General features: G+C 59.2%; 220 protein-coding genes, 15 tRNA genes and 4 pseudogenes (2 of these 239 running past the window's edge). 127 read left to right on the forward strand and 112 right to left on the reverse strand.

Annotation, left to right across the window (positions count from 1 at the left end):
* The 9 genes from alaS to AACQ43_RS14705 form a co-directional block, all read left to right on the forward strand.
* Positions 1 to 930: the final stretch of an alanine--tRNA ligase gene (alaS, locus tag AACQ43_RS14665; RefSeq protein ID WP_168967721.1), read on the forward strand. The gene continues 1695 nt to the left of window position 1, outside the view; 930 of the gene's 2625 nt are visible here — the last part of the coding sequence; its start codon lies beyond the left edge, outside the window; it ends in the stop codon at positions 928 to 930.
* 16 nt (positions 931 to 946) lie between these two features.
* A complete protein-coding gene (locus AACQ43_RS14670) occupies positions 947 to 2194 on the forward strand; it encodes an aspartate kinase (protein ID WP_011707428.1) in 1248 nt (415 codons plus the stop codon).
* A 93-nt stretch (positions 2195 to 2287) separates the two neighbouring features.
* Positions 2288 to 2476: a carbon storage regulator CsrA gene (gene csrA / locus AACQ43_RS14675; RefSeq protein WP_005305164.1), complete on the forward strand. Its 189-nt coding sequence runs from the start codon at positions 2288 to 2290 to the stop codon at positions 2474 to 2476.
* A 214-nt stretch (positions 2477 to 2690) separates the two neighbouring features.
* Positions 2691 to 2783, forward strand: a tRNA-Ser gene (locus AACQ43_RS14680).
* 3 nt (positions 2784 to 2786) lie between these two features.
* Positions 2787 to 2863: transfer RNA gene (locus AACQ43_RS14685), tRNA-Arg, on the forward strand.
* A 99-nt stretch (positions 2864 to 2962) separates the two neighbouring features.
* Positions 2963 to 3039: transfer RNA gene (locus tag AACQ43_RS14690), tRNA-Arg, on the forward strand.
* Between the two features lie 26 nt (positions 3040 to 3065).
* Positions 3066 to 3142: transfer RNA gene (locus AACQ43_RS14695), tRNA-Arg, on the forward strand.
* Positions 3143 to 3170: 28 nt separating this feature from the next.
* A tRNA-Arg gene (locus AACQ43_RS14700) sits at positions 3171 to 3247 on the forward strand.
* Between the two features lie 28 nt (positions 3248 to 3275).
* Positions 3276 to 3352, forward strand: a tRNA-Arg gene (locus tag AACQ43_RS14705).
* Between the two features lie 367 nt (positions 3353 to 3719).
* Here the strand turns inward: AACQ43_RS14705 and pbpG are convergent.
* From pbpG to pepA, 6 genes are all read right to left on the reverse strand, one after another.
* Positions 3720 to 4547 (reverse strand): D-alanyl-D-alanine endopeptidase, encoded by an 828-nt coding sequence (pbpG, locus tag AACQ43_RS14710; RefSeq protein WP_011707427.1) that lies wholly within the window; start codon positions 4545 to 4547, stop codon positions 3720 to 3722.
* Between the two features lie 139 nt (positions 4548 to 4686).
* A complete protein-coding gene (locus tag AACQ43_RS14715; RefSeq protein ID WP_016352045.1) occupies positions 4687 to 5352 on the reverse strand; it encodes a DedA family protein in 666 nt (221 codons plus the stop codon).
* Positions 5353 to 5370: 18 nt separating this feature from the next.
* On the reverse strand, positions 5371 to 6663 hold the full coding sequence (locus AACQ43_RS14720; RefSeq protein WP_024946378.1) for a hemolysin family protein: 1293 nt from the start codon (positions 6661 to 6663) through the stop codon (positions 5371 to 5373).
* A 186-nt stretch (positions 6664 to 6849) separates the two neighbouring features.
* Entirely contained in the window at positions 6850 to 9702 is a 2853-nt protein-coding gene (locus AACQ43_RS14725) for a valine--tRNA ligase (RefSeq protein ID WP_168967722.1), read from the reverse strand.
* Between the two features lie 65 nt (positions 9703 to 9767).
* Positions 9768 to 10223: a DNA polymerase III subunit chi gene (locus AACQ43_RS14730; RefSeq protein WP_011707423.1), complete on the reverse strand. Its 456-nt coding sequence runs from the start codon at positions 10221 to 10223 to the stop codon at positions 9768 to 9770.
* Between the two features lie 162 nt (positions 10224 to 10385).
* Positions 10386 to 11894: a leucyl aminopeptidase gene (gene pepA, locus AACQ43_RS14735; protein WP_076361846.1), complete on the reverse strand. Its 1509-nt coding sequence runs from the start codon at positions 11892 to 11894 to the stop codon at positions 10386 to 10388.
* A 172-nt stretch (positions 11895 to 12066) separates the two neighbouring features.
* On the opposite strand from pepA, the gene lptF reads away from it, so the two are divergent.
* Complete coding sequence (gene lptF, locus AACQ43_RS14740; protein ID WP_005305138.1) at positions 12067 to 13179, forward strand: LPS export ABC transporter permease LptF; 1113 nt, start codon at positions 12067 to 12069, stop codon at positions 13177 to 13179.
* A gap of 25 nt (positions 13180 to 13204) precedes the next feature.
* The gene (gene lptG, locus AACQ43_RS14745; protein ID WP_011707420.1) at positions 13205 to 14275 is read left to right on the forward strand and encodes an LPS export ABC transporter permease LptG; all 1071 of its coding nucleotides are present in this window, start codon (positions 13205 to 13207) and stop codon (positions 14273 to 14275) included.
* A 170-nt stretch (positions 14276 to 14445) separates the two neighbouring features.
* Here lptG and AACQ43_RS14750 read toward each other — a convergent pair whose 3' ends face one another.
* The gene (locus AACQ43_RS14750) at positions 14446 to 14967 is read right to left on the reverse strand and encodes an RDD family protein (RefSeq protein WP_029304803.1); all 522 of its coding nucleotides are present in this window, start codon (positions 14965 to 14967) and stop codon (positions 14446 to 14448) included.
* Positions 14968 to 15110: 143 nt separating this feature from the next.
* Here AACQ43_RS14750 and AACQ43_RS14755 point away from each other — a divergent pair.
* Positions 15111 to 15196 (forward strand) — tRNA-Leu (locus AACQ43_RS14755).
* Positions 15197 to 15950: 754 nt separating this feature from the next.
* Here AACQ43_RS14755 and AACQ43_RS14760 read toward each other — a convergent pair.
* The 24 genes from AACQ43_RS14760 to AACQ43_RS14875 all read right to left on the reverse strand — a co-directional run bounded on the left by AACQ43_RS14760 (position 15951) and on the right by AACQ43_RS14875 (position 33592).
* The gene (locus AACQ43_RS14760; protein ID WP_168967723.1) at positions 15951 to 17564 is read right to left on the reverse strand and encodes a hypothetical protein; all 1614 of its coding nucleotides are present in this window, start codon (positions 17562 to 17564) and stop codon (positions 15951 to 15953) included.
* Complete coding sequence (locus tag AACQ43_RS14765; protein WP_168967724.1) at positions 17561 to 18109, reverse strand: baseplate complex protein; 549 nt, start codon at positions 18107 to 18109, stop codon at positions 17561 to 17563. Before AACQ43_RS14765 ends, AACQ43_RS14760 begins: the two co-directional genes overlap by 4 nt.
* Positions 18106 to 18987: a hypothetical protein gene (locus tag AACQ43_RS14770; protein WP_168967725.1), complete on the reverse strand. Its 882-nt coding sequence runs from the start codon at positions 18985 to 18987 to the stop codon at positions 18106 to 18108. Before AACQ43_RS14770 ends, AACQ43_RS14765 begins: the two co-directional genes overlap by 4 nt.
* Positions 18984 to 19409: a tail fiber assembly protein gene (locus tag AACQ43_RS14775; RefSeq protein ID WP_168967726.1), complete on the reverse strand. Its 426-nt coding sequence runs from the start codon at positions 19407 to 19409 to the stop codon at positions 18984 to 18986. The genes AACQ43_RS14770 and AACQ43_RS14775 overlap by 4 nt, the downstream gene beginning before the upstream one ends.
* Before the next feature lie 15 nt (positions 19410 to 19424).
* A complete protein-coding gene (locus tag AACQ43_RS14780; protein WP_168967727.1) occupies positions 19425 to 21515 on the reverse strand; it encodes a phage tail-collar fiber domain-containing protein in 2091 nt (696 codons plus the stop codon).
* Positions 21512 to 22114: a phage tail protein gene (locus tag AACQ43_RS14785; RefSeq protein WP_168967728.1), complete on the reverse strand. Its 603-nt coding sequence runs from the start codon at positions 22112 to 22114 to the stop codon at positions 21512 to 21514. The genes AACQ43_RS14780 and AACQ43_RS14785 overlap by 4 nt, the downstream gene beginning before the upstream one ends.
* Positions 22107 to 23294: a baseplate J/gp47 family protein gene (locus AACQ43_RS14790; protein WP_168967729.1), complete on the reverse strand. Its 1188-nt coding sequence runs from the start codon at positions 23292 to 23294 to the stop codon at positions 22107 to 22109. Before AACQ43_RS14790 ends, AACQ43_RS14785 begins: the two co-directional genes overlap by 8 nt.
* A complete protein-coding gene (locus tag AACQ43_RS14795) occupies positions 23291 to 23614 on the reverse strand; it encodes a DUF2590 family protein (protein ID WP_045525365.1) in 324 nt (107 codons plus the stop codon). Before AACQ43_RS14795 ends, AACQ43_RS14790 begins: the two co-directional genes overlap by 4 nt.
* Positions 23615 to 23628: 14 nt before the next feature.
* A complete protein-coding gene (locus tag AACQ43_RS14800; protein ID WP_168967730.1) occupies positions 23629 to 25545 on the reverse strand; it encodes a phage tail tape measure protein in 1917 nt (638 codons plus the stop codon).
* 9 nt (positions 25546 to 25554) lie between these two features.
* Positions 25555 to 25698, reverse strand: a complete 144-nt coding sequence (locus AACQ43_RS14805) for a DUF6890 family protein (RefSeq protein ID WP_168967559.1) — start codon at positions 25696 to 25698, stop codon at positions 25555 to 25557.
* Positions 25699 to 25739: 41 nt separating this feature from the next.
* Complete coding sequence (locus AACQ43_RS14810) at positions 25740 to 26003, reverse strand: putative phage tail assembly chaperone (RefSeq protein WP_168967731.1); 264 nt, start codon at positions 26001 to 26003, stop codon at positions 25740 to 25742.
* A complete protein-coding gene (lysC, locus tag AACQ43_RS14815; protein WP_339354064.1) occupies positions 26000 to 26194 on the reverse strand; it encodes an Rz1-like lysis system protein LysC in 195 nt (64 codons plus the stop codon). The genes AACQ43_RS14810 and lysC overlap by 4 nt, the downstream gene beginning before the upstream one ends.
* Positions 26127 to 26561 carry a hypothetical protein gene (locus AACQ43_RS14820; RefSeq protein WP_168967732.1) on the reverse strand — a complete coding sequence of 145 codons (435 nt, stop codon included), beginning with the start codon at positions 26559 to 26561 and terminating at the stop codon, positions 26127 to 26129. The genes lysC and AACQ43_RS14820 overlap by 68 nt, the downstream gene beginning before the upstream one ends.
* Positions 26558 to 27019: a glycoside hydrolase family 24 protein gene (locus tag AACQ43_RS14825; protein WP_168967733.1), complete on the reverse strand. Its 462-nt coding sequence runs from the start codon at positions 27017 to 27019 to the stop codon at positions 26558 to 26560. Before AACQ43_RS14825 ends, AACQ43_RS14820 begins: the two co-directional genes overlap by 4 nt.
* Positions 27006 to 27332: a phage holin, lambda family gene (locus tag AACQ43_RS14830; protein WP_168967555.1), complete on the reverse strand. Its 327-nt coding sequence runs from the start codon at positions 27330 to 27332 to the stop codon at positions 27006 to 27008. The genes AACQ43_RS14825 and AACQ43_RS14830 overlap by 14 nt, the downstream gene beginning before the upstream one ends.
* Before the next feature lie 23 nt (positions 27333 to 27355).
* Positions 27356 to 27565, reverse strand: coding sequence for a TraR/DksA C4-type zinc finger protein (locus tag AACQ43_RS14835; RefSeq protein WP_168967554.1), 210 nt, complete (start codon positions 27563 to 27565; stop codon positions 27356 to 27358).
* Positions 27566 to 27574: 9 nt separating this feature from the next.
* On the reverse strand, positions 27575 to 28030 hold the full coding sequence (locus AACQ43_RS14840) for a phage protein (RefSeq protein WP_168967734.1): 456 nt from the start codon (positions 28028 to 28030) through the stop codon (positions 27575 to 27577).
* A 3-nt stretch (positions 28031 to 28033) separates the two neighbouring features.
* On the reverse strand, positions 28034 to 29146 hold the full coding sequence (locus AACQ43_RS14845) for a DUF2586 domain-containing protein (protein WP_085736120.1): 1113 nt from the start codon (positions 29144 to 29146) through the stop codon (positions 28034 to 28036).
* A 3-nt stretch (positions 29147 to 29149) separates the two neighbouring features.
* Positions 29150 to 29836 (reverse strand): phage virion morphogenesis protein, encoded by a 687-nt coding sequence (locus AACQ43_RS14850; protein WP_168967735.1) that lies wholly within the window; start codon positions 29834 to 29836, stop codon positions 29150 to 29152.
* Complete coding sequence (locus AACQ43_RS14855; RefSeq protein ID WP_248281007.1) at positions 29833 to 30357, reverse strand: phage tail protein; 525 nt, start codon at positions 30355 to 30357, stop codon at positions 29833 to 29835. Before AACQ43_RS14855 ends, AACQ43_RS14850 begins: the two co-directional genes overlap by 4 nt.
* The gene (locus AACQ43_RS14860) at positions 30354 to 30815 is read right to left on the reverse strand and encodes a head completion/stabilization protein (protein ID WP_168967736.1); all 462 of its coding nucleotides are present in this window, start codon (positions 30813 to 30815) and stop codon (positions 30354 to 30356) included. The genes AACQ43_RS14855 and AACQ43_RS14860 overlap by 4 nt, the downstream gene beginning before the upstream one ends.
* Positions 30816 to 30925: 110 nt before the next feature.
* Entirely contained in the window at positions 30926 to 31654 is a 729-nt protein-coding gene (locus tag AACQ43_RS14865) for a phage terminase small subunit (RefSeq protein ID WP_168967737.1), read from the reverse strand.
* A gap of 3 nt (positions 31655 to 31657) precedes the next feature.
* Positions 31658 to 32710: a phage major capsid protein, P2 family gene (locus tag AACQ43_RS14870; RefSeq protein ID WP_168967738.1), complete on the reverse strand. Its 1053-nt coding sequence runs from the start codon at positions 32708 to 32710 to the stop codon at positions 31658 to 31660.
* 9 nt (positions 32711 to 32719) lie between these two features.
* A complete protein-coding gene (locus tag AACQ43_RS14875; protein ID WP_168967739.1) occupies positions 32720 to 33592 on the reverse strand; it encodes a GPO family capsid scaffolding protein in 873 nt (290 codons plus the stop codon).
* Positions 33593 to 33767: 175 nt separating this feature from the next.
* Between AACQ43_RS14875 and AACQ43_RS14880 the strand changes: the two genes are divergently transcribed.
* The 3 genes from AACQ43_RS14880 to AACQ43_RS14890 all read left to right on the forward strand — a co-directional run bounded on the left by AACQ43_RS14880 (position 33768) and on the right by AACQ43_RS14890 (position 36913).
* On the forward strand, positions 33768 to 35588 hold the full coding sequence (locus AACQ43_RS14880; RefSeq protein ID WP_168967740.1) for a terminase large subunit domain-containing protein: 1821 nt from the start codon (positions 33768 to 33770) through the stop codon (positions 35586 to 35588).
* Positions 35585 to 36595: a phage portal protein gene (locus tag AACQ43_RS14885; RefSeq protein ID WP_168967741.1), complete on the forward strand. Its 1011-nt coding sequence runs from the start codon at positions 35585 to 35587 to the stop codon at positions 36593 to 36595. The genes AACQ43_RS14880 and AACQ43_RS14885 overlap by 4 nt, the downstream gene beginning before the upstream one ends.
* Before the next feature lie 66 nt (positions 36596 to 36661).
* Entirely contained in the window at positions 36662 to 36913 is a 252-nt protein-coding gene (locus AACQ43_RS14890; protein WP_168967742.1) for an ogr/Delta-like zinc finger family protein, read from the forward strand.
* A gap of 16 nt (positions 36914 to 36929) precedes the next feature.
* Here AACQ43_RS14890 and AACQ43_RS14895 read toward each other — a convergent pair whose 3' ends face one another.
* The 12 genes from AACQ43_RS14895 to AACQ43_RS14950 all read right to left on the reverse strand — a co-directional run bounded on the left by AACQ43_RS14895 (position 36930) and on the right by AACQ43_RS14950 (position 46134).
* Positions 36930 to 39446 carry a S8 family peptidase gene (locus tag AACQ43_RS14895; RefSeq protein ID WP_168967743.1) on the reverse strand — a complete coding sequence of 839 codons (2517 nt, stop codon included), beginning with the start codon at positions 39444 to 39446 and terminating at the stop codon, positions 36930 to 36932.
* A 7-nt stretch (positions 39447 to 39453) separates the two neighbouring features.
* Positions 39454 to 40437: an AAA family ATPase gene (locus AACQ43_RS14900; protein ID WP_168967744.1), complete on the reverse strand. Its 984-nt coding sequence runs from the start codon at positions 40435 to 40437 to the stop codon at positions 39454 to 39456.
* 280 nt (positions 40438 to 40717) lie between these two features.
* Complete coding sequence (locus AACQ43_RS14905) at positions 40718 to 41206, reverse strand: hypothetical protein (RefSeq protein WP_168967745.1); 489 nt, start codon at positions 41204 to 41206, stop codon at positions 40718 to 40720.
* Complete coding sequence (locus tag AACQ43_RS14910; protein WP_211162568.1) at positions 41203 to 43536, reverse strand: replication endonuclease; 2334 nt, start codon at positions 43534 to 43536, stop codon at positions 41203 to 41205. Before AACQ43_RS14910 ends, AACQ43_RS14905 begins: the two co-directional genes overlap by 4 nt.
* 250 nt (positions 43537 to 43786) lie before the next feature.
* The gene (locus AACQ43_RS14915; protein ID WP_168967747.1) at positions 43787 to 44101 is read right to left on the reverse strand and encodes a hypothetical protein; all 315 of its coding nucleotides are present in this window, start codon (positions 44099 to 44101) and stop codon (positions 43787 to 43789) included.
* Complete coding sequence (locus tag AACQ43_RS14920) at positions 44098 to 44307, reverse strand: hypothetical protein (RefSeq protein WP_168967748.1); 210 nt, start codon at positions 44305 to 44307, stop codon at positions 44098 to 44100. Before AACQ43_RS14920 ends, AACQ43_RS14915 begins: the two co-directional genes overlap by 4 nt.
* Positions 44304 to 44495: a hypothetical protein gene (locus tag AACQ43_RS14925; RefSeq protein WP_168967749.1), complete on the reverse strand. Its 192-nt coding sequence runs from the start codon at positions 44493 to 44495 to the stop codon at positions 44304 to 44306. The genes AACQ43_RS14920 and AACQ43_RS14925 overlap by 4 nt, the downstream gene beginning before the upstream one ends.
* Positions 44492 to 44665, reverse strand: a complete 174-nt coding sequence (locus AACQ43_RS14930; protein ID WP_211162569.1) for a hypothetical protein — start codon at positions 44663 to 44665, stop codon at positions 44492 to 44494. The genes AACQ43_RS14925 and AACQ43_RS14930 overlap by 4 nt, the downstream gene beginning before the upstream one ends.
* 2 nt (positions 44666 to 44667) lie before the next feature.
* A complete protein-coding gene (locus tag AACQ43_RS14935; RefSeq protein ID WP_157737146.1) occupies positions 44668 to 44844 on the reverse strand; it encodes a hypothetical protein in 177 nt (58 codons plus the stop codon).
* Positions 44845 to 44910: 66 nt separating this feature from the next.
* A complete protein-coding gene (locus AACQ43_RS14940; protein WP_168967751.1) occupies positions 44911 to 45369 on the reverse strand; it encodes a hypothetical protein in 459 nt (152 codons plus the stop codon).
* A gap of 10 nt (positions 45370 to 45379) precedes the next feature.
* Entirely contained in the window at positions 45380 to 45889 is a 510-nt protein-coding gene (locus AACQ43_RS14945; RefSeq protein WP_168967752.1) for a phage regulatory CII family protein, read from the reverse strand.
* A 29-nt stretch (positions 45890 to 45918) separates the two neighbouring features.
* Positions 45919 to 46134 (reverse strand): hypothetical protein, encoded by a 216-nt coding sequence (locus AACQ43_RS14950; protein WP_102949136.1) that lies wholly within the window; start codon positions 46132 to 46134, stop codon positions 45919 to 45921.
* A gap of 140 nt (positions 46135 to 46274) precedes the next feature.
* On the opposite strand from AACQ43_RS14950, the gene AACQ43_RS14955 reads away from it, so the two are divergent.
* The 6 genes from AACQ43_RS14955 to AACQ43_RS14980 all read left to right on the forward strand — a co-directional run bounded on the left by AACQ43_RS14955 (position 46275) and on the right by AACQ43_RS14980 (position 52981).
* Complete coding sequence (locus AACQ43_RS14955; RefSeq protein WP_168967854.1) at positions 46275 to 46991, forward strand: S24 family peptidase; 717 nt, start codon at positions 46275 to 46277, stop codon at positions 46989 to 46991.
* Positions 46992 to 47000: 9 nt separating this feature from the next.
* A complete protein-coding gene (locus AACQ43_RS14960) occupies positions 47001 to 47843 on the forward strand; it encodes a hypothetical protein (RefSeq protein WP_168967753.1) in 843 nt (280 codons plus the stop codon).
* Complete coding sequence (locus tag AACQ43_RS14965; RefSeq protein WP_168967754.1) at positions 47833 to 48885, forward strand: site-specific integrase; 1053 nt, start codon at positions 47833 to 47835, stop codon at positions 48883 to 48885. Before AACQ43_RS14960 ends, AACQ43_RS14965 begins: the two co-directional genes overlap by 11 nt.
* A 582-nt stretch (positions 48886 to 49467) precedes the next feature.
* Positions 49468 to 50904, forward strand: coding sequence for an ammonium transporter (gene amt, locus AACQ43_RS14970; RefSeq protein WP_017411231.1), 1437 nt, complete (start codon positions 49468 to 49470; stop codon positions 50902 to 50904).
* Positions 50905 to 51240: 336 nt separating this feature from the next.
* Positions 51241 to 52593 carry a 23S rRNA (uracil(1939)-C(5))-methyltransferase RlmD gene (gene rlmD / locus AACQ43_RS14975; RefSeq protein ID WP_168967755.1) on the forward strand — a complete coding sequence of 451 codons (1353 nt, stop codon included), beginning with the start codon at positions 51241 to 51243 and terminating at the stop codon, positions 52591 to 52593.
* A 205-nt stretch (positions 52594 to 52798) separates the two neighbouring features.
* Positions 52799 to 52981 (forward strand): DUF5363 family protein, encoded by a 183-nt coding sequence (locus AACQ43_RS14980; RefSeq protein ID WP_168967756.1) that lies wholly within the window; start codon positions 52799 to 52801, stop codon positions 52979 to 52981.
* Here AACQ43_RS14980 and tppF read toward each other — a convergent pair.
* The gene (tppF, locus tag AACQ43_RS14985) at positions 52950 to 53564 is read right to left on the reverse strand and encodes a type II secretion system protein (protein WP_248281009.1); all 615 of its coding nucleotides are present in this window, start codon (positions 53562 to 53564) and stop codon (positions 52950 to 52952) included. The genes AACQ43_RS14980 and tppF overlap by 32 nt on opposite strands.
* A 40-nt stretch (positions 53565 to 53604) precedes the next feature.
* Here tppF and AACQ43_RS14990 point away from each other — a divergent pair, with 40 nt between their 5' ends.
* The 7 genes from AACQ43_RS14990 to deoD all read left to right on the forward strand — a co-directional run bounded on the left by AACQ43_RS14990 (position 53605) and on the right by deoD (position 60798).
* Positions 53605 to 54393, forward strand: coding sequence for a TatD family hydrolase (locus AACQ43_RS14990; RefSeq protein WP_168967757.1), 789 nt, complete (start codon positions 53605 to 53607; stop codon positions 54391 to 54393).
* 213 nt (positions 54394 to 54606) lie between these two features.
* Positions 54607 to 55881, forward strand: coding sequence for a NupC/NupG family nucleoside CNT transporter (locus AACQ43_RS14995; RefSeq protein ID WP_016351990.1), 1275 nt, complete (start codon positions 54607 to 54609; stop codon positions 55879 to 55881).
* Between the two features lie 123 nt (positions 55882 to 56004).
* Complete coding sequence (locus AACQ43_RS15000) at positions 56005 to 56175, forward strand: XapX domain-containing protein (protein WP_005305103.1); 171 nt, start codon at positions 56005 to 56007, stop codon at positions 56173 to 56175.
* 391 nt (positions 56176 to 56566) lie between these two features.
* Positions 56567 to 57340, forward strand: coding sequence for a deoxyribose-phosphate aldolase (gene deoC / locus AACQ43_RS15005; protein WP_011707413.1), 774 nt, complete (start codon positions 56567 to 56569; stop codon positions 57338 to 57340).
* Positions 57341 to 57449: 109 nt separating this feature from the next.
* The gene (deoA, locus tag AACQ43_RS15010) at positions 57450 to 58781 is read left to right on the forward strand and encodes a thymidine phosphorylase (protein WP_168967758.1); all 1332 of its coding nucleotides are present in this window, start codon (positions 57450 to 57452) and stop codon (positions 58779 to 58781) included.
* Between the two features lie 14 nt (positions 58782 to 58795).
* Positions 58796 to 60004, forward strand: coding sequence for a phosphopentomutase (locus AACQ43_RS15015; protein WP_011707411.1), 1209 nt, complete (start codon positions 58796 to 58798; stop codon positions 60002 to 60004).
* A gap of 77 nt (positions 60005 to 60081) precedes the next feature.
* A complete protein-coding gene (gene deoD / locus AACQ43_RS15020) occupies positions 60082 to 60798 on the forward strand; it encodes a purine-nucleoside phosphorylase (protein ID WP_011707410.1) in 717 nt (238 codons plus the stop codon).
* A 69-nt stretch (positions 60799 to 60867) separates the two neighbouring features.
* Here deoD and AACQ43_RS15025 read toward each other — a convergent pair whose 3' ends face one another.
* Both AACQ43_RS15025 and AACQ43_RS15030 read right to left on the reverse strand, forming a co-directional pair.
* Positions 60868 to 63114, reverse strand: a complete 2247-nt coding sequence (locus AACQ43_RS15025; protein WP_168967759.1) for a sensor domain-containing diguanylate cyclase — start codon at positions 63112 to 63114, stop codon at positions 60868 to 60870.
* A gap of 53 nt (positions 63115 to 63167) precedes the next feature.
* The gene (locus AACQ43_RS15030) at positions 63168 to 63776 is read right to left on the reverse strand and encodes an AhpA/YtjB family protein (RefSeq protein WP_016351986.1); all 609 of its coding nucleotides are present in this window, start codon (positions 63774 to 63776) and stop codon (positions 63168 to 63170) included.
* A 120-nt stretch (positions 63777 to 63896) separates the two neighbouring features.
* Here AACQ43_RS15030 and serB point away from each other — a divergent pair, with 120 nt between their 5' ends.
* Positions 63897 to 64907, forward strand: coding sequence for a phosphoserine phosphatase SerB (gene serB, locus AACQ43_RS15035; protein WP_146062693.1), 1011 nt, complete (start codon positions 63897 to 63899; stop codon positions 64905 to 64907).
* A 49-nt stretch (positions 64908 to 64956) separates the two neighbouring features.
* Complete coding sequence (locus AACQ43_RS15040) at positions 64957 to 65862, forward strand: alpha/beta hydrolase family protein (protein WP_168967760.1); 906 nt, start codon at positions 64957 to 64959, stop codon at positions 65860 to 65862.
* Positions 65863 to 65990: 128 nt separating this feature from the next.
* Here the strand turns inward: AACQ43_RS15040 and AACQ43_RS15045 are convergent, their stop codons facing one another.
* Positions 65991 to 68369 (reverse strand): PilZ domain-containing protein, encoded by a 2379-nt coding sequence (locus tag AACQ43_RS15045; RefSeq protein WP_168967761.1) that lies wholly within the window; start codon positions 68367 to 68369, stop codon positions 65991 to 65993.
* A gap of 100 nt (positions 68370 to 68469) precedes the next feature.
* Here AACQ43_RS15045 and radA point away from each other — a divergent pair, with 100 nt between their 5' ends.
* Positions 68470 to 69834 (forward strand): DNA repair protein RadA, encoded by a 1365-nt coding sequence (radA, locus tag AACQ43_RS15050; RefSeq protein ID WP_168967762.1) that lies wholly within the window; start codon positions 68470 to 68472, stop codon positions 69832 to 69834.
* Positions 69835 to 69905: 71 nt separating this feature from the next.
* Here radA and AACQ43_RS15055 read toward each other — a convergent pair whose 3' ends face one another.
* Positions 69906 to 70286: a PilZ domain-containing protein gene (locus AACQ43_RS15055; RefSeq protein ID WP_011707404.1), complete on the reverse strand. Its 381-nt coding sequence runs from the start codon at positions 70284 to 70286 to the stop codon at positions 69906 to 69908.
* 101 nt (positions 70287 to 70387) lie between these two features.
* Positions 70388 to 70870: an Rsd/AlgQ family anti-sigma factor gene (locus AACQ43_RS15060; RefSeq protein WP_076361822.1), complete on the reverse strand. Its 483-nt coding sequence runs from the start codon at positions 70868 to 70870 to the stop codon at positions 70388 to 70390.
* Positions 70871 to 70967: 97 nt separating this feature from the next.
* On the opposite strand from AACQ43_RS15060, the gene AACQ43_RS15065 reads away from it, so the two are divergent.
* The 3 genes from AACQ43_RS15065 (at position 70968) to AACQ43_RS15075 (ending at position 72011) form a co-directional block, all read left to right on the forward strand.
* Positions 70968 to 71153, forward strand: coding sequence for a hypothetical protein (locus AACQ43_RS15065; RefSeq protein ID WP_168967763.1), 186 nt, complete (start codon positions 70968 to 70970; stop codon positions 71151 to 71153).
* A 58-nt stretch (positions 71154 to 71211) separates the two neighbouring features.
* A complete protein-coding gene (gene hupA / locus AACQ43_RS15070) occupies positions 71212 to 71484 on the forward strand; it encodes a nucleoid-associated protein HU-alpha (RefSeq protein WP_005305063.1) in 273 nt (90 codons plus the stop codon).
* A 101-nt stretch (positions 71485 to 71585) separates the two neighbouring features.
* Positions 71586 to 72011, forward strand: coding sequence for a hypothetical protein (locus AACQ43_RS15075; protein WP_010636148.1), 426 nt, complete (start codon positions 71586 to 71588; stop codon positions 72009 to 72011).
* A gap of 74 nt (positions 72012 to 72085) precedes the next feature.
* Here the strand turns inward: AACQ43_RS15075 and AACQ43_RS15080 are convergent, their stop codons facing one another.
* Together AACQ43_RS15080 and dusA are read right to left on the reverse strand one after the other, a co-directional pair.
* Positions 72086 to 72235 (reverse strand): hypothetical protein, encoded by a 150-nt coding sequence (locus AACQ43_RS15080; RefSeq protein ID WP_017411202.1) that lies wholly within the window; start codon positions 72233 to 72235, stop codon positions 72086 to 72088.
* Positions 72236 to 72237: 2 nt separating this feature from the next.
* Positions 72238 to 73290 carry a tRNA dihydrouridine(20/20a) synthase DusA gene (dusA, locus tag AACQ43_RS15085; protein WP_168967764.1) on the reverse strand — a complete coding sequence of 351 codons (1053 nt, stop codon included), beginning with the start codon at positions 73288 to 73290 and terminating at the stop codon, positions 72238 to 72240.
* An 88-nt stretch (positions 73291 to 73378) separates the two neighbouring features.
* Here dusA and AACQ43_RS15090 point away from each other — a divergent pair, with 88 nt between their 5' ends.
* From AACQ43_RS15090 to AACQ43_RS15125, 8 genes and pseudogenes are all read left to right on the forward strand, one after another.
* Complete coding sequence (locus AACQ43_RS15090; protein ID WP_168967765.1) at positions 73379 to 74470, forward strand: site-specific integrase; 1092 nt, start codon at positions 73379 to 73381, stop codon at positions 74468 to 74470.
* Between the two features lie 790 nt (positions 74471 to 75260).
* A complete protein-coding gene (locus AACQ43_RS15095) occupies positions 75261 to 75680 on the forward strand; it encodes a hypothetical protein (protein WP_168967766.1) in 420 nt (139 codons plus the stop codon).
* Between the two features lie 1682 nt (positions 75681 to 77362).
* Entirely contained in the window at positions 77363 to 77917 is a 555-nt protein-coding gene (locus AACQ43_RS15100; RefSeq protein ID WP_168967767.1) for a fimbrial protein, read from the forward strand.
* A gap of 89 nt (positions 77918 to 78006) precedes the next feature.
* Entirely contained in the window at positions 78007 to 80487 is a 2481-nt protein-coding gene (locus AACQ43_RS15105; protein WP_168967768.1) for a fimbria/pilus outer membrane usher protein, read from the forward strand.
* Positions 80488 to 80520: 33 nt separating this feature from the next.
* A complete protein-coding gene (locus AACQ43_RS15110) occupies positions 80521 to 81264 on the forward strand; it encodes a fimbria/pilus periplasmic chaperone (protein ID WP_168967769.1) in 744 nt (247 codons plus the stop codon).
* A gap of 10 nt (positions 81265 to 81274) precedes the next feature.
* Complete coding sequence (locus AACQ43_RS15115; protein WP_248281011.1) at positions 81275 to 81832, forward strand: fimbrial protein; 558 nt, start codon at positions 81275 to 81277, stop codon at positions 81830 to 81832.
* Positions 81825 to 82793 (forward strand): reverse transcriptase domain-containing protein, encoded by a 969-nt coding sequence (locus AACQ43_RS15120; protein WP_168967771.1) that lies wholly within the window; start codon positions 81825 to 81827, stop codon positions 82791 to 82793. The genes AACQ43_RS15115 and AACQ43_RS15120 overlap by 8 nt, the downstream gene beginning before the upstream one ends.
* A gap of 1727 nt (positions 82794 to 84520) precedes the next feature.
* A pseudogene (locus AACQ43_RS15125) lies at positions 84521 to 85652 on the forward strand (IS3 family transposase); the annotation flags it as partial.
* A 250-nt stretch (positions 85653 to 85902) separates the two neighbouring features.
* Here AACQ43_RS15125 and AACQ43_RS15130 read toward each other — a convergent pair.
* The 4 genes from AACQ43_RS15130 to AACQ43_RS15145 form a co-directional block, all read right to left on the reverse strand.
* The gene (locus tag AACQ43_RS15130; protein WP_168967773.1) at positions 85903 to 86331 is read right to left on the reverse strand and encodes a hypothetical protein; all 429 of its coding nucleotides are present in this window, start codon (positions 86329 to 86331) and stop codon (positions 85903 to 85905) included.
* A gap of 751 nt (positions 86332 to 87082) precedes the next feature.
* A complete protein-coding gene (locus AACQ43_RS15135; RefSeq protein WP_168967774.1) occupies positions 87083 to 88111 on the reverse strand; it encodes an OmpA family protein in 1029 nt (342 codons plus the stop codon).
* Positions 88112 to 88192: 81 nt separating this feature from the next.
* Entirely contained in the window at positions 88193 to 88753 is a 561-nt protein-coding gene (locus tag AACQ43_RS15140) for an outer membrane beta-barrel protein (protein WP_168967775.1), read from the reverse strand.
* Between the two features lie 218 nt (positions 88754 to 88971).
* Entirely contained in the window at positions 88972 to 90243 is a 1272-nt protein-coding gene (locus AACQ43_RS15145; RefSeq protein WP_168967776.1) for a winged helix-turn-helix domain-containing protein, read from the reverse strand.
* 368 nt (positions 90244 to 90611) lie between these two features.
* Here AACQ43_RS15145 and AACQ43_RS15150 point away from each other — a divergent pair, with 368 nt between their 5' ends.
* The gene (locus AACQ43_RS15150) at positions 90612 to 91394 is read left to right on the forward strand and encodes a hypothetical protein (protein WP_168967777.1); all 783 of its coding nucleotides are present in this window, start codon (positions 90612 to 90614) and stop codon (positions 91392 to 91394) included.
* Between the two features lie 84 nt (positions 91395 to 91478).
* Here AACQ43_RS15150 and AACQ43_RS15155 read toward each other — a convergent pair whose 3' ends face one another.
* Positions 91479 to 92693 (reverse strand): winged helix-turn-helix domain-containing protein, encoded by a 1215-nt coding sequence (locus AACQ43_RS15155; RefSeq protein WP_168967778.1) that lies wholly within the window; start codon positions 92691 to 92693, stop codon positions 91479 to 91481.
* A gap of 377 nt (positions 92694 to 93070) precedes the next feature.
* On the opposite strand from AACQ43_RS15155, the gene AACQ43_RS22225 reads away from it, so the two are divergent.
* Together AACQ43_RS22225 and AACQ43_RS22230 are read left to right on the forward strand one after the other, a co-directional pair.
* Complete coding sequence (locus AACQ43_RS22225; protein ID WP_445206791.1) at positions 93071 to 93370, forward strand: helix-turn-helix domain-containing protein; 300 nt, start codon at positions 93071 to 93073, stop codon at positions 93368 to 93370.
* A 155-nt stretch (positions 93371 to 93525) separates the two neighbouring features.
* On the forward strand, positions 93526 to 93936 hold the full coding sequence (locus tag AACQ43_RS22230) for an integrase core domain-containing protein (RefSeq protein ID WP_445206792.1): 411 nt from the start codon (positions 93526 to 93528) through the stop codon (positions 93934 to 93936).
* On the opposite strand, the pseudogene AACQ43_RS15165 reads toward AACQ43_RS22230, so the two are convergent.
* Positions 93932 to 94479 (reverse strand): annotated as a pseudogene (locus tag AACQ43_RS15165) (IS5 family transposase); the annotation flags it as partial. The gene AACQ43_RS22230 and the pseudogene AACQ43_RS15165 overlap by 5 nt on opposite strands.
* Before the next feature lie 738 nt (positions 94480 to 95217).
* On the opposite strand from AACQ43_RS15165, the gene AACQ43_RS15170 reads away from it, so the two are divergent.
* The 7 genes from AACQ43_RS15170 (at position 95218) to AACQ43_RS15195 (ending at position 99722) form a co-directional block, all read left to right on the forward strand.
* Positions 95218 to 95628, forward strand: a complete 411-nt coding sequence (locus AACQ43_RS15170) for a hypothetical protein (RefSeq protein WP_168967779.1) — start codon at positions 95218 to 95220, stop codon at positions 95626 to 95628.
* A 206-nt stretch (positions 95629 to 95834) separates the two neighbouring features.
* Complete coding sequence (locus AACQ43_RS22235; protein ID WP_445206793.1) at positions 95835 to 95990, forward strand: helix-turn-helix transcriptional regulator; 156 nt, start codon at positions 95835 to 95837, stop codon at positions 95988 to 95990.
* Between the two features lie 11 nt (positions 95991 to 96001).
* Positions 96002 to 97684: a DUF927 domain-containing protein gene (locus tag AACQ43_RS15175; RefSeq protein ID WP_168967781.1), complete on the forward strand. Its 1683-nt coding sequence runs from the start codon at positions 96002 to 96004 to the stop codon at positions 97682 to 97684.
* 51 nt (positions 97685 to 97735) lie between these two features.
* A complete protein-coding gene (locus tag AACQ43_RS15180; protein ID WP_113995838.1) occupies positions 97736 to 97999 on the forward strand; it encodes a pyocin activator PrtN family protein in 264 nt (87 codons plus the stop codon).
* 578 nt (positions 98000 to 98577) lie between these two features.
* Positions 98578 to 99036, forward strand: coding sequence for a zinc uptake transcriptional repressor Zur (zur, locus tag AACQ43_RS15185; RefSeq protein ID WP_168967782.1), 459 nt, complete (start codon positions 98578 to 98580; stop codon positions 99034 to 99036).
* Complete coding sequence (locus AACQ43_RS15190) at positions 99026 to 99487, forward strand: chemotaxis protein CheX (protein WP_016351979.1); 462 nt, start codon at positions 99026 to 99028, stop codon at positions 99485 to 99487. The genes zur and AACQ43_RS15190 overlap by 11 nt, the downstream gene beginning before the upstream one ends.
* Positions 99488 to 99491: 4 nt before the next feature.
* Positions 99492 to 99722: a hypothetical protein gene (locus tag AACQ43_RS15195; protein ID WP_029304812.1), complete on the forward strand. Its 231-nt coding sequence runs from the start codon at positions 99492 to 99494 to the stop codon at positions 99720 to 99722.
* 70 nt (positions 99723 to 99792) lie between these two features.
* Here AACQ43_RS15195 and brnQ (AACQ43_RS15200) read toward each other — a convergent pair whose 3' ends face one another.
* The 3 genes from brnQ (AACQ43_RS15200) to AACQ43_RS15210 all read right to left on the reverse strand — a co-directional run bounded on the left by brnQ (AACQ43_RS15200) (position 99793) and on the right by AACQ43_RS15210 (position 103677).
* The gene (brnQ, locus tag AACQ43_RS15200; RefSeq protein WP_248281012.1) at positions 99793 to 101070 is read right to left on the reverse strand and encodes a branched-chain amino acid transport system II carrier protein; all 1278 of its coding nucleotides are present in this window, start codon (positions 101068 to 101070) and stop codon (positions 99793 to 99795) included.
* A gap of 397 nt (positions 101071 to 101467) precedes the next feature.
* On the reverse strand, positions 101468 to 102757 hold the full coding sequence (brnQ, locus tag AACQ43_RS15205) for a branched-chain amino acid transport system II carrier protein (protein ID WP_187268869.1): 1290 nt from the start codon (positions 102755 to 102757) through the stop codon (positions 101468 to 101470).
* Between the two features lie 209 nt (positions 102758 to 102966).
* Positions 102967 to 103677, reverse strand: coding sequence for a tRNA1(Val) (adenine(37)-N6)-methyltransferase (locus AACQ43_RS15210; RefSeq protein WP_168967785.1), 711 nt, complete (start codon positions 103675 to 103677; stop codon positions 102967 to 102969).
* 128 nt (positions 103678 to 103805) lie between these two features.
* Between AACQ43_RS15210 and srmB the strand changes: the two genes are divergently transcribed.
* Complete coding sequence (srmB, locus tag AACQ43_RS15215) at positions 103806 to 105029, forward strand: ATP-dependent RNA helicase SrmB (protein ID WP_016351974.1); 1224 nt, start codon at positions 103806 to 103808, stop codon at positions 105027 to 105029.
* 176 nt (positions 105030 to 105205) lie between these two features.
* Here srmB and yaaA read toward each other — a convergent pair whose 3' ends face one another.
* From yaaA to tapT, 3 genes are read right to left on the reverse strand one after another with little or no spacing between them, the layout of a single operon-like run.
* Positions 105206 to 105979 (reverse strand): peroxide stress protein YaaA, encoded by a 774-nt coding sequence (yaaA, locus tag AACQ43_RS15220; protein WP_168967786.1) that lies wholly within the window; start codon positions 105977 to 105979, stop codon positions 105206 to 105208.
* A gap of 31 nt (positions 105980 to 106010) precedes the next feature.
* Entirely contained in the window at positions 106011 to 107120 is a 1110-nt protein-coding gene (tapU, locus tag AACQ43_RS15225) for a type IVa pilus ATPase TapU (protein ID WP_168967787.1), read from the reverse strand.
* A 28-nt stretch (positions 107121 to 107148) separates the two neighbouring features.
* Positions 107149 to 108183, reverse strand: a complete 1035-nt coding sequence (gene tapT, locus AACQ43_RS15230) for a type IVa pilus ATPase TapT (RefSeq protein ID WP_168967788.1) — start codon at positions 108181 to 108183, stop codon at positions 107149 to 107151.
* Between the two features lie 39 nt (positions 108184 to 108222).
* Here tapT and AACQ43_RS15235 point away from each other — a divergent pair, with 39 nt between their 5' ends.
* From AACQ43_RS15235 to AACQ43_RS15255, 5 genes are read left to right on the forward strand one after another with little or no spacing between them, the layout of a single operon-like run.
* Complete coding sequence (locus tag AACQ43_RS15235) at positions 108223 to 108924, forward strand: YggS family pyridoxal phosphate-dependent enzyme (protein ID WP_016351971.1); 702 nt, start codon at positions 108223 to 108225, stop codon at positions 108922 to 108924.
* A gap of 58 nt (positions 108925 to 108982) precedes the next feature.
* Positions 108983 to 109807, forward strand: coding sequence for a pyrroline-5-carboxylate reductase (proC, locus tag AACQ43_RS15240; protein WP_168967789.1), 825 nt, complete (start codon positions 108983 to 108985; stop codon positions 109805 to 109807).
* Between the two features lie 40 nt (positions 109808 to 109847).
* Positions 109848 to 110399 carry a YggT family protein gene (locus tag AACQ43_RS15245; RefSeq protein ID WP_017411214.1) on the forward strand — a complete coding sequence of 184 codons (552 nt, stop codon included), beginning with the start codon at positions 109848 to 109850 and terminating at the stop codon, positions 110397 to 110399.
* Entirely contained in the window at positions 110399 to 110698 is a 300-nt protein-coding gene (gene yggU / locus AACQ43_RS15250) for a DUF167 family protein YggU (protein ID WP_011707385.1), read from the forward strand. The genes AACQ43_RS15245 and yggU overlap by 1 nt, the downstream gene beginning before the upstream one ends.
* Positions 110699 to 110716: 18 nt before the next feature.
* A complete protein-coding gene (locus AACQ43_RS15255; RefSeq protein ID WP_060390705.1) occupies positions 110717 to 111136 on the forward strand; it encodes a DUF4426 domain-containing protein in 420 nt (139 codons plus the stop codon).
* Between the two features lie 56 nt (positions 111137 to 111192).
* Here the strand turns inward: AACQ43_RS15255 and AACQ43_RS15260 are convergent, their stop codons facing one another.
* Positions 111193 to 111504 (reverse strand): hypothetical protein, encoded by a 312-nt coding sequence (locus AACQ43_RS15260; protein ID WP_168967790.1) that lies wholly within the window; start codon positions 111502 to 111504, stop codon positions 111193 to 111195.
* Positions 111505 to 111616: 112 nt separating this feature from the next.
* Entirely contained in the window at positions 111617 to 113221 is a 1605-nt protein-coding gene (locus AACQ43_RS15265) for a peptide ABC transporter substrate-binding protein (RefSeq protein ID WP_168967791.1), read from the reverse strand.
* A gap of 172 nt (positions 113222 to 113393) precedes the next feature.
* On the opposite strand from AACQ43_RS15265, the gene AACQ43_RS15270 reads away from it, so the two are divergent.
* The gene (locus tag AACQ43_RS15270) at positions 113394 to 114101 is read left to right on the forward strand and encodes a ParB-like protein (RefSeq protein ID WP_011707381.1); all 708 of its coding nucleotides are present in this window, start codon (positions 113394 to 113396) and stop codon (positions 114099 to 114101) included.
* A gap of 51 nt (positions 114102 to 114152) precedes the next feature.
* Here the strand turns inward: AACQ43_RS15270 and AACQ43_RS15275 are convergent, their stop codons facing one another.
* The gene (locus tag AACQ43_RS15275) at positions 114153 to 114818 is read right to left on the reverse strand and encodes a CatB-related O-acetyltransferase (RefSeq protein ID WP_135318974.1); all 666 of its coding nucleotides are present in this window, start codon (positions 114816 to 114818) and stop codon (positions 114153 to 114155) included.
* Between the two features lie 290 nt (positions 114819 to 115108).
* On the opposite strand from AACQ43_RS15275, the gene AACQ43_RS15280 reads away from it, so the two are divergent.
* Complete coding sequence (locus AACQ43_RS15280; protein WP_011707379.1) at positions 115109 to 115537, forward strand: DUF2753 domain-containing protein; 429 nt, start codon at positions 115109 to 115111, stop codon at positions 115535 to 115537.
* A 3-nt stretch (positions 115538 to 115540) separates the two neighbouring features.
* Here AACQ43_RS15280 and AACQ43_RS15285 read toward each other — a convergent pair whose 3' ends face one another.
* Entirely contained in the window at positions 115541 to 116290 is a 750-nt protein-coding gene (locus AACQ43_RS15285; RefSeq protein WP_041216522.1) for an enoyl-CoA hydratase-related protein, read from the reverse strand.
* Between the two features lie 89 nt (positions 116291 to 116379).
* Here AACQ43_RS15285 and AACQ43_RS15290 point away from each other — a divergent pair, with 89 nt between their 5' ends.
* The 3 genes from AACQ43_RS15290 to AACQ43_RS15300 all read left to right on the forward strand — a co-directional run bounded on the left by AACQ43_RS15290 (position 116380) and on the right by AACQ43_RS15300 (position 118287).
* On the forward strand, positions 116380 to 116820 hold the full coding sequence (locus tag AACQ43_RS15290) for a copper chaperone PCu(A)C (protein WP_011707377.1): 441 nt from the start codon (positions 116380 to 116382) through the stop codon (positions 116818 to 116820).
* 95 nt (positions 116821 to 116915) lie between these two features.
* On the forward strand, positions 116916 to 117545 hold the full coding sequence (locus AACQ43_RS15295) for a TIGR04219 family outer membrane beta-barrel protein (RefSeq protein ID WP_011707376.1): 630 nt from the start codon (positions 116916 to 116918) through the stop codon (positions 117543 to 117545).
* Positions 117546 to 117609: 64 nt separating this feature from the next.
* The gene (locus AACQ43_RS15300) at positions 117610 to 118287 is read left to right on the forward strand and encodes an SDR family oxidoreductase (RefSeq protein WP_011707375.1); all 678 of its coding nucleotides are present in this window, start codon (positions 117610 to 117612) and stop codon (positions 118285 to 118287) included.
* A gap of 85 nt (positions 118288 to 118372) precedes the next feature.
* On the opposite strand, the gene AACQ43_RS15305 is transcribed toward AACQ43_RS15300, so the two are convergent.
* Together AACQ43_RS15305 and AACQ43_RS15310 are read right to left on the reverse strand one after the other, a co-directional pair.
* Complete coding sequence (locus tag AACQ43_RS15305) at positions 118373 to 120097, reverse strand: proline--tRNA ligase (protein WP_168967792.1); 1725 nt, start codon at positions 120095 to 120097, stop codon at positions 118373 to 118375.
* A gap of 135 nt (positions 120098 to 120232) precedes the next feature.
* A complete protein-coding gene (locus tag AACQ43_RS15310; RefSeq protein WP_168967793.1) occupies positions 120233 to 122242 on the reverse strand; it encodes a methyl-accepting chemotaxis protein in 2010 nt (669 codons plus the stop codon).
* 238 nt (positions 122243 to 122480) lie between these two features.
* Here AACQ43_RS15310 and ruvA point away from each other — a divergent pair, with 238 nt between their 5' ends.
* The 21 genes from ruvA (at position 122481) to AACQ43_RS15415 (ending at position 134915) form a co-directional block, all read left to right on the forward strand.
* Positions 122481 to 123095, forward strand: coding sequence for a Holliday junction branch migration protein RuvA (gene ruvA, locus AACQ43_RS15315; RefSeq protein ID WP_011707372.1), 615 nt, complete (start codon positions 122481 to 122483; stop codon positions 123093 to 123095).
* Positions 123096 to 123103: 8 nt separating this feature from the next.
* Positions 123104 to 124114, forward strand: a complete 1011-nt coding sequence (gene ruvB / locus AACQ43_RS15320) for a Holliday junction branch migration DNA helicase RuvB (RefSeq protein WP_168967794.1) — start codon at positions 123104 to 123106, stop codon at positions 124112 to 124114.
* 935 nt (positions 124115 to 125049) lie between these two features.
* Positions 125050 to 126606: a cytochrome ubiquinol oxidase subunit I gene (gene cydA, locus AACQ43_RS15325; protein WP_076361804.1), complete on the forward strand. Its 1557-nt coding sequence runs from the start codon at positions 125050 to 125052 to the stop codon at positions 126604 to 126606.
* A 12-nt stretch (positions 126607 to 126618) separates the two neighbouring features.
* On the forward strand, positions 126619 to 127755 hold the full coding sequence (gene cydB / locus AACQ43_RS15330; protein WP_076361803.1) for a cytochrome d ubiquinol oxidase subunit II: 1137 nt from the start codon (positions 126619 to 126621) through the stop codon (positions 127753 to 127755).
* A 14-nt stretch (positions 127756 to 127769) separates the two neighbouring features.
* Complete coding sequence (gene cydX / locus AACQ43_RS15335; protein ID WP_005304933.1) at positions 127770 to 127886, forward strand: cytochrome bd-I oxidase subunit CydX; 117 nt, start codon at positions 127770 to 127772, stop codon at positions 127884 to 127886.
* Positions 127873 to 128184: a cyd operon YbgE family protein gene (locus AACQ43_RS15340; RefSeq protein WP_039213707.1), complete on the forward strand. Its 312-nt coding sequence runs from the start codon at positions 127873 to 127875 to the stop codon at positions 128182 to 128184. The genes cydX and AACQ43_RS15340 overlap by 14 nt, the downstream gene beginning before the upstream one ends.
* 105 nt (positions 128185 to 128289) lie before the next feature.
* Positions 128290 to 128697, forward strand: coding sequence for a tol-pal system-associated acyl-CoA thioesterase (gene ybgC, locus AACQ43_RS15345; RefSeq protein ID WP_146062678.1), 408 nt, complete (start codon positions 128290 to 128292; stop codon positions 128695 to 128697).
* Positions 128687 to 129376 carry a protein TolQ gene (gene tolQ / locus AACQ43_RS15350; protein ID WP_011707366.1) on the forward strand — a complete coding sequence of 230 codons (690 nt, stop codon included), beginning with the start codon at positions 128687 to 128689 and terminating at the stop codon, positions 129374 to 129376. The genes ybgC and tolQ overlap by 11 nt, the downstream gene beginning before the upstream one ends.
* Positions 129376 to 129822: a protein TolR gene (tolR, locus tag AACQ43_RS15355; RefSeq protein ID WP_011707365.1), complete on the forward strand. Its 447-nt coding sequence runs from the start codon at positions 129376 to 129378 to the stop codon at positions 129820 to 129822. The genes tolQ and tolR overlap by 1 nt, the downstream gene beginning before the upstream one ends.
* A gap of 5 nt (positions 129823 to 129827) precedes the next feature.
* Positions 129828 to 130991 carry a cell envelope integrity protein TolA gene (gene tolA, locus AACQ43_RS15360; RefSeq protein ID WP_011707364.1) on the forward strand — a complete coding sequence of 388 codons (1164 nt, stop codon included), beginning with the start codon at positions 129828 to 129830 and terminating at the stop codon, positions 130989 to 130991.
* A 94-nt stretch (positions 130992 to 131085) separates the two neighbouring features.
* Positions 131086 to 132411 (forward strand): Tol-Pal system beta propeller repeat protein TolB, encoded by a 1326-nt coding sequence (tolB, locus tag AACQ43_RS15365; protein ID WP_076361802.1) that lies wholly within the window; start codon positions 131086 to 131088, stop codon positions 132409 to 132411.
* 49 nt (positions 132412 to 132460) lie between these two features.
* The gene (pal, locus tag AACQ43_RS15370; protein WP_005304908.1) at positions 132461 to 132985 is read left to right on the forward strand and encodes a peptidoglycan-associated lipoprotein Pal; all 525 of its coding nucleotides are present in this window, start codon (positions 132461 to 132463) and stop codon (positions 132983 to 132985) included.
* Positions 132986 to 133143: 158 nt separating this feature from the next.
* The gene (gene ybgF / locus AACQ43_RS15375) at positions 133144 to 133953 is read left to right on the forward strand and encodes a tol-pal system protein YbgF (protein ID WP_168967795.1); all 810 of its coding nucleotides are present in this window, start codon (positions 133144 to 133146) and stop codon (positions 133951 to 133953) included.
* A 174-nt stretch (positions 133954 to 134127) separates the two neighbouring features.
* Positions 134128 to 134203 (forward strand) — tRNA-Lys (locus AACQ43_RS15380).
* Positions 134204 to 134234: 31 nt separating this feature from the next.
* Positions 134235 to 134310 (forward strand) — tRNA-Val (locus AACQ43_RS15385).
* A gap of 48 nt (positions 134311 to 134358) precedes the next feature.
* Positions 134359 to 134434: transfer RNA gene (locus AACQ43_RS15390), tRNA-Lys, on the forward strand.
* 21 nt (positions 134435 to 134455) lie between these two features.
* Positions 134456 to 134531 (forward strand) — tRNA-Val (locus AACQ43_RS15395).
* 23 nt (positions 134532 to 134554) lie between these two features.
* A tRNA-Lys gene (locus tag AACQ43_RS15400) sits at positions 134555 to 134630 on the forward strand.
* 17 nt (positions 134631 to 134647) lie between these two features.
* Positions 134648 to 134723: transfer RNA gene (locus tag AACQ43_RS15405), tRNA-Val, on the forward strand.
* A 23-nt stretch (positions 134724 to 134746) separates the two neighbouring features.
* Positions 134747 to 134822, forward strand: a tRNA-Lys gene (locus AACQ43_RS15410).
* Positions 134823 to 134839: 17 nt separating this feature from the next.
* Positions 134840 to 134915, forward strand: a tRNA-Val gene (locus AACQ43_RS15415).
* A 49-nt stretch (positions 134916 to 134964) separates the two neighbouring features.
* Here the strand turns inward: AACQ43_RS15415 and AACQ43_RS15420 are convergent.
* Complete coding sequence (locus AACQ43_RS15420) at positions 134965 to 137070, reverse strand: methyl-accepting chemotaxis protein (protein WP_168967796.1); 2106 nt, start codon at positions 137068 to 137070, stop codon at positions 134965 to 134967.
* 140 nt (positions 137071 to 137210) lie between these two features.
* Here AACQ43_RS15420 and nadA point away from each other — a divergent pair, with 140 nt between their 5' ends.
* Complete coding sequence (nadA, locus tag AACQ43_RS15425) at positions 137211 to 138284, forward strand: quinolinate synthase NadA (RefSeq protein WP_168967797.1); 1074 nt, start codon at positions 137211 to 137213, stop codon at positions 138282 to 138284.
* Between the two features lie 70 nt (positions 138285 to 138354).
* Here nadA and AACQ43_RS15430 read toward each other — a convergent pair whose 3' ends face one another.
* Together AACQ43_RS15430 and gap are read right to left on the reverse strand one after the other, a co-directional pair.
* Complete coding sequence (locus tag AACQ43_RS15430) at positions 138355 to 139221, reverse strand: D-hexose-6-phosphate mutarotase (protein ID WP_168967798.1); 867 nt, start codon at positions 139219 to 139221, stop codon at positions 138355 to 138357.
* Positions 139222 to 139336: 115 nt separating this feature from the next.
* Positions 139337 to 140332: a type I glyceraldehyde-3-phosphate dehydrogenase gene (gene gap / locus AACQ43_RS15435; protein ID WP_011707358.1), complete on the reverse strand. Its 996-nt coding sequence runs from the start codon at positions 140330 to 140332 to the stop codon at positions 139337 to 139339.
* A 346-nt stretch (positions 140333 to 140678) separates the two neighbouring features.
* Here gap and malQ point away from each other — a divergent pair, with 346 nt between their 5' ends.
* The 4 genes from malQ to msrB all read left to right on the forward strand — a co-directional run bounded on the left by malQ (position 140679) and on the right by msrB (position 147718).
* Positions 140679 to 142868 carry a 4-alpha-glucanotransferase gene (gene malQ, locus AACQ43_RS15440; protein WP_168967799.1) on the forward strand — a complete coding sequence of 730 codons (2190 nt, stop codon included), beginning with the start codon at positions 140679 to 140681 and terminating at the stop codon, positions 142866 to 142868.
* Between the two features lie 82 nt (positions 142869 to 142950).
* A complete protein-coding gene (gene glgB, locus AACQ43_RS15445; RefSeq protein WP_168967800.1) occupies positions 142951 to 145128 on the forward strand; it encodes a 1,4-alpha-glucan branching protein GlgB in 2178 nt (725 codons plus the stop codon).
* Positions 145128 to 147269, forward strand: coding sequence for a glycogen debranching protein GlgX (gene glgX / locus AACQ43_RS15450; protein ID WP_168967801.1), 2142 nt, complete (start codon positions 145128 to 145130; stop codon positions 147267 to 147269). The genes glgB and glgX overlap by 1 nt, the downstream gene beginning before the upstream one ends.
* 56 nt (positions 147270 to 147325) lie before the next feature.
* A complete protein-coding gene (gene msrB, locus AACQ43_RS15455) occupies positions 147326 to 147718 on the forward strand; it encodes a peptide-methionine (R)-S-oxide reductase MsrB (RefSeq protein WP_011707354.1) in 393 nt (130 codons plus the stop codon).
* A gap of 80 nt (positions 147719 to 147798) precedes the next feature.
* Here msrB and chrA read toward each other — a convergent pair whose 3' ends face one another.
* From chrA to AACQ43_RS15475, 4 genes are all read right to left on the reverse strand, one after another.
* Positions 147799 to 148950 (reverse strand): chromate efflux transporter, encoded by a 1152-nt coding sequence (chrA, locus tag AACQ43_RS15460; protein WP_168967802.1) that lies wholly within the window; start codon positions 148948 to 148950, stop codon positions 147799 to 147801.
* A 111-nt stretch (positions 148951 to 149061) separates the two neighbouring features.
* On the reverse strand, positions 149062 to 149505 hold the full coding sequence (locus tag AACQ43_RS15465) for a nucleotide triphosphate diphosphatase NUDT15 (protein ID WP_106551782.1): 444 nt from the start codon (positions 149503 to 149505) through the stop codon (positions 149062 to 149064).
* A 187-nt stretch (positions 149506 to 149692) separates the two neighbouring features.
* Entirely contained in the window at positions 149693 to 150697 is a 1005-nt protein-coding gene (locus AACQ43_RS15470) for an NADP-dependent oxidoreductase (protein ID WP_124251724.1), read from the reverse strand.
* Between the two features lie 82 nt (positions 150698 to 150779).
* On the reverse strand, positions 150780 to 151226 hold the full coding sequence (locus AACQ43_RS15475; RefSeq protein WP_168967803.1) for an organic hydroperoxide resistance protein: 447 nt from the start codon (positions 151224 to 151226) through the stop codon (positions 150780 to 150782).
* A gap of 142 nt (positions 151227 to 151368) precedes the next feature.
* Here AACQ43_RS15475 and AACQ43_RS15480 point away from each other — a divergent pair, with 142 nt between their 5' ends.
* From AACQ43_RS15480 to AACQ43_RS15490, 3 genes are all read left to right on the forward strand, one after another.
* Positions 151369 to 151794 carry a MarR family winged helix-turn-helix transcriptional regulator gene (locus tag AACQ43_RS15480; RefSeq protein ID WP_016351946.1) on the forward strand — a complete coding sequence of 142 codons (426 nt, stop codon included), beginning with the start codon at positions 151369 to 151371 and terminating at the stop codon, positions 151792 to 151794.
* Between the two features lie 39 nt (positions 151795 to 151833).
* A complete protein-coding gene (locus AACQ43_RS15485) occupies positions 151834 to 152061 on the forward strand; it encodes a hypothetical protein (protein ID WP_029302207.1) in 228 nt (75 codons plus the stop codon).
* Between the two features lie 145 nt (positions 152062 to 152206).
* Entirely contained in the window at positions 152207 to 152524 is a 318-nt protein-coding gene (locus AACQ43_RS15490) for a hypothetical protein (protein WP_005304873.1), read from the forward strand.
* 89 nt (positions 152525 to 152613) lie between these two features.
* Here the strand turns inward: AACQ43_RS15490 and AACQ43_RS15495 are convergent, their stop codons facing one another.
* A complete protein-coding gene (locus tag AACQ43_RS15495; protein WP_005304871.1) occupies positions 152614 to 153090 on the reverse strand; it encodes an Lrp/AsnC family transcriptional regulator in 477 nt (158 codons plus the stop codon).
* A 117-nt stretch (positions 153091 to 153207) separates the two neighbouring features.
* On the opposite strand from AACQ43_RS15495, the gene AACQ43_RS15500 reads away from it, so the two are divergent.
* Positions 153208 to 153423, forward strand: a complete 216-nt coding sequence (locus tag AACQ43_RS15500) for a hypothetical protein (protein ID WP_123785047.1) — start codon at positions 153208 to 153210, stop codon at positions 153421 to 153423.
* Here the strand turns inward: AACQ43_RS15500 and AACQ43_RS15505 are convergent.
* Positions 153399 to 154019 carry a helix-turn-helix transcriptional regulator gene (locus AACQ43_RS15505; protein WP_011707347.1) on the reverse strand — a complete coding sequence of 207 codons (621 nt, stop codon included), beginning with the start codon at positions 154017 to 154019 and terminating at the stop codon, positions 153399 to 153401. The two genes, AACQ43_RS15500 and AACQ43_RS15505, sit on opposite strands and share 25 nt — an antisense overlap.
* Before the next feature lie 166 nt (positions 154020 to 154185).
* Between AACQ43_RS15505 and AACQ43_RS15510 the strand changes: the two genes are divergently transcribed.
* Positions 154186 to 155427 (forward strand): MFS transporter, encoded by a 1242-nt coding sequence (locus tag AACQ43_RS15510; protein ID WP_168967804.1) that lies wholly within the window; start codon positions 154186 to 154188, stop codon positions 155425 to 155427.
* Between the two features lie 212 nt (positions 155428 to 155639).
* The gene (locus tag AACQ43_RS15515; RefSeq protein ID WP_168967805.1) at positions 155640 to 156461 is read left to right on the forward strand and encodes a Cof-type HAD-IIB family hydrolase; all 822 of its coding nucleotides are present in this window, start codon (positions 155640 to 155642) and stop codon (positions 156459 to 156461) included.
* A 60-nt stretch (positions 156462 to 156521) separates the two neighbouring features.
* On the opposite strand, the gene AACQ43_RS15520 is transcribed toward AACQ43_RS15515, so the two are convergent.
* Complete coding sequence (locus tag AACQ43_RS15520; RefSeq protein ID WP_024945813.1) at positions 156522 to 157085, reverse strand: DUF2799 domain-containing protein; 564 nt, start codon at positions 157083 to 157085, stop codon at positions 156522 to 156524.
* Positions 157086 to 157293: 208 nt separating this feature from the next.
* Here AACQ43_RS15520 and AACQ43_RS15525 point away from each other — a divergent pair, with 208 nt between their 5' ends.
* Positions 157294 to 158133, forward strand: a complete 840-nt coding sequence (locus tag AACQ43_RS15525; protein WP_024945812.1) for an isopenicillin N synthase family dioxygenase — start codon at positions 157294 to 157296, stop codon at positions 158131 to 158133.
* A gap of 214 nt (positions 158134 to 158347) precedes the next feature.
* Positions 158348 to 159661, forward strand: a complete 1314-nt coding sequence (locus AACQ43_RS15530) for a sodium-dependent transporter (RefSeq protein ID WP_168967806.1) — start codon at positions 158348 to 158350, stop codon at positions 159659 to 159661.
* Here the strand turns inward: AACQ43_RS15530 and AACQ43_RS15535 are convergent, their stop codons facing one another.
* Positions 159662 to 160375 carry a substrate-binding periplasmic protein gene (locus AACQ43_RS15535; protein WP_168967856.1) on the reverse strand — a complete coding sequence of 238 codons (714 nt, stop codon included), beginning with the start codon at positions 160373 to 160375 and terminating at the stop codon, positions 159662 to 159664. It lies immediately after the preceding gene.
* A 450-nt stretch (positions 160376 to 160825) separates the two neighbouring features.
* Here AACQ43_RS15535 and AACQ43_RS15540 point away from each other — a divergent pair, with 450 nt between their 5' ends.
* Positions 160826 to 162139 (forward strand): sodium-dependent transporter, encoded by a 1314-nt coding sequence (locus tag AACQ43_RS15540; protein ID WP_017411099.1) that lies wholly within the window; start codon positions 160826 to 160828, stop codon positions 162137 to 162139.
* 23 nt (positions 162140 to 162162) lie between these two features.
* On the opposite strand, the gene AACQ43_RS15545 is transcribed toward AACQ43_RS15540, so the two are convergent.
* The 5 genes from AACQ43_RS15545 to AACQ43_RS15565 all read right to left on the reverse strand — a co-directional run bounded on the left by AACQ43_RS15545 (position 162163) and on the right by AACQ43_RS15565 (position 168642).
* A complete protein-coding gene (locus AACQ43_RS15545) occupies positions 162163 to 163794 on the reverse strand; it encodes a hypothetical protein (RefSeq protein WP_076361785.1) in 1632 nt (543 codons plus the stop codon).
* A gap of 55 nt (positions 163795 to 163849) precedes the next feature.
* A complete protein-coding gene (locus tag AACQ43_RS15550) occupies positions 163850 to 164635 on the reverse strand; it encodes a DUF3142 domain-containing protein (protein ID WP_339354068.1) in 786 nt (261 codons plus the stop codon).
* Positions 164605 to 166665, reverse strand: coding sequence for a hypothetical protein (locus AACQ43_RS15555; RefSeq protein ID WP_168967807.1), 2061 nt, complete (start codon positions 166663 to 166665; stop codon positions 164605 to 164607). Before AACQ43_RS15555 ends, AACQ43_RS15550 begins: the two co-directional genes overlap by 31 nt.
* Before the next feature lie 93 nt (positions 166666 to 166758).
* Complete coding sequence (locus tag AACQ43_RS15560; protein ID WP_168967808.1) at positions 166759 to 167223, reverse strand: hypothetical protein; 465 nt, start codon at positions 167221 to 167223, stop codon at positions 166759 to 166761.
* 42 nt (positions 167224 to 167265) lie between these two features.
* Positions 167266 to 168642 carry an aminotransferase-like domain-containing protein gene (locus AACQ43_RS15565; RefSeq protein ID WP_076361782.1) on the reverse strand — a complete coding sequence of 459 codons (1377 nt, stop codon included), beginning with the start codon at positions 168640 to 168642 and terminating at the stop codon, positions 167266 to 167268.
* A 117-nt stretch (positions 168643 to 168759) separates the two neighbouring features.
* On the opposite strand from AACQ43_RS15565, the gene AACQ43_RS15570 reads away from it, so the two are divergent.
* From AACQ43_RS15570 to putP, 11 genes and pseudogenes are all read left to right on the forward strand, one after another.
* Entirely contained in the window at positions 168760 to 169356 is a 597-nt protein-coding gene (locus AACQ43_RS15570; RefSeq protein WP_076361781.1) for a LysE family translocator, read from the forward strand.
* Positions 169357 to 169479: 123 nt separating this feature from the next.
* On the forward strand, positions 169480 to 170070 hold the full coding sequence (locus AACQ43_RS15575; RefSeq protein ID WP_017411093.1) for a LysE family translocator: 591 nt from the start codon (positions 169480 to 169482) through the stop codon (positions 170068 to 170070).
* A gap of 169 nt (positions 170071 to 170239) precedes the next feature.
* A complete protein-coding gene (locus tag AACQ43_RS15580) occupies positions 170240 to 170932 on the forward strand; it encodes an aspartate/glutamate racemase family protein (protein WP_168967809.1) in 693 nt (230 codons plus the stop codon).
* 255 nt (positions 170933 to 171187) lie between these two features.
* Positions 171188 to 171259 (forward strand): annotated as a pseudogene (locus tag AACQ43_RS22240) (twin-arginine translocation signal domain-containing protein); the annotation flags it as partial.
* 93 nt (positions 171260 to 171352) lie between these two features.
* Positions 171353 to 171760: pseudogene (locus AACQ43_RS15585) on the forward strand (multicopper oxidase domain-containing protein); the annotation flags it as partial.
* Between the two features lie 159 nt (positions 171761 to 171919).
* Positions 171920 to 173026: a 1-acyl-sn-glycerol-3-phosphate acyltransferase gene (locus AACQ43_RS15590; protein ID WP_060390729.1), complete on the forward strand. Its 1107-nt coding sequence runs from the start codon at positions 171920 to 171922 to the stop codon at positions 173024 to 173026.
* A gap of 310 nt (positions 173027 to 173336) precedes the next feature.
* Entirely contained in the window at positions 173337 to 173807 is a 471-nt protein-coding gene (locus AACQ43_RS15595) for a YhcH/YjgK/YiaL family protein (protein ID WP_168967811.1), read from the forward strand.
* A gap of 174 nt (positions 173808 to 173981) precedes the next feature.
* Entirely contained in the window at positions 173982 to 175181 is a 1200-nt protein-coding gene (locus AACQ43_RS15600; protein WP_043160403.1) for an acetate kinase, read from the forward strand.
* A 133-nt stretch (positions 175182 to 175314) separates the two neighbouring features.
* On the forward strand, positions 175315 to 176556 hold the full coding sequence (locus tag AACQ43_RS15605) for a mechanosensitive ion channel family protein (RefSeq protein WP_041216554.1): 1242 nt from the start codon (positions 175315 to 175317) through the stop codon (positions 176554 to 176556).
* A gap of 187 nt (positions 176557 to 176743) precedes the next feature.
* On the forward strand, positions 176744 to 177670 hold the full coding sequence (locus AACQ43_RS15610; RefSeq protein ID WP_146061069.1) for a L,D-transpeptidase family protein: 927 nt from the start codon (positions 176744 to 176746) through the stop codon (positions 177668 to 177670).
* 288 nt (positions 177671 to 177958) lie between these two features.
* The gene (gene putP, locus AACQ43_RS15615) at positions 177959 to 179476 is read left to right on the forward strand and encodes a sodium/proline symporter PutP (RefSeq protein ID WP_011707325.1); all 1518 of its coding nucleotides are present in this window, start codon (positions 177959 to 177961) and stop codon (positions 179474 to 179476) included.
* Positions 179477 to 179767: 291 nt separating this feature from the next.
* On the opposite strand, the gene AACQ43_RS15620 is transcribed toward putP, so the two are convergent.
* The 3 genes from AACQ43_RS15620 to AACQ43_RS15630 all read right to left on the reverse strand — a co-directional run bounded on the left by AACQ43_RS15620 (position 179768) and on the right by AACQ43_RS15630 (position 182170).
* Positions 179768 to 180778, reverse strand: a complete 1011-nt coding sequence (locus AACQ43_RS15620; protein WP_168967812.1) for a hypothetical protein — start codon at positions 180776 to 180778, stop codon at positions 179768 to 179770.
* Between the two features lie 269 nt (positions 180779 to 181047).
* Positions 181048 to 181476: a VOC family protein gene (locus AACQ43_RS15625; RefSeq protein WP_168967813.1), complete on the reverse strand. Its 429-nt coding sequence runs from the start codon at positions 181474 to 181476 to the stop codon at positions 181048 to 181050.
* A gap of 331 nt (positions 181477 to 181807) precedes the next feature.
* A complete protein-coding gene (locus AACQ43_RS15630) occupies positions 181808 to 182170 on the reverse strand; it encodes a DUF2061 domain-containing protein (RefSeq protein WP_168967814.1) in 363 nt (120 codons plus the stop codon).
* A 191-nt stretch (positions 182171 to 182361) separates the two neighbouring features.
* Between AACQ43_RS15630 and AACQ43_RS15635 the strand changes: the two genes are divergently transcribed.
* On the forward strand, positions 182362 to 182568 hold the full coding sequence (locus AACQ43_RS15635) for a hypothetical protein (RefSeq protein WP_168967815.1): 207 nt from the start codon (positions 182362 to 182364) through the stop codon (positions 182566 to 182568).
* A gap of 178 nt (positions 182569 to 182746) precedes the next feature.
* On the opposite strand, the gene AACQ43_RS15640 is transcribed toward AACQ43_RS15635, so the two are convergent.
* The 6 genes from AACQ43_RS15640 to AACQ43_RS15665 all read right to left on the reverse strand — a co-directional run bounded on the left by AACQ43_RS15640 (position 182747) and on the right by AACQ43_RS15665 (position 189521).
* The gene (locus AACQ43_RS15640; protein WP_168967816.1) at positions 182747 to 183397 is read right to left on the reverse strand and encodes an HNH endonuclease; all 651 of its coding nucleotides are present in this window, start codon (positions 183395 to 183397) and stop codon (positions 182747 to 182749) included.
* Positions 183384 to 184634: an AAA family ATPase gene (locus AACQ43_RS15645; protein ID WP_168967817.1), complete on the reverse strand. Its 1251-nt coding sequence runs from the start codon at positions 184632 to 184634 to the stop codon at positions 183384 to 183386. The genes AACQ43_RS15640 and AACQ43_RS15645 overlap by 14 nt, the downstream gene beginning before the upstream one ends.
* 101 nt (positions 184635 to 184735) lie before the next feature.
* Entirely contained in the window at positions 184736 to 185596 is an 861-nt protein-coding gene (locus AACQ43_RS15650; RefSeq protein ID WP_168967818.1) for a hypothetical protein, read from the reverse strand.
* Positions 185597 to 186308: 712 nt separating this feature from the next.
* The gene (locus AACQ43_RS15655) at positions 186309 to 187163 is read right to left on the reverse strand and encodes a 23S rRNA (adenine(2030)-N(6))-methyltransferase RlmJ (RefSeq protein WP_168967819.1); all 855 of its coding nucleotides are present in this window, start codon (positions 187161 to 187163) and stop codon (positions 186309 to 186311) included.
* Entirely contained in the window at positions 187157 to 187618 is a 462-nt protein-coding gene (locus AACQ43_RS15660; protein ID WP_016351916.1) for a DUF2390 domain-containing protein, read from the reverse strand. Before AACQ43_RS15660 ends, AACQ43_RS15655 begins: the two co-directional genes overlap by 7 nt.
* Positions 187611 to 189521, reverse strand: a complete 1911-nt coding sequence (locus tag AACQ43_RS15665; protein WP_168967820.1) for an ABC transporter ATP-binding protein — start codon at positions 189519 to 189521, stop codon at positions 187611 to 187613. The genes AACQ43_RS15660 and AACQ43_RS15665 overlap by 8 nt, the downstream gene beginning before the upstream one ends.
* Before the next feature lie 153 nt (positions 189522 to 189674).
* On the opposite strand from AACQ43_RS15665, the gene AACQ43_RS15670 reads away from it, so the two are divergent.
* The gene (locus AACQ43_RS15670; protein WP_011707313.1) at positions 189675 to 190085 is read left to right on the forward strand and encodes a CBS domain-containing protein; all 411 of its coding nucleotides are present in this window, start codon (positions 189675 to 189677) and stop codon (positions 190083 to 190085) included.
* Between the two features lie 82 nt (positions 190086 to 190167).
* Here AACQ43_RS15670 and AACQ43_RS15675 read toward each other — a convergent pair whose 3' ends face one another.
* Together AACQ43_RS15675 and AACQ43_RS15680 are read right to left on the reverse strand one after the other, a co-directional pair.
* Entirely contained in the window at positions 190168 to 190623 is a 456-nt protein-coding gene (locus AACQ43_RS15675; protein ID WP_029304862.1) for an NfeD family protein, read from the reverse strand.
* Positions 190620 to 191540, reverse strand: coding sequence for an SPFH domain-containing protein (locus AACQ43_RS15680; RefSeq protein WP_011707311.1), 921 nt, complete (start codon positions 191538 to 191540; stop codon positions 190620 to 190622). Before AACQ43_RS15680 ends, AACQ43_RS15675 begins: the two co-directional genes overlap by 4 nt.
* Positions 191541 to 191737: 197 nt before the next feature.
* On the opposite strand from AACQ43_RS15680, the gene cysG reads away from it, so the two are divergent.
* The 5 genes from cysG (at position 191738) to cysC (ending at position 198089) form a co-directional block, all read left to right on the forward strand.
* Positions 191738 to 193150 (forward strand): siroheme synthase CysG, encoded by a 1413-nt coding sequence (gene cysG, locus AACQ43_RS15685; protein WP_168967821.1) that lies wholly within the window; start codon positions 191738 to 191740, stop codon positions 193148 to 193150.
* A 108-nt stretch (positions 193151 to 193258) separates the two neighbouring features.
* A complete protein-coding gene (gene cysD, locus AACQ43_RS15690; protein ID WP_039214485.1) occupies positions 193259 to 194167 on the forward strand; it encodes a sulfate adenylyltransferase subunit CysD in 909 nt (302 codons plus the stop codon).
* Between the two features lie 24 nt (positions 194168 to 194191).
* Positions 194192 to 195619 (forward strand): sulfate adenylyltransferase subunit CysN, encoded by a 1428-nt coding sequence (cysN, locus tag AACQ43_RS15695; protein WP_168967822.1) that lies wholly within the window; start codon positions 194192 to 194194, stop codon positions 195617 to 195619.
* A 4-nt stretch (positions 195620 to 195623) separates the two neighbouring features.
* Positions 195624 to 197348: an SLC13 family permease gene (locus AACQ43_RS15700; protein WP_168967823.1), complete on the forward strand. Its 1725-nt coding sequence runs from the start codon at positions 195624 to 195626 to the stop codon at positions 197346 to 197348.
* Positions 197349 to 197495: 147 nt separating this feature from the next.
* Positions 197496 to 198089: an adenylyl-sulfate kinase gene (gene cysC / locus AACQ43_RS15705; protein ID WP_168967824.1), complete on the forward strand. Its 594-nt coding sequence runs from the start codon at positions 197496 to 197498 to the stop codon at positions 198087 to 198089.
* A gap of 184 nt (positions 198090 to 198273) precedes the next feature.
* On the opposite strand, the gene dsr1 is transcribed toward cysC, so the two are convergent.
* The 9 genes from dsr1 to AACQ43_RS15750 form a co-directional block, all read right to left on the reverse strand.
* Complete coding sequence (dsr1, locus tag AACQ43_RS15710) at positions 198274 to 202107, reverse strand: anti-phage defense-associated sirtuin Dsr1 (protein WP_168967825.1); 3834 nt, start codon at positions 202105 to 202107, stop codon at positions 198274 to 198276.
* 826 nt (positions 202108 to 202933) lie between these two features.
* Positions 202934 to 203800, reverse strand: coding sequence for a TIGR03899 family protein (locus AACQ43_RS15715; RefSeq protein WP_168967826.1), 867 nt, complete (start codon positions 203798 to 203800; stop codon positions 202934 to 202936).
* Positions 203801 to 203939: 139 nt separating this feature from the next.
* Positions 203940 to 204419, reverse strand: coding sequence for a DUF3299 domain-containing protein (locus AACQ43_RS15720; RefSeq protein ID WP_168967827.1), 480 nt, complete (start codon positions 204417 to 204419; stop codon positions 203940 to 203942).
* A gap of 28 nt (positions 204420 to 204447) precedes the next feature.
* Complete coding sequence (locus AACQ43_RS15725) at positions 204448 to 205695, reverse strand: ABC transporter permease (protein WP_011707300.1); 1248 nt, start codon at positions 205693 to 205695, stop codon at positions 204448 to 204450.
* Positions 205696 to 205771: 76 nt separating this feature from the next.
* Complete coding sequence (locus AACQ43_RS15730) at positions 205772 to 206461, reverse strand: ABC transporter ATP-binding protein (protein ID WP_168967828.1); 690 nt, start codon at positions 206459 to 206461, stop codon at positions 205772 to 205774.
* A gap of 4 nt (positions 206462 to 206465) precedes the next feature.
* Complete coding sequence (locus tag AACQ43_RS15735) at positions 206466 to 207074, reverse strand: DUF2796 domain-containing protein (protein ID WP_168967829.1); 609 nt, start codon at positions 207072 to 207074, stop codon at positions 206466 to 206468.
* Positions 207075 to 207109: 35 nt separating this feature from the next.
* Positions 207110 to 207400 carry a hypothetical protein gene (locus AACQ43_RS15740; protein ID WP_146061086.1) on the reverse strand — a complete coding sequence of 97 codons (291 nt, stop codon included), beginning with the start codon at positions 207398 to 207400 and terminating at the stop codon, positions 207110 to 207112.
* 44 nt (positions 207401 to 207444) lie between these two features.
* Positions 207445 to 207987, reverse strand: coding sequence for a YtfJ family protein (locus AACQ43_RS15745; protein WP_011707296.1), 543 nt, complete (start codon positions 207985 to 207987; stop codon positions 207445 to 207447).
* Between the two features lie 252 nt (positions 207988 to 208239).
* A complete protein-coding gene (locus AACQ43_RS15750; protein WP_024945756.1) occupies positions 208240 to 209118 on the reverse strand; it encodes a hypothetical protein in 879 nt (292 codons plus the stop codon).
* A gap of 124 nt (positions 209119 to 209242) precedes the next feature.
* Here AACQ43_RS15750 and AACQ43_RS15755 point away from each other — a divergent pair, with 124 nt between their 5' ends.
* The gene (locus AACQ43_RS15755; RefSeq protein ID WP_016351897.1) at positions 209243 to 209605 is read left to right on the forward strand and encodes a hypothetical protein; all 363 of its coding nucleotides are present in this window, start codon (positions 209243 to 209245) and stop codon (positions 209603 to 209605) included.
* 25 nt (positions 209606 to 209630) lie between these two features.
* Here AACQ43_RS15755 and ppa read toward each other — a convergent pair whose 3' ends face one another.
* Positions 209631 to 210161 (reverse strand): inorganic diphosphatase, encoded by a 531-nt coding sequence (gene ppa, locus AACQ43_RS15760; protein ID WP_168967830.1) that lies wholly within the window; start codon positions 210159 to 210161, stop codon positions 209631 to 209633.
* A 179-nt stretch (positions 210162 to 210340) separates the two neighbouring features.
* Here ppa and mpl point away from each other — a divergent pair, with 179 nt between their 5' ends.
* Positions 210341 to 211711 carry a UDP-N-acetylmuramate:L-alanyl-gamma-D-glutamyl-meso-diaminopimelate ligase gene (mpl, locus tag AACQ43_RS15765; RefSeq protein ID WP_168967831.1) on the forward strand — a complete coding sequence of 457 codons (1371 nt, stop codon included), beginning with the start codon at positions 210341 to 210343 and terminating at the stop codon, positions 211709 to 211711.
* A complete protein-coding gene (locus tag AACQ43_RS15770) occupies positions 211708 to 212319 on the forward strand; it encodes a flavin prenyltransferase UbiX (protein WP_045789054.1) in 612 nt (203 codons plus the stop codon). The genes mpl and AACQ43_RS15770 overlap by 4 nt, the downstream gene beginning before the upstream one ends.
* 74 nt (positions 212320 to 212393) lie before the next feature.
* Here the strand turns inward: AACQ43_RS15770 and AACQ43_RS15775 are convergent, their stop codons facing one another.
* Entirely contained in the window at positions 212394 to 213008 is a 615-nt protein-coding gene (locus tag AACQ43_RS15775) for a TetR/AcrR family transcriptional regulator (protein WP_011707289.1), read from the reverse strand.
* Positions 213009 to 213208: 200 nt separating this feature from the next.
* Between AACQ43_RS15775 and hpt the strand changes: the two genes are divergently transcribed.
* The 8 genes from hpt (at position 213209) to AACQ43_RS15815 (ending at position 218987) form a co-directional block, all read left to right on the forward strand.
* The gene (hpt, locus tag AACQ43_RS15780) at positions 213209 to 213739 is read left to right on the forward strand and encodes a hypoxanthine phosphoribosyltransferase (protein ID WP_011707288.1); all 531 of its coding nucleotides are present in this window, start codon (positions 213209 to 213211) and stop codon (positions 213737 to 213739) included.
* A gap of 111 nt (positions 213740 to 213850) precedes the next feature.
* The gene (locus AACQ43_RS15785; protein WP_017411026.1) at positions 213851 to 214768 is read left to right on the forward strand and encodes an ABC transporter ATP-binding protein; all 918 of its coding nucleotides are present in this window, start codon (positions 213851 to 213853) and stop codon (positions 214766 to 214768) included.
* A complete protein-coding gene (locus AACQ43_RS15790; protein ID WP_017411025.1) occupies positions 214765 to 215538 on the forward strand; it encodes an ABC transporter permease in 774 nt (257 codons plus the stop codon). The genes AACQ43_RS15785 and AACQ43_RS15790 overlap by 4 nt, the downstream gene beginning before the upstream one ends.
* 234 nt (positions 215539 to 215772) lie before the next feature.
* On the forward strand, positions 215773 to 216924 hold the full coding sequence (locus tag AACQ43_RS15795) for a double-cubane-cluster-containing anaerobic reductase (RefSeq protein ID WP_139396200.1): 1152 nt from the start codon (positions 215773 to 215775) through the stop codon (positions 216922 to 216924).
* Positions 216925 to 216933: 9 nt separating this feature from the next.
* On the forward strand, positions 216934 to 217716 hold the full coding sequence (locus AACQ43_RS15800; RefSeq protein WP_168967832.1) for an acyl-CoA dehydratase activase: 783 nt from the start codon (positions 216934 to 216936) through the stop codon (positions 217714 to 217716).
* Positions 217713 to 217973 carry a DUF3343 domain-containing protein gene (locus tag AACQ43_RS15805; protein WP_168967833.1) on the forward strand — a complete coding sequence of 87 codons (261 nt, stop codon included), beginning with the start codon at positions 217713 to 217715 and terminating at the stop codon, positions 217971 to 217973. Before AACQ43_RS15800 ends, AACQ43_RS15805 begins: the two co-directional genes overlap by 4 nt.
* Positions 217974 to 218035: 62 nt before the next feature.
* Positions 218036 to 218458, forward strand: a complete 423-nt coding sequence (locus AACQ43_RS15810) for a MauE/DoxX family redox-associated membrane protein (RefSeq protein ID WP_168967834.1) — start codon at positions 218036 to 218038, stop codon at positions 218456 to 218458.
* A 1-nt stretch (position 218459) separates the two neighbouring features.
* Positions 218460 to 218987 carry a rhodanese-like domain-containing protein gene (locus tag AACQ43_RS15815; protein WP_076361751.1) on the forward strand — a complete coding sequence of 176 codons (528 nt, stop codon included), beginning with the start codon at positions 218460 to 218462 and terminating at the stop codon, positions 218985 to 218987.
* A gap of 64 nt (positions 218988 to 219051) precedes the next feature.
* On the opposite strand, the gene AACQ43_RS15820 is transcribed toward AACQ43_RS15815, so the two are convergent.
* The 5 genes from AACQ43_RS15820 to pcnB form a co-directional block, all read right to left on the reverse strand.
* The gene (locus AACQ43_RS15820) at positions 219052 to 220419 is read right to left on the reverse strand and encodes a cation:dicarboxylate symporter family transporter (RefSeq protein WP_076361750.1); all 1368 of its coding nucleotides are present in this window, start codon (positions 220417 to 220419) and stop codon (positions 219052 to 219054) included.
* A gap of 152 nt (positions 220420 to 220571) precedes the next feature.
* On the reverse strand, positions 220572 to 221426 hold the full coding sequence (gene panC / locus AACQ43_RS15825) for a pantoate--beta-alanine ligase (RefSeq protein WP_168967836.1): 855 nt from the start codon (positions 221424 to 221426) through the stop codon (positions 220572 to 220574).
* 187 nt (positions 221427 to 221613) lie between these two features.
* On the reverse strand, positions 221614 to 222408 hold the full coding sequence (gene panB, locus AACQ43_RS15830) for a 3-methyl-2-oxobutanoate hydroxymethyltransferase (protein ID WP_011707281.1): 795 nt from the start codon (positions 222406 to 222408) through the stop codon (positions 221614 to 221616).
* The gene (gene folK / locus AACQ43_RS15835; RefSeq protein ID WP_024945747.1) at positions 222405 to 222914 is read right to left on the reverse strand and encodes a 2-amino-4-hydroxy-6-hydroxymethyldihydropteridine diphosphokinase; all 510 of its coding nucleotides are present in this window, start codon (positions 222912 to 222914) and stop codon (positions 222405 to 222407) included. The genes panB and folK overlap by 4 nt, the downstream gene beginning before the upstream one ends.
* A gap of 11 nt (positions 222915 to 222925) precedes the next feature.
* Positions 222926 to 224404, reverse strand: partial view of a polynucleotide adenylyltransferase PcnB gene (gene pcnB, locus AACQ43_RS15840; protein ID WP_017411017.1) — the 3' portion only. 21 nt of this gene lie beyond the right edge of the window; the window shows 1479 of its 1500 coding nt (coding positions 22-1500); its start codon lies beyond the right edge, outside the window; the stop codon is at positions 222926 to 222928.

A 224404-nucleotide genomic window follows, 5' to 3' on the forward strand; every position in this document is an offset into this window, starting at 1 on the left:
ACTCACCTGCTGCACGCAGCCTTACGTCAGGCGCTGGGTGAGCACGTAACCCAGAAAGGCTCTCTGGTGGGCGCCGAGCGCATGCGCTTTGACTTCTCCCACTTCGAGGGGATGACTATGGCGACCATTCGCCGGGTCGAGGAGCTGGTCAACAACCAGATCCGCGCCAACCACGAAATCACCACCCAGCTGATGGACCTGGAAGCCGCCAAGTCGGCCGGCGCCATGGCGCTGTTTGGTGAGAAATACGAAGACGACGTGCGCGTGGTGCGCATGGGCGACTACTCCACCGAGCTGTGCGGCGGTACTCACGCCAAGCGCACCGGTGACATCGGCTTCTTCAAGATCATCGCCGAGAGTGGCATCGCCGCTGGCGTGCGCCGTATCGAAGCGGTGACCGGCAAGGCCGCCATCGACTTCATGCATCAGGTCGGCGAGCAGATCGAAGAGGCTGCTGCCCTGGTGAAAGGTGACCAGTTCTGCATCGCCGACAAGATTCGCCAGGTGTTGGACAAGGCCAAGATGATGGAGCGCGAGCTGGAGCAGCTCAAGGCCAAGCTGGCTGCTCAGGCCGGTAACGACCTGCTGGGTCAGGTCATCGAGATCAAGGGTCAGAAGGTGCTGGTTGCAGCGCTGGAAGGAGCCGATCCGAAATCCCTGCGCGGCATGCTGGATGAACTGAAGAACCAGATGAAGTCCGGTGTCGTGCTGCTGGCCACCAGTGGCGAGGGCAAGGTCAACCTGATCGCGGGCGTCACTAACGACCTGACCGGCAAGGTCAAGGCCGGTGAGCTGGTCAATCTGGTCGCCCAGCAGGTGGGTGGCAAGGGCGGCGGTCGTCCCGACATGGCCCAGGCGGGTGGTACCCAGCCCGAGGCAGTGCCGGCAGCCCTGCAATCCGTACACTCCTGGCTGGAAGAGCGCCTGTAATCGGGCGAGGTGATCTGTGGCACTCTATGTACAGAAGTACGGCGGCACCTCGGTCGGCACGCTGGAGCGGATCGAGGCGGTAGCTGAGCGGGTCGAGCAGACCCGCGCCCAGGGACATGACGTGGTGGTGGTGGTCTCCGCCATGTCGGGCGAAACCAACCGGCTGCTGGGCATGGCCCAGCAGCTGGATCCTGATGCCAATCGGCGCGAGATGGATGTGCTGGTCTCCACCGGTGAGCAGGTCACCATAGCGCTGCTGGCCATCGCGTTGAACAAACGTGGTTGTCCTGCGGTCTCAATGACCGGCGATCAGGTTCGCATTCATACCGATTCCGCTTATGGCAAGGCGCGCATCACCCACATCGACACTGAGCAGGTTCAGGCTGAACTGGGCGCGGGCAAGGTGGTGGTGATCGCCGGCTTCCAGGGCCGTGACGAGCACAATGCCATCACGACGCTGGGCCGCGGTGGTTCTGATACCACGGCGGTTGCCGTAGCGGCGGCCATCAAGGCCGATGAATGCCAGATCTTTACCGATGTGGATGGGGTCTATACCACGGATCCGCGCATCGAGCCCAAGGCGCGCCGTCTCGATACCATCACCTTCGAGGAGATGCTGGAGATGGCCAGTCTCGGCGCCAAGGTGCTGCAGATCCGTTCGGTGGAGTTCGCGGGCAAGTACCGCGTACCGCTGCGGGTGCTGTCGAGCTTTGTCGATGGAGAGGGAACCTTAATCACATATGGAGGTGAGAGGATGGAAGCTCCCCTGGTATCCGGGATAGCATTCAATCGCAACGAGGCGAGCCTGACCATTCTGGGTGTGCCGGACAGGCCCACCGTGGCCGCGCAGATCCTGAATCCGATCAGCGACGCCAACATTGATGTCGACATGATAGTGCAGAACACGCTGGGCGATGGGACCGCCGACTTCACCTTCACGGTGAATCGCGATGACTATCGCCGGGCGCGCGCCCTGCTGGAGGAGACCGCCAGCGAGCTGGGGGCCGCCTGCGTGCAGGGCAACGGTGAGATCGCCAAGGTTTCCATCGTCGGAGTCGGGATGTGGAACCATCCTGGCGTCGCCCGCACCATGTTCAAGGTATTGGGCGAGGAGGGGATCAACATGCAGTTGATTTCCACCTCTGAAATCAAGATATCCGTGGTGATTGACGAGAAGTACCTGGAGCTGGCAGTGCGTGCTTTGCACTCCGCTTTTGGGCTGGATCAGGAGCCTCATGAGCAGCCCTTGGGAAACAATCCCTGATTGATTTAGTTTCAACCATTTACCATATCGGTATCTTTGTAAGATAATGTCGCATATCGATATAAATACAAAACAGGATACAGGAGCAAGCGAATGCTTATTTTGACTCGTCGTGTAGGGGAAACCCTGATGATTGGTGACGAAGTGACTGTCACCGTACTGGGCGTAAAAGGCAATCAGGTTCGTATCGGTGTGAACGCACCGAAAGAGGTCTCCGTACACCGCGAAGAGATCTACCAGCGCATCCAGGCCGAGAAAGTTCCGGGCCAATCCGGTTTCTAAGCGGCATTAATGGCTGTGACAAGGCGACACCTCATGTGTCGCCTTTTGTTTTTCTGGGGTGCTGAAAAACGTGCAGCAGGGAGCAAAAGAGCGGGATAAGTGTCGATATTGCTTGAATATTCCACTCTTTGGCCAAATGCTGAGCGAACGCGCTTTTTTCTCCAAAAAAGTGTTTGACTAAAAATCCCTGTGAAGTATTATCAGCCCCGCAAACGGAGAGGTGGCCGAGAGGCTGAAGGCGCTCCCCTGCTAAGGGAGTATGCGGCTTATACCCGCATCGGGGGTTCGAATCCCCCCTTCTCCGCCATTTGCGCCCGTAGCTCAGCTGGATAGAGTACCTGGCTACGAACCAGGTGGTCAGAGGTTCGAATCCTCTCGGGCGCACCATATTAGACTCACGATGAGTCATGTACTGGCAATCAGCAAGCCGGTACACCTGAAAAAGGCTTACTGTTGAGTAAGCTTTTTTTATCGCTTTAAATCAGGGCGCCCGTAGCTCAGCTGGATAGAGTACCTGGCTACGAACCAGGTGGTCAGAGGTTCGAATCCTCTCGGGCGCACCATTTAAAGCAAAATAAAAAGTTTATGAGCGCCCGTAGCTCAGCTGGATAGAGTACCTGGCTACGAACCAGGTGGTCAGAGGTTCGAATCCTCTCGGGCGCACCATTTTGAAATCAGTACCAAAAGTTTGTGAGCGCCCGTAGCTCAGCTGGATAGAGTACCTGGCTACGAACCAGGTGGTCAGAGGTTCGAATCCTCTCGGGCGCACCATATTGAAAGCAGTACCAAAAGTTGATGAGCGCCCGTAGCTCAGCTGGATAGAGTACCTGGCTACGAACCAGGTGGTCAGAGGTTCGAATCCTCTCGGGCGCACCATATAGAAGACAGCCTCGACCTCGGTCGGGGCTGTTTTTTTATATGGCCATGCCGCCGAAAGGGCTGACACCGCTCAGCTCTTGGTCTCCTCCCGTTTGGCTCGACAGCCGTCATCCGTCTCGGCCTCAGGCCAACAACCGCGTGACGAAGGCTCCTATGCCTGCATGACGCGCTACCCTGTCGCGAACCATTGCCCATCTCCTTATCCCCTTCATGCTCGCCCTGTTGCTGCGTATGGCTGCTGCTTTACCTGAGGCAATACCTTTATTCCTCCTTTGTGATTGCAGGGCCCAGATGGGCGCAGAGGCGATTTGTGGGCAATAAAAAAGGATGCCGCAGCATCCTTCTTCATCCCCGTGGTGCGGGATCAGCTTTTCAGCCACTTGCGAATGCGGTTGGCATCGCCGACCGGGGTGCGTTTGCCCACCGAGTTGAGCAGCACGATGGCCAGCTCGCGGTTGTCCGGCTTGGCGCGCATCAGCAGGCAGCGGCCCGCCTCGTCGGTAAAGCCGGTCTTGGAGAGGCGCACATCCCAGTCCGGGTTCTTCACCAGTGGGTTGGTGTTGTTGAACATCAGGCTGTAGGCAGGGGTGCGAAAGCGCATGTCCTTGCTGGTGTCCTGGGTGAACTCGCGGATCAACGGCTGGCGATAGGCGGCGGCGATGAGCTTGGCCAGATCCTGGGCGGTGGAGACGTTGCGAGTCGACAGGCCGGTGGAGTCATAGAAGCGGCTGTTGCGCATGCCCAGCTGCTTGGCCTTGTTGTTCATGGCCCGCACGAAGGCGGGGCGTCCACCGGGATAGTGACGGGCCAGCGCCGAGGCCATGCGGTTCTCCGACGACATCAGTGCCAGGTGCAGGGCATCGCGGCGCGATACCTGGGTGCCCATGCGCACCCGCGAATAGGTGTGCTTGATGGCGTCTCTGTCGTTCTGATCGATGGTCAGGGTCTGGCCGAGATCCTGACGGGCATCCAGCACCACCAGTGCCGTCATCAGCTTGGTGATCGAGGCGATGGGGCGCACCCGGGTGGCATTCTTCTGGTACAGGGTCTTGCCCGTACCGACATCCATCACCAGCGCGCTGCTCGATTGCAGCTGCAGTTTGGCCGGGTTGGGGGCAGCCAATGCTGCTGGCAATCCCAGCAGTCCAACCAATGCATAAACCAGCGCCATAGCGCTAACCCGACACCGCATACTACCGACTCCATTCACGTCGAAAAAAAAGGCGCTAGATTCACTCATTTTTACCCTCGCTTGACAAGAGTGCCAGCAGGTAAATCGCCATTATTTAGCTAAAAAAAGGGCCATCTTGCGATGGCCCTGTGTATTTGTCTCAATCCCGTGGCGCACTGGCTTTGCGTTTGCTCAGCCAGCGCCAGATCAGCGCGATGAGACCGCCGACCAGCAGTACGATCGGCAGGCAGAGAATGATGCTGAGGAACTGGGACTGATACTCGGATGCCAGCTTGGTGTGGCTCAGGAAGTAGCCAAAGCCGACCAGCGGGCAGATCCACATGATGGAGCTGACCAGATTGACGATGAGAAAGCGCCCCTGGGGCAGCTCGGTCGCACCGACGATATAGGGGTAGGCGGTGCGCACGAAGGCGATGTAGCGGGCGGTGATCAGGGTCACGATGCCGTATTTGTCGAGCAGGTAGTACACCTTCTGCTGGTGCTTCTCTTCCACATGGGACAGCAGCCGGTGGTAGAGCTGGGTGTGGCCCAGGAAACGCCCCTGCATGTAACCGAGCCAGGTGCCGACGAAGGTGGCCAGGATCAGCAGCGGGATCACCCCAAGGGAGAGCACGTCCTGATAGATGAGCACGCCGGTCAGGATCAACAGGCTGTCGCCGGGCAGAAAGGCGGTGGGGATGAAGCCATTCTCCAGCACCAGAAACGTCAATAACACGCCGCAGACCATGAAGGCCATCTTGGGATCGGATAGCGTCACCAGATCCTGATGCATAAAGGCGTGAGCCAGTTGGTAAAACTGCTCCATAGTTGCAAACTCCGCAGGTTAGCTGGGTTGATCAAGCAAGGGCATGGCCAGCACCTTGTCGATGCGCAGACCATCCATGTCAACAATTTCCAGTTGCCACTGTTCCAGCGTGACCAGATCTCCGGTCTGGGGAACGCGGCCAAGGAGCAGCATGATAAGCCCTCCGAGGGTGTGATAGTGATGTTTTTCTTCTTCCGGTAGCCGAACCAGTCCCAGACAGTCCTTCAGCTCAGGCAGCGGAATGAGGCCGTCGAGCAGCCAGCTGCCATCGGTACGCTGGAATGCCCAGTTGTCGTCGCCGTCCTCCTGCTGGAAGTCGCCGGCCAGGGTCTCCAGCAGATCCTGCTGGGTGACCAGTCCCTGCAGCTCGCCATATTCGTCCACCACTAGCACCATGTGCTCTGAGTGGGTACGGAAGTGGTTGAGCAGCTCGAGGCCGTTCAGGGTCTCCGGCAGCAGGCTGCCATCCTGGGTCAGCGCCGCCAGATCGATGGGCTCTCCCTTGATGTAGGCGTGCAGCACCTTGCTGACGTTGATGATGCCCACCAGTTCCGACAGGCTGCCGTCACAGACCGGGAAGAAGCTGTGGCGATACTCCACCAGTCGCTGCAGGTTCACCTCCAGCGGCAGGGCGAGGTCGAGATAACGGATGTCGCTGCGCGGCACCATCAGTGACGAGAGGCTGCGCTCGTCGAGTCGGAACACATTGCGCAGCATGGTGTGTTCATGATCCTCGATGATCCCGGCCTCCGAACCCTCCACCAACATGGCGTGGATCTCCTCCTGGGTCACGTTGGCGCCACCGTCTTGGCTGACGCGCAGGATGCGCAGGCTGGCCTTGGTGGAAGCCGACAGCAGCCAGACAAAGGGGCGGGTAAGCGCCGCCAGCCACATCATGGGGCGGGCTACCAGGCAGGCGATGCGTTCGGCGCTGAGCTGGCCGAGCCGCTTGGGCACCAGCTCGCCGATGACGATGGAGAGATAGGTGACCACCACGATGACCAGTACGGTGGCGAGCAGACTGCTGCTCTTGGGGGTCATGCCCCACTCTTGCAGCCAGAGCGCCAGTGGCTGGGCCAGCAGGGATTCGCCGTAGATACCGTTGAGCAGACCGATACTGGTGATGCCGATCTGCACCGCGGAGAGAAAATGGGTCGGATCTTCACTCAGTTTAAGGGCGATGGCGGCAGAACGGCTCCCTTCGCTGACCATCTTGCTGAGGCGGGCCTTGCGCGCGGTGACGATGGCGATTTCCGACATGGCGAAGACGCCATTAAGCAAAATCAATCCAAACAGGATCAATATTTCCATACTGCAACAGCACTCCGAGTAGAAAAGATCGCTGGCAGTGTAATGAATTTGGGGGCGATGCGCTTGTGAAAGCGGGTGATTTGGCTCGCTAATTTTGCATGAAGAAGCGCAAAAAGCGCGGGGTGGCGGCGGGCGGGCAATAAAAAGCCCCCTGCAGGAGGGGGCTTTTACCAAGTCAAATCCGGCTTACAGCGCGGCGATCTCGGCCTGCTGGGCTTCCAGCTTGGTCAGCTGGAGACGGTAATCTTCCAGCTTCTCGCGCTCTTTGGCGATGACCGCTTCCGGCGCCTTGGCGACGAAGGCTTCGTTGCCAAGCTTGCCTTCGATCCGGCCGCACTCGCCCACCAGACGGGCAACCTCTTTGGCCAGACGGGCCAGTTCGGCATCCTTGTCGATGAGACCGGCCATCGGGATCATCAGCTCGGTGGCACCGATCAGCTTCTTCACTGACAGCGGGGCGGTTTCACCGTCCGCCAGCACGCGGATGGACTCCAGACGGGCCAGCGACTTGAGGAAGGCCTCGTTGTCAGCGGCGCGCTGGGCATCCTTGGCATCGCACTGGAGCAGCACGTTGAGGGGCACGCTCGGTGCCACGTTCATCTCGGCGCGGATGTTGCGGATGCTGACGATGAACTCCTTCACCCACTCCTGGTCCGCCATCGCGGCTTCGTCCACCTTGGCGGCGTCGAACTCCGGGAAGGCCTGAATCATGATGGTATCGGCGTGTACGCCAGCCAGCGGGGCGACCGATTTCCAGATGGTCTCGGTGATGAACGGGATGATCGGGTGCGCCAGACGCAGCAGGGTTTCGAGCACAGTCACGAGCGTGTGGCGGGCAGCGCGCTGCTCGGCCTCGGAACCCTTGGTCAGCACCGGCTTGGTCAGCTCCAGATACCAGTCACAGAACTGGTTCCAGATAAATTCGTACAGCACGCCAGCCGCGATGTCGAAGCGGTAGGTATCGAGGGCGGTACGGAAGTCACGGATGGCCACTTGCAGCTGGGACTGGATCCAGCGATCCGCCAGACTGAACTGCATTTCGCCACCGGCAAAACCGCAATCCTGATCTTCGGTGTTCATCAGCACATAGCGGGAGGCGTTCCACAGTTTGTTGCAGAAGTTGTTGTAGCCGTCCAGGCGCTTCATGTCCCAGTTGATGTCACGACCGGTAGAGGCCAGTGCAGCCAGGGTGAAGCGCAGGGCGTCGGTACCGTGGGCATCGATCCCTTCCGGGAACTGCTTGGCGGTACGCTTGGCGATCTTCTCGGCCATCTGCGGCTGCATCATGTTGCCGGTGCGCTTCTCCAGCAGGTCTTCCAGCGAGATGCCGTCGATCATGTCGAGGGGGTCCAGCACGTTGCCCTTGGACTTGGACATCTTCTGGCCCTCTTCGTCACGGATAAGGCCAGTGATGTAGACGGTCTTGAACGGGACTTGCGGCTGGCCGTTTTCGTCCTTGATGAAGTGCATGGTCATCATGATCATCCGGGCAATCCAGAAGAAGATGATGTCGAAGCCGCTCATCAGCACGTCGGTCGGGTGGAAGGTCTTGAGTGCCTCGGTGTTGTTCGGCCAGCCCAGAGTGGAGAAGGTCCACAGAGCGGAGCTGAACCAGGTGTCGAGCACATCTTCGTCCTGGCGCAGTACGGTTACGGTCGGGATGCTGTGCTTGGCGCGCACTTCATCTTCGCTGCGGCCAACGTAGACGTTACCGGCGTCGTCATACCATGCCGGGATGCGGTGACCCCACCACAGCTGACGGGAGACGCACCAGTCCTGAATGTCGCGCATCCAGGAGAAGTACATGTTTTCGTACTGCTTCGGCACGAACTGGATGCGGCCATCTTCCACCGCTTCGATAGCGGTCTTGGCCATCGGCGCCACGCGCACGTACCACTGGTCGGTCAGCATCGGCTCGATGGGCACGCCACCGCGATCGCCGTAAGGCTGCTGCAGCACGTGATCCTTGATCTCGGCCAAGAGGCCTAGCTCGTCCAGCTTGGCGACGATGGCCTTGCGGGCGGCGAAGCGCTCCATTCCGGCGAACTCGGTCGGCAGGGCGGCGTCATAGGCGGTGCTGGGGTTGCCGTTGCTGTCGACCACTTCGGCCTCGGCACGCACGTGGGCGTCCAGGGTGAAGATGTTGATCATCGGCAGGCTGTGGCGCTTGCCCACTTCGTTATCGTTAAAGTCGTGGGCCGGGGTGATCTTCACGCAGCCGGTGCCCTTCTCCATGTCGGCGTGCTCGTCGGCGACGATGGGGATCAGACGATTCACCAGCGGCAGCAGAATGTGCTGACCGATCAGCGCCTTGTAGCGCGGGTCTTCCGGGTTTACCGCAACGGCGGTATCACCCAGCATGGTTTCCGGACGGGTGGTGGCGACGATCAGGTGATCCTGGCCTTCAGCAGTCTTGGCACCGTTGGCCAGCGGGTAGCGCAGGTGCCACATGTGGCCCTTTATCTCGCGGTTTTCCACTTCCAGATCGGAGATGGCGGTGTTGAGCTTGGGATCCCAGTTCACCAGACGCTTGCCACGGTACATCAGGCCATCTTCGTAGAGACGGACAAACACTTCCTGTACGGCGGCGGAAAGACCCTCATCCATGGTGAAGCGCTCGCGCTCCCAATCCACGGAGTCACCCAGACGGCGCATCTGGCGGGTGATGGTGCCACCGGACTCTTCCTTCCACTGCCAGATCTTGTCGATGAAGGCTTCCCGGCCGTAATCGTGGCGGGTCTTGCCCTCTTCTGCAGCGATCTTGCGTTCAACCACCATCTGAGTGGCGATACCGGCGTGGTCGGTACCCGCCTGCCACAGGGTGTTCTTGCCCTGCATGCGGTTGTAGCGGATCAGGGTATCCATCAGGGTTTGCTGGAAGGCGTGACCCATGTGCAGGCTGCCGGTGACGTTCGGCGGCGGGATCATGATGCAGAAGGAGTCTTTGCTGGTGTCGCCGTGGGGCTTGAAGTAACCCTGGGCTTCCCAGTGCTGATAGAGCGCCTGTTCGATGGCGTTGTGATTAAAAGTCTTTTCCATGGTCTCGCCGTATTCTGGATGGATGGATTCTGGTGTTGATTCGTCGTGGATCGAGGGTGGCACAGTCAGGGCTGCGCCGGATCCGGTGCGGCAAGGACGGGCTGATCCCTCATCTCGAGGGCGTGGCCTGCCTGGCGATAGTGCTTGTAGCGCTCGCGGGCTTGCTGCTTTTGCGTTTCGTCAGTGGGGACAAAATCTACCACTTGAGCGAAGTGTCCTGCAAACAAAGGTGTCTGTTTGGCCAGATTGATGAGGCGGGCATAGCGCCGCCGTGGCGGCTGATGGCCGATCTCCACCGGTGCCTGACCGCTCTCGCCCTGCAGCTGGTGCGGCACGAAGCGCTCCGGCGGCAGCTGCCACAGCAGCTCGTCGAGGCGCAGGGCCTGCGCTTCGTCGTCGCACAGCAGGTAGAGATGGCCCGCACCCCAGCTATCGGCTACGAGCTGGCAGGCGAGGCGTTCGACGGCCGAAGCCTGCGCGTCATCCTGCTCGCTCATCAGGTAAAAGGTCACTTGGCTCATCAGGTTGATCCCGTTTGCGGTGACGGACTATTGACCGCCGGTAAGGAAGGGCAGGGGATATTCCTGCCAACCCTCAATGAAACAAGGAAGAGGCGGGCCTCTTCCTTGTAATTCAGGGTAACGCCATCCCGTTTGATGCTCGCATCGAACGGGATAAAAGGGTTACTCCTTCTCTTCAATGACCACCCCTGACCGGTTCAGCAGGAACTGGGTCAGCAGGGGCACCGGACGCCCGGTGGAGCCTTTGTCCTTGCCACTCTTCCAGGCGGTCCCGGCGATATCCAGGTGTGCCCAGTTGTACTTCTTGGTGAAGCGTGACAGGAAGGCGGCGGCGGTGATGGTACCGGCCGGGCGGCCGCCTATGTTGGCCATGTCGGCAAACGGACTCTCCAGCTGTTCCTGATACTCGTCGAACAGCGGCAGACGCCAGGCGCGATCACCCGCCTGCTCGGAAGCGTTGAGCAGCTCGTGGGCCAGCGGGTTGTGGTTGGCCAAGAGGCCCGTGGTGTGGTGACCCAGCGCGATGATGCAGGCACCGGTCAAGGTGGCCACATCGATCACGGTTTCCGGATCAAAGCGATCCACGTAGGTCAGCGCATCGCACAGCACCAGGCGGCCTTCCGCATCGGTATTCAGCACTTCGATGGTCTGGCCGGACATGGAGGTGAGGATGTCGCCCGGGCGATAGGCGTTGCCACCCGGCATGTTCTCGCAGCCCGCCAGCACGCCGATGACGTTGATGGGCAGCTGCAGCTGGGCCAGGGCGTGCATGGTACCGAGCACGGAGGCGGCGCCACCCATGTCGTACTTCATCTCGTCCATGCCCTCGGCCGGCTTGATGGAAATGCCGCCAGAGTCGAAGGTCAGTCCCTTGCCGACCAGCACGATGGGCTTGGCATCCGGATGACCCTTGTACTCGATGATGGCCATCATGGCTTCGTTGTCGGAGCCGCGAGCCACCGCCAGATAGGAGTTCATGCCAAGCTCGGCCATCTCCTGCTCGCCGATCACCTTGGTGGTGATGTTGTCGAAGGCATCGGCCAGACGACGGGCCTGGGAGGCGAGATAGGCTGGATTGCAGACATTGGGCGGCATGTTGGCCACGTCGCGACAGACGCGCACCCCTTTCGCCACGGCCAGGCCGTGGGCGATGGCTTTTTCACCAATGGTCAGTTCCCGACGCGTCGGCACGTTGAATACCAGCTTGCGCAGCGGACGGCGCGGCTCGGCCTTGTTGGTCTTGAACTGATCGAAACTGTAGAGGCCCGCCTTGGTGGTTTCCACCGCCTGGCGCACCTTCCAATAGGTATCCCGTCCCTTGACGTGCAGCTCGGTCAGGAAGCAGACCGCTTCCATGGAGCCGGTTTCGTTGAGGGTGGTGATGGTCTTGTTGATGATCTGCTTGTACTGGCGTTCGTCGAGTTCCCGCTCCTTGCCGCAACCGACCAGCAGTACGCGCTCGCTGAGCACGCCCGGTACTTGATGCAGCAACAGCATCTGGCCTGGTTTCCCTTCCAGGTCGCCACGGCGCAGCAGCGAACTGATGTAGCCATCGCTGATCTTGTCCAGTTGTTCGGCAACCGGAGAGAGGCGACGCGGCTCGAATACGCCGACCACGACGCAGGCACTGCGTTGCTTCTCAGGACTGCCACTCTTTACACTGAACTCCATGGAATCTCCTACATCCTAAAGACAAAAGGCACCTTTTATTGAATAATGCGGTGCTTGTTGGGGTATCAGAGGCGGAGCGAACAGGCACTGGCTCCGCAGTTCAAACTGGTAAAAATCCAATATACGGCCCTATTTTTCAGGCATTCGACTAAAAACACAAGTTTACTTGGGAATGACTGTGATCGTTTTCCGATATTTGTTCAGGGAAACCCTGAAAACCCAGCTGGCAGTGTTATTCGTGTTGCTGCTTATCTTTGTCAGCCAGCAATTTATCCAGATTATTGGCGACGCTGCCGACGGCGAGGTACCGACACGTCTGGTCTCCACCCTGCTGCTGCTCAACCTGCCCAACATGGCCCTGTTGATGCTGCCCATCAGCCTGTTTTTGGCCATCTTGTTCGCTCACGGGCGCCTCTACGCCGAAAGCGAGATGACGGTGATGCATGCGGTGGGCTTCAGCCACCGTTTCGTGATGCGCAGCGCCATGGTGCTGGCCTTGCTGACGGCGGCCGTTGCCGCCTTCAACACCGGTTGGGTGGCCCCGCAGGCCAAGGAGCGCGAGTACCAGGTGATCGACGAGTTCAAGGCCGATCCGGGGATCTCCTTCCTGCAGGCCGGCCGTTTCATGGAGCTCGACAAGGGGCGCCTGGTCGCCTACATCCAGGATCTCAACGACAAGGGCTCCAAACTGCAGAAAATCTTCGTGTTGCAGCGCTCTCAGGACGGCAAGCCGCCGTCGGTGGTGGTGGCGACCGAAGGGGTGGTCACGGTCGACAGCAATGGTCTGCAGTGGCTGACTCTGAAGGATGGCTCCCGCTACGAGGGGCACTTCAATACCCGCCAGTTCCAGATCTCCGAATTCGACGAGTACAGCCTGGTGATCCGCCAGCAGGAGATGGAGCGCTCCAACCGCAAGGCGGCGGCCAAGCCGACCATGGAGCTGCTGGGTACCCAGGACAACCAGCTGATGGCCGAACTGCAGTGGCGCCTGTCGCTGCCACTCTCCATTCTGGTGCTGACCTTCCTGGTGGTGCCGCTGGCGCGGGTCAACCCCCGTCAGGGCCGCTATGCCAAGCTGTTGCCAGCCATCCTGCTCTACCTCTCCTACTTCCTGCTGCTCAGTGCCGCCCGCTCTGCCATCGACAGCGGCCGGCTGCCGCACTGGCCCGGCATGTTCCTGGTGCCGCTGGTCTATTTGCTGCTGATCGGGTTGCCGCTCAACCTGCAGGGCACCAGCTGGTGGAACGGGGTCAAGACCCTCTATTTCAAGAGAAAATCGGCATGATGTTGCCATCTGGGAGTCTCTACTGATGTTTGGCATTCTCGATAGATATATCGGCCGTGTTATTTTCATGTCGGTCCTGCTGTGCGAACTGACCCTGGTTGGGCTGGCGGCGCTCATCAAGTACGTGGAGCAGTTGAAGTCGGTAGGGGAAGGCAACTACGACATGCTCAGCGCCCTCTACTATGTGCTGCTCTCCATGCCGAAAGAGGCGGTGCTCTTCTTCCCGCTGGCGGCCCTGCTGGGCGGTCTCATCGGTCTTGGCCAGCTGGCGACCAGCTCCGAGCTGGTGGTGATGCAGGCGGCGGGCCGCTCCAAGATCAGCATAGTGATGGCGGCGCTCAAGACCGCCATCCCGCTGATGATCCTGGTGGGGCTGATGGGGGAGTACGTGGCCCCCATCGCCAAGCGGATGGCGGACGACATCAAGGCGGGCGCCCTGTCTGAGGGGCGGCTGACCGTGTCGGCTTACGGGGTATGGGCCCGCGATGGCAACAACTTCGTCAATATCAACGGGGTGCGCAACGATGGCGCGCTGACCGGCATCACCCTTTACCGTTTCACTCCGGAGCGCAAGCTGATCGATATCCTGCAGGCGCAGGAAGGGGTGTTCGAGCAGCATCACTGGCTGCTGAAACAGGTACAGGTGACCCGCTTCGATGACCCCAGACAGATCATGAGCGAAACCCAGCCCCAGATGGAGTGGAGCTCAGAGCTCACGCCCAAACAGCTGGGGGTGGTGAGCATCGATCCCGAAAACCTGCCGGTGGCGGGACTGCTGGATTACATCGGCTATCTAGATGCCAACAAGCAGGATGCCGGGCGCTACAAGCTGGAGATGTGGCGCAAGCTGCTGTCACCGCTCTCGGTGGTAGCCATGATCCTACTGGCTTCCTCCTTTATCTTCGGCCCGCTGCGCTCGGTCAGCATGGGGGCGCGGATGCTGATGGGGATCATGACCGGCTTTGCCGTCTACGTCAGCGATCGGGTGTTTGGCCCCATCAGTCTGGTGTATGCGGTACCGCCGATCCTGGCGGCCATCGCACCGAGCCTGCTGTTTGGTGGTATCTCCTTCTATATCTTGAGCCGCAAGCAGTAGCGGCCTGAAGGGCTGTGAGGGCGGTGGCGCTGCTGACAAAAGGCGCCCATCGCTCCTGCTGCACTGCTGTTTGGCGGTATCTCCTTCTATATCCTGAGTCGCAATCAGTAAGTGCATCGGCCAGCAAAAAGGGCACCCTAGGGGTGCCCTTTTTCGTTGCTGCCACAGGATCAGCGATTGAGCTGTTCCAGGTTCTCCTGTTTGCCAAGTACCACTACTTCGCATTCGGACCAGATGTCCTGAAACGCGCGGGGTGACTTGTGGTTGAACAGGCAGAGCAGGTTGCCGAGACCGAAGGCCGCCGTGGCCAGCCGGATCAGGGCCTGGGTGATGCGAATGTTGCTGCCGTCGGCATTCTGGATGCGCAGACGCCAGGCCCGCATGCCGATGGTCTGGCCGGCACGGGTCCAGAACCAGGTGTAGAAACCGCAGATGATGAAGGCGAGCCAGGCGCTGTAGATGGGGCTGGTCAGCAGCCAGGCTGCGTCTTTGCCTTCGGGCACGGTCGCCATGCCGGTTGCCAGCAGCAAGTGTGCCACCCCCATCCCGATAAAGCCGGCGATGATCAGCAAGGAGATGACCACCAGATAGTCATAGAGCAGGGCGCCGAGCCGGCGCAGCAGGCCGGCAGAAGGGTAGCGCGCAGTCGCGGGAGAGGTTGGTGTCGGTTGGACGGATTTACGCTTGGCCATCGTTTTTATTCCATTTATATGATGCGGGCATTCTATGTAACTGACCCAGCCTCGGCAAGGCGTTGAATAAATGAGCAAACGACTGTGAGAGCAAGAAAAACACCTTGCATGCCCAAGCGCCATTCGTATAATCCCTCGCAGTTGCCCGGGTGGCGAAATCGGTAGACGCAGCGGATTCAAAATCCGCCGGTGAATAACCGTGTCGGTTCGAGTCCGACCCCGGGCACCATTTAGAATTCAATGACTTAAGGCCACCCAAGCGGGTGGCCTTAAGTTTTTCTGGGCCATCAACATGGCGATGTGTCCACATCGTGTCCACCTAGGTTTAGGTGATCGGGTTGTTGTCGTGTCCACTTCCACTAGGTCAGGACCAAGCGTGACCGGACACACATCACAGAAAACCTATTTTCCGTGGGGCAGTCCAGCCAGCGCACCCAGGCTGCTGCGCCCTTTCAAAATTTCAGTTATCAAATAGGCCCTCATTGGACCTAACCGGCTGAAACAAAACGCCTTCTAGCCGTTCCCTCGCGGTAAACCGGATCCTTCCCAATCATTCAAATTCTCACGGAAAGTACGACCACCCCAATACATTCAACGAGTTACGTTTTCACCTTCGTTATCCAGAGCCCCGCCGAACTGTAAAACCCTGCAATTTCTTTCGATCCTTTCAGATCCTCACCTCGTCCGAGATCCTTTATCTGGCGCGGTCTGGGCCTATGGATTTGCGGTAATCCACTTTTGCAAAAAATTTTCTTGATGAACCCCGCAGGCGGGAGCGGATGAGCGCGGATTCCGTGACGCAGACGCGGCGGTGGGCGTCGCCGCCATGTGCTGGGAGGCTGTGAGCGTGCGCAGGCTTCACGTATGATGCAGCGCTGCCCGACGGCCGCCTCTTCATGCGGCGCCATTCCCTGGCCATGCTCAGGCGCTGTCAGGCAGATAGAAGAAGGCCCCACACTGTGGGGCCTTCTTCGCTTGTGGGGTTACTCGATGATGGGGGAGAGCTGGCCGGCCAATTGCTTGGCTTGTTGGCCATGTCCTGTCATGGCTCCGCTATTACCTGGCGCTGGCCCGCTGCCGTGGGTGTGGCTGGCAGTGGCAGCGGCCAGCTGCTCCACCACGTTCATCAACTGCAGCAGCAGCCGGAAGATGTTCACATCCTCGGTCCCCATCCACGAACGGGGCGCCTCCAGGTGCTGCAGCTCGCCGGCAACGGCCCGGCGCAGTTGTCCCACCACCTCGACCAGATCCCCCGCCGTGGTCTGGCTCATGTTGCCCAGACTTCCCAGGGTGAGATCATCCCCGGCCAGCAGCTCGACGGCGCCCAGCGCCTCGATGAGCTTGAGCCCGCCCACCTCCTCGATGCTGTGCTGGGCCACCTGCAGCCGATGCTGGCCATGTTCCCCCAGATAGTCGTCACTCTGGTGGTGCATCTGCAGGGCGTGGTCGTACAGGCGCCGGTCGGTGTGGCGGGAGAGGTTGCCCACGGTGTCGGTGCGGCTGAATACCTCGGCCCGCTGTTGCTGTAGCTGCTCGCCCGGGGCGATGTCCGGCAGGGGCCAGCCACTGCCGAGCACGGTGCGGATAAAGGGTCGGTCAGCCCGCCCGAAGGCGAACCCCAGTTCAACCAGCGTCCCCTCGATGGGGAACTGCAGCAGGCCCTGTTCCTGCCCTCCGAATTGCACCGGCAGCGGCACCGCCCGATACAGCGGGGCAGCCTTGTCCGGTTGGCCATCCTCGCCCAGCAGTTGCACGTCCACCGCATAGCGGGGGCGGAATGGGTCATTGAGCTGGCCGGCGCTGGCCCGGTCGCTGATGGCCTCGACCCGTCCGAACTTGGGCAAGTGCATGTTGTCGGCGAGCTCCGGGAACTCCCCCTCTATCTTGCGCCGTTCTGGCGACTTGGTGACCTTGCCCGGGGTGGCCGTGGTCAGGGTCATCTCGTCCCCCTTGAGGCGGACCCGCATCACCCGCTTACCGTTGATGATGGCGCCGGGCCGGATGGACGGCACCGGCGACAGGGTCAGGGTGTCGCCTGCCTGGCGACCTGACCAGGCGGGATCAAGCGTCACCTCCTTGTCATGCCAGCGGCTGTCGGCATGGCTGCCCACGAAGATGGCGCCATTGGGTTGCTGATACCAGATAAAATCTGGCACCTGAAAGGCACGGCCGGTGTTATCGAGCAACTGATAGCCGGTACCGGCGCTGGTGAAGTTGGGGATCGGCCGATCGGTATAGTCGGCCCCCTTGGGTAGCAGAAAGGTCAGCCCGGTCTGGTCGGTCAGCCATGCCAGCAGACCGCGCAGGGTGGCATGCTGTTGGCTGACCGGCAGGCGAGTGCCCAAGGCGCCGGCCAGTTCCCGGCACAACAGCTTACTGGCACCATTGGCGGCGGGCTGTACGTCGTACACATAGCCGGTGAACCAGCGGCGCAGATTGCCGCTGTAGCCGGTGTCCAGGGTAAAGGTCTGTCCCTTGTTGGCGCTGCCCTCGATGGTGAGCGCGGCGCGCCCGCCAGCATTGAGATCCAGCACCAGGTCGTGGTCGATGAGGTGCACCGGCTGGCCGGCGATGGTCAGTGAGGTGGAGAGTTTCATGCCAGCATGTCATCCATCGGTTTGAGCACGTAACGCTCGAAGCTGCTCAGGTCCTGTTCTTCTTCACCGCTCCCCTTGTCGCCTGGCTTGGCGGCGCTGGTGTTGGCGGTACTCTGCCCCACGGTGGGGGCGTTCTTCGGCAAGCGTTGTTCGCGCTTCTCCGGTACCGAGTTGAACTCCTTCAAGGTGAACTGCACCTGCCAGGCCAGCAGCCCCTCCTGTTCGCTGGCGGTGATGCGGCCGGCAAACTTGGCCTGGCGCACCTTCACCGACTTGGCCAGCAGCGACCCGACCCGGTAGACGTGGCGCTTGCCGCCGTTGCCCTTGGCATCGGCCAGCTCAAACAGCCGACTTAGCATCTGATCATCCTTGAATGGGATAAGGCCGGAGACATCGAGCTCCTTGGCCTTGGCGCCCTGTTCGGCGCTGCTGGTCGAGCTGGTCTGGCCGCTCTGGTCCTTGTCCTGAAACTGCATCGATGCGGACACCCGCATCGACTTCATGATGATGGGCTCGCCATCAAGGGTCAGCATGGCTTGGCTCATGGGGTTAACTCCTGCCAGAAGGTGAGCGGGGACGGGGAGAGCAGCAGGGCGCCGACCGTCATGCTCTGGCTGTGGTCGGGTGGCGCGCTCTGTCCGAGCTGGGTGGCGAGGCTGGCCACATCCCCCTGGCCTTGCCAGTGCCAGAGGGTGCCGGAGAGGGTACCCAGCGCGGCCAAGGCCTCGGCTAGGGTGGTCAGACGATCGGCACGACGTGTCGCCAGCCCCTGCAGCTTGGCGATCGGGGTCTGGCTGTCCCGGGCCAGGCTCTCCAACTGGGCCAGCTCTGCCCCCAGCGCCTGGCGGGCAGGGCGTAGCGGTGCCCAGTTCAGTGGCTCATCGGCGCGCCAGCGCGGCACCTTGGCCGCGGTGGGTTGGTTCATGGGGTCGTTGCTGGCAGTGAGCCGGCGCAGGGTGGCGCACCACTCCGGCAACGGCAGCAGGGCGCAGAGGATAGCCAGCTGGCGGGTCAGTGCGTCGCCGCTGTTGCCGGTGACCAGCCAGGCGAGGGCATGCAGTTGCCCGGTGGGCAGCAGGGGATCCGCCCCGTCCTGCAGCTTGGCGGCCAGGGTGGCGACCGCGTTGGGGGCGGCCAGGCTGAACTGCTGGCCCTGCTGTTGGCCGACCCCGTGTTGGTAGGGGGTGACCGTCAGGCAGCGGCCAGTGACCAGCAGGCGGTCGAGCTCGCTGCGCAGACCTGCCAGCGCGGCGGCGGCCTCGCTGAGCGGATGGGGCCGGTACTGGGCCCGCTCTGCCAGACCCTGCAGGCACGCCATGGCGCTGTCCTGGGTGGCCGGGAGCTGACCCAGTACGCCCTGGGCGCGGGTGTGCAGGCTGCCGGCACTGGCGGGCCAGCGCAGTGGCCCCTGTGTCCAGCTCATCGCGGCGCCTCCGGCCAGCTGACCTCGGTCGGCCAGCCATCGTCTTGCGGGAGACGGTAGAGGGCAACCCGGTAGCGCTGCCAGGCGGTGAGCTGTTCGCGCTCGGCCTCGCTGATGATGCCAAGCGCCTCGGCGTCGAGCAGCGGGGCCATGGCGTTGGCGGCCTGCTTGAGCAGCGCATCGAGGCGGGCCTGCTGCTCGGCCTCGGTCGGTGGTGGCAACGGGATCACCTCGATATCGCCAAACTCACCGAACACCGCCCGGCTGTAGAGCTCGCGGCCGTGTGCTTCCAGGTCATCTTTGCGGGCTGCAAACTGCACTGAGTCGGGCAGATGGGCAAAGCGCACATCCAGGGTGATGCTGTCGGGGTCGCCAGCATAATGGCGCGGGCGGGCCGCGCTGAGTACTTCAATTCGTTCCATCCGATTCTCCTGTGCTTATGCGATGCGCAGCCACAAGGTGGTGCGGTCGTCCCAACGGTCATCGCTGTTATCCGTGACGAATCCCAGGCATTTCCAAGTCCCCGGCAGTGCCCAGTCGCGGTTCTGGCCCCACTCCGAGCAGTTGGCGGGGCGCAGGGATGAACCGGCGATGGTGGCGGTGGGGTTCATGGCGCCAGAGTGGCCCGGGATCACGGCGGCCATCATGTAGGTGCCGATCTGCCCCCAGCCGCTGGCGACGATGTCCTGGTTGCCCTGGGCGGCAGTGTGGTTGTGGGTGTAGTGGGGTTGGTTGCCCGGGCTGTAGCAGCGGCCAGAGCCATCATTCACCGTGCCTGCAAAGGTGACATTGGCCCCGGTGTCGATGGTCATGCGGGTGAAGGTCGCGCCTCCGACACCGTTCGAGGAAGCAATTCGAAACGCGCCATCGCTAGCAAGGTAGGTCATCACTGCCCACTTGCCCGGGATGTGGTATTCGGTCATTGCGTAGTTAGGATCAGAGATCCCTAAACGCCAGCCCACCTCCCAGCCAGTGGCTGCCTGGTTGAGCCACTGACGAAACGCTGCTTGGCTACTGCAGTAGCGCAGATAGCTGTCGTTGCCGTAGTCGACCCGAAAGGCCACGGCGCCGACCATGCGCTGTTCATCGACCAGGTTGCTGCGCAAGGTGCGAGCATAAAGGTCACAGGATTGGTCTCGCACGGCGTAAGTATCTGCTACCGCCTGAGTGTTCCAGCCTTTGTTGACAACTAATCCCAGACCGACGTCATCTGCGCTTGGCTTGTTTTGGGTGTTGTAATCCCGGGCCCAAGGAGTAAAGGCCCCGGTGTTGTACTGGGCGCGGGTGTAAATCCGGCTGGTGTTGTAGACGTGGTAACGCTGCTGCACCCCGGCGCCGCCGGTCACAATGAGGGAACCTGATTTCGCTTCTGGGTAGTTGAGCACCAAGGCCGCATTGGCGTCGGAGTCCTGGCGATACACGCCGGGGCTGATAATTGTGTTCAGGTCTTCCTTGGATAGCGGGATCGCGTTGGTCATGGTGCCCTGGTGGCTGTGGTTGGCCGGCGCCAGATCCGGTTTGTTGGTCACCTCGGCGTAGCTGGGCCAGCGGCTGGCGGTGGCCGGCACCTGGTCAAGCTCCCCCCACTGGTGGCGGTGGCTGCCATCTTTGATCTCCACTGCGATGGTGACGCCCTGGGCGTCCTCCAGGATGCCCTTGCCGGCCACGTCCCCGGTCAGCTCGATGGTGCGCTTGCGGCGCACGTCGGTGACGCTGCCGTCCGCATTGACGATGGCCACCTTGGCCACATGGTGCTGATGGCCGTTGCTGTCCAGGTAGTCGGTGAGCTCCGGCACGCTTAAGGTCAGGGTGAAGTGATTCACCCAGGCATCAAGCAGGGAGCCCGCCCGGTAGATATCGAGCCAGAGCCCCACTGGCTTGGCGCTCGGGGTTACCTTCTTGACCTCGTTCAGTTCCGCCCGCAGGCCGCCCACGTAGGCCACCCCGGGCTGCACCTTGTAGACCCCGGACTCGTTGACCAGCTTGAAGCCGTCGCCGTAGAAGGTGGCCGGCCCGAAGAACTGCAGCGCCTGCAGGCGCAGGTCGTCGTCCATCCCGCGCAGGCGGGCGGCATAGTCAATCTGCCAGGTGCTGGCGTCCACGTGGGTGGCAGTGGCCTCTGCCGCCCGGTCGTACTCCATCAGCATGGATTTGACCAAGCTGTTACCGGTCTGGCCGGTGGCCTCATTGGTCTTGAGTTTGGTTTCCAGCCCCTTGTGCACAATCATCCCCACCACGCCGGTGGCCTTGTTGATGAGGTACATGGCGTTGAAGCTGAAATCGCCGACCGTGGTGTCCATCACGATGGTGTAAGCCACCGCATCGTTGTTGATGCGCCCACGCTGGTCGACCGCGTGGCGGTGCACAATCTGGCCCGCCGGCGGCAGCCCGCTGTCTGGGTTGATGGCCGCATCGGGATCGAGCCCCGGCACGTTGGCCAGCACGAACTCATCGAGCACCACCGGCGTCTGGTTGGTCAGGCACTCCTGCCAGTAGCGGGAGAAAGCGTTGGTAATGATCTGGCTCATGCGTTCCTCTTAAGTGATGCGCCAAACACCTGCTGGCTCATGTCGATGCGGCCGAACTGCAGGATGCCGGTGACCGGGTAAACCACCTGAAAGCGATAGCGGCGGCAGGTGCGGCCATAGTGTTGAATCAAGGTTTCCATCAGTTTCTGGTTGGCCGCGATGGCGCCATCGGTCACCTCGATGGTGATGACGTCCCAGGGGGCGCCGGCCTGGCGTTCGTGGATGTCACACCAGCCGATGCCCAGGCGCTCAAAGATGCGCTTAAAGCCGGCCACCTCGCCGGCGTCCCGGGCGTTCACAAAGGCGAACTTGACCCGTTTGCGAAAGAGCGGCAGCGGCTCGCCGTTGAAACGGCTGATGTCCCGTTCCCAAGCCAGCAGCGCCAGCAGGGACTCCGAGCAGGTCAGCGGGTCTTGCTGGGCCAGCGGCAGCAACAGCCAACCTTTGACCCGTTGCCAGAAGGCATTGATCCCCTTGGCCAGAAACCCGGGCTCGGCGTGGGCCGAGCTGATGGTGTAACCGTCTTCCCACCAGGGGGCGCTGGCATCGGGTAGCACCGGCGCCTGCAGGTCGTGTTCAAGCGGGGTCGGGTCAGTCATGCAGGGTCACCTCCAGCGTGCTCAGGCGCGGGATGGCGAGCCCCGACACGATGTCATCTTGCGCAAACTTGAGGCTCTGCAGCTGCGGGAACTGGCTGTGCAGCTCGCGGGCCAGCTGGGAGAGCGAGAAGCGCGAGCGCGGCCAGGTGCGGGTGACGTTTGGGAAATCCGCCGACTGGCGAAACGCCGCCTTGACCAGACTTTCGGCGCCCGCCTTGAGCGCGGTTTTCTGCTCGTCGGTGAGGTTGGGTTGAGGCCAGATCGTCAGCGTCAGGCTGTGCTGGGTCTCGGGGATGCTCATCACGAACAGGTCATCGCCGTGGCCATGGTTGCCCTGGCGGCCCACGTAGTCATTAAGCTGGTTGATGAGGCTGGCCGGGGTGGCGCCCACTTCCAGCAGGATGTAAGCGTTGGCGGTCCCCGGGCCGCGGGGCCCCTCATGCTCAAAGAAGATGTGATCGGCCCGGATCCCCGCCACGCTGGCCAGCATGGAGCGGTAAATCGCGTCGATATGGTAGCGCCCCACCGCCGAGAACTGGTTCTGGATGCGCAGGCCGAGCGCGTCGTTGCCCTCGGCATCGGCGCCCTGGGTGGTGATCCATTCCTTGTCATCGTTGCGGGCCGAGAGGATGCCGGTCACCGGTTCGCTCAGCAGGTTGTAATACCCCGGGGCCAGATTCCAGGCGCTGCCGGCAAACTCGGCCTCGCAGACCACCTTGGCCACCGCCTCGCCGGCGGGGCTGACCACCGCCTGCAAGGGCTTCACCCGGTAGATGGTGCCGTTGATGCGCTCGGTGGTGACCCAGATATCGGCCGGGATGGTGACCGCCTCGCCGGGGCTCACCTTGACGAAGTGGATCACTCCCCGGGTCTTCTGGGCGGCCTTGCGGGTCAGGTCTACATCCCAGGCCTTGAGATCGAGATAGGCATCGGTGGCGGTGGCCGCAAAGGTGTTGGGCAGCACATGGCCGGCCAAGAGCGTGCGGATAAGCCAGAGCGCCGGGGTGATGACCACCCCGCGCACCAGCCGCCAGAAGGGGCTCACATCGCTGTCGTTGGTGATGAGGGAGCCAGCGGCCACCACCTCCTTTTTGAGCTCGGCCTCCATGGCCTGCTCGGTGGTCGGCACACCGGCCTCGGCCAGCAGGGCCATAAAGTCCACGTTCGGGCGCAGGTTCACAGGGTTACCTCCAGATTGCCGAATTCATAGGTGCGAGCGGTGACCAGCACCCGATCGGGGGCCTCTTCACGGATCACGATGGTGCCGGGTACCAGCCGCTCGTCGTCTTCTACCAGCAGTTCAATCTCGGTCATCACATCCGCGCGCAGGGTAGGGCTGCGCTCGCCGATGAGCTTGCGGGCCAGCCCCGACTCCATGATGCGGTGCTTGATGTCCTGACCGATGCTGTGGCGGTCCTGGGTGTAACGTGGCTGGCCGCCGGCATCGAGTTGCCAGGCGCCGTTCACCACCAGGAGATCGATGTACTTGGGTTCATGGATAAGGGGGTCGCTCATTACGGGGTCTCCAGCCAGGCGTTCTCGGCCAGCTGCTCCGGTGTCATCGGGTTCTGGTTGGTGATATGTACCTCGCCGATGTGCAGGGACTTGGCTGGTTTCTGGTTGGCCGTGGTCGCCGCCGCGTTGGCCTGGATCAGCTGCTGGCCAAGGCCACCGGATGGCACCTTGCTCTGGTCCTGCTGGCGATAGCGGGCGAGGGGGGCGTTGACCGTTTCCCGCTGCTGTTCCTGGGTCGGCATGTTGATCACGCCTGGCATGACCGGCATGGTCAGCGGCGCCATGGTCGGCATGGTGAGGTCCGGCATGCTGCCGAGCTCGATGTTGACGCCCGGGATCATGTTGAGCTTGTCGATCAACCAGTCCACGGCTTTGCCCAGCAACTGGAACGGACTGAGGTCGGCGAGCAGTTGCATGAAGCTGGCCCAGCCTGCGGCGGCCCCGTCGATCATCGCCTGGACTGCATCGAACACGCCCCAGTCAGCCAGGGTTTGCTTGAGGTCGTCCCAGTAGTAGATGACCGCCGCGACAGTACCGATCAACAGCACGATGCCCGCGATGATGAGGCCGATGGGGTTGGCATACATCGCGATGTTGACGGCCAGCATGATGGCGCGAAAGGCAACCAACCCTGCCTTGAGCAAGTTGAGCGGCGCCATGATGACGCTCCAGGCGATGCCGAGCCCCAGGGTGGCCAGCTTGGCCACGCCAGCAACCAGCACCCAGGTTCCGGTCACCATGCTCAGGCCAACGATGGCGAGCAGGGCATAGCTCACCACTTTGGTGAGGTTCGGGAACAGGTGGGTCCAGCGCAGCACGGTGGTGGCGCCATCTGCAAAGACGCCCACCACGGCGTTGATGGCCGGCAGCACTACCCCGAAGGCGGCGGCCCGGATGGCAAACCAGGCTTGCGTCACCCGTTCCCACTGGTCCGTCATGGCGGCGGCCATCTGCTCGGCCTTGCCCATGCCGTGGGTGTTGGCCAGCGCGTTGATATTGGTGGCTAGTCCCTTGGTGTTGGTCATCAGCAGTTTGATCATGGCCACCGCCTCGTCCGAGCCGAAAGCCTTCTTGAGCTCGTCCCCCTCGGCCACGCTCATGGTCTCGCCATACTTGGCCTTGAGCTTGTCCATGATGGTGAGCACCGGCAGCATGTTGCCTGCGGCGTCGGTGAACTGGAGGCCGAGCGCCTTCTGGGCACCTCCGACCCCGGCCAGGAAGGCCTTGAACTTGGTCCCCGCCTCGCCGCCGCTCATGGTGGCCTGCAGCTGGCCGAGCACGGCGAACTGTTCATCCATCGAGATCCCGGCGGCGGTGGCGTTGGCGCCGATCGCCCCAAAGGCATCAGCCATGCCCTGACCGGTAGTCTTGAACAGCTGTACCGCCAGCGCCGTCTTGCCGGCCACATCCTCGACCCAGTTGGCCTTGCCCATCTGCTTGGCCTGCTGCTCGAAAATGCCGTACATGGTGCCCATGTAGTTGGTGATGGTGGCGGTGTCGGCCTTGGTGGCTTTGGCCAGGGTGGTGGATGCGCGGGTGAAGGCGGGCAGTTCGTTGCCCTCCAGCCCGGCGATCGCGGATTGGATATCGTAGGAGGAGCGCACGATCTCGGTGGCTGACTCACCATACTGGATGGAGAGTTTCAGGGCCTCGCGACCGAGCGCGCCGAGCACCTCCTTTTGCACATCCAGCGATGCCACCTCGGCCAAGGCTCGGTCCATTTCGATGGCCGGCCCCAAGGCGCCCTGGATCGCCATGACGCCGCCGGCCACGGTGGTGGCCCCCATCGCCATGTTGCTCCAGCCCTGGCGGCCTGACTTGGTGACCTTGTCCATCTGGGCATTGATGCCGGCAAGGGGCTTGGTGACCTGGTCAACCAATGCCACCTGCATCATCAATTTTTCCATCCAAGCCATAGGGGTCTCTTATCCGTTCAGTGCTTTTGCGATGCCCTCGGCCACGGCGGTGGCGTTGGACTCTCTTGCGTTTCTGTCTAACCAGATGGCGCGAGCCAGGTTGTCGAGGTCGTCATCCTCATGGGGCAGGTAGTAGCGCCGCAGCGCCAGCACCTGCTCCAGTTGATTGCGCTCGATGGCCTCGGCGCGCGCCGTCAGTTTTTTACGGTGATCTCCAGCTCGGGCGCGAACTCCTTGTTGATGGCCCCCGCCAGCTGCAGGGCGGCGCTGGGGCGCTTGAGCAGGTCATCGAGTGCCTCTTTGCTCTCGGCGCAGACGATCTTTTTCAGGTAGTTGTGGGCCGGTGCCACCTTGTCGTTGGGCATCATGTCGTTGATGAAGCCGTTATAGGCCACCATGGTGGGGGCGAATTTCAGCTCTTTGCCGGCGACGTCCAGGGTGATGATCGGTGTGCTCATGGGGTGGTTTCCTCTTGTTCAATCCAATGGTTCAGGGTGTTGATCTGGGTTTGGCAGCGGCGCAGCGCCGTCTGCAGGGTGGGGATAAACTGCACGGCCTCGCCGTAGGTTGTCCCCGTAAAGTCAGGCTCCGGGCAGTGGGGCACCAGCCCGGGCGGCGGCAGCCGCTTCACTACCTTGGTTTGCACCACCGTGGTGGGCTGGCTGGAGCAGGCGCAAAGCGCCAGCAGGCAGAGGCTCGCGAGCACAGTCCGGGCGCCCCGGCGGCGGCGTGGCCAACGCTTGTTGCAGTTCATCGGCGGTCTTCCTGTTCTGGTTGTCGAGATCGGCCAAGGCCGCGTTCTGGTCGCTCAGCAGCAGGCGCAGGCCCTTTGCCTGCATCAGCAGTTCCTGAAAGGCGACGGCTTGCTGGTTGTTGGCTGCCTGCAGGATGTTGATGGTGTCGTTGGCGCTGGCCAGCTCCTTGGTGCGCTGCGTGAGCCGCTCGCCTTGGGTAAACAACAGGGTGCCAAGGACAAAGCCGATGATGGTCGGCAAGAACCGGATGAGCATGCTCATGCCAGCACCCCGCCGAACTCGGTGAACTTGGCTAGCAGGTCAGCCAGCTTGTGTTCGCGCTGGCCGTAGCCGGCACCGGGCAAACTGGCCCAGATGTTGGCGCACTTGCCGATCGCCTGGCTGATGCGTCCCTTGAGCACATCGTCCAGTGCCTTGCGCTCGCGAATAAGCTGGATAGCCCAGGTGTCTTGCGATGCGGGGCCAAAGTCCGGCAGGCCGAGTTGGTCACGGTAGTGGGCCCAGTGCTTTGACAGGAACTGATAGCGGCCGGCTGCGGTGCTTTTCAGGGTTGGATTGACCTGCACCAGCACGTTCGGGTGGGTGGCGTAGCTTTCAAAGAACCCCGCCGGATTGACCAGCTTGTTGTAACCGTCATCGCCCCGGCCCTTGGTGCCTTCGGCATAGGCGAGCAGGTCGAGAAAGGCGGCCACCTGTGGGTGGCAGTTACTGCGCGGCATTGTTGTCCTCCTTCTTGCGAAACATCAGTGCGGCCCGGTCGCGGATGATGTCGATCCCAAGCAGTCCCACCATGCCACCCAACAACGGGGTGGCCTCCTGGGGGATCCCGAGCAACTGGGTGCCGGTGGCGGCCGCTAAGGTGATGAGGCCGCATAGCAGGGATTCGATCAGGCGGCGGCGACCCCGCCCACCGGCATAGGTGATGCGCAGGAAGGCGATGGCCAGCGCCAGCAGTGCCCCATAGACGGCGGGCCAGTTGTCCATCAACCAGGCCAGCAGGGCGGCCCAGAGGGTGGGGTCTTTGTTTGGCATAGGGTTCATGTCCGTTGCTCTGGTTAGCGACCCAGCCGCTCAAGGCGGGTCTTGCAGGGGACGCACAGGCGCACCCCGGGTATGTGGCGGCGGCGTCCCTCTGGGATGGGGTCGTCGCACTCTTCGCACTGGTGCAGGCTCTCTCCCTGGTAGTGGCCTTTGCCCACCTGGTTGGCCAACTGGACCGCCAGCATGCGGGCGGCGTGGTGGTTGGCGCGGTCGATGTCGTCCACTGGTCCCCCTTACCCTTTCAGGTGGCGGGTGTCGTCTTCCGAGAGGTACGGCACGCCATCAATGTGAATAAAGTCGGGGGAGGTGACGGAGCCCTTGATCTTGTGCGACGTCTTGCTGCCGCCCTTGGGGTCGAGATCCAGCAGGTCGGAGATCTGCAGCTTCACGCCGAAGACCTCTACCTTCATGGTCTCGTCGCCATTGTCGGCATAGAACAGCACATCCTCCGGTTTCATCCCGCGCCAGCTGCCGGCCCGCTTGGCCGCGTTGCTGAGCAGCTTGAAGTTCTTGGCATCGAGCTCGAACTCGCACTCGGCCGAGACGTCGCCGTCCACATAGCCGTCAGGGATACCCCGGGTTTGCGCCACGGCGCTGTTGTCGGTGATGGTCAGGCTGGCCTTCTCGACATGCACCATGGTGTTCATCAGTTCGATGTCAAAGTTCTGGCCGGAAATACGGCGGGTCATGGATTAGCCCTCCCCGTTGTTGAGGCTCAAGTCGAGCATGATGTTGACGGTAATCCCCTTGGGGCAGTCCACGGTGCGGATCACCACGTAGATGGAGACGTGGTTCTTGTCGGTCCACTGGATGCCGATGTCGCCATCCTTGGGGGAGGTGATATCGCCCGGGAACGGCTGTCCGTTGATGGTGATGGCCTTGGCCATCTCGCGCAGGTCTTTGCCAAAGTAGAGAATGGCGGCGGCCGTGCTGCCCGGGGTGGAGTTGAACGAGCGATCGCCGATACGGGCGATGGCACGTACCCGCATCCGGCGCGCTACCTTGTAGGCGACCCGCAGGTTTTCGATCACCTGGTAATCGCCGCCCTCGGCGTCCAGGGTGCGGCCGTCGGCCCAGTAGGTACCGTCATAGTCCGGGTACCACATCGGCACCGAGTAACGGTTCTGCTCCAGGGTCTGCAGGGTGGCCAGCGGCAGCTCGACCCCGTCCTTGTCCTTCGGCTTGTTGCCAAGACCCACCACGGCGCCGGTTTTCACCCGGCAGGGGCTGTCGGCCACACTGACCGAGCGGTTGCACAGGCGGCCGGCGTAGGCGCCGACGAGGTTTGTAAACAGCTGCGGGATCAGCGAGACGGATTCCGCCTTGATGCCCTCCTGCAGGGTGGCCAGCTCGGTCTCATAGGTGGACCAGTCTTGCTCCTTCGCAATGCCCGGTACCGCCAGCAGCATGAACTGCCAGCGCCCCCACTTGGCGATCAGTTCCTGGTTGAGGGCGTGGGCGGCATTGATGCTGGCCTGGTCCCACTCCTGCCCCAGTACCACGACCCCCTCAAAGGATTGGGTTTTCTGGGCATCACGCACCGCCTCTTTCCAGTCCATATCGGTGGGCAGCACGAAGGCGGCCGCCGTCCAGTTCTGGCCGGCGTTGGCCATGGCGGCTTGCAGGTTGGCTTTCAGCTCGCTGTCAGCGGCGCCGAGCAGTTGGTCAAAGTCTGACTGGGTATTGAGGGAGAGCAGCTTGCCGGTGTTGCTGGCGGCGCTGCCGACGAACAGCAGGTGGCGTTCGACCTCGGTCACCGGCCCCTGCATCTGGTTCAAGTTGTTGATCTGTACATAAGGCCACATGGCTTATTTCCTCTTGAGGTCTTGCTTGTTGACGTCCCAGCCGTAGTCGATGCTCTGCAGGGCGCGGGCAAAGGCCTGCTCCCGTTGCTTGGCATTGGCCCCCAGAAAAGGGCGGGCAGGCAGCTCTATTTCCCAGCTCTCTTTCACCGGTTCATCCTTGAGCTTCTTGATGAGCAGGCCCGCCTGGGCGTAGTTGAGATTGCTGGTGATCCAGCCGAGCGAGGCCGACCGGTATGAACGCTTGCGCTGGCCCGGGCGCTTGAACCCGAGTTCGCGTAGCTTGCGCGCCTGGGCCTTGGAGGCTTGTTTCTGCTTGCCGCCTTCACTGGTGGCGATGCGGCGCCGGCTGGCGGCCGTCATCTTGTAGGTGTGCCCCTTTTGGTGGGTGTTGGCGATGATACCCGCGTGGGCGCTCATGGTGCCCTTGGTGAACCCGAGCTCGGCCACGTCCTGGCGGGGCTCGCGGATCTGCAGCAACTTGGGGAGGCCGCGCAGCATCTTGCGTTTGCCGCGCTTGCGCGGGGCCCATGGCTGGCCGTTCGGGTCTTGCTGCTGGCGCACATTGCGGGCCGCCAGCTTTTTCATCTCGTTGGCTGCCCGCCACACTAGGCGCTTGCGTTTCTTGGCTGGCAGGGCCAGCAGGTTGAGCTGGTCCTTGCTGCGACGGGTGTCCAGGGTGATGGTGATCATGACTGTCCACCTACCTGGTGATGGCCGGTGTCACCGACGTTCATCTCGATGTGCTCTGCCACCCAGATGTCATAGGGGGCCACGTTCCAGCGTTTGCCGCTCCAGTGGATGGGGCCGCTCGGGTGCTCGATGAGGCGCAGCGGCTCGATAAAGGTGAGCTGGATCTCGAGATCGGCGGTCCGCTCATCGTTCGGGGTGACGGCGTATTCGGGGTCGTCCAGCTCGAACTTCTCGCGAAACGGATCATTTTCCTGTACCCAGGTGGCGACCGTGGCCAGCACGATGGCCGGATCCAGTTCGCGAAAGGGCAGTTGCTCGATGGTGAACACCGCCTGATAGGTGAGCCAAGCCACATCCACTCCGGTGGGCCCCATGTTCTTGGATTCCAGCCGGATGGCGCCGTTTTCCATCCAGCTATCGAGCGACTTGTGGCACTTGGCCGGCAGTACCCGCTGGATCTCGGCGTGGAGCGCGTGCAGGAAATAGCCCTGGGCTTGCTGCTCGTTCATGGCTTCGCTCATATCAGTGACACTCCTGCCCGATGTTTGCCCTTGATGCTGCGCACCAGCTGCTGACTTTCGGCCAGCAGTTGAGCGCGCTGCTCTGGCGCCCGTTCCACCTGGTTGTTGGCGGCCGGCCGCTCGGTGACGCTGGCGAACTCCGGCAAGATGGCCGCCTTGGCACGGGCAAACACGGCGGCCAGGTACTGCTCGGTCAGCGCATTGGTGCCGCCTTCCAGGCTCGGACCGGGTACGGCAGCGGCACTGGCGTAGCCCTTGGCCTGCAGCGCGGCCTGGTGGCTGGCGAGCTGCAGGTTGATTTCAGAGACGGCAGCCAGCAGGGCTGCGCCGGTGGTTTGTTGGTCGAAGTCAGCAGGCAGGGCACGGCGGCGCTCGAAGTCGGCCACGGCCACATCCGGCCAGAACCCGTCATTGCGGATAGTGGCGGCGCTGTAGTCGATATCCTTGCCTGCAAACATCAGTGACCTCGCTGGTTGAATAGGTGCACCCCTGTAGCCACGCAATTGCCGCTGGGTTCGCCAGAGGCGGTCCATGGCATTCGCGCCGGGGTGCGACGGCGCGGAGAGTCTTATTGCTCCGGATTCAGCGCCCGCAGGCGCATGGCAATCTTTTGGCGCAAGGTACCGACGCCCACCTTGCTGTGCAGCTTGTCGGCCTGGGCCAGCCAGTGGTCGGCTTGCTCCAGGGTGGCGCTGTCCCCCACGGCGCTGGGGCGAGGCTGGCCGTCGTGATCACGCAGCAGCAGACAACCTGCCGCCTTGAACCACTTGGCGGTCAGCCGTTCGTTGAGGCGCCAGTCATTGCGTACCTTGTCGAACACCCGGGAGAACCAGGGCTCGACGGCATGCCCCTCGGCTGCTTGCTTCTCGGCCCACTCCAGCACGGTGTCGGCCACAAAATGTGCCCAGTCGCGCTTGATGTTGGCCGGGGTACGTTGGCCCTGGGCGATGGCGAGATCTGCCCAGGCAATGCCGGCATCGAAATCCCCGACATCGAAGGCCCAGATGATGAGGCGCTGAAACAGCTCGTTCTGGTAGGGCTGGCCAGACTCACTGACGGCGGCCAGATAGCGCTCCACATAGGGGCGGTATTTGGGCATCAGCTCGTCCCGCTTCATGTTCACCCGGTCCCCAATGCGGGCCAGCTTGCGCAGACGCACGATGTCCTGTTCCAGGGCAATCATCTGCAGGTGCAGGCTGTCCGCCACCGCGCCGGTGGCCATGCCTGAGCTGGCGGTTTGTGCAGCCCCCTGCATGGCTTGGACGCGCTGTTTGTGGCGTTGACCGGGTGAGCTCATGGCTTAGACCTCGGGTGCTGCCGGCGCGGCGCCGATCTCGATGTCGGCCTCTTCAAAGCCGCCATAGGCCAGGTACTCGCCGATGGCATAGCCTTCCATCCGCCAGTACTGGTTATCGAAGCACTTCTTGTCCTGGTTATCGTCGGCCTTGCGGTTGCGGGTGCCGCGCTGGGTGTAGATGTGCAGGTTGTCCAGGGTGGTGACCACCATCCGTTTGCCCGGGAAGAACGGCGGGATATAGGCGCGGCGCCCGGCGATGGATTCGGCCAGCTTCTGGGCGGCGATCTGCTCGCTCGGCTTGGTGGCTTCGCTGTAGAGCTTGGCCTGGGCCGCGGCCACCAGATCGGTACCGACCAGCACCACCAGACGCGGGTCCTGGCGGAACAGTGGATCGATGGTGGTGTTGATGAGGTCGGAGGCCATCTCGTCCAGGGTCTTGTAATCACCCTTGCCATCCGGGTCGAAGTGGATCTTCTTGCCGGCCTCGGCCTTGATGATCTGGCTGCCTTCGTTCCACTCGCGGGCCAGTTGGTGCCAGCCTTTGTTGACGTCTTCACCGAGCGGGTTCTTCTCCGGATCGGTGGTCTCAGCGGCTTTCACGCCGTTCCAGCCGACCCGCAGCATGTCGAGGGCAAAGACCCGGTTGATGAACTCACCGACCAGGCGGATGAACTCGCCCTCGCTGCCGGCGTTGGCCCAGACGCACAGAGTCGCCCAGTCGAGGGAGGCGCAGGAATCGGTCTCGGTCAGCTCGTAGGTGTTGCCGGCAACGCCGATTTTGCCGTTGAAGCGGCCATCCTTCTTACGGCCGGTGAACAGCTTGCCGATGCCGACTTGCACCACCTGGCCCTTGATCTGATCCACATCCAGACAAGTGATGAGGCCAAGGAACTCGACGGACGCCAGCAGCGCTGAGCGCAGGCCGGTTTCGACCGGGCCAGAAATGACGCTGAACTGCTTGGCCAGTGCGTTAACGGGGATGCCGTAGGACTTGGCCAGGGCATTGCTGTATTGCTCCAGGCGCTGACGTGCCTGGACGGTGAGGGACTGACTCACGGCCGCTCCTTAGTAAACGGTGGGGGTATCGTCACCGCCGAGCGCGCCCGGGCGCTGGCCCGGTACTTCAGCGGAAAACTGTTCGATCTTGCCCTGCAGCTCGCCGACCTTGTCGGTCAGGCCGGTCAGGGTCTGTTCCAGCTTGGTGAACTGCTCGGCGGTGATGCCGGGTTTATCCTCCACCTTGGTGGGCTCGGTGACCGGCGGGGTTGTTTCCTCGGTGGTCGGCTTGGCTTCCAGCTTGGCGCTGAAGGCATCGATCTTGGTGCCAAGGCCAGTGAGGGCCCCCAGCATCTGATCGAACTGTTCTGGTTTCATTTCCTCATCCTCGGGTTGGCTGGGGGGAGTGGTAGGTGCCTGCTCGCCATGGCTGGAGAGCAGGTTGAACAGCTTGGTGAGCAGGCTGTCTGGCTTCTCATGCTTGGGCAGTTTGAACATGGAGAGGTCCAGCGGTTCGCTGGTGCCGATGACCTGGCCCTTGTTGCTCTTGCTGAACTTGAGGTGGGTGGTCCCAGTGCTGGCTGGCTGGTCGGTGACGCCCAGACCAATCAGGTAGGTGCGCCCCAGATCGGCGAACTGTTCGAATGGCTCGATTGAGCAGAACTGATACTGGCCGCTCTGGTTCCAGTAGATGAGATCGCGGTTTGGGCAGAGGATGGCGTACAGCTTGAGTTTGCCATCGACCTCTTCGGTCTTGAGCGCCTGCACGGTGCCATAGCTGGACCAGCGATCGTGTTCCGGCCAGATGACGGCGGTGTAATAGGTCGGGTCGTAGGTCTCGGCCATGTCGGTGAGCCAATCGCGGGTAATATCCCGCCCGTCCACCGCTTTGCCTTCGGTGGCGATACAGACCCAGCCAGTTCTCAAGGTTGATTCGTTCATGCCTGCTCCCAATTGATGCGGAGTCAGGCTATCGGGTCGGCAAGGGTGATTCATCCGGTTGTGTTCGGCGGGATTCGGATCCAGCGGGATATCCGAATTACTCAGAACATCAGTGGGATAAGTGGGGGAAAGGGGCTGGCTATGATGGCGCCATCATTCACCTGATGGAGGCGCCGTGGCGTATCCCGAAGAGATCCGCAATGCCGCGCGGGGACTCTACCTTAAACGATGGACACCCCAGGAGATCAAGGACGAACTGGGGCTTAACTCCTGTCGCATCATCTACTACTGGGCCGAAAAGCTCGGCTGGCGCGACCTGCTGACCGAAGAAGCGGTAGAGGATGCCATCGCCCGCCGGGTGCAGTCGCTGCTCGGGCGAGAGAAGAAAACCAGCGCCGAGCTGGACGAGCTGGACCGACTTATTGGCCACCATGTCAGCCTCAAAGAGAAGGCCATCAAATGGGCCGAGCGCCAGCAGGCGCTGGCCGGCCGGCGCGAGCATAGCGATGAACCTGCAGCCGAGGCGCCTCGGCGTGGTAGAGGTGGTCAGGATGGGGGCGGCCGCAAAGGCAAGGGCGGCAAGAAGGCCAAGAACGAAGTTAGCCACCTGACGGCCGATGACTTTGCCGAATGGCTGGGTACCCTGTTTGGTTATCAGCTGCGCTGTCGGGAGGCCAAGAACGACCCGGCACTGCCGCGCACCCGTAACATCTTGAAGTCACGCCAGATCGGCATGACCTACTACTTCGCCGGCGAGGCGCTGGAAGATGCGGTACTGACCGGCGGTAACCAGATATTCCTGTCGGCCACCCGCGCCCAGGCGGAGGTGTTCCGTTCCTACATCTGCAAGATTGCCCAGACTTTCCTCGATGTCACTCTGACCGGTAACCCCATCGTCCTGTCGAATGGGGCCGAGCTGCATTTCTGCTCCACCAACTCCAACAGCGCCCAGTCCCGTTCTGGCAACGTCTACATCGACGAGTATTTCTGGATCCCCAACTTCGAGAAGCTGTCGGACGTGGCCAGCGCCATGGCCACGCAATCCCGTTGGCGCAAGACCTACTTTTCGACGCCATCGAGTAAGGTGCATGAGGCGTACCGGTTCTGGACGGGGGATCGTTGGAAGGGTCAGCGCCCGAGCCGGGTGGCGATCGACTTCCCGGGTGAAGATGACCTGCGCGATGGAGGCCGTATCTGCCCCGATCGGCAGTGGCGTTATGTCATCACCATTGAGGATGCCATTCGCCTCGGTTGCAACCTCATCGACATCGAGGAGCTCAAAGACGAGTACCCAGAGGAGGTGTTCGATCGCCTCTACATGTGCCGGTTTATCGACGATGCCCTGTCGGTGTTCAAGTTCCAGGACATGGAGCGGGCAGGGGTAGACCCCAGCCGGTGGGAAGACTACAAGCCCGGGCGGCCTGACCCGTTCGGGCGGCGTGAGGTATGGATGGGCTACGACCCGAGCCGCACCCGCGACAACGCTACCCTGGTGGTGGTTGCCCCGCCCATGGTCGCCGGTGAGCGGTTTCGTGTATTGGAAAAGCACTACTGGCGCGGGCTTAACTTCCAGTTTCAGGCGCAGGAGATCGTGCGCATCGCCAAGAAGTTCCGGGTCACCTATCTCGGGGTTGATGTGTCCGGCATTGGCTCAGGTGTCTATGACCTGTTGAAACCGGAGTTCAAAGGGGTGTGCCACCCCATCAACTACAGCATCGAGAGCAAATCGCGGCTGGTCCTCAAGATGATCGATGTGGTGGAGGCGAACCGCATCGAGTGGGACAGCTCTGATCGGGATATTCCATTGGCGTTCCTCGCCATCAAGCGCAGCACCACCGGCGGCGGCCAGATGACGTTCCGTGCCGCTCGGGACAATGTGACCGGTCACGCCGACGTCTTTTTTGCCATCGCCCACGCCGTGGCCAACGAGCCGCTCGATACCACCCGCAAACGTAAATCCACCTGGGCAACCAGCCAGGAGAGAAAGGCAGCATGACCAAGCGACAAAAATCCCAACCGGCCCGGGCGACCGCCACAGCAAAGAGCGCAGTGGCGTTCAGCATGCCAGAGGCCATCGACCCCACGGCCTGGATGACCGATTACACCGGGGTGTTCTTCAACCCCTACGGTGAGTATTACCAGCCGCCCATCGAGCGCAAGGGGCTGGCCAAGGTGGCCAGGGCCAATGCCCACCACGGTGCCATCCTGATGGCGCGCCGCAATATGGTGGCGGGGCGCTTTACCAATCAGCGTGCCACCATCACCGCGTTCGTGCACAACTACCTGCAGTTCGGGGACGCAGGATTGCTCAAGATCCGCAACGCCTTCGGGCAGGTTGTTGCCTTACACCCGTTGTCCAGTGTCTACCTGCGCCGGCGCGAGGATGGCTGCTTTGTCTACCTGCAGCAGGGCAAGCCGAGTCTGATATATCGGACTGAGGATATCATCTGGCTGGCCCAGTACGATCCCGAGCAGCAGGTCTATGGCATGCCAGATTACCTGGGCGGCCTGCAGTCGGCCCTACTCAACCAGGACGCTACTCTGTTTCGACGTAAGTATTTCCTCAACGGTGCCCACATGGGATTCATCTTCTACGCCACCGACCCGAATATGGACGATGACACCGAAGAAGAAATGAAGCAGATGATCGCGAACAGCAAGGGGGTAGGGAACTTCCGCTCTATGTTCGTCAACATCCCTGACGGCAAGCCCGATGGCATCAAGCTGATCCCGGTGGGGGATATCGCGACCAAGGACGAGTTCGCGGCCATCAAGGGGATCACCTCCCAGGATGTGCTGACGGCGCACCGATTCCCGGCAGCGCTGGCCGGCATCATTCCTATCAACGGGGGCGGGCTCGGTGATCCCGAGAAGTACGACGCCACCTATTCCAGGAACGAGGTGCTGCCGCTCTGTGAGCTGGTGCGGGACGCTATCAACAGTGCGGGGCTGCCTCGGGCGCTATGGGTCAACTTTCGGGAAACAGTGGGGGTATATGTATAAAAACACAGCTCTTTTGATGTAAGATGCAATCTATAGGTTTAATGTTAGATTTTTAGGGAGGGGGGGATGCGGGTATTTTGCAAAGAGTGTGGCCAGCGGGGCCGCATTACCAAGACCAATCGACTGAGCGATGAGGTGTCAGATCTCTATTGCCAGTGCACGGATGCAGAGTGTGGCCACAGCTGGGTGGCCACACTCTCCTTCAGTCACACCCTAAGTCCATCTTCCAGAACTGCCGGACAGTTGGTGCTTGGTCTGGTTAGTTCACTAACTCCAGAAGGACGTCAGATGATCCTTAAAGAGCTAATTAATAGATAAACAATAGTATTATTCATTAAATAAGATTTTCAATTTCCGTGTCAGCTACGTTTTTAGCTGCTATTTCTGTAAGTATATCTGTATATAGATCGACTTCAGTCTCATCTGTTTCTATTGAAACAATGAGTGAATACCTTGCTTTTTTATTGTATTTTTCTAATTTAGTTCTAGTTCTCCACCAACCCATTGATGGATAAACAACTAGACTTCCTCTCTCCGCAAGTTCTGCGGCAGTTCCACTCCAAATGTCCTTATGTATGGAACCTTTATTCCTGAATGTTCCTAGCAGCCAATTTGGATCGCTTGATGTTATCTGTATGCCACCCTCTTCATCTCGAGCATCCTTGCTGATTCTAGCAATAAATTGTTCATCAGATTCAGTTGGTCGTTTTACCTCAAATCTCAGTTGATGGCTTGGGTATCGATATTTCCCAGAAATATTTCGGCTTGATGGATTTGGCTCAATAAAGTAAGACAATGTAACGGTCATTTTTACTTCAGTATGGCCGAGAGCTAACAATGCATCTTTTGGCCATGGTAATTCATGGATATGCATGTCTTTAGTGGAAGGATTTTTCCCACGTTTTTTTTCAAATGGTTGTAGCTCGTCCTCAATAATCATAGCCAGAGAATTATTCATGCTCCATAGAGCCTTGTTTATATCTGGGACTCCGTACCCAACAACTCTAACTATTTTTTTAGCTCTCTGCCTTTCAGTATTCCCAAAGTATTGGAATTGTCGAATCATTTCTGGTGTCCACTCTGCAGAGTGCACAATTAGAGCTCTTACGGTTTCTGGCCATAGATTTGGATAGTGAGAATATATCTCTGCAGAGAATTTAGATGCTAGAGCTGTTGCGGCACTTGTAGCTTCAAAAGTTGAAAAGAGTCGTTGATTTATTGAATGGTGAGTTGTAAGTAGTTTGAGGCTATCAAGGCCTGCACAGCTATATGCATCGATGCCAACATTCCCTCCTTCAAAAACAACCTCTGGTTTTATAGGCATAGAGGTGTCCCATGTGACAGATGTTGTGCTATATGGGCTTAGCCCTCCGTTTGGCGCAAGTGCTGTATAACCCTCGGCACCATCATCCGTTATGTTTGTTTTGTTTGTATATGCACCAACTGTTATGGCGTTCCATGACTGGCCAGGATCATGAATATCTTGAAGCTCATTATAGGTCGGGTAGTTTCGGAGTGCAGTTAAGTCATCACCAGTATTTCCAGCGCAAACATTTATGAGCCTAGGTTGAGCATTTTCTCCAAGGTAATCACATGTCAGCATGTCTAAAGTGGCAGACCAAGAAGATGGTTTTCCTCTGTCTTTCGACTCTGGTGATGATAATGCTAATGCAAAGACTCTGTTTTTGTAAAAGTTGTTTATCTCAGGTAGTGCAATTCCATCGGCAGTGATGTTTCCTAGATGCTTTCCTTCATTATCTCCTGATCGTCTAAGGATTTTTACAGATTCGAGTCGATGACTTATTATCACTGGATCATTGCCATCCATCCTGAGCGATAAATCGCCCCATGCGGCCAGCCCTGCCATACCAGTTCCATGTCCACTGCTATCCGTAGGTCCCCAATCAGAGTTGATAGTGTATTGATCTCTTTCAGCACATATCTGGGATATTAAGGGATGGCCTATATTTACACCTGTGTCTAAGATGCAGATAGAGGGAGATTCAGCATTATTTGTGACAGCTACGCGCTGGCGAAAATCTTCTACCCATGCATTTTGCTCAATAAAATCAAGGTTTTCAAAAAATTCAGCAGTTTCTTTTGCCTTCCTGATTTCAGAGATGAGCGATAAAAATAATGGTGATGAGGCTAATTTTCGTATTGTTGCCTTGACTAACAATACGCTTCTTTCTGGGAATTCCAAAACATTGTCGGCAACGTATATTTCTAGCGAAGATGCAATCTTTCTTATATCACTAATAACCGCTTCTCGATTACTTAATACTGGTAGCCAAACTTCAAACCACAATTCAGAGTCAATGTTTTCAGGGTACAGCTCTTTACTATCCGACCATAAACTTTCTAGAGTGGCAAATCTAATCGATTGGATAGCATCAATCAGCTTTTGATTGTCTAGCGGACTTCCATTTCTATTTTTTTTATAAGAGAGATAGTCTTCTATTTTCTTTTCTAATACACGAAGTTTATTTTGTGGTATTAGAATCGTGGCTTCTGTTACCCCTTCATCCTGCTTTACGTTAAGAAGCTCTATTTTTTGTTTAGCATCAGCGAGGCTCTCGAATGCTAATTTTACATCAGGGAAACTCTCGAATGTAACTTGTATACCAATTTTTGACTCAAGCTCTAAGTCTAACTCTTCCGTATATTTAGTCATATCAAGCTGCACTCGGTATGCATTTAATAATTGCTCCCGAAGTGCATTTCCATGAACGGACCTATTCCTCGCTGGAACAGAATATGAGTTAATAACGGCGTTGGGATAAGTATACTTGTACGGCTTTCCATTTTCCCCAATAATAATATGCGGGTTTTTCTTCTTGTTGTTATCCATGCTCTAATCAAATCTCCAAAATATGCTTTCTCATCTCTAGCCTATCCTTTATAGCAGAATCAAGAATAGGCATGGTGATTTTATCATGGCCGTGAATTAGCATGTCCTTTACTGCTTCATCTGCGGCTCTAGTTATTTCTGCACTGCTTAATCCAGAAGATTTTTCTGGTAGTTTTTTCCATTGGAAATTTCTTGTGACAAATGGTGTTAACCTCTTTTTGAAAAGAGTAATTATTTCATCTTCGCCTGGCAGTTCATATCTTATTACATCATCAAATCGTCTAAAGAGAGCGTTGTCTAAAATTTCAATATGGTTTGTTGCACAAACAATAATACTGTTTGATTCATCTTGTTCAATCATTTGAAGAAAGCTATTTAATATACGCCTGGCTTCCCCCACATCATTGGTCATTGTTCTTTGAGAACCGAGAGCGTCGAATTCGTCAAAGAAATAAACACCTCGCACAGTATTTATTGCATCAAATACCTGTCTTAATTTTGCTGACGACTCTCCCATGTACTTTGTAATCAATGCATCTAGACGAACTTGAAATAGAGGATAGTCTAGCTCGCCTGCTAATATGGATGCAGTAAATGTTTTCCCTGTTCCTGGTGGCCCAACCAGTAAAACTCTGCGCCTGGGAGAAAGGCCATGATTTTTTAGCTTAGTCATGAATCTCTGTTCTCTAACTAAGCGCTCCAGTTTTAGCTTTATCTCGTCATTTGCAATTAGGTCGGCGAGTTTAAACTTAGGGTTGGAAACAGATAAAAGCCCTGCGCTATCCTGAATTCCTTTAGCAATAGAGATAGTTGAAGAGTTATTTTTTTTCTTTTTTGCAAGATCTACAATATCTCTTAGCTCTTGTGCTAAGCGACCATGCCCACTTCTAGCCTCGTGAGCAGCCACCTGTAATGCAATAGATAAAAATCTATCCTCATCCTTATCTAGATGCGATTGCAATAGTGCTTTTATTTGCTCAGAACTAGCCATGAAACTGTACTCTAAGTTAAGTTTTACCTTGCCCGAAGCAAAGTGATTTCCATTGCATATTTTGGCACAAAACTCAACACTTTACTATGTTTGTTTTTTCTACTGTCTGAGTTTTGCCAAGCTGTAATTTTTCTTGATGTAATTTACTGCGAGCTTACTGTGTGCAAGCCGTGTTTGCATAATGTTGGTAGTGCTTGAAGCGCTGATTCAAGGTGAATAAATCGATTTCTATGAAGGTTTCATGAATGATGAGAATTGTAATGATTCTCTGTGATTCGGTTTATATCGTTTTATTGTTATACCTTAGGTCCAACACAATTTGATGTAGTTCTGGTTTGTACTGACTGTTGCGTTGATCGGCAGCCCCCGGATTGGCGCGATCGGTTGGGCTACCCGGTGCGATAAAGAGGGTGCGGCCGGTGACGGCGCACCGGATGGTGCCGTTCTGATCGATGGCCACGGGGGTGAGCCCTTCCACGATATGGCGGCGGCCAACAGTGCGGCCATCTGCTGTCAGCATCGGCACGGATGGCCGTACTGTTGCCTGATACGGGTTCGGCACCTCTTGGGCGATGGCCGGCAGGGCAAGCGATGTTGGGCGAGGATGGCGCCGGCGCAGAATGGCGCACGCCACGGCCTGCTGCTTGCCCTTTAGCATCCCCACCCACTGGCTGATCTCGTTGGCTGGCCAGCGCTGCTGAAGAATGCAGGTCACCCGATTATTCAGGCGGCGGTACTCTTCGCGGCTGACTGTTTGTTTGTTGTTCATACCCACTCCTCGCTGTAGTCGTTCTGCTCTTGCAGCCACTCCGGGGTATCTAGCTTCTCCAGCTCGGCCCACATGTGTGACTGATAGGGCTCCGGCAGCATCTCGATCCAGCGGAATGCCCCGGCATGGCCCTGTGCCTGGTAAACCTTGCCGCACAGATCAACCAGCATCGGCCAGTCCTGATCGCCTTCCGGCAGCGCGTATTCATCCGGCTGCTCCTGTTCGGCTGGCCGTTTGCCCTTTGGCTGCCAATCCGGCTCGCTCGGGATCGCCTGGCTCGACTGCACCTGGCCGTTCTCCAGCCAGAAGGTGAAGCCGTCCGCGCTGACGCTGGCGCCTTCCCGTAAACGCCCAATAGAGAAGGGAGATAAAGCCCATTGCTCTGCCATCAACTGATCCGCGTAGGCCGTTGGATCCGGCTGCGTACAGTTATTGTCAGAGCTCCAAGGTGCCGGGCTGTCGCCCGTCTTAACCCCAACCCCCCAAGCCGAACCCCTGGCGGCCTTGGTGGCCTCATAGGTGCCTGCTGGCACTACTTCCCAACCAGTAAGGCGAGTGCGCACCCCCATACGCGCGGTGTGCAGCCCCATCAGGCGCTTGATGTCTTCTCCGTAGCAGTTGGCCTGCTCCTCGATGAGGTGGGCCAGCTTGATGGGGTGTTCGGCACGGGTAGCCATCGCGCCGCCCATGGCTTGTAGATAGCAGCGAAAGATGCCGTTATCGGCGGCATAGCGGGCTGCCTCAAAGCGGGGGTCTTGCAGAACTGGCTTAGGTGGCCCCACCAGATCGCCATTCTTCTTGGCGTTGCTGATGCGGCGCAGCTCGCGCCAGACCCCGACCGGTGCACCGCCGATCTGCTGAAAGGTGCGGACCCCCCACCAACTTGCCCACGCGCAAGCATGCTGGGCGCCCACGTCTGCCGTGGTACCCGACTCGTCATCGCCATCCACGTGTTCGCCGTCGATGTTCTTGGCGATATAGGCGGCGATATAACCGGTAGCATCCCCCTTATCGGGGTCAACTATTTTCCAGTCAAAGCGGGGGGTGATGTCGGTAAAGGCGGCAGCCTCTGCCGTGGTACGTTCCAGCTCGGTTTTGTCATCGTGCAGGGCGTAATACTGCAGGGTGCTGATCACCTTGTTGCGATCGCTTGGGCGCATAAAAAGAAGCATGTGCCAGTGCGGGGTGCCATCGTGGTGCGGCTCGCACACCCGAAAGCCGTAGACAGGTAAGTCATTGCGCTTGAGTGAAGCGCGGGTCAGGCTCCATAACTTGGCTAGATAGGCGCAGGTTTCACGTGGGGTCGTGCCCTGGTATTTGTCATTTTCGATGGTCTTGCCATTACGGCCTGTCTTCCAGGCATGGAAGCGGCTTGGCGCCGTCCAGGTGAAAAACACCCCCACGTGGCCCTGTTCCTCGGCGTAGTCCTCAAATCCGCGCATCCTTGTCATCATCTCTTTGCGGCGGTTGACCGGGTTGGATATGCTGGCCTCCCAGCAATCCTTCATCGAGATCACCAGATCGTGCTGGCCGTTCATGACTTCCGACTCAGCCAACCAGCGCATCATGGCCCGCTTGCGCTCGCGCACCACCTTCATGGTGGCGTTCGAGACGTAGGCAGAGACGCCCTTGCGCACCTTGCCCAGCAGAATGGCGATGTGCTCTTGCAGTCGGTCCCAGCAGCGGTTGACGCGTTTCTCCCACCACTTGGCAGAGAGTAGGCGCACCATGACACTCAGGATCCAGTTATCCCGTGCCTCTCTGGTTTTGAACTCCGGCATCTTGCCGACGAACCCCCACTGGTCAGCGGGCTGCTTGATGGATTCCCATGTCTCCATCAGATCCAGTTCACCGGCGGTGGCGTTCTGCTCGATATTTTTCCAGATGGCGGCAGTTTGGTTGGCGAACTGGTGGGCGACCCGCTTGCGGCCGTCATCATCACGCAGGTGGTGGGCATCGACCGGCAGCGCCATTACCAGAGAGCGCACCCACTTCACCCGCTCCCGCAGCCAGATATTTGCGCTACGGCAGTTGCGGGCGGTGCCATCTTTGCGGCGGCGCACGTACTGCTTGAACAGCACTTGGGTGAACTGCATGGAGAGGCCATCGAGCAACTGCACCGCCCAGACCAGATCGGATTCACCAGGGGCGCCCACAAAGGCGGCTTCCAGTTTGGTCCCCGGCATAGCGTTGGCGAGCGCATCAATGCGCGACCGCAGGGCCTTTTTAGACAGCTGCAGCTGGTTGCGCTTTGGCGTTGGCAGACGGTGGATGGCAAAACCAAGATGGCCAGCCTCGGCGGCTGGCCCCTTGTTGTTCTTGTTGGTCATTGGTAGTGGTTACCCGACAGCTCTTTGATGTTGTTCCGGCAGGAAGCCAGCGTATGACGGGCATGCCTCGCCATCTTTCTGGCTGCGACACACTGGCGCAGGGTCAGGGATACCGTGCAGCGTGGCCGAGGTGATAGCTGGCGCATTGCCAGAAGGTCTCGCTGGTAGCCACGCAAACGGGCCTCATCACCCATCAGTGTGTTGAACCATCTATCCACGCGAGTTTGCAGGTCAGAGATCAGGCGGTGGCTCATCTGATGGTCTCCCCCAGTCCGTGGAGTGGTTCGCTCTCTGCCCACCACTCGGCAATCTCTTTGGCCAGCGCAACCTCGTTGCTGCCCAGCGCAAGCCAGTACACGGCGCGGATGGCGCCAAGTGCCAACAGCTCTTGAGCGATATTGCGGTTTCGGCGGGCATCGCTGCCCGAGGTGTTGAATTCTTCCTGGGCGACTTCCCAGTGCTTGGTCAGTTGAGTTACTGGCGCCGGCGGCTGCATATGGGCTGGGCCAGATTCGGCTCCTCCCAGCTCGTCGATCGGCGGCTCCAGTTCAAACAGATCTGTCATGCCTCATCCCCCATCACTGAGTCGTCATCGAGCAGATCGGCAGGGCGGCTGGTCACGACCAGCTGCACCTGGATGTATTCATCCCCGGAATACAGCTCGCCTAGGGCGATCCGGTTTTCCTGCTCGCCGGTGGCCAGCAGTTCGGTCAGCAGCGGCAGCACTGCCTGCTCGGCTCGCTTGGCGATATGGATTGCATCGAAGCTCATGCGCTGGCCCTCCCGTTCATTGAGCGGAACACCTTGATCCAGCGCAGCTGCTGGCGGGCCTGCTCGCGTAGATTGCGGCCCTCTGGGCCGCGCTTGGTGTTGTATGTATTTGCCTTGATGCGATGCGGCAGCTCTGCCAAATCGGCCAAAGCCGCCTGCGGGGTGATGGGGTGAAACAGCTTTTTCATGCCACCCCCTCGATGATGCGGATCGCGCCAGAGGTCATGCGCTCCATACGGGCGTACCCGTTCTGGCCGCGCAGCCAGGTGGTGCCGCAGTTGATGTAACCCTGTTGCACCAGATAGGCGCTGGCGTCTTTGATGGTCGGAACGGTGCGGCGAGTGATAGCTGCAGCCATGATCAGATCCCCCCTCGGCTGTTGACGCATGACCAGACCGCACGCCAGGCCATGGCGGCCGGGCGTTCTACTGCATGGATCAGGTCAGGGCTTGAGTTGTAGCGTTGACCCAGGCGGGCCAGCTTGCGGTTTTGCAGGCGCAGGTTGCGCACTGTGTCGAGAATGGCTAAAGTTGGCACTCGACCTCCTAGTCGATAACTGATTGATGAAAGCCCGCTGGTGTTGGCGCACCGATAGCGGGTTTTTTATTGCCCGATTGCTCGTGGGCCGCTTTGTGTCATCTGGTTGGCGGCCATGACGGCGCGCTTCATGCGCAGCTTTGCGGCGCGTTCCTTCTTCTCTCTCTCGATATCCCCGATCGGTCTGGTCACTGGCGCTGGGTGCCACACCTTGCTGTCACAGCCACCGCGAAACTCCCCCTGGTACTCCAGCGCGATCACCGCCATCCTGACCGCCTCGCGTTGGGCATGGGGCAGGGCTGACAAGGTGGCTGTCATCAGCTCGCCACGTGGCTGGCGGGCAATAGTGCAGATGGCCGCTTTCTTGGCCTGGCTCATAGCCAGCCAGTCGGTGTCCAAACTGGAACGGGTCTTACCGAATAACTCACGTAGCATCAGGCAGCCGGCGGTATTCATGGCCACCTGCTCCATCGGAGTCAGGCCCGCAAGGTTGCGTTCTTCGTGGTTGATGGTTGTCTGTTGCATGGGTTGCCCCTTACATGGTCATGGTTTGCATCAGGAGGTCTGATGCGCAGGCGACAGTCGGCACAGCTTGAAAGCGGGCCTCGATGTCGTGGATAAGCAGTGCCAACGACCCCATTGCAGAGGTGGCCACACTGACGATGGTGTTGCGTTCGGTGCGCGACACACGTCCCTGCTCGGCCAGCTCCAGCGCCCGCTGGCCAATGCTGGCCACCTTGGCATTGAGGTCGATCGCTTGATGGGGGAGGGATGGCGCCCGTTCTGCTGATGGAATGGCGATGGCGGTCAGCCCGCATTCCAGCAGCATGCCGTCGAACAGGGTCTCGTCCCCTTCGGTGGCGTGGTACAGCGCTATGAGGTCAGTGACCTTGAGCTGGTGCTCTTGCTCCGGGTTTAGCTTGTTCCTTAAATCTTGAGCATCCATACCAGCAGCAGCGGCCACTTTGCTGATCGTGTATCTCTCGCGAAATCTGCTACATGCAGATTCAAAATGCGGATGTTTGCAGTCGTCACCGATAAACATGGTTCTCGCTCCATTGAGTGCCATAGTAATCAGGAGGTTGCAGGGAGGTAGGCGGCTGCGGCGGCTTTGTGGTACAGCGCGACCATGTTGATCAGGACGCGGTGCTTCGGGCCTGGTTTCGGCATGATCTGCAGTTCACCGCTTGAAATCATCTTCTTGACGGTACCAACAGGGATGCCGGTATCGGCGCTATAGCGCTCTATGGTTTTGACCGGCGAGTCGATCTTGAGTGCAAATTCTGACATGATTGAACCTCTTGATTGAGCGTCAATACGGGGCAATGTGATTCGATATGTTTTGGTCTAACTCAGCGGTTTGATTCTCAACCTATCGGTTTGCGCTGTCAAGATTCTATAGATGGTTTATTTGATCTGAGGGTTTAATGATGGCTGTCGTTTCCAACCAAAACGTTGTCTATGACCACGATGGGTTTGTTGAAAGGCTTGCTGGAGTTATCGGTGCTGAGCCAGTTAGGGCCTTTGCCCGGCGTGCAGACATGAGCGATACAGGTTTGAAACGATATCTATACGATGGAACCATTCCACCAATAGATAGAGCTATGCGTTTGGCAGAGGCTGGAAATGTCGATCTGGTCTGGTTGCTCTTTGGAATTGGTGACCCGACGCCAGTAAAACGAACCTCTTTTCCAAGTGATGCGGTTGCTGAACACCGTGTGACATATCAATCCGATGAGTTCACGACTATTCCGGCCTACCAGGTCGAAGCCAGTGCGGGGCATGGATCACAGATCACGGATGAGCCGCTGGCCGAGCCGATGGCGTTCCGTACCGACTGGCTGCGCCGTGAAGGGTTCGACCCGGCCAAGATGGCTGTCATTCGAGCCAAAGGCGACAGCATGGAGCCGACCATCAATGACGGCGATGTGATCCTGGTGCGTTTGAAAAATGGTGAAGCCCCACGTGATGGCCTTTATGTGCTGCGCCTCGATGGCGGTCTGTTCGTCAAACGCCTGCAGTTCGACCTGGGCGGGGTGCGCATTATTTCCGACAACCCGCTGTATAAATCCCGTGACCTGAGCAAGACCGAGCTGGCCGAGCTGGATCTGGTTGGTCGGGTGGTCTGGGCTGGCAAGAAGTTTTAAGGAGTTCGCATGCTTTCTGTGTTGGCTATCTGGACAGCCCTTTTATGCTTGTTGTTGACGGTGGCCAGTTTGTTTAAACCGGCTTTGTTTGGACAGAAGCGCCGGCTGAATGCGCTCTTTATCGGGCTCTATGCATTCCTCGGTTTTGCTCTGCTCAGCATGGTGCCGGATGGAAAAATCGAGCTGTCTGGCGGATTGGTGCTGCTGGCCGTGTTGGCTGCCGTACATGGAATCCTGCTGTTTTTCAGTCATGCCCTGTCTGTACTCAAGATGAGCAAAGAGGAACGGGCTCAGAGGGCTGCATCAGTTCGACTTGGTAAAGCCGGATCAGGTGTGTTGGTGCTGTTTGTAATAGCGCTCGCTGGCGCATGGCTGTTCCGCTCAGCTCGGTTTGATGCCCCCATGCCGCCTGCTGATAGCGAACTGGTGCAGGGCAAGCCTCAGCCAGCCAAGGCGCTGCGGGCACTCACCCTAGCCGAACAGTGCCGACTACAACATGACATCTACCAGCAGATGAATCAGACCACTGATGGGGTGATTGCGCGCTTTGGTGGTCTGCTTGATGGTCAGCAGGTTGACTACCACCAGATCGCCAAGTATCGGGTGAGCACTGTCAATCCGGCGATATCTGCGGCTCGTCATTCGATGAGCGGCCTTCGAACCAGCCACCTGGATGATGATGTCGTTATACGGCAGGCAGTTGAGCAGGTGCAGCGTACCGAGGCGTTTGTTGGTCAGCTCTATACCTTTGCCAGAAATGGGGAACCCAGTGCGCTACAGTCTGCGCGCGACCAACTAGCACAAGCTGTTGAATCCCATAAGCAAGCCCGAACGGTGTGTGATGACAGTTAAAAAAATTGAGGGACAAGCCAAGCCATGGCGGGCAGATGTTCGCCCTGATGGGGTAAACGGTCCCCGCCTACGCAAGAGTTTCATGACGAAAGGTGAGGCTCTGGCGTGGGAACGGCACCAGATGCTGAACAAGCCGTGGTTGAAAGAGGAGGAACCCGAGCCAGAGCAGAACGGCCAGCGGCTGCTCGATTTGGTTCACCTCTGGTTTGGCCGCCACGGGCAGACCTTGGCTGATGGCGACCGGCGCCGCGATAAGCTGGTTTGGCTGTGCGAAGCGCTGGATAACCCGCTGGCCAGCGAGTTCACCTCCGAACACTTCTCTGCCTACCGGGAGCGGCGTCTGGCCGGTGAGCTCTATGTACCAGGGCAGCGAAAGCAGGTCACCCCCACCACCATCAACCGCGAACAGCTGTATCTGCAAGCAGTGTTCAACGAGCTGGCCCGCCTCGGGGTTTGGCACGGCGGTAATCCGCTTTCTGACCTGCGCCAGTACAAGGTGCAAGAATCCGAGCTGGCCTATCTATCCCAGGATGAGATCGAGCAACTGCTTGATGCCTGCAAGGAGCAGCGGGATCTGTGGCTGGTCGTCATGCTTTGCCTTTCGACCGGTGCCCGCTGGTCTGAGATTGAGAAGGTCAGCCGATCACAGATCGGCATGGGGCGGATCACTTTCACAAAGACCAAGGGCAAGCGGAACCGGACTGTCCCTGTCGCCCCCTGGTTGCTAGCCATGCTGCCCAAGCGTACTGGCCGCCTGTTCGATGATTGCTATGCCGAGTTCGAAAAGGCCATCAGGCGAGCGGGTATCAAGCTGCCGGCTGGCCAGAGCACCCACGTTCTGCGCCATACCTTTGCCAGCCACTTCATGATGAACGGTGGAAATATCCTAGTGTTGCAGCGAATCCTCGGCCACACCGATATCAAAATGACCATGAGATACAGCCATTTTGCACCAGATCACCTAGAGGATGCGGTACGGCTAAACCCCATCACCGCCCTGAAAAGTGTCCATAAACAGTCCATCGAGCCGCCCCATATTTAGCTATATGTGGTCATATTGAGATTTTTGACCTTTTATAAATCAGTAACTTATTGATTCTAAAGGGCCTCTGACGGTTTCAAAATCCGCCGGTGAATAACCGTGTCGGTTCGAGTCCGACCCCGGGCACCATCAAATTCCAAAATAAAAGGCCATCAGCAATGATGGCCTTTTGTTTTTCCGCTTTCTCCTTTCTCATCGCTCTTCCGTTTTCTGGCTGATATCGACAAGCCGGCTTGCTCGTCTATGCCCCGCATGACCTCCCTCTGCGCTATTTCGGTGCGGCAATATGTGTGTGCACAGCGGAAGTGCGCACTTGCTCAAGTTAGCGCGTCCCGTGCGCCAATCTGGTGCATCACTTCGCTGTAGTAATCATAATTCATTGATTTAAAGCTATTTATGAAGTTGGCCTGCTTTGTGCTTTGAAGCTCTTATGTCGCCATGATGCCGCTCATCCGAGGAATGATGGGCGGGGCGGTCACCAGTGTGTAGCGAATGTGGATGTGCGTGAATCGTCGGTTTCGATGTTCATATCAGGAAATGAACCCGGCCGGGAGCCGGGACGACAGGGAAGGAGATGGCTGTATGCTCAAGAGACTCGTGATGACTGGCCTGTTGGCGCTTGCCGCCTTGCTGGCCGCCCCCAGTTGGGCTGAAGAGGTGGTGGCCGCCTCGGCCGAGGTCGTGCAGGCTGCGGCACCGGCAGTCGTGACCATCAACAAGGGGGACAATACCTGGATGCTGCTGTCGGCAGCCCTGGTGATCCTGATGTCCATTCCGGGCCTGGCCCTGTTTTATGGCGGCCTGGTGCGCAGCAAGAACATGCTGAGCGTGCTGATGCAGGTATTCACCCTGTTCTCGCTCATTTGTGTGCTGTGGGTGATCTACGGCTATTCGCTGGCTTTTACCGAGGGCAACAGCGTTTATGGCTCCTTCAGCAAGGCGCTGCTCAAGGGAGTCACCCCTGACTCCATCGCCGCCACCTTCAGCAAGGGAGTCGGGATCAGCGAGTTCATCTATGTGGTGTTCCAGGGCGCCTTTGCCGCCATCACCTGTGGTCTGATCGTGGGGGCCTTCGCCGAGCGCATCAAGTTTGCTGCCGTGCTGCTGTTCTCGGTGATCTGGTTCACCTTCGCCTATATCCCGCTGGCCCACATGGTGTGGTACTGGGCGGGTCCGGATGCCTATACCACGGCCGATGCCGCGGCAGCAGCCACCGCGACCGCCGGTTATCTGTTCCAGCACGGTGCGCTGGACTTTGCGGGTGGCACAGTGGTGCACATCAACGCGGCGGTGGCCGGTCTGGTCGGTGCCTATCTGGTGGGCAAACGCCTGGGCTATGGCCGTGACCCCATGACTCCGCACAGCCTCACCATGACCATGATCGGGGCCTCCTTGCTCTGGTTCGGCTGGTTCGGTTTCAACGCCGGCTCTGCACTGGAAGCCAACGGCACGGCGGCATTGGCCTTCATCAATACCTGGGTTGCTCCGGCGGCGGCGGCCCTCTCCTGGACCTTGGCCGAGTGGGTGATGAAGGGTCGTCCCTCCCTGCTGGGTGCGGCTTCCGGCGCTGTCTCCGGGCTGGTGGTGATCACTCCGGCGGCCGGCTTCGTCGGAGTGGGCGGCGGTCTGGTGATGGGCCTCATCAGCGGTGTTGCCGGGCTGTGGGGGGTCCACGGTCTCAAGCGGCTGCTGGGCGCCGATGACAGCCTGGACGTGTTCGGCGTGCACGGGGTGTGCGGCATCCTGGGGGCGCTGCTGACCGGCGTCTTCGCCAGTCCGGATCTGGGCGGTACCGGGGTGTGGGACTACGTCACCAACCAGGTGGCTGAGGGCTACTCCATCCTGGCGCAGGTAAAAATTCAGGCCATCGGGGTCGGCGTGACCATCCTCTGGTCCGGCATCATCTCGGTGGTGGCTTACAAGCTGGTGGATCTGCTGATCGGCCTGCGAGTGAAAGAAGACGCGGAGCGGGAGGGGCTTGACGTCACCACCCACGGTGAGAAGGCCTACAGCCTGTAATCCGCCATTTGTTAGTCATCAGCAATATTGCCGCCGGCCATGCCGGCGGCTTTTTTATGTCCGCCCACCAGGCCAAGCATCCTGTTTGATGTCTGGGCCGTCGGGGATGATGGCCCGTCCGTGGTCACCATGCCCCTGACAAGAACAACCTCAAGATCGTGTGGGGGATTCCGGCTTTTTCGACAGATAACGCCAGGCGGGGTAATGTCCTCGGTCTTGTTGCTGTTTTATGCCTGCAATTTGGCCGGATCTCCGCTAAACTCTGCCACCTTTTCTTGATGGGGCTGGCCGGGCCGGTTCCATCACCCCTCTTTATATGTACTTTTGGAGCCGCTCATGCCGTTAGTGGGACATCAACACCAGATCGAGATCCTGGAACTGACCGACAAAGGAGATGGCAAAGGACGCCTGTTCGATCGCCCTCTGTTTGTCGAAGGTTTGCTGCCCGGTGAGCAGGCGCTGGTGGAGCTGACCGAGGTCAAGCCCAACTATCTGCACGGCAAGGTGACCGAGCTGCTCCAGCCCTCCGCCGATCGGGTCGCCGACTTCTGCCCCAATACCGAATGCGGTGGCTGCCAGGTGCGTCCGCTGGCCTATCCGGCCCAGCTCAAGCTCAAACAGGCGCTTGTGGAGAGTGCGCTGGAACAGGCCGGACTGGGTGATACCACCGTCAGGACGATCCTCGGCATGGACAGCCCGTTTGCCTATCGCAACAAGGCCCAATATGCGGTGCGCCGTTGCGACGCCGGCGCCGAGATCGGCTTTTATCGCAAACATTCCCACGATCTCATCACCGCCGATGACTGCGCGGTGCAGGACTCGCTGCACGTGGAGCTGAACACCCGGGTACGCAGCTGGATGCGCGAGCACAACATCGCCGCCTATGACGAAGTGAACCACACCGGCTGTGTGCGCAACCTGATGACCCGCAAGGGCTTCAAGAGCGGCGAGCTGATGGTGGTGCTGGTGACCCTGGGCGAGGAGCTGCCGTTTGAAGCCGAGCTGCTGACCGCTCTGAGTGATCTGCCGGTTACCACCTTGGTGCAGAACATCAACGAAGAACGCACCAACCGTATCCTGGGCGCCGCCAACCGGGTGCTGCTGGGCGAAGGGGTGATCCGCGACAAGATCCACGAGCTTGAGTTCGAGATCTCGCCACTCTCCTTCTTCCAGAACAACCCGAGCCAGACCGATGTGCTCTACTCCAGCGCCCTCGAGTATGCCGAACTGACCGGCAACGAGACGGTATTCGACATTTATTGCGGTATCGGCACCATCTCCCTGTTCCTGGCGGGCAAGGCTGCCAAGGTAGTGGGGATCGAGTCGGTGGAGAGTGCCATCAGCGATGCCCGTCGCAACGCCGCCCTCAACGGCATCGAGCACACCGAATTCCACGTCGGCAAGGCCGAGCAGCTGATGCCCGAGCTGCACGCGCAGGGTGTGACCGCTGACGTGGTGGTGATGGACCCGCCGCGCAAGGGCTGTGACAAGGCCGTGCTGCAGACGCTGGTCGCCATGGCGCCGCGCCGGCTGGTCTATGTCTCCTGCAACCCGCAGACTTTGGCCCGTGATCTCGCCTGGCTGGTCAAGCAGGGCTTCGTGCTGGATGAGGTGCAGCCGGTTGACATGTTCCCGCACTCCATGCACGTGGAAGCGGTTGCCCGGCTGAGTTTGCCGGCCAAGGCCTGATCGCCGATGGACATGCTCCCTCGTGCCAGCCGTCTGAGCCTGCCCACCCAGGCGTGAATTGAATTAGCCAGATGGCTCTGATAAAAACGACTCCAAATGGAGTCGTTTTTTTATACCTGTCATTCCGGTATCGAGTCGTGGCATTAGCGGATTCGGAGCAGATAGGCAGAAACGGCAAGGGTGTGACAGAGACGAGGAACAGACCATGAAAGGCATCTTGTTACGCTGGCTGGCTCGCTACGATGGCTGGTGCGAGGAGTGGGGACTCACACCGGAGAACCGGCGCTGCTGTGTGCCGGTGCGCCGCGAGCAGGATGACGCGGCGCAGGCGGAGCAGCAGGACGAGTCGGAATCGCTCACTGGAAATTGCGGGTCACGGCACCAGTGACGCTGTTGTAGTCGAAGGAGAGGCCAGCCGGATAGGCAGGAAAGCGGCCAATGGAGTCGCGCAGGGTATAGCGGCAGTTGTCGTGGCGCAGATTGCCTTCTAGCTGGTCATCGGCCGTCATGAGCCGTGAGACATAGTCGCTGGTCGAGGTTGCATCTCGCTCGTCGGCTACCGTCTGGTCGGTATTGAGCAGACCGTCGAACAGGCTTTCGCAGTCGTCCGGGCTACTGACGGATATCTGGTCGCTCTCACCACCAGGGAAGGGGGTGTCCGGCGCTTGGCCCCCCTGATCCTCCTTGGTGCCCACCGGCCAGCCGCGGCTGTTGATATCGAGCTCCTGTTTTCCCATGCCGCTGAAGTTGTAGAGCGCTAGCGGCTCTCCCTTTACCTTGACCGCCCAGCCGGCATGGGCCAGCTGCACCGCGCTGGCGAAGCTGGTGGCGGTGGTGGCCACTGTACTCTTGAGCGCATCATCCTTGAGATTGATGAAACGGGGCAGGGCGGTGACGGCCAGGATCCCCAGCACTATGATGACCAGCACCAGTTCTATCAGGGTAAAGCCGTGGCTTGTGCGTTTCATCATGATATGGACCCATTAATTACGACAAACAGGTGAGAGCGACATGCAACTGATCGACACCCATTGCCATCTCGATTTTCCGGTCTTCGATCCCGATCGGGCGGCGCTGCTGGCCGAGTGCCGCCAGCTGGGGGTGAGCGAGTATATCATCCCCGCTGTGGGAGAGGAAAACTGGGGCCGGGTGATGGCGCTGGCGGCAGAGCACGACGGTATTTCCTATGCCCTGGGTGTGCACCCTTGGTATGTGGGGGGGCAAACTCCGGCGGTATTGACCCGGTTGCGGCGACTGCTGGCCGAGCTTCCACACGGGCTGGTGGCGGTGGGGGAGTGCGGGCTGGACCTGCGCTCCCATGTGCCGCAGGAGGGGCAACTCGAGATGTTCGAGGCCCAGATCGCGCTGGCCATGGAGCATGAGCTGCCCCTTATTGTCCATTCGGTACGCGCCAACGACACGGTGGCCAATATCCTCAGGCGCCTGCGTCCGGCCAGAGGGGGCGTCATCCACGCCTTCAGTGGTTCTCTGCAGCAGGCAGAGGCGTTCTGGCAACTGGGATTCCGGCTCGGTATCGGCGGGGTCATCAGCTTCGAGCGGGCCAACAAGACCCGGGAGGCGGTGCGCGACATGCCGCTGGAATCCTTGCTGCTGGAAACAGACGCCCCCGACATGCCACTGCAGGGTCAGCAGGGGATGCCCAACACCCCCGCCAACCTGCCGAAGATTGCGCAACTGCTGGCCGATTTGCGGCAACAACCGCTGGCCCATGTTGCCTCGGTGTTACGTGAATCCACTTTGCACGCTTTCCCACTGGGTAAGTCACAAATTAACAGCTGATTAACTATTGATAGCGACATGATAAAAAACGGGGTAAGTAAAAATCGTTTGCGGTCTAATTTGACGACCCCTAGCGCATTTCATGCTTATAAAATGTGACCAGCATTCTACTTTGTCGCACCGTAATTAGTATAATGCGCACCCTTGATTGATGGCTTTGAGATACAAGTTGTTAACAAGCTGGAAGGTGCTACTAAAGAGGAAGTGTTAATAATGAATTTGATAATGGGTCTGGTAGGGATGGCAACGCTCGTCCTTATCGCGGTGCTGTTCTCCAGTAATCGCAAAGCAATAAAAATTCGCACCGTTGCCGGTGCCTTTGCAATTCAAGCTGGACTGGGTGCATTCGTGCTGTACGTCCCGGTTGGTCGAGATATTCTGGTGGGTGTATCTGATGCCGTTTCCAGCGTCATCGGTTATGGCCAAAACGGTATCGAATTCCTGTTCGGTGGTCTGGTCAGCAACAAGATGTTCGAAGTATTCGGTGGCGGCGGCTTTATCTTCGCTTTCCGCGTATTGCCGGTCATCATCTTCTTCTCCTCGCTGATCGCCGTTCTTTATTATCTGGGCATCATGCAGTGGGTCATCAAACTGCTGGGTGGTGGCCTGCAAAAAGTACTGGGCACTTCCCGTACCGAATCCCTCTCTGCCACTGCCAACATCTTCGTGGGTCAGACTGAAGCCCCGCTGGTGGTGCGTCCCTTCATCTCCAAAATGACTGACTCCGAGCTGTTTGCCGTCATGTGTGGTGGTCTGGCCTCCGTTGCCGGTTCCGTACTGGCTGGCTACGCCTCCATGGGCGTCAAGATGGAATACCTGATCGCCGCCTCCTTCATGGCCGCTCCGGGTGGTCTGCTGTTCGCCAAGCTGCTGGTGCCGGAAACCGAGACCCCGAGCTACGACGAGAACAATGCCGATGGCGAACTGGAGGACAAGCCTGCCAACGTGATCGATGCCGCTGCCGCCGGTGCTTCTGCTGGTCTGCAACTGGCCCTGAACGTCGGTGCCATGCTGCTGGCCTTCATCGGCCTGATCGCCATGATCAACGGCATCTTCTCCGGTGTGGGTGGCTGGTTCGGTTATCCGCAGCTCTCCCTGGAACTGCTGCTGGGCTGGATCTTCTCCCCGCTGGCCTTCCTGATCGGGGTGCCCTGGAGCGAAGCCATCGTGGCCGGTTCCTTCATCGGTCAGAAACTGGTGGTCAACGAGTTCGTGGCCTACCTGAACTTTGCCCCGTATCTGAAAGATGAAGTGCTGATCAATGGCGTGGCCATGTCCGACCACACCAAGGCCATCATCTCCTTCGCCCTGTGCGGCTTTGCCAACCTGTCCTCCGTCGCCATCCTGCTGGGTGGTCTGGGCTCCATGGCACCGAACCGTCGCGGCACCATTGCCAAATTTGGTCTGAAAGCCGTACTGGCTGGCTCTCTGTCCAACCTGATGTCTGCGACCATCGCAGGCTTCTTCCTGGCGCTGTCCGGCATGTAATATCGCCTGACTGTCAGGGTAAAGACGAACGCCACAGCGAGAAGCTGTGGCGTTCGCGTTTGGGGCGGTGACAACCGTTTTCCTTTCTAAACTAATAATAAAATGAGTCAAATCGGAGGTTATATGAATGAAGTGCTACTGGCGATGGCAGCCGGCTTTATCGTTGGCTTGTTGTTTTCTTTCCTCAAATTGCCGATCCCGGCCCCGCCCGTATTGTCCGGAGTAATGGGGATCGTCGGAGTCTATCTGGGGGGCTTGGCATACTCCTGGATACTCACTCGCTTCTTCTCTTAACGCACTTTTCAGTACCGGATTTGCCAGATGTGAGGTACCTCTGAAAATGGCAAATCCGGCTTGCAAACAAGGGGTATCTCGGCTGAAATAGGCATTGCCAGCAGGGTGCTGGCATTGACTAATGCCCGATGAGATCGGGTGTTGGCGGTCAAATGGAATTGATTGGGAAGTCGGGTCAGACCTTGTCTGCCTTTCTCAAGTCTTCATGGAACCAAGTCCGCACTTTTGTAAGAAAGTGACAGGGCTCTTGCCTTATTTGCAGCCTCATTGCCCGTGCAATTGCGCTGCAATTCCATTCCCGTTTCTTTGGGAGTCGTGTCTTGCCGGTTGCGTTGCGACAGGCAGACCCATGCCCTGGAATCCGGACTAAATCGAGACTTTGGAGAACAGAATGACTGATCTGAAACTGGCCGCCCAGCGCGCCCTGAACCTGATGGACCTGACCACTCTGAACGATGACGATACCGATCAGAAGGTGATCGACCTGTGCCGCAAGGCCAAGTCACCGGCCGGTCTGACCGCCGCCGTCTGCATCTATCCCCGTTTCATCCCCATCGCTCGCAAGACCCTGCGTGAAATCGGCGCCGCCGACGTGCGCATTGCGACCGTGACCAACTTCCCGCACGGCAATGATGACATCGAGATCGCCGTAGCCGAAACCCGCGCTGCCGTGGCCTACGGTGCCGACGAAGTGGACGTGGTGTTCCCGTACCGCGCCTTTATGGCTGGCAATGAACAGGTCGGCTTCGATCTGGTCAAAGCCTGTAAGGAAGCCTGTGGTAGCCAAGCCCTGCTGAAAGTGATCATCGAAACCGGTGAACTGAAAGAAGAGGCGCTGATCCGCCGCGCGTCTGAAATCTCCATCGATGCCGGTGCCGACTTCATCAAGACCTCCACCGGCAAGGTGCCGGTCAATGCGACCCCGGAAGCGGCGCGCATCATGATGGAAGTGATCAAGGCCAAGAACCCGAAAGTCGGCTTCAAGCCGGCCGGTGGCGTGAAAGATGCCGCCGTGGCGGGTCAGTACCTGGCCATGGCCGAAGAGATCCTGGGCAAAGACTGGGTATCCGCCCGCACCTTCCGCTTTGGTGCCTCCAGCCTGCTGGCCAGCCTGCTGGCCACACTGGGGCATGGCGACAAGCCGGCCAACACCAGCGGTTACTAATAGGTCGATGAGAGGGCGGACCTGGTCCGCCCTGTTTCGCCCCCACCATGCGGTGTGCGGGCAAGGATTCAGGCTTGTGTAACGCCAGCAATGGCGGAGGGAATGAAAGATGTTTTTGCCTCAAGAAATTATTCGCAAGAAGCGCAACGGTGAAGCGCTCAGTACCCAAGAGATTCAATTCTTCGTTCAGGGCATTACCAACAACACCATCGGCGAGGGCCAGATTGCGGCGCTGGCGATGGCGGTCTACTTCAAAGACATGACCATGGATGAGCGGGTTGCCCTGACCTGCGCCATGCGCGACTCCGGCATGGTACTGACTTGGGACCACCTCAATCTGGGTGGTCCGATCGTCGACAAACACTCCACCGGTGGTGTGGGTGACGTCGTCTCCCTGATGCTCGGCCCGATGGTCGCCGCCTGCGGCGGTTTCGTGCCGATGATCTCCGGCCGTGGCCTGGGCCACACCGGCGGTACCCTCGACAAGCTGGATGCCATTCCGGGCTACCAGACCTCGGTTGACAACGATCGTTTCCTGAAAGTGGTGAAAGAGGCGGGTGTCGCCATCATCGGTCAGACCGGCGATCTCGCCCCGGCTGACAAGCGTATCTATGCAGTACGTGACATCACTGCCACCGTCGAATCCATCGCCATGATCACCGGCTCCATTCTCTCCAAGAAGCTCGCCTCCGGGCTGGAAGCGCTGGTGATGGATGTGAAAGTGGGCTCCGGCGCCTTTATGCCGACCTTTGAAGCCTCTGAAGAACTGGCCAAGAGCATTGTGGCCGTGGCCAACGGTGCCGGCTGCCGCACTTCAGCGCTCTTGACCGACATGAACCAGGTGCTGGCCTCCAGCGCCGGCAACGCGGTGGAAGTACGCGAAGCGGTGCGCTACCTGACCGGTGAATACCGCAACCCGCGCATTCACGCCGTGACCATGGCACTGTGTGCCGAGATGCTGATCTCCGCCGGCCTGGCCAGCGATGACGGCGAGGCCCGCCGCAAGCTGCAGGCGGTGCTGGACAATGGCAAGGCAGCCGAGATCTTCGGGCGCATGGTGACCGGCCTCGGTGGTCCCGCCGACTTCATGGAGCGCTACGACGCCTACCTGCCCAAAGCCGCCATCGTGCGCCCCGTGTATGCCGCCAACAGCGGTTTCGTGACAGCCATGGACACCCGTGAACTGGGTCTGGCCGTGGTCGCCATGGGCGGTGGTCGCCGCGCTGCCGGTGACAAACTTGATTATGCGGTCGGTCTGACCGACTTTATCCGCCTGGGTCAAAGCGTCGAGGCAGACAAGCCGCTCGCCCTGATCCACGCTCAAACTGAAGAGCAATTCGCTCAGGCTGCCAGCATGGTGCAGGCTGCCGTCAAGATCGGTGACACCCGACCAGAGGCGCTGCCCGAGGTCTACCGTCGCATCGGTCTGGCTGATTTGTAACAAGGGGAAGTCCCATGAAACGTACCTTTATTCTGATGATGGACTCTTTCGGTATTGGCGCTGCCGCCGACGCCGACAAGTTCGGAGATGTGGGCGCCAATACCCTTGGCCATATCGCCAAGGCCTGCGCCGCCGGTGAGATCGAAGGCCGTGGCGCCCTCAATCTGCCGAACCTCAGCAAGCTGGGTCTGGGTCACGCGGGCGAACTCGCCAGCGGCACCTTCCCGGCCGGCCTGAACAAGGACATCGACGTGGTCGGCGCCTACGGCTTTGCCCAGGAGCTCTCCTCCGGCAAGGACACCCCGTCCGGTCACTGGGAGATCGCCGGCGTGCCCGTGCTGTTCGAGTGGGGTTACTTCCATGACCACCACAACAGCTTCCCGCAGGAGCTGCTGGATGCCATCGTCGAGAAGGCCGGTCTGCCGGGCTACCTCGGCAACTGCCACGCCTCCGGTACCCAGGTGCTGGATGATCTGGGCGAAGAGCACATGCGTACCGGCAAGCCGATCCTCTACACCTCCGCCGACTCCGTGTTCCAGATCGCCTGCCACGAAGAGACCTACGGCCTCGAGAAGCTCTATGAGCTGTGCCACATCGTGCGCGAGCTGCTGGAGCCCTACAACATCGGCCGCGTCATCGCGCGTCCGTTCGTGGGCAGCGGCAAGGGCAACTTCAAGCGCACCGGCAACCGCCACGACTACTCCGTGCTGCCGCCGGCACCGACCGTGCTGGACTACATGAAGGAAGCGGGCGGTCAGGTGGTCTCCATCGGCAAGATCGCCGACATCTATGCCCAGCAGGGCATCACCAAGCAGGTGAAGGGGACCGGTCTGACCGAGCTGTGGGATCGTACTCTGGAAGAGGTCAAAGCGGCCGGTGACCAGACCATCGTCTTCACCAACTTCGTCGACTTCGACTCCTCCTACGGCCACCGTCGCGACGTGAAGGGCTATGCCGATGCGCTGGAGTATTTCGACTCCCGTCTGCCGGAGCTGTTCGAGTTGCTGGAAGATGGCGACGTGGTGGTGCTGACCGCCGACCACGGCTGCGATCCGACCTGGGGTGGTACCGATCACACCCGCGAGTACATCCCGGTGTTGTTCTACGGCAAGCCGGTCAAGGCTGGCTCCGTCGGTCGTCGCGAGACGTTCGCCGACATCGGCCAGAGCATCGCGGCGTACCACGGCCTGCCCAAACTGGCATACGGTACCAGCTTCCTGTAATTTACCCGCCCGCCGCCTCGGCGGCGGGCAACCAATAAAGACAATAAAACTCAACCTAGTGTGAAGGAATCAAGAGAATGGCAACTCCTCATATCAATGCGAAAGATGGCGCCTTTGCTGATACCGTGCTGATGCCGGGCGACCCCCTGCGCGCCAAGTACATCGCCGAGACTTTCCTGGAGAACGTCGAGCAGGTGTGCGACGTGCGCAACATGTTCGGTTTCACCGGCACCTACAAGGGTCGTCGCATCTCCATCATGGGTCACGGCATGGGCATCCCGTCCTGCTCCATCTATGCAAAAGAGCTGATCACCGATTATGGCGTGAAGACCCTGATCCGCGTTGGCTCCTGCGGCGCCGTGCGTGAAGACGTGAAACTGCGTGACGTGGTGATCGGCATGGGTGCCTGCACCGACTCCAAAGTGAACCGTCTGCGCTTCAAGGATCACGACTTCGCCGCCATCGCCGACTTCGACCTGGTTGCCAATGCCGTACAGGCCGCCAAGAACAAGGGCGTCGCCGTGCGCGTGGGTAACATCTTCTCCGCCGACCTGTTCTACACCCCGGACCCCTCCATGTTCGACGTCATGGAAAAGTACGGCATCCTGGGTGTCGAGATGGAAGCCGCCGGCATCTACGGCGTGGCTGCAGAGTACGGTGCCAAGGCACTGACCATCTGCACCGTCTCCGACCATATCCGTACCGGTGAGCAGACTACCTCTGAAGAGCGTCAGCTGACCTTCAACGACATGATCGAAATCGCGCTGGATTCCGTCCTGCTGGGCGACAACTAATCCCCCTCGCGCATGAATAATGACAACGGCGGCCCTCGGGCCGCCGTTTTGCATTGCAAGGATGGCAGCTCAGAGGTCGAGGGCGAAGCGCCCCTTGCCGGCCTGCTTGGCTTGGTACATGGCGCTGTCGGCCCGGTGCAGCAGATCGTCGATGTGGCAATACTGGCCCGAGTGGCAGAGCGCACCGCCAATGCTGCCGGCGAGGGGCAACAGATGGCCGGCCACGTCGGCCGGCACCGCCATGGCCGCCAGCAGCCGCTCGCACAGGGCGGGCAGCTCCAGCTCCGGCTGGCGCAGGGCCGGCAGTATGATGGTGAACTCGTCGCCAGCCAGGCGCGCCACCATGTCGCCGGGGCGCACCTCGGCACTCAGCACGCTGGCGAAGCGTTGCAGCAGGGCGTCGCCGACGTGATGGCCGAGCTGATCATTGATCCGCTTGAAGCCGTCGAGATCGAGAAACAGCAGGCCCAGGGTCTCGGCATTCTGGCGCACCCGTTCCAGCTCCCGGGAGAGGCGCAGGGTGAAGGCGCGCCGATTGGGCAGGCCGGTGAGGGGGTCGTGGGCCGCCTCGTGCTCCAGCTGGTTCTGCAGCGCCTTGAACTCGGTGATGTCGCTGCCAAGGATGTAGACCCCCGGCTCATCGCCCCGGCTCGGGATCATGGTGATCCTGAGATCGCGCGGGCCGATGGGCAGCTCGAAACGGTTCTCGAAGCTCACCTGCTCGCCGGCGAGGGCCCGCTCCAGATGGGCGATGGCCCGGCCGTAGGCCGCGTCGCCGATCACCTCCCGCACGCTCATCTCCCGCATCAGCTCGGCATCAAGCCCGAAGTAGCGGCAGTAGGCCTGGTTGGCGAACAAATAACGCCCCTCGGGCGAGACCATGCTGATGGTGACCGGCAGGCCGTCGGTGATGGCCCGCAGCCTGGCCCGCCCACGTTCAATCTCGGCCAGTACCTGGCGGCGGGCCGTGATGTCGTGCAAAAACAGGGCGATGCGCACCTTGCCGTCGAACTGGTAACGCTCGGCAATCACCTCTACCGGGATGCGCCGGCCGTCGTGGGTGCCGATCTCGCACTCCAGCCGGCGCGCAGCACTCTGGGGATGGGTCAGCTGGGCCAGCAGGGGGTGAGCGCTGCCGAGCAGGGCGGGCAGGGTACGCCCCAGCATCTCTTCGGGGTGCCAGCCAAGCAGGGTGGTGGAGGCCGGATTCCAGCCGGTGATGACCAGCGCCTCGTCTAGTTCGAGGAAGGCGTTGCTGGTGTGTTCCAGCATGTGCTGCAGGCGGCGCTGTTCCTGCCACAGGCGCTGTTGCATGGCGCCGCGCTCCTGCATCTCGCGATGCAGTTGCTCCACCGTGCTCGACAGCTCGCGGGTGCGCTCACGGACCTGCCGCTCGAGCCCCTGCTGCAGTTGCAGCAGCTCGGCTTCGGCCTGCTTGCGTTCGGTGAGGTCGGCGAACACGGCGATCAGGTGCGGCGCCATGGTGCGGCTATGGCACAGGGTCACGCTGAGCTGGACCCAGCACTGGCTGCCGTCGGCCCGGATCATCCGCTTCTCCAGCCGGTAGTCCTGCCGTTGCCCCGTGAGCAAGGCGTTGAACAGGGGCAGCTCGCGCTGCAGATCCTCGGGATGGGTCATGGTGTGCCAGGTGCGGCTCAGCATCGCCTGCTCGCTGTAGCCGAGCAGCCGCTCCAGCCCCGGGTTGGCCCGCAGCCACTTGCCTTCGAGGGAGGAGAGGGCCATGCCCACCGACGACTGGTTGAAGGTGAGGGTGAACAGGTGATCCTTGTCCTCCAGCACCTGATTGAGGCTGCGCACCTGATGGCGCCGCTCCAGATCGTGCAGGGTGTTCTCCACCAGGCGGCCGAAGTCATCGAGATCGCGGCAGGCCTCCTGGTCGAGGTGGCGCGGGGCATGATCCACCAGACAGAGGGTGCCGAGCACCACGCCATCCAGCGCCCGCAGTGGGCGGCCGGCATAGAAGACCACGTGCGGTTCCTCGGTCACCAGCGGGTTGTCGGCAAACCGCGGGTCGAGCCTGGCATCCGGCACCTGCATGATGTCGGGACGCAGGATGGCGTGGCCGCAAAAGGAGTGCTCCCGGCTGATCTCGCACAGGGCGACGCCGGTGCGGGCAAGAAACCACTGCCGGTTCACGTCGGTCAGCGAGACCATGGCGATGGGCAGCGAGAAATGGCGGGTAATGAGCCGGGTCAGGCGATCCAGCTGATCGATGGGCTCGCGGTCAAGCAGGCCGAGGATGCGGAGTCGTTCCAGTCGACTCTCTTCATCCAGCGGCAGAGAGGGGGCAATCATACAGCGCTCCTGCTGGTGGCATTGCCAGTTTCGGGTCGGGGGATCGCGCCGCCTTATTGCGGCTCGACCGGTTTGCTTTTCTTCTTGTGCTTGCGCACCCGCATGTAGTTGCGACGTATCCCGTAGGAGATGAGCAACCCGGCCAGCAGGGCGACCAGCAGCATCAGCCGCTGCTTCTCCTGTACCACCTTGAGCCGGGTATCCTTGTCCGCCAGCATCTGCTGCTCTTCCAGCGTAATGCGCAGATACCCCAGGGTCTGCTCCCCATCCAGGATCTCCTGCACGAACTGGATGCGGCCCTTGCCCTGCTCCGGTACCGACTTGTTGCTGTCGCCGATGGGCAGCAGGCTGTCCAGCGGCACCGCATTGTCCGACTGGGCGAGGGGGATGCCGCGGGCATCGTAGAGGGTGACGTCGAGGATCTCGGGCTCGGCAGCCAGATCCTGGGCCAGCCGCTCCAGCTCGCTGTTCTTGTCCTCCTTGAGCCAGCGCTTCATGTCGCGGGCGGCATAGGCCACCAGCGCCTGTGCCCGGTTGCGTGCCTCGCTGTGCAGCGAAGCCTGGCTCTCACCCTGCATGTGGATGAGTACCGCGAGCACCCAGAGTCCGAGCAGGACGCCGGCACCGAGACTGAGCACACGTTTGATGGGGAGATGACGCAAGCGTTGAGCCTTTTGCTGACAAGGGGTGGCGGGATCTTGGCGCTTGCCTGTACAAAAAGCAATACGCTACTCTGGGCCAGTATTGTTAACCCCATGATCACCAAGGAAGGCGTTATCCCTATGTTGTTGTCCCAATTGCCCGCAGAGATTTCAGAGTGGCCCGAGTGCCTGTCCGGCGCTCCCTGGTGGGAGGCGACGCCGCAGGCGTTGCTGCCTGCCGCCAGTGCGCTGGATGGCGGCTGGCTGGTGCTGTTCGGGCGCGCGCTGGCCGGTCATCATCTCGGGCGGCTGGCCGGACTGCTGGCGCAGCACGAGTTGCAGGCCAGGCTCTATCCGCCCGCCATGCCGGCCGGAGTGCCTCTGCTGCTGCTGGGCACGGATCGCTTCTCACCCGCTCTGGTACAGGCACTCAAGGGGGAGGAGTGGGACATCGATCTGTGTCATCTGCCAGCCCTGCCCAGCCTGGCGGAGCCCGGTTTGCTGGTGATGGACATGGACTCCACCGCCATCCGCATCGAGTGCATCGACGAGATTGCCCGGTTGGCCGGGGTCGGCGAGCAGGTGGCGGCGGTCACGGCAGCCGCCATGCAGGGCCAGCTGGAGTTTGCCGACAGTCTGCGGGCCAGGGTCGCCCTGCTGGAAGGGGCGCCGGTCACCCTTCTCGACCAGGTGGCGGACAACATGCCCTGGATGCCGGGCCTGCCGTTGATGGTCGATACCCTCAAACAGGCCGGTTGGAAGGTGGCGATCGCCTCCGGTGGCTTCACCCGTTTTGCCGGCCAGTTGCAGCGGGAGCTGGGGCTGGACGCCATCTTCGCCAACGAGCTGGCGGTGGCGGGGCAACAGCTGACCGGCAAGGTGAGCGGGCGCATCGTGGATGCCGCCGTCAAGGCAGAGGTCTTGCTGCAGCTGGCGCAGGAGTACGGCATCGCCGCTGGACAGACCGTGGCCGTCGGCGATGGCGCCAACGATCTCAAGATGATGGGGGTCGCCGGGCTCGGCATTGCCATCCACGCCAAGCCGCTGGTGCGGGCGCAGGCGGCGGCCACCCTCAATCACCACGATCTGGAAGGGGTGATCTGCCTGCTCGGTGCGCTGGCCTGCCGCCAGCAGCGCTGGGATCGCCGCTAGTCCCGGCGCCTCGGCAAGACTCCCACGTCACGGAGGACGTAGTCTCAGAATGGAACTGTTACAGCAATCCCTGTTTATTCCCTGCGGCGCACATCGGCTGCACGTGCGCCACATTCAGCCGCGGGTCGCGGTACATGGCGAGCCGATCCTGATGGTGCACGGCGCCATCGAGAACGGCCGCATCTTCTACACCGAATCGGGCAAGGGGCTGGCCTGCTTTCTGGCCCGCCATGGCTATCAAGTCTATGTGGCCGACCTGCGGGGACGGGGGCTGAGCACGCCAGCCATCGCCGAGCAGGCCGAACATGGCCAGCATGAGCTCATCACCGAGGATCTGCCGGCCCTGCACCGCTGGATTGCCAGCCGCCATGGCGGCTTCAAGCTGCACTGGATGGCCCACTCCTGGGGCGGTGTCATCATGGCGTCGACCCTGGTGCGCTTCCCCGAGTTGGCGGAGCAGGTGGCCAGCCTGGTGTTCTTTGGCACCAAGCGCGGCGTGTCGGTACAAAATCCGGAGCGCTGGCTCAAGGTGGATCTGATCTGGAACCGGCTGGCCCCCTGGCTGGCCAGGCGAAACGGCTTTCTGGCCGCGCGCAGCCTGAAAATCGGGGCGGATGACGAGCCGCTGCGTTACCTGCAGGAGACCATCCCCTGGGTCAAATGCGGCCCCTGGCAGGATCCCAACGACGGGTTTGCCTATGACGAGGCGGCCGCCCGGGTCAACTGGCCACCGCTCTGGATGATCTCGGCCAAGGCGGACAAGGTGCTGGGTCACCCGACCGACGTGCGCCGTTTCAGCGCCGAGATGGGCTCGGCTGCGCGTCATACCCGCCTCGGCCGGGACAACGGCAACCGACTCGATTACGACCATATCAACATGTTGACCGCCCCGCAGGCGCAGGAAGATCACTTCCCGCAGATCCTGGAATGGTTGCTCAATCCGCAGGCGGCCTGACAAAGACTGGGCTGGTGGAGCCGGTTATCCGGTGTGTTGATGGATGAACAAACCATGGCGGGCCAGAGGCCCGCCATGGTTTTATTGCCTGCCCGCCGGGTTGAGAGCCTTGGTTTGCAGGGGCCTGCTCAATTGACGGGCGCCGTGATGCCAAGCCGGAACAGGGTCGCCTGGCTGGTATCGGTCAGCTCACCCACCCCCACCACGCTCCACAACTCCTCTTCCAGCTTTTTGGCCTTGTGAATGGCGAACTTGGCGATGTAGTCCAGCTCGTTGGCGATGAAGTTGGTGTCGGGGCGGCCGGTGCGGGAGATGCCCACCAGCACCGAGTAGAACTCCCCCTGACGCAGCGCCTGTTCGATGAAGCTGCGCTTCTCCGCCACATTCTTGAAGCTGCTGGCGAGCCGGCTGGTGAAGATGGGCAGGCCGGCTGCCGTCTGCAGGCTGGCGATGTAGACCTCCTCCTCCTGGGGCTGATCCTCCCGCTCGATGGCTCGCAGCGGGTTCATGATGAGCTGTTTGAGCAATTCGCCCTGGAACAGGGGATAGAGGTTGTCCTGGTCACCCTGCTCGGCACAGGCTTTCAGCAGCCGCGACAGGCTGCGCGCCTGGGGGGCATGACCGATGGAGGCCGGCCTGGGGGCACCCTTCAGCTTGTTGATGTAGACCGGGGTGCTGAAGACGTGGTGGGTGTAGATGTTGCGCAGCGCCCGTGCCATGCCGCGATAGCGGCGCTGCTCCTGGGCTGCTTTGAGCTTGTTCTGGTTGCTCTCGATCAACAGCTTGAAGAACTGGCGGCCGGTGTGGCGCTCCGGATCGCCCTCGATGCACAGGTGCAGCACGGTGCGGGTCAGGTTGATGCTGACCAGCCGGTAGGGCAGGCGCTGCAGATCCATGCTCTTGGAGAGCTCCTGCAGGCGCGGCAGGGCGATGGTGACGATGTCGTCCTTCACCCCCTCGAACGGCTCTTCCAGCTCGATCTGCATGCCGTGGGCCGAGATGTCGCGGGTCCAGCCGAGCCAGGCGCGGCCATTGTGCTTGATGGCCACGGCCGTCTTGTGAATGTAGCGGGCCTCCTTGCGCAGCTGGACATAGTGCAGCGTCTCGATCTCGAAGGGGGCGGCACTGCTGTCGTGGCCGAAGCGCTGCAGCTCGTTGGCATTGTGCTGGGCGGTGGCATCGTACTGAAACTCCTCCCGCTGGCTGTCGAGGCCGACATCCTGCAGCAGGCCGACATAGCTTATCTGCTTGAGCCGCTCCTGCAGCAGCATGTCTTGCAGCTGAGGGCTCTCCTTGCTCTGCTGGCTGGCCAGATCGGCCTCGTGCAGGTCACAGCGCTCCAGGCTGAATTTGTAGACCCGCCAGCTGGGACGCCGGGCGCCGACCTGGAAGAAGAGCGACATCAGCCCGCTCTGCAACAGCTCTTCCCGGGTGGCGGAGAAGAAATAGAGGTGGCTGCGTACCGAATGGGTGAAGCAGTAGATCAGGGTCTCTTTCAGCTCACCCGCCGCCGGCAGCAGGGTCTGCATGCGGGTGGCGGAGAACAGGCTGGCGAGCATGTCGCGGTTCTTGGCATCGCGCCAGTATTCGAGAATGTGCTGGTTGTTCTCGGTGCGCAGGGCGATCTCGAGGCTGGGGCTGTCGCCCGAACCGAAAAACAGCGGCATGCCGGTCATGCGCGGCAGATAGAACTGCTCATACCCCTTGATGATGGCAGCGGAGAGCAGATAGTCGACGCTGACCCGATAGCGGCTCTTGTTGCTCTCGATGAACTCGCTCAGGAACTGGTCGAAGCCGGGGTGTTCGCCGGTTTTGACCAGTCTGAGCCAGAACTTGCCCTCCTTGCTCTCTTCCCCGAGGATCTGGTAGCTGACCGAATGGTGCAGGACCGGGTTGGGATGATCCCGCTCCAGCCCGGTGAAGAACACCTCGACGTGGGCGCCGGTCTGGTAGTTGGGCAGATAGGGCACCGAGACCCGGATCCCGCCGAGGGACAGGTCGGAGCTTTTGGCAAACAGCTTGTCACCGTCGACGAACTTGATGAGCACGGGGGAGCTGAAGTGCATCCGCTCCTGGCGTCGGCCATAGTAGCTGGCAAAGGCGATGGGGTTGACGTCGTACTGGCGAAACGGGCTGGCAGGTGGCTGCAGCGGGCCATCGCTCTTGCCATGGTGGTGCTTCTGCCAGTATTGCAGTGCCTCGTAGACTCCCAGGGTGTAATCGTCTTTGTAGAGATAGCACTGGGACTGGAACAGACCGATGGCCTCGGCTGGCATGAAGTGGGTGATCCCGTCGGATTCATGGACCAGACACTCGTCACCCAGTTCGTCCCGCATGTCGATCACGCGACGGCAGGGGGTGCATCTACGCTTGATCTCCATCTTGATCAGAAAACGGCTGTTGCTGTTTTCGTCCTGGGTCAGGCGATTGAAGATGTCATCGAAATCCTTTTCTCTGAGCAGGGGGATGAGCTGTTCAATAAGGTGCTGTTGTTGTTCTGAATCCATGTGTTCCTGCCACGGAAAGTCACTTTTCCGATTCTGGGTTTGATCTGTCGGTCGCAAACAAGTATATCAAGCAGGAATTCATCCTGTCCCCGAGTTATCCATGGCCAAAAACAAAACTGCCTATGTTTGTACCGAATGTGGCGCCGACTTCACACGCTGGCAGGGCCAGTGCAGTGAGTGCAAGGAGTGGAACACCATCAGCGAGGTGCGCCTCGGCTCGGTGACCCCGGGCAAGAGTGCCCGCTATACCGGTTATGCCGGCGCCATCGGCAGCCAGGTGCAGACGCTGGCGGAGATCGCCACCACCGAGATCCCACGCTTCTCTTCCGGTTTCAAGGAACTGGACCGGGTCCTGGGTGGTGGGGTGGTGCCGGGCTCGGCGATCCTGATCGGTGGCAACCCGGGGGCGGGCAAGTCGACCCTGCTGCTACAGACTATGTGCGGTCTGGCGGAGCGGATGAAGACCCTCTATGTCACCGGCGAGGAGTCGCTGCAACAGGTGGCGATGCGGGCCTCGCGCCTCGGCCTGCCGACTAACAAGCTGCGCATGCTATCGGAGACCTCGGTCGAGCAGATCTGCCTGATTGCCCAGCAGGAGCAGCCGCAGATCATGGTCATCGACTCCATCCAAGTGATGCATGTGGCGGATGTGCAGTCGGCGCCGGGTTCAGTGTCTCAGGTGCGGGAAGCCGCCGCCCTGCTGACCCGCTATGCCAAACAGAATCACGTCGCCATCTTCATGGTGGGCCACGTGACCAAGGATGGCACCCTGGCCGGCCCCAAGGTACTGGAGCACTGCATCGACTGCTCCGTGCTGCTCGATGGCGGTCACGATTCCCGCTTCCGGACCCTGCGCTCCCACAAGAACCGCTTCGGGGCGGTCAACGAGCTCGGTGTCTTCGCCATGACCGGGCAGGGGATGCGGGAGGTGAGCAACCCTTCCGCCATCTTCCTCAGCCGCGGTGAAGAGCAGGCGCCGGGGTCGGTGGTGATGGTGATCTGGGAAGGTACCCGTCCTCTGCTGGTGGAACTGCAGGCGCTGGTGGATTACTCCCAGCTCTCCAACCCGCGTCGGGTGGCAGTGGGGATGGATCACAACCGTCTCGCCATGTTGCTGGCGGTGCTGCACCGCCACGGCGGCCTGCAGATGGCGGATCAGGATGTCTTCATCAACGTGGTCGGCGGCGTCAAGGTCGAAGAGACCAGTGCGGATCTGGCCCTGCTGCTCTCCATGGTCTCCAGTTTCCGGGATCAATCCCTGCCCAAGGATCTGGTGGTGTTTGGGGAGGTGGGTTTGTCTGGCGAGATCCGGCCCGTGCCCTCAGGCCAGGAGCGGTTGCAGGAAGCCGCCAAGCATGGCTTCCGCCGGGCCATAGTGCCGCATGCCAACGCGCCCAAGCATCCCATCGAAGGCATGGAAGTGGTGCCGGTCAAGAAACTGGCCGATGCTCTGGAGGCCTTGTAATCGGCATGGTGGCCGCAGGCAGGCAATAAAAAGGAGCGCAACGGCGCTCCTTTTTGCATCGGGTATACCGCTCAGGGGTGGGGGTGTTCGAGATGTTCGCTCAGCAACTGCTCCAGCTCCCTGTGCAGCAAGTCTTCATCGCCGACGTTGAGCTCGATCATCCGCTTGAGGTGGGTGGCGCTATCGATGTCGATGTGATGGCAGTAGAACCCCAGCTTCTTGCTGGCTTCATGGGTCAGCATGACCTGCATCTTGATCTCGATGTCGCTGCCGCTCAGCACGAAGCTGAGTGAATACTCTTTGTTATCGTGGCTTTCCCAGTCATCGGGCCGGATCAACAGCGCGCCCTGCAGGGAGATATCCACCAGCTGGGTCCGCCATTTCTTATCTCCCTGGACGAGGTCGGCCATGGTCAAGTAGAGGATCCGTGAAAAACGGCGACGCTCGGACATTCTCATCTCCTGTCAGCAATAGGAATTGGAGCTAAAGGTCATGACATAGAGTGTAATGCACCTTGCACATCAGGATCTTGAACTGGCTCCGAAATTGGATATCAAACCTGCTGGGCGCTGAGTGACTCCACCACCTGCAGTGCCTTGATCAGCCGATCCTCTTGTTTGAAGCGATCTTCGAGCACAGGACCAAGCTGGTTCAAGTCTTCATCCAGCAGCAGCATCTGGGCCTCATCGGCATTGCTGTACTTGTCGTTGAACTCCAACGCAAACTCGGTACAGGCCCGGATATGGGGATAGATGCGTTTCGCCAGTTCCAGCTTGTCGCCGCTGGCCTGTTCGAAGGCGGTCACCACGTGGTTGTAGATCTCGAAGTGTCCGGCGCTGACGTAGTCGACCAGGCGCTCACAGAAGCCTTGCAGTTCCACATGGCCAGGCAGCGAACGCTGCTTGGTACGGGCGGGGGTCAGTCCGGCAAGCCGCATGTATTCGACCAGCAATGCCTGCCTGGCATCCAGCCAGTCGTCGATAGCTCTGTGCTTTCCTGCCAATGCGCGTTTGGTTTGTTCCAGTTCAGTTAACATAATCCCTCCGTGGGGCATAGGCATGGAGTGCTATCGTGACGGGCCTCCGGCCTTTTTATTGACTGACGACACCTCCCTATAACTAGGGAAAATCCAGTTGACCGTCAATAGGGGCATGGGGATATTGTTACATCAGGTGGTGTTTTGGTTACAAGGCACCATCATTTGCTCTCCTCTTCCCGTCAATTACGATCACGAAGGGGCGAGATATGTGACTATTTCCGCAGATCTTGATGAAAACCCCAGCATTCAAGCCAATCCGGCTGATAAAGCCTTTGCCTGAGTGTTTTTTTTTGAATAGAGTGGCCCAGTGCTAAATGCCCGATCATAAAGGAAATGTTATGAACAAAGCTCAACTTGTCGATGCAATTGCAGCCAAAGCAGATCTGAGCAAAGCTCAGGCCAAAGTCGCTCTGGAAGAGATCATCAATGGTATTACCCAGAGCCTGAAAGAAGGTGATGCTGTGCAGTTGGTGGGTTTTGGCACCTTCAAGGTGAACCATCGTGCTGGCCGTACCGGTCGCAATCCGCAAACTGGTAAAGAGATCCAGATTGCAGCCGCGAATGTGCCGTCCTTTGTGGCAGGCAAGGCGCTCAAAGACGCCGTCAAGTAATCCCCAAAAACCCGGCGCCAGCCGGGTTTTTTATTGCCATCGTCAGCGGAAATTGTTTCAGATACACTCAAGATATGGCGTGCGCCGTAGTGAGGTGGATGATGGAACAGAAAAATGCCATTCGGCAGGTTGCCGTACCTTGGGCTCCGTCCCGCCAACTCCCCCCGGGCCTGGTTGTGGCCGAACTTCATCAGGATATCTGGAGCGACTCCCTCACCATCATGCTGGGCAGGGCTCGCAGCATCGATCTGCCGCCGCAGATCCTCTGTCGGGTCTATTTCCGGCACATCTTTGCGGTGCGGGTAATGGAGGATTGCGATCTGGCTGAGGGCAAGGATAGTCATGCCATCGAGGAGCAGATCCAGCTAATCACTCCGTCCAGATTTGCCAGCTGGTTCCATCAGGAGTCGGATGGTCTGCACCTGGACGAGGATCTGCAGCACTACCGCATCTCGACCTGGGATTATTGCGCCGATGTGCTGACGTCCAGAGCGCCCGAGCTACAGTTCGTGGACAAAGGCGATTAGCGAAGCTGAAGAGACAATAAAAAACCGGCAACACTGGGTGTTGCCGGTTTTTTATTGGTCGACGCGGGGCTAGCTCAGCCGAGCAGCTGATCCCGATGCAGCCCCAGCACGATGAGCAAGCCGAGGAAGTAGAAGGCGCTGAGTTTGACGCCCAGGATGGCGAGCAGGCCGGCGCAGAGCCGGACGATAGCCTTGTGCAGCCAGGAGCCGGTGAAGCGGTACATGGTTACTCCGCCACCTCCGTGGTGGCGAATTCCGGCACCTTGGCCATGGCATCCAGCACTACCTGGATATCCGCTCCCGGCTTGCAGGCGTTTTCACTCAGGTGGCGGCGCCAGGCGCGGGCCCCCTGCATGTTCTGGAACAGCCCGAGCATGTGGCGGGTCATGTGGGAGAGATAGTTGCCCTTGGCCAGCTCCTGCTCGATATAGGGCAGCATCATCCGCACTACCTCGTGGCGGCTCGGCACAGTGTTGTTCTGGCCGAACACCAGATTATCCACCTGCGCCAGAATGTAGGGGTTCTGATAGGCTTCGCGCCCCATCATGACGCCATCCAGGTGTTGCAAATGTTCAAGGGTCTGCTCCATGGAGGTGACGCCGCCGTTGATGGCGATGGTGAGATCCGGGTAGTCCTGCTTGACCCGATAGACGCGGGGATAATCGAGCGGCGGGATTTCGCGGTTTTCCTTGGGGCTCAGGCCACTCAGCCACGCCTTGCGGGCATGGACGATGAAGGTGTCGCAACCGGCGTCGCGTACCTGTTCGATGAAGGCCTGCAGAAATTCGTAGGAGTCCTGCTCGTCGATGCCGATGCGGGTCTTTACCGTCACCGGAATATCGACTACATCGCGCATTGCCTTGACGCAGTCAGCCACCAGTGCGGGTTCGCCCATCAGGCAGGCGCCAAAGCGGCCGTTTTGCACTCGATCAGAGGGGCAGCCGACGTTGATGTTCACCTCGTCATAGCCGCGTTCCTCGGCCAGCTTGGCGCAGCGTGCGAGGTCGGCTGGATTGCTGCCACCCAGCTGCAGGGAGATGGGGTGCTCCTGCTCGCTGTAACCCAGATAATCCCCCTTGCCGTGGATGATGGCGCCGGTGGTCACCATCTCGGTATAAAGCAAGGTCTGGCGAGTCATCAGACGATGGAAATAACGGCAATGCCGATCGGTCCAGTCCAGCATGGGGGCAATCGAGAATGTCTGGCGGTGGGCAGGCTTGCCAGATATGGCCTCAGAGCCTGATTTAACGGGGTTTTCACTGATTTGTTTCTGAGTCATTTGCGGGTGTTTCCAGACATTTGTTGATTGAACCTGCCCCATATCTGCCCCACCATTTCATGGGGCAGGTGTACTCCACGAGGTATCTATGGCCGGCTACACAATAGAAAAACGTAAGACCAGCAAAGGCGAGTTACGCTATCGCTGTACCGTCAGGGAACATAAAGGCGAAGAGGTAGTATACCGAGAATCCCGTACCTTTGGCAGACAGTCAGACGCCAAGAGCTGGGGAATGCAGATGGTGACGATGATCGAGCGGGATGGTTTGCCTGGCCTGGTACAACCCGTCCCCACCATCCGCGAGCTTATCGCCCTCTACCGCGATCACCCAGCAATCAGCCCCACCATAGGCAGAACCAAAGCCTACAGCCTCGATCTGGTAGCCGATTGCGATATCGCCAAGCTCAATGCCGACGAGCTCACCATCAAAGACCTGGTCGATCACTGCCAAGCCAGAAGAGATGCGGGGGCGTCTCCAGCCACCATCGCTCACGACATCAGCTACCTTGGTTCTGTTTTTGCAGCTGCCAACCCCGTCTTCAATATCCCGGTCGACAACAAGCTCATCCTAGAAGCACGCAAGACCCTCAACAACCTGAAACTGGTGGGAAAAGCCCAGAAGCGCACACGCCGTCCAGTAAGCAATGAACTGGAAAGGATCATCCATGGGCTGGAAAAACGGCAGAGTCACGGCATGGCCAAGATCCCCTACACAGACCTTCTCAACTTCGCCATCCTGAGCTGCATGCGGATAAGCGAAGTGTGCAAGATCAAGTGGTCTGGCGTAGATGAGAAAAACCGGGCCGTGTTGGTTGAAGACCGTAAAGATCCTAGAAAAAAGATAGGGAACCATATGCTGGTTCCTTTGCTGGGTGAGGCTTGGGAGATCCTCAAGCGTCAACCCAGAACAGACGATCGTATCTTCCCCTACAACGGCAGGAGCGTCACTGCCGGTTTTCAGCGAGTCAGAACAGAGCTTGGCATTGAAGACTTACGCTGGCACGACTTCCGCCGCGAAGGCGCCTGCCGTTTGTTTGAGGCTGGCTTCGTCATAGATGAAGTCGCTCAGGTCACCGGCCATAGAAACATCAATATTCTCTGGCAGATCTACACCGACCTCTACCCCAACCGGGTACACGCCAAGTTTGAACGGCTACAACAGGCCAAGGTGGTGGAATAGGCCAGATATAATGGGAAAAGTGGGATCTGAAATTTATTCCGAAGTAAGTTCGCTCGACAAGTCGCATAACCAAGATACCGGTTTGAGGCCGGTGTCAGGTGATAATTAGATCTGTACAACTAAAGAACTATGGCTGAGGTGGGGTGAGCTTGTTAGCGTTGAGATTACACAGGGTTCACTGTAAATATATTTCAAGTAAGGTATGTTGTATTTCATTTTATTTTTTGAAGGAGCGAAATTTTTTATGTTCGCTCTTGGCTATTTTAATGATGCATTATTTGAAATTGAGGCTATGAAATACCAGAGGTGTGCGTGTGTATGGCATATATGTGCCACATATTCATATAACATGCTAGATATTATGGCTGTAAATTTATAAATCTTACAGTGCACCTACAAATCATATCGCAACGTGGTTTAAAGTATAAGTCCGGCCTATCAGATTTGATTTTTGTAGACGTAGTTGTATCTCTATATGTAGGCAATGTCTTTAAATGGATGCTAAATGCCATCCATTATTACTTTAAATACATTGGTCACTCCATTTTATGGATTAAATTTTAGTGGTGTTCTCTATCCCTGTAAAATAGCAGCCTCACAATATCAAGTTGTTGCAATTGAACATTAAATCATTGTTTTTATTGGTATTTTTTAGTATTTAAATGTAGCTTAAATATGGTTTTTGCTTGGTGTAATATGTTGCAAATAACGGTGAGTAGATATCATGATATGAAGTGTAAGTTGGCATTTATTTACTATTGATTAAGCTGAAATTTCTCTGGATTTAATTATGTTGAATGTACTGGTAGTAAGTGACTTTAACCCCATAAAAGAGCTGTTTCGGTCAGCATTGAGAAGTCATCCTAATGTGGATGGGATCACGTTGGTTAGCGGCGCCGGAGTAAAAGCACAATCAAAGTTTAGCTTTGGTAGTCAACATAGTACACCGGATGTAATTGTATATGATCTGGATTCCTCACTTCACTCACCGGAAAAGCAGCTTGAACGTATGGAAGAAGTTATTTCAACAAAAGCATTAAGCAAACATGGGGCCGCTTCTTTGGTAGTTGTCGCAAGTGACGTTCAGTTGGGTAAGTTACAATCCAAAGTCTGTTTTCTTGATGCATATGTGATCACTAAACCTTTTACTTTCAAGCAAGTCGTACAGATGGTTAATAATGTCTGGACGACGAGTAACCTCGTATTTTAATGACCGTAAAGCCTTAAATATTCTGGTGAGAGACTATTTGTCTACCCTATTTATTGCCGCCTGATGGTATTACAATGGTATAAAATTAGGGGCTTATTATTCAGCCAGAATATATTTGAATAGCTTCCTGCCATTCTAGCCGCTCGACAATACCTTGCTTTTCACCACTCTTGTGACGTAAACGAGATCCTGATGGCTCATCTCTTCCTGGCGTGTCAGTTGATGCCGGGAGCTTACCTGCATCTCATTCTAGAGACACCTTACTACTCATATCGTATTGAGGTTCCTGTACTGATAAGTGCCACTTGCTCGAAAGGAACAATCATTCTGTTCCAGCTCTTGCTGAAAGCAGGATATCGAACGAAGCGATACTTTACTGCTCCATCTTTCAAAATGGGGGCGCAAGTCAAGCTGTATAGATTGGCTAATTTCACATCGCGTAGCTATTCTATTAAGTCGAGCTAAAAACAGATACCTTAATGGCTAATTATGCCTAGGTATAAATGTCACGGTTTTTGGTTCTCTATCGAGTCTTGCTTGTGAGAATCATAGCTGATTATCAATGTTCCCAACCTTAGTTGGCAGGAATAAAATTGAATGACATCAAAGCTACTATGATTTAAAAGATATTTGTAAGTAATTTTATATAACTTCATAAGTTCATCTGCCTACCTTAATATGCTTACATCCAATAGCGACATTCGTTCACGTGCCTATTGGTAGGGGGGGCTTTTATTACCATGCTCAGGTCGTCAGAGCCCCCCTGCTTACCCTAAAAAGAGTGAGCTAAATGTGATCACCAACGTGATCGGAACTGACTCTTAGTGAAATATATTGTGATTGATATGCCCAAGTATATAGAGCTAGCACACTGGCTGTATAAGGAGAACCGCATGGTTCCTTTGACAGAAGTTGCGAAATTGATGAATGTCACCCTCAGTGGAGTGCACCACTACATCAAATCCATTAGAAAGTATGAAGAGATATTTCAAGTACGAATAAGCCAGGTCGATGTGTCAGAGCGAAAACAGTATGCTATTAGCGTACTATCTATTCGCCCTTATAAGCTGATATCAGGAAGAAGGCCTGTCATTGACACTTCGGCTAGTGGGGTAACTAATCGGTCCAGCGCCATGACTACGTCTGAAATTTGGATGCGATTAGTAAGTAAACCTTGGCGTGAAGTTCAGCTGGTTGTGTAAGTAAAATTATGAAGTGGGAGGTGTAATACTGACAGATTTGATATTCCTTTGTTCCTGCGTTGTATCCCGTGCGTGACCTGTCGTGGTCTTTAAGGATTGCCTTTTGCAATCCTTTTTTTTACCTGGTTAATGATTTAAATATATCTGCTAGCGTTAAGTTCTTCTTACTAAGTAAAGGCTTGTTTCTCTATTTTAATTATGTGATTTTGGTGTTTTTTATAATGTATTTGAATTTTTTTGTTTTTTTTGGTGTTTGATTTAAGTTGTTGATTTTATTGGTAATTTATTGGATTTTTTAGTATGTGTTTTTTTGTGTTATGCCGGGTTACAGTTTTGGCATTGATTCGGTGTGCTGGTGATACCCGGTGATGAATAAATCATCAATCATACATCCGAATCATATAAAGAGAGTGTTGTATATCGTAACGAACGTACGGCATTCATAAACTTGACATAATAGCCTTAATTGGGATGATCGATATGAAAAAGACTATGTTAGCCTCTGCTATGATGATGTGCTTTCTTTCCTCTGCTACTTTCGCAGCAGAAGATGAAGGCGCAGCTGTTCCTACTGACCAGGGACATGGTGTTATCAAATTCGTAGGTGCAATCATTGACGCGCCTTGCTCAATTGCGCCGGAAAGTGTTGACCAAACAATTCAAATGGGGCAAATCGCCAACAGTATGTTGGAGAACCAAGGTGAAGGTCCGTTGCGTCCTTTTGAGATTCATCTTGAAGGTTGCTCTATCGATACTGCAAAAACAGCTACCATCACTTTTAATGGTATTCCTGATGATACCGAGAAGAAACACTTGGCCATTAATGGATTCGCCAAGGGGGCCGCCATTGCGATGGTGAGTCAACTTGACGGTTCAGATGTTATTTTGGGCACACCAACCAAGGCAATGTCGCTGGTAAGTGGTGATAACCATCTTAAATTCGGTGCCAAACTGGTGAGTAATGTAAAAAGTGGTGAAAAAGCAACTCCTGGTGAGTTCACCGCGACCAGCGATTTTATCATGAGTTATCAGTAATACTGACCAGGTTAGACCGAAAGGGTTCATGTGGATAATTACACGCAGGGACGCGTGTTTCCTTTAGCTTTACTAATGACTTGAAAAATATGAAACAAACATTGATATCGTTGACTGTCTCATTGATTGTTATCAGTTGGGCTGAAGGTTCTTATGCTGGTGATATTGAATTCAATACTGATCTTCTGGATGTAAAAGATAAAGAGAATATTGAGTCTGGCGCATTTAAACAAGCCGGGTTCATTATTCCAGGTGAATACAGCATGCAACTGGTCGTCAATAACGTGTTGGCCGGTGAACGTAAAGTACGATTTTATGAGTCAGCAGAAAATGGCTCGCAATTATGTCTGACGCAAGCACTGGCAGAAGAGCTTGGTTTGAAGCAGGCTGAGTTCGAACGCCTGCTTGCCAGTAATCCCTATCTTCTTGATGGACAAGCTTGCTATGACCCTGACGTTCTTGACGGCATGCTCATCAAAGGCGAGATAAACAAAGACACCCTGACCATCTCTGTTCCTCAAGCTTATCGCGACTATGTCAGCGATGCTTGGGATCCTCCCTCCCGTTGGGACGAGGGCGTCAATGGCGCATTGCTTGATTACGGCATCAACCTGCAAGAGAGCCGCTCAACTGAGAGTAACAGCACCAATGCCAGCGCCTATGGTGTGGCGGGAGCAAATGCTGGTGTGTGGCGACTGCGTGCCGACTGGCAGGGGCGCTATCAGCGTAATGACACTCAAGGGAGCGAAGAACACTCCCAAAGCGAGTTTGATGTCAATCGTGTCTATGCCTATCGAGCGTTACCCACACTGGGTGCCAAGTTAATGGTCGGCGAGCAAGACCTTGGCAACTCTATGTTCGATGGTTTTCAGTTTACTGGTGCGTCGGTTGTGACGGATGACAACATGTTGCCACCCAATTTACGCGGCTATTCACCAGAGGTAGTCGGTATTGCCAAGAGCAATGCCAAGGTTGTTATCAGCCAACAGGGGCGTGTGATTTACGAAACCCAGGTCGCGTCTGGTCCATTTCGAATCCAAGATATCAGCAGTGCCGTTACCGGGACGCTGGATGTGCGAGTTGAGGAGCAAGATGGGTCGGTACAGACTTTTCAGGTCAACACCGCCAACATCCCTTATCTATCCCGTCCTGGCTCGGTGCGTTACAAGTTCAACAGTGGCAAGGTCAGCAGTCGTACTCATGAGCTTGATGGACCGGCCTTCGCCAGCGGTGAATTTTCCTGGGGAGTCAGCAACGGTTGGTCGCTGTTGGGGGGGGCGTTGCTCAGTGATGGCTATGACGCTTTGTCCATTGGTATCGGACGTGACTTGTTGCAGTTTGGCGCGATCTCGTTTGATATCACAGAATCGAGGGCGCGTTTGGCAGAAGGTACTAAGACTGGTGGCTCCTATCGAATCAACTACTCCAAGAATTTTGAAGATTATGACAGCCAGGTAGCCTTTGCTGGATATCGTTTTTCTGAGCGTGATTTCATGAACATGAACGACTACATGGCTGCAAAACAACTTGGTGATCCTTATCGTGGCGGCGCCAAAGAGATGTACAGCGTGGTACTGAGCAAACAGTTCAAAGTTGCTCAATTAGGTGCCTATATTGATTACACCCACCAGTCCTACTGGTCGCAAGTGGACAGTGATCGCATCAGTCTCTCTCTTTCCCATTACTTTGACGTGATGGACTGGCGCGGCATGACAGCGTCGCTGACGGCGTATCGCAACGAACAGAGCACCCTGACCGATAACGGTATGTATTTCACTCTGTCGGTGCCGTTTGGTTTGAACAAGCACGTGAGTTACAGCGCCTCATCCATGGGGGGGAAAACCACCAACAGCGTCAGCTTCTTCGACCGCGTGGACGATCGAAACAGCTATTCGGTGACCGCGTCGACCTCGTCGAGCGGCGAAAGTGCCAGTGGTTTTTATACTCATACCGGTGACAAGACCACGCTGATGGCCAATGTCAGCCATCAGGCCGGCAATTCGACTGCTGCTGGTTTGTCTCTCAATGGCGGCATCACTGCGACAGGGGAGGGCGTCGCCCTGCATCGTGTCGGCATGATGGGTGGCAGCCGCGTCATGGTGGATACCGACGGCGTCAGCGATGTGCCAGTGCACTCCGGTGGTCCTGCCACCTTCACCGACAAAAATGGCAAGGCCGTGGTGGCCGATGTGTCCAGCTACTATCGTCAACGTACCAGCATCGATGTTGATCAGCTGAGTGATGATGCCGAACCCATTGGCACTCCGATCTCCGTCGGCACCTTGACGGAAGGGGCCATCGGTTATCGTCACTTCGACATGCTGTCCGGCAGTAAGCGCATGCTCGAGCTGGTCAAGGAGGATGGCAACCCGGTCCCCTTTGCCGCCGAGGTGTTCAATGACAAGGGGCAGCAACTGGGGATGGTGGGTGATGATGGTATGGCCTATCTGGCCGGGCTGCATGAAGGCAGCGCCGTCGAAGCACGTTGGGGCAGCGATCAGCATTGTCGCTTCTATCTGCCTTCACCGCTGCCTGATATGGCGGCAAGTGCCCGCCTCACCTGCCAGTAACTGATTCATATCAACCGATTGAGATAAACCGAGATGACTAACAAATTGCTTCTTGCCTTGCCCCTGTTATTAACCCTGCTTGCCAATCAGGCTCAGGCAGCTGTGTCACTGGATCGCACCCGGGTAATCTACCCGGGTGAGGCCAAGTCCATGAGCCTGACCATTCGTAATAACAACAAAACCTTGCCCTATCTGGCACAAGCCTGGCTGGAAGATGCCAACGGCAACAAGATCAACAGCCCCTTTACCCTGCTGCCACCGGTGCAGCGGTTGGAGCCGGGGATGGAAAGCCTGTTCAAGGTGCAGGCATTACCTGCTGTCTCCCTGCTGCCCCAGGATAAAGAGAGTCTGTTCTACTTCAGCTTGCGGGAGATCCCGCCGCGTAGTGACAAGCCCAATACTTTGCAACTTGCTTTGCAGACCCGCATCAAGTTCTTCTATCGCCCGGCTAGCTTGTTGGTCGAACCCGGTAGCAATAAGGCGCCGTGGCAAGAAAAAGTGACGCTGAGGCAAGTGGGCGGGCAATATCAATTGAGCAACCCCACCCCTTATTACGTCACTATCGTGGCTGGCTCTCGTACTGTCGAAGGGGAGAGTGCGGAAGGGTTTGAACCTGTGATGATTGCCCCGAATAGCCATGCAATGGTCAATCTGGGCGTTTCCCAACTGGGTCAACAGCCCACCTTTACCTATGTAGATGACTACGGTGGCCGTCGTCCCCTGAGTTACCGCTGTGCCGCTAACTGCAGTTTGCAGCCCGTAAAAGATGCCCGCTAAGGAGATCATGATGCCGCGCAGCTCACACCATGCCACCGTTTGTCTATTTGGCTGGAAAACACTGTTCCCACTGTTGGGAATATTGATCCAGACATCAGCTTGGGCTGGCAGCGATACCCTGTTGCTGACCATCACTGCCGAGGTCGTCAGTCAGCCTTGTTCCCTGCGTCCTGGTGATGAAACCATTCAGGTTGATTTTGGTGGTATTGTCAACAAGGCGCTGCTGCGCGACGGTCGCACTCCAGGCAAGCTGTTTCAGCTCCATCTGGAAGAGTGTGACCCGGCCATTGCCAACAGCGTCAAGGTGACCTTTGCCGGTCAGGGAGCCAGTGAAAACAACAGCTTGCTTGCCCTGGCGGGGGATAGCGCCGCCAAAGGGATCGCCATCGGCCTTGAGCAAGGGGGGCAAGCGTTGCCGCTCAACCAGGCCAGCCGAGCGCTGGCATTGGCAAGCGGCAGCAATGTGCTCGATTTCACTGCCTATGTACAGCTATTGCCCTCGGGGCAGACCAGCCTGACCCCGGGGGCGTTCAATGCCACCGCCAACTTTACCCTTGACTATGACTAACCCGTACCCCGTGCTGCATCTCGAGCACGCCTGGAAACTGGCTTATGAGTGGGTTTGCCAACGTCGGCGCCACTACCCGGCCAATGCCGATATCTGGCACCTGCGCTTTCATTGGCCCGCCCTTTCAAGAAGGCTGCTGGCGTCAGTGCTGGCGGGCAACTATCGCCTGAGCCCCATGCTGGTGGTGGGCAAACATGCCATCTGGTCGGCGCAAGATGCGCTGGTGCTCAAATGGGTGGCCTTGCTGTGCGCCCCCTGGCTTGCCTTGCATCCACGCTGCGAACATGGCCTTGGCATGGGGGTCAAAGCCTCCAAGCGGCGGTTGCATACCTTTCTCACCGCAGCGCAAGGGGACGCCCCCTTTGTGATGCGTACCGATATTAGGGGGTATTACCAGCATATCGATAAACATCAGGTGATGGCACGGGTGGTAGGCCCGCTCCCCTCGCCAGTCTGGCGAGACCTGATCCATCAGTATCTCTATTACAGTGTGGAGCAGGGGGGCGAGTTCCATACCCCCACCGCTGGGATAGGGCGTGGCTGCGCGCTGAGCCCCTTGATTGGTGCCAGCCTCCTCTATCACATAGACGCTGATTTTGCCGGCCAGCCCGATCTCTACTATGCCCGCTATATGGATGATTTCATTATTCTGGCCCGCACCCGTTGGCGGCTGCGCCGTGCCATTGCCACCCTGCGCGGTCATCTGGCCGAGGGGGGCTTTTCATTGCACCCGGACAAGACCCGGATTGGCAAGTTGGCCAAAGGGGTCGATTGGCTAGGTGGCTGGTTTAACCCGCAGGGGCTGGTGGGCATAGCGCCCCGCTCCCTGCAACAATACCGAACCCGATCCCTGCGGCTTTATGAGCAAGCTCTACGTCAGGGGCACTCCGAGGAGGAGCGCCAGGCAAGAGTGCGGATGTATCGGCAACGGTGGGGTCGTGGCACTCTTGCCGCGATGTGATTGAGGAAGTCGGCTCCTGGCTCGCTTCCGACGCTAGATGGACGAGAACAATGAAACTAACCTTACTAAAAACCCGTATACAAGGACTGATCCTAACCGCTCTGCAAGTCTGCACAGCAATAGGATCAACAGCCGACGCTGCAGAGATCCCGAACTCGTCGCTAGACTCGGATCTAGTAACCGTTCCAATACCGTCGATCAAGGTCGATAGTAACAATTGTGTTACTTGGACTATACAACTCACCTACACCGCTACACCTCTCCCACAACAGGTGTTATCTGCGCTGGACGGCATGAAATCCTTTAGTCACACTGGCCACTATCACGCCGATCACAATGCCACTAACGGCCAGTGGGAAACTAAATTTCCCATGTCAGGGGACCGACTCTCGAAATTGAGCGCTATAAACACAAAAGTCTTCGGCCGTCCGAACCCTGCTCCTGGGATCACCGCAACGTTCGCCGTCGAACACCAAGGGGCATGTGCCGCGGACCTAAACATGAGGGAGTGTGTGGGAATCTTTGTGCATGCCACCAACGGCGTCCATATAACTCCTACGAGACTGCCTACCACTCTTCCCGCCGAGGTGTGCCTAGGGGTGCCCCCGAGCTCTGTGTCCTGTCAATTCGAAACAAGCACCGCCTATATCGATCTTGGGACCGGCGGGGCCGGGCCGCGATCCGGAAGCACCATGATAAAATACTCTTGTTCCAGGGCTACAACTTTCCGTGTGCAAACACTCTCCGCAGGGGAAGACGATTCCGGGATCACAGTTGACGGCATAACCATTGATGGCCAGCCCCTTCCTTACTATGGGTCGACTAATTCCAACTCTCCACATGAGGCGCGACTGGCCGTGACAGGATCCGTAACCGGCGAGGGGCACCTGGTGACGAACAGGATCCTGCGAATCGACGTCCCGTGACAATCGAGCCTCAAACCACACTCAGGGAGGCGTACACCCATGGATCGACGTAGCCTCCTAAGTACAACAATCGAAACATCTACGAAACGCCTAAAAACATGAGGGATGCTTGGCTCTTCGCGGCCGCGGTATGTGCCCAGTCCGAAACTGACGACTATGAGGGATAAGAAAAAACTCATTCATACAACCACCTACACAGCAAACCTGCTACTGGACGATCCCCATCAATGCCGGTGGGCAGTACACCCCCTGGCGCCAACGACCCTTCCGCACCCCCCTACGTGGTGGATACCAAGAATCCGGTCCGCCCTACCCAGACCATCCCGTGCGACCGAACGCCGCACCTAGCTGTTGCGTACGTCCTACGGGAATACCCCGCTAGACCACAACTCACAACCTTGGGTCCCTCGCATACGGTACAATGCCGTGGGCATACGCGCACACCCCTCCAAACCATCAGCACTAAGCGGAAGCAGATGTCCTATCCGCAGGGGAACAACACCTTTCTCCTTCTTCTCTATGTCGTCGCCAGCAGCCGACATTGTATCACTGGTCGAAACTCTGCCCTAAAAGGGGCGACAACCAGGAGCCCCCCTCGCCTCGGACCACCCGACCGCATCATCCCCGGGCTAAAACCCCCGCCAAGTCCGCCTCCGACCACAGGCCTGTGCAGCTCGAAGACACGATTAGGGAGGCGGTAGCGCATTCCAACATATTCCAGAATATGCGCGGGTAACGTCGTCCAGCTGACGCGAGGTGTTCAAAGACAAAAGACCGCTGCTCCCTCCTTCTGAATTCTAACTCTCAACCGGATCCCAGGTTGGTCAACAAGGTAACTTCACGGCCGGCAGCCACAACGCTCTGGACGACGTGAAAATCGTCATGAGACCAAGGGGATCCGTAGCGGAGCCGGAAAACCGTGACCCAGCAACCAATGATAAAAACTCTGGCATACGGTGCCGCGGACGAACCCAGCTGCTGGAAGCCGGTGTCATACGGATCGACCGCGAAAAGGACAAGCTAAACGGGTTTCTGCTACCATGAACCTTGCGGTTTCCGTCGTTAGCGCGCTGATCGACCGATCACAGGGGGCACGTGCCAAACATCCCACGCCGCGCTTGCGCAGCTCCCACCTCCTGTTTTTACGACTCTCCTCCCTCGCAGGCTGACGATCAATCGTGAGACTCTGCGGCAGCGCTTAGAGAAGATGCCGGTTGCGACAACGAGCCGGAACTCAGCGGGCAGCCGTGCTTTGATGTCGATGATGCGGGAGTGGGGTATCAGATTGGCCGCATCCAAGTACACATCCTGATGATGGGGCCGCGGGTATCCCAACTGCCGGGCGCACACCGCTATAAGGTGGCACAGTCAGTACGACCGGACAGCCCCAATCTGCTGGCCCGCGAATTTGATGTCCAGCCCAATCAGGATACGGTGTGTCGACATACCCTCCGTCTGGGCTGGTGGTCGTTGGCATTACCTGGCGGCGGTGCTTGACCTGTACACCCGGCGGGTTGTGGGATGGGCGTTGGGCGATGTCAGCTAAACCAGATGCAGAGCTGGCGTCAAAGCACTGGAGATGGCCTATCAGCAGCGGGGTTGCCCATCCGGTGTGCTATTTCACACTGTCCACGTCCACGGGCAGATAATATGGCTGACGGGTATTTCTGCAACGACCGTGGCGCTATCGCATGACCAAAGTATGAGTCGGCGTGGCACCTGTTGGGATAACGCACCGATGGAGCGGTTGTTCAGAAGCCTGAAGTCAGAGTGGCTCCCGGCTATGGGATATATGAGCTTGCGAGAGGCGAAACGAGATATCAGTTATTACCTGATGGATCACTACAACTGGCGGCGTCCACATCACCACAATAATGGGATACCGCCAGCAAAAGCCGAAGAACGGCCTAACCAAGTGTCCGGATTTAGTTGACCACTAGAGATACTCCTTGCCGGCGTCTATCAAACATCCGTGGGAAGGGGGAACTGGGCTGTCTGCGGGCCATTCGCAGACCATGGCACCCATTAAACTAAGTGTGTCATGGGGCTCGCCCGAGCCTGCCAGCCAAACAATCTATAAAACAATGCCAGACACCAGCATTGCCTGGCATTGCGGTTGTTGCGCGCTGATAGAGGCTGAAAATCTCCCATATCAGCTATTGGGCATTGGTGTCAGCCTATAGTTACACACCCATGCTGGTAAGTTTGGCGGGCATGCTCAACAAGACCACTCCATTTTCATCCTTGATGCTGACGATCACTTCCTTTATGGGGACAGGGAAGGACTTGACCTCATCGATGGACAACAACCGGTTGATATCATGGGTGCCGTAGCCGTACTCATCATCAGCCTGCAGCGTACCATCCCGGTCGTAATAACCGATATGCAGGGTGTCAGAGAGGTTTTTCAGCGCCCGCGCCTTCACCGCCAGCTTGGCTCCGCCATCGACGCCGATTTGGATCGCGCTAGCCTCGCCGATTGCGACATTAGTCACGTGTAATGGGTTGGTCTCGGCGGTCACGGGCTGTTCGGCAGCAAATGCCCCCATCGTGCCACCGACTAGCCCCAAAACAAGCGACACTATCGCGATATTCACATTCTTTCTATTCATGATTTATTCCGTTCAGGTTTAGGTTATTGGTCAAACCGGCTCCATCCTTTCCTTAACGGCGCCGTAAGGTTGGCGGCCAACACAGAGCCAGCCCGCATGATCTTCAGCGGGATAACAATCTTGGTGCTAATGGAGTGAAGCGAACAGTGAGATATTATTCGGAATGATTCCAGCGATGTGCCGTCATCTATGGGGGCTCCGTCACTGCAACGGCCTCACGACGACACTTGCCAGAAGATAACTATATGTATGGTCCCGGAGGTAGTGGTCGATTACACCCTTGTCAGTTGGTTTAGACCGTTCCTCGGCTGGTCCGGGTAGAAGCCCACTGCATGTTGCGATGTGGACAGCCAGTTGCAGTAATCCGTCACGTGATAACTGATATCCCACACTGTTTCATGTATCCCGCAACCGGGACCACGCTGGGTTCAGGCACCTGATCAACCGTTCAATCGGACCGTCATCCGGGTAATTACCACGCCGACTCATGCTCGTTTTCATTTATGAGGAGCCATAGAGCAGTTGCCGTGCAAGTGCTCGGCCGCTTATCAAACTGGGTTTCAACCCCGAGATCCATTTTGGGTGGAGTAAATAACGTCAGGCCGTGATGGCATTGCCATGGTGGCGGTGGACAGCAAGCATCACATGGCGAGCTGAGGAAAGGCGTGGAATGCGGGAGCAGAGGGGATGCAGAGGCTAAAGGGGAAGGATGATAAAAAGGGCGTCCATGCCCGGTACTGCGTCTTCCCTGTTACTGCTCCATCACAGATTTGACACCGGTGATACGTACTTCGACCCGGCGATCCGGTGCCAGGCAGCTGATGCGCTCGGCCTTGGACTTGATGCCATCACAATCACTGCCGGTAAGGGAATCTTCTGCACCACGGCCCTCAACCCGGATCTTGCCAGCCGGCAGGCCTTGAGAGACCAGGTAATCAGCCACGGCTTCGGCACGGGCCTCGGACAGGCGCTGGTTCACCTTGTTGGACCCGATGCGATCGGTGTAACCGACTACGATGGCTTCACCGTCTTTCGGGCGGGCGGTGGCAAGATCACGATAGAGTGTTGCCAAGGCCTGCAGCCCTTCTGCTTTCAGCTCTGCCTTGCCAAAGGAAAACAGCACATCCGAGCTGAGCTCAAACGTCTTGTCGACCATGACGGGCTCGGGGGCAGGAGCGGAGGGCGTCACGGCGACCGGCTCGACATAGCTGGACCGGAAGGGGTGATAGACCATTTCCAGTGTTGTCATGTTCTGGTTGGGTTTGATACGGGTCTGGTAGTCGCTGCTGTGCAGGTCGGCCACGTCCGTGATATAGCGCCAGCGGGCTTGTACATCCAATGCATCGGTCAGCTGGTAGGTGACGCCAGCACCAAACAGGGAAGATACCTTGGTATCCTTGGTGCCCAGACCATCGGTATGAGCCCAGTAGCCGCCCGCTTCGCCGAAGAGGGAAATACCATCCGCCACCGGTACTCGGCCGATCAGTGATAGGGTGCCTCCCTGGTTTTCAAAGCGGTTACCATCAGTGTTGCCACGGCCAGCGTAGACATAACCGAGTTCGGCGCCCAGATAGTCGTTCAGGTTGTAGCCAGCAAAGGCGTTGGCGGCTGCCGCATCTTCGGAGCCTGTCTCCACGCCTTCAATCTTGTTCAGCCCCTGGAAGTGGGTAAAACCGGCACCTGCCCCGAGATAGATATCGGGGGCACCCTCGGCGGCTGCGTTCAGCGACAGCAGCCCACACACCAGAGCGCTCAGCAAAGTTGGGGTCATGTGTTTCATGCAAAATCCTCACTTTTTAAAAATGGCCATGATTTCCTGCAAGGAAGCAGAGCCTTGGTCGTTATTGTTGCTTTTATGGAGTTAGAAGTAGAACTTGGTACCGATCAGGAATTTGGTCAGTGAGCGCTTGGGATCACCACCGGACATGTGCAGATCATCGGTCGCAATGTTGTGGTTCACTTCTGCTGTCAAGGCCACATGTTCATTGACAAAGTACTTCATGCCTGCGCTGAGCTTGAGGTTCATCGCCGTGGCATCGAAGGAGTCGGTGGAGGTATGATTCTCCGCATCGTTGTAATTGGCCGTCAGCAACTGGGTGCCAATACCCACGTATGGCGTCCAGTCAGTTTGGTTGACAAAGTTGTACTCGGTGAATACACCCACTGCGGCTGATTTATAGGATTTGGTGGCATTGATATCCACATCGCCCCCCACTTCCCAACCATGACTGAGGAAGTAGCCATAGTTGGTGTTGAGCAGTACTTGGTATTTGTCGGCATAATCAAAATCGACAGAACCCTGTACGCCCACTTCCTGAGTACCTTCAGTCAGATAGCTTTCATTCGCATGGGCTATGTTGGCTGTGCCCACCCCCAGAATGAGAGCGGTCAGCAGAATGTATTTGTTGGTAAGTTGTGACATCATGTTTCTCTGATCTATATTGGGTTATTTTAAGTAAAGCGACAAGAACCGAGAGTTTCGGCGGTAACTATCTGTCCGACAGATATACAGAATCTCCGCATAGTTTCGTGTCGCGGTTGAGAGTCATTGGTGACAAACAATAGTTAATGCGCGATTAAAAGTACGTCTTTCTGGTGGCGGTGTTAAGTTCCGTATAATTCATAATTTATTGGAATCTTCTATGTTGCCAGATAAAGTATTCCCCCTATGGTGTCGCTCATGAAAACCCCGTAGGCACTGTCAATGGTTGTCTGTCGGACTTCGCCAGCAGTAAATTCCCCAATAATTTTAAGAATATCGTCACTGTTGCCAACAATGTCATGGGCATCAATGTTAAAAGACGCTGGGGCATTATGAAAGACCGCCTGTTTGCTGCCATCCGGGTAACTAATCTCTTGGCGTTCACTTGTTCTATCAAAGTGAAACAATGCTGTCCCTTGGCTGTCTTTGGCTGAAAAATTCTGTAGTACGGTTTTAATTTTATTGGGGTGACCACTACGTTTCACATTCAAGTCCAGCAAAAAATTATTAGCCTGGCAGCTGCTAAAGAAACGCATGGAAACAAATTTGAAACTACTACTGCTAGATGGTTCATTGGCTATGCTTGGGTTCTTATTACCCGTGATGTTTTTGACGGCACATAGCAACTCCTCACGGAAGTTGCTAAATCCATTTTCTACCAAAAAATTAGACTGCTTGTGTGTGCCATTGTGTGATATGGATACAATGGAGATGTTCTCTTTTGATGCCAAGATATAATATTTTGCATGATCAGCTACCCGGCTAAAAATATTATTAATATCATTAACAACATGAGCAATGTCATCGGAGACCTCACTTTCAATATCTTTCTTTACAAAAAGTACCCCAAGCGGGCTGTCATATTTGTCAACGCTATCAATCAATTTATAGTTACTGTCAACCGAAGGACTGAAAAAGAAATAAATTGATGTGATGGCCGCGACAACGGTTGCCAATGTAAAATATAGAATCCTCGTTTTTTTTACGTACCAGCTACTCTGCGGTGCTACCATGGGGACATCACTACTGTCATGCACATTAAAGCTTGCTGAGTCACTACGACTTTCATCCACCATTTGCGTGATCTCAGCTATTTCAATGGCACTGTCAGGGGTAACTGGCTTGGCTTCTAATAACAGCATGTAGCCAATGCGCGGGACTGTTTGTATTACATTCTTGACCCCGAATGACTCAAATTTTCGCCTCAGCATCAGAATGTTCTTGTTGAGTCCAATATCACCTGACTCGCTATTTCCCCAAATAGAGTCAAGCAAGTGACCACGTTCAACAACAGATAGGCTGAATGTACAAAGTGCGACTAACAGCTCAGTTTCTTTCTGGCTCAGTGGCGTTTCTTTGTTGTGCGTAATCAGGCGATAACGGTCTGGCTCAAGGATAAATTTATCCCCGATCAAGAAATGTTGATTCATGCTCTTGGTTCCCTTTATTTATTTTTATAGTGATGGTGTTATATCATTGAAAATTATAGGTAATAGTGGGTTTTTCATACAAAAAATATGCTAGCAATAATTCAATTATCGCTGTCAGGATAAATGAATACATGACAATAGCCATGACGCCAGGATATTTCAATTTAAGTTTACCATTTGATTTTGCTAAGCCGGCGAGATTGTAAGTTTTATTTTTCACTATCATTCCCTATTATGTTGTTAAGTCGCATTGCATACACATCTTACGTAGTCTGGATAAGTTTTGAACTTACTATTGCTTCATTAAAAATACCAATTAAATCATTGCCTTAGGGTGGTTTATTGTCGCCTTCCTTTTTGGTAATTATTTGGAATCAAAAGTAACTTTGCTGGGTTTATCAAGTGGCTATAGTGATATGCTCATGTTAATAAAGGGGCTGTATATGTATCATGGACTTAAGGTCATCATAATCAAGATGACCTCAGCGGTTATCATCGTTGCGGCTGCCGGCTTGTATTTAATTAGCTTGGCCCATTCTGCTAAAAGTAGCCATGAAAAAATGATAGCCATGAGCACCTTCTTCAACCGACCATCAGTATTTTTTATGTATGCAGGAAAGGATAATCACCCGGAGAGTGAATATAACTATCGGTGGTTAAGAAATGGAGAGGAAATTCAGAAGGGCAAGTTCAGCATGCTGAATATAGCTATTGATGAGTTGTTAGGGGTGGTCGGCGAAGAGCTCAAAGGTTGTGTTACGATTTCTCATCGTCACAGATATAGTGAGCCAGAACATTGTGTGGTCTATCAACCGGTGGCTCAACTTTCAAATGGTTTTCCTCCGGAAGCCACACTGTTTACGTACACATACCCACAGCATACCCTGCATGCAAAGTATTATTATCATTCAGCAACATCTACTCCAGAAGGAGATAGTAAGTTTGCTTGGGTTATAAGAAAGAGAAATGGATTTGTTGGCTTGATAAAAGCATGCTCACTGAATGATCAATGTAGCTTGGATATCACTGATGATATGATACGAGAAAGCATCGGAATATTCGTTCAGCCAACGGATCAGCAAGGAAGGATTGGACGTGGTGATATAAAGTGGTTTTTTATAAATCGTAATAAAAGAGCTCTGAGTGTATAGGCCATCATTGGGTGCAGTGGCATGTGGATATCTCAGCCTCTATTAGATTATGCAGTGTATAACTTATACACTGCACATTTTATATTAGTGATAATCTTTTGAGTAAAACAACATGCCCCCGAAAATTTCACTGATATAAAGCAGGGGTTCAACTCGAGTATGTATGACAACATCTTTAGTCAATTCAGATAATAGACCTGAATATAGCTCGTTAGTATGTATCAGATTCATATTTATATTGTCAGACATTACACTCTTTTGGACGATCCTCATATAATCAGTACTAAAACCAAGATGGTTTACATAGCGTTTAACATGAAATACCTCCTCTCCTGTAGGAGTCATTAGTAGAAAGTCTTGCAACATCATGTGGTCTTTATCTGAGCCATGAGCAAGCCTGGTCCCCTTGGTATATAGTATGCCTAATTCAGAAACGCTATTGTTTTTGCAATAAGAGTAAAACTCTTTGCTACTATACATCATGCCACTAACCAGTCCATTAGTTGGCTCATCGTTTGTAGTGATATTTTTTGACAGATAATTATCTAAGCATGTCAGTTGCTCTTCAATATCACGCTTTTGATCAATAGTGAATATTCGCTGATTCACTGGTATTTTATTTTTGTATAGTATAAAGCTTAGTATTTCGCTGGACAGCAACGCTCGAAAATAATAATTATTATCTTTGGATAGATATGCATCAGTTTTAGTCAATAGCGGTCTGTCATATTTTTTCGATGAGGTATATGTGATGCTAAGCCCAGTCTGGATCTTAGATTTTACCGCTGGAGGATTGCTTTTATTTAATAATGTCAGGCTACTGATTGATGTAACCAGTATAATGGCGATAGATGTAAGGGCAATTTTGTAAGCACGTTGTTTTCTACCTGTACCATCATGGGGGATTATTTGGTTGGCGTGGGATATATCAGTCGGTTCTTCCTCTGGAGAAGAATCTTGATAGGCGTTGTCTTCTGTATATGACAGCTCGGCGATACTTGCATTCAGAGTGTATCCAACCCTTGGGATGGTGTTGATTAGGTTGGGTAGATCGTGAGACTCAAATTTTCTACGCAATAACAAAATGGCTTTATTCAGGCCTATATCACCACTGGCACTATTTCCCCAGATAGGCTCAATGAATAAATTTCGTTCTACGACGACATTGCAATGAGTACAAAGCACTTCCAAAACCTGACATTCTTTTTGACTCAAACGTATCTCTTTTCCATTGATCGTCATTTTATAATTGGCTGGCTCAAATGCAATTGAACCGTTAATCATAAAACCTTTGCTCATAAGCAGCCTTTATTATTTAAATGGTTATAATTTTAGTTCTGTTTTAAAAAGGATCAAGTTTTGCATTTGTTAATGAAATGTCGGCTCCTATTTTGTCTGATAAGGCTTGTTCTGATTTTGCTTGCGAGCATTCTAAAATGTCTATCAATATATTTTTTTGATGAAGATATGGTTTTATCAAACTGTTAAGGACGACTGGTTAGTGCCTGTCGCCTAGATGTGCTCTCTCTAGTATGTTGTTCACTCGGGGCATTCCCGGAGAATTGGAGGCACCAACCAAACCAATCACCCGAGGTGCCCGAGAGAACAACCATAAAAATGCCCGAATAGCCGTCTTTGGTCGACAGCTTCTTGTCTAGCGTATCCTTGAGCAGGGCCTGCGCGTTGAAGAGGCCGCTCACGCTGCGGAGGTCAGTACCCGCACCGCATACAAGTGGCTCACTCGATATCGCCAGGAGGGACCTGATGGTTTGTACAATCGCTCTTCTCGAGCAGCATCTTGCCCGTATGCCATTGATGACCAGCGCCAACAGAGGATTATCGAACTGCGCAAGCAGCGACTGACCTATCGGCACATCAGCCAATCTCTGGGCATAGGGCTCAGTACCGTTGCCCGTATCCTGCAACGAATGGGACTGAATCGACTGGCTAACTTGGAACCTGCCACTCTGGTATAACGCTATGAACATGAGAAGCCGGGTGACTTGCTGCATTTGGACATCAAAAAACTGGGGGGTTTCTATCGTCCCGGCCATCGTGTGACCGCCCCCAGGATGCTCCTGGGGCGGGATGGGAATATACGCATGTGGCGATTGATGAGCACTCCCATGTGGTGTTCAGTGCCCTGCATCCTGATGAAATGGGACGCAGTTCCTACCTGGCGCTGTTACAGGCACTTCGCTACTACGTCGGGCTCGGTATTCATTTCAGTCGGCTACTCACTGACAATGGAGCCTGTTATCGGTCGAAACGTTTCCAGAAGCTGTGTCGTCGGCTGGGGCTCAAGCATCCGCGCACCAAGCCTTGCACACCACAAAACAATGGCAAAGCAGAGCGCTTCATTCAGAGCTCCTGCGTGAGTGGGCCTATGCTCGGATCTATGACTCGTCAGAGCAACGGGACAGAGCTCCTGCAACCGTGGCTGCATGAGTACAACTGGCATCGTCCTCATGCCAGTCTGGGCTACCAGTCCCCCATCAGTCGTCCTCAATCTGTGAACAACCTGGCGGGTTTACACAGCTAGCTTTGCTGTCATAGGCTCCATCCGTATAAACACGCCCCAGCTTACGCCGCAGAGGGGCGAGCAATGTCGGCAATACCTCGGCATCATGGACATTTTCCAGCGAGACTTCAGCAGCCACTATATCGTGTGTCACCGAGTCTACTTCCGGATGCAACTTGCGTCAGACTCGCTACTTCTGGCCGCCATGCTTTCTGACCTTCCATTCACCCTCGCCAAACACTTTCAAGCCGGTGGAATCGATAACCAAATTGGTAACCTTGCCCTTGGGTGGCTTGCGGTATGTCACCTGCACGGTGCTGGCGCGCTTGCAGACACAGCTGTAGTGGGGTGGGGGTGGGGCTCAATCGGAGTGCTAATCAACTCGAGCAGGCCCTGAGTCACCCATAGGGATAGGTTGAAAATGCCCTTGAGCATCAGGACGGTGCTGGTGGTCTGGTCAGTGAAGAGCTGGCTACAGCCCTGTCGCCCGTGATTGTCGTGGTGGAACCAGTTGTTCATGACTTCGGCATCAACCCAGAAGGTGAGAGAGACACCGTTAATCAAAGACTTATTGTACTTAGGCTAGTTGGTGATGGAGTGAAGCAGCGTGCCCATGATGCAGACTTGAAGAGGATGCTGGTGCTCAGATCACCGAGCCCTCAGTTAGTTCCATTCAAGCTGCATCGATTTGGGCAACAACGCCCCTGACTACCCGATATTAGTGCTCTCGAATAGGAGCGAGCAATGAATTAGCTCTGAACTATTAGGATGCATTGAAACGCATTGAAAATAGGCGGCCAGATTCCAGACAAAAAGACTCAAGGGGCGAGCTTTTTGACAACTGCTTTAGCATAAAGCTCGGTAGAGACCTTCCACAATTGTGGAATTCATGCAGCAAGATTCCAGATAGATAGTTATGTGGAAAGGAGCTGGCTGGGGTTTGTTCAGGACTTGGTGGCAAGTTTCCAGAGCCTACTTTGGTCACAGAGAGGCCTTCGCTCACACCTCTCATGCATTTCACAAGTCAGGCATCAAGTTTGTACGTATAGAGCAAATTTTAATATTTTTCATATGGTTATTGAGAAATTTCCCATCGTGAGACATCCTTTCTGATATGCACTGATTGAGGGTTAGGCAATGACCGAAGGCTTCTTGTATGGTATGGCACTACTGCTAGTTTTTTTTACCTTGGTGTTTATCTGGTCGCTGTACAGCTACCGGAAACAGCACACGACGAAAAACCCAAGCCAGCATGACTGAAGAGTTGCATTTTTCTTCCTCGTGTTAACCTATTGGCAATAGGTGAACAGAGGAATTCAGCATGCGCCATGTGAAAAACATCTTTATGATGTTGATCGTCACCATCGGATTGATGGCGATTCAGGACACCAAGTTCGGCTGGTTGCTGGTTTGTTACCCTGTCACTCTGTGGGGCTGGCCGCTCTTGTCCTTTATGGTTGGACATCCTATCCGCTTTTATTTGTTGGTATTTCTCTTTTTCCCATCACTGTTTTTATGCTGGCAGGTCGCATTATCAATGTTGTTTTCAATATTGGTGATATGGGTTTACAAAACAAAGGATACACTGCCACCGCGCCCAAAATCTGGCATCGTTATCAAAAATTACTACTTCTGGTGAAGAGTCAAGAAAAAGCAAGAACTTTCACATGTGAAAGCCTCACTCTATTAGCGCATCAAAAACCAATACGCTGATAACCAGTAAATGGACCTGTAAAACCAGCCCATGAGCCAAATGCTCCATCACATTGTTTTATAGATGAATTTTATTTTTTCATTTTGTCCTAAAAGGGCAGTTTCAGCGACGATGTTTTCTACATACAACATTCAGAATGCTCCTGCCAACACATGAAAAACCAGGAGGATGTATGGCTGAAACACAAAATAGAACATTGCTAACGATGGCTGAGGTTGCTGAACTGACTTACCTTTCACAGTCGACAGTACGGCGCCTTGTAAAAGCAGGAATCTTACCAGTCCCCATCAGATTAGGCCCCACCGGCCGTTCAATTAGATTCAAGCTGTCTGACATTCAGCAATATCTAAATAACATTTGAGGGAGGTGCTTATGGAATTTCGATTACTGCCGGATGCACTGGAATGCAGGGAATCCGAACGCTGGGTAAAGATTGGAGGGCACATCAAGGTGCGAGTCCGTACCCGCGCGGCCGATCAGAAGCGTAGCTATGGCGTCCTGCTTGAGTGGAAAAATCTGGATGGGGTGTACTTACAAGATATCGTCTTAGTTAAGCATCTTCAGGGTGATAACAGCAGGCAGGTTCGGGAAATGCTGATCGATTCTGGCTATCCACTCGAACTTAGCCCCCACGCATGGCCACGTATCCAGCGCTATCTACTCAGTGAGATCCAACGTGCTGAACCTGCGACCTGTGCTGAACGAACCGGGTGGCACTCAGAAGGTTTTGTCACTCCAAGCTGGGGTGCCCCCAGGAAGAATGAAAAGCTGTACCTTCTGCGCAGGGGACTGGATATGGAGCTGAGATCATCTGGCACGCTGGAACAGTGGCAGGAAGAGATTGGCAAAGTCTGCATTGGTAATCCGCTGCTGATTTTTTGCTGTGGAGTCGCTCTGAGTGCACCTCTGCTCAGTAGCTCAGGCGTCGAAAACGTGATCTTCCATCTCTATGGCGACTCGGGCTCTGGTAAATCTACAGCAATGAAGGTAGCAACTTCGGTCTTAGGCGATGAGCCACTCATGCGAACCTGGTTGAGCACTGCCAATGGCCTAGCTGCGGCCGCAGCACTACACCACGACGTCCCGCTTTTTCTGGATGAATTATCTCAGGCCAAAGCTGAAGATGCGGATGTAGCTGTCTACTCAATTTGTAATGGTAGACCCAAGCTGAGATCCAACGAAACGGGTCAGTTAGCCATGGGAGAATCTTGGCGAACCATTGCCCTGTCAAACGGGGAGGTAACGCTGGCTGAACACTTGGCACAACTAGGTAAAGAACCATTGGCAGGACAGTTGAGCCGAGTGATTGAGATCCCGATAACAGGTCAGTATGGCATGTTTGATACACTTCACGGTTTCAAACGGGGAGACCTGCTGTCAGACGAGTTAAAGCGACGCTGTAAAAACTACTACGGTAGCTTGTTCCCCGCATGGGTAGACCGATTGGTCAGTTATGAAGAGGCGGAGCTAGCAAGAAAAGTTACGGCTCTACTCAATTATCACAGCGAACTGATGAAAGAGAACGCGGAGGTTACCCTAGGCTATTCCGTCAGTCCCCAAGTAATGCGTGTAATCAGGCATTTTGCCATAGTCCAAGTTGCGTTGATCATGGCCAACCATTTCAACCTGTTGCCTTGGCTCGAGCATCATTCAGTGAATGCTATTAACCATTGCTTCAGCCTATGGCTAAAGAACCGAGGTCATGGTTTGGACAACGAGGATTACCGGCTGTTCTGTATGCTGAAGGCCGCCATACAGGATTGGGGACCCCATATAAGACCCCAGGAAGGCCGATTGAACTCTGGGGTTGGTTACTGCCGAACACATCAGGGGGAGCTGCAATGGTTAATCAAACCTGATGTGCTGAAACAAGCGCTGAATTTGCGCCCCCAATACCGTTCACAGATGCTGCGATTAGTCAAAAGAGATTGGTTGCAATTCAACGAGTTAGATAGATTGACTCTCAAAGTCGTACAGGAGAAAAAAACGGCCCGCTATTTTGCCATCTGGCCTGAGCGTATCAAGAGAGGCCTGACCGCGCTGGAGGTTGATTGAATGGATTTCCCGGTCTTCCCAGTTATATCGGCTCTGTTGTGAGGTGACTGCATGCAAACCGTTTTTATGCTCTTGGCGCAATACGAGAAACCCATCGTACCGCTTAAAGAGATCTGTAGTGAGTATTTTGGTCTGTCATATCAAACTGCTAGACAGCGGGCAAATGCCGGGATGTTACCCATCCCAACGTTCAGAACCAGCCAAAAGAGCGACTATCTGGTGCACCTGACTGACCTGGCCAGCTATATAGATCAGCAGAGAGAGAAAGAAGTACGCAGGTTAACGGCGATCACGAAGATGGAGGCACGAAGATAATCTTCTGGATATGCAAGCCCGCGAATCGCGGGCTTTTTTTGATTTTTGGTCTTTGTCAGTGATCTAGTGCTAGACGTTCCTGCCAGCACTGCAAACAGCTCAAGGAAGGCATATAGGCAGAACCGTATGACGATGCTGCTACCCATGTACCTTCCTATTCGCTCTTAAGATCTCGAGTGGGTATAATCAAATGGTCAGCAACATCAACATAACCTGTTGATGATGTTGATTTTTGTCTTTAACGAACAAAGTTGTTGGGACATATTCGTAGAGTAGACAAGAAGAGCTGAAAGGCTTGAGAAAACCCCTGATTAAAGCCGTTTTGGCAGACACCTGCCCCATATCTGCCCCATGGAAATTGAAGGCCACGCCTGGTAAGGGCTAGAGAAAAAATCTCACCAATCCAGCATGGGGGCGATGGAAAAACGCTGCGCCTGCATAAAAATCATCCGGGTTGGCTAAACAAAGGGGGCGGATTTTACCACAACGTGAGGCAGCCCCAGAAAATGAATTTTGTCACCGCGTCAAAGGGGGCCCTGTGATAGTATCCGGCTAATAAAAAGGGTAATTGCGTGATCATGAATCAAGACCAACTTTTACAACGAGCCGAACGACTCTGCGAACAACGCGGGATCCGCTTCACCCCTACCCGGCGTCAGGTTTTCAGGCTACTGGCTGCCCACGGCAATGCCATCAGCGCCTATGATCTGTTGGCCCGGTTGCAGCAGACCGAGGCCCATGCCAAGCCGCCGACCGTTTATCGGGCACTCGATTTTCTGCTCGAACAGGGCTTTGCCCACAAGGTGGAATCGCTCAACGCCTTCATTTTCTGCTGTCACTTCGATCATGCCCACCCGATGCAACTGCTCATCTGCGATCGGTGTGGCGAGGTGGTCGAGTTGCATGACTCGGCGATCGATGGTGCGTTTTCCGAGCAAGCCCACTTGCATGGCTTTACTATTACCAATAAGACAATAGAGGCACATGGCCAATGTGCTCGCTGTACGCCCACCGTAGGAAGTCAACATGAAGGCTGATTTTGTAAACCCGTTCCTGCTTTCCTTGCTCAATGTGCTCTCCACCATGGCACAGCTCGAGCTCAAGCCAGGCAAACCCAAACGCAAGATGGACGAGCTGGCGCGCGGCGATGTCTCCGGTCTCATCGGCATGGTCGGCCCGCAGACCCGTGGCTCGCTCTCTATCAGCTTCGAGAAGGGGCTGGCGCTGGAGATCATGCGCCGGATGCTGGGCGAGGCTCCGGCCACCATCAATGAAGAAGTGACCGACATGGTGGGCGAGATCACCAATATGGTGACCGGTGGCGCCAAGCGCATGCTGGGGGAGAAGGGGTATGAGTTCGACATGGCGACCCCCATCATCGTCTCCGGCCCCAACCACACCATCACTCATCGTGCCGACGGCACCAAGATCATGATGCCATTCGAATCAGATTACGGTCGTGCCACCATCGAGATCTGTTTCGAGTAACCCTATGTGGAAAGCGCTGAAATGGTTCTTCATCGGTTGGGCCCTGCTGCTCATCCTGTCTGATCTCCAGATCACCACTTCGCTCTACAAGTACGAAGACAATCGGGTGGTCGTGAACTTTCCGCGCTGGCAGGCAGATCAGCCCTGGGGCACCTTTGAGTGGCATGCCGGGAGGGTGGAGGCCCATTGGTATGGTCTGGCAGGCAGACCCAAGCAGGTAGACCCGCTGCTGTAGCAGCCAGGATGACAGATCCAATGCAAGAGGCCAGCTGATGCTGGCCTCTTGTCGTTGGTCGCCCGGTTGATCAGGCCGCTTCGGCTGCCAGATCTTCGCGGGGGCGCAGCAGCATGCCGAGGCCGCAGGTCAGCAGGGTGGGCAGCAACCAGGCCAGCCCCTTGTCGAACAGCGGCAGGAAGGCGAACGCATCCATCTGCATGCCGGCCGCTCCCAGCCCGTCCAGACAGCCGAACAGAAAAGCCACCAGCAACACGGCGCGAAACGTCAGTCGTGGCCGGCCGAAGTAGCCCTGCATCAAGGTCACCAGCACCAGTGCGATGGCGACCGGGTAGATGGCGACCAGCACCGGGATGGAGAGGCTGATGAGCTGGCTCAGCCCGACGTTGGCCACCAGGATGGAGACACACCCCATCAGCAGTACCCACTTGCGGTATGTCCAGCCGGCCAGACCGTGGAAGTAGTCGGCGCTGGCGCAGAGCAGGCCGACCGCGCTGGTGAAGCAGGCCAGGGTGATGATGGCGGCCAGGATCAACTGGCCGTAGTGGCCGAACAGGCGCAACACATAGGCGTTGACGATGGCGCCGCCATTGTCGACGTTGGTCACCACGCCCGCCGCGCTGTTGCCCAGGTAGAACAGGGAGATGTAGACCGCCGAGAGGCCAACTGCCGAGATGAGGCCTGCGATGGTCAGATACTTGAACTGGTTCGGGTAGTCCTCGATGCCCGTGCGCCTCAGTAGGCCGATGATGAGGGCACCGAACATCAGGGAGGCGAGGGTATCCATGGTGTTGTAGCCTTCCAGCATGCCCTTGATGAGCGGGGTATCGATATAGTCGCCGCTGGCCTCCGGCATGCCGCCCTGTGGGGCGATGACGACGCCGAGCGCCAGGATCAGCAGCATCACCATCAAGGCCGGAGTCAGGTACTTGCCCACCGCATCCAGCAGCCTGCCCCGATCCAGCGACACCAGGACCACCAGCGCAAAGAAGCACAGGCTGTAGAGCAGCAACCCGTGCTGGCCGGCTTCGCCGAGCCAGGGCTTGAGCCCCATCTCGTAGGCCACCAGCCCGGTGCGGGGGGTGGCAAAGGCCGGCCCCATGATGATGTAGATGGCGATGGCCAGCGCCGTGGCCACCCAAGTCGGCAGATAGCGGGTCATCGCCGTCCAGCCGCTGCTGCCTTGTCCGGCGCTGCCTCTGGCAACGGCGACCAGCGTCAACAGGGGCAGACCCACTGCTGTCAGCAGAAAGCCGACCATGGCTGGCATCAGATGCTCACCGGCCATGAAGCCTGCGAGCGGTGGAAAAATGATGTTGCCTGCCCCCAGATAGAAAGCAAACGTCATAAAACCCAGTCCGAATATATCGGACAACTTCAGTGATTTCGTCAAACCTGACCTCATCTGCCTTATCAGCTTGTTTTTGTTGATTGCACCCACTGCCTGGCAGATATCCGCATAACAATGCTTACTTCTCCTCCACGATGAGCACATCGATAAAGGAGCACTCTTCTGAGCATAAAGAAGAGATGTTTGATCTCAATCACACATTAATATCTTGAAACAATTCAATTGACCAGAATAAATCACCGACGGATCAGCTGCTGGCTGCTGTGAGGGAGGTCGGGCGTGGCGACATGGCTCTGGCAGCCGGAAAGGGACAACAGGTGGTAATAAAAGGCTGCTGGCTGACAAACAAAAGAGCCTGCACAAGGCAGGCTCTTTGAGAGGGACGGGAGCGAAATCAGGCGGCTTCGGCAGCCAGTTTCTCGCCGGAGCGTACCGCCATGCCGAGGCCACAGGCCAGCAGGGTCGGCAGCAACCAGGCCAGGCCCTTGTCGAACAGCGGCAGGAAGGCAAACGCATCCATCTTCATGCCGGCGGCACCCAGACCGTCCAGGCAGCCAAACAGGAAGGCGACCATCAGTACGGCGCGGAACACCAGGCGCGGGCGGCCGAAGTAACTCTTCAGGAAGGTGACCAGCACCAGTGCCACGGCAACCGGGTAGATAGCGACCAGCACCGGGATGGAGAGACTGATGAGCTGGCTCAGGCCCACGTTGGCTACCACGCCGCAGATGACCCCCAGCAACACTACCAGTTTCTTGTAGCTCATGCCGGTCAAGTTGTGGAAGAAGTCGGAGCAGGCGGAGATCAGACCCACGGCGGTGGTGAAACAGGCCAGGGTGATGATGGCTGCCAGGATGAACTGACCCGGCTGACCGAACAGGCTCAACACATAGGCGTTGACGATGGCACCGCCGTTGCTGATGTCGGTGGCGACGCCGGCTGCGGTGTTGCCCAGCTGGAACAGGGAGACGTAGACCACGGACAGACCGATGGCGGAGATGATGCCCGCGATGGCCAGGTATTTGAACTGGCTCTGGTAGTCATGAATGCCTTTCTGACGCAACAGGTCGACGATCAGGGCGCCGAACATCAGGGACGCCAGGGTGTCCATGGTGTTGTAGCCTTCCAGAATCCCTTTCACAAAGGGGCCGTTCTGATAGTCGCCGGAAGAGACCGGCATATTACCTTGCGGGGCGACGAACACACCGATGGCCAAGGTCAGCAGCAACAGCATCAGCACCGGAGTCAGGTATTTGCCGATGGCATCCATCAGCTTGCCCTGATTGAGGGAGACCAGAATGGCCACGCCGAAGAACAGTACAGTATAGGCCGCCAGACCGGCTTGACCCATATCACCAATGAAAGGCTTGAGGCCCATTTCGTAAGCCACCAGGCCGGTACGGGGGGCGGCGAAGGCCGGGCCGATAATGATGTAGATGGCGACGGCCAGAGCGGTGGCGACACCAGCCGGCAGCAGCTTGGTCATGCCGGTCCAGCCATTGCCTGCCTTGGCGACGGCGATGATGGTGATAAGGGGCAGGCCCACGGCGGTGACCAGGAAACCCAGCATGGCGAGAGAGAGGTGCTCACCCGCCATGTAACCGGCCAACGGCGGGAAGATGATGTTGCCGGCGCCCAGATAGAAGGCGAAGGTCATGAAGCCCAATCCGAGCACGTCGGACATTGTGAGTGATTTCGTCAAGTTCAACCTCGTCTGTCTTGTAAACTATTGCTTGTTATAGTTTTTTATTGGTCATCGACCGATATTGTTCAGGGGTAAAAAAAATGAGCCCCGCTTGTTTTTTCATCGCGACCAGTGGTTTGAGCTGGTCTTGAGCGGGTGCTCGTTTAGGAGTCAGCATAATGGCGTGAAAAAATAGTTCAAGACGAAATTTACATCTTCAAATAGAAGGGGCTGGTCAGTTGGATGTATCTGTCGGAATAGGTTCCATCAGCAGAATGGATCACAATTTCACCCCGCTCACACTTGTTTAATCCTCTGCCAAGTCGCAATAAAACACGATTTGCCGCTTTTCCTGCCCTGGTGATAACAGCTGTATAACAAACGGCGTGCAGATCATAATTTGCCGAGATGCATAAAATTTCATCGGCCATGGCCGTTGGCACGACCAGCGCAACCTCGCCGTTGGGGGCCAATAGCCGGTCACAGGCGACCAGCAGATCCCGGCTGTCGAGGCCGCCGGTATGGCGTGCCAATGCCCTGGCGGGATCGCGAAATGACTGGCCCGCCACGAAGTAGGGGGGGTTGGAGACGATCAGATCGTAAGGGGCGGCCTGATAGTTTTGAATGGCGCTCTCGATGACGGTGACCCGCTCATGCCAGGGGGAGGCTGCCGCATTCTCGCGAGCCTGCCGGGCTGCATTGCTATCCAGCTCTACCGCATCGATGTGGCAGTCGGCAGGGCTGCGCTGGGCCAGCATCAGGGCGATGAGGCCGCTGCCGCTGCCAATGTCGAGCACCCGGCGGGCGTTGGTGACAGGCGCCCAGGCGCCGAGCAGGATGCCATCGGTGCCGACTTTCATGGCGCAGCGATCGTGATCAACATGAAATTGCTTGAAGGTAAAACCGCTGTTTCGTCCCATCCGACTCCCGTCCTGTGCCAGCGCCGCAGAAAATGGTCGGCGATTATAGCGACTAAGCCACAGTCGCCATAGGAGCCGACGACATAATCGCCTATAATCTGCCGTTTCCTTAATGACCGAGTATTGCCATGAGCCAGTCCTTTGATGATTTCGACCTGAATCCAGCCCTCAACCGGGCCTTGGCCGAGATGGGTTTCACCCGCCCCACCACCATTCAGCAAATGGTGCTGGAGCCAGCCCTGGACGGCCGCGATATTCTGGCATCCGCCCCGACCGGTACCGGTAAGACCGCCGCCTTCTTGCTGCCGGCCCTGCAGCATCTGCTGGACTTCCCGCGCCGCAAGCCGGGTCCGTGCCGCATGCTGGTGCTGACCCCGACCCGCGAGCTGGCGCTGCAGGTCACCGCCCACGCCAAGGCGCTGGCGGCTCACACCAACCTCAGCATCGAGACCATCATCGGCGGCGTCAGCCATGAAGAGCAACTGCCGGCCCTGACCAAGACCACCGACATCGTGGTGGCCACCCCGGGCCGCCTGCTCGAGTACATCGAGAAAGAGGAGTTCGAGAGCCACGATATCGAGGTACTGGTGCTGGACGAAGCGGACCGCATGCTGGATATGGGCTTCATCAAGGATGTGAACCGCATCGTGGAAGAGGCGCGTTATCGCAAGCACACCATGCTGTTCTCCGCCACCCTGGAAGGGGCAGGCCTTGAGAAGTTCGCCAACGATATCCTGAAGGAGCCGGTAGAGCTACACGCCGAGCCGCCCCGCAGCGAACGTCGTCCCATCACCCAGTGGGTGCACCTGGCCGACGATGCTGCTCACAAGCTGGCCCTGCTGGTACACATCCTGAAAGATCCCGAGACCCAGAAAGCCATCATCTTCGTCAAGACCCGTGAGCGGCTGGCGGAGCTGTCCGGTCAGCTGCAGGCGGCTGGCGTCTCCTGCGCCTGGATCCGCGGCGAGATGGAGCAGAGCAAGCGCATCGAGTCGATCCGCAAGTTCCATGAAGGGGAAGTGCCCTTCCTCATCGCCACCGACGTGGCCGCCCGCGGCATCGACCTGCCCAACGTCAGCCATGTCATCAACTACGACATGCCCTACGGCGCCGATGTCTATGTCCACCGGATCGGCCGCACCGGTCGTGCCGGCAACCGCGGTTGCGCCATCAGCCTGGTGGAAGCCCACGACATGGCGATGGTCGCCAAGATCGAGCGCTACACCGAAGAGCGTCTCAAGCGCCGGGTGATCGACGAACTGCGCCCCAAACATAAAGAGGCGCGGGTGCCGGTGAAGAAGAAAAAGCCGAAGGACGACAAGAAGAAGTCGGCCAAGAAGAAAAAGAAGTAAGCCTGCCCGCCACAACGGCCATCCCCGGATGGCCGTTGTGCTATCTGGTACTCACTCGATGGGGGCCAGAAAAGAAAAAAGCCGACGTATAAACGTCGGCCAATAAAAAGTGCTTACAACAGAGGATTCACCTATTCAGACTTGGGGATCCTGAATTTGGTTCCCTCGGGTCGTAATTAATTTTCAGCGCGTTTGAACATCAGGGTATTGGCGTCGGACTCTTCCGCTACGAAGTAGTAGCCATCGGTGTTGAACCCGGTCAGCTGTTCCACCTTGGTGAGTCTGTGCTTGATGATGTGACGGGCCATCATGCCGCGCGCCTTCTTCGCGTAGAAGCTGATGATCTTGAACTGGCCGTTCTTCTCGTCCTTGAACACCGGCGTGATGATGCGCCCCTGCAGGGCCTTGGGACGTACCGACTTGAAGTACTCGTCGGAGGCGAGATTGATCAGCACCTCGTCTCCCTGAGCGGCCAGCGCCTTGTTCAGGTGGGCGGTGATGATGTCGCCCCAGAACTGGTAGAGATCCTTGCCACGCCCGTTGTCGAGGCGGATCCCCATCTCCAGCCGGTAAGGCATCATCAGATCGAGCGGACGCAGCACCCCGTAGAGACCGGAGAGCATGCGCAGGTGTGCTTGGGCGAAGTCGAAATCAGCCTCGCTGAAATCCTCCACCGCCAGTCCCGTATAGACATCCCCCTTGAAGGCCAGTAGCGCCTGGCGGGCATTGGCCGGGGTGAAGTCGGGTTGCCAGTCGGCAAAGCGGGCGGCGTTGAGGCCGGCCAGCTTGTCGCTGATCTTCATCAGGCTGGCGATCTGGTCCGGGCTCAGCTGGCGGGCCCGGCCGATCAGCTCGGCGGAGTGGTCCAGCAGCTCGGGTTGGGTGAAACGAGAAGTCACCAGCGGCGACTCGTAATCCAGCGTCTTGGCCGGGGAAACCACAATCAGCATAACGATCCTTTATAGCGGTGACGCACGCCCCTCATTCATCCAGGGTGACGTTGTCGAGAGTGCCTGCACCCAGCTGCTCGCGCCCTGACAGCTTGATCAGCAGTCGCAGGTCGTTGGCCGAGTCGGCATGGGCAAGGGCTTCACTGTAGCCAATTTGGCCGGCACAGAACAGGGCGAACAGCGCCTGATCGAAGGTCTGCATGCCGAGCTCGGTGGACTTGGTCATCACCTCCTTGAGCCGGTGCACCTCCCCCTTGCGGACGATATCGGTGATGAGCGGGGTGTTGAGCAGCACCTCGAAGGCCGCACAGCGACGGCGCCCGTCCAGGCTGGGCAGCAGTTGCTGGGCCACGATGGCACGCAGGTTGAAGGAGAGATCGAACAGGAACTGGCGGTGTTTCTCCTGAGGGACCAGGTGCAGGATGCGGTCCAGCGCCTGGTTGGCATTGTTGGCATGCAGGGTGGCGAGGCAGAGATGACCTGTCTCGGCAAACTGCAGGGCAAACTCCATGGTCTCCTGGCTGCGGATTTCGCCGATCAGGATCACGTCTGGCGCCTGGCGCAGCGAACTCTTCAGCGCCACGTCGAACGACGCTGTGTCTATGCCCACCTCGCGCTGGGTGATCAGGCTGCGGCCGTGCTGATGCACGAACTCCACCGGATCTTCCACCGTCAGGATGTGGCCGTCCATATGCTGGTTGCGATAACCGATCATGGCCGCCTGGGTGGTGGATTTGCCAGCGCCGGTGGCACCGACGAACAGCACCAGCCCGCGCTTGGCCAGGGCGATCTCCTGCAGGATGGGGGGCAGCGCCAGCTCGTCAAAGGTGGGAATGCGGGTCTCGATACGGCGCAGCACCATGCCCGGCAGCTCCTGCTGCCAGAAGGCACTGACCCGAAAGCGGCCAAGCACCTCGCGGTGAATGGCGTAGTTGGCCTCCTTGGTGTGCAGATAGCGCTCGAAGTGCTCAGGGCTCAGGGTCTCCTTGACCAGCGCCAGCGCCCCTGCCTTGTCGAGGGGGACTTCTGTCAGCGACTGCAGGTGGCCGTTGACCTTGAGGGTCGGCGGCGTGCCGACCGTGATGAACAGATCCGAGCCTTTGCGGGCGACCAGCTCGGTCAGCAGGGCATCCAGATTCATAACGACTCCTTCCCTAGATTCGTCGTGGTTAGATGGTATTGGGATCGACCGCCTTGGCCTTGGCATCGAGCGCCGCCACCATGCCGCGACTCACCAGCTGCTTGAGGCTCTGATCCATGGTCTGCATGCCGTGGGTCATCCCGGTCTGGATCACCGAGTAGAGCTGGGCAATCTTGTCTTCCCGGATGAGGTTTCGTACGGCGGGAATGCCCATCATGATTTCGTGGGCTGCCACCCGGCCGCCGCCGATACGCTTGAGCAGGGTCTGGGAGATGACCGCCCGCAGCGACTCGGAGAGCATGGAGCGCACCATGTCTTTTTCCGGACCGGGGAAGACGTCGATGATCCGGTCGATGGTCTTGGCCGCCGACGAGGTGTGCAGGGTGCCGAACACCAGGTGGCCGGTCTCGGCCGCGGTCATGGCCAGACGAATGGTTTCCAGGTCACGCATCTCGCCCACCAGGATGATGTCCGGGTCTTCCCGCAGCGCCGAGCGCAGGGCGTTGCTGAAGCTCTTGGTATCGCGGTGTACTTCCCGCTGGTTCACCAGACAGCGCTTGTTCTCGTGCACGAATTCGATGGGATCCTCGATGGTGAGGATGTGGTGATGAAAGTTCTCGTTGATGTAGTTGACCATGGCCGCCAGGGTGGTGGATTTGCCCGAGCCGGTCGGGCCGGTCACCAGTACCAGACCGCGGGGGTATTCGGCAATCTTGCGAAAGATCTCCGGCGCGTCCAGATCTTCGAGGCTCAGCACCGTGCTGGGGATGGTCCGAAATACCGCGCCGGAGCCGCGTGCCTGCTGGAAGGCGTTGACCCGGAAGCGGGCGAGGTTCGGCACCTCGAACGAGAAGTCCACCTCGAAGTTCTCCTCCAGTTCCTTGCGCTGGTGGTCGTTCATGATGTCGTAGATGAGGGCGTGCACTTCCCGGTGTTCCAGGGCGGGCAAATTGATCTTGCGAACCTCGCCATCAACCCTGATCATCGGGGGAACCCCGGCCGAGAGGTGTAGATCCGAGGCTTTATGTTTTACACTGAAAGCCAATAACTCTGTGATATCCATAGATTTGTCATTCTCCCATCACAAGATCACTAACGAAACATGAACCAGATTGCCGAGCACCTGCTTCAGGTCAAGGAACGTATTGTACAAGCCGCCAGTCGCGCGGGCCGAAGCCGCGATCACATCCAGCTGCTGGCGGTCAGCAAGACCAAACCGCTGGAGGCCGTTTGCGAGGCCTATGCCGCCGGTCAGCGCCGCTTCGGCGAATCCTACGCCCAGGAAGCGGCGACCAAGATAGATACCCTGCGTGAGCAAGGGGTCTGTGCAGACATAGAGTGGCACTTTATCGGCCCGCTGCAATCGAACAAGTCCAAGCTGGTGGCCGAGCGTTTCGACTGGGTGCAGAGCGTGGACAGAGAGAAGCTGATCGAACGCCTGAACAACCAGCGCCCGAGCGGGCTCGCACCGCTAAATGTCTGTCTGCAAATCAATATTAGCGGAGAGAGCAGCAAATCCGGAACGTCGGAGCAAGAGATTTTCCGCCTGGCTGAACTGGTCTCCCGCTGTGAACGGCTGCGGCTGCGCGGCCTGATGGCGATTCCGGAGCACACCAGCGACGAGGCGGTGCTGGCCGCCCAGATGGTGCGCATGCAGACTCTGTTCACCGAGCTTGCGCAACAATACCCGGGCGTCGACACCCTCTCGATGGGGATGACCGAGGATCTCGAACTGGCGATCGGCCACGGCAGCACCATGGTGCGAGTCGGTACCGCCATCTTCGGTGCCCGCGACTATTCATGAGCAAGGCCCGGGATGCGATGCATCGGGCAGTGCTTTTTTCAGGTAACAGGAGCGTTTGATGCAGCATAGAATCCTCGCCTTTATCGGGGCGGGCAACATGAGCCGCAGTATCATTGCCGGTCTGGTTCAGGCGGGCTATCCGGCCGACCGGATCATCGCCGCCAACCCCAGTCGGCCCAAGCTGGATGCGCTGGCCAACGACTATGGCATCCGCATCACCCAGGACAACGCCGAGGCGGCCCGGGCGGCGGAGGTGATCGTGCTGGCGGTCAAGCCGCAGCTGATGGCCGCCATGCTGAGCGCGCTGGTGGCACAGCTGGGCACGCTGGAGGGCAAGCTGCTCATCTCCATCGCCGCCGGCATCAAGGTGGCGCGGCTGGCCGAGATGGCGGGCGGCCACGGCCGGATCATCCGCACCATGCCGAACACCCCCTCTCTGCTGGGGCTGGGGATGACCGGGCTGTACGCGCCGCCCGGCATCGAGCAGGCTGACCGGGAGCTGGCCGAGCAGATGATGCAGGCGGTGGGCAAAACCCTGTGGGTGGAGCAGGAGTCCAGCATCAACGGCGTCATCGCCGCGGCCGGCAGTGCGCCCGCTTATTTCTTCCTGTTCATGCAGGCCATCGCCGAAGAGGCCGAGGCCATGGGCTTCTCCCCCGAGCAGGCCCGCCTGCTGGTGCAGCAGACCGCTCTTGGTGCGGCCGCCATGGTCGAGCAAAATCCCGAGCTGTCGTTGCAGACCCTGCGCGAGCAGGTGACCAGCAAGGGCGGCACCACCGCCGAGGCGATCAAGACTTTCCAGCAGCAGGGACTGATGCCGCTGACGGCACACGCCATGCAGGCGGCCGTTGCCCGGGCCGGCGAAATGGAAACCCTGTTCTGAACCCGATTTCTCTTACTCTCTGTCTCAACCTGGAGCCCAGATGAACACTGCTTACTTTCTGATTAACACGATTTTTGACCTCTATCTCATGGTGGTGCTGTTGCGCGTCTGGCTGCAGTGGGCCCGCGCAGACTTCTACAACCCCATGAGCCAGATGGTGGTCAAGCTGACCAATCCGCTGGTGGTGCCGCTGCGCCGGATCATTCCCGGGTTTGGTGGGCTGGACATGGCCTCTGTGCTGCTGGCCATCATCATCGCCTTCGCCAAGCTGGCACTGCTCAAGAGCATGAACGTGCTGCTGGCCGACTGGCTCACCCTCAGCCTGTTTGCCGGGCTCACCGTGCTGAAGAAGGCCGGCTCCATGATCTTCTGGGTGCTGCTGATCCGCGCCATCCTGAGCTGGGTCAGCCAGGGTCGCAACCCCATCGAGTACGTGATGCACCAGCTGACCGAGCCCTTCCTGGCCCCCATCCGCCGCATTCTGCCGGCACTGGGCGGGCTGGATCTCTCCGTGTTGGTCGCCTTTATCGGGCTGCAGGCCATAAACTATCTGTTGGGCGATCTGTTCGGCCAGCTGTGGTGGATGATTTGATGGCAGCCGTCCTGCGGGAAGGGGATGAGCTGATAATGCATCTGATGATCCAGCCCAAGGCGAGTCGGGATCAGATCGTCGGATTGCACGGAGAAGAGTTGAAAGTGGCCATCACGGCGCCGCCGGTGGATGGCCAGGCCAACAGCCACTTGATCAAGTATCTGGCCAAGCAGTTCAAGGTGGCCAAGGGGCAGGTTCGCATCGTGCGGGGGGAGCTGGGGCGGCACAAGACGGTCGCCATCGAGGCGCCCAGGCAGATCCCCGCCGAGGTCAGTGCCCTGCTGGACAATCAGGGTTAACACGAGAAGGATGACATCATGAAAACAGCCTGGATAAGCTGCCTGCTGGCACTGCTGCTGACCTTGCCCCTGCGGGCCGAACAGATGAAGGAGCTGGGCCCCTGGCAGGTGCACTACAGTGCCTTCAACTCCAGCTTCCTCACCCCCGAGGTGGCCAAGGCCTATGGTCTGGAGCGCAGCCGCTACAACGGCATCGTCAACATCGCGGTGCAGAACAAGCAGGGGGTCGCCCAGGCGGTGGGGATCAGCGGCGAGGCCAAGAACCTCACCGGCACCATCCGCACTCTGAGCTTCCAGGAGGTCAAGGAGGGGGATGCCATCTACTATCTGGCGGTGCTGCCCTATCGCAACGAAGATACCTACCAGTTCACCCTGAAGATCATGGGGGAGGGGCAGCAGCAGACGCTGACCTTCCAGCAGACCTTCTACGTCGACTGATGCCGACGCCGGTGATGCCCTGTAAAAAAGCCCCGAACGCAGGTTCGGGGCTTTTTTTATGACGGCGAGTCGGTTGGTGGGGTGAAGTCGTGGATCTCCCCGATCCGCGGGGTGAAGCGGGGATCCTGATCCCGGTTGTGCTCCACCCACTCCATGGCCTGACAGAAGCTCTCCCGCTTCGAGAATTCGCTGCGCACCTGATCGATGGCCCGCTCCGCGCTGCGCCGCTCCATCTTGCTGGCCTTGCGGTCGCTGAACTGCTTGTGCTGGGCCAGCATCCATTCGGTGAATGCCTGGCGGCACTGTGCCTCGCTGGCGGCCTGGGCGGGCAGGGCTGTAAGCAGGGCGATCATCAATAAATAGCGCATAACAACATCGGTGATTGAGGGGCGTGATTGTCTGAAAGGGCGGCATTCTATGCCGAAAACTTGAGCATGAACAGGGGGAGAGAGGGGGCCGGCATGGCCGGCCCCTACAGGGTCAGTGTTTGACGAGGTAGAGCTGGCGGCTGTAGGCCACGTCTTCCGGATTGTTGATGGGATAGCCCTTGAGCCAGGGCTTGATCAGCCGAGCGTTGGTGTACTGATAGATGGGGGCGATGGGCGCCTCGTCCTGCAGTATGGTTTCGGCCTCATCGAACAGGCTGGCCCGTTCACGGGGATCCTGGCTGTTGGCAGCCTTGGCCAGCAGGGCATCGTAGCCGGCATTGGCGAAGCGGGCCATGTTGCCGCTGTGGTGGGAGCCCCACAGGCCGAGGAAGGCGGACGGATCGTTGTAGTCGGCCACCCAGGAGGAGCGGATCACCTCGAACTGGCCGCTCTGGCGGCTGTCGAGATAGGTTTTCCACTCCTGATTGGTGAGCTCGACCCGGGCCCCCAGCTTCTGTTTCCACAGGTTGGCGATGGCCAGCGCCATCTTCTTGTGTACCTCGGCCGTGTTGTAGAGCAGGGTCAGCTTGAGCGGGTTGGCCGGGCCGTAGCCCGCCTCCTTGAGCAGGGCTCTGGCCTTGTCGTCCAGCTCCTGCTGACTGCTGCTGGAGAGCAGGTTGGCCTTGGGCTCGAAGCCGGCAACCACGTCCGGGGTGAAGTGATAGGCCGGTTTTTCTCCGGTACCCAGGATCTTGCTGGCGATGAGGCCCCGATCGATGGTGTAGGAGAGCGCCTTGCGCACCCGCACGTCGTTGAGGGGCGCGCGCTGGGTGTTGAAGGCGTAGTAGTAGGTGCCGAGCTGATCCGGGGTATAGACCTCGCCCGGGATCTGCTGCATCAGTTTGTGATACTGCTCCTTGGGGAAGGACTCGGTGATGTGCAGGTCGCCGGCCAGGTAGCGGTTGGTGGCCGCGCTCTCCTGATTGATGGGCACGAAGGTGACCTTGGTCAGCACGGTATGGGCGCGATCCCAGTAGTAGGGGTTGGGGGTCAGCTCCAGCTTCTCGTTCACCACCCGGTGACTCAGCACGAAGGCACCGTTGCCGACCAGCTTGCCGGGCTGGGTCCACTGGTTGCCGTATTGCTCCATGCTGGCGCGATGCAGCGGCGACAGGCTGGGGTGGGTCAGCAGGCTCAGGAAGTAGGGCACCGGCTGGGAGAGGGTCACCTGCAGGGTATGTTCATCGAGGGCCTTCACCCCGAGCTCTGCGGGGGGCAGCTTGCCGGCCACGATCTCATCCACCTTGTCGAAGCGAGCCAGCTGGGCGAACCAGGCAAAGGTGGCCGCTTCTTTGGGATCGACCAGTTTGCGCCAGCCGTAGACGAAGTCGGCGGCCTGCACGGGATCGCCGTTGGACCAGCGGGCGTCCGGTCGCAGATGGAAGGTGAAGCGCTGGTTGCCTTGGTTGTCCCAGCTGGCGGCCACACCGGGCTGCACCTTGCCGTCCGGTCCCTGGGTCAGCAGCCCCTCGTAGAGATCCCGCAGTACCTGCAACTCGGGCAGGCCGACCAGCTTGAGCGGGCTCAGGCTCGCCGGTTCGTCTTTCAGATGACGCACGACGGCCTGTTCGGCAGCGAGCTGGGTGCCGGGTGGAACATCGGCAGCCTGGATACAGGCACAGCCCAGCAGGGCCAACAGGGGACTCCATCCTTTCATGGTTGATCCTTCAAATAGTGTGAAGCGGGGAGAAAACTCGGCGAGAAGTGATCGCCGACAGACGGGAAATCATGATATCCCGTTTGCTGGTCAGACCGCCAGTATGAGTCCCTTGGTTGAGGGAACTCCCCGGCATCTTATTTGACCCGCCATTCGGGCAGAGGAGTGAGCAATGAGAACATGGATCCTGTTGGCCCTGGCCATCAGTCAGGGGGCCTGGGCACTGGCGCCGTGTGAGCGCGAGAGTCAGGTTGGCAGCTGGTGCGAGGTGAACATAGATCAGCTGCATCCGACCCAGGGTGGCGTGGGCCAGATCCAGGTCGACAACACCCAGGCCGAGCTGGCGGGCAAGAGTGCAAAGCAGCTCGACAAGCTGATGAAAAAGAAAGAGATCCCCATCGTCATTGCGCCCGATGGCGGTTACTGGCTGGTGGACAGGCACCATCTGACCAAGGCGCTGTGGCAGTCTGGTGTGAAGCAGGTGCGGGTCAAGGTGATCGCCAGGTTGCAGGACAAGGAGAACTTTTGGAGCCAGATGCAGTGCAACCACTGGGCCTGGCTCAAGGATGAAAAGGGCGGTGCACTGACGCCGCAGCAACTGCCGGCCCACATCGGTGAACTGCCGGATTACCCCTATCGGACGGTGGCCGGGCTGCTGCAGGATGCGGGCTATTTCGACAAGCGTGAGCAGGTCTACTTCGTCGAGTTTGCCTGGGCCAGCTGGCTCGGCCAGCAGATGGACTGGCTGCCGGTCGACAGCGCCAACCTGGCGGATCGCCTCTATCAGGCCAAGCGGCTGGCGTGCAGCAGCAAGGCGGCGGATCTGCCCGGTTATCCCGGCAAGCAGTGCCGGGTCAATCAGTCGCGCAGCGGCAACTGAGGGGATAGCCGCTATCAAAGCAATTGCGGGAGGCCAATGCCCCCCGCTTCGTCATGATGGTTGCCGGGTCTGCTGCCAGTGCGCGGCAGCCTGTTCCAGCAGGGCCACTTCGCCTTGCTGGATCAGCGGCAGCAAGGCCTGCACCTGGGCATCTGGCCACTCCCACCAGGCCAGCGCCTGCAAGCGGGTAATCTCCTCCTCAGCAAAGCGCATCCTGATCACTTTGGCCGGCGTACCGGCCACCATGGCATAGGGCGGCACATCCTGATTGACCAGGGCGCGCGCCGCGATGATGGCACCGTCGCCGAGGGTGACCCCCGGCATGATCATGGCGTCCATGCCGATCCAGACGTCGTTGCCGATGCGGGTGTCGCCGGCAGGGCGATAGCTGCGCTGGAGGGCATCAAGATCGGCAAACGGGTAGGTGCTGATGAAGTCGGCATTGTGGGTGTGGTTGCCGCCCATCAGGATCTTCACCCCGGCGGCTATTTGCACATAGTCGCCGATATGCAGCTGATCGATGTGCCAGAGCGGTTCCCAGCCGGTCTCCGGGCTGCGGCTGAAGTTGTCGCCGTACAGATAGCGCACGGCGGCCTCTTCAAACGGGCCGTCCCAGGCGCCGGAGTAGTAGCTGTGGCGCCCCTTCAGGTGGATATTGGGGTTGCTCACCGTCAGGTGCAGGTACTCGACTTGCGACCAGTGTTGGCAGGGTTTCATGGTTGTCTCCTCGTTCAAATGGATAGGGTGGATGACGCGAGGAGCGCAGCTAATAGATCCAGACCAGCAGGCGGGGCACGCACAGGGTCGAGCAGCCCAGATCCTGGGGTAAACGGGGTCGCAGCATGGAGTGTGCGGGTCCTGAAGGGGGGAGCGGTATGGTAAGCCATATGGGGATGGGGGCCAAGCCAACCGTTGCCATCTGGTCAAAACCTGCACGAAATGTCGGGTTGATATTCATTCTCAACTGGGCATGATAAAAGTCCCACCCATCAACCTGGGAGATCGGCATGACCCATCAAATCTGGCAGCGTTACATGCTGGAGGCTGAAAACGCACTGGGCGCGGGCGCGCTCGGCACCGCCATCTGCCTCTATCAGCAGGCCCTCGCCGAGGTATACGAACTGAGTGACGGCGAGCTGGACGAGTTGGCCAGCATGAGGGTGGCGACCTGCCACCGGCTGGCCGACTTCTGGCGCGCCATGGAGGAGCCGGCCTACGAGCTGCGCTACCTCAAGCTGGCCTCCGAGCTGGTGACGGCGTTGGTGCCCCAGTGCCCGAACCAGGAGTGCGAATCCCTCATCAGCGAACTGGGTTGCTGTCGGGCGGCGCTGCTCTCTTTCCTCAAGCGCCATCCCAATCCCGACATCGCCCGCTTGATCCAGCTGCAGGATCAGGTGCAGGGCTGCGAACTGATCGGCCGTTTTCGCCTCAACTGAGGATCATTTACGGCCTTTGAGGCGCTGGGCGATCCGCGTTTGTGCCTCTTCCCCCTGCAGGGCGAGGGAGAAGGCGCGCGCCTCCAGATCAATGACGAAGTGCACCGCCTGCCTGAGCTCCTGCTTGAGCAGCGCCTTGCTCTTTTGCAGCGCCTTCGGCGCCTTGGCTGCCAGCTTCAAACCCTGTTCCCGGGCAAAGGGGAGCAGCGCTTCGGCCGCCAGCACCCGGTTGGCGAGCCCCAGCCGCAGTGCCTCGTCGGCATCGATGGCTTCGGCCAGCAGCAACAGCTCCGCTGCCTTCAAGTGGCCCACACTGCGTGGCAGCAGCAGGCTGGAGGCAAACTCCGGCACCAGCCCCAGCTCGACGAAGGGCAGTTGCAGGCGGGCATTGTCGGCCAGATAGACCAGATCGCAGTGCAGCAGCAGGGTGGTGCCAATCCCCACCGCCGCACCGCCAACCGCGGCGATCACCGGTTTCGGGAAGTCGGCCAGGGTGTGGAGGAACTGCAAGATGGGATCGTCCGCCTCCAGGGTCTCTTTCCCCACGAAGTCGGCCAGATCATTGCCGGCAGTAAAGCAGTCGCTCTGCCCCTGGATGAGCAGGGCATGGATGGCGTCATCTTCCGTCGCTTGTCGCAAGGCGTCGGTGAGCGCACGATACATGGCGGTATTGAGGGCATTGCGCTTGTCGGGACGATTGAGGGTCAGGGTGAGCAAGCCATCCTGCTGCTCGACAATGATAATGGGGTCCATGTCTAAATCCTTGTTATTGCTGGCTGTCAAAAGCTTACCGCTGCGGTAATCTTTGCTGCGTTTAACAACATCATAAAAGGATTTCAACCATGTTTAAACGTGCGTTCTATTCCCTGCTGGCCTTGGGGCTGGCTGCTCCCGCCCTGGCCAAGGTCGAGGCTGTCGACGGCTATGTGCGCCTGCTGCCGCCGGGCTCGCCCAACACCGCCGCCTTTCTGGTACTGAAGAATGATGCCGATCAGCCGGTCAAGTTGGTGGCTGCCGCCTCGCCCGAGGTGGGCCGCGCCGAGCTGCACACCCATCTGCATGAGAACGGTGTGATGAAGATGCGCCAGGTCGAGAGCATTGAGGTGCCGGCCAAGGGCGAAGTTGCGCTCAAACCTGGCAGCTTTCACATCATGCTGTTCGAGGTGCGCGAGCTCTCCCAGGGCACCCCTTTCCCGCTGACATTGACCATGGATGATGGCCAGAAGTTGGAGTTGAGCCTGCCGGTGAAGCCGATTGAACCCATGGCCGGCATGCAGCACTGACATTAATGGACGCTTGTTCAGTTTTTTACACTGTGTATTCCCGTCGCACTGGGTAAAATGATGGCCTTTCCAGTCCATAGATAGAGAGTGACGTGATGAAGAAGACCTTGATTGCCGGTTGCGTACTGGCCCTGTTCAGCCAGGCTGCCATGGCTGCCGATGACTGGCGTTTCGCTGCCGGTACCGATGTATGGAATGCTCAGGGCAGCGGCCAGATCAACGGTGTCGGGGCCAACGGCAGCTACGACGAGAACTACAACTGGAGCGGCTACCTGCAACTGGAGCACGGCATCATCCTGCTGCCCAATGCCAAGTTCGAGATCTCCGATTTCGGTACCAGCGGCGGCGCCCTCAACAACGATCTGATGGCTTATGATCTGAGCCTCTACTATCGCCTGTTCAACAACGACCTGTTCCAGATCGATCTGGGTCTGACCGGTCGTCGCTACGATGGTGATTTCAACACCCAGCACTACTCCTATGACAAGGACGTGCTGATGGCCTACACCGGCGCCGAAGTGCGCATCCCGGGTACCGGTTTTGCCGCCTTCGGCGATGCCCGCGTGCAGGATGCCGACAACTACGACTACCGTCTGGGTGGCTCCTACAAGTTCGCGACCGTACCGCTCAAGGTGCGTGCCGGCTGGCGTGATGCGAGCATGGACTTCGATCGCGTTGACCAGCGGGTCGACGGCTGGTTCATCGGTGGCGAATTCACCTTCTAATTCCGGCAACGGCTGATGACGATGCCCCCATCATCCCGATGGCGGCATCCGACGAGGAAAGAGCATGGGTCATATCATAGTGACGGGGGCGGGGTCCGGTCTGGGCCGGGCGCTCACCATAGGTCTGGTTGAACGCGGTCATCAGGTCTCCATGATGGGGCGTCGTTATCAGAGGCTGCAGGAGCAGGAGGAGTTGCTCGGCAAGGCGGTGATCGGCATCGCCGCCGATCTGGCCCACCACGAGGAAGTGGACGTGGCGTTCGCCGCTGCGGTTGAGTGGGGCGGCCTGCCCGAGCTGGTGCTGCACTGTGCCGGTGTGGGCGAGTTCGGCCCGGTCGGCGTCTATACCGCCGAGCAGATCCGCCGGGTGGTGGAGAGCAACCTCATCTCCACCATTCTGGTGGCCCAGCAGACGGTGCGCCTCATTGGCGACAAGGGCGGCGTGCTGGCCAACGTGCTCTCCTCCGCCGCCCAGGTGGGCAAGGCCAACGAGAGCCTCTACTGCGCCTCCAAATGGGGCATGCGCGGTTTTCTGGAGTCGTTGCGGGCCGAGCTGAAAGGCTCGCCGCTGCGGCTGGTGAACCTCTATCCGAGCGGGATCCGCAGTGAATTCTGGGACAACTCGGATCACGTGGACAGCAGCGGCTTCATGACCCCGGAAGATGCCGCCGCCTACATGCTGGATGCGCTGGAAGCCAGAAGCAGCTGCCATGTGACCGATCTCTTCATCGGTCGCAACTAGCTGCGGCCAGCCTCGCCTCTGCCCTGCGGCAGAAAACAAAAAGCGCGCCTAATGGCGCGCTTTTTTATGGGGGCAAGGGGCGGAATTAACGGCCCAGCTTGGCCTTGAGCAGGGCAACGATCTCGCTGATTGCCACTTCCTGCTTCTCGCCGGTGCGGCGGCACTTGTACTCCACCACGTCGTTGTCCAGACCGCGGTCGCCGATGACGATGGCGTGCGGCACACCCAGCAGCTCCATGTCGGCGAACATCACGCCCGGGCGCTCTTTACGGTCGTCGAACAGCACATCCACACCGGCGGCTTTCAGCTCGGTGTAGAACTGCTGAGCCTGCTCGGCCACGCGCTCGGATTTGTGCATGTTCATCGGCACGATGGCCACTTCGAACGGGGCGATGGCTTCCGGCCAGATGATGCCGTACTGGTCGTTGTTCTGCTCGATGGCGGCAGCCACCAGACGGGAAACCCCGATACCGTAGCAACCCATCTCCATGGTGACGGACTTGCCGCCTTCATTCAGCACGCTCGCCTTCATCGCTTCGGAGTACTTGGTACCCAGCTGGAAGATATGGCCCACTTCAATGCCGCGCTTGAGCAGCAGCTTGCCATGGCCGCACGGGCTCGGATCGCCTTCCACCACGTTGCGCAGGTCGGCCACGTCATAGGAGGCGATATCGCGATCCCAGTTGGCACCGGTCAGGTGGAAACCGGTCTCGTTGGCGCCACAGACGAAGTCCGCCAGATGGGCGGCGCTGCGATCGGCGATGATGCGACCGGCAAAGCCGACCGGACCGATGGAGCCTGCGTCGCAACCGGCGGCAGCCTTGATCTGCTCGTCGTTGGCGAAGGTCAGCGGGTTGGCAACACCCGGCAGCTTCTCGGCCTTGATTTCGTTCAGCTCGTGGTCGCCACGCAGTACCAGCGCAATGACGGCCTGGTTGCCGTGCTCGTCCTCTTCACCCAGCACCAGCAGGGTCTTGGCGATGGCGCTCGGCGCCACGTTCAGGAAGGCGGCCACTTCGTCGATGGTGTGGACGGCCGGGGTTGCGACCTTGGTCAGAGCCGCGGTGGCGGCAGGGCGCTCCCCAGCCGGTGCCAGCGCTTCGGCCATCTCGATGTTGGCGGCGTAATCTGATGTATCGGAGAAGGCGATCAAGTCTTCACCGCTCTCGGCCAGCACCTGGAATTCGTGGGAGCCGGTACCACCGATGGAGCCGGTATCGGCCTGCACCGGACGGAAGTTCAGCCCCATGCGGGTGAACGCCTTGCAGTAGGCAGCGTGCATCTTCTCGTAGGTATCGACCAGAGATTCCTTGTCGATGTGAAAGGAGTAGGCGTCCTTCATCAGGAATTCGCGGCCGCGCATCACGCCGAAGCGGGGACGCACTTCATCGCGGAACTTGGTCTGGATCTGGTAGAGGTTGAGCGGCAGCTGCTTGTAGCTGTTCACTTCGTAACGCACCAGCGAGGTGATCACCTCTTCGTGGGTCGGACCCAGCACGAAGGGGCGGTTGTGACGGTCGGTCAGACGGCACAGCTCGGGACCGTAGTCATCCCAGCGGCCGGACTCCTGCCACAGCTCGGCGGGCTGCACCACCGGCATGGAGACTTCGATGGCACCAGCATTGTTCATCTCTTCGCGAACAATGTTCTCGATTTTTTTCAGAACCCGCAGACCGGACGGCAGCCAGGCATACATGCCGGAGGCCAGTTTGCGGATCATGCCGGCGCGCAGCATCAGCTGGTGGCTGACGATCTCGGCATCGGACGGGGTTTCCTTGAGAGTGGAAAGCAGATATTGGCTGGTACGCATCGCGGTAGACCTTAGCTAAGACGGGCGGCTGGGCCCTGGATAATTTCAAGAGCGGAATTTTAACAGGCCGGACCCTGCGGCCCAAGGGCTAAATTCGTACGACGGGAGAAAGCGGGGGCATCGCCCCCGCGTTGGTCAGACCCGAAATTGCGACAGCAGGCGCTGTTGCAGCAGGCTGGCCTGATGCAGGGAGGAGGCGAGCTGCAGGCACTCCTGCGCCTCCTGCTCGCCAGTCTGGGCCTGCAAGCTGATGCCGGAGACCTTGTCCGAGGTGTGGCTGAGGGTATGGGAGAGCTGGCCGGTGGCATCGGCTACCTGTTGCACCATGTCCGCCAGATGGTCGATGGCCTCTTCCACCTTGAACAGGATCTGCCTGGTGTTGTCAGAGTCCTCCATGCCGGATTCCACCGTCTTCAGATTACGCTGCATCATCAGATAGGCTTTCTCGGTCTGTTGCTGGATGCTGTTGATCACCTCGGTTATTTCGGCGCTGGAGGAGGCGGTGCGATTGGCCAGGGTGCGAACCTCGTCGGCCACCACGGCAAAGCCGCGGCCCATCTCGCCGGCCCGGGCCGCCTCGATGGCGGCGTTGAGCGCCAGCAGGTTGGTCTGCTCCGAAATGCTGCTGATGGTGGAGATGATCTGGCCAATCTGGCTGGCCTGCTCCTTGAGGGCGTTGATAGCGTTGGCGCACTCGCCCACCTCCACCACTACCCGCTGCATGCCGTTGCTGGCGGAGGTCACGTATTGGCTGCTCTCGGCGGTGAGCTGGCGTACCTCGTTGGCGTTTTGGGCCGCCAGGCTGCAGTTATCCGAGATGGAGGTGGCGACCTGGACCATCTGCTCGCTGTCGTGGTGCAGTGCCTGGGCGTGTTCGGCGGTCTGGCGGCTGCTCTGGCTGATGGCTTCGACCCGGTTGACCGAGGTGTGGACGTGCTCGCTGATGTGTTGGTTGTTGTCCATGGTGGAGCTGATCATCTTCTGCAGTTTCTCGATAAAGCGATCCACGCTGCCGGCCAGCGAGCCAATCTCGTCGTCGCGCTTGAGATTGATGCGGGCATTGAGGTCGCCTTCGCCTGCCGCGATGTCCTGCATGCGTTGATTGACCTGCAGCAGGGGTTTGACGATGGTGCGCACCAGCCAGAAGCCGCACAGGGTCACTAGCAGCAGGCTCAACAGCAGACCCCCCAGCAGCAGGTTCTTGGTGTGGCTGATGATGCTGTTGAGCTGGTTCACCTGATCCTCGACCGTGGCGTCCCCCTTGGCCTCGACCTCGACCAGTTGCTGCTTGAGCTGGTCGGCGCTGCGTTCATAGTTGACCAGTTGGCTCTGATACTCGCCCAGTGCCGCCATCCACTGCACCATCAGCCGCTGCACCTCGGTGTGCAAGGTGCGGTACTGGGTTGCCAGCGACTGGCCGGCAAACTCTCCTTCGCCGGGCACATCAAACATGCCGGTACCCAGCATGGCGTCGACCGCCTCCTGATAGAAACGGGTCGCCTCCTTCATCTCGGCCTGGATGGCGGGAGTCGGCCCTTCGCTCTGCATTTTCTCCAGTGCATAGAGCTGGCGCAGGAAGCCGATGTTGGCCTCCATACCGCCATCGGCAGCATGCCAGCGGGTAGCCAGACCGCCATTCCAGCTGATGGCCTGATCCGGCGACTGGGTCAGGCTCTCGACCGCGCCGTCCCCCACCACCTCAAGCTGGGTCGAGAGGCGGGACATGCGCTCCGAGCTGGCGCGTAGCGCCTGATCGACGCTGGTAAAGGCCTTGTAGAGTCCCAGCAACTGCTCCTGTTGCTGCTGATAGGCCAGATGTTGCTGCTCCATCGCGTTGATGGCGCTGGCGTCAATCAGCCGGCCTTCCCCCACCCGGCGCATGGCGTCGGCGGTGGCCGCTCTGGCGCGTTGCAGCTCCGGCTCGTCGAGCGGCATCCCTCTGAGCATCTTCTGGATATAGAGCGACTGGTTGCCTAGCTCGATGGACCCTTCCATGGCGCCGTCGGCAGTCTGCCAAGCGGCGCCCAACACATAGGAGAGCAAGTCCGCCAGCCGCTGGCTGCCATACCAGCCGACGATACCCATCCCCAGCGTGCAGCTGAGCAGAATGGTCAGCCCGAGATTCGATGTGGTGACAATTTTCATGATGCAGGACCTTCCTTGGTTCCGAACAAACCCAATTCAGTGTTTTATCAATGGCTGAAATCCGCCATTCCCGATGAAAAATAAAGTTGTTGCCATGCCCGGATCCAAGCATGGCTGGCAATGGGCGAACGTGCCGAGAATCCGCCCCGCTCCTCATCGCCCTATGCTGGATACTTATCCAGTTATTCTTTATGCTATGAGCCAATTTACAGATAGCTGGTTTGGCGAGGAGAGAGCCGTGATTGGTCGCTTGAGAGGCGTAGTCATTGAGAAACAACCCCCCGAGGTACTGTTGGAGGTCGGGGGCGTGGGCTATGAGGTACAGATGCCCATGAGCTGCTTCTATGATCTGCCCGAGATTGGCAAGGAGGCGACCATCCACACCCACTTCGTGGTGCGGGAAGATGCCCAACTGCTCTATGGCTTCAATCACAAGCAGGAGCGTGCGCTGTTTCGCGAGCTGATCAAGACCAACGGGGTCGGTCCCAAGCTGGCGCTGGCCATCCTCTCCGGCATGACCGCCACCCAGTTCGTGCTGAGCGTCGAGCGCGAAGAGATCAGCTCCCTGGTCAAGTTGCCGGGAGTGGGCAAGAAGACCGCCGAGCGGCTGGTGGTGGAGATGAAGGACCGCCTCAAGGGTTGGGTCAGCCACGATCTCTTCTCGCCTGCCGAGATCACCCTGCCTGCCAGAGAGAGTGCCCTGCGGGCGCCGGATTCGAGCGAAGAGGCGGCCAGCGCGCTGGTGGCGCTTGGCTACAAGCCGCAGCAGGCCAGCCAGATCGTCAGCAAGGTCGCTGCCGATGGCATGTCGGTGGAAGATATCATCCGTGAAGCACTGCGCAGCCTGGTGTGAGGTAGACAATGATTGAAGCGGATCGTCTCATCTCCGCCTCCGGCGGGCGGGAAGAGGAAGTCATCGATCGGGCCATCCGGCCCAAGCTGCTTGCCGATTACACCGGTCAGGATCCCGTCTGCGAGCAGATGGAGATCTTCATCGCTGCGGCGCGCCAGCGTGGCGAGGCGCTCGATCACCTGTTGATCTTCGGCCCGCCGGGGCTTGGCAAGACGACGCTGGCCAACATCGTTGCCAACGAGATGGGGGTCAACATCAAGACCACCTCCGGCCCGGTGCTGGAGAAAGCCGGCGATCTGGCGGCGCTGCTCACCAACCTCGAACCGAACGACGTGTTGTTCATCGACGAGATCCACCGCCTCAGTCCGGTGGTGGAGGAGGTGCTCTACCCGGCGATGGAGGATTACCAGCTCGACATCATGATCGGGGAGGGGCCCGCGGCCCGTTCCATCAAGCTCGATCTGCCTCCCTTCACCCTGATTGGTGCCACTACCCGGGCTGGCTCCCTCACCAGTCCGCTGCGGGATCGTTTTGGCATAGTGCAACGGCTCGAGTTCTACAACGTCAAGGACTTGACCGACATCGTCGCGCGCAGCGCCCGTTGCCTCGGGCTCGACATGACGGAAGACGGTGCACTGGAGGTGGCGCGTCGTTCGCGCGGTACGCCGCGAATTGCTAACCGTTTGTTGCGTCGGGTGCGCGATTTTGCTCAGGTAAAATCTGACGGCCGTATCGATGGACCCATAGCGGCCCGAGCCATGGACATGCTGGACGTGGATCATGAGGGTTTCGACTTCATGGACCGCAAGTTATTGTTGGCTGTGATAGACAAGTTTCTGGGCGGGCCAGTGGGGCTGGATAACCTGGCGGCTGCCATCGGGGAGGAGAAGGACACTATCGAGGATGTACTCGAGCCTTATCTGATCCAGCAGGGCTACTTGCAACGTACACCCAGAGGGCGGATCGCGACACCAAGAGCTTATGCGCATTTTGGCCTGCAACGGCCAGATGAAGGGTAAAAATAGTTGGTTGAACAAAAAACCGCCGCCAGAGGCGGTTTTTTGTTATCCGGGCAAAAAAAAGCCCACTGCGGATGCGGTGGGCAAAGACAATTCAGGATGGATGTTCACAGACAGTGAGTGCGTCTGGAGACAGACCGGTAAAAAACAGAGGAGCCGTCGCGAGGCCTCAGAGTCGGTTCATTTGATAGAGCTGCACGAACGAAAGCTTGTAGTAACGGATGGTTTTAGCAACAAACTTTTTCATCTTTGATTCCAATAAACAGGTTCGAAATGTTCATCGAATACGTACCGGGAACCCAGATTGACCGGCCTGTATCCAAGGGGATGCCCTCACTGCGAGGCGCATTGTAGGAGCTCTATCGGACTCGGACAAACAAGAAAAATTACCTATCTCAGATTAGATTAACTAATCATATTGCCGGCTTGTGGAATTAGCATGAACATGCGTTTTTAGTGGTTTTTAATTAGTTTTATTCGAACCCGACACAGCCACAGGAAACATTATGAAAACGACCTTGTCAGTTGTTTTTTAACAGAACCATTACTAATTGGTGATAAATATAAATTTGATTTAAATCAATGATTTGCGATCTTTGTTTTTTTGTGACGCAGCTCTCTAAAATAAATCTCATTAGCCGTTTAAATGCCTTTAAAAGGCATGTATTTATGATGGTTTTACATTGATTTCAATCAAATAAAGGTGATATAAAACTCAGGTCATTATGGGCGGGAATAAAGCAAGCTGAATTGTTTTGCAATTGTTAAACATTAGCTTTTTTTGTTCCTTGTTATTGCCTTGTTGTTAATGTGGTGGCAGTCGAATCCGGTCGTCAGTGCAAAACTGGAACATGACCGATAATTCGGGGACTTCCAACGGAAGCTTTGTCCTTAAAACTTAAAATAGCCGTGCCAATAATCGGTGAGGAAACATCATGATTGCTGAGCATGTGGTAGACCTATCGCGGTTCCAATTCGCTGCGACGGCCCTTTATCACTTCCTGTTTGTGCCCCTGACGCTCGGAATGGCCTTCATTCTGGCGATCATGGAGTCTGTCTATGTGATGACCAACAACCCTGTCTACCGGGACATGACCAAGTTCTGGGGCAAGTTGTTTGGTATCAACTTTGCCCTTGGGGTCACCACAGGGCTGACCATGGAGTTTCAGTTCGGTACCAACTGGGCTTACTACTCCCACTACGTCGGTGATATCTTCGGGGCCCCGCTGGCCATCGAAGGCTTGATGGCCTTCTTCCTGGAATCCACCTTCGTCGGTATGTTCTTCTTCGGTTGGGATCGCCTCTCCAAGCGTCAGCACCTGGCTGCGACCTGGCTGATGGCACTGGGGACCAACCTCTCCGCCCTCTGGATCCTGGTGGCCAACGGCTGGATGCAGAACCCGGTCGGTGCCGAGTTCAACTTCGAATCCATGCGGATGGAGATGGTGAGCTTCGCCGATCTGGTGTTCAACCCGGTTGCTCAGGTCAAGTTCGTGCATACCGTTGCGGCCGGCTACACCACGGGCGCCATGTTCGTGCTGGGTATCTCTTCCTACTACCTGCTCAAGCATCGTGATGTGGCCTTTGCCCGTCGCTCCTTCGCTATTGCAGCCGCTTTTGGTATGGCTTCCATCCTCTCCGTGCTGATCCTCGGTGACGAGTCCGGTTACGAGACCGGTGAAGTGCAGAAGGTGAAACTGGCGGCCATCGAGGCCGAGTGGAACACCGAGCCGGCACCTGCCTCCTTTACCCTGTTCGGCATTCCGAATCAGGAAGAGATGCGCACCGACTACGCCATCAAGATCCCCTATGCGCTCGGCATCATCGCCACTCGCTCCCTGGATGGTCAGGTCACCGGCCTCAAGGATCTGAAGAGCGAGCATGAGCTGCGCGTGCGCAACGGCATGACCGCCTACGACCTGCTGACCAAGCTGCAATCGGGCGACAAGTCCGACGATACCCGTGCCCGCTTCGATGAAGTGAAGCAGGATCTGGGCTACGGTCTGCTGCTCAAGCGCTACACCAACAACGTCACCGATGCCACTGACGAACAGATCAAGGCTGCCGTGGATGACTCCATCCCGCAGGTTGCGCCGCTGTTCTTCGCCTTCCGCATCATGGTTGCCTGCGGCATGCTGATGCTGCTGCTGATCGGTCTGGCCTTCTATGACAGCACCCGTCACAAGATCGGCGAGCGCAAATGGCTGCTCAAGGCGCTGCTGTACGGTATCCCCTTGCCCTGGATCGCCATCGAGTGTGGCTGGTTCGTCGCTGAGTATGGCCGTCAGCCCTGGACCATCGCTGAAGTGCTGCCGACCTCCGTCTCTGCATCCAATGTGCCGGCGTCCGAGATCTGGTTCTCCCTGATCGGGATCTGCCTGTTCTATACCGTACTGCTGATCATCGAGATGTACCTGATGTTCAAGTACGCGCGTCTGGGCCCAAGCAGCCTGAAGACGGGCAAGTACCACTTCGAACAGAGCAAGGCATAAGGAGAGTAACCCATGTTTGATTACGAAATGTTGCGTCTGGTCTGGTGGGTGCTGGTCGGTGTCTTGCTGATCGGTTTCGCCATCACCGACGGCTTCGATATGGGGGTGGGCGCGCTGCTCCCCTTCGTCGGCAAGAAGGATGTCGAGCGTCGGGTGATGCTCAACACCATGGGACCGCACTGGGAAGGCAACCAGGTATGGCTGGTGACTGCCGGTGGTGCCCTGTTTGCCGCTTGGCCCATGGTCTATGCTGCAGCCTTCTCCGGCTTCTACATCGCCATGATCCTGACGCTGATGGCCCTGTTCTTCCGTCCGGTCGGTTTCAAGTACCGCTCCCTGCGTGAAGACGCCAAGTGGCGCAGCAACTGGGACTGGGCGCTGTTCGCCGGCAGTGCCGTACCGCCCATCGTGTTTGGCGTGGCATTCGGCAACCTGCTGCAGGGCGTACCGTTCGACTTCAACCAGTTCATGATGCTGACCTATCACGGCAACTTCTTCGGTCTGCTCAATCCCTTCGGCCTGCTGGCCGGCCTGGTGAGCCTGTTCATGCTGGTCACTCAGGGTGCGACCTGGCTGATGATGAAGACCGACGGTGAAGTGCTGGCCCGCTCCCGCACTGCCGCCATGATCTGCTCGCTGCTGACGCTGGTGCTGTTCGGTCTGGCCGGTTTCTGGGTCAGCGGCATGGAAGGCTATGTGGTGGTCAAGGCAGCCGCGACCGATGCCGTTTCCAATCCGATGAACAAGGAAGTGGTGCGTCAGGCCGGAGCCTGGATGAACAACTACAGCCTCTATCCCTGGATGGTTGCAGCGCCGGTGCTGGGTCTGGCCATGAGCCTGCTGACCGCACTGTTCGCCAAACTGAACAAGGGCTGGCTGGCGTTCACTACGTCCTCCCTGGCGGTTGCCGGCGTGATCCTGACTGCAGGCTTCTCCATGTTCCCGTTCGTGATGCCTTCCAGTCTTGAGCCGTCACTGAGCCTGACCATGTGGGATGCCACTGCCTCCTTCAACACCCTCAAGGTGATGACGGTGGCGGCTGCCATCTTCGTACCGATTGTGCTGGGTTATACCCTGTGGACCTACATCAAGATGTTCGGCCGGGTGACCAGCAAGCACATCGAAGACAACCAACAATCGCTCTACTAAGAAGGTGCCCTGATATGTGGTATTTCACCTGGATCCTGGGTCTGTTGCTGGCTTGCGCATTCGGCATCATCAATGCGCTCTGGCTGGAGCACACCGAGAACATGGATCGCCAGATCGATGAGAACAAGTGATCGACTCGCCCGGTTGGCCGCTCCATTGGAGCGCCAACCCTGGCAGGGGTTGATGCTGTTGGCGGCGGCCCTGTTGGCCGTCGCCATTTTACAGGCTCCCAACCTGGTGGCCGCCAATACCAGCGAGCACGGGCTCTGGCTCGCGCCCTGGCTGATGTGGGCGGTCTGTTGTGGCGTCATGCATGGGCTGGGATTTCACCCCCGCAGCCTCATCGGTCGTGTGCTGTTTTGCCCCTGGCTCGCCTGGCCCAGTTTGTTATATGGGCTCTGGTTGACCCAAGGCTATTTCCTTTCATAAAAAACGGGGGGAGGCAGGATTTCCCTGCTTCCCCCTGCTTCTTTCCTATTCAGCCCTGCGCTATGATAGCCCCCCATCTGACTGTCGAATGGATCACAGATTGTTATGGGGGAAGTCTCTGAGTTTCCGGTACGGGTCTACTACGAAGACACCGATGCCGGGGGCATCGTCTACAACGCCAATTATCTCAAGTTTATGGAACGTGCTCGCACCGAGTTCCTGCGCTGCGGCGGCATCGAACAGGATGCCATGCTGCGCGACGGGTTCGCGTTTGTGGTGAGTCGAACAGAGATCGATTTCCGCTCGGCGGCCCGATTTAATGAGCTTTTGACTGTATTAACGCAAGTGACTGAAGTGAAACGCGCCTCCATGCGTTTTTCACAACGGATACTGGCGGCTGATGGACGACTGATCACCCAGGCCATGGTACAGATAGCCTGTGTCAGTCATCCGCATATGAAACCTGTTGCAATACCTGAAAATGTGAAGGGAGTGCTGTTAAGTGCACGCTGAAATTTCGTTTATTGGCCTGTTTTGGCAAGCCAGCCTGCTGGTAAAACTGGTCATGATGACCCTGATGGGTATGTCGGTAGTCTCCTGGGCGCTGATCATCCAGCGTTCCAAGGCCATCAAGGCAGCCAATCTCGCATCGGAGCAATTTGAAGACAGATTCTGGTCCGGGGTCGATCTGAACCGTCTCTACCAGGAGTCCTCCTCCCGTCGCGACGACATCGAAGGGATGGAAGACATCTTCTACTCCGGCTTCAAGGAGTACGCCCGTCTGCTCAAGGCCGGTGCCCGTGGTCAGGATGCGGTGATGGACGGTACTTACCGTGCCATGCGGGTCTCCCTTTCCCGCGCCGTTGACGAACTGGAATCCAATCTGCCGGTGCTGGCGACCATCGGCTCCATCAGCCCCTACATCGGTCTGTTTGGTACTGTCTGGGGGATCATGAACGCCTTTATCGCCCTGGGTCAGGTGCAGCAGGCTACCCTGCAGATGGTGGCACCTGGTATCGCGGAAGCGCTGATCGCCACCGCCATGGGTCTGTTTGCCGCTATCCCGGCCGTTATCTTCTACAACCGCTTCTCCAACAAGGTAGAGCGGCTGGAAAACGCCTACGCCAACTTCATGGACGAGTTCACCACCATTCTGAACCGTCAAATTGCTCAGCAGCAGGGTGATCAGTAATGCAAACCTATCAGCGGATCCGGCGCAAGAAGGTGGCCGAGATCAACGTGGTTCCCTATATCGACGTCATGCTGGTGCTGCTTATCATCTTCATGGCGGTGACGCCCGTGATCACGCAAGGGGTCAAGGTTGACCTGCCGCAGGCGGAATCCGAGCAGTTGCCGGAAGATGCCAAGCCGCCCTTCATCGTCAGCGTCAACACCGAAGGCGAGTACGTCATCAAGGCCGGCGAGGCCGATGACGAACCGGTGCCTGCCGGTACTCCCGAGGCGATGCAGCAATACATCACCGAGAAGGCCATGGGCTACCTGGCCATCAACCAGAACGCCCCCGTGGTGGTCGCCGGCGACAAGTCGGTGCGCTATGAAGAGGTGATCCTGCTGATGGTGGCCCTCAAGAAAGCGGGTGTGCCTCAGGTCGGCCTGATGACGGATCCGGTGAACTGACGGAGATGGATGTGAAGCGTGGTATTTCCGGTTATCTCATCGCGTCGCTTCTGCTGCACCTGATCATCGGCATCATCCTGTTTGTCGGGCTCGACTTCAGCAAGCCGAAGCGACCCGAGTCGAAGGGGCAGATCGTCAATGCCGTCATGCTCGACGAGAATTTCCTCAACGAGCAGGCCAAGCAGATCCAGCAGCAGAAGTCTCAGCCCAAGCCGCAGAAGGTAGAGAAAGAGAAGGATAAGGAAGACACGGACATCGCCAAGCGCGAGCTGGCCCAGCAGCAGGAGCGGCTGCGTATCGCCGAGACCAAGCGCAAGGAGGCCGAAGAGGCCACCCGCAAGGCCGAGGCTGAAAAGCAGAAGAAGGTGGCCGAGCAGAAGCAGGCGGAAGAGAAGGCCCAGAAGGCCGAGGAAGCCCGCAAGCTGGAAGAGCAGAAAGCCAAGAAGGTTGAAGCCGAGCGCAAGGCCGCGGAAGAAGAGAGCAAGGCGCTGGCGCTGAAGAAGAAAAAGGAACAAGAGAAGAAAGAGGCCGAAGAGAAGCAGGCCAAGGCGGACGCAGCCAAGAAGGCTGAAGCCGAGAAGAAGGCCAAGCAGGAGGCTGAGAAGAAAGCCAAGGCCGAAGCGGACAAGAAAGCCAAGGCGGAGGCCGAGAAAAAGGCCAAGGCCGAAGCCGACAAGAAAGCCAAGGAGGCCAAGGAAGAGGCCGCCAAGAAGGCAAAAGCTGACGCGGAGAAGAAAGCCAAGGCGGAGGCCGACAAGCAGGCCAAGATCGCGGCAGAGCGCAAGCGCAAGGCGGCCGAGGAGGCCAAGCTGCAAAAAGAGATGGAAGACATGATGCAGCAGCAGCTGGCGGCTGAGGCCAATGCCCGCAGTCAGGCGGCATCTGCTGCAGCGCAGGGCGAGGTCGACAAATACGCGGCACTCATCAAGGCGACTGTTGAGCGATATATGATTTTGGATCCCACCATGCGGGGCAAAACATGTACTATCGGCGTACGTCTTGCGAGCACCGGCTTTGTCATCTCGGTAGATAACGGCCAGGGTGACCCGGCGGTATGTCGCTCCGGCAAGGCGGCCGTATTGAAGGCCAATCAACTGCCAGTGCCGAAGGATCCTGCGGCGTTCGAGATGTTGAAGGAGTTCAACCTCAAGTTGGAACCGAGCATCTAAGGCCTGGGTAAGGTAAATCGTGTAGCGTGGTTGGCAGCATCTTGCCGAGAAAGGAAGTTAATCTCTCATTTTTTTGGAACCGAGTATTTAAGCCATGATAAGAAAAGTGTTTTTTGCTTTGGTTGGCTGCTTGTTGCTGGGCCAGAGCGCCCAGGCGGCCTTGGACATCGTCATCACTGGCGGTATCGACAGTGCCCGACCCATTGCGGTCGCCCCCTTCAAGTGGGAAGGCAATGGCCAGTTGCCGCAGGACATCGCGGAAGTGGTCTCCAACGACCTGATGCGCAGCGGCAAGTTCAAGCCGCTGGCTCGTGGCCAGATGCCGCAGACGCCGAGCACCAGCGGCGAAATCAACTTCGCACCATGGGCTTCGCAAGGGGTCGAGGCCGTGGTGGTCGGTTCCATTGCCGCTGTCGGTGACGGTACCTACAAGATCAACTTCGAGCTGGTCGACGTGCTGAAGGGCCAGCTGGCCAAGGCGCAAGGTGGCGAGAGCAACGGCTACATCCTGGATAGCCGCATGGCGACCATCCCGGGTGCCCAGATGCGTCAGTTCGCTCACCGCATCTCCGACATCGTCTATGAGCGTCTGACCGGCGAGCGTGGGGCCTTCCTGACCCGCCTGGCTTATGTCTCCGTCCAGCAGGGTACCCAGTTCCCGTATCAGCTGCGCATTTCTGATTACGACGGCTACAACGAGAAGACCCTGCTGCGCTCCCGCGAGCCGCTGATGTCTCCCTCCTGGTCGCCGGATGGCAGCAAGCTGGCCTACGTGAGTTTCGAGAACCAGAAGTCCGAGATCTACGTGCAGGATATCTACACCCAGCAGCGCAGCCTGATCACCAGTTTCCGCGGGATCAACGGCGCGCCTGAGTGGTCTCCGGATGGTCGTCGTCTGGCTATCGTTCTCTCCAAGGATGGTTCACCGAACCTCTATGTGGTTGATGTCGCTAGCAAGCAGCTGACCCGCGTCACAACCAGCCGGGTGATCGACACCGAACCCTCCTGGATGCCGGACGGGCAAAATTTGTTGTTCACCTCTGAACGTGGTGGCAAACCCCAGATTTATAGCGTAAATTTGGCGACTGGTATGACTCGCCGGATGACTTGGGAAGGTGAATCCAACCAGGGCGCATCCATCACTCCTGATGGCAAAATCATGGTGATGGTGACTCGTGTTCAGGGGCAGTACCGTATTGCCCGCCAGGACATGGAAAACAATGCCCTGCTGGTCCTTACCCAGAGTGCGCTGGATGAGTCGCCAAGTGTGGCTCCCAATGGCAGCATGATCATTTATGCCACCATCTATCAGGGTCGTAAGAGTCTCGCGTTGGTGTCGACTGATGGTCGCTTCAAGGCTGTGCTTCCGACCAGTAGCGGTGAAATTCGTGCACCAGCTTGGTCGCCCTTCTTGAATTGATAAAAATCCAATTGTTTTTTGTTTTGTTATAAAGGTTTAAGGAAATAGCATGCAACTCAATAAACTGCTCAAGGGTTTGGCCATCGCACTGCCACTGTTCACCCTGGCCGCTTGTAGCTCTTCTTCTGATTCTGACGCCGCTGGCGCCGAGTCAGGTATGACCGACGGCATGGGCGGTGTACAAACCGGCGGCGCCAACGGCATGTTGTCCCCGGAAGAGCAGATGCGTCAGAAGTTCGAAGCGCTGCAACGTGACAACGTGATCTACTTCCCGTTCGACGGTTACGATATCCAGGGTCAGTACGCTGATCTGCTGGATGCCCACGCCAGCTACCTGCGCGAGCGCCCGAGCGTTAAAGTCCTGATCGAAGGTCACGCCGACGAGCGCGGTACTCCGGAGTACAACATCGCCCTGGGCGAGCGTCGTGCCAAGGCCGTTGCCAAGTATCTGCAAACCCTGGGTGTGCAGGCCGAGCAGCTCTCCATCGTCAGCTATGGCGAAGAGAAGCCGCTGGACATGTCCCACACCGAGGATGCCTTTGCCAAAAACCGCCGTGCGGTTCTGGTTTACTAAGGTTTAAACCGAACGAAGTTCGTTTATATGCAAGCGGCCATCTCGATGGCCGTTTTATTTGCACTAAACGCCAAGGTTTGATCCGAATGAAATCTGCATAAGCGAGCGACGATGGCGCTGGCCGTTTTATTTGCCCTAAACGCTAAGGTTTGATCCGAATGAAATCTGTGTACAAGCAAGCTGTTGTTGCGCTGACCGTATTGGTTGCTCTGAATGCGCAGGCGGCGGCTCCCGTCAGCGATCTGAGTGGTGACTCGGGTGGCGGAGTTGTCCTTAGCGGCAACAACGGCGCCATCGTGCCCACCGGCAGCCTGGAAGACAGGGTTGCCCTGCTGGAGCGCACCCTCAATGCCCGTCTGCGGCTGCAAGCCGAATTGCAGCAGCAGGTCGACTCCCTGCAGGGGGAGGTCTCCGAGCTGCGCGGTCAGCTGGAACAGCAGACCTACCAGATGGAACAGTCGCAAGAGCGTCAGCGTCAGCTCTATCAGGAGCTTGACAAGGTGGCCAACAGCCAGCCTGCTGCTACGCCAGCAGCCCCGGCCGCCGCCGCTGCGAGCGCCACACCGGCTGCTGCGGCCAACTACTCGACCAACCTGAATGAGAACCAGGCCTACGATGCGGCCGTAAACATGGTGCTCAAGGAGAAGAACTACGACAAGGCCATCCCCGCCTTCGAAGGGTTCATCAAACAGTATCCAAGCTCGAGCTATGTCCCCAATGCCCATTACTGGCTGGGTCAGCTGTTGTTCAACAAGGGTGACCGGACCGGCGCTGCTGCCCAGTTCACCACGGTGGCAACCAAGTTCAGCAAGTCTCCCAAGCGAGCCGATGCTCTGTTGAAGCTGGGCATGTTGGCACAGCTTGACGGCAAGAAGGCGGAAGCGAAGAACTTCTATGAGCAGGTGATCAAGGGCTATCCCAACACCTCGCCGGCCCAACTGGCCAAGCAGAGTTTGAGCAAGCTGTAACATTGCTGCATGTCACTGTTTTCGTAACAGTCTTGTAAATACAGCCCCGCTTTGTATGCACAATGAACAAACAGATTGAATTTAAGATTTTTCTATTGCGCCAGGATGATAAATCCGTAATATAGGCCGCCGTCAGAGCCGGTGCAGTATTGCAGTCGGTCCTGGTCGTGGTGAGGGTCGTTAGCTCAGTCGGTAGAGCAGTTGACTTTTAATCAATTGGTCGCTGGTTCGAATCCAGCACGACCCACCATTATCTCCACCAGGTGGAGACAGCATTCCCAGGTCGCTTAGCTCAGCTGGGAGAGCACCTCCCTTACAAGGAGGGGGTCACTGGTTCGATCCCAGTAGCGACCACCAGTTTTAAACTGTTTGCCAAGGCAAACAGTGTGCCAGGCAAGTCGGTGTGGGTCGTTAGCTCAGTCGGTAGAGCAGTTGACTCTTAATCAATTGGTCGTAGGTTCGATCCCTACACGACCCACCAATCTGGCCACAAGAATTCCCAGGTCGTTTAGCTCAGCTGGGAGAGCACCTCCCTTACAAGGAGGGGGTCACTGGTTCGATCCCAGTAACGACCACCAAGTTTGTAAAAAATGATTTAGATGGGTCGTTAGCTCAGTCGGTAGAGCAGTTGACTTTTAATCAATTGGTCGCTGGTTCGAATCCAGCACGACCCACCATCATTTCAAGGATCCCAGGTCGTTTAGCTCAGCTGGGAGAGCACCTCCCTTACAAGGAGGGGGTCACTGGTTCGATCCCAGTAACGACCACCAAGTTTGTAAAAAATGATTTAGATGGGTCGTTAGCTCAGTCGGTAGAGCAGTTGACTTTTAATCAATTGGTCGCTGGTTCGAATCCAGCACGACCCACCATCATTTCAAGAATCCCAGGTCGTTTAGCTCAGCTGGGAGAGCACCTCCCTTACAAGGAGGGGGTCACTGGTTCGATCCCAGTAACGACCACCAGATTGAAAAAGCCCGCAGCAATGCGGGCTTTTTTTATGGCCGTTCGGCGTCAGGTTCTCAGTCGATCGAGCTGGGTAGCCAGTGCCGTAGCGGCCTGCTCCAGCTGCTCGCTCAGATGATGGCTGGCGTTGGCCTCCTGCCCCAGGGTGGTGGCGGCGTCACCGATCCGCATCAGATTCTGGTTGATGGTGTCGCTGACGGCGCTCTGCTGCTCGGCCGCCGTGGCCACCTGGCTGATGTGATCGTGGATCTGCTGGATCTGGGTGACCACCTGATTGAGGGCCTCAAAGGCCTGCTCCGTCCCTTCCACCGTGCTGGCCGAGCGAGTGATGCCGGTACTCATCAACTGCTGGCTGCTGCTGACCTCGGTCTGCAGGCTGCCGATGAGCTGACCTATCTCGTCGGTGGACTCCCGGGTCTTGTTGGCCAGCGCCCGCACTTCGTCCGCCACCACGGCAAAGCCGCGTCCCATATCACCCGCCCGCGCCGCCTCGATGGCTGCATTGAGCGCCAGCAGGTTGGTCTGCTCGGCGATGGCCCTGATCACGTCGAGAATACGGCTGATGTTGGTGCTGCGCTGGGCCACCTGGGCGACGGCCTTGTCGGCGAGGTGCATGTCTTCAACCAGGGTATGGATCTCGGTGCGGGCACGGCTCAGGGTCTGCTGTGCCGTGCTGATGTGATGGGTGGCCGTTTCCGACTCCTGGGCTGCCTGCTCGGCATAGCCCGCCACGCTGACCGCCGTGGTGCTCATCTGATGCATGGCACTGACCACGCTCTCCAGCTCCAAACTCTGCTCGTCCAGACTGCTTCGCATGGTGTCGGCTGTCTGCTTCATGCCCTGGGCCTGCTGGTGCACCTGCTGGCCGATTTGCTTGCTACCTTGCACCATGCCGCGCAACTTGCCGAGGAAGGCGTTGAGGTGGCCGCCCAGCTCGATCAGCTCCTGGTGGGTATCTATCCTCATCTGCTGGGTCAGGTCCCCCTCGTTGCTGGAGAGGTGGGATACATGGCGGCTGATGAGGGAGAGGGGGGCCGTGATGGTCTGGATGAACCAGATGAGCAGCGCCAGCGCCAGCAGGGTAATGACGACGATGGCGATCAGCTGTTGTTGCTGGGTGGCCTGCAGCAAGTCGCCAAGCTGGTTGCTGATGGTGTTGGCCTGGCTGAGTGCCAGCGCCTTGGGCACCTTGAGCATCAGCCACCACTGGGTGTCGGCGGCGTCGATCCTGACCGGCTGTTGCAGGATGAAATCGGTCTCGGTGTCCTGCTCCTGGCCGGTGGGGGCGGTGAGGCCGGCTTCCGTCAGCGGCCGTCCCAGCTTGTCGGCGTGACGGTTGCTGCCGACGATGAGGCCCATCTTGCTGACCAGGGTGACCTCGGCCTGGTTGTCATACAGGCTCTTGCCGAGGTTCTCGGCCAGTTGCTGGAAGATAGGCAGGTTCATGTCGACGCCGGTGATGCCGGCAAACTTGCCGGCTTTCAGAACGGGTACCGTCAGGCTGGTCATCAGCATCTTGTTGCCGGGGCTTATCTCGTAGAGGTAGGGCTCCATCAGACAGGGGCGCAGGGTGTCGCGGCCACACAGATACCATTCGCTGTTGCGAATGCCGAATTCGTTGACCGAGGTATCGTATTTGGCGGCACTGGTGGCGGCATCTACCGGCTGCTGGCTGATCTGGCCGCCCTGGTCGCGAGTGAAATAAATCTCCAGGCTGCCCTTGCCGGCGACGGAGTGGGAGGCGCCGGCCTGCCAGCTGGCATCCTGGCCGTCGTACCCATCTGGTTCAAACTGGGCGTAGATGGAGCTGATGCCGCCCGCTTGCTGCAGTCGACTGTGAAGCAGCGTCTCGATCTGGGGACGGCTCAGCAGCCTGTCCGGCTGCGCCATGCTGCCCTCCAGCTGTGCCGCCATGCCCAGCGGCACCTGATAGGACTGTTGCAACAGGTCGGCTATCTGCACCGCATAGCGTTCAGCCTGGAACTGCAGAGTACGGGAGACCTCCTGCTCCAGCGCCTGGCGGGTCTGGCTGACGATGTTGCTGCGCAGGGTGTTCAGGGAGGAGGACTGCATCAGGGTCATGGCGAGGCCGCTGGCGAGAAACAGCCCCATGGTGAGCAATAGTAGCTTGGTCTTGAGAGAGCGTTGTTTCATTCGACAACTCCTTTGGCAAGAATGACAACGAATTACTTGAGTATATTCGGACACTTGCGCATCACCGGATTTGTTGATGGGTTTGTGCGCTGCTTCTGGTTATAATTTTTGCCTTTCCAAGCGTTGATGGAACAGTCGCAATGAGCAATGCACTGAACAATGTCCCGCCGGTAGTCGAGATGGACTATCCGTTTCCGGCCAAGCCCCTTCCCCTGAGCGCCGAGCAGAAGACGACTCTGATCGCAGACATCAAGGCACTGCTCAAGGAGCGCAAGGCGGTGCTGGTCGCCCACTACTACACGGATCCCGAAATTCAGGCGCTGGCGGAGGAGACCGGTGGTTTCGTCGGCGACTCCCTCGAGATGGCCCGTTTTGGTCGAGATCACGCCGCACAGACCCTGATTGTCGCCGGGGTACGCTTCATGGGAGAGACCTCCAAGATCCTGAGCCCCCACAAGCGAGTCTTGATGCCGACGCTGGAGGCCGAGTGCTCGCTTGATCTGGGCTGCCCCATCGAGCAGTTCTCCGCCTTCTGCGACGCTCATCCCGACCATATCGTGGTGGTCTACGCCAACACCTCGGCGGCGGTCAAGGCGCGGGCTGACTGGGTGGTCACCTCCAGTATCGCGCTGGAGATCGTCGAACATCTGGACAGCCAGGGTCACAAGATCATCTGGGGCCCGGACCGTCACCTCGGTGCCTACATCGAAAAGAAGACTGGCGCCGAGATGTTGCGCTGGCAGGGCCACTGCATCGTCCACGACGAGTTCAAGGCTCGTGCCCTGCGTGAGCTGAAGGAGCAGAATCCGGATGCCGCCGTGTTGGTCCACCCGGAGTCCCCTGCCTCGGTGATCGAGCTGGCCGATGCGGTGGGTTCCACCAGCCAGCTGATCAAGGCGGCCAAGGAGCTGCCCCAGCAGAAGCTCATCGTGGCGACCGATCGGGGCATCTTCTACAAGATGCAGCAGGCCTGCCCGGAGAAAGAGATGGTAGAGGCGCCGACCGGTGGCGATGGCGCGACTTGCCGTAGTTGTGCCCACTGCCCCTGGATGGCGATGAACGGCCTGGTGGCCATCAAGGAGGCCCTCACCGATGGCGCCGAGCGTCACGAAATCCTGGTGGACGAGGATCTGCGGGTGAAAGCCCTGATCCCGCTCGACCGCATGCTCAACTTCGCCGCCGAGCTCAAGCTCAAGACCCAGGGTAATGCCTGACTGGGGTGATGAAGAGATGCAAAGAGGGCTCCTGCGGGAGCCCTCTTTATTTATCTGAACCTCATTCGGCTCAGATGATCACGGTGGAGAAGCTGTGCTCTTCATCCGGTGCAACGGTCACGCCTGTCTCGCTGGCGATGGCGGCTTCGACGCAGAGCATGGTGCGATAACCATCGTCGCTCATGTCGGCCATGGCGCGAGCGCCTTCCAGCCAGGGGGTCCAGACCACCATGCTGTCGTGGTTGCCACTGACTACCCGGGTCTCGCGTTCGCCATCCTGGATGCTGACGTGCGCCGCAGGCTGCCAATAGACCCGATCCAGCGGGCCGTTCAGGGTCAGAGTACCCTGCTGCAGGCCATTCTGGCCAGTCAGTTTGTCGGCGTAGGGCTCGCCAAGGCCGCTGACACTTACTGACTCCGGTGAACTTATCTGCAGGTAGGTGTGCAGAGCACCGCTGTAGGCGAGCGGCGCTTTGCCGGTATTGCGGGTGGTCAGTACCAGTGCCAGCTCCTTGCCGACCAGCACGTCGAGCTCCAGCTCGAAGGCATGAGGCCAGAGCTGACGGGTTGCCTCGTTGTCACGCAGAGACAGATGGACGAGCGTACCGTCACCGTGATCGGAAACACCGTCCAGCGTCCACAGGCTGGTGCGGGCAAAGCCGTGGGAGGGCTTGCCGCTGCCGACGCGGGCAGGGGCCGGGCCGAACCAGGGCCAGCAGAGGGGAATGCCACCGCGAATGGGTTTGCTGCCATCCAGCACCGCCTTGTCGCTGAGCCAGATGGAGGCGGGTTCGTCGTGACGCTGGTAGCTCAGCACGTGGGCGCCAAACAGACTGATTTCTGCCTTGGCGTAGCCGTTGTCGACGGTCAGCAGGGGTTGGCCAGCCGGGTGGTGGCTGAGGGTACAGTGGGCAGTCAGAGAGCGTGTCGGTTGCATGAGGACTCCTGTGCTCGCGCACATTCAGAAGAGAGGGTTGGAAAAATCCCGGTCCAGAATACAAAAAGGCGGCCATTGGCCGCCTTTTTCAAGCTACTTGATTGCGTATCCCAAATTACTTGGAGATGTGAGCGATCAGGTCCAGAACTTTGCTGGAGTAGCCCATTTCGTTGTCGTACCAGGATACAACTTTAACGAATTTGTCGTTCAGCTGGATACCAGCCTTGGCGTCGAATACGGAGGTCTGACGCTCACCCAGGAAGTCGGTAGAAACCACTTCGTCTTCGGTGTAGCCCAGAACACCCTTCATGGCGCCTTCGGAAGCAGCTTTCATCGCTTCGCAGATTTCTGCGTAGGTGGCAGCTTTCTTCAGGTTGACGGTCAGGTCAACAACAGACACGTCCGGAGTCGGAACACGGAAAGCCATACCGGTCAGCAGGCCTTTCAGTTCCGGGATAACCACGCCAACAGCCTTGGCAGCACCGGTAGAGGACGGGATGATGTTCTGAGCCGCACCGCGGCCACCGCGCCAGTCTTTGGCAGACGGACCATCAACGGTCTTCTGGGTAGCAGTGGTAGCGTGAACGGTGGTCATCAGGCCGGACTCGATACCGAAGGTATCATTCAGAACCTTGGCGATCGGTGCCAGGCAGTTGGTGGTGCAGGAAGCGTTGGAAACGATGTCCTGGCCAGCATAGGTAGCGTCGTTAACGCCCATTACGAACATCGGGGTAGCGTCTTTGGACGGACCGGTCAGAACGACTTTCTTGGCGCCGGCAGCGATGTGCTTGCGAGCAGTCTCGTCGGTCAGGAACAGACCGGTAGCTTCGGCAACAACGTCAACACCGATTTCGCCCCATTTCAGGTTGGCCGGGTCACGCTCAGCGGTAACACGTACGGTTTTGCCGTTGACAACCAGGTTGCCGTCTTTGACTTCAACGGTGCCCTTGAAGCGGCCGTGAGTGGAGTCGTACTTCAGCATGTAGGCCATGTAGTCAACGTCGATCAGATCGTTGATACCAACCACTTCGATGTCAGAACGCTCAGCGGCCAGACGGAAGACGAAACGGCCGATGCGGCCAAAACCGTTAATACCTACTTTGATAGTCATAATTGGTTACCTAACTGTTCAGTAGTCAAAGAAAATTCCGTTTGTAAATTTACTAGAACTCCCCCGTGAGTCAACCAACAATCTGTCTGAAATTGCGCTATATCATGAAAAACTGTGAAATTTATTTTCTGTTTATGTAACTGACTACCAGCTTTTGTCGAAATAACTATCTATCTCCTGGCGGTGCGGTTATCAACAATAGTGCCTGCTCGGTCACACAACCAGCCAGGCAGATGTGTAAAAATGTGCGCGGTTTAGCATGGCCCATAGAGCCACTGTTCAAGTACCACCCATAAAAATTAATCAAAATAGTATAGATAGAATCCACAGCGGGAATTCTCAAACTATGACCACCCTGATTGAACAGCTGGCTGCCGCCAAAGGTATCGCCAGCGAGTATGTTGATGCCTGGGGCCACCCGGCTCAGGTATCCGAAGAGAGCAAGGCCGCCATGCTGGGCGCCATGGGTTACCGCGTCGATGACGAGGCCGCCCTGACCGAGCAGCTTGAGCAGGAGCACCGCCAGCACTGGCTGCGTGCGCTGGATCCCGTGATGGTGGTTCGCAGCGGCGAGCCCATTACCCTCGAAGTCCGTCTGCCCATCGAATTCGTCAACGATGCCCTCAGCTGGCAGCTCAAGCTGGAGCAGGGCGGTGTGTTGTCCGGTCAGCTCACCCCCATCGACGGCGAGCTGGTCGGCGTGGCCGAATTCGAAGAGATGGAGTGCCAGGCCTATCGCGTGGCCCTGGCTGTGCAGCCCGAGCTGGGTTATCACGATCTGATCCTGCTGGAGGAGGGCAATGACGAGCCGCTCGCCGGCATGCGCCTCATCGTCGCGCCCAAGGCGTGCTACAAGCAGCCTCCCATCGCCAATGGCCGCAAGGTATGGGGCCCGAGCGTGCAGCTCTACTGCCTGCGCAGCCGCCACAACTGGGGCATCGGCGATTTCAGCGATCTGGGCCAGCTGGTCGAGAAGATGGCCGCCTGGGGCGCCCACTTCGTCGGTCTCAACCCGATTCATGCCCTCTATCCGGCCAACCCGGAGAGCGCCAGCCCCTATAGCCCCTCGTCCCGACGCTGGCTCAATGTGGCCTACATCGATGTGGAAGCCGTGCCCGAATTTCTGGCCAATGCCCGGCTCAAGGCCGAGGTGGCTAACCCCGCCTTCCAGCAGCACCTGAGCGAGCTGCGTGCCAAGGGTAACGTGGATTACACCGGCGTCATCGAGACCAAACTCGGCATGCTGCGTCAGGTGTTCGACCAGGCCTGCCTGAGCGCCGAGCGTCAGGCCGCCTTCGATGCCTTCGTTGCCGCTGGCGGCGACAGCCTGCAGCAACAGGCCGCCTTCGATGCCTTGCAAGCCCACTTCTACGCCAAAGGCGAGAATGCCTGGGGCTGGCCGGTGTGGCCGGAGCCGTTCCGTGACTACCACAATCCCGAAGTGGCGGCCTGGATGGCCGAGCACAGCCAGGATGTGAATTTCTACCTCTATCTGCAGTTCCTGGCTGACGAGCAGCTGGCCCGGGCCGACGCCCGCGCCAAGGCGGCCGGCATGGTGATGGGGATCTACCGCGATCTGGCGGTGGGCGTCTCCGAAGGCTCCACCGAGATCTGGGCTAACCGGGATCTCTACTGCCCGAAAGCCTCGGTCGGTGCGCCGCCCGATATTCTGGGTCCGCTTGGCCAGAACTGGGGTCTGCCCCCCATGAACCCGAACCAGCTGTTCGAGGCGGCCTACCAGCCGATGGTGGATCTGTTCCGTGCCAACATGCGCTCCTGCGGCGCGCTGCGCATCGACCACGTAATGGCCTTGCTGCGCCTGTGGTGGGTGCCGCCCGGAGAGTCTGCCGCCAAGGGCGCCTACATCTATTACCCGGTTAATGACCTGCTGGGGATCCTGGCGCTGGAATCCCACCGCAACCAGTGTCTGCTGATCGGCGAGGATCTGGGTACCGTGCCGGAGGGGATCGATGTGACCCTGAAAGAGAACGGCGTCCACTCCTACAAGGTGTTCTTCTTCGAGCGCTCCAAGGCCGATGGCGGCTTCATCTCTCCGGCTCACTACGCCGAGCAGGCGATGTCGGCGCTGACCACCCACGACATGCCGACCCTCAAGGGCTTCTGGCATTGCGATGATCTGGCGCTGGGGCGCGAGCTGGGCTTGTATCCGGATGAAGACGTACTCAAGACCCTGTATGCTGATCGCCACCAGGCCAAGCAGCGCATCCTCGACAGCCTGCACGGCCACGGGGTGATCTCCGGCAACATCAGCCACGACGTGAACTGGGTCGGCATGAACACCGAGCTCAACCACGGTCTGCAACTGCACATGTCTCGCGGTAGCTGCGCCCTGTTCAGCACCCAGCTGGAGGATTGGCTGGAGATGGACAAGCCGGTCAACGTGCCGGGCACCAGTTACGAGTACCCGAACTGGCGCCGCAAGCTGTCTACCGATCTGGAGGATATTTTTGCCAATGAGGCGCTCAAGGCGCTGGCAGGCAAGATGAGCCAGGCCCGTGACGAGGCCAGTCGTTGAGCCACTGCCGACAAAACGTGACTCACTTACATCCGCTTCGGCCCAGGCCGGAGCGGATGCTCAGCTATGAAAGGAAATCTCGATGCTCGTTGAACGTTTGGTTGCAGCCCGCTGTTCCGATCCCTTCTCCCACTTAGGCCTGCAGGCCAATCCGGATGGGCCCGGCCTCAAGCTGACCGTCTGGTTACCCGATGCCCAGGCCGTACGGGTCAGGGATCTCAAGTCGGGCAAGATTGTTGCCACCCTGGCGCCCACCGATGATTCGGGCCTCTTTGAAACTGTTTTCACCCGCCGTAAAAATCCCTTCCCCTACCAGTTGCTTGCCGACTACCCAGATGCCAGCGTCGAGGTCATCGACCCCTATCAGTTCCAGGATGCGGGCTGGGCCGGGTTGGCGGAACTCACCTACCAGCCGGAAAACCTCTACCACACGCTCGGTGCCCAGCTGCGCACCGTGGCGCATCTGGACCAGCAAGTGGAGGGGGTGCGTTTTGCGGTCTATGCGCCGAGCGCCACTGCGGTGAGCCTCATCGGCGATTTCAACTTCTGGGATGGCCGTCGTCACCCGATGCAGCGCAGCCAGTGCGGTCACTGGGTGCTGTTCGTGCCGGGCCTCAAGGCCGGGGATCGCTACAAGTTTGAACTCAAAGACCCCATGGGCAACCGGCTGCCGCACAAGAGCGACCCGGTGGGTTTCTACTGCGAGCAGTACCCCTCGTTCGCCTCCGTGGTCTATGACCACGGCCAGTACCAGTGGCAGGATGCCGCCTGGCGCGAGAGCCAGCTCAACGACAAGCGCGAGCAGCCGCTCTCCATCTACGAGCTGCACGTGGGCTCCTGGAAGCGTCACCCCAACGGTGACAGCCTGAGCTGGCGCGAACTGGCGGTGGAGCTGGTGGATTACGTCAAGGGGATGGAGTACACCCACATCGAGTTGCTGCCGGTCTCCGAGCACCCGTTCAGCGGCTCCTGGGGCTACCAGCCAGTGGGCATGTTCTCGCCCACCAGCCGCTACGGCACCGCTGATGATTTCAAATACTTCGTCGACCAGTGCCACCAGGCCGGTATCGGCGTCATCCTTGACTGGGTGCCTGCCCATTTCCCGTCCGATGCCCACGGGCTAGCCCGCTTCGACGGCACTCCGCTCTACGAGTACGAGGATCCGCGCCGCGGTTGGCACCCGGACTGGAACTCCTACATCTATGACTTCGGCCGCAATACGGTGCGCCAGTTCCTGGTGGCCAGCGCCCTGTTCTGGCTCGACAAGTTCCACGTCGATGGCCTGCGGGTGGATGCGGTCGCCTCCATGCTCTATCTGGACTATTCCCGCAACGCCGGCGAGTGGGTGCCCAACGTCGATGGCGGCAACCACAACTACGAGGCGATCAGCCTGCTGAAGTGGACCAACGAGGAGGTGTACGGCAAGTACCCCCACGCCATGACCATCGCCGAGGAGTCCACCGCCTTTGCTGGAGTGTCCCGTCCCACCTTCCTGGGCGGCCTGGGTTTTGGCTTCAAGTGGAATATGGGCTGGATGCACGACACCCTCACCTACATGCAGAAAGAGCCCATTCACCGTCGCTACCACCACAACGACATGACCTTCTCCATGGTGTACCACTATGACGAGAACTTCATTTTGTCGCTCTCCCACGACGAGGTAGTGCATGGCAAGCACTCCATGCTCTACAAGATGCCGGGCGACGAGTGGCAGCAGGCGGCCAACCTGCGCGCCTACATGGGCTTCATGTATGCTCATCCCGGCAAGAAGCTCAACTTCATGGGCACCGAGATCGCCCAGAGCAACGAGTGGAATCACGATGCTCAGCTGCCCTGGCACCTGCTGCAATATCCCAAGCACGGTGGCCAGCAGCGGCTGATCCACGATCTCAACCATCTCTACCGTCATGAACCTGCCTTGTATCAGGCGGATTATGAGCAAAACGGCTTCCGCTGGCTGGATCACAACGACGCCGACAACAGCATCTTTGCCTGGCTGCGGGCCGACAAGCAGGGGGCCAACCCGCTGGTGGTAGCCTGCAACTTCACGCCGGTGCCGCGGCTTGCCTACCGGCTCGGGGTACCGGCGGCCGGCCACTACCGGGTGGTGCTCAACACCGACAGCGAGCATTACTGGGGCAGCAACTATGATGTGGGTCTGGTCTTCGTCGCCGAGCCGAACCCCTGGCAGGGGATGGCGCACAGCATAGTGCTGGATCTGCCGCCGCTCGCGACCTTGTTCATCAAACAGGAGTCTTGATGTTCGCAATGGAAAAGGGGCAGGACCATCCGCTGGGGGCCCTGCTCGACGAGACAGGTTGTCACTTCTGCGTATGGGCGCCGCAATCGGACAAGGTGGAGCTCTGCCTGTTCGACGAGCAGGAGCGGGAGCTGGCCCGCCTTGAGCTGCCCGGCCGGCGCGGTCAGTATCGCTTCGGCCATGTGCGCGGCGTCAAGGCCGGTCAGCGTTACGGCTACCGGGTGCATGGCACGCCCCAGGAGGGGATGCTGTTCGACCCTGACAAGCTGCTGATCGACCCCTACGCCAAGGCGCTCAGTCGCCCGACCCACTGGGATGACGCCCTCTATCAGGGGGACAGTGCGGCCATGGTGGCCAAATCCGTGGTGGTGGACGATGCCTTCGACTGGCAGGGAGTGGGCAAGCCCGCCATCGAGCCGGCTCGCACCGTCATCTATGAAACCCACGTCAAGGGCTTCACCCGTCAGCATCAGGGGGTGCCGAGCGAGCTGCGCGGCACCTATCTGGGCATCTGCCACCCGCTCATCATCGAGCATCTCAAATCCCTCGGCATCACCTCGGTGCAGTTGATGCCGGTGGCAGCCTTCATGTCCGAGCCCAGACTCGAGCAACTGGGGCTGACCAACTACTGGGGCTACAACCCCATCGCCTTCTTCGCCCCCGAGCCGCGCTATGCGGCGCAAGAGGCGGTGGCCGAGTTCAAGACCATGGTGCGCGAGCTGCACAAGGCCGGGCTCGAGGTGATCCTGGATGTGGTCTACAACCACACCGCGGAGTCGGGCTTCGACGGCCCCATGCTCTCTTTCAAGGGCTTTGACAACGCCGGTTACTACGCCTTCGAGGCGGGGGCGCACGGCCCCGATTACACTCGCCACGCCAACGTCACCGGCTGCGGTAACAGTGTCAATCTGGATCACCCCAACAGCCTGCGACTGGTGCTCGACGCCTTGCGCTACTGGGTCACCGAGATGCAGGTGGATGGTTTTCGCTTCGATCTGGCGGTCACCCTGGCCCGCGAGGCGGGCGAGTTCGACCCCATGGGGGCCTTCTTCAAGGCCATGATGGCGGACCCCGTGCTGGCACGGGTCAAGCTCATCGCCGAGCCCTGGGATATCGGCCCGTTTGGCTATCGGCTCGGCCAGTTCCCGAGCCAGTGGCTGGAGATCAACGACCGCTACCGCGACACGGTGCGCGCCTTCTGGCGCGGCGATGCGGGCAAGATGGGGGACTTTGCCACCCGGCTGGTGGGCTCACGGGATCTGTTCCCGAAGAACTGGCGCTCCCCCCATACCAGCGTCAACTACCTCTGCTATCACGACGGCTTCACCCTGGAAGATCTGGTCTCTTACAACCAGCGCCACAACCAGGCCAACGGCGAGGACAACCGGGACGGTCACGGCAACAACCTCTCCAACAACCACGGGGTGGAAGGGCCGACCCTGGATCCGCGGGTCAACAACCTGCGCCAGCAGCAGAAGCGCAACCTGATCGCCACCCTGCTGCTGTCGCAAGGCACTCCGCACTTTCTCGCTGGCGACGAGATGGGCCGCAGCCAGCTCGGCAACAACAACGCCTACTGCCAGGACAACCAGATCAGCTGGGTCAACTGGCAGTGGCGACCGGAGGATGAGCGGCTGCTCGCCTTCACCCAGCAGATGCTGGCGCTGCGGGCGGAGTCCACCGTCTTCTCCAACCTGCAGCTGAGCGACGACAGCTGGAACGGCGCCCCCAGCAGCTGCCACCAGGTCAACTGGTATCACCCGGACGGCCATCAGCTCACCGATCAGGACTGGCATGCCCCCATGGGACAGGCGTTCGCCATGGACATCGGCATGATCGGCTGCGGCGGGGAGCGCTGGTACGTGCTGTTCAACGCCAGCGACTACGACATCCAGTTCCGTCTGCCGCCGCCGGGGGAGGGGCTGGAGTGGATCCAGACCATCGACACCGCCACCAACGACGGGCTGCCGTTCCTGCCTGACGACATCAAGCGGCAGGTGGCGGTGGGCCGGGCCCACTCCCTCAAGCTGCTGGAGCGGGTCGCCCTGAGTGCGGTGGCGCTGGCCGAGGAGGGAGTGGTCGCCACCCCGGATGTTGCCGTCGTGTTGCCAACCGGATCACAGTTCCCGCTGGCGGGGTAGAGCGCGGCGCCCTGACTGGGTATGCTGGGCACCGATATTCACGGCAAGGAGTCAGTATGAGCGGCAACACCCCCAACCCCGAGCAGTGGCGCCGGCAGTTGAGCGCCGAGCAGTATCACGTCTGCTGGGAGAAGGGCACGGAGCGTCCCTACAGCGGCGCCCTGCTCCACAACCGCAAGAGCGGCGACTACCTGTGCGTCTGCTGCAAGCAGGTGCTGTTTCACTCGGATGCCAAGTTTGACTCGGGCTGCGGCTGGCCCTCGTTCGATCGGGCCATCGAGGGGACCGTGACCTACACCGAGGATGGCAGCCACGGCATGAAGCGGGTGGAGATCACCTGCAGCCAGTGCGGCTCCCACCTCGGCCACGTCTTCCCGGACGGGCCGACCGAAACCGGTCAGCGCTACTGCGTCAACAGCCTGAGTCTGGATTTCGATCCCGAGTCCTGAGTCTGGCGCCCGGCATGCATGCAAAAACGGCCCCCTGCCTTGGCAGGGGGCCGTTTCTTTGTGGCCGCAGCCTGGGCCTATCAGGCCAGCAGCAGGGTGGCGACCACCAGCAGGGTGGCCAGCGCCAGAATGGGCAGCTTGAGTACCCGCAGCAGATAGAAGCCGATGGCGGCCAGCGCCAGATCGGTAGGAGCCAGCACGGCGCTCTGCCAGACCGGCTGATAGAGCGCCGCCAGCAGCAGACCCACCACGGCGGCGTTGATACCGGCCACGGCACCGGCGAGGCGAGGGCGGGCCAGCCAGCTCTGCCAGCAGGGGCCCATGGCCCACAGCAGCAAAAAGCCGGGCAGGAACAGCGCCAGGGTCGCCAGCAGGGCGCCGCCTACCGGGCTGGCCGGCAGCAACTGGGCGCCGAGATAGGTCGCCAGGGTGAACATGGGGCCGGGCACCAGCTGGGCCAGGCTGTAGCCGGTCAGAAACTGCTGCTGATTGAGGCTGTGGCCCACGCTCTCCGCCAGCAGGGGCAGCACCACGTGGCCGCCGCCAAACACCAGGCTGCCGGCCCGGTAGAAGTCGGTAACCAGCTGGCCGACGGGGCCCCCCAGCAGTGGCAGGCCGACAAACAGCAGGGCAAACAGCAGCAGGGTGGGCCAGTGGGGTTGGCGCACAGGGATGGACTGAGCCGGCGAGGGCTGTGGGCCCGGTGTTTGCGGCGCCCCGACGCGGGCACAGAGCAGGGCAGCGCCCGCCAGCATGACGAGCTGGGTGAGCAGGCCGGGTTGCCACCAGAGGGCGGCCGCGGTGGCGACCATGATCCCCTGATTGCGCGTCGTCTTGCAAAACTGGCGGCTCATGGTGATCACCGCATCGGCGACCACCACCAGCGCCAGCAGCTTGAGACCGTGCAGGGCGGCATCGAGCCAGACGTTGTTGCCGAGCTGGCCCAGACCGATGGCGGCGGCCAGCAACAGCAGGAAGGAGGGGAGGGTGAAACCGGCGAAGGCGGCCAGTGCCCCACCGAGCCCGGCCCGCTGGCGGCCGATGGCAAAGCCGAGCTGGCTGGAGGCGGGGCCCGGCAGCAGCTGGCAGAGGGCCAGCAACTGGGCGAATTCGGCCTGGGTCAGCCAGCCCAGCCGCTCGACGAAGGTGCGCTGGAAGTAGCCTATGTGAGCGGCCGGCCCGCCAAAACTGATGCAGCCCAACCATAAAAACTGAATAAACACCTGCCCCACGTCCTCACTCCCTCGTTGTCATCATCGCCCCCGATGATATGACAAAGCGGTGACTTTTTTATGACAAATCAGGGGGCTGCTGGTAGGTCGCCGCACCTTGTCAGCCGCAGGTCACTCCATCGGCTGGCCTGGTTGGGGCAGATAGCAACGGCCAGCAAGCCAGCAGGCGATGGACTGGCGGCTGGCATCGAAGTGGGGCTCCGGCAGGTTGCGCGGGTCGCACCAGATCCAGCCTTCGCACTTCTCCGGCTCCAGCAGCTGGGGCTCTCCTTCTACCTCGGCCAGCAGGGTGACCGAGACATAGTGCAGGCCGCTTTCACGCCAGGTCTCCAGGTTGTTGGTGACGGCGATGACGCTGGGGTTGCTGATCTGAAAACCGGTCTCCTCGGCCACTTCCCGGATCGCTGCCGATTCGAACGTCTCTCCCAGTTCCAGATGGCCGCCGGCGATGGACCAGTAGGGGGCATGGCTGCCCTTGCGCTTGCCAAGCAGCACCTGGCCCTGGCGGTTGGTGAGGATTACGCCGACACCGACGCGGGGATAGGGGGTAGACATAAGAAGGGCTCCTTGCTGAGGGGGTGGTGGGGTAATGGGTTGGTCAGGATCACTCTGTCATCGACCGCCGACGCGGGGATAGGGAGTAGACATATGAGCTCCTTGCAAAGACGAGACAGACCATAAAAAACGGGCCCACCTTAGGGCGGATGGGCCCGTCATGCAAGCAGTCTACGGCGTCAGGCGATCACGCCAGCTTGACCAGCATCTTGCCGGTATTGCGCCCCTCGAACAGCCCGATGAAGGCCTGCGGCATGCTGGCGAGCCCCTGATAGACGGTCTCTTCGGCCTGCAGGGTGCCGGCGTCGAAGGCCGGGGTCACCTCGGCCAGAAACTCGCCGTAATGCTGCCAGTGATCGAACACGATCAGCCCTTGCATTGTGAGGCGTTTGCGGATCACCTGGGAGAGGTTGCGCGGGCCGCTCGCCTCGCTCTGGCCGTTGTACTGCTCGATGAGGCCGCACATCACGATGCGACCGTGCACCACCATGTGGTTGAGGGCGGCGTCCAGCATGGCGCCCCCCACGTTCTCGAAGTAGACATGGATCCCCTCCGGTGCCAGCCGGGCCAGCTCGGCATCGAGATCCGGGGTCTCACGGTAGTTGATCACCTCGTCGGCCCCCAGGCTCTTGAGGTAGGCCACCTTGTCGGCCGACCCGGTGGAGCCGATGACGCGGGCCCCCGCCCGTTTGGCAAGCTGCACCACCATGGAGCCGACGGCGCCGGAGGCAGCCGACACCAGCACGGTTTCACCGGCCTGCAGCTTGGCGATGCGGTTGAGCCCGGTCCAGGCGGTCATACCCGGCATGCCGAGGGCGCCGAGAAAGAGCTGGGGCGGCAAGCGGGTGTCGGGCAGGCGGGTCAGCTGGGCGCCATTGGCGACGAAACGATCGCGCCAGCCCAGCATGCTGCTCACCCGGTCGCCCACCGCGAAGTCCGGGTGACGGGAGGCTTCCACCACGCCGATGGCGCCGCCATCGAGGGGGCCGTTGAGGGGGAAGGGGGGCACATAGCTCTTGGCTTCGCTCATGCGACCGCGCATGTAGGGATCCACCGACAGCCACTGGTTGGCGACCTGCACCTCTCCTTCTTGCAGCTCGGGCAGAGCCACCTCGGTCAGGGTGAAATCGGCCAGGCTGGGCAGGCCGACCGGGCGACGCAGCAGCTGGATCTGATGGCTGGACTGATTCATGGTTTTTTCTCCAGTGTGAGGGGGGTTGGCAACCTGCGAGTCGCCAGCATGGCTATTTCCAAGGGGTTGAGGCTGAACGGGTTCACGCCGTCTCATCCAGCGGGGCGCCGTTGAGCAGCAGCCGGGTGACCACATTGCCCCGCATGGCGTTGGAGAAGGGGCAGGTCTGGTGGGCCAGCCGCACTATCTGCTCGGCCTGCGCCGCTTGTTCAGGTTGGGTCGCAGCGAGCGCTACGTCCAGCGTGATGGCGAAGTTGAAGCGGCCATCGTCCAGCGCCAGCAACTCGACCCCGGCGGTGACGGGAGCACTGGAGAGGGGCGCACCGAGTTTGTGGGCCACGTGGATCAGCGCATTGGAGAAACAGGCGGCATAACCGGCGGCCAGCAGCTGCTCCGGGTTGTTGCCCTTGCCGTTGCCACCGAGGGCGGTCGGCAGGGCCAGTGCCAGCTGCAGGCTGTTGTCCAGGGTGTGAACCTCACCGTTGCGGCCGGCCTGGGCGATGGCTTGAGTGCGATAGAGCGTCTTCATGTCGGGGTCTCTGATTTTGTTTGTGTGCAAAGTAAATCCAGACTAATCCCGAAAATACGGGCTGACAACTATTTTGTGTGCAAATTATTCGACCCCCGATTTTCCTGGGGTATACTGGCCCCAGTCGTCAGCGAGGTGCCCCATGAGTGAATTGAAAAAGCAGGTCTGTTTTGCCCTCTACAGTGCCTCCAACGCGGTGATGCGGGCCTATCGGCCGCTGCTGGACAAGCTGGATCTCACCTACACCCAGTATCTGGTGATGCTGTCGCTGTGGGCGCGGGACGAGGTCAGCCTCAAGGAGATCGGTCAGGAGACCGGGCTGGATGCGGGCACTCTGACCCCCATCGTCAAGCGGCTGGAGAGCAAGGGCTGGTTGACCCGCACCGTCTCCAGCGAGGATGAGCGGCAAAAATGCATCGGCCTGACCGAGGCGGGGCGTCAGCTGCAGCAGGAGGTGAGGGAATGCTGTCTGGCGGACAACTTGCGCAATCAGGTGGATCTGGCCGATGCTGAACTGGCCCAGCTCAAGCAGCTCTGCGATCGCATCTCGGCCCAGTTGGGGCGTTGAGTGCGGCCCATCCATCCATCCAGCCTGAGGATCCACCCCATGAAACTCCTGTTGCCCCTGTTTGCCCTGTTGCTGACCGCCTGCAGTTCTGGCCCCCATGCCCCTTCGATGGCCATCGACGATGCCGATGCCTGGCAGGCTATCTGCAAGGACGGTACCCGGGTGCGGGCCGTGGTGGAGGAGGGGATCTGTGCGGATCATCGCGGTGTTGCCATGTGGACGAATAAGCCAAGAGCCGCACGGATGGCAGAGGAAGCCGCCAAATAGTGTGATCCAGGCGCCATAAAATGACACAACCGGCCGACTGGCCGGTTTTTTTCGCGATCCCGTCGGCACTTTGCCATCTTGTTCATGGTGCGCTCAGTTTTCTCTTCCCATACTGGCCCTACAGTTCCAAAAGAGGAGAGACGAGATGCAATCATCGTTGGTTGGGCTCTCCATTCTGTGGGGGCTGGCCAGTTTTGGTGTTCAGGGGGATTTCATCGAGAGCCGTGATTCCGTTGCGCCATCCTGGCAAGCCGAGTCCAGAGTGGAGATGGAAGGTTATCTGATCGAGTCGCTGGGTGAAGATCGCTGGCTGTTCGACAACGGCAGCGAGAGCCTGCTGGTCTCCCTGCCCCAGGGGCAGTGGGTGCCGACTGGCGAACGGCTGCGGGTCAGCGGCGAGCCCCAGCAGGAGCAGGCCGGCTGGCTGTTGCAGGTGCAGGATGTCAGCCAGGTAGCGGTCTGAGTGCAGGCCGCTGACTGTGGATAAAAGAAAAGGAGGCCAGTGGCCTCCTCTTCTTTTATCCGGTCTGGCCCGCCGATCAGGGCTGGCGGTCAGCCCAGATGGTTGAGCGGCAGCGCCGTCTTGTGCTTGATCCGGCGCAGCACGAAGCTGGAGCGCACCCCGGTCACCCCCGGAATGTGGGTCAGCTTGTCCAGCAGGAAGTGCTGGTAGTGCTCCATGTCCCGCACCACCACCTTGAGCTGGTAGTCGGCGTCGTTGCCGGTGATGAGGTCACATTCGAGCACTTCGGGCAGCTCACTGATGGCGCGGTCAAAATTTTCAAACCGCTCCGGGGTGTGCCGGTCCATGGAGATGTGAATGTAGGCGGTGAGGGTCAGCCCCAGTTGACGGGCGTTGAGCAGGGTGACGTGGGTGTCGATGAGACCGGCATCCTCCAGCGCCTTGACCCGGCGAGAGCAGGGGGAGGGGGAGAGCCCGACCAGCTCGGCCAGCTCCAGGTTGCTGATGCGGCCATTCTCCTGCATCAACTCCAGAATATGCCTGTCTATGCGATCAAGTTTCAGCATTCTCCGTTCCTCGTTGCAATTACTAATTCACTTTTCCTAGATTAAGGGTGAACTATTGCAAAAACAACTGAAAATACATGCTACTTCGCAACCACTCACCGGGCCGGCAGGGATACCATGGTTACATCTTCCGGTGGCAAGACAGAAACCCAACCCGGTCTCTGTGGTGAAGGACCTTACCGGGTCAACAACCCCATCAGCCGTCTCACCTTATCGGGCAACGACGGGCTGGAACGAGAGCATCCCCTCCCCGAAGGCAACAAAGCAGGCATCCCGGCGCCTGCTTTGTTGTTTCTGGCGTTTGCGGATCAGGGCTGCGGCCTGATGCGATAGAGGCAGCGGTGATCCCCCTCCAGCAGATACTGCTCCCGCTCCACCCCGGCCGGTGCCAGCAAGCGGCGAAACATCTCCAGCTCGCTGCGACAAAAGCCCCGACAGGCCCGCGCCGCCGCGCAGATGGGGCAGTGGCTCTCCCACAGCAGCCAGCTGCCATCCTCCTCCTGGCGAAAATCCGCCATATAGCCCTCTCGCGTGCGTTGCGCCGTCAGTGCCGCCAGCCTGTCGGCCAGCGCCGGCTGGGTCAGCTCGGCCTGATAGCGGGCCAGCTGCTGCTGCTCTCGCTGGGCGATCAGCCGCTCCATGCCCACCTCGCCAAACAGCTGCTGGATGTTGTCGATAAGCTGCAGCGTCAGTTCGCTGTGACTGTCGGGGAAGCGTTGCCAGGCCTGCTCGGTCAGATGCCACAAGCGTACCGGTCGACCGCGCCCGCGGGCCTCGTCGTTGAAACTCACCCAGCCGTCGGCCTCCAGCGTCATCAGGTGCTGGCGGGCACCCATGGAGGTCATCTGCAACTGCTCTCCCAGCTCGGCGGCGCTCTGTGGCCCGTGGCTCTTGAGCAGAAACAGTATCTTGTCGGTGCTGGCGTTCATGGCAAGGCTCTCATCGTCGGCAGGTGCGACCGCTTGCGCGGCAGCGGTTCTGGCATGGATAAGAGCATTATGGGGAGGGGGATTTTTTAAATCAACAATTCGCTTTACTTAATCAGGATTGATTGCCAGCATAAATAAACCAATAACTTTATTTAATGGGGCGAACATGGAAGGGATCAAGGGGCAGGCCAGCCTGTGGGTATTGGTGATGACGGTGACGCTGGCGGTGGCGGGCTTCAGTCTGCCGTCTCCGGTGCTGGCGCCGCTGTTGCTGGATCCGGCCCAGGGCATGCTGACACCGGCAGCGTCGGACTGGAGCCGCAAGGTATGGCTGGGGGTCATCATGGGGCTCTATCCGCTGTTTCAGCTGGTAGGGGCTCCCTGGCTCGGCAAGCTCTCCGATCGCCATGGCCGCAAGCCGGTGCTGACCCTCTGTCTGGTGGGCGTGCTGGTGGGCTACGCCCTGATGGCGCTGGGGATCGCCTGGCGATCCTTGCCGCTGTTGTTGCTGAGCCGGGTGGTGGAGGGCTTCTTCAACGGTGACATCGCCATCGTGCAGGCCATGGCGGCCGACATGAGCACCGCCAAAACCAAGGCGCGCAGCTTCGCCTGGATCAACATCGGCATGAACCTGGGCTGGGTGGTGGGCCCCATGATCGGTGGCTATGCCGCCGTGGTGTCCGGCGATTACAGCCTGGCGGCCTGGCTGGCGGTGGTCATGACCCTGGTCAATCTGCTGCTGGTGCTCTGGCTGCTGCCCAATCGGCCGGCGGCGGCCCGCAGTGATCAGCCGCCACCGGCCCTCTCTTCCCGCCAGCTGCTGCTGCAACCGGCGCTGCTGCCCTACTTCGTGCTGACCCTGCTCAGCTACGGCGCGGTGCAGCTCTACTTCACCTACTTCAACGTCTGGCTGGTGGAGCGGCTGGCCTGGGATCCGGTGCAGCTGGCGCAGGCCGCCGTAATGGTGAGCGTGCCCATGATCCTGGGAGCCTGGCTGGGCTCCCGCCTGGCTCGCCATTGGCGCGGCAGCAGTCTGGGGGTGGCCGGTCATCTGGTGATGGCGGCAGGCATGCTGATGTTCGTGCTGCCCGGCCACTGGTGGGGGCTGGCTCTCACCTTTATTCCCACTGGCATCGGCATGAGTCTGGGGGAGCTGGCGACCTCGGTGGCGGTCTCCAACCGCAGCCATGCCGAGCAGCAGGGGCAGGCGATGGGGCTCTATCGCGGGCTGGCGGTGGGCAGCGAGATCCTGGCGGTGGTGGTCGGCAGTCTGGTGCTGCTGGCGGGCACCGAGTGGCCCTTCTATCTGGCGGCGCTGTGCAGCCTGCTCTGTGCCATCGGCTTCTATGGCCTGCGCCGGGCGGCGGATCGGCGGCAGCGGCTCGACGTCCAGGTAGAAGCCGGCTGACGGGATCACAGAACGACGCAGAGGGGGCAACCGGCGCTTGCATCGTGGCGCCGACTCTGGGACGGTATGGCTCTTTGCCTTGCTTGCCCGATCGCTCGGTGCTGCCCGCTATGCTCAGCCTTTGGCGGTGGCATGAATCGTTATCAGGCCATTACGTTGAAATCGGGTTGGTATGGCGCTGCATTCATTCGTTTCGACATGTTGGAGGTGATATGAGTCGTTTTCAGGCCATTGCGTTGGATATGGACGGTACCCTGCTGACCAGGGATCACAAGATCTCGTCCGCCACCCGGGCCGCGCTGGCCCAGGCCCGTGCCCACGGCATCAAGGTGCTGCTGGTGACGGGGCGCCACTTCATGACGGCCCGTCCTTTCCATCACGAGCTGGCCCTCGACACCCCCATCATCTGCAGCAACGGCGCCTACCTCTATGATCCGGTGCAGGAGCAGATCCAGGTCGGGGATCCGCTGGCGGTGGCCCCCCTCAGCCGGCTGCTGGCGGAGGTGCAGGCGCACCAGATGGGGGCCCTGTTCCACCTCGACGAGGGGATCGGTTACCTCGGTTGCGAGGAGCATGTGACCAGGATGCGCCACTGGTCGGCGACCCAGCCAGATCATCTCAAGATCTCCCTGCTGCCGGCGGAGGATCTGGCGAGCTGGCTCAGCCGGCCAGTCTGGAAGCTGGAGCTGTTCAACCAGGATCCCGCCCTGCTCCATCGCTTCATGGCTGAGGTGGTCGAACAGCTGCCCTTCACCCGTGACTGGGCGGCGCCCTATGCGGTGGAGCTGGTGCAACCCGGCTGCAGCAAGGGCAACCGGCTGGCCCAGTGGGCGGCGAGCGAGGGGATCGCGATGGAGAACGTGGTGGCGTTTGGCGACAACAACAACGACATCAGCATGTTCGAGCAGGTGGGGCTGGCGGTGGCCATGGGCAACGCGGCGTCACAGATCCAGGCGCTGGCGGATCGGGTCACCGCCGATCACAACGAAGATGGCATCGCACTGGCGCTGCAGCGCTGGGTCCTGCCGGCCTGAGAGGAAGAAACAGAGAGGGACAGAAACAGAAAGGGGCCATGTCGGCCCCTTTTTGGTTTGTCAGTTCCCGAAGGAGAACTTGATCACCCGATCCGGGAAGCGGATCCGGTTGTAGTCACGGCGCAGCCCTTCGTAGTGACGGATGGCGCGCTCGCGCTGGGCGCGGTAGTAGTCGCGCTGCTTGCTGTCGTTCTCGTTGCGGATCTGGCGCTCCAGCGTCTCGATGTCGCGCTCGGTCCGCTCCATGTCGCTCTTGAGGTCGCTGAGCTGTTTCTCCACCAGGTACTCCTGGCGGCCGCGATCGTACTGGGTCAGGAAGCTGGCATCGTTGGGACAGACGCCCTGATACTCGGCGCCGGACTTGCCCTTGCTGTAGGCGAGCTCTGGAATGCAGTAGAGCTCCAGCCCCTTGGCATAACCCCGTTTCCACTCCGCTTCGTCTACCTTGAGGCCGTATTCGCCGCAGGTCGAGACGTAGTCGCGGGTGGCGGCCCGGGTTTTGCCCTGTTCGCCATCCTGATAACCCAGGTTGTACCAGCTCATGGTGCGGCACTCTTCTTCCGACAGCGAACTGCAACCGGCGAGCAGGAAAGGCAGGGTCAGCAACAGGATCTTGGGGGACATGGACGACGGGCTCCGAGAGGAATGATGGGGGCATTCTAGAGAGGATGCCGGGGCAGGACAAGGGATGAAAAACGGTGCTGGCCGGCGCCGTTTTCTGAGCGATTTGTCACTATTTGCGCGGGCTGGCGGCGTGGCGGCCCGCGCCCTTTCCTTGTTGTCGGTCACGGGGTAAACTGCGCCATCTTTTAACTGGCGCGTAACAAAAATAATGAAAGTCCTGACCGTCGATTACCGCTCGCCCGATGCGGCGCAGCGCTTCACCGAATCCCTGCGGACCACCGGCTTCGGGGTACTGACCAATCACCCCATCCCGAAAGAGCTGGTGCAGTCCATCTATGACAACTGGTACCGCTTCTTCATGAGCGAGCAGAAGCAGGATTTCCTGTTCAATCGCGAGACCCAGGACGGCTACTTCCCGCCGTCGGTGTCCGAGGTGGCCAAGGGCCACAGCCAGAAGGACATCAAGGAGTACTTCCACCTCTATCCCTGGGGCCAGATGCCGGCGGAGCTGAAAGAGCAGGCGATGGAGTACTACCGTCTCGCCAACAACCTGGCGGCCGAGCTGCTGGGCTGGGTCGAGCAGTATACCCCGAGCGATATCGCCGCCCACTACAGCTGCCCACTCTCCTCCATGATCGAAGAGAGCCAGAAGACCTTGCTGCGGGTGCTGCACTACCCGCCGTTCGACGGCACCGAGGAGCCGGGTGCCATCCGCGCCGCCGCCCATGAAGACATCAACCTGCTGACCATCCTGCCTGCCGCCAACGAGCCGGGCCTGCAGGTGAAGGGTTCCGACGGCGAGTGGATGGACGTACCGTGCGATTTTGGCACTCTCATCATCAACATCGGTGACATGCTGCAGGAGGCCTCCCATGGCTACTACCCCTCCACCACCCACAGGGTCATCAACCCGACCGGCGGCAGCGCCAGCAAGTCTCGCATCTCCCTGCCGCTGTTCCTCCATCCGCGCCCGGACGTGGTGCTCTCCGAGCGTCACACCGCCCACAGCTACCTGATGGAACGGCTGCGGGAGCTGGGGGTGATCTAGTCCCCGAACCTGGCTCACCACCCTGTAAAACCGGAGCAAAATTGCTCCGGTTTTTATTTGTTGGCAGGATTGCTCGTTAAATGAAATTTAATTGGTCAATGATGCCAATAATGCGCGTTTTATCCAGATAAGCGGCGTTGTGATTGCGCAGCCCCCCCCGTACTCTGAGCGTCATTCTGGGCCCCTTGTGGCGGGCCCCACGGTTGGAGTTCTTATGAAGCAGTCCCAATGGTCATCCCGGCTCGGTTATATCCTGGCCGCCGCCGGTTCCGCAGTCGGTCTCGGCGCTATCTGGAAGTTCCCCTATGTGACGGCCGCCAACGGCGGCGGCGCCTTCCTGCTGGTGTTTCTGCTGTTCAGCTTCACCCTGGGGGTGGCGGTGCTGATGGGGGAGACCTTGCTCGGCAGTCTGAGCCGACGCGGGGTGGTGGGGGCCTTCGGTGAACTGATGGGCAAGCGCTGGTGTTGGGTCGGCGCCATGGGGCTGCTCAGCAGCCTGCTCATCTACAGCTTCTACAGCGTGGTGGGTGGCTGGACCCTGGGCTACACCGGCATGGCACTGGCGGGCAGTCTGCAGCACGGCGACGGTGCGGCCCTCACCGCCCGTTTCAACGACTATGTGGGTGACCCGCTCTGGCCGGTGCTGACCCACCTGCTGTTTGCCGGGCTCACCTGGTGGTTCGTGCAGGGTGGCGTGCAGAAGGGGGTGGAGCGCACCCTGCGCTGGATGATGCCGGCCCTGTTCATCATGATCCTGATGCTGGTGGCCTTCGGCCTTACCTTGCCCAACGCCATGGCCGGGGTACGCCACTTCCTGATGCCGGACTTCAGCAAGCTCGGCATGTCCGGCGTGCTCGACGCCATGGGGCTGGCCTTCTTCTCCCTCTCCATCGGCCTTGGCATTCACACCACCTATGGCGCCTACCTGCCCTCCAGTGACGGGGTCGGCCGCTCCAGCCTCTGGGTGGTGCTGCTGGCAAGCCTCATCGCCGTGCTGGCGGGCTTGATGATCTTCCCGGTGCTGGCAGCGACCGGCATCGATCCTGCCTCCGGCCCGGGTCTCACCTTCATGACCATGCCGGCGGTGTTCCAGCAGTTGCCGTTCGGCCAGGGGCTGGCGGTGGTGTTCTTCGCCTTGCTGGTGGTGGCGGCGCTGTCATCGGCCATCTCGCTGCTGGAACACCTGCAGTGCTTCGTCAGCGAAGGCTTGGGCTGGTCACGGCGGGCCGCTTGCGGCCTCATCACCGCACTGGTGATGGCGGGGGGGATTCCGGTCAGCCTGTCGTTCGGACCCTGGGCCCAGGTGACCCTGTTTGGCAAGAACATCTTCGAGCTGCTCGATTTCGTCACCTCCAACCTGATGATGCCCATGTTCGGGTTGGCGCTCACCCTGCTGCTGGGTTGGAAACTGGGTCGCCAGGCGTTGCCCGCCGGGCTGGCGCTGCACTGGCGTACTCTGGTGATGGGTTGCTGGCGCTGGCTGGCGCCGCTGCTGATCGGCGGCATCCTGGTGCGCGGGCTGGTGTAATCAGGGTTGGCGGATGGGCTGCTGCGCCTGCTGGTGACGGTCTCTGACCTTGTCGATGGCCGCCTGCCAGCGGGCGATCACTGCGTCATCTTCGCTCTTCGAGAAGACGATGTAGAGCCAGTTCTCCTGCAGCAGCCCGGAGTTCACCACGCTGCGGGGGGAGAACTTCATCTTGGCCAGGATGGCCGGCATGATCTGCTCCCCCATGGGGAAGGCGTCTATCTTGCCGAGCACCAGTCGTTCGATGGCGTCTTCGATGGTTTGGCAGCGCACCAGGTTGGTGTAGCCCTCGCGGGTGAGCAGCTCGTCATCGGCGTTGCCGAGCAGCACGCCGACCCGCGCCAGCTGGCGCAGTTGGGCCAGATCGGTCAGCGGCTGGCTGCCCCTGGTTTGGTAGATCACCACCCGGTTCAGAAACAGCGGCCCCACCCACTTGAACTGGGGCTCCCGCTGGGGCGTGCGCAGAATGACGAACAGGGCGAAGCCGGGCTCGACCCGGGTCAGCGCCAGCGCCCGCTTGAGGGGGTAGATCTTGATGGGGTAGTCGACCCCCATCTCCTGCTGGGCCTCCTGCACCAGTTGCACCGCCAGCCCACCGAGCTTGCCGTTACTGGTGTGGGTAAAGGGGGGCAGTTCGTGGCTGAGCAGGGTCAGCGGGGGTTGCGTTGCCTGCGCCAGGCCGGGCAACAGTAGCCAGGGCAGCAGCCATTTCATCCAGTATCGGGGCAGGAGCGTCACGTCGGTACATCCATGTTGCGCAAGGGAGTGGCAGGGCGGGCCAGCTACATATGGTTGCATCTGGCCCGCCCAAGCTAAGACTATTATCGTTCAAGGCCGTGGGCGGGGAGGCTGCGGCGCTGATTTTTGACGCCGGCCGCATGAAAACAAGATTTTTTTGGCCACATGAAAAAAAGTTTGGTCATGTTGTGTCAATTTTTCTTTCCATGGTTTAGGCTGTGATCCCTTTCAGCATTCAGATCAGATTATTCATGTCACGTCGCGTTGTCCTGTTCGGTCGATTTTTTAGCTCGCAAGAGAGGTGACCTTGCACGCGCAGTTTGTCTGAATGTTCATTGCAAAGGTCGCCACCAGGCGGCCTTTTTTGTTGCCCCGCCCAGCGCGGTTACCCATGGAGTATCGAATGTTGTCTTGCCCGGAGGTTGTATGAGCCAGGTTCAGTGGTCTTCCCGTATCGGTCATGTGCTGGCAGCCGCCGGTTCGGCGATCGGCCTTGGCGCCATCTGGAAGTTTCCCTATGTGACGGCCACCAACGGCGGCGGTGCCTTCCTGCTGATGTTTCTGCTGTTCAGCTTCACCCTGGGGGTGGCAGTGCTGGTGGGGGAGACCCTGCTCGGCAGCCGCAGCCAGCGCGGGGTGCTCGGTGCCTTCCACAAGCTGGTGGGGCCGAACTGGCGCTGGATGGGGTACATGGGGATCCTGTGCGGCTTCTTCATCTACAGCTTCTACAGCGTGGTGGGCGGCTGGACCGTGGGTTATGCAGCGCTGGCGGTGAGCGGGCAGCTCAACCTGAGCGAGGGTGCGGCGCTGACCGCCTTGTTCAACGGCTATGTCAGCCACCCCTGGTGGCCGGTACTGACCCATCTGGTGTTTGCCGGGCTCACCTGGTGGTTCGTGCAGGGGGGCCTGCAGAAGGGGGTGGAACGGGCGCTGCGCTGGATGATGCCGGCCCTGTTCGTGATGATGATGCTGCTGGTGGTGACTGGCCTCTCCATGCCGGGCGCCATGGCCGGGGTGCGCCAGTTCCTGCTGCCGGACTTCTCCATGCTGACCGGCCAGGGCGTGCTGGACGCGCTGGGGCTGGCCTTCTTCTCCCTTTCCATCGGGCTTGGCGTGCACACCACCTATGGTGCTTACCTGCCGAGCAGCGAGGGCGTGCTGCGCTCCGGCGTCTGGGTCGTGACCCTGGCGAGCCTCATCTCGGTGCTGGCGGGGTTGATGATCTTCCCGGTGCTGGCCTCCACCGGCATCGATCCCACCGCCGGCCCAGGGCTCACCTTTATGACCATGCCGGCGGTGTTCAACCATCTGCCGTTCGGCCAGGGGCTGGCGGTGGTGTTCTTCCTGCTGCTCTTGGTGGCGGCACTCTCCTCCTCCATCTCCATGCTGGAGCACCTGGTGCGCTTCACCACCGAGGAGTGGGGCTGGTCGCGCCGTGGTGCCTGCCGGGTGCTGACCCTGCTGATCATGGCGTCCGGCATTCCGGTCAGCCTGTCGTTCGGCCCCTGGAGCGAGCTGACCCTGTTCGGCAAGACCATCTTCGATCTGCTGGACTACCTCACCTCCAACCTGATGATGCCGCTGTTCGGTCTGGTGCTGACCCTGCTGCTGGGCTGGCGACTGGGTGAGTCCGTGCTGCCCGCCGGTCTGTCGCCGCTGCTGCGCGGCTGCCTGCTCTGGTGCTGGCGGCTGGTGGCGCCGCTGCTGATCGCCGGCATCCTGGTGCGCGGGCTGTTGTAAGCCGTCCGGCCCAGAGGGCCGTGTCAGGCTTGACCGTGCGGGGTGGGGGGCAGCTTGGGGGTTAGATGGGTGCGGATCTGCTGCAGCGTCTTGCGGTACTCCTCGGCGTGATGCTCCATGAAAGAGGCGCTGTGGTTGAGACGCCGCTCCAGCCGATCCACCAGCAGTGCCACCCTGGGGGCGGCCATGCCGGCCGGCCAGCATAGTTGCAGCAACTCCAGCAGTTGCCAGGCATCACCCGGCAGGGCCGGGAACTCCTCCTGCAGGGTCAATGCATACTGCACGGCCAGCTGGTGCTGGCCCGCCGCGCTGGCCCGCTGCCGCTCCTGACGCAGATAGGTCAGTCTGAGCTCGCGCCGCTCCAGCTGTTTCATGAAGTCACTGACGACCTGCTTGAACAGCTGCTGGATCTGCGGGGCCGGGGCGACCCTGGCCTGATACTGGCTGAGCTGGCTCAGGTAGCGTTGGGCGTGGTGGGGCAGGCCGCAGAACTGGCTGACGGCAAAGCCGAGCAGCTGGTTGAGGTGGTTGTCCCGCGCCGTTTCTGGCGGGTGCTTGGCGAGCAGCAACAGGGCCTCGTCGAAGCGGTAGTCCAGGCTCAGCATCAGCGCTCTGAGCAGGGCCTCCTCGTGAGCTAGCAGGGTGACCGCCTGGCTGAGGTAGCGATGCTCCTGCTGCAGGGCGCTGATCCGGGCGGCACTCGGGTAGTGCCAGAGCACCGCCAGACTGGCATTGAGGATGAAGTTATCGATGGATACCCGGAACTTGTGGCCGGAGAAAAAGCGCAGGCTGAGGGCGTTGGCCTGCTCCAGCGCCTTGCCCTCGTCCTTGAGCAGCAGCGCCAGCAGGATGGCTGCCTGGCGCCACTCCGGCAGCCAGGCTTGCCGTTGCAGCAGCTGGTTGAGCACGTCCCAGGCCCCTTCCCATTGCCGCTCGTGCAGCAGACAGGCCAGCGCCAGCTCCAGTTGCAGGGCTGGTGGCAGTCGTTCCCGGTTGCGGGCCAGATCCTTGCGGGCACTCTCCAGCTTGCCAAGACCCAGCAGGGCGTGGATCAGTCCCTTGCGCGGCCACCAGGCGTCGTGTTCCGTGGTGCAGACCGCGTAGTGCTGGGCGGCGTGGAAGTAATTCTGCTGTTGCAGCAGCATGTAACCCTTGATCCTGTCCAGCAGCGGCCCCAGCTCCCGGTACTTCTGCTGTTGATAGAGCAGATCCTCGCACAGGGCGCAGCTTACCTGCCACTCCCTGAGCCGCATCGGGGCGGGCAGGGCCCGGGTCAGCCCGGTCAGCAGCACCAGCTCACGCAAGATGGCAGTCAGTTGATCCGCAGTGAAGGGGATGGCCAGTTGCAGCGGAAAGTAGAGATCCGAGGGAGGATATTGTTGTAAGTCGAGATCTGCATCGAGCAACAGCAGCACGCAGCCCGGCTCAAGCAGGCCCAGGTAGTGGGCCTCCTGCAGCATGCGTATCCCTTCCTGACCCTGATGATGATTCTGGCGGCATATGATCGCATCGAACGGTTGCTGGCGCAGCAGGGTGGGCAGGCTTGCAATCTCCTTGCAGTGGGTCAGCTGGGAGGACGCTATATCCTGCTGGCTGAGCCCCTGGCAGAGCGCCATGCTGAGCATGGTGTCGTCTTCGATCAGGAGGATCTGCATCCTTGGTGCTCCTTGGCTGGTTCAGGCTAGGGACAAGTATGATACCCAAAAGGATTCAAAGAGGGCTTTTTTCCTCTCTTGAGAAGTGTACACCGGTCTGCCTGCTCTGCGCGTTTGTTAATCTTGCCGGGTTGACAAGAAACACCACCACGCCGCCATAGGACGCCGAGTCGGCCAGCCTGCTTTCCCACGTTTGATCCCATTCGCCTCCCTGTACCAGCCCCACCTTGAAGGGCAGGGTCAGCCGCGTCAGCGTCTGCAGGTAGCGCGCGTAGCCCGGCTCGGTGCGGCGGCCGCGATAGGTCTGTACCACCAGCTCGTCGACCACGCCGGCAAGGGCGTTTAGTGTGGCGACGTCGCCGGTGCGGGTCCAGTCCAGCAGGCCGGTGATGCTGATGGCGCAGCCGGCGGGCAGCTGGCTGCGCAGTTTGCGCAGGAAGTCGCCATAGTCCGCCAGCCGGTGGGTGCGGGCATCAAAATCGATCTGGACGCCGCGCACCTCATTGCCTTTGCGCTGCCAGGCCGCCAGCTGGTTGGTCAGGCTCTTGAGCAGGGCCTCATCCCAGTCGAGCCGCTCCACCCGATAGGCGAGCCAGAGCTCCTTTACCGGCAGTTTGCTCGGCGCTATGCCCTGCCCCTGAAAACGCACGGGCTGGCGCGCATCGAGCGGGCCTATCTCCCCCTGATGCAGATAGAGCCGCTCGGCCTGCTGCAGCACCGGCTGGGGCTTGACCCCGGCCCACAGCCAGAACTGGCGGTAGTGGCTCGCCTCGACGGCGGCGCTGGCCTCGGCGCCCAGCAGCGCCAGCATCACCAGTAATATTTGAGCTGCTTGGCCCACTGGCTCGTTCCGTACTGGCGTTTGAGGGTGTTGAACCAGCCCTTGCGCTGGCTGAGGGGGATCTCTTGGCTGCCGCAGCTGTTGTTGCCGCTCGGGGCGTAACAGTTGATGGCGCGGTAGAGGGCGTAGGCCTTCTCCTCCTTGGCGGCCTTGGGGTTGGCGATCACCTGTTGATACCAGTCGAGCCGGCTGCGCAGCTGGCCGGCAAACAGATCCCGGCTGCCCGCCAGGGTGTCGGCGCCCGGCCGCTGCAGGAGCGGATCCCAGTCCAGCCCCTGGCTCAGGAAAAACTCGCCGAGGCAGTTGAGCGCCTTGGGGGATTTGGGGTTGTCCGCCAGGGTGGTGACCACCGCGGTGAGTGCCGGGCACTGATACTCCTGGCTCCCTTGCCAGTCGAACGGAGCGGCCAACGGAGCCAGCGCCAGATCCTGCAGGAAGCCCCGGTAGTCGCCGTGGGTCAGCTGCTTGTAGCGCAGGGTGTGGCCAGCACGCTGGCGCAGGGTGTCGGAGGCCTGCTCATCCTGCACCATGCGGCGCAGCAGCGGGGCCGGCGCCACGTACTCCAGCAGCGGAATGCGGTAGTGATCGCTCTGGATGGGGCTCTCCTTGGCGAACACCAGCTCCAGTCGGCCGGCTCGCTCCAGGGTCATGGCCAGCGCCAGCTGCAGCAGCTGATCCTGCAAGGGGGTGGGCTGGCTGGCGAGCAGGGCGCGCCACTGCTGCTCCGCCTCGGGCAGCGCCTGACTGGCCGCCAGCGCCATGCCCTTGAGCACCTGCTGGCTGAATGCCAGGTTGTCGAGTGGCCCCTTGCCGAGGGCGGGAGCAGCGGCGATGACGGCGGCATAATCCTTGGCGAGATAGTAGCGCTCTGCCTGTTGCAAATAGGCGAGCCAGGCCGGGTTGCTGGCAAACTGGGTGTTCTGCTGCGCGAGCTCGCCGCTTTGCAGCGGTTGCCACTCGTCCCAACTCTCATGCAAACGCAGCCGGCGCAGATCCTGCACCAGGGTCAGCTGCGGCATGGCGGCTGAGCCGGTGAAACCGGGCTGCATCAGCAGCTTGAGGTCGATCTCGTTGAGCAGATCCGGGTTGCCCGGCTGGCGGCTCGCCTGCTGGAACAGGCTGGCCAGCGTCGCCTCGTCCCCCTTGAACCAGGCGAGCCGGCGCAGCAGCCCGTTGGCGGAGTCGAGATAGCGCCCCTCTGGGTAGCGACTGCGATAGTCGGCAATGAACTGCTCGGCGCGTTGCACGGCGGCCTGGTCAATCTGGTTGCGATCCAGGGTGCCCCAGTCATCGAAGGCGCTTTGCTGGGACTGGTTGAGGGCGACCCGGATCCGCATGTAATCCGCCGTCTCTCTCAGCCAGGGCTGATCCTGCCCGGCGAGAGCGGCAAACAGCACATCGGCCTGCGCGAACTCCCCCTGATAGAAGCGTTGGCTGGCGGCCAGGTAGTCGGCAAAGCCCTGACCGGCGACCGACAGCGGTGCGGCCTTGGCCTCCGGCGCCGTTTCGTCTTGCTGGGCGCACTGGCCCAGCATGGCCAGCCGCTGGCGGGCCAGCTGGCTGCGCTCGTCGGCACCCAGCGCCGGGGTGTCGACCAGTGCCTGCAGGAAGGCTTCGGCAGAAACGGGGTTGTTGCTGATGCAGCGCCCCTCGCTCCAGCCGGCGGCCCGCTCCAGGGCGGCCTGGGTGGTGCTCTGCTCGATGCCGAGACCGGCGGCCAGCGCCAGCAGGGGATCCGGCCCGGCGGGGGCCGGCTCGGCTTGGGTCGGGTTGAGCAGGGTCGGGTTGAGCAGATCCTCGATGGCGAAGGGCAGCGGCAATGGCGCCTTGGGCAGCGAGAAAGCCTGCTCATCGGCCAGCAGCAGTGCCAGGTTGGTGCGGGTGTCGTTGTCGGGGGAGAGGAACGGCAGCCCGTTCAGATGGCACTGGGCGGCGGTCAGTTGCAGGGTGAGTGGCGTCTCGCAGCCATCCGGGCCGCAGGCCAGGGCGGGCAGGCTGCACAGGGCCAGCCACAGGGGAGTCAGTTTCATGGGCGCTTCCAGCAGGAGTCGGGATGCTGGCACGCTACAAGATGCCTTCGCCCCTTTCAACTGACCATAGGGGCAGGTAGGCCGCCAGCGGGCTTACTGCAGACCGGGCCCTTTGGCCGAAAAGGGGCAGTCGCGCTGCTGGAGCAGTTGCTCCCCCGAGCCCGCCGCCCCCTGCCAGTGCAGGGCGAGCTGACCGAGGCGGCCCAGGTGGCGCAGCTCGAATTCGTAGCGCAGGCAGGGTTCGGTGAGGGGCAGGCTGGCCATGCCGGCCGGCAGCCGGTAGTCGTAGCGCAGCAGGGGGCCATCTGTCAGCGTGCTGCGGCTGGGCAGCAGCCCTTCCGCCGTGGGGACGGGGGTGCTCAGCCGGCGGCGCAGGCTGAGGGGGGCATCGATCGCCTTCTGGTAGTGCAGGCCATTCATGGCCGCCAGCTCCTCCTCCAGCCGTTGCAACTCCCCCTCCAGCCCGCTCAGCGCGGCTCCCAGCTGTTGATGAGCGGGGGCGGCGCAGCCCCCCAGCAGCAGGGTGAGGAGCAACAAGGGGGCGCGGGTCGGGTGCATGGGCTCTCCTTTGAGCGCACGGATGGGCTGGGCCGGGGCTGACTATAGCAGGGTATTGGTGGGCGGCGCGGCGCGCAGCAGGCCGGCGAGCCGCTCCAGCCCCTCGGCGACGCGGGCGTCGGTGGCTGGCTGGCTCAGGCTCAGCCGCACTCCCTGCGGGGCGGCGAACTGGCCGGCGGCGAAGTGTTCCCCGCTGGCCACGCCGACGTCAAGGGCGTTGGCGGCCTCGGCGAACTCCTGGCTGCGCCAGGGCTCCGGCAGCGGCAGCCAGGCGTGCATGGAGCCCGCCTGCCAGCAGGCCCCCGGCAGCAGGTGGCGCAGCAGCTCGCCGCGACGTGCCAGGATCTGCCGCTGCTGTTCGACCAATGGCATTATCTGGCGCTGGCTCACCAGCTTGCAGGCCAGCTCGATGAGCAGCGGGCTCACCATCCAGCTCGACAGCCGCATCGCTTGGGCGAAGGCACCGCGCAGGGCCGGCGGGGTCAGCACGAAGCCAACCCGCAGGCCGCCACAGGCGATCTTGGCCAGGCTGCCCAGATAGATGACTCGTTCCGGCGCCAGGTTGACCATCGCCGTCACCGGTTGCTGGGGCAGCAGGCCGTTGACGTCGTCCTCGATGATCAACAGGTCGTGGCGACGGGCGATGGCGACGATGGCCTCGCGCCGCGCCAGGCTCATGGTGGCGGTGGTGGGATTTTGCAGGGTGGGGGTGAGGTAGAGCAGCTTGGCACGGCGGGTACGGCAGGCCGCCTCCAGCGCATCTGGCAACAGCCCCTCTGCGTCCATCGCCAGTCCCACCACCTGGTTCTTCAGCTGACGGGCGTTGCCCAGCATGCCGGGGTAGCTAAGCCCTTCGCAGAACAGGGTCTCCCCCACGCAGCCGGTGGCCAGCAGGGAGAGCATGATGCCGTGCTGGGCGCCGTGGCTGAACAGCAGATACTCCTCGCTGCCCGCCACCCCTTGTTCGGTCAGCCAGTCGATAAAGAGCTGGCGCTGGTTCGGCTGGCCCGCCTCCTTGTGATAGCCAAGCAGGGGATTGAGATCCCCGTCCGCCACTTCCGCCAGCATGGGGCGGATGATGGCGGCCCGATCCAGCTGCACCGGCAGGTTCTGCCACAACTCGATGCGGTGCCCCTCCTCCTTGCGGATCACCCAGGCGTTGGCCGGATCCTCATGCTCCCCCTTGACCCAGGTGCCGTGGCCTACCCGGGCGGCCAGCAGCCCGCGCCGCTCCGCTTCGCCATAGGCGCGGGTGACGGTGCCGACGGTGACGCCCAGCTTGTCCGCCAGCGCCCTGTGGGTGGGCAGCCGTGTCTCGGGCGGCAGGGTGCCGTCCTGAATGGCCTGCTCGATGGCCTTCACCAGTTTGAGGTAGAGGGGGCCGGCGAAGGGGGTGAGGTCCGGGGTCCAGATTGTCATGGTGACAATAAATCCATTGATCGAAATGTATCGGCAATATAGCGTGAATTTGAACCCTATAACAACCAAAAGTGGCACATTGTATCGATACAATGTGCGCAGTTCAGGAGTACAAAAATGACGATCGAATGGTATGCCACCCTGTTTGGCTTTGCGTTGCTCACCTGTGGCACGCCGGGCCCCAACAACCTCATGCTGACCGCATCCGGCGCCAACTTCGGGGTGCGCCGCACCCTGCCCCATCTGATCGGTGTCGTGGTGGGACAACCCGTCCTGCAACTGGTGCTGGCGCTGGGGCTCTATCCCCTGTTCGAGCGTTGGCCGCTGCTCAAGCTGAGCTTGCAGGTGCTGGGCAGCCTCTATTTGCTGTGGCTGGCATGGCGCATCGCGGTGGCCGGCGCCCCCGGCGATCCGGAACGACGTTCGCGCCCGCTGACCCTGCTGGAGGGGCTGGGCTTCCAGTTCCTCAACCCCAAGGCCTGGATGATGGGGATCTCCGCCATCAGTCTGTTCAGTCTGCCGGGCAGTGCTTACTGGCCGAGTCTGTGGGGCATCATGGCCGTCTTCCCCATGGCGGGATTGCCAGTCTGCTTTGCCTGGGTGCTGTTCGGTCATCAGCTCAGTCGCTGGATCAACACCGACACAGGCTGGCGCCGCCTCAACGGCAGCCTGGGGGCGCTGACTGCGCTCTGCGTGGTGATGCTCTGGTACTGAGTGCCGCCAGGGGCCGCATAAAGATGCGAAGAAAGTGCATTTACGGCCTTGTCTGACGGGCACCGGCTCTGCATATTAGAAGGCTTGTCGCCGAGTCGGCCCCTGCATCATCAAGAGGTTGAGATGGATCTAAACTGGTTGCTTCCCCTGGCGGGCTTTGCCCTCATCACTTGCGGTACGCCGGGCCCCAACAACATGCTGCTCACCAGTGCCGGTGCGGCCCAGGGCTTTCGCCGCAGCGTGCCCCTGCTGGTGGGAGTGGTGGGGGGGATCAACCTGATGATCCTGGCCACGGCGCTGGGGCTGGGGGTGATGTTCGAGCAGCTGCCGCTGCTGCACGACGGGCTCAAGCTCATCGGCTCGGCCTACCTGCTCTGGCTGGCCTGGAAGGTGGCGACCGCCAGCGGCCCGGCCGAGGGCAACCGGCCGCTCATCCCGGCCCATCAGGGAGCCATGCTGCAGCTGCTCAACCCCAAGGCGTGGATGATGGCGCTCTCCGCCATCAGCGGTTTCACCCTGGCGGGGGAGGCCTACTGGCCCTCCGCCATCTGGGTGCTCGGCATCTTCTTCGTGACCGGCCTCTATACCGGGGCCTTCTGGGTGCTGTTCGGTGCCCAGGTGCGCCGCCTCATTCGCACCGCCAGAGGCTGGCGTCGTTTCAATCTCGGCATGGGGGTCGCCACGGCGGCCTGCGTGCTGATGATCTGGATTTAGTCCGGGCCTTCGCCCGGGCCTTTACCGGCTGTCTTGTTGGCCCTGCGGGGCCTTTTTTATTCACGGGGCGGTGCGATGACGCGCGCCGCCCTCAGGTTGATTTGCACAATGGTGTACACGATCGTTTTGCACGATTGATTCACACGATCGGCTTACACAAGGAGGTCCCATGAAATGTATCGGTCTGCTGGGTGGCATGAGCTGGGAGTCCACCGTCAGCTACTATCAGGCGCTCAACCGGGGCGTGCGCGAGCGGCTGGGCGGCCTGCACTCGGCGCGGGTGCTGCTGAGCAGCGTCGACTTTGCCGAGGTAGAACGGTTGCAGCACATCGGCGACTGGCCCGCCACCGCCCGTCTGTTGGCGGCCGAGGCGCGGGCCATCCAGGCCGGCGGCGCCGATTTTCTGCTTATCGGCACCAACACCATGCACAAGGTAGCGCCCGAGATCGAGGCCGCCATCGACATCCCGCTGCTCCATATCGCCGATGCCACCGCGCGTCAGCTGCAAGCGGACGGGATCCAAAGGGTCGGCCTGCTCGGCACCCGTTTCACCATGGAGCAGGATTTCTACCAGGGGCGCTTGCAGAACAAATTCGGGCTGGAGGTGCTGGTGCCCGGCGAGGCGCAGCGGGAGCGGGTACACCGTATCATCTATGACGAGCTGTGCCTTGGCGACATTCGCGAGGCATCGCGGGCCGAGTATCTGGCAATCATCGCCGCGCTGGCCGACGCGGGAGCCCAGGCGGTGATCCTCGGCTGCACCGAGATAGCCCTGCTGGTGGGGGAGGCCGAGGCCGCGGTGCCGCTCTACGATACCACTGCCATTCATGCAGAGGCAGCGGTGAGCCTGGCGCTGGCTTGACGATCATGGCTCTGCTGGCAAGCAGGTGGGGCAGATAGTGGGTTGGAATATGCCGGCGCCACGGTGCCGCTCTACGACGCAACCACCGCCATCCACGCCGAGGCGGCAGTCACTCTGGCGCTGGCTTGACGACCATGGCTCTGCTGGCAAACGGATAAGCCAGACATTGTCCGGTTGCCGGTTCGGCAGGGCTTGACCTTGCCGCAGGGTTGCTGCTTAGGCTGAAGGTCCGCTTTGGCCAACGAGGAACGACTCATGCAGCGCCGCGATTTTCTCAAATTCTCCACCGCCGTCGGTATCGCCGGCGCCTTGCCCTGGTGGGGTCGGGTGGTTGCCGCCGAGCGCCCAGCCCTGCCGATTCCTGCGCTGCTGGAGGCGGACGCCAGCGGCGTGTTCCTGCTCAAGGCCCAACCGGGCGAGATGCAGCACGACACCATGGCCGGGATGCAGGAGGACAAGGGCAGTGCCAGGCCGCTGGTTCTGCACGGCGGCAACCGCATCAACGGCCAGGCCTTCGCCATGAACGACCCGCAGTTTGCGGTCAAGCGCGGCCGTACCGAGCGCTGGATCATCTCGGGGGAGGGGGACATGATGCTGCACCCCTTCCATATCCATGGCACTCGCTTCCGGATCCTGAGCGAGAACGGTCAGCCGGTGGCCCCCCATCGCGCCGGCTGGAAGGATATCGTCAAGGTGGAGGGCGGGCGCAGTGAGGTGCTGGTACGTTTCGATCACACGGCGCCCAGGGAGCGGGCCTACATGGCCCACTGCCATCTGCTGGAGCACGAAGATACCGGCATGATGCTCTCGTTCACGGTGGAAGAGTAAAAAGAATGGTCCGAACGGGGCCATTTGTTCATTTCACTGGTCAGATCTCACTATCTACGCACGCCACATACCCCTCGGCATAAAAGCGTGTAAAATTGCGCCCTGAATTTTCCGGCCAGCGCGCGCTGGCCGCGACTCCTTACCTGCAAGGCTGACACTGTGACTGAAGTAGATAGATTCGCGGACATTCGCCCCTACCGCGATGAGGAAGTGCCGGCAGCCATCGAACGGCTGATCCGGGATGATGAATTTGTCGGCGCCATCGCCAAGTATCGTTTCGGCTCCCTGATGAGCTGGCTGGGCTGGGCCATCCGCCCGTTGATCCGCCAGTTCCTGCGCTACAAGTGGTCCAAGGTGACCACCATCCATCAGGTGCAGATGGGGGTGACCCGCTACATGAGCCGGATGATCGCCACCTCCACCCAGGGGGTGACCTTCTCCGGGCTCGAGCATCTGAAGAAGGAGCAGGGCTACCTGTTCGTCTCCAACCACAGGGACATCGCCATGGATCCGGCGTTCGTCAACTGGGGGCTGCACACCCATGGGTTCGATACCGTGCGCATTGCCATCGGCGACAACCTGCTGCGCAAACCCTGCGCCACCGAGCTGATGAAGCTCAACAAGAGCTTCATCGTCAAGCGCTCCGCCAAGGGGCCGCGGGAGATGATGAAGGCGCTCGGCGAGCTGTCGGCCTACATCGGCCAGTCGGTGCACGAAGGCCACTCCATCTGGATTGCCCAGAAGGAAGGGCGCGCCAAGAACGGCGATGACAAGACAGATCCGGCCATCCTCAAGATGTTCTACGTGGACGGCAAGAAGCAGAAGATCGAGTTCGTCGACTACATGCGCAGCCTCAATATCGTGCCGGTCAGCATCAGCTACGAGCTGGATCCCACCGACAAGGCCAAGGCGCGCGAGCTGTACGAGAAGTCGGTCAACGGCAGCTACGAGAAGGGCGAGTTCGAAGACATCGAGAGCATTGTCGCCGGCATCGTCGGCCAGAAGGGGAGGGTACATGTCTCCTTCGGTGCCCCCATCACCGAGGGCTTCAGCGATCCGGACGAGCTGGCTGCGCTGATCGACAAGGCTATCTGGGGCAACTACCGCCTCTTCCCGGGCAACTACCTGGCTGCCGATGTGGCAGGCAAGGCCAACACCATCGAGCAGGCTGCCTTCCTGAGCCGTCAGTCGGAGGTGCCGGAAGAGCACAAGGCCATCTGGCGCGCCATGTACGCCAAGCCGGTGGAGAACGCCGGCAAGGCTTGAATGGCACCGGTTATCACCGGGTAATGCGAAAAAAACGGGAGCAGATGCTCCCGTTTTTGCGTCTGGTCAAAGTCGACGGTGCTGGAGTAGTGAATAATATTGTTTCAGCTGGTACGATCACTGGGCGAACGCGCTTGCGCCTCTTGGCAAGCCGCGGATGAGTGTGTAACAGTGCACTCATCCCGCTTGATACGAGCAAATGCTCTATCTCTGTCTGCACGGATTGCAGGCGGTGTGACACAAGGACCTCAACAGGGTCCTTTTTCATTTTGCGGCTAAGATGTCGCCTGAATACACCTAAGGAAGCGCCATGATCACCGGCAGTCTGAACACCCTGCAGCGCACGCCGCTACCCGCCCCGCTGGACCGCATCATGGTCGAGGTGGTGCAAAGCGTCGAACAGTGGCTGCAGGCGCCGCTTGGCAAGCAGGAGATCGACGGTCTCACGCTGTTCTGCCTGGTGAGCGAAGAACTGACCGAGCCGGCCGCGGATCGCCGTGGCGAGTTCCATCAGCAGTATCTGGACATCCAGCTGTTGCTGCGTGGCGAAGAGTGGATCGGGGTCGGGCCCCATGGCTATGTTGCCGAGGGCGCCGATCATCCCCATCCCGACCTCTGGTTCGTCGAGGACGAACAGACCTGTTATCTGGCCTTGCAGCCCGGCGACTTCGCCATCTTCTGGCCGGGAGAACTGCATCGCCCCCTCTGTACCCCCAACCAGCCGGCTCAGGTGAAGAAGCTGGTGGTCAAGGTGCACCGGGATCTGCTGGCCGGCCTGTGACCGCTGGCGCAGCCTGGCTGAGACGAGTGCCCGGAACCATCCGGATTTGCACTTAACATATTGAAAAATTGGGCGCACTTTCCTGCGACCATAAGCCCCCGGCAGGGGAATCCCATCCACTTTGGATGACACGACACTGTCGGCATAAAGCCGAAGCACAGGAAGATGTAGAACATGAGCAAGTTGGTATTGATCCTTAACTGCGGTAGCTCTTCCCTGAAATTTGCCGTAATGGACGCCGAAACAGGTGAGGACATGCTGTCCGGCCTGGCCGAATGCTTCAATCTGGATGATGCACGTATCAAATGGAAACTCCACGGGGTCAAGGGCGAAGCCATGCTGGGCGCGGGCGCCGCGCACCAGGAGGCCCTCGACCACATCGTGGGTCACATCCTGCCGCAGGATCCGACCCTGGCCGAGCAGCTGGTGGCCATCGGTCACCGCATCGTGCACGGTGGCGAGCAGTTCTCCCGTTCCGTTCGCATCGATGACGGCGTGATTGCCGGCATCGAAGCCGCCATTCCGTTCGCTCCCCTGCACAACCCGGCGCACCTGATCGGCATCCGTGCCGCACTCAAGGTGTTCCCGGCGCTGGCAGAGAAGAACGTGGCCGTGTTCGACACCGCCTTCCACCAGACCCTGCCTGAGGAAGCCTACCTCTACGCGCTGCCCTACAAGCTCTACAAAGAGAACGGCATCCGTCGTTACGGCGCCCATGGCACCTCCCACCGCTTCATCGCGGAAGAGACCGCCAAGGCGCTGGGCAAGCCGCTCTCCGAGCTCAACATCATCAACTGCCACCTGGGTAACGGCGCCTCCGTCTGCGCCATCCGTGGCGGCGAATCCGTCGACACCTCCATGGGCCTGACCCCGCTGGAAGGGCTGGCGATGGGCACCCGCTCCGGCGACATAGACCCCGCCGTGGTCTTCTTCATGCACGACCAGCTCGGTTACAGCGTGGAGCAGATCAACCACACCCTGACTCGCGAGTCCGGCCTGCTGGGCATGACCGAGGCGAGCAGCGACTGCCGCTACGTCACCACCAACTACGCCACCGATGCCGGTGCCAAGCGCGCGCTGGACGTGTTCACCTACCGGGTGGCCAAGTATGTCGGCGCCTACGCTGCCGCCATGGATGGTCGTCTGGACGCCCTGGTGTTCACCGGCGGCATCGGTGAAAACGCCGCCATGGTACGCGAGATGGTGCTGGCCCGTCTGGCCCTGTTCGGCTTCAAGATCGACAAGGAAGCCAACAACGCCGCGGTGCTGGGTGGTGAAGGCCCCATCACGGCCGAAGGCAGCCGCCTGGCGCTGGTGATGCCCACCAACGAAGAGCTGGTCATCGCCCGCGATGCCCTGAGCCTGGTCGGCTAACGCCCCCTCGCTCCCAGACAACGCCCGGCCCCTGCCGGGCGTTGTCGTTTGTGGCGGCCGTGGCGCCGGCTGTCATTTGACATGGGGTGGCAGATACGTACCCTGACCGCAGTTTCACGCACAGGAGGATGGGATGAAGGAGATGTTTTTTCGCTGGCTGGCCGGGCTCGGGCTGGAGGTAACCGGCATGATGGGGCTAGTGATCGCTCTGGGCTTTATCGTGCTCACCTCGCTGTTGCTGCACATGCTGCTGCACCGGGTGCTGCTGGTGCGGCTGGTGGGGGTGCTCGGCAAGACCAAGCAGGTGTGGCTGCCGCCCCAGCTGCAGCAGCGGCTGTTCTACCGGCTCGCCTTCGTGCTGCAGGGGGCCGTGCTGCTCGGCCAGGCCGAGATCTGGCTGCCACGCAACTCCGACAGCCTGCAACTGATCGAGATGGTGGCCCAGCTCTGGATCCTGCTGTTCCTGCTGCTTTCCCTGTTTGCCCTGCTCGACTGCATGCTGTCGGTGAGCCGCTATACCCGGCTCGGGCGGGATCTGCCCCTGCGCGGTATCTTCCAGGGGGTGAAGCTGGTGGGCAGCATACTGGTCGGCATCCTGATGATCGCCCTGCTGCTCGGCAAGTCGCCGCTGTTCCTGTTCAGCGGTCTGGGTGCCATGACCGCAGTGCTGATGTTGGTGTTCAAGGACCCCATCCTCGGGCTGGTGGCCGGCATCCAGCTCTCCGCCAACCGGATGCTGAGCGTCGGTGACTGGCTGCAGATGGACAAGTACGGCGCCGACGGCGAGGTGACCGACATCGGTCTCACCACGGTCAAGGTGTCGAACTGGGACAAGACCATCACCACCATCCCCACCTATGCCCTCATCTCCGACTCCTTCAAGAACTGGCAGGGGATGACGGAGTCGGGTGGTCGGCGCATCAAGCGCAGCGTCAACATCGACATGACCAGCGTGCGCTTCCTGACGGTGGACGAGCAGCTGCAGCTCAAGCAGGCCCAGCTGCTGGCGCCCTATCTGAGCCGCAAGGAGCAGGAGCTGAGCGCCTACAACCAGCAGTTGAGCGACGCCATCAGCTGCCCCATCAACGGCCGCCACCTCACCAACCTCGGCACCCTGCGCGCCTATCTGGACGCCTACCTGCGCGCCCACCCCGGCATTCGCAAGGACATGACCCTGATGGTGCGCCAGCTGGCTCCGACTTCGGACGGCCTGCCGCTGGAGATCTACTGCTTCACGGCGACCACCGCCTGGGCCGATTACGAAGGGATCCAGGCCGACATTTTCGACCACATCTTTGCCATCATTGAGCAATTTCATCTGCGGTTGCACCAATCTCCCACAGGTTACGATATGCGCGCCTGGCAAAAGGGATAAACCACCGACCGGCAGGGACTGGCGGCGGATAAAAAAAGCGATATTAATCGCTGACCCGCCGCCACTTGTCAGTTGAAATTTGCCCGGCAGAGGAGAAAAATGGCGGCCTTCTCTTCGCCCCCCGGATCGCCCGCCGTTCCCGGGTCAGCCCAGAGTCTTGAACCACGTCATCCATTACAGGAAAGTTATGAAGCTCCTCCACACTACTGCGGCCGCGCTGTGCTGCAGCCTCCTCTTGGGCGCCGCGCCTGCGCTCGCTGTTGAATACGCCCTGCCTGCGGCCAACAGCCGCCTGGTGGGTGAAAATCTGGAATACGTGGTCCCGGCCGAAGAAAACGGCCAGCCGCTGGAGGCCGCCGCCGCCAAATTCCAGCTGGGGCTGACCAACATGCTGGAGGCCAACCCCAAGGCGGATCCCCTGCTGCTGCAGACCGGCGAGAAGCTGATCGTGCCGCACCAGCTGATCCTGCCGGATGCGCCCCGTGAAGGCATCGTGCTGAACGTGGCCGAGATGCGCCTCTACTACTACCCGAAAGGCAGGAAGGTGGTGGAAGTGCTGCCCATCGGCATCGGCCAGCTCGGTACCGATACCCCGGAAAACTGGGTGACCAGCGTGCAGCGCAAGAAGGCGGGCCCGACCTGGACCCCGACCGCCAAGATGCATGCCGAATATGCCGCCCGTGGCGAGAGCCTGCCGGCAGTATGGCCGGCAGGCCCGGACAACCCCATGGGGCTGTTCGCGCTCTACATCGGCAAGATGTACGCCATCCACGGCACCAACGCCCAGTTCGGCATCGGCCTGCGGGTGAGTCACGGCTGCGTGCGCCTGCGCAACGACGACATCGAGTACCTGTTCAAGAAGGTACCGGTCGGTACCCGCGTGCAGTTCGTCAACCAGCCGATCAAGGCCAGTGTCGAGCCGGATGGCCGCCGCTACCTGGAAGTGCATCAGCCGCTCTCCCGCAATCAGGAGGAGTTCAACTCCAGCCTGCCTGCGCCGCTGCCGATGACCCCGGCGGTGACCCGCTTCATTGCCCACGCCGACAGCGATTCCCAGCTGGTCAAGCAGGCGCTGGAGCAGCGCAGCGGCATGCCGATCGCGATCAATCGCTGATTGGCACCTGCCGAGATGGCCCCGACCTCTGGTCGGGGCTTTTTTTTGCGGCCGTGGCGGGGCTCTGCCACTGATCGTGCCCGGCGGATAAGCAGTTGCTGCGTCAGGATAAAATCTGGCGGAACGGGGCAAAGCTGGTCTGTTGGTTAAAGATGAAACGTTTATATTGTGTTTTCTGTTTGTTAAAAAAGGTTGAGGTCATGGGATCTGCTGATTAAGCTAGGGCGGTTTTTTTAAGGAAGAGCCCGTCGTCAGAACGGGTACACACGTCACATAACGGAGTTTTGAATGACAGCCAGCACACCCATGCTCATCACCTTTCTGGTGTACATCCTCGGGATGGTCCTGATCGGCTTTATCGCCTATCGCGCCACCCGCAACTTTGACGACTACATTCTCGGCGGCCGCCGGATGGGGAGCTGGGTGACCGCCCTCTCCGCCGGCGCCTCCGACATGAGCGGCTGGCTCCTGATGGGCCTGCCGGGCGCCGTCTTCATCGGCGGCATCTCCGAGAGCTGGATCGCCATCGGCCTCACCCTGGGTGCCTACCTCAACTGGCGCTGGGTCGCCGGCCGGCTGCGGGTGCATACCGAGAAGAACCGCAATGCCCTGACCCTGCCGGACTACTTCACCTACCGTTTCGAGGACAAGAGCCGGGTGCTGCGCATCCTCTCCGCCCTGGTGATCCTGCTGTTCTTCACCATCTACTGCGCCTCCGGCGTGGTGGCTGGTGCCCGCCTGTTCGAGAGCACCTTCGGCATGAGCTATGACACCGCCCTCTGGGTCGGTGCCGCGGCCACCATCACCTACACCTTCTTCGGCGGCTTCCTCGCGGTGAGCTGGACCGATACGGTGCAGGCCACCCTGATGATCTTCGCCCTGATCCTCACCCCGGTGTTCGTCATCATCGCGGTGGGCGGCATCGACACCGCCATGGTGCAGGTGGCTGCGCAGAACGCCAGCAACCTCGACATGTTCAAGAACCTGGACTTCATCGCCATCATCTCGCTGATGGCCTGGGGCCTGGGTTACTTCGGGCAGCCCCACATCCTGGCGCGCTTCATGGCGGCGGATTCCCACCACTCCATGGCCAATGCCCGTCGCATCAGCATGACCTGGATGGTGCTCTGCCTGGGTGGCGCCGTGGCCATCGGCTTCTTCGGCCTGGCCTACTTCTCCACCTTCACCGAACAGGCGGCCGGCGTCACCGGCAACCCGGAGCGGGTCTTCATCGAGCTCTCCAAGATCCTGTTCAACCCCTGGATTGCCGGTGTGCTGCTCTCCGCCATCCTGGCGGCGGTAATGAGTACCCTCAGTTGCCAGCTGCTGGTCTGCTCCAGCGCCATCACCGAGGATCTCTACAAGCCGTTCCTGCGCAAGAACGCCTCCCAGCAGGAGCTGGTGTGGGTGGGCCGTGCCATGGTGCTGGTGATTGCGCTCATCGCCATCGCCGTCGCCATGAACCCGGAGAACCGGGTGCTGGGGCTGGTGAGCTACGCCTGGGCCGGCTTTGGTGCCGCCTTCGGCCCCGTGGTGCTGCTCTCCGTGCTCTGGTCGCGGATGACCCGCAACGGCGCCCTGGCGGGCATGCTGGTGGGCGCCCTGACCGTCATCGTCTGGAAGCAGTTCGGTTGGCTGGGGCTCTATGAAATCATCCCTGGCTTCCTCTTCTCCGGACTCGCCATTGTGGTGTTCAGCCTGCTGGACAAGGCCCCTTCCAAGGCCATGCTGGAGCGCTTCGACGACGCCGAGCGCGAGTTCCAGACCCCGCCGGATGCGCTGGGTCAGCCGGTTACGGTCAACTGAGTTGGATGGTTTACATAACAAAAAGCCCCGCATAGCGGGGCTTTTTTATATGGTATTTGGAAGGGGGGAGAACTCCCTACGCCAGCAAACGGAAATAGGTCAGGGCGAGAATGTAGATTGAAATTGGCACGGTAGTAAAAATATTTCTGGAGTGAGTTAAAGTAAGGCCCTGGCTCTAAGCTGGTGTCAGGTGATAGCTATATTTTTCATTCGGGTTGTTTGTGACTGCTTTCATTAACTCAGAACTATAATAAACCACCAAACCGATTGATATTTTTATCTAACACTTTGTCAGCTGCTTGTAAGCCTTTTCTCAAGAATGAATCTTTTTATTTTTTTACCACTTTCCGCATCTAAGCCAAACATAGTCCCCATGAATACATAATTTACACCTGTAATCTGTTTTATCTCTGCTGCTGAAAGTGGTGGCGTTACTTTCTGAAATCTATTCAACTTCATGGAGTAATCTTCATCAACTTTATCCGGATTATCTTGGTAAGGGCGTTTTATTAGTTTTCCATCGGCCTCACCAAACGCAACTATTCCGACTCCTGATTGGTAGAGATAGACAACATCGCCCTTCTCGAGTCTCTCAATTTTGTACTTCCAAGGATCGTAGTATGCAGAGGCTTTTCCTTCTGACAGCATTGATCTATGATCAATCTTACTATTCTTAATATTTGTGTTTAAAATATAATAGCCTTCCGAAAAATCTTCATATGGATTATCCTCAACCCTAAATGGAGACATTTCAAGTATCATTTCATCGGGATCACCTGAATAAATTCTGTAAACCCAAGGTCTAGTGTCTAAACCTGACTTCCTCCAATACTGGATTGCCTCTCTTGTTTTATGATCTATGCCGTTCGTCATTACTATAAATGTCTGTCTTTGGTTGAATTGTGTCTCGTCTAGGCAGACATCAAATTTTTCTGTGTGTGCAGACTTAAGACTCTGCCCATGGCCAAATGAACGACGATATATGGTATCCAAGTCTTGATATGTGGAATTGCCAAATATCTGCCCGTATCTTAAAACTTGCAATAAATTCGAACTGTCGGCTTCCCAAGCCTTCAATTCAAATATAAATAAATCACCTTCTTTATTGAGTGCCATCAAATCGGGCTCCTCCTGCCACATACGTGACTGCATCAGAAGGAGAAGCTCGTCTTCTGGGAAAAGACGGTCTATAGTTTTGAAAAGTATATCCTGTAATCCTCTCTCATCAAATCCAAAATCTTGAAGGCGCTTGGCTAACCTTTTTTCTGCGAGACGAGTCTTTGTATCTATATTAAGAAGCATGAAATTACCCTATTTATTAAAGTCACATTAGAGGTTTGTAGATAAGTATGTAGATGTTTTAATTAAACGTTATGAAAGCCAAGAAGCCAGAGTATATCTTAGGTGTACATTTTCTCATGTGAAAGCAGCTCATTGCTATATATATTCAACCTTGAGGTCATTGAGTCGTGGACCTCACAATTTTAACACCTACTGTGCTGACTAAGATGTAGCTCAAAGTAGTATCTTTATAGGTAAGGTTCTAAGATAATATCTGCTAAGAATTTTTCTTAAAACCTAATTTCCACCGACTCCGCGCTGCGCTTTGCCTCGCCGTGATAAACCGCTTCGATATTATTGCCGTCCGGGTCGAGTACAAAGGCGGCGTAATAGCCGGGGTGATAATTGCGCTCGCCGGGGGCACCGTTGTCCGAGCCGCCATGGGCCAGCGCTGCCTGATAGAAGCGATCCACTGTGGTGCGGTCTTGCGCCTGAAAGGCGAGGTGATGGCGGCCGGTCAATGCCCCCAGCGCCGCCGGGCTGTCGATGGCGGTGACAAACAGCTCGTCGGCCCAGAAGTAACCCTCACCGGTGCCGCCTATGGGAATATCGAGGACGGCCAGTGCGGCCGTATAAAAGCGCTGGCTGGTGGCCACGTCTTTCACCACCAGCTGGAGATGGTCGATCAGCCGACCGCGATGCAATGTTTGTGTTTCCATACACCACCTTGCTTTGCATGTTGTGGATGAGTCGCCGGCCGGCCCCTTGCTGTGAGCGGCAGGGGTTGGCAAGCCGATGGCATGGCTACCGCCCCTGAATTTCAGCCTCCAGTCTGCTGTTTTGTAACCAACGGGGATGGCGGAGAGGGCTCATGGGTGACTCCGACGAGGCTTGGATTGCCATTCGGGTATGGTAGCGAGAGAGGGGCGCAGGGGAAGGGCGAGGTGATAAATGTTGGGGCGGGATCAACAAATTGGTCAGTACGGCAAGGGGGGCCTTGCCAGGGGAGAGAAGCTTGTTCAGGCGTGGGGAAGGGCCACAGCCCCTCCCTCAGGCCAGTGCCAGCTGCTGGCGGCTGCGCCACAGCCGCTCGTGGAAGAAGAACACGACTGTGTTGATGGCAGGCTCGATCATCGCCATCACGCCACCGGTGAGCAGCTCGCCGCTCAGCAGGTAAGCGACGCCGAAGGCCACCGAGAAGTGGACCAGTGCGAAGCTGCTGGTCTTGGCTTGCAGGCTGTGATTTGGCTTGAGCTTGTGCCAGCCAAGGTCATGAAAGTAGAAGGCGACCGTGTTGACGGCGGGCTCGATCAGGGCGATCAGGCTGGCGGTCAGCAGCTCACCGGTCAGCAGGTAGGCCACGGTAAAGGCGACACCGAAGTGCAGGATGGCAAAGCTGATGGTCTTTTTCATGATGGCGGCTCCCTCTGTTGATGATGAGAGTATCTGCCGAAATGATATTAAATGAAAACTATTCTCATCTATTGCCAGAATAGAGAGAACCTATCAACGGGCGAGTGGCCGGTGTGGTTCAGCGGTTGCCAATCGCAGCCAAGGCGATAAAGTACAGGTTCTTCACACTTGCCCATGAAAAAGGATCTTTCATGAATATCAATGCCACCCTGCTTGGCCAGTTCATTGCGTTGCTGATGGTCATCGTCGGCGTCATCGCCTGGCGACTGGCGCGCCGCAAGAGCGAGCATCCGGCGCTGGTCACCCTTATCTGCTCCCTGCTCTGTCTGTTTCCGCCCTTTGGCCTGCTGGCCCTGTTGCTGGTTACGCTGAAACAGGATCTGCCCACCCGCTCATAGGGCGCGCAGGTTCAGGCTGCCGCACACACCGGCCGCACCAATAGCAAAAGCCCCGTGACGGGGCTTTTGCTTTTGAACTCGGTGAGCAGAAGACCTTGGACACCCATCTTTTGGGTTCGGGCTATGCTACACCTTGCTCAAAAAGGTGGGGGTCCCAGATTTTTCTTGAGTTATCTCTCTAAGCAGTAGAAACACCGACAATATTTACCATTGCATTTAGTACAAATGAATATGCTTTATCTTCATATAATTCAATGGCTAGTTCTTTATAAATTACCTTTTTAAGTGTTGGGTTTTGCTCTTTTTCATAACTATCCATCAGTTGACGAATTGCTTCAATTCGTTCTAATCGTTGTTCTATAAGATCAATCCTGTTTAATTTAATGATCTTTTCAGTTAGCTTACCTCTATCTTTTCCTGGCTTGCCAAAAACGTATGGGCCGGTAGCAAATAAATAATCGCTTGGTTTATCCTCAAATGGATTTAAAAGGCGTAGATTAGTATCATATTCATCACCTTTATTCATGTTGCAAACAGGGCATGCTAGACCTAAGTTTTGCCACTCAAAAGTCAACTCCGGGTACTTGGATTTAGGTTTAATATGTTCTATGTGCTCATAAGAAACATGACTAACTTTACTTTCGCAGTACATGCATTTATGTTTGGCTTCACTTCGGAGTGATTCTTTAATGTCTGTATGGTTATAGCGATTTGAAACGTTTGCTGGAGCCTTTTCACCATGCTGAATAAAATCAAGTAATTCAGTGGTCCAGTCTGTGGCATTATCAGTAAGAATCTGTGGTTTATCTCCCTTTTTAAGCTCTATCATTCAAACTCTCCACAACAAGGGAAATTGCTTTAGGCATAAATTCTTGAAGCCCTTTCTCTTCTAGCTCTTGTCGCATTTGCTCAAATAATGATTCATTAATTCCTTTCTCTGCATACTTCTTCACAATACTTGTCAGTTCATCTTCAACCCAAACCGGGACGGTTACAGGTACACCAAGAACTTCCCTTAAAACTTTAGCGGCACCAGCACTCTTATCAATCATGTCAAGCTTTCGAGAGAAGACTCGATTTTCGTCATTATATGCTAGGGCATATACTTGGGATTTCTTTGAAGAGCCAATAATAAAAGGGCTGTGAGTGGCTATAACAAACTGTGCGTTCGGAAAAGCTTTGCTTAGATTAGGAATTAATTCCCTTTGCATGGATGGATGTAAATGATTTTCTGGTTCATCTATCGTAATTACATAAGAATCTTTACCATGAGAGAACATATAAATTTGCCATGCCATTCCAATTATTGACGCAATACCTCCAGAAGCAGCATCAATTGAGAAATCACCTGAGTTTGTGACTAAAATCACCTCTGGTATTCGTATTTCTAAGTGCTTAAAGCCTAAGCTTACAGGAAGCATTACATTTAGGATTTTTTGAAATCCTTCAAATAACTCAGCATACTCTTTATTTGCAATGACGTGACTATTACCATAGCCGAAAGTGGCCAGCCCAATTAAAGACTCTTTGAGAAGATAATTTGGGCTTATGTTTTTAAGCCATTCACCGGTATTTGTAAACTTATCAACAACATTGGCGTTGTACTCATTGAAATAATCTTCCTTATTTTTGGGTTTTGTTGGAATTGATTGAACTTCTTTATAGCTAAATACAGGCCTGTGTGATGGTATGTGCATACCTTGCACGGATTGTTGTTCTGAGAAATCAAAGTCATAGGTTGAACCGGCTTCTTTTGGAATTCTAACCTTAGAAAATTTTAAATTAGAGTACTGAATCTGTCCTATTTCAACCCATGAATCATGTTTTTCTCTTTCTGAAAATAAGGAGTCCCATTTTCCGGTCAAGAATCGCATTAAACCTGACTCTTTATCTTTGGTAGGGGTTGATAGTAGACGAGTATTCCACCCAAAATTTTTACCAAGAATGCTAAGGATCGTTGTTTTGCCTGCGCCATTTGAACCGGTGATGATCGTTACACGATCATCAAATTCCATCTCTATATTTTCAAATTGTCGCCAGTGATTTATTTTTACTTTTTTAAACATTGCAATTGAATGTCCAGTTGGAGAGATAACGTTTGGTTAAGGGGCGGGCTTAAGCCCGTCCCAGTGAGCGAAACGAGCGGTTTGAACCATTTGTCAGCTGCTCAAACTCGACAGATACATTCCTCGTTTGTGCTGTAGTTCTTGGCTACATCATTGTGATAATTTGCAAGCCATAAGTATTTATCTTTTACTTTTTCATTTGGGGCTGAATTAGCAGCCGCCTCAATATTTCTTGCATGCTTTGCTAGCCATATATCGACATTCTGCTGATAGCCAGAAGCCATTATTTCGTGTTTTTCATCAGGAGATGCCTTGCGATAGGCTGCCATTTGTTCTCTTGATCTATGCCAATCCAATGCTTCTACGCAAATTGATATGTAATCAATATAGAAAAATTCATCATTTTTTGATGTGTACTTTCTGAACATACCTTTCACTGGATCATAGTCTTCGCTATATAAACCTCGATGAGCATGATCTGCAAAATATTTGTATAGTTCTTCACATAGCGCAATGACCGGAACGCATGCACTCTCTTCCCGTTTAACCGCTCCTACCATGCTTTGGCTTATTAGAGTATGGCCGCTCTGATACCACCAGCCTAATTCCAGTCCACCCCTTATGAAAAGTGATTCTTGCACGCAATTTCCCTGCGCATAAGCAAAGCTTGCTAGCTCACTCATAACGGGATCAAATGATCCGGAATATTTAGTTGACTCTGACTCTAGGGGGATATTCACAACTACGCAGTCTGAGAACGCGAGAACTGTCGTGCTGTTCAATTTTTGCACTTCAGCGATGAGCTCATCTTTGGTTTCAAAATCGAATTCATTTTGGATTTTCTCAACGCTTGCACGGATAAGTTCTACGTCTTCTATGGTTTGTGCATTTTTCACCTTATCGCCAAAGCCGAGAATATCGATGAAGCCAGTTATTCCAACTGATAAGTCTTCTATTTCCACAATAATACCCTTGTGCAGCTAACACTGATTAGATGGAAGGCGGCATTAATCCGTTAGCAGAGCATTCCATATAACTCCGTAACATTTTCACTGCCGCCAAGTAAAAACAATCATTAAATTATAATGTTACCCGTTTGCTTCTTATACTGGACGTATTCGCTTGACTCCCTCTTTTTATGCCACCGTTACAGTGTGAAAAAAACAGTACTCAGCACACTCTTGGAAAGTGCCGCCAAACCACACCTGCGTGAATACAGATCAGAAATAAAAATGGGGCCATCACCATGTTGAGTGGGTCGTCGGCAACTCTCGCTTATCCATTCCATCTGGCATAGCTACCGCCCCTGAATTACAGCCTCCAGTCTGCTGCTTTTAACCAACGGGGTGTGGCTGGCGTGGCTCATGGGGTGACTCCGACGAGGCTCGTGTTGCCAATTGGCTATAGTACCGACCCCTTGGCCAAGGGAAAGAGGGATGTGGGGAGTTTCTGAGCCAGATCAACTAATTAATCAATAACGGCTGGTCTGGTGTGCAGGAGGGATGCGTGGCCGCCATTGGTGAGGAAAACAGTTAGTGGGGAAAGCGGTAGCGGGTAAAAGACAAGAAGCCCCTGAACGGGGCTTCTCTTTGCTGGCCATGCCGTCACTGTGAACGGCTTGGGTGAGCGACTTGCTGGCGCGTTGACCGGGCGCCAGAGCGGGCTGGTGCGGGCTTACTCTTCGACCTTGTTCAGCCACTCCAACTTGTACCGGGCGCCTGCGCCCTGTGCCAGCTTGGCACTCAGGGGCTTCAAGAAGGCTTCAATCTGCTCGTCCAGCATCCAGGGCGGGCTGATGATCAGCATGCCTGAGCCGTTCATGCCCCAATCGGTGGTCTGGCCGGCCACTTCCAGTTCGGCCACCAGCACGTTACCGAAGTTCTCGCGCTTGATGGCGCGCAGCATGTCGCGGGATTTGTCCGCCTCTTCCCCCAGAATGGGATACCAGAGGGCATAGATGCCGGTGGCCCAGCGTTTTTGCGCCTTTTTCAGGGTATCGACTACCGCGAAGTAATCTTCCTTCAGCTCATAGGGCGGGTCGATCAGCACCAGGCCGCGGCGTGGCGTGGGCGGCAGCAGGGCCACCAGCCCCTCGAAGCCGTCCCTATGGTGCACGGCGACGCGGGGGTCGTAACCCATGTTGGCGCGCAGGTCTTCCACCTCGTTGTTGTGCAGCTCCATCAGCGCCAGCTTGTCCTGCTCGCGGGCGAGGCGACGCGACAGCTCCGGCGAGCCGGGGTAGTAGTGCAGCTCACCGTTCTGGTTCATCTCCTCGATGACGCCGAGATAGGGGGCCATGGTGGACCACTGGGCCCGCTCGTCCCACAGCCGGCCAATGCCGTCGGCATACTCCGCCTTCTTCTGGGACCAGTCACCGCGCAGGTCGTAGAGACCGCCGCCGGCATGGGTGTCCAGCACGATGAAGGGTTTCTCCTTCTTCTTGAGGGACTCGATGATCAGGGCCTGAACGGTGTGTTTCAGCACGTCGGCGTGGTTGCCGGCGTGAAAGGCGTGGCGATAACTCAGCATATTAGGTCTCTGAGGGGGCCCTGCTGGGCCCCCAGTAACAATAGATAGTTCAACAAGTTGCGGCTGTTGCCGCGAAACAGGGTGAGGCTGCGCAGGGTCTGCAGCAGCACCCCTTGTTGCAGCCGCTCCAGCTCCAGCTCGTGGGCCAGCATGGCCTGATACTCCTGCTCGCCGAGCCGCGCCTTGGCGCTCGAACGCAGGGTGCGCCAGGGGCCGAGCACCGCTTCAGTCTGCACCAGCGCCGGTTGCAGGTCGGTCAGATCGACCGGGATCCCGCACTGATCCAGCCGGTGCAGCAACAGGGCCAGATTGACGTTGCCCCCTTGCGCCTGCACGCTGAGCCAGTCCTGGCTGCGCGCACCGTACACCTCGCCGCTCCACTGCCAGAAGTCGAGCGGACCCGGCAGTTCGTGGGCGGCGATCCGCTCGCTCGCCATCAGCTGTTCGTCACGCAAGGAAGGCCTGCTCCATGGTTTCCAGCTCCTCACTGAGGCTCATCCACTCCAGCTCCACCCCTTCCAGCTCCTCCTTGATGGGGCCCTGGGACTTGAGCAGCTCGGAAAGCTTCTGCTTGGCGCTCTCTTCATAGATGGCGGGGTCGGCCAGCTGCTCTTCCACCGCGGCCAACTTGGCCTGCAGTTTCTCCATGCTGGTTTCGAGCTTCTCCAGCTTCTGGCGCAGCGGCCGGGTCGCTTGCCGGAACTCCGCCTCGCGCCGCTTCTGATCCTTGCGCGCCACCGCCGAGTTGGTGGAGACAGGGCCATCGTCCGGTTTGGCGTTGGCCTCTTTCTCCTGCTCGCCGAGCCACTTGTGGTAGTCGTCCAGATCGCCGTCGAACGGCTCGACCCGGCCACCGTGCACCAGATAGAAGTCATCTGTGGTGGTACGCAGCAGGTGCCGGTCGTGGGAGACCACCACCATGGCGCCCTCGAAGCCTTGCAGCGCCATGGTCAGAGCGTGGCGCATCTCCAGATCCAGGTGGTTGGTCGGTTCATCCAGCAGCAGCAGGTTGGGCTTTTGCCAGGTGATGAGGGCCAGCACCAGCCGCGCCTTCTCGCCGCCGGAGAAGGGGGCGACCTTGTCGAGCGCCTTGTCACCGTGAAAGCCGAAGCTGCCCAGATAGTTGCGCAGCTCCTGCTCGGTCTTGTCCGGCGCGAGGCGCACCAGGTGATCGAGGGGGGAGTCGTCCAGGCGCAGGGTCTCCAGCTGATGCTGGGCGAAGTAGCCGATGCTGACCCCGGCGCTCACCTCGAGCTTGCCGGAGAGCGGCGGGTTGGAGCCCGACAGCATCTTGATGAAGGTGGATTTGCCGGCGCCGTTGCGACCGAGCAGACCGATGCGCGAACCCGGCACCAGGTTGAGTTTGATCTTCTCCAGGATCACCTTGTCGCCATAACCGGCGCTGAGGTTCTCCATGGCAATCAGCGGGGTCGGCAGGGCCGACGGCTCGCGAAACTCGAAGCTGAACTCGGAGTCGGCGTGGGCGGGCAGGATCTTCTCCATCCGCTCCATCGCTTTGAGCCGGCTCTGGGCCTGGCGGGCCTTGGAGGCCTTGTAGCGGAAGCGGTCCACATACGCCTGCATGTGGGACATCTCGCGCTGCTGCTTCTCGTACATGGATTGCTGCTGGGCCAGGTGTTCGGCGCGCTGCAGTTCGAAGTCGGAGTAGCCGCCGGTGTATTCGTTGAGCTTGCCGTTCTCGATATGGATGATGCGGCTGATGACCGAATCGAGGAAGTCGCGGTCATGGGAGATCAGCACCAGCGTGCCCTGATAGGCCTTGAGCCACTTCTCCAGCCAGATGACGGCGTCGAGATCCAGGTGGTTGGTTGGTTCATCCAGCAGCAGCAGATCGGAGCGGCACAGCAGCGCCTGGGCCAGGTTCAGGCGCATGCGCCAGCCACCGGAGAAGCTGCGCACCGGCGAACTCAGCTGTTCGTCGCTGAAACCGAGGCCGTGCAGCAGTTCGGCGGCGCGGGCACGAATGCTGTAGGCGCCGATGGTGTCGAGCCGGCCGTGCAGCTCGGCCACCAGCAGCCCGTTGTCATCCTGCTCGGCCTGGGCCAGCTGGGCTTCCAGCGCGCGGAACTCCTTGTCGCCGTCGATCACGTAGTCGAGGGCGGAGCAGTCCAGCGCCGGGGTCTCCTGCGCCACGCCCGCAATCTGCCAGCCGGCGGGCAGGCTGAAGGTGCCGCTGTCGATGGCCAGCTCGCCCCGTACCAGTGCAAAAAAGGTGGACTTGCCACAGCCGTTCTTGCCCACCAGACCCACCTTGTGGCCGGGATGAATGGTGGCGGATGCGTTGTCCAGCAGCTTGCGGCCGCCGCGGATCAGTTCGATTTGACTGGCAACTATCATGGATTGGTCTGCTTGGCTCAAATGGAGGAGAAAAACTGGCGCGGATCTTACGTGAAACGGCGCAGATTTGCACTTGAGGCGGGGTGCAACCACTGGCTGGGGGGGCAAAAACATGCCATAACAGAGCAATCAGTCAGGGTTGGGGAGGTTAGCATGCTTATCAGGGACATCATGACGACCCGGGTCGCCACCGTTTCCATGGATGACCGGCTCAATGTCATCAAGGAGATCTTCGAGCAGGCTCACTTTCGCCACCTGCTGGTGCTGGAAGAGGAGGAGCTGGTGGGGGTCATTTCGGATCGGGATCTGTTTCGCGCCATCAGCCCCTATCTGGACTCCGAGGCCGAGATGAGCCGCGACACCGAGACCCTCAACCGGCGCGCCCACCAGATCATGAGCCGTCACCCCATCACCATCGCCCCCCAGCTCACGGTGCGGGACGGGGTCAAGATGATGCTGGAGAAGAACGTCTCCTGCCTGCCGGTGCTGGAAAACGGCGCCCTGGTCGGCATCATCAGCTGGAAGGACCTGCTGCGCGCCGCCCTCGACAGCGACGCCTTCTAGCCCGCCAGCACAGCTTACAAGACAGCGAAAAGGGCTCCGAGGAGCCCTTTGTCGTTGGCGGTCATGGCGCCTTGCCCCTGTGTCAGGGCAGCGGCTCCACCAGCAGGATATGGGAGTCGTACCCCGTCACCCGCACCTTGCTGCCGGCGCTCAGCGGCTGGTTGCAGCGCACCGTCCAGGCTGTGTCGTCCAGGTGTACCCGGCTCATCCCCTGAGTCACGTCATCCAGCAACACCAGCTCGCGGCCAAGATATCCCTGCATCCGCTCGTTGATGGGGGCGGCGGCATCCCGGCTGGAGCGATCCCGACGGTGTTGCCAGCGCCACCAGGCCCAGGTGGTGAGCAGGGATTGCAGGCCGAACAGCAGCAACTGCGCCTGCCAGCCGAAGGGCCAGACCAGCAGCAGCAGGCCCACTTCCAGCGCGGCGATGCCGGTCCAGAGCAGAAAGCCCACCGAGCCCAGCACCTCGATGGCCAGCAGCGCGAAGCCGAGCCCCAGCCAGTGCCAGTGGGTCAGCCCCTCGAACAGGGCTGTCATGATTTGCCGCCCTTGCCATCCTTGAACAGCTCGGCCATGCCGGCCACGGCGCCGATCAGGCTGCCCGCCTCCAGCGGCATCATCACCACCTTGCTGTTGGGGCCTTCGCCGATGCGGGCCAGCGCCTCGGTGTATTTCTGGGCCACGAAGTAGTTGATGGCCTGCAGATCCCCTTCGGCGATGGCCTTGGAGACCATGTGGGTCGCCTTGGCTTCCGCTTCGGCGGCCCGCTCGCGCGCTTCGGCGGCGAGGAAGGCGGCTTGACGTTCACCTTCGGCCTTGAGGATCTGGGACTGCTTCTCCCCTTCCGCTTTCAGGATCTTGGACTGGCGCACCCCTTCGGCTTCCAGTACCTCGGCCCGTTTCTGGCGCTCGGCCTTCATCTGGGCGTTCATGGCTTCGACCAGTGCCAGCGGCGGACGTACATCCTTGATCTCGATCCGGGTCACCTTGATGCCCCAGGGGGCGGTGGCGGCATCCATGGTGCGCAGCAGCTTCTCGTTGATGGTGTCGCGCTGGGAGAGCATCTCGTCCAGCTCCATGGCGCCGAGCACGGTCCGCATGTTGGTCATGGTGAGATTGCGGATGGCGCTGGTGAGATCGTTGACCTCATAGCCGGCCTTGCGGGCATCTACCACCTGCACGAAGCTGATGGCATCGATGGTGACGTTGGCGTTGTCACGGGAGATCACCTCCTGCGCCGGGATGTCCAGCACCTGCTCCATCATGATGATCTTGTGGCCGACCCTGTCCACATAGGGGATCAGCAGGTTGAGGCCAGGCACCAGGGTGCGGGTGTAGCGGCCGAAGCGCTCCACGGTCCAGTTGTAGCCCTGCGGCACTATCTTGATGCCGGCGCTCAGGGTCGCGAGCACCAGAAACACGAAGATCCCCAGCACAATCAATGACTCATTCATTATTAAGCTCCTTATGAAACACTTTCACTAGCCTATGGCCTTGCGCCTGGCACCACAAGCGCCTTGCTTCGCCTTTGCCATCATACGGCTTTGTTAATTACTAAAATGCATTAAAAAGCATTTTTTATTATTTTGAGGGATAAGCAGCCCTGCCTATAGTCGCCCCATATTAGTCGTGTTCCGAGGGATGGGCCGAAATGGATTATTTGCCGATGTTTGCCAAATTGGACGGTCGCCCGGTGCTGCTGGTGGGAGGGGGCGAAGTGGCCCTGCGCAAGGCGCGCCTGCTGCTGGCGGCCGGTGCCAGACTGACTCTGGTTTCCCCCGAACTGGAACCCGACTTCCACCAATTTGCCGGTCGCTTCACCCATCTGGCGGAGCGCTTCACCCCGGCCCATCTGACCGGCCAGATCCTGGTGGTGGCTGCGACCGACGATCTCGAGGTCAACGCGCTGGTCTATCAGAGCGCCAACCAGCTGGGTCTGTTCGTCAATGTGGTGGACGACCCCAAGCGCTCCAGCTTCATCTTCCCTTCCATCATCGATCGCAGCCCCATCATGGTGGCCGTCTCCAGCGGCGGCAAGGCGCCGGTGCTGGTGCGCCTGTTGCGCGAGCGGCTGGAGAGCCTGCTGCCGCGCCATCTCGGCGCTCTGGCCGAGCTCTCCGGCCGGGTGCGCGACCAGGCCAAGCGGGTGCTCTCTTCGATCTCCGACCGTCGCCGCTTCTGGGAGCGCGCCTTTGCCTCCAACACCCTGGCCGGTCTGATTGAGAAAGAGGATTGGCAGGGGGCCGAGCAGTGGCTGAACGATGGCCTCGACCAGGCGCAAAGCGAAGTGGGCGAGGTGGTGCTGGTGGGGGCGGGCCCCGGCGATCCGGGCCTGCTGACCCTCAAGGCGTTGCAACAGATTCAGCAGGCCGAAGTGGTGCTCTATGACCAGCTGGTCTCACCCGAGATCCTGGATCTGGTGCGCCGCGATGCCACCCTGGTGTCGGTCGGCAAGAAGGCGGGCGCCCACAGCGTGCCGCAGGAGGAGACCAATCGCCTGCTGGTGGAATACGCCAGGGCGGGCAACCGGGTGGTGCGGCTCAAGGGGGGCGACCCCTTTATGTTCGGCCGTGGCGGCGAGGAGCTGGAAGTGCTGGCCGAGGAGGGCATCCCCTTCTCGGTGGTGCCCGGCATCACGGCCGCCGCCGGTGCCACCGCCTATGCCGGCATTCCGCTCACTCACCGCGACCATGCCCAGAGCGCCGTCTTTATCACTGGCCACTGCCAGAAAGAGGGCAAAGAGCCCGACTGGCAGCAGCTCGCCGCTACCAGCCAGACCCTGGTCATCTACATGGGGCTGATGCGCTCCGAGCATATCCAGCAGCAGCTGGTGAACCATGGTCGTAGCCAAGCTACTCCCATCGCCATCATCGAGCGCGGCACCACCGCCCGCCAGCGGGTGCTGACCGGCACCTTGGCAGAACTGGCCGAACTGGCCCAGCAGGCGGTGAGCCCGTCACTTATCGTCATCGGCGAAGTGGTGGCCCTGCGCGAGCGGCTCGCCTGGTTTGGCGAGGGGCAACAGCAGGGCGCCTGCGACCTCAAGCTGGTGAACCTGGCCTGAGCGCCGGCGGCGACATCCATCGATTTGACGGTGCGGCCATGGCGGCACCGACCTGAACCAACACCGCGCCCTGACCAGGCGCGTTAGCAATGAACCGAGGACCCAGACATGGACCGTGAAAGACTGACCCACTTGCAGCAGCTGGAAGCCGAGAGCATCCACATCATCCGCGAGGTGGCTGCCGAATTTGAAAACCCGGTGATGATGTACTCCATCGGCAAGGACTCCTCCGTCATGCTGCACCTGGCCCGCAAGGCCTTCTATCCGGGCAAGATCCCGTTCCCCTTGCTGCACGTCGATACCGACTGGAAGTTCAAGGAGATGATCAAGTTCCGCGATGAGACCGCCAAAAAGTACGGGCTGGATCTCATCGTCCACAAGAACCCGGATGGCCTTGCCATGGGCATCAACCCCTTCGTGCACGGCAGCGGCAAGCACACCGACATCATGAAGACCGAGGGGCTCAAGCAGGCGCTCAACAAATACGGCTTCGACGCCGCCTTCGGTGGTGCCCGCCGCGACGAGGAGAAATCCCGCGCCAAGGAGCGGGTCTACTCCTTCCGCGACAAGTCCCACCGCTGGGATCCGAAAAACCAGCGTCCGGAGCTGTGGCGCGTCTACAACAGCCAGGTCAACAAGGGGGAGAGCATCCGGGTGTTCCCGCTCTCCAACTGGACCGAGCTGGACATCTGGCAATACATCTACCTCGAGAACATCGACATAGTGCCGCTCTACTTTGCGGCCCATCGCCCGGTGGTGGAGCGCAACGGCATCAAGATCATGGTGGATGACGAGCGCATGCCCATCGGCCCGGAAGATGAGGTGAAGCAGGAGCTGGTGCGCTTCCGTACCCTCGGCTGCTACCCGCTGACCGGTGCCATCGAATCCGCTGCCACCACCCTGCCGGAGATCATCGAAGAGATGCTGCTCACCACCTCGAGCGAGCGGCAAGGGCGGCTCATCGACCACGATCAGGCCGGCTCCATGGAGCAGAAGAAGCGTCAGGGCTATTTCTAAAAAAATGTTCTAAGGAATCGCAACATGAACAACCACATTCAGACCGCCATCAGCGAACAGGGCATTGAAGCCTACCTGCACGCCCAGCAACACAAGAGCCTGCTGCGTTTTCTTACCTGCGGCAGCGTGGACGACGGCAAGAGCACCCTCATCGGCCGCCTGCTGCACGACTCCCAGCAGATTTATGAAGATCAGCTCAAAGCGCTGGAGTCTGACAGCCAGAAGCTTGGCACCACCGGCGATAAGCTGGATCTGGCGCTGCTGGTAGACGGCCTGCAGGCCGAGCGCGAGCAGGGCATCACCATCGACGTTGCCTACCGCTATTTCTCCACCGCCAAGCGCAAATTTATCATCTCGGATACCCCGGGCCACGAGCAGTACACCCGCAACATGGCCACCGGCGCCTCCACCTGCGATCTGGCCATCATCCTGATCGACGCCCGCAAGGGGGTGCTGGATCAGACCCGGCGCCACAGCTTTATCGCGAGCCTGCTTGGCATCAAGCAGTTCGTAGTGGCGGTCAACAAGATGGATCTGGTGGAGTTCAGCCAGGAGGTGTTCGAGCGCATCAGCTTGGAGTACCGCGAATTCGCCAAGAAGCTCAGCGTCGACACCATCCATATCGTGCCGGTCTCGGCGCTGGACGGTGACAACGTGGTCAACCCAAGCGACAAGCTGGCCTGGTACGAAGGCGAAACCCTGCTCTCACTGCTGGAGTCTGCCGAAGTGGAGCGCGAGCTGGAGCGTCACCCAGTGCGCCTGCCGGTGCAGTATGTGAATCGCCCCAACCTCGATTTTCGCGGCTTCGCAGGCACCTTGGCCTCCGGCATCCTGCGGGTCGGCGACAAGCTGGCGGTGCTGCCGTCCGGCAAAGAGAGCACGGTGACTCGCATCGTCACCTTCGACGGCGATCTGGACTACGCCCTGCCGGGTCAGGCCATCACGGTCACCTTCGCGGACGAGATCGACATCAGCCGGGGCGACCTGCTGGTGGATGCCGCCAGAAAGCCGCTGGTGACCCAGAATGTGCTGGCTCACATCGTCTGGATGGGGGAGGAGTCCCTGCAACCGGGCCGGGTCTACGACGTCAAGCTGGCCACCAAGAAGAGCCGTGGCCAGGTGGAGGCCATCCGCCACCGCATCGAGATCAACAAGCTCGATGAGCTGGATGCGAGCGAACTCAAGCTCAACGAGATCGGTCTGTGCGAGCTGAGCCTGACCGACCCGGTGGCGTTCGACCCGTATCAGGAGATCCGCGATACCGGCAGCTTCATCCTGATCGACCGGCTGACCAACGTCACCGTCGGTGCCGGCATGATAGTGGAGGGCTTGGCCGCGACAGTGGCAACAGGGCACTACAGCGAGTTCGAAGTGGAGCTCAACGCCCTGGTGCGCAAGCACTTCCCCCACTGGCAGGCGCTGACCATCAGCAACGACGCAAGCAAGGAATAAGCCCATGACCTGGCAACAATCCCTGGTGCTGGGTCTGCTGGCTGCCCTCGTCGCCCTGCTGATCCAGGGCAAACTCCGGCCGGCGCTGCTCTTCTCGGGCGCCGTGCTCATCACCTATCTGAGCGGCCTGGCGGACATCAACGCCGTGGTGGCGGGCTACACCAACAGTGCCCTGCTGACCCTGGTGCTGTTGCTGCTGGTCTCCTTGGCGGTGGAAAAGACCCGGGTCATGAGCTGGTTCGCGAATCTGGTGGGCACCGGCTCCTTCAACAAGGTGCTGGTGAAGGTGTGGTTCTCCACCGCCTTCCTGTCGGCCTTCGTCAACAACACCGCCGTGGTGGCGTCCATGCTGGGGGCGGTCAAACGCAACCCCAACCATGCGCCCTCACGGCTGCTGTTGCCCATGTGCTTCGCGGCGACCTTTGGCGGTGTGCTGACCCTGATCGGCACCTCCACCAACCTCATCGTCAACAGCTTCCTCATCAAGATGGGGGCCAAGCCGCTCGGCATGTTCGACTTCTTTATGGTGGGGGCGGGGACCCTGTTGACCGGCCTAGTGGCCGTGCTGCTGTTTGCCCGTCACCTGCCGGAGCAGGACACCGAGATGAGCCGCGAATCCGGCTACTTTCTCGAGGCCAAGGTGGGCCCCGGTTCGCCCATGGCCGGGCGCAGCGTCAAGGAGAACGGCCTGCGCAGCCTGAAAAGCCTTTATCTCGCCGAGATTATCCGGGGCAATCAGGTGATCTGCCCGGTGCAGCCGGAACACGAGCTGCACGAGGGGGACATGCTGCTGTTTTGCGGCGACGTGGAGAGCGTCGGCGTGTTGCAGGAGCTCAAGGGGCTGGATCTCTATGGCCAGCACCGGCTCAACGGCCAGCACCTGGTGGAGGTGATCGTCAGCCACAGCTCGCGGCTGGTTGGTCAGACCATCAAGGACGCGGAATTTCGCACCCACTTCGATGCGGTAGTGCTGGCGGTGCGCCGGGGCGAGACCCAGCTCACCGGCGGCCTCGGCCAGATTGAACTGCACGCAGGGGACACTCTGCTGCTGGCGCCCGGCCCCAAGTTTGCGGGCAACAAGTCCCTCTCCCGCGAGTTCGTGGTGGTGAGCGGGCTGGAGGCTTCCACCCGGCTCGATGCCACGCGCAGCGCCGCCGTGGTGGCGGGGTTCCTTGGGGTGCTGACCCTGTCGGTGCTCGATCTGGTGCCACTGTTCAAGGGCTTGCTGGTGATGCTGGTGGTGCTGCTGTTCTCCCGCATCCTGACGTTGGACGAGATCCGCCGCCGTTTTCCGCTGGATATCTGGCTGGTGGTAGGCGGGGCGCTCGCCATCGCCGATCAGCTGGAAAAGAGCGGCCTGGCCAAGCTTATCGCCGACTGGCTGATGGGGGAGTTCAACGGCGCGAGCCCCATCATCGCCTTTATCGGCATCTACCTGTTTACCCTGGTGCTGACCGAGCTGATGAGCAACAACGCCGCGGCGGCGCTGGCCTTCCCCATGGGTTACCAGCTGGCGCTCAGCATGGACGTCTCCACCATGCCGTTCATTCTGGCGGTGCTGTTCGGGGCGAGCTCCAGCTTTATCCTGCCCTACGGCTACCAGACCAACCTGATGGTCTATGCGGCGGGCAACTACAAGATGCCGGACTACCTCAAGCTGGCCCTGCCGGTCTCCCTGGCCTACAGCATCGGGGTGATCGTCATGGTGCCCCTGTTGTTTCCGTTTTAAGGCGGCGCAACTGGGGGGCCGGTGCCTTGCCGGGAATAGGAATACACGACGACCATGGCACCCGTCAGTGGCGAGTGGCCAGAGGCTGGGCTCCTGGGAGCAAGACCGTTTCAGCATTGAGGCGCACGCGCCAAGCAAGGAGTGTGAATGAGCAATATCGTGTGGCATGCCCATGCCGTGGGCAAAGAGCGTAGGGCCGAGCAGAAGGGACAAAAGCCGCTGGTGATCTGGTTCACCGGGCTCTCCGGGGCGGGCAAGTCCACCCTGGCGGGGGCCCTGGAGCAGGCGCTGGCCGCGCAAGGCAAGCACACCTATCTGCTGGATGGGGACAACGTGCGCCACGGCCTCTGTGGCGATCTCGGCTTCGATGACGCCGCCCGTCAGGAGAACATCCGCCGGGTCGGCGAAGTGGCCAAACTCATGGTGGATGCGGGCCTTATCGTGCTCACCGCCTTTATCTCGCCGTTCCGTGCCGAACGGGATCTGGTGCGCAATCTCTTGGGCGAAGGGGAGTTTGTTGAGGTGTTTGTCGATGCGCCGCTCGCCGTCTGTGAAGAGCGGGACCCCAAGGGGCTCTATAAAAAGGCGCGGGCAGGGGAGATCACAAATTTTACCGGCATCGACTCCGCCTATGAGGCGCCAGAGCAGCCGGAAATCCATCTGCTTAATGCCGGTAAACCGGTGGCAGTGCTGGTGGATGAGTTGCTGACCGCCCTGAGGCAGCGGGGGCTGATCGATTAGGGGCGATATGCTCTATCGAACATCGAGCCTAGGGCTCTCTGGAGCCCTCATCTTACGATAAGAATCACAATCTCTCAGATGGAGGATCCATGTCCCGCTGTGTCTGAGGGAGCTACTCTGTTGGCCGCTACGGCGCTCAGAGCGGTAGGAGCCCTAATTCGTTGCTTCAATCAATTTCCATTTTTCACGCCCCTGTTTGCCTCCGAAAGTTATTTTTCAGCCTCTGGTACTGAGCATCTTGAGCAAGCTGTGGCGCTGCTTGCTCAATCTCGTTCAAGCACTGCCCAAGCTCACTCGGGAGCCACGGCTGATCGGTAATTAGTGCATTCAGCACAAAGAGCGCCTCTATTGGGAATTGCCTACACAGGCCAGATTCTGCAAGTAGATGGATGACGTAATGCGGGTGTTCGATAGGTTGTAGCCAATTCTGTACTTCAGCTAAGGCCGCAGGGAACTCATCTCGGGCAGCAATGACGAAGCGTGACAAGGATTCAGTCATTCGTGGGGTGGCCAAGTAGCGTGACTTTGGCCAGATCTGTTGCCAGAACGGTTGGGCACGGTTATTCCAGTATTCCTCACGCTGATCTGCTGCACCTTCAAGTGCTTGTGATAGTGCCTGTGCAGACTCCTCCAAACCTTCTTGTGGAAGAGAGCCAATCGCCGTACGGAACTCTTCTATGGTGTAGCCCTCAGTTGGGCCCAGTGCCATGTAGGTCAAGAACGTCGCGAACTGCTGGCGGTGTTCGCCAAGGTCGGCATAGTGGTTTGCACTCTCCAGAAACTGTGGCTTGAAGGCTGTCAGCAATGGTTGGTACAAGCGTGGTGACCAGAGAAAGCCTTCCCACATAGCCTTGGCCTCAACGGGATTGATCCAGCTGAACAATGGCAGCAGGTGCAGTTCGGTCCATTTGCGATCCACACGAAAAAATGTGATCAGTCGTGAGCTCATCAGTACCCGGCCGTGGCGGAATCGTTCTACCTGCATGTCACACAGGGTAGTGAAAATGGGCTTCAATTCAGCAGGAAGCAGATCGTTGTCATTCGGATTCCGTTTGAACCACAGATTGATTAGAGCCTGAGCGACATGTCCTACCGGGTGATTAATAGCTTCAGTAACAGGTTGGTCAATTGGTTCTCCGTTGCGCGTCATTCCCGTGCTCGCATCAATCGGTAGAGCCAGCACGCGATGGCACAAATTCAGCAAGATATTTTCGTGGATGTTTATGGATTTGGAGACTGACTGAAGCCACCAAGTGACAGCATGGTCAAGCTCCTGCAGTACTGAATTAGGCATGTTCTGTATTAGCGGTGCTACGTGTTGCCATATCCGCTGAACTTTTTTCCCGTTACTCCAAGCGTAGAGAGCATTACTCCAGCGATGTATCAGCCAGTTTCCCTGTTCAGCAACTTCTGCAAGGGCACCCAAGCAATTCAGAGGATGCTTTTGGCAAACATCCCGCCACGTGTCTTCGTAGAAAGGCCGCCCCTCTGGTGTGGGCTTGGTTAGCCATTGCACAAGTTCTGACCGTTTGCGAGGAGCAATATCGATATCCAGGCTCTCCTCGTAATCTGGATCTCCCGTGCCACTCATCCAATGTGAGAATTCGTCACTCTCATTGGTTGCCAACTGCCATTGCGGGTTGGCTGTAGAAATTTCCGTCAAACGAGCCTCTGCCTGCGTTCCCAGTACTAGCCCTGATGTTTTCAGTTTGGACAAATGCAGCCAGATGGAGTGGATCACCAAGTTTCGCCACCGATCTTCCTCCAGATCGTCTCGGTACATCACGCGTGGCGGGCCTTCTAAAATAGCTGCCTCCAAGCTTTGCTGTGTAGCGCCTGCCAACAGCCGTCCCTGCAGGACCAATAACCGGAATACTTCCCGCCCCGTATCTGTTGCCCACAACCACCATGCGTCATCGCTTAACAACCAATTCACCCACTGCCCAGGTGAGATACAACCATCCTGAGTGGCAGCAAATAAGGCAAGGCGTTTGAAGGTGGGGTAAGGCAGCTCGAACCAGTTTTGAGCAATACGTGTCGCCCGTGCACTGTCGCTGGTACGAGCTGCTAGCCATGCATCGCGCAGCAACTCGATTAGGCTCACCCAGTCGCGGAAACCCCGATTCTGCCAGTGGGGTGTGATAGAAGGCAGATCCCAATGCGAACGGTCATTACGAAAATCTGCTTCGCCCAACTCGCACAGAAGGTCCAGAGCATCACGCAATAGTTGCTGAAAATCATCCAGCAAAAGCGGTAGGGCGGACGTGTAGCGCTCGTCTGTCGTCAAATCGCGCAGAGCGGCATGCACATTACTAGCAGCCAGTGTGAGTTCCCACTCCACCAATTGTTTAATCCGTGTGGGCTTGTCTACACAACTCGAATCGTCGCTATCCCAGCGAAAAGGCTTTTTCAAGACAACCTTGGGGGCAAGCAACTCTCGCAATTCCAAACGCAAGGTGGTACTCAGCCCTTCACGCTTGAGACGACCTCTCCAGCGATACAGGTCTGCGCTGTACTGCGGTGACTTCACACGGCTACTGAGCAGAATTCGCCATAAAATGCGCATAAGTGGGCTAGGGATGGACTTGGGGGCGTGCAAGCGGATTTCATCGAGCTCTGCGGTTTTTCCTTCATGCTCCAATGAGGCAATGCGAGCCAGCTCATATTCGATCAGCCATGCCCAACGGTCGTGCAACTTCCCACCGCGTTCTGCAACCCAGATGACCAATCTGGGATCATCTAGGTGGCGTACCAGCCATCGGGCCAGATGGTGCATAACGTCATCCCACCGACTGCCATTGATTTCACCGGAGGCAAGCAGCATCGGGGGGGCGCGCTCATAGGGAGTAGGGCGTTGAATCAGGCTGAAGTGCTTCTTGGTGTCCACTGCATCATGGGGTTGCACGCCAAAGCGGGGAAGGTCGCTTTGCCCGAATCGCTCGTACGTAAAGGATTCCAGCAGCCAGTCTAGTGATGGAACGGGATTGAAGTCGGCGAAGCGTTTTGCTGGCAAGCCAGATTTGTCCGACAGAGCCCATAGCATTCGCCCGACGAAATCGTCCTGCGGCGTACTCTCCTGTGGGCGCGTCAGCGCGTGTTTTACAACGATGGCTTCTTTGCCCTGCACGCCGTCACGGTAGGTCTCTGCCCAAGCATGCAGGGTCTGGTGCAGTGCAGAATGGGCGTAGTTGCCAGCCGGTACGTTGTAGAGAATGGGAGTGACGCCCTTGGCTTCCCATTCGATGGTTTTCCGGTGTTCCTCTCCAGGTTCACAATCACCCAGCGCCCAAGCTTGCGGCGTGACTTCACCTAGCATCCGGTCGGCTGCCAGCGCATCCATCATATAGCGCAGTACTGGGTCATTGATGCTGTAGCCCACGAAGCAAACCACGTAGTTACGGAACAGCTCGCTTACGAAGCGAGCAGCCCAACGTTCGGTTAAGTACGCCAAGCCGAAATCACCACTGGTGACCACCAGCCTATTCAGGGCAGTATCATCGGCTTTTTCGGGGAGCAAGCCGTGCAGATAGACGAGCCCGTCCCAGCGGCTGTTTTTCGGAATTGGCAGCATCGGAGCTGCGTAAGACTGGAAGGCTTGGCCTGTGCGTTTAGCTGCTACATGAAAGGTGCGATCGAAGTTGGTTGTGACCAGACGAAGTGTACCTTCGCGGTTACGAGCCAGACGTAACAGTGCTGCTTGTGTATCGATGGCGCCTTTGCGACGGAGCTTTGGTTTTAGCGCCAGTGCAAGTTTGCTTCGAACAGCCTGCCTCTGACCTGGCAGACGTCTTTCCAGTAGATCTAGCGTGGCATCGAATTGTCCGCGTTCGAAGGCCTCGTGCTCGATGTCCGAGAATGATGTGCCATTCAATTGGTAGATCTGCTTTACCAGTCCCTTGAAACCTGGCAAACCAGCAGGATATGAAATACCAGCACCACAAAAAAACACCACTCGGCCTTCCTCGTGCGCTTGTAATAGCTCATCGGGAATGTCAGGACCGTGAGTTATGAATTGCATTCGTTTCGTATCCTATTCAGTTAAGACTGGGACAGTCACCATTCTGAATGCTGCATAGCGTCTTGCTGCTGGCTTATCACTTGTGCCGAACAAAGTAACGGATCTGAATTCCAGCCTCCAGTCTGCTGCGCTTTCCCTGCGATGTGGCTCTGGTCTGGTACATGGCTGACTCCGACAAGAGGGGATCTGCTGGCCATGTTACCGAACGGAGCTGATTAGGGAAGGGTGAGTAGGTGATTTCTCGGGCAAGATCAATAAATTGAGCTGCCATGGGGGGCGGTAGAGGTATCTCAGCGTCCGTACTTTCTCAATGCTCGCTGCGTATTTGGGCGGGGGGAATGAACTGCGGGATGCCACTCTGTTGAATGAGTTGCAGAGCAGATGCCAAGGTAATGACATCAAGGCCGGGCCAGTGATGGTATGGGCATCCCGGCCCGGTCAGATCTGCGTTTCCCACCAGAGATAAATGGGCCCGCTGCCGGTGACGACAGGGGGCCCTTTTTTGTTGTTAGCGCACGTTCTGCAAGTCCAGCTGGCAGGCACCGTCCGGTGACGGGATCCGGCGGGCGAGCGGGGGAGCTTGGTTGACCATTGCCGCTCATTGCCTGCCTGCAAATGGACGTTAGCAAGGGGCGGGCCAGATCCTCGGTGAGCTTGTCACACGCCTCTTGTCACGGCATTGAGCTGGGGTAGCCTGTGGCATGAGGTGCCAGGGCTGACGGTATTTGCATTTCAGGAACTGTTTTGGCAACGGCAGGCCACTATTTCGCAAGATGCTGCGCTGATGCGCGAAACCACGGAGCCCGAGGGCGGGCTCCTGGGGAGATCAGGGGGCAGGGTCGACCGGGGCAGGCTCCGGTCCGGCGGGCGGGGTCAGCATCATGGTTTCGATCTGCAGCCCCTGCACCAGCACGGTTTTCAGATCCTGCAGGTACTCTTCCAGCGGCGGCTCTTGCAGCAACTGGGCGAGCTCGTTGCCGACCGGGGTCAGCCGGTAGTAGAGCAGGGTGATGTTGGCCTGCTTGCGCTGCAGGCGCCAGCGCTGATCGCCGAACTCCAGCTCCACCCCGTCGGCGGGCAGCGGGCCAGATTCCAGTTCGCCCCGGTGCAGCAGGCCGAGTTCGAACAGCTGCAGCAGGGCGTTGTAGGGGATGCGGTACTTGCCAAGGCCGAGCCGGGTCACCCGGGCGCGGCTGAGCAGGCTGGCCCCTTTGTGCAGCCCCAGCAGCAGGCGTTGCTCGTCGCTGCCCACGTAGTGGCAGGAGAGGGAGCAGATGCGCTGGAACAGCTGGGCCTCGCGCTGGGTCATCTCCTTCAAGGTGGAGAGTGCGCGGATGGAGAAGCGGCCCGGGGTGGCGACCTCGATGGCGAAGATGCGGCCCCACAGCTGCTGCATGGGCACCATGCTGATGTCTTCCGCCAGTTGCAGGAAGCGGGTCAGCCAGTCGCTGTCCATCTCGCCGCCGGCGGCCGTCTCCTCGCAGTGGCGAGAGGCCATCACCATGATGGCTTCCAGGTTGCGTTGGCGGGCCGCCTGATCCGCCAGCTGGCGAAAGGTGGCGCGCTGCTCGAAGGTGCTGTCGCTGTTGCGGGTGAGCATGCCGTCGATACCGCGGCTGCGTGCCAGGCGCAGGGTCTGCTCCTGGCTGCTCAGGATGGAACTCTCTTTCTTGGGCGGGGGCAGGTCAGCCATGCTGGCTCCGTGATCGCAAGGTCTAGCCTTGAATGTTACTCCAACCGGGATGGCGGGCAATCCCTCAGGCAGGGGCCGGCGGGGATCCGGTCGTCGCGGATAACGAAACGGCCTCCCGAGGGAGGCCGTGTGTGCCTGGTTACTGCTCTTCGTAGACGCTGACCTCGACCGCCTCCATGGAGTAGGAAGCCGTGGCCATCTCGTGGCTGGAGCTGACCGTGCGCATCTTGCCCTTCACCCAGATGGCATCCCACAGGTCGTCCACCGGTGCTCCCTTGGGGTAGCTCACGTAGACCACCTGGTTGGTGGGCGGAGGCGGCACATGGATGCAGGCGCCGAAGTAGGGCACCAGCAGGAAGGCGGTGATCTTCTTGGCATCCCCTTCCAGCGGCACTACAAAGCCCGGAATGCGCACATCCTGGTTGTCCAGCTTCTTGTTCACCCCGCCCACCGGTTGCGGCACCGAGGCAAGATTGCCGTCGTGGCTCACTTGGGGGGGCGGCAGCAGTTTTTCACCTTCCGGAATGAGCACATCCCAGTCGATGGTCTTGTAATCGGCGGCCATGGCCGGCAGCGTCAGCAGGGCGGCCAGCAGCGCCACAATTTTCCACTTCATCATCTGTCCTTCTCGTTTTATGGGCGCCTGGCTAGACGCGAATGCTCATGCCATCGCTCAGGCTGTAGCGATAAGCGCGGGCCGCGGGCAACAGGCCGATCACCATGCCGGCCAGCCAGACCAGCCCCAGCAGCAGCCACTCGTGGGCGCTTGGCAGCCCCAGGCTCAATTGCAGGCCATAGTGGCTGAGCAGCCAGGGGGTGGCAAGCCCCTGCCCCAGGTAGAGCACCGCCACCCCGAGCGCGATGCCGGCGGTGGTGAGGGCCATCGCCTCCAGTGCCAGCAGCAGGAACAGATGGGCGGGGCCGGCGCCGAGAGAGCGCAAGATGGCGAGCTCCCGGCGCCGCTCGTTGAGACCGGCCAGCAGGGTGGTCAGCATGCCGATGAGGCCCGCCACCACCACGAAGCCGGCGATCACCGACAGTGCCGTCTCCGCCACGCTCATCAGGCTCCATAGCTCCTGCAGGGCGGCCCCCGGCAGGATCGCCATCAGCGGCTCGCCCCGGTAGGTGTTGACGCTGCGCTGCAGCTGGAACGCCAATATCCGGTTGCTGAGCCCTACCATGAAGGCGGTGATGGTCTTGGGGGTGAGATCCTGGGCCAGCGCCTGTTCGGCAGTCACGTTCTTGCTGTGACGGCCGGTGTCCCAGCCCAGGTGGATCGCCTCGATGCCGGCAAGCGGCACGTGGATGGTGCGATCGATAGGGGTACCGGTCGGTGCCAGGATCCCCACCACCTTGAATGGCAGGTTGTCGTGCTGGCTGAACGAAGTGTTGCCGGCGCCGTGGGCGATGACGATGGACTGCCCCAGGTGATAACCGAGCTTCTCGGCTACCTGGGCGCCGAGCACTGCCTCGAACGGCGTGTCGAACGCTCGTCCTTCACGCAACTCCAGCGCCTGCTGCTGGCCGTACTTCAGGTGGGTGAAGTAGTCGCCATTGGTGCCGAGCACGCGAAACCCCTTGTGGGAGTCGCCAAGGGAAAGCGGGATGGTCCAGGCGATGCCGCGCTGGTTCTTGATGGCCTGATAGGCATCCCAGCCCACGTTGTTGGTGGGATTGCCGATGCGAAACACCGAGTAGAGCAGCAGGTTCACCTGGCCGGAGCGGGCGCCGACGATGAGATCCGTGCCCGACACCGTGTTGGCGAAGCTCTCGCGCGCCTGGTTGCGCACTCGCTCCACCCCGAGCAGCAGGGTGACGCTGATGGCGACGGCCAGCAGGGTAAGCCCGGCAGTGAGGCGGCGGGCCCAGAGGCTTTGCAGGGCGAGTTTTAGCACGTGACCCTCCGGTTTTGTGGTCGTACCGCGTGGGTGCGAATGGCATTCATCAGGGAGATGCAGTGTTGAACGGTGCTCAGCATGATGCCCTCCGGTTGAGTTGTTGCAGGTTTTCCACCCGCGGAAAGAGCGGTTCGAGGTAGGGGTCGTGGCTGACGAAGATCAGGGTCGAGCCCCGCTTGTCGCACTCCTCGAACAACAGCTTGATGAAGGCGGCCCGGTTGTCGGTATCGAGGGCAGAGGTGGGTTCGTCGGCGATCACCAGCGGTGGTGAGCCGATCAGCGCGCGGGCGGCGGCCACCCGTTGCTGCTGGCCGATGCTGAGGGCATGCACGGGCCTGTGCAGCGCCTCCTCGGGCAGTTGCAATTCCCGCAGCAGGCGGCGCGCCTCGTCGGCCGGGCTGCCCTGCAGCCGGGCCCGCTTCTCGGGGGAGAAGGTGAGTGCGCTGGTGACGTTGTCCTGCACGGATAAAAACGGCAGCAGGTTGAACTGCTGGAAGATGTAACCCAGATTGGCCGCCCGGAAGTGGTCGCGGGCACGGCCAGAGAGCCGGGCCAGCGGCTGGCCCAGCACCTCGAGGGTGCCGTGGTTGGCGGTCTGGATCCCGGCCAGCAGGCCGAGCAGGGTCGACTTGCCGGAGCCCGACGGTCCCTTGATGAACACCCGTTCCCCCTCGCTGATGGTGAGGGCGGGCAGATCGAGTACAACCTCGTGACCCGGCCAGGCAAAGGCCAGATCGCGGATCTCAACCACGGCATTTTTCATGGCGTTACCAGCTCAGTTTGTTGGCGGAGGGGGTCAGCTCGGCTGCAGTCTGGCCGCTGGGCAGGATACCCTGCACGCTCAGCTTCTCCAGGCTCGGATAGACGCTGAACAGGGTGGCCTCCAGCCCGGTCAGTTTGGCCGGGGTAGCGCAGGTGTAGGTGTACATGGCGCCCATGTCGGCGTGACCGGCGTCATCGTGCTGGTGTTCGTCGTGCTTGCCGTCAGACTTCTGGTGGTCATGGTCATGGTCATGGTCATGGTCATGGTCATGGTCGTGGTCGTGGTCGTGATCTTCCTTGGCGGCTTGCAGCTCCTGCTGGGTCAACTTGCAGCCGGCGGCCGGGTCGAAGCGAAACAGGGCGTCGGGTTGCTTGAGTTGAGCCATGGCCTTGGTGTATTGCGCCTTCTCTTCGTCGCTCTTGGCGGCGTGCTCGAAGCCCACCAGATCGGCGGCGGGAGCCTGCAGCTCGATCATCAGCTGGTTGCCATCGAGCACCAGATTGAGGTGGCCGTGGCCGTGCTCGTGGGCGCCGTGGCCGTGACCGTCGTGTTCATCGTGGTTTGCCTGCACGCCAAATGCGGCGGCCGCCAGTAACAGGGTGACTGCTTTCATCGTTAATCCTTTGAAAAATTTATTGAAAAATGGATTTAGCCGGATAAGCGATGAAACAGTGGCGGCGCGCGAATGCGGCACTGGCCTGACGGGGTGGCATGAGGTTTGGGGAAGGCGGCATCAACGAGCTTGCCGATGACCACTTGTGAAGACGGGATGACCAGGGTTGGGGTGAGTGCCAGCTTGCCATCCAGATGCAGGGCGCAGAGGACGCAGGCGTGGTTGTGGCCGGGCAGGTCGGCTTCCAGCGGATGTTGTGCCAGCACCGGTTGCAACCACAACCAGCCCAGCAGCAACAACCAGATTTTCAGCTTGGTACGACCCATAGACCCCTATCAAAGGGGCGCCATCAGCGCCCCTTCTCTCTGACTTAGAGATGGGACTTGATGAGCCCCATCACGGTAGCGATATTGTTGGCATCGAGCTGGCCATCTTTGGCAAACAGCACCTTGCCTTCTTTGTCCAGCAGGATGATGGCCGAGCTTTCCGGCGCCAGATCCCAGGCGTTGCGGGCCATGCCCTTGGCATCCAGCACCATGGCGGACCAGGGGAATTCCTTCTTGCTGTCCTCGGCACTGCTCTTCACAAAGCCGGAGGTGCCCCAGATGGCGTCATTGCTGTTGATGATGGTGACGGTCTGGTACTTGTCGTGGGGCAGCTTGGCCGCCTTGATCGCTTCGATCATGGGGGCGTTGAGCTCCTTGGCGCTGGAACGACCGGCGATGTGCTGGATCAGAAAGACCTTGCCGGCCAGCACCTTGCTTTGCCAGGGCTGATAGCTGATCTCTTTCTCTTTCAGAACCAGTTCACCCTTGTCGCTGATGTTGACCAGCGGCACCTGGGCCGACTCCTTGATGTTGTGAGCCAGGGCCAGGGTTGGCAGCAGCGCCAGAGTAAGTACGAGATGTTTCATCCTGATGACACTCCTTTTGTTATGTTATAACGATTTTTGCATTGAGGGAATGGGGCAGTACTCATCCTAAACTGATCGGATCTGTTTAAGAAGTGTTAAATAAACGTGTGGTTGGCCCGCTTGCCTGCCCGCCAGCACGGGGCCTGGCTGGCAAAGGCGGCTAGAATGGCACGCAGTCGATAAAAATCAATTGCTTATCAACTGGTTTGAGGAGTCTGACTGCGGCCTGCAGCCAGACTGGAGGGGGAGGGCTCAGTAGAGCGGTTCGCTCACCAGCGGGATCTTGGCCATGGTCATCTGCTGGGCCAGCAAGGGAGAGCCGGTCAGCAGAATGTGGCGCTGGTTGCCGATCACCACGGTATCCCCTTTCAGGCCGCTGTCAGCGGTGATGGCCAGCCAGGCCGGCGAGACGCTGCCAATGCTGATGTTCGGGTAGATGATGCTGAGCATGTACTGGGGGGCCAGCTCGGCCAGCAGGCTGGCCATCAGCAGCGCCTTCTCGTCGCTGTCAGCCTTGTTGCTCTGCAAGGCTTGCAGCGGCGGTGCGAAGTGGTCCATCTGCTCGGGCGGGGTTGGAATACCGCTCAGCCACTCCTGCAGCAGGCCGACGCTGGTGGCCAGATCCTTGGCCAGGAACTGTTTTGCCAGGGGCCTCAGGTCGCCCTTGAACTGGTAGAACAGCTGCGAATAGTTGGGACGCACGCAGGGCAGCTTGCGATTGGCGGGATGCACGCAGGGTACCACCCGCATCTGATAGAAGGCATCGTCCTGATATTGCTGGTAGGCCTGCCAGAACAGGGTCGACTCCATGCTGTCGTCGTGCAGGGTGAAGGCCTGCTCCAGATTGCGAAACTTGGTGGCGGTCTCGGGGCTGGTCTGATTGATCAGGTTGATGCTGTTGTAGAGCCGCGGACTGATGTAGGAGTAGAGGGTCTCCAGCGGATAGTTGAGGGAGGCATCGAGCAGGCTCATCTCGTGGCGGCTGGCGGAGATGACCCGCTCATCCGTGTTCAGCAGCAGATGCTTCTGCTGGCCGTCGGCCGATTGCCACTGCCAGCTCAGGGTGACCTCGTTGGCCCCGGCCATGGACGCGAACACTAGACTCAACAACAGACCTTGTGCCAGTTTCATGATGTGCATCCTGCTCGGGGTGATAATAAACAACTAGGTGAGCTGGCCGATTTTGGATGAGTCTGGCATTTGTGATTTTGATAACAGATTGATCGGGCTTTTAATTTAATTCTGGAAATAAGTCATGCAGGAAACCGTCATGAAGCGAATCACACCGTTGTTGCTGCTGTTGGCCACCTTGCCGGCCGCGGCGGGGCCGGTCATCGTCAACCAGGGGATGTCCAGCGCCGATACCTTTGCCCTGCGGGACAAGCTGGCGCGAGAGCATGAGTGGCAGGAGTGGCTGCGTTTCCAGCAGGCCATCAAGTGGCTGGAGGTGCTGCCGGTGAACTGCGAGCTGATGAGCGATCAGGATGGCAGCTATCGCTGTGGAGGGGACTACTACCGGTCCTATCGACAGGATGGGCGCGACATCTATATCCAGGGGGATCCTGCGGGTGTGACGCCGGGTCAGCGCCCGCAACAACCCATAAAAAAGGCGCCCTAAGGCGCCTTTTTCACGAAAGATACGCTTACTTGGCAGCGTAACGCTCGGCAGAGCTGATGATCTCAGCTTCGGCAGCGGCCTTGTTGCCCCAGCCTTCAACCTTGACCCACTTGCCTGCTTCCAGCTCTTTGTAGCGCTCAAAGAAGTGCTGGATCTGGGCGCGCAGCAGCTCGGGCAGATCGTTCACATCCTTGATGTGATCGTACTGCTTGGTCAGCTTGGAGTGCGGAACGGCCACGATCTTGGCATCTTCACCGGATTCGTCGGTCATCTTCAGCACGCCAACCGGGCGGCAGCGAATGACGGAGCCGGCCAGCAGCGGGTAAGGAGTCGGCACCAGCACGTCGACCGGATCACCATCCAGAGACAGGGTGGCATTCACGTAGCCGTAGTTGCACGGGTAGAACATCGGGGTAGACATGAAGCGATCAACGAAGATGGCACCGCTGTCCTTGTCGACTTCGTATTTGATCGGGTCGGCATTCTGCGGGATTTCGATGATGACGTAGATGTCGTCGGGCAGGCTCTTGCCAGCCGGGACCAGGTTCAGGCTCATGACGTTTCCTTTGAGTGTTGGAGTCAAGTTTGCAGGCCGATATTATAGCGATGTCGCGTTAAATGACCATATTTCAGGGCCACTGCGACAGAGTTGGTGGATACCGCACAGCTTGGGTCTGCCAAATTGCCGTCACCTTGCTAGAATGCGCACTTCCCTTTACTGCGAAAGGAAGCGGTATGCATATTCACATCCTCGGGATCTGCGGCACCTTCATGGGTGGTCTGGCGGTGTTGGCAAAACAGCTTGGTTACCGGGTGACCGGTTCGGATGCCAACGTCTATCCCCCCATGAGTACTCAGCTCGAGCAACAGGGCATCGAACTGACCGAAGGCTATGACCCTTCCCAGCTCGATCCGGCGCCGGATCTGGTGGTGGTCGGCAATGCCATGAGCCGCGGCAACCCCTGTGTGGAGTATGTGCTGGACCGCAATCTGCCCTACATCTCCGGCCCCCAGTGGCTGCTGGAGCACGTGCTGCAGGATCGCTGGGTGCTGGCCGTCGCCGGCACTCACGGCAAGACCACCACCGCCAGCATGCTGGCCTGGGTGCTCGAATACGCCAAGCTGGAGCCCGGTTTCCTCATCGGCGGCGTGCCCGGCAACTTCCCGGTCTCCGCCCGTCTCGGCTCAGCCCCCTTCTTCGTCATCGAGGCGGATGAATATGACTGTGCCTTCTTCGACAAGCGCTCCAAGTTCGTTCACTACCACCCGCGCACCCTGGTGATGAACAACCTGGAGTTCGACCACGCGGATATCTTCCCGGATCTGGCCGCCATCCAGCGCCAGTTCCACCACCTGATGCGCACCGTACCGAGCAATGGCCGGGTGCTCTTCCCCAAGGGGGATGAGAACCTGGCTGCTGTGCGCAAGATGGGCTGCTGGAGCGAAGTGGAGCTGGTGGGTCAGGACGACGCCAAGTGGAAGGCGGTCAAGCTGGCCGATGACGGCTCCGTCTTCGAGGTGTGGCTGGATGGCGAGAAACAGGGCGAGGTGCACTGGGAGTGCATCGGCGAACACAACGTCAACAATGGCCTGATGGCCATCGCTGCCGCCCGCCATGCTGGTGTCATGGTGGAACACGGCATTGCGGCCCTCTGCCAGTTCAAATCCCCCAAGCGGCGGATGGAGCTCAAAGGCGAGGTAGCCGGCATCAGCGTCTATGACGATTTCGCCCACCACCCCACCGCCATCGAGACCACCCTCGGCGGGCTGCGCGCCAAGGTGGGCAAGGCCCGCATTCTGGCGGTGCTGGAACCCCGCTCCAACACCATGAAGCTGGGAGTGCACAAGGAAGAGCTGGCCGGCTGCTTCGACGGCGCCGACGAGGTGTTCTTCTTCCAGCCGCCCAACATCGGCTGGGATCTTGGCGAGGTGACCGCCCACATGACCCGACCGGCCAAGGTGTTCAACGATCTGGAAACCCTGATCAACCGGTTGGTGGCCGAGTGCCGCGATGGCGATCATATTCTGATCATGAGCAACGGTGGCTTCGGCGGCATTCATGACAAGCTGATCGCCCGCCTCAAGGACTATCACGGCCAGCTATGAACAAAGCGATCACCCTGGCGCTGACTGGTGCCTCCGGCGCCCCTTATGCCCTGCGCCTGCTGGAATGCCTGGTGCAGGCGGATTATCGGGTCTACCTGCTCGCCTCCTCGGCGGCTCGTGTGGTGCTCAAGACCGAACAGCAGCAGGAGTGGCCCGGCTCGCCCAAAGAGCTCTCTGCCTTTCTCTGTCGTCAATATGGCGCCAGCGAGGGGCAGATAGTGGCCTGCGGCAAGGAAGAGTGGTTCTCGCCGGTGGCTTCCGGTTCGGCGGCGCCCAAACAGATGGTGGTCTGTCCCTGCTCCATGGGTACCGTCTCTGCCATTGCCAACGGCACCTCCGACAACCTGCTGGAGCGGGCGGCGGACGTGGTGATCAAGGAGCGCGGCCAGCTGATCCTGGTGCCCCGCGAGAGCCCCTTTTCAGCGATCCACTTGGAGAATATGCTGAAACTGGCGCGGCTCGGGGTGACCATCATGCCGGCGGCACCGGGCTTCTATCATGAGCCAAAAAGTATCGCGGATCTGGTGGACTTCATGGTGGCGAGGATCCTCGACCATCTGGGGATCGAGCACGATCTGACTCGCCGCTGGGGCTACGCCAAAGGGTGAGACGAGAGATAGCGGACAAACAAAAGCGGCGCCGACCTGAACAGTTCGGCGCCGCTTTATTTTGACGGAGCGGGTTAGGCTGCCTGGATCGGGGCCGTCACGTACTTGAACAGAAAATCGGTCACTTCTTCCCGGTCAGGGCGTTGTGGCTGATTGATCATCTGCATCATGACGTAACCAAAACCGGTCAGGGAGCGGGCCAAGTCCTGGGCGGACAGCACGCTCTGGATCTCGCCGGCATCCATGGCGCGTTGCAGGTGGGGGGCAATGCGCTCCAGTGCCTTGTCCAGCAGCTTGGCGTAACGGGGCCAGACCTCTTCCCGCACCGATGAGCTCCACTCCAGCCAGATACTGGCGTGGTCAGGCTGATCGTAGGCGGCGTCGACAAACAGCTTCACGTGGCGGCGAATACTGTCGCTGACCGGGCCCTGGCCGGTGTAGGCCTGTTCCAGCATCTGATGCACGAAACGTTCGATCTCGGCCAACACTTCATCCACCAGCTCTTCACGGGTGTTGAAATAGTTGAACACGGTAGCAACCGAGACCTTGGCCTGTTCTGCGATTTCGGCGTGACCCGCACGGCCAATGCCGCGACGGGAGAACACCTCGATGGCACATTCCATCAATTGATTGCGTCGGGCCTCCGGAGAAAGCCGGGTTCGACGTCTTATTTCTGCGCGTGGTTCCATAGTTTTTTCATCTAATAGTTATTGATTATGGTGTTTATAGTATTGTCACCGATAATGCCCGAGGGCCTGCTAACTCTATCAATTAAAATAAGCCGATAAAAGCATCACGTATGCCTGACGCCCTTCGGCTTGAATGGTAGAATCATCGGTTTTGACGTTAATGAACGGCCAAATTCGCTTTGGCCATTATGGAGTAAGTGATGAAACACACTGTCGAGGTGATGATCTCCGAGGCTGAAGTCGCCGCCCGGATCGCCAAATTGGGTGAAGAGATCACCGCCCGTTATCAGGGCTCTGACGAAGTGGTCATGATCGGCCTGCTGCGTGGTTCCTGCATCTTCCTGGCCGACCTGTGCCGCCAGACCCAGCTGCCCATCACCCTGGATTTTATGACCGCCTCCAGCTATGGCTCCGGCATGCACAGCACCCGTGACGTGCGCATCCTCAAGGATCTGGATGACGACATCAAAGGGAAGGACGTGGTGATCGTCGAAGACATCATCGATACCGGCTACACCCTCAACAAGGTGCGCGAGATCCTCTCTCTGCGCGAGCCGAAATCCCTGGCCATCTGTACCCTGCTGGACAAGCCGTCCCGCCGCGAAGTGCAGGTACCGGTAGACTGGATCGGTTTCTCCATTCCCGATGAATTCGTGGTGGGCTGCGGCATCGACTATGCCCAGAAGTACCGCAATCTGAAGTTCATCGGCAAGGTAGTACCGCAAGAGTAAGCAAGGTTCAGGAATATTACGGGCGAGGTGGCAGAGCGCCATTTTCTGTCTGCAGGCGGCCTTGGCCGCCTTTTCTGTCTCGAGATGGGATGCGCCATCACAGGGGTTGCAATGAACGCACTGGAAATCAGCGGCCTGAAAAAGACCTATCAGGGGGGCGTCGAAGCCCTTAAAGGCATCGATCTCACCGTCAAGCAGGGGGATTTCTTCGCGCTGCTCGGCCCCAACGGGGCGGGCAAGTCCACCACCATCGGCATCATCAGCTCGCTGGTGAACAAGAGCGCCGGCAAGGTGAAGGTGTTCGGTTACGACATCGACTCTCACCTGGAAGAGGCCAAGGCCCAGCTCGGGCTGGTGCCGCAGGAGTTCAACTTCAGCCAGTTCGAGAAGGTGATCCAGATAGTCACCCATCAGGCCGGCTTCTATGGCGTGCCGCGTGCCGAGGCCAAGATCCGTGCCGAGAAGTACCTGCGCCAGCTCGACCTGTGGGACAAGCGCGACATGCCGGCCCGCACTCTCTCCGGCGGCATGAAGCGCCGGCTGATGATCGCTCGCGCCCTGATGCACGAGCCCAGGCTGTTGATCCTCGATGAGCCGACCGCCGGGGTGGATATCGAGATCCGCCGTTCCATGTGGAGTTTCCTCAAGGATCTCAACGAGCAGGGTGTCACCATCATCCTCACCACCCACTATCTGGAAGAGGCCGAGATGCTGTGCCGCAACATCGGCATCATCGACAAGGGCCGCCTGATCGAGAACACCAGCATGAAGAATCTGCTGGGCAAGCTGGGCCGCGAGACCTTCATGCTGGATCTGGCGCCGGGCTCCGCCGTGCCGAACGTGCCCGAGTTCAATGGCCGGATGCAGGACGAACGCACCCTGGAGGTGGATCTGGACAAGAGCCAGTCCCTCAACAGCCTGTTCGAGCAGCTGTCACACCAGCAGGTGCAGGTACTGAGCATGCGCAACAAGGCCAACCGGCTGGAAGAGCTGTTCGTCACCCTGGTCGAGGAGGGGAGAAAAGCATGAACCTGACCACTTACTACATCGCCTTCAAGAGCATTCTGGCCAAGGAGATCAGCCGCTTCACCCGGATCTGGATCCAGACCCTGGTACCGCCCGCCATCACCATGAGCCTCTACTTCGTCATCTTCGGCAACCTGATCGGTTCGCGTATCGGTGATATGGGCGGCTTCACCTACATGGAGTTCATCGTGCCCGGCCTCATCATGATGTCGGTGATCACCAACTCCTACTCCAACGTCGCCTCCTCCTTCTTCAGCGCCAAGTTCCAGCGCAACGTGGAGGAGCTGCTGGTGGCGCCTGTGCCCAACTACGTCATCATCGCCGGCTACGTGGGCGGCGGCGTGGCGCGTGGACTCTGCGTCGGTCTCATCGTCACCCTGGTGTCGCTGTTCTTTGTGCCGCTGCAGATCCACCACCTGTTCAGCGTCTGCTTCACCGTGCTGCTGACCGCCATCCTCTTCTCGCTGGGCGGCCTCATCAACGCGGTGTTTGCCAAGACCTTCGACGATATAAGCATCATCCCCACCTTCGTGCTGACGCCGCTCACCTACCTGGGCGGAGTGTTCTACTCCATCAGCCTGTTGCCGCCTTTCTGGCAGGGGGTCTCTCAGGTGAACCCGATCATCTACATGGTGAACGCGTTCCGTTACGGCTTCCTCGGTATCTCCGACGTGCCGCTCGGCACCGCCTACCTCATCATCATCGGCTTCATCGTGGCCCTCTACGGCCTGGCCTGGTGGCTCATCTCGCGCGGCACCGGGCTGCGCCACTGATTGAATGCAACGGGCACCCTGAGGTGCCCGTTTTTTTGTCGCCTCTTTTCCCTCCCCTGTACTGGCCCCCTCTCGAACAGGGTCAATAACCGCCCTCTTATCAAGGTTTTATCCGGCACCTTGTGATCCACCGCAATTTTCAGATTACCCCCAAGGGTATAATTCCCGCGGTTGGAAGGTCTGCACAATGGAGGCCCTCCGTCTCTTCTTTTTCTCACCAGGGCAGGATCGCCTATGTCACTGATCACCGAGTTGCCAGCCATTTTCGACAGTTTTTCAGATGCCCGCCGTCAGGGTTTTCTGGCCGTGATGGCTCTCAAGGAGCGACAGATCCCCCTGGTCGGCACCTACTGCACCTTCATGCCGCAGGAGGTGGCGATGGCCGCCGGCGCCGTGGTGGTATCGCTCTGCTCCACCAGCGACGAGACCATCGAGGAGGCCGAGAAAGACTTGCCCCGCAACCTCTGCCCGCTGATCAAGAGCAGCTACGGTTTCGGCAAGACCGACAAGTGCCCCTACTTCTACTTCTCCGATCTGGTGGTGGGGGAAACCACCTGCGATGGCAAGAAGAAGATGTACGAGTACATGGCCGAGTTTAAACCGGTGCACGTGATGCAGCTGCCCAACCGCGCCGATGACGAAGCCTCCCGCACCCTGTGGCGCAGCGAAATCGTCCGCTTCAAGGCGTTGCTGGAGCAGCAGTTTGGCAACCCCATCAGCGAGCAGGCGCTGCGCGACGCCATCGTGCTGAAGAACCGCGAGCGCCGCGCGCTGGCCGACTTCTACCGGCTGGGCCAGCTCAATCCGCCGGCGCTGAGCGGCACCGACATCCTCAAGGTGGTCTATGGTGCCACCTTCCGCTTCGACAAGGAGCAGCTCATCGGCGAGCTGCAGGAGATGACCCGCCGCATCAAGGCCGAGTATGCCGAGGGCAAGCGGCTCGATGCCCGTCCGCGCATCCTCATCACCGGCTGCCCCATCGGCGGCGCCGCTGACAAGGTGGTGCGCCTTATCGAGGAGCACGGCGGCTGGGTGGTGGGTTACGAGAACTGCACCGGCGCCAAGGCGACCGAGCAGTGCGTCAGCGAGGAGGGCGACCTGTTCGATGCGCTGACCGACAAGTATCTGGCCATCGGCTGCTCCTGCATCTCCCCCAACCACCAGCGCATGAATCTGCTGAGCCAGATGGTGGAGGAGTATCAGGCAGACGGGGTGATCGACGTGATCCTGCAGGCCTGTCACACCTATGCGGTGGAGTCGCTGGCCATCAAGCGCCACGTGCGCGATCGCCACGGCATCCCCTACATGGCGGTGGAGACCGACTACTCCAGTGCCGACAAGGGACAACTGGCCACCCGGCTGGCCGCCTTTATCGAAATGCTGTGAGGAGGCGCCGTGTCACTCACCATCGGGATTGACTCGGGCTCCACCGCGACCAAGGGGATCCTGTTCGACCACAGGGATGGCGGGCGCATCGTCCGCCGCTTTCTGGTGCCGACCCCCTTTCGTCCGCTGGCCGCCATCGAGCAAGGCTGGGAGACGCTCTCGGCCGCACTGCCAGAGCGCCCCCATCTGACCCTGACCGGTTATGGCCGGGATCTGGCGTCGTTCGCCGATCGGCGGGTCACCGAGATCTCTTGCCACGGGCTGGGGGCGCGTCTGCTCTGCCCGTCGGTGCACACCGTCATCGACATCGGTGGCCAGGACAGCAAGGTGATCCAGCTCGATGGCGAGGGCAACCTCACCGACTTTCTGATGAACGACAAGTGCGCCGCCGGCACCGGCCGCTTTCTCGAGGTGATCACCCGCACCCTGGGGGCGCGGGTCGAACAGCTCGACGAGCTGCTGGAAGGGGCCGAACCCCACGGCATCAGCAGCATGTGCACCGTGTTTGCCGAGTCGGAGGCGATCAGCCTGCGCTCGGCTGGCATTCCGACAGAGTCGATCCTGGCCGGCATCGTCCGCGCCATGGCCCGGCGCAGCGCCAACTTCATCGGCCGCCTCGGTGCCAGACCGACAGTGCTCTTTACCGGTGGCGTCAGCCACTGCGCCACCTTCCGCCACTATCTGGCGCAAGGATTGGGCTGCGACGTGGCCACCCACCCGGACGCCCAGTTTGCCGGTGCGCTGGGGGCGGCCCTGTTCGGTGCCCGCGCCCACATGGGAGGCAAATCATGAACGAAGAGTTCCTCTACCTGTTTCACTCCACTCTCGGTACGGTCAGGCTGCGCAAGCGGCTGGAGCAGCAGCCCCACGCCTTTCGGGTCTGCGACGTACCGCGCCGGCTCAGCGCCGGCTGCGGCCTCGCCATCCGCCTGCACTGCCCGCCCGAGGAGTGGCAGCAGTGGTGCCAGCGCGGCGAAACCGCCGTCGTCTTTCGTTGTGACGAAGACGGTGAGTATTGCGAACTGGCCCGTTACCCGGCCGCCGGCTAGGGCATGGTGACGCCTGCTCGGGGAGTTGGCAGTGGGGGGCATGGATGATAAAGAACTGTCCCATGGCCGTTTATCTGCGGGTGTTGGCCAGGTTGGCGCTGGGGGGATTCTTCGTTGCCTCCGCCGGGTTCAAGCTGGTGGCGCCGGAGCTGTTCGCCGAGCAGATCGGCGCCTTCGGCCTGCTCTGGTCGCCGTTCATTCCCCTTGCCGTCTGGGGGCTTATCGGGCTGGAGCTCTGTGCCGGGCTTGCGGTGATCGCCAACCGGCGCTGGGGGCTCTGGTTGGTGGTGGCCCTCTTGGCCCTGTTTATTCCGGTGTTGGGCTATGGCATCGCCATCGGGCTCGACATCTCTTGCGGCTGTCTTGGCAGGGCTGATCTCAGCTCGCTGCCACAGGCGCTCTTGCGGGATCTGCTGCTGTTGACGCTTGCGGGCGCCTTGCTGCGCCACTCCCGCCCCGTTTTGACCGTTTCAAAGGAGCAGTGACATGATGAGATTGCAATCCCGCACCCTGATGGCCTCGTTGATTGCGGCCAGCTTTGCCCTCGGTGGCTGTGGCGACAACCAGTTCGAGCAGGAGACCAAGCTGGAGCAGGCGGCGGTACAGCTTTCGCAGGAGACTCAGCAGGGGGGCTATCAGCTGCTGACCGTGGCCGAGCTGAAAACCCGGATGGATAAAGGCGAGGCGCTGGTGATCATCGACACCATGCCGTTCGAGGACTCCTACAAGAAGGAGCACATCCAGGGGGCCAAGAATTTTGCTTTCGTGAAGGAGGCCAAGTCCGGCGATGACTGGAGCCAGATCATCGAGGGGAGCGGTACGCCCGAGCAGCTGCTGGCCCTGCTGGGGGACGACAAGACCCGTCCGGTGGTGTTCTATTGCGGCTTCGTCAAGTGCGGTCGCAGTCACAACGGAGCCGCCTGGGCAGTCACTCAGGGCTATCAGCAGGTCTATCGGGTGCCGGGCGGCATCTTCGCCTGGAAAGGGGCCGGTTACCCCGTCACGGCCGAGTAACCCGACCTTTCGCCCCAAAAAAGAAGCCCGCAACTGCGGGCTTCTCTCATTTCAATGCTTGCTGTCAGCTGGCGACTCGGGACGCTTCACCTTCCGCGACATCGCTCTGCGCCTGTTGGCCAAGCAGGCGCTTGGTGATCATGGCCGCCATGATGGAGCCGTTGACGTTGAGAGCGGTACGGCCCATGTCCACCAGCGGTTCGATGGCGATCATCACCCCCACCAGTGCGATGGGGAAGTTGAGGGTAGAGAGCACGATCAGCGCGGCGAAGGTACCGCCACCGCCTACGCCTGCCACCCCGATGGAGCCCAGCGCAATCACCGGCAGCAGGGTGAGCAGGAACAGGGGGTCAAAGGGGTTGATGCCGAGCATGGGGGCAATCATCGCCACCATCATGGCCGGATAGATGCCGGCGCAGCCGTTCTGACCCAGATTAGCACCGAACGAGGCGGCAAAGTTGGCGATGCTGGAGGGCACGCCAAGACGCTGCTGGGTCTCGATGCTGAGCGGGATGGAAGCCGCGCTGCTGCGGGAGATAAAGGCGAAGGTGAGCACGCCCCACACTTCCCGCAGGTAGTGCAGCGGGTTCTGGCCGATCAGCAGCAGGATCACCATGTGTACCGCAAACATCGCCAGAATGGCGACGTAGCAGACCAGAATAAAGCCGAGCAGGCTGAGGATCTCGCTCAACGGATAGTGAGCCACCACCCGGGCAATCAGCGCCATTACGCCATAGGGGGTGAGTGCAATCACCACCCGCACCATCTTCATCACCCACAGTTGCAGGGTGTCGATGGCCACGGCGGCGCGAGCACCAGCCTCCGGATGCTCCGCCTTGAGCTGCAACAGGGCAACCCCGGCCAGCACGGTGAAGATCACCACGCCGATCACCGAGAGGCCGCGGCTACCCGCCATGTCGGCGGCAAAGTTGGTGGGCACCAGCGAGAGCAGCAGGGCCGGCAGGGTCTGGGCACTGTCGATGGTGCTCATGCTCTGTTGCAGCGCAGCCGTGTCGCTGCCGTGGCTCAGCAGCCCCTCGGCAGTGAGGCCACTCAGATGGGTCACCGTCATCCCCACCATACCGGCGATCATCACCAGGGTCAGCATGGAGCCGATCAGCACTGCGCTGATCTTGCCGAGGGACTGGGCCTGCTCCAGCTTGTTGATGGCGGAGAGGATCGAGGTGAACACCAGCGGCATCATCACCACCTTGAGCAGGCTGACATAGCCGCCGCCGACGATATTGACCCACTCCAGGGTCTGCTGGACGCCGGCATCATCGGCGCCCCAGCCCAGTTGCAGAGCCAGCCCGAACAGGGTGCCAAACAGCAGGCCCGCAAGCACCTTGCGCGAGAGCGGCAACCCGGTAGGTAACCGGGTGAGAGCAAAACAGAGCAGACAGAAAACAAGCGATGCAATCAGGACAAACATCATGAATACCTGTAGCGGCCATCAGGCCGAAAGTGGATTGAAACGAAGGGGGATGCGGGCAGGGCCGCAGAACAAAACGCCGGGATGCAGGAGAGTGCAGGCGTGAAAAAGCAGCGGACGCCCGGGAAGGCGTCCGCTGACAATCGGGGGAATTACTTCTTTACGGTGACGACGCGGTTGTCGATGAGGCGGGCCTTGCCGAGATACGCCGCCATCAGGATCACCAGCTGCTCGCTCTGGTCGGTGGCCGCTTCCAGGGTGGCGGCATCGACGATGTCGATGGCATCGGTGCGAAAACCGGCCTTGTCGAGGCGCTGGCTGGCCTGGGCCACCAGGGAGGGCAGGTGATGGTCACCCGCTTCAATCTGCTCGGCGATCCAGTTCATGGTGCGCGCCAGCTCGGGGGCCAGGGCCCGCTCGGCGGCGGTCAGGTAGCCGTTGCGCGAGGAGAGCGCCAGCCCGTCTTCGGCCCGCACGGTGGGCACGCCGACGATCTGGATGGGCATCGCCATGTCGACCACCATCTTGCGAATGAGCGCCAGCTGCTGGAAATCCTTCTGGCCGAAGCAGGCCACATCCGGCTGTACCAGATTGAACAGCTTGGTGACCACGGTGCTGACGCCGCGGAAGTGACCCGGGCGCAGCGCCCCTTCCAGCAGACCGGAGAGGCCCGGTACCTCGACGAAGGTGTGGCTGGCCAGCCCCTGCGGATACATGATCTCCGGCGTCGGCGTGAACACCATGTCTACCCCGGCCGTTTCCAGCGCGGCGCAGTCCTGTTCCAGGGTGCGCGGGTAGTTGGCGAGATCTTCGGCCTTGTCGAACTGCATCGGGTTGACGAAGATGCTGACCACCACCTTCTCGGCGTGGCTGTGCGCCTCCTTCACCAGGGTCAGGTGGCCCTGATGCAGATTGCCCATGGTGGGCACGAATGCGATTGTGAGCCCGTCACGGCGCCATTGGCCGATCTGTTCACGCAGAGCGGCGGGATTGTTAACGACCAACATCAGCAGTTCACCTTCGAAAAGATCAAAGAGAGACGGGCGGTATGGGCCCGCATGGGTAAGAGAGGAGTGGCAACGGTCAGTATCATCGACAGGTCACCTTGGGATGAATCATCAAGAGACGGGTTGCTCAGTCAGCACCAGAGGGCGAAGCGGGGGCGCAGGCCCCCGCTCTCGTCACGCTATCGGATCAGTTGAAGCAGTGTTCCGGGCCCGGGAAGGTGCCTTCGCTCACCTGCTTCACATAGAGCCGGATGGCGGCGCGCATGTCGCCGGTCTCGGCCAGGAAGTTCTTGGTGAACTTGGGCACATAGCCGGAGGTGATGCCGAAGGCATCGTGCATCACCAGGATCTGGCCGTCGGTGGCGGGACCGGCACCGATGCCGATCACCGGAATGCGCAGCGCCTTGCTGATGCGCTCGGCCAGCGAAGTGGGCACGCACTCGAGCACCAGCAACTGGATGCCGGCAGCCTGCAGTTCGAGGGCCTGACGGTAGATCTCCTGGGCCTGGAACTCGTCGCGCCCCTGCACCTTGAAGCCACCGAATACGTGCACGGATTGCGGGGTGAGGCCGAGGTGGCCGCACACCGGCACGCCGTTGCGGGTCAGGTGGCGAATGGAGTCGCACAGCCAGTCGCCCCCTTCCATCTTCACCATGCGGGCACCGGCCGCCATCAGCCGGGCGGCGTTCTGATAGGTCTGCTCCGGGGTGGCATAGCTCATGAACGGCATGTCGGTCACCACCAGTGCATTGGTGGTGCCGCGCACCACGCAACGGGTGTGATAGACCATCTCATCCATGCTGACGCCCAGGGTATCCTGACCCCCCTGCAGCACCATGCCCAGCGAGTCGCCGATGAGCAGCACGTGGGCGCCCTCGTCGTCGAACAGCTTGGCAAAGGTGGCATCATAGGCGGTGATGGCGGTGATTCGTTGGCCTTCCTGCTTCATCTTCAGCAGGTTGGTGGTGGTGATCTTGCTCATAGAGGCTCCTGTTCGTCTGCTCCGGTGGCAATGATGGCGAGATCATTGTGCGGGCAGCGGGCAACCAGTTCTGCGAGTGGGGTGCCGCAAGGCAGTACCAGAGCGGGTGCAATCTCGGCCAGGGGCAGCAGCACGAACTCCCGCTCCTTCATGCCGTAATGGGGAACGATGAGGCGTTCATGCCTGATGACCTGATCGCCAAACAGCAGCAGATCGAGATCCAGGGTCCGCGGCCCCCATCGCTCATCCTTGCGCACACGTCCTTGTTCCAGCTCGATGCTTTGTAGTTGATCCAGCAGCGCCAGCGGCGTCAGCCGGGTGTTGAGCCGGGCCACGGCATTGACGTAGTCCGGCTGATCAGCAGGGCCCATGGGGCGGCTGCTGTAAAACGACGAGGCCTGCACCAGCACGGATTCTGGCAACCTTGCCAGGGCGGCGACGGCGCGACGAGCCTGACCGAGCGGGTCAGACAGGTTGGAGCCAATGGCGATGAAGACCTCGGTCATCACGTCAGTTGTCACTCGGCCGCTTTCGGTTTGCGGCGACGGGGGCGACGACGATTGCGGCTGTTGCTGCTGCGCTTCTCGCCATCGTTGCTGCGGGCTTCACCGGCCTGACCGCGCTCACCGCTTGCCGGGCGGCGGGTCGCTTCCCGTTGCAGCTGCGGGCGCACGTCCGGATTGGATTCCACGTAGCGCTCCCACCAGCTGGCCAGCTCGCCCAGACCGCGCTCGACCCGGTTGCGCAGCAACAGGAAGTCAAACGCCGCGCGGAACTTGGGATGCTCCATGGCCCGCTCGGGGTGGCGGCCCTGACGGCGGGTCAGCCGCTGCTGCAGGGCCCAGATGTCGCGCACATCGGTGGTGAAACGGCGCGGGACGGCGATGATCCGCACCTGGTTGTCCAGCACCTCGTTGATCGCCAGCATGAAGGCGTCATACCAGGGCAGGCCGCTCTCGTTCTCCAGCACCCGGCCGCGGGCCTCGACACAGCCCCACAGCAGGGTGGCGTAGAGGAAGGCGGGGGTGACGCGCTTGTCTTCCCGGACCCGGGTGTCGGTATCGATCAGCGCCTGCTCAATGAACTGCTCGTAGGGCGAGTTGCCGTGCGGAGTGAACAGGGCTGCCACCTGCGGGAACAGCTGCTGGAACAGGCCGTATTCGCGCAGCAGCTTGTAGGTGGCCAGGCCATCGCCAGCTAGGAACAGCTTGAGGGTTTCCTCGAACAGGCGGGCCGCCGGAATATCCTGCAGCAGCGGCGCCAGCTCCTTGATGGGGGCGGCGGTACGCGGGCTGATGGTCATGTCCAGCTTGGCGGCGAAGCGCACGGCGCGCAGCATCCGCACCGGATCTTCGCGGTAGCGGGTCTCGGGATCGCCAATGAGCTCCAGCTTGCGCTCGGCCAAGTCTTCCAGCCCGCCCTCGAAGTCGTGCAGGGTGAAATCCTTGGCACTGTAGTAGAGGGCGTTGACGGTAAAGTCGCGACGCTCGGCATCCTCTTCGATGGTGCCGTAGACGTTGTCGCGCAGCAGCATGCCTTCATCGGATTGGGCCGACACATGTTTGCTGGTATTGACCTGATGGTGGTGACCGCGGAAGGTGGCCACTTCGATCACGTCACGACCAAAGACGATGTGGGCCAGCCGGAAACGGCGACCGATCAGGCGGCAGTTGCTGAACAGTGACTTGATCTGCTCCGGCGTCGCATCGGTAGCGATGTCGAAATCCTTGGGCGTCTTCCCGAGCAGCAGATCCCGGACTCCGCCGCCGACCAGGTAGGCTTCGTAGCCGCCCTTGTTCAGGCGATAGAGCACCTTGAGTGCATTCTCGCTGATCTCTTTGCGCGAAATCGGGTGCTGGTCACGGCTCAAGGTACGACGTTGTCCGGCGACACGGGCCGGAATGGGGGACTCCGCCGACTGCTCGCCGTCTTCCTTGCCGAGCACTTTGCGGCAAAAGTTTGCGATCTGGGAAAAAATGGTACACCTCGTTATGAC

Source organism: Aeromonas sp. DNRA1 (genome assembly GCF_963888745.1).
Taxonomy (GTDB): domain Bacteria; phylum Pseudomonadota; class Gammaproteobacteria; order Enterobacterales; family Aeromonadaceae; genus Aeromonas; species Aeromonas hydrophila.

Excerpts from the sequence above, each read along its gene's own strand:
- csrA (WP_005305164.1), top strand. The coding sequence starts at position 2,288 with ATGCTTATTTTGACTCGTCGTGTAGGGGAAACCCTGATGATTGGTGAC.
- pbpG (WP_011707427.1), bottom strand. The coding sequence starts at position 4,547 with ATGCGGTGTCGGGTTAGCGCTATGGCGCTGGTTTATGCATTGGTTGGA.
- AACQ43_RS14715 (WP_016352045.1), bottom strand. The coding sequence starts at position 5,352 with ATGGAGCAGTTTTACCAACTGGCTCACGCCTTTATGCATCAGGATCTG.
- AACQ43_RS14720 (WP_024946378.1), bottom strand. The coding sequence starts at position 6,663 with ATGGAAATATTGATCCTGTTTGGATTGATTTTGCTTAATGGCGTCTTC.
- AACQ43_RS14725 (WP_168967722.1), bottom strand. The coding sequence starts at position 9,702 with ATGGAAAAGACTTTTAATCACAACGCCATCGAACAGGCGCTCTATCAG.
- AACQ43_RS14730 (WP_011707423.1), bottom strand. The coding sequence starts at position 10,223 with ATGAGCCAAGTGACCTTTTACCTGATGAGCGAGCAGGATGACGCGCAG.
- pepA (WP_076361846.1), bottom strand. The coding sequence starts at position 11,894 with ATGGAGTTCAGTGTAAAGAGTGGCAGTCCTGAGAAGCAACGCAGTGCC.
- lptF (WP_005305138.1), top strand. The coding sequence starts at position 12,067 with ATGACTGTGATCGTTTTCCGATATTTGTTCAGGGAAACCCTGAAAACC.
- lptG (WP_011707420.1), top strand. The coding sequence starts at position 13,205 with ATGTTTGGCATTCTCGATAGATATATCGGCCGTGTTATTTTCATGTCG.
- AACQ43_RS14750 (WP_029304803.1), bottom strand. The coding sequence starts at position 14,967 with ATGGCCAAGCGTAAATCCGTCCAACCGACACCAACCTCTCCCGCGACT.
- AACQ43_RS14760 (WP_168967723.1), bottom strand. The coding sequence starts at position 17,564 with ATGAAACTCTCCACCTCACTGACCATCGCCGGCCAGCCGGTGCACCTC.
- AACQ43_RS14765 (WP_168967724.1), bottom strand. The coding sequence starts at position 18,109 with ATGAGCCAAGCCATGCTGACCCTTGATGGCGAGCCCATCATCATGAAG.
- AACQ43_RS14770 (WP_168967725.1), bottom strand. The coding sequence starts at position 18,987 with ATGAGCTGGACACAGGGGCCACTGCGCTGGCCCGCCAGTGCCGGCAGC.
- AACQ43_RS14775 (WP_168967726.1), bottom strand. The coding sequence starts at position 19,409 with ATGGAACGAATTGAAGTACTCAGCGCGGCCCGCCCGCGCCATTATGCT.
- AACQ43_RS14780 (WP_168967727.1), bottom strand. The coding sequence starts at position 21,515 with ATGAGCCAGATCATTACCAACGCTTTCTCCCGCTACTGGCAGGAGTGC.
- AACQ43_RS14785 (WP_168967728.1), bottom strand. The coding sequence starts at position 22,114 with ATGACTGACCCGACCCCGCTTGAACACGACCTGCAGGCGCCGGTGCTA.
- AACQ43_RS14800 (WP_168967730.1), bottom strand. The coding sequence starts at position 25,545 with ATGGCTTGGATGGAAAAATTGATGATGCAGGTGGCATTGGTTGACCAG.
- AACQ43_RS14810 (WP_168967731.1), bottom strand. The coding sequence starts at position 26,003 with ATGAGCACACCGATCATCACCCTGGACGTCGCCGGCAAAGAGCTGAAA.
- AACQ43_RS14820 (WP_168967732.1), bottom strand. The coding sequence starts at position 26,561 with ATGAGCATGCTCATCCGGTTCTTGCCGACCATCATCGGCTTTGTCCTT.
- AACQ43_RS14825 (WP_168967733.1), bottom strand. The coding sequence starts at position 27,019 with ATGCCGCGCAGTAACTGCCACCCACAGGTGGCCGCCTTTCTCGACCTG.
- AACQ43_RS14830 (WP_168967555.1), bottom strand. The coding sequence starts at position 27,332 with ATGCCAAACAAAGACCCCACCCTCTGGGCCGCCCTGCTGGCCTGGTTG.
- AACQ43_RS14840 (WP_168967734.1), bottom strand. The coding sequence starts at position 28,030 with ATGACCCGCCGTATTTCCGGCCAGAACTTTGACATCGAACTGATGAAC.
- AACQ43_RS14845 (WP_085736120.1), bottom strand. The coding sequence starts at position 29,146 with ATGTGGCCTTATGTACAGATCAACAACTTGAACCAGATGCAGGGGCCG.
- AACQ43_RS14850 (WP_168967735.1), bottom strand. The coding sequence starts at position 29,836 with ATGATCACCATCACCCTGGACACCCGTCGCAGCAAGGACCAGCTCAAC.
- AACQ43_RS14855 (WP_248281007.1), bottom strand. The coding sequence starts at position 30,357 with ATGAGCGAAGCCATGAACGAGCAGCAAGCCCAGGGCTATTTCCTGCAC.
- AACQ43_RS14860 (WP_168967736.1), bottom strand. The coding sequence starts at position 30,815 with ATGTTTGCAGGCAAGGATATCGACTACAGCGCCGCCACTATCCGCAAT.
- AACQ43_RS14865 (WP_168967737.1), bottom strand. The coding sequence starts at position 31,654 with ATGAGCTCACCCGGTCAACGCCACAAACAGCGCGTCCAAGCCATGCAG.
- AACQ43_RS14875 (WP_168967739.1), bottom strand. The coding sequence starts at position 33,592 with ATGAACGAATCAACCTTGAGAACTGGCTGGGTCTGTATCGCCACCGAA.
- AACQ43_RS14885 (WP_168967741.1), top strand. The coding sequence starts at position 35,585 with ATGACCAAGCGACAAAAATCCCAACCGGCCCGGGCGACCGCCACAGCA.
- AACQ43_RS14890 (WP_168967742.1), top strand. The coding sequence starts at position 36,662 with ATGCGGGTATTTTGCAAAGAGTGTGGCCAGCGGGGCCGCATTACCAAG.
- AACQ43_RS14895 (WP_168967743.1), bottom strand. The coding sequence starts at position 39,446 with ATGGATAACAACAAGAAGAAAAACCCGCATATTATTATTGGGGAAAAT.
- AACQ43_RS14900 (WP_168967744.1), bottom strand. The coding sequence starts at position 40,437 with ATGGCTAGTTCTGAGCAAATAAAAGCACTATTGCAATCGCATCTAGAT.
- AACQ43_RS14905 (WP_168967745.1), bottom strand. The coding sequence starts at position 41,206 with ATGAACAACAAACAAACAGTCAGCCGCGAAGAGTACCGCCGCCTGAAT.
- AACQ43_RS14910 (WP_211162568.1), bottom strand. The coding sequence starts at position 43,536 with ATGACCAACAAGAACAACAAGGGGCCAGCCGCCGAGGCTGGCCATCTT.
- AACQ43_RS14915 (WP_168967747.1), bottom strand. The coding sequence starts at position 44,101 with ATGACAGATCTGTTTGAACTGGAGCCGCCGATCGACGAGCTGGGAGGA.
- AACQ43_RS14920 (WP_168967748.1), bottom strand. The coding sequence starts at position 44,307 with ATGAGCTTCGATGCAATCCATATCGCCAAGCGAGCCGAGCAGGCAGTG.
- AACQ43_RS14925 (WP_168967749.1), bottom strand. The coding sequence starts at position 44,495 with ATGAAAAAGCTGTTTCACCCCATCACCCCGCAGGCGGCTTTGGCCGAT.
- AACQ43_RS14930 (WP_211162569.1), bottom strand. The coding sequence starts at position 44,665 with ATGGCTGCAGCTATCACTCGCCGCACCGTTCCGACCATCAAAGACGCC.
- AACQ43_RS14940 (WP_168967751.1), bottom strand. The coding sequence starts at position 45,369 with ATGCAACAGACAACCATCAACCACGAAGAACGCAACCTTGCGGGCCTG.
- AACQ43_RS14945 (WP_168967752.1), bottom strand. The coding sequence starts at position 45,889 with ATGTTTATCGGTGACGACTGCAAACATCCGCATTTTGAATCTGCATGT.
- AACQ43_RS14950 (WP_102949136.1), bottom strand. The coding sequence starts at position 46,134 with ATGTCAGAATTTGCACTCAAGATCGACTCGCCGGTCAAAACCATAGAG.
- AACQ43_RS14955 (WP_168967854.1), top strand. The coding sequence starts at position 46,275 with ATGGCTGTCGTTTCCAACCAAAACGTTGTCTATGACCACGATGGGTTT.
- AACQ43_RS14960 (WP_168967753.1), top strand. The coding sequence starts at position 47,001 with ATGCTTTCTGTGTTGGCTATCTGGACAGCCCTTTTATGCTTGTTGTTG.
- AACQ43_RS14965 (WP_168967754.1), top strand. The coding sequence starts at position 47,833 with ATGACAGTTAAAAAAATTGAGGGACAAGCCAAGCCATGGCGGGCAGAT.
- amt (WP_017411231.1), top strand. The coding sequence starts at position 49,468 with ATGCTCAAGAGACTCGTGATGACTGGCCTGTTGGCGCTTGCCGCCTTG.
- rlmD (WP_168967755.1), top strand. The coding sequence starts at position 51,241 with ATGCCGTTAGTGGGACATCAACACCAGATCGAGATCCTGGAACTGACC.
- AACQ43_RS14980 (WP_168967756.1), top strand. The coding sequence starts at position 52,799 with ATGAAAGGCATCTTGTTACGCTGGCTGGCTCGCTACGATGGCTGGTGC.
- tppF (WP_248281009.1), bottom strand. The coding sequence starts at position 53,564 with ATGATGAAACGCACAAGCCACGGCTTTACCCTGATAGAACTGGTGCTG.
- AACQ43_RS14990 (WP_168967757.1), top strand. The coding sequence starts at position 53,605 with ATGCAACTGATCGACACCCATTGCCATCTCGATTTTCCGGTCTTCGAT.
- AACQ43_RS14995 (WP_016351990.1), top strand. The coding sequence starts at position 54,607 with ATGAATTTGATAATGGGTCTGGTAGGGATGGCAACGCTCGTCCTTATC.
- AACQ43_RS15000 (WP_005305103.1), top strand. The coding sequence starts at position 56,005 with ATGAATGAAGTGCTACTGGCGATGGCAGCCGGCTTTATCGTTGGCTTG.
- deoC (WP_011707413.1), top strand. The coding sequence starts at position 56,567 with ATGACTGATCTGAAACTGGCCGCCCAGCGCGCCCTGAACCTGATGGAC.
- deoA (WP_168967758.1), top strand. The coding sequence starts at position 57,450 with ATGTTTTTGCCTCAAGAAATTATTCGCAAGAAGCGCAACGGTGAAGCG.
- AACQ43_RS15015 (WP_011707411.1), top strand. The coding sequence starts at position 58,796 with ATGAAACGTACCTTTATTCTGATGATGGACTCTTTCGGTATTGGCGCT.
- deoD (WP_011707410.1), top strand. The coding sequence starts at position 60,082 with ATGGCAACTCCTCATATCAATGCGAAAGATGGCGCCTTTGCTGATACC.
- AACQ43_RS15025 (WP_168967759.1), bottom strand. The coding sequence starts at position 63,114 with ATGATTGCCCCCTCTCTGCCGCTGGATGAAGAGAGTCGACTGGAACGA.
- serB (WP_146062693.1), top strand. The coding sequence starts at position 63,897 with ATGTTGTTGTCCCAATTGCCCGCAGAGATTTCAGAGTGGCCCGAGTGC.
- AACQ43_RS15040 (WP_168967760.1), top strand. The coding sequence starts at position 64,957 with ATGGAACTGTTACAGCAATCCCTGTTTATTCCCTGCGGCGCACATCGG.
- AACQ43_RS15045 (WP_168967761.1), bottom strand. The coding sequence starts at position 68,369 with ATGGATTCAGAACAACAACAGCACCTTATTGAACAGCTCATCCCCCTG.
- radA (WP_168967762.1), top strand. The coding sequence starts at position 68,470 with ATGGCCAAAAACAAAACTGCCTATGTTTGTACCGAATGTGGCGCCGAC.
- AACQ43_RS15055 (WP_011707404.1), bottom strand. The coding sequence starts at position 70,286 with ATGTCCGAGCGTCGCCGTTTTTCACGGATCCTCTACTTGACCATGGCC.
- AACQ43_RS15060 (WP_076361822.1), bottom strand. The coding sequence starts at position 70,870 with ATGTTAACTGAACTGGAACAAACCAAACGCGCATTGGCAGGAAAGCAC.
- hupA (WP_005305063.1), top strand. The coding sequence starts at position 71,212 with ATGAACAAAGCTCAACTTGTCGATGCAATTGCAGCCAAAGCAGATCTG.
- AACQ43_RS15075 (WP_010636148.1), top strand. The coding sequence starts at position 71,586 with ATGGAACAGAAAAATGCCATTCGGCAGGTTGCCGTACCTTGGGCTCCG.
- AACQ43_RS15080 (WP_017411202.1), bottom strand. The coding sequence starts at position 72,235 with ATGTACCGCTTCACCGGCTCCTGGCTGCACAAGGCTATCGTCCGGCTC.
- dusA (WP_168967764.1), bottom strand. The coding sequence starts at position 73,290 with ATGACTCAGAAACAAATCAGTGAAAACCCCGTTAAATCAGGCTCTGAG.
- AACQ43_RS15090 (WP_168967765.1), top strand. The coding sequence starts at position 73,379 with ATGGCCGGCTACACAATAGAAAAACGTAAGACCAGCAAAGGCGAGTTA.
- AACQ43_RS15095 (WP_168967766.1), top strand. The coding sequence starts at position 75,261 with ATGTTGAATGTACTGGTAGTAAGTGACTTTAACCCCATAAAAGAGCTG.
- AACQ43_RS15100 (WP_168967767.1), top strand. The coding sequence starts at position 77,363 with ATGAAAAAGACTATGTTAGCCTCTGCTATGATGATGTGCTTTCTTTCC.
- AACQ43_RS15105 (WP_168967768.1), top strand. The coding sequence starts at position 78,007 with ATGAAACAAACATTGATATCGTTGACTGTCTCATTGATTGTTATCAGT.
- AACQ43_RS15110 (WP_168967769.1), top strand. The coding sequence starts at position 80,521 with ATGACTAACAAATTGCTTCTTGCCTTGCCCCTGTTATTAACCCTGCTT.
- AACQ43_RS15115 (WP_248281011.1), top strand. The coding sequence starts at position 81,275 with ATGCCGCGCAGCTCACACCATGCCACCGTTTGTCTATTTGGCTGGAAA.
- AACQ43_RS15120 (WP_168967771.1), top strand. The coding sequence starts at position 81,825 with ATGACTAACCCGTACCCCGTGCTGCATCTCGAGCACGCCTGGAAACTG.
- AACQ43_RS15130 (WP_168967773.1), bottom strand. The coding sequence starts at position 86,331 with ATGAATAGAAAGAATGTGAATATCGCGATAGTGTCGCTTGTTTTGGGG.
- AACQ43_RS15135 (WP_168967774.1), bottom strand. The coding sequence starts at position 88,111 with ATGAAACACATGACCCCAACTTTGCTGAGCGCTCTGGTGTGTGGGCTG.
- AACQ43_RS15140 (WP_168967775.1), bottom strand. The coding sequence starts at position 88,753 with ATGTCACAACTTACCAACAAATACATTCTGCTGACCGCTCTCATTCTG.
- AACQ43_RS15145 (WP_168967776.1), bottom strand. The coding sequence starts at position 90,243 with ATGAATCAACATTTCTTGATCGGGGATAAATTTATCCTTGAGCCAGAC.
- AACQ43_RS15155 (WP_168967778.1), bottom strand. The coding sequence starts at position 92,693 with ATGAGCAAAGGTTTTATGATTAACGGTTCAATTGCATTTGAGCCAGCC.
- AACQ43_RS22235 (WP_445206793.1), top strand. The coding sequence starts at position 95,835 with ATGGCTGAGGTTGCTGAACTGACTTACCTTTCACAGTCGACAGTACGG.
- AACQ43_RS15175 (WP_168967781.1), top strand. The coding sequence starts at position 96,002 with ATGGAATTTCGATTACTGCCGGATGCACTGGAATGCAGGGAATCCGAA.
- AACQ43_RS15180 (WP_113995838.1), top strand. The coding sequence starts at position 97,736 with ATGCAAACCGTTTTTATGCTCTTGGCGCAATACGAGAAACCCATCGTA.
- zur (WP_168967782.1), top strand. The coding sequence starts at position 98,578 with ATGAATCAAGACCAACTTTTACAACGAGCCGAACGACTCTGCGAACAA.
- AACQ43_RS15190 (WP_016351979.1), top strand. The coding sequence starts at position 99,026 with ATGAAGGCTGATTTTGTAAACCCGTTCCTGCTTTCCTTGCTCAATGTG.
- AACQ43_RS15195 (WP_029304812.1), top strand. The coding sequence starts at position 99,492 with ATGTGGAAAGCGCTGAAATGGTTCTTCATCGGTTGGGCCCTGCTGCTC.
- brnQ (WP_248281012.1), bottom strand. The coding sequence starts at position 101,070 with ATGACGTTTGCTTTCTATCTGGGGGCAGGCAACATCATTTTTCCACCG.
- brnQ (WP_187268869.1), bottom strand. The coding sequence starts at position 102,757 with ATGTCCGACGTGCTCGGATTGGGCTTCATGACCTTCGCCTTCTATCTG.
- AACQ43_RS15210 (WP_168967785.1), bottom strand. The coding sequence starts at position 103,677 with ATGGGACGAAACAGCGGTTTTACCTTCAAGCAATTTCATGTTGATCAC.
- srmB (WP_016351974.1), top strand. The coding sequence starts at position 103,806 with ATGAGCCAGTCCTTTGATGATTTCGACCTGAATCCAGCCCTCAACCGG.
- yaaA (WP_168967786.1), bottom strand. The coding sequence starts at position 105,979 with ATGCTGATTGTGGTTTCCCCGGCCAAGACGCTGGATTACGAGTCGCCG.
- tapU (WP_168967787.1), bottom strand. The coding sequence starts at position 107,120 with ATGAATCTGGATGCCCTGCTGACCGAGCTGGTCGCCCGCAAAGGCTCG.
- tapT (WP_168967788.1), bottom strand. The coding sequence starts at position 108,183 with ATGGATATCACAGAGTTATTGGCTTTCAGTGTAAAACATAAAGCCTCG.
- AACQ43_RS15235 (WP_016351971.1), top strand. The coding sequence starts at position 108,223 with ATGAACCAGATTGCCGAGCACCTGCTTCAGGTCAAGGAACGTATTGTA.
- proC (WP_168967789.1), top strand. The coding sequence starts at position 108,983 with ATGCAGCATAGAATCCTCGCCTTTATCGGGGCGGGCAACATGAGCCGC.
- AACQ43_RS15245 (WP_017411214.1), top strand. The coding sequence starts at position 109,848 with ATGAACACTGCTTACTTTCTGATTAACACGATTTTTGACCTCTATCTC.
- yggU (WP_011707385.1), top strand. The coding sequence starts at position 110,399 with ATGGCAGCCGTCCTGCGGGAAGGGGATGAGCTGATAATGCATCTGATG.
- AACQ43_RS15255 (WP_060390705.1), top strand. The coding sequence starts at position 110,717 with ATGAAAACAGCCTGGATAAGCTGCCTGCTGGCACTGCTGCTGACCTTG.
- AACQ43_RS15260 (WP_168967790.1), bottom strand. The coding sequence starts at position 111,504 with ATGCGCTATTTATTGATGATCGCCCTGCTTACAGCCCTGCCCGCCCAG.
- AACQ43_RS15265 (WP_168967791.1), bottom strand. The coding sequence starts at position 113,221 with ATGAAAGGATGGAGTCCCCTGTTGGCCCTGCTGGGCTGTGCCTGTATC.
- AACQ43_RS15270 (WP_011707381.1), top strand. The coding sequence starts at position 113,394 with ATGAGAACATGGATCCTGTTGGCCCTGGCCATCAGTCAGGGGGCCTGG.
- AACQ43_RS15275 (WP_135318974.1), bottom strand. The coding sequence starts at position 114,818 with ATGAAACCCTGCCAACACTGGTCGCAAGTCGAGTACCTGCACCTGACG.
- AACQ43_RS15280 (WP_011707379.1), top strand. The coding sequence starts at position 115,109 with ATGACCCATCAAATCTGGCAGCGTTACATGCTGGAGGCTGAAAACGCA.
- AACQ43_RS15285 (WP_041216522.1), bottom strand. The coding sequence starts at position 116,290 with ATGGACCCCATTATCATTGTCGAGCAGCAGGATGGCTTGCTCACCCTG.
- AACQ43_RS15290 (WP_011707377.1), top strand. The coding sequence starts at position 116,380 with ATGTTTAAACGTGCGTTCTATTCCCTGCTGGCCTTGGGGCTGGCTGCT.
- AACQ43_RS15295 (WP_011707376.1), top strand. The coding sequence starts at position 116,916 with ATGAAGAAGACCTTGATTGCCGGTTGCGTACTGGCCCTGTTCAGCCAG.
- AACQ43_RS15300 (WP_011707375.1), top strand. The coding sequence starts at position 117,610 with ATGGGTCATATCATAGTGACGGGGGCGGGGTCCGGTCTGGGCCGGGCG.
- AACQ43_RS15305 (WP_168967792.1), bottom strand. The coding sequence starts at position 120,097 with ATGCGTACCAGCCAATATCTGCTTTCCACTCTCAAGGAAACCCCGTCC.
- AACQ43_RS15310 (WP_168967793.1), bottom strand. The coding sequence starts at position 122,242 with ATGAAAATTGTCACCACATCGAATCTCGGGCTGACCATTCTGCTCAGC.
- ruvB (WP_168967794.1), top strand. The coding sequence starts at position 123,104 with ATGATTGAAGCGGATCGTCTCATCTCCGCCTCCGGCGGGCGGGAAGAG.
- cydA (WP_076361804.1), top strand. The coding sequence starts at position 125,050 with ATGATTGCTGAGCATGTGGTAGACCTATCGCGGTTCCAATTCGCTGCG.
- cydB (WP_076361803.1), top strand. The coding sequence starts at position 126,619 with ATGTTTGATTACGAAATGTTGCGTCTGGTCTGGTGGGTGCTGGTCGGT.
- cydX (WP_005304933.1), top strand. The coding sequence starts at position 127,770 with ATGTGGTATTTCACCTGGATCCTGGGTCTGTTGCTGGCTTGCGCATTC.
- AACQ43_RS15340 (WP_039213707.1), top strand. The coding sequence starts at position 127,873 with ATGAGAACAAGTGATCGACTCGCCCGGTTGGCCGCTCCATTGGAGCGC.
- ybgC (WP_146062678.1), top strand. The coding sequence starts at position 128,290 with ATGGGGGAAGTCTCTGAGTTTCCGGTACGGGTCTACTACGAAGACACC.
- tolR (WP_011707365.1), top strand. The coding sequence starts at position 129,376 with ATGCAAACCTATCAGCGGATCCGGCGCAAGAAGGTGGCCGAGATCAAC.
- tolA (WP_011707364.1), top strand. The coding sequence starts at position 129,828 with ATGGATGTGAAGCGTGGTATTTCCGGTTATCTCATCGCGTCGCTTCTG.
- tolB (WP_076361802.1), top strand. The coding sequence starts at position 131,086 with ATGATAAGAAAAGTGTTTTTTGCTTTGGTTGGCTGCTTGTTGCTGGGC.
- pal (WP_005304908.1), top strand. The coding sequence starts at position 132,461 with ATGCAACTCAATAAACTGCTCAAGGGTTTGGCCATCGCACTGCCACTG.
- ybgF (WP_168967795.1), top strand. The coding sequence starts at position 133,144 with ATGAAATCTGTGTACAAGCAAGCTGTTGTTGCGCTGACCGTATTGGTT.
- AACQ43_RS15420 (WP_168967796.1), bottom strand. The coding sequence starts at position 137,070 with ATGAAACAACGCTCTCTCAAGACCAAGCTACTATTGCTCACCATGGGG.
- nadA (WP_168967797.1), top strand. The coding sequence starts at position 137,211 with ATGAGCAATGCACTGAACAATGTCCCGCCGGTAGTCGAGATGGACTAT.
- AACQ43_RS15430 (WP_168967798.1), bottom strand. The coding sequence starts at position 139,221 with ATGCAACCGACACGCTCTCTGACTGCCCACTGTACCCTCAGCCACCAC.
- gap (WP_011707358.1), bottom strand. The coding sequence starts at position 140,332 with ATGACTATCAAAGTAGGTATTAACGGTTTTGGCCGCATCGGCCGTTTC.
- malQ (WP_168967799.1), top strand. The coding sequence starts at position 140,679 with ATGACCACCCTGATTGAACAGCTGGCTGCCGCCAAAGGTATCGCCAGC.
- glgB (WP_168967800.1), top strand. The coding sequence starts at position 142,951 with ATGCTCGTTGAACGTTTGGTTGCAGCCCGCTGTTCCGATCCCTTCTCC.
- glgX (WP_168967801.1), top strand. The coding sequence starts at position 145,128 with ATGTTCGCAATGGAAAAGGGGCAGGACCATCCGCTGGGGGCCCTGCTC.
- msrB (WP_011707354.1), top strand. The coding sequence starts at position 147,326 with ATGAGCGGCAACACCCCCAACCCCGAGCAGTGGCGCCGGCAGTTGAGC.
- AACQ43_RS15465 (WP_106551782.1), bottom strand. The coding sequence starts at position 149,505 with ATGTCTACCCCCTATCCCCGCGTCGGTGTCGGCGTAATCCTCACCAAC.
- AACQ43_RS15470 (WP_124251724.1), bottom strand. The coding sequence starts at position 150,697 with ATGAATCAGTCCAGCCATCAGATCCAGCTGCTGCGTCGCCCGGTCGGC.
- AACQ43_RS15475 (WP_168967803.1), bottom strand. The coding sequence starts at position 151,226 with ATGAAGACGCTCTATCGCACTCAAGCCATCGCCCAGGCCGGCCGCAAC.
- AACQ43_RS15480 (WP_016351946.1), top strand. The coding sequence starts at position 151,369 with ATGAGTGAATTGAAAAAGCAGGTCTGTTTTGCCCTCTACAGTGCCTCC.
- AACQ43_RS15485 (WP_029302207.1), top strand. The coding sequence starts at position 151,834 with ATGAAACTCCTGTTGCCCCTGTTTGCCCTGTTGCTGACCGCCTGCAGT.
- AACQ43_RS15490 (WP_005304873.1), top strand. The coding sequence starts at position 152,207 with ATGCAATCATCGTTGGTTGGGCTCTCCATTCTGTGGGGGCTGGCCAGT.
- AACQ43_RS15495 (WP_005304871.1), bottom strand. The coding sequence starts at position 153,090 with ATGCTGAAACTTGATCGCATAGACAGGCATATTCTGGAGTTGATGCAG.
- AACQ43_RS15500 (WP_123785047.1), top strand. The coding sequence starts at position 153,208 with ATGGTTACATCTTCCGGTGGCAAGACAGAAACCCAACCCGGTCTCTGT.
- AACQ43_RS15505 (WP_011707347.1), bottom strand. The coding sequence starts at position 154,019 with ATGAACGCCAGCACCGACAAGATACTGTTTCTGCTCAAGAGCCACGGG.
- AACQ43_RS15510 (WP_168967804.1), top strand. The coding sequence starts at position 154,186 with ATGGAAGGGATCAAGGGGCAGGCCAGCCTGTGGGTATTGGTGATGACG.
- AACQ43_RS15515 (WP_168967805.1), top strand. The coding sequence starts at position 155,640 with ATGAGTCGTTTTCAGGCCATTGCGTTGGATATGGACGGTACCCTGCTG.
- AACQ43_RS15520 (WP_024945813.1), bottom strand. The coding sequence starts at position 157,085 with ATGTCCCCCAAGATCCTGTTGCTGACCCTGCCTTTCCTGCTCGCCGGT.
- AACQ43_RS15525 (WP_024945812.1), top strand. The coding sequence starts at position 157,294 with ATGAAAGTCCTGACCGTCGATTACCGCTCGCCCGATGCGGCGCAGCGC.
- AACQ43_RS15530 (WP_168967806.1), top strand. The coding sequence starts at position 158,348 with ATGAAGCAGTCCCAATGGTCATCCCGGCTCGGTTATATCCTGGCCGCC.
- AACQ43_RS15535 (WP_168967856.1), bottom strand. The coding sequence starts at position 160,375 with ATGAAATGGCTGCTGCCCTGGCTACTGTTGCCCGGCCTGGCGCAGGCA.
- AACQ43_RS15540 (WP_017411099.1), top strand. The coding sequence starts at position 160,826 with ATGAGCCAGGTTCAGTGGTCTTCCCGTATCGGTCATGTGCTGGCAGCC.
- AACQ43_RS15545 (WP_076361785.1), bottom strand. The coding sequence starts at position 163,794 with ATGCAGATCCTCCTGATCGAAGACGACACCATGCTCAGCATGGCGCTC.
- AACQ43_RS15555 (WP_168967807.1), bottom strand. The coding sequence starts at position 166,665 with ATGAAACTGACTCCCCTGTGGCTGGCCCTGTGCAGCCTGCCCGCCCTG.
- AACQ43_RS15560 (WP_168967808.1), bottom strand. The coding sequence starts at position 167,223 with ATGCACCCGACCCGCGCCCCCTTGTTGCTCCTCACCCTGCTGCTGGGG.
- AACQ43_RS15565 (WP_076361782.1), bottom strand. The coding sequence starts at position 168,642 with ATGACAATCTGGACCCCGGACCTCACCCCCTTCGCCGGCCCCCTCTAC.
- AACQ43_RS15570 (WP_076361781.1), top strand. The coding sequence starts at position 168,760 with ATGACGATCGAATGGTATGCCACCCTGTTTGGCTTTGCGTTGCTCACC.
- AACQ43_RS15575 (WP_017411093.1), top strand. The coding sequence starts at position 169,480 with ATGGATCTAAACTGGTTGCTTCCCCTGGCGGGCTTTGCCCTCATCACT.
- AACQ43_RS15580 (WP_168967809.1), top strand. The coding sequence starts at position 170,240 with ATGAAATGTATCGGTCTGCTGGGTGGCATGAGCTGGGAGTCCACCGTC.
- AACQ43_RS15595 (WP_168967811.1), top strand. The coding sequence starts at position 173,337 with ATGATCACCGGCAGTCTGAACACCCTGCAGCGCACGCCGCTACCCGCC.
- AACQ43_RS15600 (WP_043160403.1), top strand. The coding sequence starts at position 173,982 with ATGAGCAAGTTGGTATTGATCCTTAACTGCGGTAGCTCTTCCCTGAAA.
- AACQ43_RS15605 (WP_041216554.1), top strand. The coding sequence starts at position 175,315 with ATGAAGGAGATGTTTTTTCGCTGGCTGGCCGGGCTCGGGCTGGAGGTA.
- AACQ43_RS15610 (WP_146061069.1), top strand. The coding sequence starts at position 176,744 with ATGAAGCTCCTCCACACTACTGCGGCCGCGCTGTGCTGCAGCCTCCTC.
- putP (WP_011707325.1), top strand. The coding sequence starts at position 177,959 with ATGACAGCCAGCACACCCATGCTCATCACCTTTCTGGTGTACATCCTC.
- AACQ43_RS15620 (WP_168967812.1), bottom strand. The coding sequence starts at position 180,778 with ATGCTTCTTAATATAGATACAAAGACTCGTCTCGCAGAAAAAAGGTTA.
- AACQ43_RS15625 (WP_168967813.1), bottom strand. The coding sequence starts at position 181,476 with ATGGAAACACAAACATTGCATCGCGGTCGGCTGATCGACCATCTCCAG.
- AACQ43_RS15630 (WP_168967814.1), bottom strand. The coding sequence starts at position 182,170 with ATGAAAAAGACCATCAGCTTTGCCATCCTGCACTTCGGTGTCGCCTTT.
- AACQ43_RS15635 (WP_168967815.1), top strand. The coding sequence starts at position 182,362 with ATGAATATCAATGCCACCCTGCTTGGCCAGTTCATTGCGTTGCTGATG.
- AACQ43_RS15640 (WP_168967816.1), bottom strand. The coding sequence starts at position 183,397 with ATGATAGAGCTTAAAAAGGGAGATAAACCACAGATTCTTACTGATAAT.
- AACQ43_RS15645 (WP_168967817.1), bottom strand. The coding sequence starts at position 184,634 with ATGTTTAAAAAAGTAAAAATAAATCACTGGCGACAATTTGAAAATATA.
- AACQ43_RS15655 (WP_168967819.1), bottom strand. The coding sequence starts at position 187,163 with ATGCTGAGTTATCGCCACGCCTTTCACGCCGGCAACCACGCCGACGTG.
- AACQ43_RS15665 (WP_168967820.1), bottom strand. The coding sequence starts at position 189,521 with ATGATAGTTGCCAGTCAAATCGAACTGATCCGCGGCGGCCGCAAGCTG.
- AACQ43_RS15670 (WP_011707313.1), top strand. The coding sequence starts at position 189,675 with ATGCTTATCAGGGACATCATGACGACCCGGGTCGCCACCGTTTCCATG.
- AACQ43_RS15675 (WP_029304862.1), bottom strand. The coding sequence starts at position 190,623 with ATGACAGCCCTGTTCGAGGGGCTGACCCACTGGCACTGGCTGGGGCTC.
- AACQ43_RS15680 (WP_011707311.1), bottom strand. The coding sequence starts at position 191,540 with ATGAATGAGTCATTGATTGTGCTGGGGATCTTCGTGTTTCTGGTGCTC.
- cysG (WP_168967821.1), top strand. The coding sequence starts at position 191,738 with ATGGATTATTTGCCGATGTTTGCCAAATTGGACGGTCGCCCGGTGCTG.
- cysD (WP_039214485.1), top strand. The coding sequence starts at position 193,259 with ATGGACCGTGAAAGACTGACCCACTTGCAGCAGCTGGAAGCCGAGAGC.
- cysN (WP_168967822.1), top strand. The coding sequence starts at position 194,192 with ATGAACAACCACATTCAGACCGCCATCAGCGAACAGGGCATTGAAGCC.
- AACQ43_RS15700 (WP_168967823.1), top strand. The coding sequence starts at position 195,624 with ATGACCTGGCAACAATCCCTGGTGCTGGGTCTGCTGGCTGCCCTCGTC.
- cysC (WP_168967824.1), top strand. The coding sequence starts at position 197,496 with ATGAGCAATATCGTGTGGCATGCCCATGCCGTGGGCAAAGAGCGTAGG.
- dsr1 (WP_168967825.1), bottom strand. The coding sequence starts at position 202,107 with ATGCAATTCATAACTCACGGTCCTGACATTCCCGATGAGCTATTACAA.
- AACQ43_RS15715 (WP_168967826.1), bottom strand. The coding sequence starts at position 203,800 with ATGGCTGACCTGCCCCCGCCCAAGAAAGAGAGTTCCATCCTGAGCAGC.
- AACQ43_RS15720 (WP_168967827.1), bottom strand. The coding sequence starts at position 204,419 with ATGATGAAGTGGAAAATTGTGGCGCTGCTGGCCGCCCTGCTGACGCTG.
- AACQ43_RS15730 (WP_168967828.1), bottom strand. The coding sequence starts at position 206,461 with ATGAAAAATGCCGTGGTTGAGATCCGCGATCTGGCCTTTGCCTGGCCG.
- AACQ43_RS15735 (WP_168967829.1), bottom strand. The coding sequence starts at position 207,074 with ATGAAAGCAGTCACCCTGTTACTGGCGGCCGCCGCATTTGGCGTGCAG.
- AACQ43_RS15740 (WP_146061086.1), bottom strand. The coding sequence starts at position 207,400 with ATGGGTCGTACCAAGCTGAAAATCTGGTTGTTGCTGCTGGGCTGGTTG.
- AACQ43_RS15745 (WP_011707296.1), bottom strand. The coding sequence starts at position 207,987 with ATGAAACATCTCGTACTTACTCTGGCGCTGCTGCCAACCCTGGCCCTG.
- AACQ43_RS15750 (WP_024945756.1), bottom strand. The coding sequence starts at position 209,118 with ATGAAACTGGCACAAGGTCTGTTGTTGAGTCTAGTGTTCGCGTCCATG.
- AACQ43_RS15755 (WP_016351897.1), top strand. The coding sequence starts at position 209,243 with ATGCAGGAAACCGTCATGAAGCGAATCACACCGTTGTTGCTGCTGTTG.
- ppa (WP_168967830.1), bottom strand. The coding sequence starts at position 210,161 with ATGAGCCTGAACCTGGTCCCGGCTGGCAAGAGCCTGCCCGACGACATC.
- mpl (WP_168967831.1), top strand. The coding sequence starts at position 210,341 with ATGCATATTCACATCCTCGGGATCTGCGGCACCTTCATGGGTGGTCTG.
- AACQ43_RS15770 (WP_045789054.1), top strand. The coding sequence starts at position 211,708 with ATGAACAAAGCGATCACCCTGGCGCTGACTGGTGCCTCCGGCGCCCCT.
- AACQ43_RS15775 (WP_011707289.1), bottom strand. The coding sequence starts at position 213,008 with ATGGAACCACGCGCAGAAATAAGACGTCGAACCCGGCTTTCTCCGGAG.
- hpt (WP_011707288.1), top strand. The coding sequence starts at position 213,209 with ATGAAACACACTGTCGAGGTGATGATCTCCGAGGCTGAAGTCGCCGCC.
- AACQ43_RS15785 (WP_017411026.1), top strand. The coding sequence starts at position 213,851 with ATGAACGCACTGGAAATCAGCGGCCTGAAAAAGACCTATCAGGGGGGC.
- AACQ43_RS15790 (WP_017411025.1), top strand. The coding sequence starts at position 214,765 with ATGAACCTGACCACTTACTACATCGCCTTCAAGAGCATTCTGGCCAAG.
- AACQ43_RS15795 (WP_139396200.1), top strand. The coding sequence starts at position 215,773 with ATGTCACTGATCACCGAGTTGCCAGCCATTTTCGACAGTTTTTCAGAT.
- AACQ43_RS15805 (WP_168967833.1), top strand. The coding sequence starts at position 217,713 with ATGAACGAAGAGTTCCTCTACCTGTTTCACTCCACTCTCGGTACGGTC.
- AACQ43_RS15810 (WP_168967834.1), top strand. The coding sequence starts at position 218,036 with ATGGCCGTTTATCTGCGGGTGTTGGCCAGGTTGGCGCTGGGGGGATTC.
- AACQ43_RS15815 (WP_076361751.1), top strand. The coding sequence starts at position 218,460 with ATGATGAGATTGCAATCCCGCACCCTGATGGCCTCGTTGATTGCGGCC.
- AACQ43_RS15820 (WP_076361750.1), bottom strand. The coding sequence starts at position 220,419 with ATGTTTGTCCTGATTGCATCGCTTGTTTTCTGTCTGCTCTGTTTTGCT.
- panC (WP_168967836.1), bottom strand. The coding sequence starts at position 221,426 with ATGTTGGTCGTTAACAATCCCGCCGCTCTGCGTGAACAGATCGGCCAA.
- panB (WP_011707281.1), bottom strand. The coding sequence starts at position 222,408 with ATGAGCAAGATCACCACCACCAACCTGCTGAAGATGAAGCAGGAAGGC.
- folK (WP_024945747.1), bottom strand. The coding sequence starts at position 222,914 with ATGACCGAGGTCTTCATCGCCATTGGCTCCAACCTGTCTGACCCGCTC.